Source organism: Psychrobacter sp. T6-5 (assembly GCF_052258485.2).
Taxonomy (GTDB): Bacteria; Pseudomonadota; Gammaproteobacteria; order Pseudomonadales; family Moraxellaceae; genus Psychrobacter.
Genome location: NZ_JBQQEY020000001.1, coordinates 115,344 through 346,029, shown reverse-complemented (window position 1 = coordinate 346,029; position 230,686 = coordinate 115,344). Strand labels below are relative to the sequence as shown.

184 protein-coding genes, 9 tRNA genes and 9 rRNA genes (2 of these 202 only partly in view) are annotated in these 230,686 nt (G+C 44.4%); 81 read left to right on the top strand and 121 right to left on the bottom strand.

The annotated features are described in order from the left end of the window. On the top strand, nucleotides 1–384 hold the 3' portion of the coding sequence (gene potE / locus ACTXGK_RS16100) for a putrescine-ornithine antiporter (RefSeq protein WP_443517370.1). The gene continues 990 nt to the left of window position 1, outside the view; only the last 384 of its 1,374 coding nucleotides appear in the window; its start codon lies beyond the left edge, outside the window; the stop codon is at nucleotides 382–384. A 21-nt stretch (nucleotides 385–405) separates the two neighbouring features. Beyond that, nucleotides 406–2,703, top strand: a complete 2,298-nt coding sequence (locus ACTXGK_RS16095; RefSeq protein WP_443517371.1) for an Orn/Lys/Arg family decarboxylase — start codon at nucleotides 406–408, stop codon at nucleotides 2,701–2,703. Between the two features lie 713 nt (nucleotides 2,704–3,416). Here ACTXGK_RS16095 and ACTXGK_RS16090 read toward each other — a convergent pair. Both ACTXGK_RS16090 and fmdA read right to left on the bottom strand, forming a co-directional pair. Then, nucleotides 3,417–3,767, bottom strand: coding sequence for an FmdB family zinc ribbon protein (locus ACTXGK_RS16090; RefSeq protein WP_443517372.1), 351 nt, complete (start codon nucleotides 3,765–3,767; stop codon nucleotides 3,417–3,419). A gap of 36 nt (nucleotides 3,768–3,803) precedes the next feature. After that, nucleotides 3,804–5,057 (bottom strand): formamidase, encoded by a 1,254-nt coding sequence (gene fmdA / locus ACTXGK_RS16085; protein ID WP_443517373.1) that lies wholly within the window; start codon nucleotides 5,055–5,057, stop codon nucleotides 3,804–3,806. 258 nt (nucleotides 5,058–5,315) lie between these two features. On the opposite strand from fmdA, the gene truC reads away from it, so the two are divergent. Both truC and ACTXGK_RS16075 read left to right on the top strand, forming a co-directional pair. Further along, nucleotides 5,316–6,074, top strand: a complete 759-nt coding sequence (gene truC, locus ACTXGK_RS16080) for a tRNA pseudouridine(65) synthase TruC (RefSeq protein ID WP_443517374.1) — start codon at nucleotides 5,316–5,318, stop codon at nucleotides 6,072–6,074. A gap of 591 nt (nucleotides 6,075–6,665) precedes the next feature. Then, the gene (locus tag ACTXGK_RS16075) at nucleotides 6,666–7,586 is read left to right on the top strand and encodes a tetratricopeptide repeat protein (protein WP_443517375.1); all 921 of its coding nucleotides are present in this window, start codon (nucleotides 6,666–6,668) and stop codon (nucleotides 7,584–7,586) included. A 43-nt stretch (nucleotides 7,587–7,629) separates the two neighbouring features. On the opposite strand, the gene ACTXGK_RS16070 is transcribed toward ACTXGK_RS16075, so the two are convergent. From ACTXGK_RS16070 to ACTXGK_RS16045, 6 genes are all read right to left on the bottom strand, one after another. Beyond that, nucleotides 7,630–8,445, bottom strand: coding sequence for a sulfite exporter TauE/SafE family protein (locus ACTXGK_RS16070; RefSeq protein WP_443517376.1), 816 nt, complete (start codon nucleotides 8,443–8,445; stop codon nucleotides 7,630–7,632). Between the two features lie 38 nt (nucleotides 8,446–8,483). After that, nucleotides 8,484–8,996 carry a flavin reductase gene (locus ACTXGK_RS16065; RefSeq protein WP_443517377.1) on the bottom strand — a complete coding sequence of 171 codons (513 nt, stop codon included), beginning with the start codon at nucleotides 8,994–8,996 and terminating at the stop codon, nucleotides 8,484–8,486. 39 nt (nucleotides 8,997–9,035) lie between these two features. Next, nucleotides 9,036–10,064 carry a methionine synthase gene (locus tag ACTXGK_RS16060; RefSeq protein ID WP_443517378.1) on the bottom strand — a complete coding sequence of 343 codons (1,029 nt, stop codon included), beginning with the start codon at nucleotides 10,062–10,064 and terminating at the stop codon, nucleotides 9,036–9,038. Between the two features lie 73 nt (nucleotides 10,065–10,137). After that, nucleotides 10,138–11,130 (bottom strand): DUF1852 domain-containing protein, encoded by a 993-nt coding sequence (locus tag ACTXGK_RS16055; RefSeq protein ID WP_443517379.1) that lies wholly within the window; start codon nucleotides 11,128–11,130, stop codon nucleotides 10,138–10,140. A 387-nt stretch (nucleotides 11,131–11,517) separates the two neighbouring features. Next, nucleotides 11,518–11,979 carry a DMT family transporter gene (locus ACTXGK_RS16050; protein ID WP_443517412.1) on the bottom strand — a complete coding sequence of 154 codons (462 nt, stop codon included), beginning with the start codon at nucleotides 11,977–11,979 and terminating at the stop codon, nucleotides 11,518–11,520. An 8-nt stretch (nucleotides 11,980–11,987) separates the two neighbouring features. Further along, nucleotides 11,988–12,422, bottom strand: a complete 435-nt coding sequence (locus tag ACTXGK_RS16045; protein WP_443517380.1) for a DMT family transporter — start codon at nucleotides 12,420–12,422, stop codon at nucleotides 11,988–11,990. 97 nt (nucleotides 12,423–12,519) lie between these two features. On the opposite strand from ACTXGK_RS16045, the gene ACTXGK_RS16040 reads away from it, so the two are divergent. Continuing rightward, nucleotides 12,520–13,455, top strand: coding sequence for a LysR family transcriptional regulator (locus ACTXGK_RS16040; RefSeq protein WP_443517381.1), 936 nt, complete (start codon nucleotides 12,520–12,522; stop codon nucleotides 13,453–13,455). Nucleotides 13,456–13,635: 180 nt separating this feature from the next. Here ACTXGK_RS16040 and ahr read toward each other — a convergent pair whose 3' ends face one another. The 7 genes from ahr to recG all read right to left on the bottom strand — a co-directional run bounded on the left by ahr (nucleotide 13,636) and on the right by recG (nucleotide 24,284). Then, nucleotides 13,636–14,637 (bottom strand): NADPH-dependent aldehyde reductase Ahr, encoded by a 1,002-nt coding sequence (gene ahr / locus ACTXGK_RS16035; RefSeq protein WP_443517382.1) that lies wholly within the window; start codon nucleotides 14,635–14,637, stop codon nucleotides 13,636–13,638. A gap of 215 nt (nucleotides 14,638–14,852) precedes the next feature. Next, nucleotides 14,853–15,791, bottom strand: coding sequence for a DMT family transporter (locus ACTXGK_RS16030; protein WP_443517383.1), 939 nt, complete (start codon nucleotides 15,789–15,791; stop codon nucleotides 14,853–14,855). 89 nt (nucleotides 15,792–15,880) lie between these two features. Next, nucleotides 15,881–16,591: a helix-turn-helix domain-containing protein gene (locus ACTXGK_RS16025; protein WP_443517384.1), complete on the bottom strand. Its 711-nt coding sequence runs from the start codon at nucleotides 16,589–16,591 to the stop codon at nucleotides 15,881–15,883. Nucleotides 16,592–16,643: 52 nt separating this feature from the next. Further along, nucleotides 16,644–19,736: an efflux RND transporter permease subunit gene (locus ACTXGK_RS16020; RefSeq protein WP_443517385.1), complete on the bottom strand. Its 3,093-nt coding sequence runs from the start codon at nucleotides 19,734–19,736 to the stop codon at nucleotides 16,644–16,646. Further along, entirely contained in the window at nucleotides 19,733–21,073 is a 1,341-nt protein-coding gene (locus ACTXGK_RS16015) for an efflux RND transporter periplasmic adaptor subunit (protein WP_443517386.1), read from the bottom strand. The genes ACTXGK_RS16020 and ACTXGK_RS16015 overlap by 4 nt, the downstream gene beginning before the upstream one ends. A gap of 102 nt (nucleotides 21,074–21,175) precedes the next feature. Then, a complete protein-coding gene (locus ACTXGK_RS16010; protein ID WP_443517387.1) occupies nucleotides 21,176–21,859 on the bottom strand; it encodes a TetR/AcrR family transcriptional regulator in 684 nt (227 codons plus the stop codon). A 73-nt stretch (nucleotides 21,860–21,932) separates the two neighbouring features. Beyond that, complete coding sequence (recG, locus tag ACTXGK_RS16005; protein ID WP_443517388.1) at nucleotides 21,933–24,284, bottom strand: ATP-dependent DNA helicase RecG; 2,352 nt, start codon at nucleotides 24,282–24,284, stop codon at nucleotides 21,933–21,935. A 301-nt stretch (nucleotides 24,285–24,585) separates the two neighbouring features. On the opposite strand from recG, the gene ACTXGK_RS16000 reads away from it, so the two are divergent. Next, nucleotides 24,586–25,572, top strand: coding sequence for a patatin-like phospholipase family protein (locus ACTXGK_RS16000; RefSeq protein WP_443517389.1), 987 nt, complete (start codon nucleotides 24,586–24,588; stop codon nucleotides 25,570–25,572). Between the two features lie 141 nt (nucleotides 25,573–25,713). Here ACTXGK_RS16000 and ACTXGK_RS15995 read toward each other — a convergent pair whose 3' ends face one another. Next, complete coding sequence (locus ACTXGK_RS15995) at nucleotides 25,714–26,301, bottom strand: hypothetical protein (protein ID WP_371532770.1); 588 nt, start codon at nucleotides 26,299–26,301, stop codon at nucleotides 25,714–25,716. 341 nt (nucleotides 26,302–26,642) lie between these two features. Here ACTXGK_RS15995 and argA point away from each other — a divergent pair, with 341 nt between their 5' ends. Then, nucleotides 26,643–27,965, top strand: a complete 1,323-nt coding sequence (argA, locus tag ACTXGK_RS15990; protein WP_443517390.1) for an amino-acid N-acetyltransferase — start codon at nucleotides 26,643–26,645, stop codon at nucleotides 27,963–27,965. Nucleotides 27,966–28,053: 88 nt separating this feature from the next. On the opposite strand, the gene ACTXGK_RS15985 is transcribed toward argA, so the two are convergent. Further along, nucleotides 28,054–28,785 (bottom strand): FKBP-type peptidyl-prolyl cis-trans isomerase, encoded by a 732-nt coding sequence (locus ACTXGK_RS15985; RefSeq protein ID WP_058025059.1) that lies wholly within the window; start codon nucleotides 28,783–28,785, stop codon nucleotides 28,054–28,056. A 462-nt stretch (nucleotides 28,786–29,247) separates the two neighbouring features. On the opposite strand from ACTXGK_RS15985, the gene ACTXGK_RS15980 reads away from it, so the two are divergent. Beyond that, entirely contained in the window at nucleotides 29,248–30,963 is a 1,716-nt protein-coding gene (locus ACTXGK_RS15980) for a mechanosensitive ion channel (protein WP_443517391.1), read from the top strand. A gap of 64 nt (nucleotides 30,964–31,027) precedes the next feature. Here the strand turns inward: ACTXGK_RS15980 and ACTXGK_RS15975 are convergent, their stop codons facing one another. Further along, complete coding sequence (locus ACTXGK_RS15975; protein WP_443517392.1) at nucleotides 31,028–32,476, bottom strand: hypothetical protein; 1,449 nt, start codon at nucleotides 32,474–32,476, stop codon at nucleotides 31,028–31,030. A 294-nt stretch (nucleotides 32,477–32,770) separates the two neighbouring features. Here ACTXGK_RS15975 and budC point away from each other — a divergent pair, with 294 nt between their 5' ends. Beyond that, nucleotides 32,771–33,553, top strand: a complete 783-nt coding sequence (gene budC, locus ACTXGK_RS15970; protein ID WP_443517393.1) for a meso-2,3-butanediol dehydrogenase — start codon at nucleotides 32,771–32,773, stop codon at nucleotides 33,551–33,553. A gap of 105 nt (nucleotides 33,554–33,658) precedes the next feature. Here the strand turns inward: budC and ACTXGK_RS15965 are convergent, their stop codons facing one another. The 3 genes from ACTXGK_RS15965 to ACTXGK_RS15955 all read right to left on the bottom strand — a co-directional run bounded on the left by ACTXGK_RS15965 (nucleotide 33,659) and on the right by ACTXGK_RS15955 (nucleotide 37,189). Further along, nucleotides 33,659–34,387, bottom strand: a complete 729-nt coding sequence (locus ACTXGK_RS15965; RefSeq protein ID WP_443517394.1) for a lysophospholipid acyltransferase family protein — start codon at nucleotides 34,385–34,387, stop codon at nucleotides 33,659–33,661. 151 nt (nucleotides 34,388–34,538) lie between these two features. Then, complete coding sequence (gene parE, locus ACTXGK_RS15960) at nucleotides 34,539–36,425, bottom strand: DNA topoisomerase IV subunit B (protein ID WP_443517395.1); 1,887 nt, start codon at nucleotides 36,423–36,425, stop codon at nucleotides 34,539–34,541. A gap of 110 nt (nucleotides 36,426–36,535) precedes the next feature. Beyond that, nucleotides 36,536–37,189 carry a YqiA/YcfP family alpha/beta fold hydrolase gene (locus ACTXGK_RS15955; RefSeq protein WP_443517396.1) on the bottom strand — a complete coding sequence of 218 codons (654 nt, stop codon included), beginning with the start codon at nucleotides 37,187–37,189 and terminating at the stop codon, nucleotides 36,536–36,538. Nucleotides 37,190–37,377: 188 nt separating this feature from the next. On the opposite strand from ACTXGK_RS15955, the gene ACTXGK_RS15950 reads away from it, so the two are divergent. Then, a complete protein-coding gene (locus tag ACTXGK_RS15950) occupies nucleotides 37,378–37,638 on the top strand; it encodes a DUF1289 domain-containing protein (protein WP_443517397.1) in 261 nt (86 codons plus the stop codon). Between the two features lie 54 nt (nucleotides 37,639–37,692). Here the strand turns inward: ACTXGK_RS15950 and ACTXGK_RS15945 are convergent, their stop codons facing one another. The 19 genes from ACTXGK_RS15945 to ACTXGK_RS15855 all read right to left on the bottom strand — a co-directional run bounded on the left by ACTXGK_RS15945 (nucleotide 37,693) and on the right by ACTXGK_RS15855 (nucleotide 57,349). Beyond that, a complete protein-coding gene (locus ACTXGK_RS15945; RefSeq protein ID WP_443517398.1) occupies nucleotides 37,693–38,037 on the bottom strand; it encodes a hypothetical protein in 345 nt (114 codons plus the stop codon). Continuing rightward, nucleotides 38,034–38,630 carry a hypothetical protein gene (locus ACTXGK_RS15940; protein ID WP_443517399.1) on the bottom strand — a complete coding sequence of 199 codons (597 nt, stop codon included), beginning with the start codon at nucleotides 38,628–38,630 and terminating at the stop codon, nucleotides 38,034–38,036. Before ACTXGK_RS15940 ends, ACTXGK_RS15945 begins: the two co-directional genes overlap by 4 nt. 111 nt (nucleotides 38,631–38,741) lie before the next feature. Next, complete coding sequence (locus ACTXGK_RS15935; protein WP_443517400.1) at nucleotides 38,742–39,557, bottom strand: hypothetical protein; 816 nt, start codon at nucleotides 39,555–39,557, stop codon at nucleotides 38,742–38,744. Between the two features lie 291 nt (nucleotides 39,558–39,848). Next, nucleotides 39,849–40,160 carry a hypothetical protein gene (locus ACTXGK_RS15930; RefSeq protein WP_443517401.1) on the bottom strand — a complete coding sequence of 104 codons (312 nt, stop codon included), beginning with the start codon at nucleotides 40,158–40,160 and terminating at the stop codon, nucleotides 39,849–39,851. 49 nt (nucleotides 40,161–40,209) lie between these two features. Further along, nucleotides 40,210–40,323, bottom strand: a 5S ribosomal RNA gene (rrf, locus tag ACTXGK_RS15925). Nucleotides 40,324–40,494: 171 nt separating this feature from the next. Further along, nucleotides 40,495–43,350, bottom strand: a 23S ribosomal RNA gene (locus ACTXGK_RS15920). A 336-nt stretch (nucleotides 43,351–43,686) separates the two neighbouring features. Continuing rightward, nucleotides 43,687–43,762 (bottom strand) — tRNA-Ala (locus tag ACTXGK_RS15915). Between the two features lie 9 nt (nucleotides 43,763–43,771). Beyond that, nucleotides 43,772–43,848 (bottom strand) — tRNA-Ile (locus ACTXGK_RS15910). Nucleotides 43,849–43,923: 75 nt separating this feature from the next. Continuing rightward, a 16S ribosomal RNA gene (locus tag ACTXGK_RS15905) occupies nucleotides 43,924–45,462 on the bottom strand. Between the two features lie 693 nt (nucleotides 45,463–46,155). Next, nucleotides 46,156–46,269, bottom strand: a 5S ribosomal RNA gene (rrf, locus tag ACTXGK_RS15900). Between the two features lie 168 nt (nucleotides 46,270–46,437). Beyond that, nucleotides 46,438–49,293 (bottom strand): 23S ribosomal RNA (locus tag ACTXGK_RS15895). Between the two features lie 336 nt (nucleotides 49,294–49,629). After that, nucleotides 49,630–49,705, bottom strand: a tRNA-Ala gene (locus ACTXGK_RS15890). Nucleotides 49,706–49,714: 9 nt separating this feature from the next. Then, a tRNA-Ile gene (locus ACTXGK_RS15885) sits at nucleotides 49,715–49,791 on the bottom strand. A 75-nt stretch (nucleotides 49,792–49,866) separates the two neighbouring features. After that, nucleotides 49,867–51,405, bottom strand: a 16S ribosomal RNA gene (locus tag ACTXGK_RS15880). 693 nt (nucleotides 51,406–52,098) lie between these two features. Then, nucleotides 52,099–52,212, bottom strand: a 5S ribosomal RNA gene (rrf, locus tag ACTXGK_RS15875). Nucleotides 52,213–52,381: 169 nt separating this feature from the next. Then, nucleotides 52,382–55,237: ribosomal RNA gene (locus tag ACTXGK_RS15870) — 23S ribosomal RNA — on the bottom strand. A gap of 336 nt (nucleotides 55,238–55,573) precedes the next feature. Beyond that, nucleotides 55,574–55,649: transfer RNA gene (locus ACTXGK_RS15865), tRNA-Ala, on the bottom strand. Between the two features lie 9 nt (nucleotides 55,650–55,658). Next, nucleotides 55,659–55,735, bottom strand: a tRNA-Ile gene (locus ACTXGK_RS15860). Between the two features lie 75 nt (nucleotides 55,736–55,810). Beyond that, nucleotides 55,811–57,349, bottom strand: a 16S ribosomal RNA gene (locus ACTXGK_RS15855). Together the 16S, 23S and 5S rRNA genes with 6 tRNA genes alongside form the textbook arrangement of a ribosomal RNA operon. A 1,098-nt stretch (nucleotides 57,350–58,447) precedes the next feature. Here ACTXGK_RS15855 and thrS point away from each other — a divergent pair. The 4 genes from thrS (at nucleotide 58,448) to rnr (ending at nucleotide 64,902) form a co-directional block, all read left to right on the top strand. Then, nucleotides 58,448–60,382, top strand: a complete 1,935-nt coding sequence (gene thrS, locus ACTXGK_RS15850) for a threonine--tRNA ligase (protein WP_443514858.1) — start codon at nucleotides 58,448–58,450, stop codon at nucleotides 60,380–60,382. A gap of 23 nt (nucleotides 60,383–60,405) precedes the next feature. Then, the gene (gene infC, locus ACTXGK_RS15845; protein ID WP_057762155.1) at nucleotides 60,406–60,909 is read left to right on the top strand and encodes a translation initiation factor IF-3; all 504 of its coding nucleotides are present in this window, start codon (nucleotides 60,406–60,408) and stop codon (nucleotides 60,907–60,909) included. A 334-nt stretch (nucleotides 60,910–61,243) separates the two neighbouring features. Then, nucleotides 61,244–62,488 (top strand): toxic anion resistance protein, encoded by a 1,245-nt coding sequence (locus tag ACTXGK_RS15840; RefSeq protein ID WP_443514857.1) that lies wholly within the window; start codon nucleotides 61,244–61,246, stop codon nucleotides 62,486–62,488. A 137-nt stretch (nucleotides 62,489–62,625) separates the two neighbouring features. After that, entirely contained in the window at nucleotides 62,626–64,902 is a 2,277-nt protein-coding gene (gene rnr, locus ACTXGK_RS15835; RefSeq protein WP_443514856.1) for a ribonuclease R, read from the top strand. 92 nt (nucleotides 64,903–64,994) lie between these two features. On the opposite strand, the gene ACTXGK_RS15830 is transcribed toward rnr, so the two are convergent. The 3 genes from ACTXGK_RS15830 to hisA form a co-directional block, all read right to left on the bottom strand. Beyond that, on the bottom strand, nucleotides 64,995–65,294 hold the full coding sequence (locus ACTXGK_RS15830; protein ID WP_443514855.1) for a hypothetical protein: 300 nt from the start codon (nucleotides 65,292–65,294) through the stop codon (nucleotides 64,995–64,997). Nucleotides 65,295–65,375: 81 nt separating this feature from the next. Then, nucleotides 65,376–67,004, bottom strand: coding sequence for a mechanosensitive ion channel domain-containing protein (locus ACTXGK_RS15825; protein WP_443514854.1), 1,629 nt, complete (start codon nucleotides 67,002–67,004; stop codon nucleotides 65,376–65,378). 75 nt (nucleotides 67,005–67,079) lie between these two features. After that, the gene (gene hisA / locus ACTXGK_RS15820) at nucleotides 67,080–67,817 is read right to left on the bottom strand and encodes a 1-(5-phosphoribosyl)-5-[(5-phosphoribosylamino)methylideneamino]imidazole-4-carboxamide isomerase (RefSeq protein ID WP_201547583.1); all 738 of its coding nucleotides are present in this window, start codon (nucleotides 67,815–67,817) and stop codon (nucleotides 67,080–67,082) included. Between the two features lie 1,085 nt (nucleotides 67,818–68,902). On the opposite strand from hisA, the gene ACTXGK_RS15815 reads away from it, so the two are divergent. The 13 genes from ACTXGK_RS15815 to ACTXGK_RS15755 all read left to right on the top strand — a co-directional run bounded on the left by ACTXGK_RS15815 (nucleotide 68,903) and on the right by ACTXGK_RS15755 (nucleotide 83,540). Further along, nucleotides 68,903–70,255, top strand: a complete 1,353-nt coding sequence (locus ACTXGK_RS15815) for a Na(+)-translocating NADH-quinone reductase subunit A (RefSeq protein ID WP_443514853.1) — start codon at nucleotides 68,903–68,905, stop codon at nucleotides 70,253–70,255. Between the two features lie 5 nt (nucleotides 70,256–70,260). Further along, entirely contained in the window at nucleotides 70,261–71,496 is a 1,236-nt protein-coding gene (locus tag ACTXGK_RS15810) for an NADH:ubiquinone reductase (Na(+)-transporting) subunit B (protein WP_201602227.1), read from the top strand. Next, nucleotides 71,477–72,379 (top strand): Na(+)-translocating NADH-quinone reductase subunit C, encoded by a 903-nt coding sequence (locus ACTXGK_RS15805; protein WP_443514852.1) that lies wholly within the window; start codon nucleotides 71,477–71,479, stop codon nucleotides 72,377–72,379. Before ACTXGK_RS15810 ends, ACTXGK_RS15805 begins: the two co-directional genes overlap by 20 nt. Nucleotide 72,380: 1 nt before the next feature. Further along, complete coding sequence (locus tag ACTXGK_RS15800; protein ID WP_201602231.1) at nucleotides 72,381–73,052, top strand: NADH:ubiquinone reductase (Na(+)-transporting) subunit D; 672 nt, start codon at nucleotides 72,381–72,383, stop codon at nucleotides 73,050–73,052. Further along, a complete protein-coding gene (gene nqrE, locus ACTXGK_RS15795; RefSeq protein ID WP_075107228.1) occupies nucleotides 73,052–73,660 on the top strand; it encodes an NADH:ubiquinone reductase (Na(+)-transporting) subunit E in 609 nt (202 codons plus the stop codon). The genes ACTXGK_RS15800 and nqrE overlap by 1 nt, the downstream gene beginning before the upstream one ends. Before the next feature lie 122 nt (nucleotides 73,661–73,782). After that, nucleotides 73,783–75,018, top strand: a complete 1,236-nt coding sequence (gene nqrF, locus ACTXGK_RS15790) for an NADH:ubiquinone reductase (Na(+)-transporting) subunit F (RefSeq protein WP_371533027.1) — start codon at nucleotides 73,783–73,785, stop codon at nucleotides 75,016–75,018. Between the two features lie 167 nt (nucleotides 75,019–75,185). Continuing rightward, nucleotides 75,186–75,986: an SDR family oxidoreductase gene (locus ACTXGK_RS15785; RefSeq protein WP_443514851.1), complete on the top strand. Its 801-nt coding sequence runs from the start codon at nucleotides 75,186–75,188 to the stop codon at nucleotides 75,984–75,986. A gap of 121 nt (nucleotides 75,987–76,107) precedes the next feature. Continuing rightward, nucleotides 76,108–77,265 (top strand): FAD:protein FMN transferase, encoded by a 1,158-nt coding sequence (locus ACTXGK_RS15780; RefSeq protein ID WP_443514850.1) that lies wholly within the window; start codon nucleotides 76,108–76,110, stop codon nucleotides 77,263–77,265. A gap of 144 nt (nucleotides 77,266–77,409) precedes the next feature. Then, nucleotides 77,410–77,655: a (Na+)-NQR maturation NqrM gene (nqrM, locus tag ACTXGK_RS15775; RefSeq protein WP_443514849.1), complete on the top strand. Its 246-nt coding sequence runs from the start codon at nucleotides 77,410–77,412 to the stop codon at nucleotides 77,653–77,655. 331 nt (nucleotides 77,656–77,986) lie between these two features. After that, nucleotides 77,987–79,201, top strand: coding sequence for an MFS transporter (locus ACTXGK_RS15770; protein ID WP_443514848.1), 1,215 nt, complete (start codon nucleotides 77,987–77,989; stop codon nucleotides 79,199–79,201). A gap of 134 nt (nucleotides 79,202–79,335) precedes the next feature. Beyond that, a complete protein-coding gene (locus ACTXGK_RS15765) occupies nucleotides 79,336–80,184 on the top strand; it encodes an arylesterase (protein WP_443514847.1) in 849 nt (282 codons plus the stop codon). Between the two features lie 12 nt (nucleotides 80,185–80,196). Further along, complete coding sequence (locus tag ACTXGK_RS15760; protein ID WP_443514846.1) at nucleotides 80,197–80,916, top strand: ABC transporter ATP-binding protein; 720 nt, start codon at nucleotides 80,197–80,199, stop codon at nucleotides 80,914–80,916. After that, nucleotides 80,913–83,540: an ABC transporter permease gene (locus tag ACTXGK_RS15755; RefSeq protein ID WP_443514845.1), complete on the top strand. Its 2,628-nt coding sequence runs from the start codon at nucleotides 80,913–80,915 to the stop codon at nucleotides 83,538–83,540. The genes ACTXGK_RS15760 and ACTXGK_RS15755 overlap by 4 nt, the downstream gene beginning before the upstream one ends. 118 nt (nucleotides 83,541–83,658) lie before the next feature. Here the strand turns inward: ACTXGK_RS15755 and ACTXGK_RS15750 are convergent, their stop codons facing one another. Continuing rightward, nucleotides 83,659–85,002 (bottom strand): PIN-like domain-containing protein, encoded by a 1,344-nt coding sequence (locus tag ACTXGK_RS15750; protein ID WP_443514844.1) that lies wholly within the window; start codon nucleotides 85,000–85,002, stop codon nucleotides 83,659–83,661. Nucleotides 85,003–85,345: 343 nt separating this feature from the next. On the opposite strand from ACTXGK_RS15750, the gene ACTXGK_RS15745 reads away from it, so the two are divergent. Next, entirely contained in the window at nucleotides 85,346–86,671 is a 1,326-nt protein-coding gene (locus ACTXGK_RS15745; RefSeq protein ID WP_443514843.1) for a valine--pyruvate transaminase, read from the top strand. Between the two features lie 102 nt (nucleotides 86,672–86,773). Here the strand turns inward: ACTXGK_RS15745 and hchA are convergent, their stop codons facing one another. From hchA to hisB, 4 genes are all read right to left on the bottom strand, one after another. Continuing rightward, entirely contained in the window at nucleotides 86,774–87,679 is a 906-nt protein-coding gene (hchA, locus tag ACTXGK_RS15740) for a glyoxalase III HchA (protein WP_443514842.1), read from the bottom strand. Nucleotides 87,680–88,072: 393 nt separating this feature from the next. Further along, nucleotides 88,073–88,462 carry a hypothetical protein gene (locus ACTXGK_RS15735; RefSeq protein ID WP_522909760.1) on the bottom strand — a complete coding sequence of 130 codons (390 nt, stop codon included), beginning with the start codon at nucleotides 88,460–88,462 and terminating at the stop codon, nucleotides 88,073–88,075. A 171-nt stretch (nucleotides 88,463–88,633) separates the two neighbouring features. Beyond that, nucleotides 88,634–89,278 carry an imidazole glycerol phosphate synthase subunit HisH gene (gene hisH, locus ACTXGK_RS15730; RefSeq protein ID WP_443514840.1) on the bottom strand — a complete coding sequence of 215 codons (645 nt, stop codon included), beginning with the start codon at nucleotides 89,276–89,278 and terminating at the stop codon, nucleotides 88,634–88,636. Next, the gene (gene hisB / locus ACTXGK_RS15725) at nucleotides 89,278–89,925 is read right to left on the bottom strand and encodes an imidazoleglycerol-phosphate dehydratase HisB (protein ID WP_443514839.1); all 648 of its coding nucleotides are present in this window, start codon (nucleotides 89,923–89,925) and stop codon (nucleotides 89,278–89,280) included. The genes hisH and hisB overlap by 1 nt, the downstream gene beginning before the upstream one ends. Nucleotides 89,926–90,314: 389 nt before the next feature. Between hisB and ACTXGK_RS15720 the strand changes: the two genes are divergently transcribed. Next, nucleotides 90,315–90,737 carry a hypothetical protein gene (locus ACTXGK_RS15720; RefSeq protein ID WP_443514838.1) on the top strand — a complete coding sequence of 141 codons (423 nt, stop codon included), beginning with the start codon at nucleotides 90,315–90,317 and terminating at the stop codon, nucleotides 90,735–90,737. Nucleotides 90,738–90,859: 122 nt separating this feature from the next. Then, nucleotides 90,860–90,935, top strand: a tRNA-Phe gene (locus ACTXGK_RS15715). A gap of 103 nt (nucleotides 90,936–91,038) precedes the next feature. On the opposite strand, the gene ACTXGK_RS15710 is transcribed toward ACTXGK_RS15715, so the two are convergent. Beyond that, on the bottom strand, nucleotides 91,039–91,395 hold the full coding sequence (locus ACTXGK_RS15710) for a hypothetical protein (protein WP_443514837.1): 357 nt from the start codon (nucleotides 91,393–91,395) through the stop codon (nucleotides 91,039–91,041). A gap of 133 nt (nucleotides 91,396–91,528) precedes the next feature. Here ACTXGK_RS15710 and ACTXGK_RS15705 point away from each other — a divergent pair, with 133 nt between their 5' ends. Together ACTXGK_RS15705 and ACTXGK_RS15700 are read left to right on the top strand one after the other, a co-directional pair. Next, nucleotides 91,529–92,029 carry a DUF4385 domain-containing protein gene (locus ACTXGK_RS15705; RefSeq protein ID WP_443514836.1) on the top strand — a complete coding sequence of 167 codons (501 nt, stop codon included), beginning with the start codon at nucleotides 91,529–91,531 and terminating at the stop codon, nucleotides 92,027–92,029. Nucleotides 92,030–92,156: 127 nt separating this feature from the next. Next, nucleotides 92,157–92,840, top strand: coding sequence for a phosphoglycolate phosphatase (locus tag ACTXGK_RS15700; RefSeq protein WP_443514835.1), 684 nt, complete (start codon nucleotides 92,157–92,159; stop codon nucleotides 92,838–92,840). A 48-nt stretch (nucleotides 92,841–92,888) separates the two neighbouring features. On the opposite strand, the gene ACTXGK_RS15695 is transcribed toward ACTXGK_RS15700, so the two are convergent. Then, complete coding sequence (locus ACTXGK_RS15695) at nucleotides 92,889–94,472, bottom strand: YifB family Mg chelatase-like AAA ATPase (RefSeq protein ID WP_443514834.1); 1,584 nt, start codon at nucleotides 94,470–94,472, stop codon at nucleotides 92,889–92,891. A gap of 336 nt (nucleotides 94,473–94,808) precedes the next feature. Here ACTXGK_RS15695 and ACTXGK_RS15690 point away from each other — a divergent pair, with 336 nt between their 5' ends. Both ACTXGK_RS15690 and hemN read left to right on the top strand, forming a co-directional pair. Then, nucleotides 94,809–97,259 (top strand): penicillin acylase family protein, encoded by a 2,451-nt coding sequence (locus ACTXGK_RS15690; RefSeq protein ID WP_443514833.1) that lies wholly within the window; start codon nucleotides 94,809–94,811, stop codon nucleotides 97,257–97,259. Between the two features lie 363 nt (nucleotides 97,260–97,622). Continuing rightward, entirely contained in the window at nucleotides 97,623–99,116 is a 1,494-nt protein-coding gene (hemN, locus tag ACTXGK_RS15685) for an oxygen-independent coproporphyrinogen III oxidase (protein ID WP_443514877.1), read from the top strand. Nucleotides 99,117–99,356: 240 nt separating this feature from the next. Here hemN and ACTXGK_RS15680 read toward each other — a convergent pair whose 3' ends face one another. The 4 genes from ACTXGK_RS15680 to ACTXGK_RS15665 all read right to left on the bottom strand — a co-directional run bounded on the left by ACTXGK_RS15680 (nucleotide 99,357) and on the right by ACTXGK_RS15665 (nucleotide 102,530). Beyond that, entirely contained in the window at nucleotides 99,357–100,238 is an 882-nt protein-coding gene (locus tag ACTXGK_RS15680) for an SPFH domain-containing protein (protein WP_201603343.1), read from the bottom strand. Nucleotides 100,239–100,328: 90 nt separating this feature from the next. Then, nucleotides 100,329–100,943, bottom strand: coding sequence for an NfeD family protein (locus ACTXGK_RS15675; protein ID WP_443514832.1), 615 nt, complete (start codon nucleotides 100,941–100,943; stop codon nucleotides 100,329–100,331). Nucleotides 100,944–101,141: 198 nt separating this feature from the next. Continuing rightward, nucleotides 101,142–101,786, bottom strand: coding sequence for a porin family protein (locus tag ACTXGK_RS15670; RefSeq protein WP_443514831.1), 645 nt, complete (start codon nucleotides 101,784–101,786; stop codon nucleotides 101,142–101,144). 207 nt (nucleotides 101,787–101,993) lie between these two features. After that, the gene (locus ACTXGK_RS15665; RefSeq protein WP_443514830.1) at nucleotides 101,994–102,530 is read right to left on the bottom strand and encodes a porin family protein; all 537 of its coding nucleotides are present in this window, start codon (nucleotides 102,528–102,530) and stop codon (nucleotides 101,994–101,996) included. Nucleotides 102,531–102,813: 283 nt separating this feature from the next. Here ACTXGK_RS15665 and ACTXGK_RS15660 point away from each other — a divergent pair, with 283 nt between their 5' ends. Both ACTXGK_RS15660 and ACTXGK_RS15655 read left to right on the top strand, forming a co-directional pair. Further along, nucleotides 102,814–104,046, top strand: a complete 1,233-nt coding sequence (locus ACTXGK_RS15660) for an 8-amino-7-oxononanoate synthase (protein WP_443514829.1) — start codon at nucleotides 102,814–102,816, stop codon at nucleotides 104,044–104,046. A gap of 50 nt (nucleotides 104,047–104,096) precedes the next feature. After that, nucleotides 104,097–104,924: a methyltransferase domain-containing protein gene (locus ACTXGK_RS15655; protein ID WP_443514828.1), complete on the top strand. Its 828-nt coding sequence runs from the start codon at nucleotides 104,097–104,099 to the stop codon at nucleotides 104,922–104,924. Nucleotides 104,925–105,051: 127 nt separating this feature from the next. On the opposite strand, the gene dnaK is transcribed toward ACTXGK_RS15655, so the two are convergent. After that, nucleotides 105,052–106,992: a molecular chaperone DnaK gene (gene dnaK / locus ACTXGK_RS15650; RefSeq protein ID WP_443514827.1), complete on the bottom strand. Its 1,941-nt coding sequence runs from the start codon at nucleotides 106,990–106,992 to the stop codon at nucleotides 105,052–105,054. A 184-nt stretch (nucleotides 106,993–107,176) separates the two neighbouring features. Then, nucleotides 107,177–107,776, bottom strand: coding sequence for a nucleotide exchange factor GrpE (gene grpE / locus ACTXGK_RS15645; RefSeq protein WP_371533055.1), 600 nt, complete (start codon nucleotides 107,774–107,776; stop codon nucleotides 107,177–107,179). 449 nt (nucleotides 107,777–108,225) lie between these two features. Here grpE and ACTXGK_RS15640 point away from each other — a divergent pair, with 449 nt between their 5' ends. Further along, nucleotides 108,226–109,620: an alpha/beta hydrolase gene (locus ACTXGK_RS15640; RefSeq protein WP_443514826.1), complete on the top strand. Its 1,395-nt coding sequence runs from the start codon at nucleotides 108,226–108,228 to the stop codon at nucleotides 109,618–109,620. A 17-nt stretch (nucleotides 109,621–109,637) separates the two neighbouring features. Here the strand turns inward: ACTXGK_RS15640 and ACTXGK_RS15635 are convergent, their stop codons facing one another. The 8 genes from ACTXGK_RS15635 to fmt all read right to left on the bottom strand — a co-directional run bounded on the left by ACTXGK_RS15635 (nucleotide 109,638) and on the right by fmt (nucleotide 119,920). Next, nucleotides 109,638–110,774, bottom strand: a complete 1,137-nt coding sequence (locus ACTXGK_RS15635; protein WP_443514825.1) for a metallophosphoesterase — start codon at nucleotides 110,772–110,774, stop codon at nucleotides 109,638–109,640. A gap of 87 nt (nucleotides 110,775–110,861) precedes the next feature. Beyond that, complete coding sequence (locus tag ACTXGK_RS15630) at nucleotides 110,862–111,833, bottom strand: epimerase (RefSeq protein ID WP_443514824.1); 972 nt, start codon at nucleotides 111,831–111,833, stop codon at nucleotides 110,862–110,864. Nucleotides 111,834–112,161: 328 nt separating this feature from the next. Beyond that, nucleotides 112,162–112,791 (bottom strand): L-threonylcarbamoyladenylate synthase, encoded by a 630-nt coding sequence (locus tag ACTXGK_RS15625; RefSeq protein ID WP_443514823.1) that lies wholly within the window; start codon nucleotides 112,789–112,791, stop codon nucleotides 112,162–112,164. A 123-nt stretch (nucleotides 112,792–112,914) separates the two neighbouring features. After that, a complete protein-coding gene (gene dprA / locus ACTXGK_RS15620) occupies nucleotides 112,915–114,168 on the bottom strand; it encodes a DNA-processing protein DprA (protein WP_443514876.1) in 1,254 nt (417 codons plus the stop codon). Between the two features lie 57 nt (nucleotides 114,169–114,225). Then, nucleotides 114,226–115,335, bottom strand: a complete 1,110-nt coding sequence (locus ACTXGK_RS15615; protein WP_443514822.1) for a LysM peptidoglycan-binding domain-containing protein — start codon at nucleotides 115,333–115,335, stop codon at nucleotides 114,226–114,228. Between the two features lie 336 nt (nucleotides 115,336–115,671). Beyond that, complete coding sequence (gene thrC / locus ACTXGK_RS15610) at nucleotides 115,672–117,093, bottom strand: threonine synthase (RefSeq protein ID WP_443514821.1); 1,422 nt, start codon at nucleotides 117,091–117,093, stop codon at nucleotides 115,672–115,674. 46 nt (nucleotides 117,094–117,139) lie between these two features. Then, on the bottom strand, nucleotides 117,140–118,723 hold the full coding sequence (locus tag ACTXGK_RS15605) for a transcription antitermination factor NusB (protein WP_443514820.1): 1,584 nt from the start codon (nucleotides 118,721–118,723) through the stop codon (nucleotides 117,140–117,142). A gap of 108 nt (nucleotides 118,724–118,831) precedes the next feature. Then, on the bottom strand, nucleotides 118,832–119,920 hold the full coding sequence (fmt, locus tag ACTXGK_RS15600; protein WP_443514819.1) for a methionyl-tRNA formyltransferase: 1,089 nt from the start codon (nucleotides 119,918–119,920) through the stop codon (nucleotides 118,832–118,834). 314 nt (nucleotides 119,921–120,234) lie between these two features. On the opposite strand from fmt, the gene ACTXGK_RS15595 reads away from it, so the two are divergent. Then, nucleotides 120,235–123,099, top strand: coding sequence for a response regulator (locus ACTXGK_RS15595; RefSeq protein ID WP_443514818.1), 2,865 nt, complete (start codon nucleotides 120,235–120,237; stop codon nucleotides 123,097–123,099). A 100-nt stretch (nucleotides 123,100–123,199) separates the two neighbouring features. On the opposite strand, the gene ACTXGK_RS15590 is transcribed toward ACTXGK_RS15595, so the two are convergent. The 8 genes from ACTXGK_RS15590 to rpmH all read right to left on the bottom strand — a co-directional run bounded on the left by ACTXGK_RS15590 (nucleotide 123,200) and on the right by rpmH (nucleotide 130,636). Then, nucleotides 123,200–123,874 carry a riboflavin synthase gene (locus tag ACTXGK_RS15590; protein WP_443514817.1) on the bottom strand — a complete coding sequence of 225 codons (675 nt, stop codon included), beginning with the start codon at nucleotides 123,872–123,874 and terminating at the stop codon, nucleotides 123,200–123,202. Nucleotides 123,875–124,309: 435 nt separating this feature from the next. Next, on the bottom strand, nucleotides 124,310–125,365 hold the full coding sequence (gene ribD, locus ACTXGK_RS15585; protein ID WP_443514816.1) for a bifunctional diaminohydroxyphosphoribosylaminopyrimidine deaminase/5-amino-6-(5-phosphoribosylamino)uracil reductase RibD: 1,056 nt from the start codon (nucleotides 125,363–125,365) through the stop codon (nucleotides 124,310–124,312). Nucleotides 125,366–125,479: 114 nt separating this feature from the next. Next, on the bottom strand, nucleotides 125,480–125,938 hold the full coding sequence (nrdR, locus tag ACTXGK_RS15580) for a transcriptional regulator NrdR (RefSeq protein ID WP_201599406.1): 459 nt from the start codon (nucleotides 125,936–125,938) through the stop codon (nucleotides 125,480–125,482). Between the two features lie 87 nt (nucleotides 125,939–126,025). Then, nucleotides 126,026–127,462, bottom strand: a complete 1,437-nt coding sequence (gene mnmE, locus ACTXGK_RS15575; protein ID WP_443514875.1) for a tRNA uridine-5-carboxymethylaminomethyl(34) synthesis GTPase MnmE — start codon at nucleotides 127,460–127,462, stop codon at nucleotides 126,026–126,028. Nucleotides 127,463–127,669: 207 nt separating this feature from the next. Next, nucleotides 127,670–129,352, bottom strand: a complete 1,683-nt coding sequence (gene yidC / locus ACTXGK_RS15570; protein ID WP_443514815.1) for a membrane protein insertase YidC — start codon at nucleotides 129,350–129,352, stop codon at nucleotides 127,670–127,672. A gap of 215 nt (nucleotides 129,353–129,567) precedes the next feature. Continuing rightward, nucleotides 129,568–129,942 carry a membrane protein insertion efficiency factor YidD gene (gene yidD, locus ACTXGK_RS15565; protein ID WP_443514814.1) on the bottom strand — a complete coding sequence of 125 codons (375 nt, stop codon included), beginning with the start codon at nucleotides 129,940–129,942 and terminating at the stop codon, nucleotides 129,568–129,570. Between the two features lies 1 nt (nucleotide 129,943). Then, nucleotides 129,944–130,315, bottom strand: coding sequence for a ribonuclease P protein component (gene rnpA, locus ACTXGK_RS15560; RefSeq protein WP_443514813.1), 372 nt, complete (start codon nucleotides 130,313–130,315; stop codon nucleotides 129,944–129,946). A 186-nt stretch (nucleotides 130,316–130,501) separates the two neighbouring features. After that, the gene (rpmH, locus tag ACTXGK_RS15555) at nucleotides 130,502–130,636 is read right to left on the bottom strand and encodes a 50S ribosomal protein L34 (protein ID WP_007394757.1); all 135 of its coding nucleotides are present in this window, start codon (nucleotides 130,634–130,636) and stop codon (nucleotides 130,502–130,504) included. A gap of 601 nt (nucleotides 130,637–131,237) precedes the next feature. Here rpmH and dnaA point away from each other — a divergent pair. From dnaA to ACTXGK_RS15530, 5 genes are all read left to right on the top strand, one after another. Next, a complete protein-coding gene (gene dnaA / locus ACTXGK_RS15550; protein WP_443514812.1) occupies nucleotides 131,238–132,683 on the top strand; it encodes a chromosomal replication initiator protein DnaA in 1,446 nt (481 codons plus the stop codon). Nucleotides 132,684–132,843: 160 nt separating this feature from the next. After that, nucleotides 132,844–134,019: a DNA polymerase III subunit beta gene (gene dnaN / locus ACTXGK_RS15545; protein WP_371533070.1), complete on the top strand. Its 1,176-nt coding sequence runs from the start codon at nucleotides 132,844–132,846 to the stop codon at nucleotides 134,017–134,019. A gap of 129 nt (nucleotides 134,020–134,148) precedes the next feature. Next, nucleotides 134,149–135,378, top strand: a complete 1,230-nt coding sequence (gene recF, locus ACTXGK_RS15540) for a DNA replication/repair protein RecF (protein WP_443514811.1) — start codon at nucleotides 134,149–134,151, stop codon at nucleotides 135,376–135,378. 561 nt (nucleotides 135,379–135,939) lie between these two features. After that, nucleotides 135,940–138,570: a DNA topoisomerase (ATP-hydrolyzing) subunit B gene (gene gyrB, locus ACTXGK_RS15535; RefSeq protein ID WP_443514810.1), complete on the top strand. Its 2,631-nt coding sequence runs from the start codon at nucleotides 135,940–135,942 to the stop codon at nucleotides 138,568–138,570. Between the two features lie 124 nt (nucleotides 138,571–138,694). Continuing rightward, nucleotides 138,695–139,354, top strand: a complete 660-nt coding sequence (locus tag ACTXGK_RS15530; protein WP_443514809.1) for a manganese efflux pump MntP — start codon at nucleotides 138,695–138,697, stop codon at nucleotides 139,352–139,354. Between the two features lie 107 nt (nucleotides 139,355–139,461). Here ACTXGK_RS15530 and rlmF read toward each other — a convergent pair whose 3' ends face one another. Continuing rightward, nucleotides 139,462–140,484 carry a 23S rRNA (adenine(1618)-N(6))-methyltransferase RlmF gene (gene rlmF / locus ACTXGK_RS15525; RefSeq protein WP_443514808.1) on the bottom strand — a complete coding sequence of 341 codons (1,023 nt, stop codon included), beginning with the start codon at nucleotides 140,482–140,484 and terminating at the stop codon, nucleotides 139,462–139,464. An 87-nt stretch (nucleotides 140,485–140,571) separates the two neighbouring features. Continuing rightward, nucleotides 140,572–141,264, bottom strand: coding sequence for a LysE family translocator (locus ACTXGK_RS15520; protein ID WP_443514807.1), 693 nt, complete (start codon nucleotides 141,262–141,264; stop codon nucleotides 140,572–140,574). 239 nt (nucleotides 141,265–141,503) lie between these two features. Here ACTXGK_RS15520 and ACTXGK_RS15515 point away from each other — a divergent pair, with 239 nt between their 5' ends. Beyond that, nucleotides 141,504–142,304, top strand: a complete 801-nt coding sequence (locus ACTXGK_RS15515) for a crotonase/enoyl-CoA hydratase family protein (RefSeq protein ID WP_443514806.1) — start codon at nucleotides 141,504–141,506, stop codon at nucleotides 142,302–142,304. 76 nt (nucleotides 142,305–142,380) lie between these two features. Beyond that, nucleotides 142,381–143,172: a hypothetical protein gene (locus ACTXGK_RS15510; RefSeq protein WP_443514805.1), complete on the top strand. Its 792-nt coding sequence runs from the start codon at nucleotides 142,381–142,383 to the stop codon at nucleotides 143,170–143,172. Between the two features lie 103 nt (nucleotides 143,173–143,275). Here the strand turns inward: ACTXGK_RS15510 and ACTXGK_RS15505 are convergent, their stop codons facing one another. Further along, a complete protein-coding gene (locus tag ACTXGK_RS15505) occupies nucleotides 143,276–143,773 on the bottom strand; it encodes a cupin domain-containing protein (RefSeq protein ID WP_443514804.1) in 498 nt (165 codons plus the stop codon). Between the two features lie 186 nt (nucleotides 143,774–143,959). Here ACTXGK_RS15505 and ACTXGK_RS15500 point away from each other — a divergent pair, with 186 nt between their 5' ends. After that, nucleotides 143,960–145,114 (top strand): MalY/PatB family protein, encoded by a 1,155-nt coding sequence (locus tag ACTXGK_RS15500; RefSeq protein WP_443514803.1) that lies wholly within the window; start codon nucleotides 143,960–143,962, stop codon nucleotides 145,112–145,114. 162 nt (nucleotides 145,115–145,276) lie between these two features. Here the strand turns inward: ACTXGK_RS15500 and ACTXGK_RS15495 are convergent, their stop codons facing one another. The 3 genes from ACTXGK_RS15495 to ACTXGK_RS15485 form a co-directional block, all read right to left on the bottom strand. Continuing rightward, nucleotides 145,277–146,290 carry a hypothetical protein gene (locus ACTXGK_RS15495; RefSeq protein ID WP_443514802.1) on the bottom strand — a complete coding sequence of 338 codons (1,014 nt, stop codon included), beginning with the start codon at nucleotides 146,288–146,290 and terminating at the stop codon, nucleotides 145,277–145,279. 191 nt (nucleotides 146,291–146,481) lie between these two features. Next, on the bottom strand, nucleotides 146,482–148,320 hold the full coding sequence (locus tag ACTXGK_RS15490) for a YadA-like family protein (protein WP_443514801.1): 1,839 nt from the start codon (nucleotides 148,318–148,320) through the stop codon (nucleotides 146,482–146,484). Between the two features lie 658 nt (nucleotides 148,321–148,978). Further along, nucleotides 148,979–149,425, bottom strand: a complete 447-nt coding sequence (locus ACTXGK_RS15485; protein ID WP_443514800.1) for an MgtC/SapB family protein — start codon at nucleotides 149,423–149,425, stop codon at nucleotides 148,979–148,981. Nucleotides 149,426–149,681: 256 nt separating this feature from the next. On the opposite strand from ACTXGK_RS15485, the gene guaA reads away from it, so the two are divergent. After that, entirely contained in the window at nucleotides 149,682–151,292 is a 1,611-nt protein-coding gene (guaA, locus tag ACTXGK_RS15480) for a glutamine-hydrolyzing GMP synthase (RefSeq protein ID WP_443514799.1), read from the top strand. A 125-nt stretch (nucleotides 151,293–151,417) separates the two neighbouring features. On the opposite strand, the gene ACTXGK_RS15475 is transcribed toward guaA, so the two are convergent. Both ACTXGK_RS15475 and soxR read right to left on the bottom strand, forming a co-directional pair. Then, entirely contained in the window at nucleotides 151,418–151,870 is a 453-nt protein-coding gene (locus ACTXGK_RS15475; RefSeq protein WP_443514798.1) for a GNAT family N-acetyltransferase, read from the bottom strand. Nucleotides 151,871–151,974: 104 nt separating this feature from the next. Continuing rightward, nucleotides 151,975–152,424: a redox-sensitive transcriptional activator SoxR gene (gene soxR / locus ACTXGK_RS15470; RefSeq protein WP_443514797.1), complete on the bottom strand. Its 450-nt coding sequence runs from the start codon at nucleotides 152,422–152,424 to the stop codon at nucleotides 151,975–151,977. A gap of 106 nt (nucleotides 152,425–152,530) precedes the next feature. On the opposite strand from soxR, the gene ACTXGK_RS15465 reads away from it, so the two are divergent. The 3 genes from ACTXGK_RS15465 (at nucleotide 152,531) to ACTXGK_RS15455 (ending at nucleotide 155,740) form a co-directional block, all read left to right on the top strand. Beyond that, on the top strand, nucleotides 152,531–153,724 hold the full coding sequence (locus ACTXGK_RS15465) for an MFS transporter (protein WP_443514796.1): 1,194 nt from the start codon (nucleotides 152,531–152,533) through the stop codon (nucleotides 153,722–153,724). Between the two features lie 40 nt (nucleotides 153,725–153,764). Further along, nucleotides 153,765–154,286 carry an NADPH-dependent FMN reductase gene (locus tag ACTXGK_RS15460; protein ID WP_443514795.1) on the top strand — a complete coding sequence of 174 codons (522 nt, stop codon included), beginning with the start codon at nucleotides 153,765–153,767 and terminating at the stop codon, nucleotides 154,284–154,286. Nucleotides 154,287–154,786: 500 nt separating this feature from the next. Continuing rightward, entirely contained in the window at nucleotides 154,787–155,740 is a 954-nt protein-coding gene (locus tag ACTXGK_RS15455; protein ID WP_443514794.1) for a hypothetical protein, read from the top strand. 87 nt (nucleotides 155,741–155,827) lie between these two features. Here the strand turns inward: ACTXGK_RS15455 and ACTXGK_RS15450 are convergent, their stop codons facing one another. The 5 genes from ACTXGK_RS15450 to ACTXGK_RS15430 all read right to left on the bottom strand — a co-directional run bounded on the left by ACTXGK_RS15450 (nucleotide 155,828) and on the right by ACTXGK_RS15430 (nucleotide 160,120). Further along, entirely contained in the window at nucleotides 155,828–156,022 is a 195-nt protein-coding gene (locus ACTXGK_RS15450) for a hypothetical protein (RefSeq protein ID WP_443514793.1), read from the bottom strand. 196 nt (nucleotides 156,023–156,218) lie between these two features. Beyond that, nucleotides 156,219–157,157: an NAD(P)-dependent oxidoreductase gene (locus ACTXGK_RS15445; RefSeq protein ID WP_443514874.1), complete on the bottom strand. Its 939-nt coding sequence runs from the start codon at nucleotides 157,155–157,157 to the stop codon at nucleotides 156,219–156,221. Nucleotides 157,158–157,182: 25 nt separating this feature from the next. Continuing rightward, a complete protein-coding gene (locus ACTXGK_RS15440) occupies nucleotides 157,183–157,734 on the bottom strand; it encodes a Crp/Fnr family transcriptional regulator (RefSeq protein ID WP_443514792.1) in 552 nt (183 codons plus the stop codon). 182 nt (nucleotides 157,735–157,916) lie between these two features. After that, entirely contained in the window at nucleotides 157,917–158,921 is a 1,005-nt protein-coding gene (locus ACTXGK_RS15435; RefSeq protein ID WP_443514791.1) for a YhdH/YhfP family quinone oxidoreductase, read from the bottom strand. Nucleotides 158,922–159,142: 221 nt separating this feature from the next. Continuing rightward, entirely contained in the window at nucleotides 159,143–160,120 is a 978-nt protein-coding gene (locus ACTXGK_RS15430) for a zinc-binding dehydrogenase (protein ID WP_443514790.1), read from the bottom strand. 1,047 nt (nucleotides 160,121–161,167) lie between these two features. Between ACTXGK_RS15430 and ACTXGK_RS15425 the strand changes: the two genes are divergently transcribed. The 5 genes from ACTXGK_RS15425 to oppF all read left to right on the top strand — a co-directional run bounded on the left by ACTXGK_RS15425 (nucleotide 161,168) and on the right by oppF (nucleotide 167,010). Beyond that, entirely contained in the window at nucleotides 161,168–162,841 is a 1,674-nt protein-coding gene (locus tag ACTXGK_RS15425; RefSeq protein WP_394209651.1) for an ABC transporter substrate-binding protein, read from the top strand. 157 nt (nucleotides 162,842–162,998) lie between these two features. After that, on the top strand, nucleotides 162,999–163,919 hold the full coding sequence (gene oppB, locus ACTXGK_RS15420; RefSeq protein WP_201508330.1) for an oligopeptide ABC transporter permease OppB: 921 nt from the start codon (nucleotides 162,999–163,001) through the stop codon (nucleotides 163,917–163,919). A 43-nt stretch (nucleotides 163,920–163,962) separates the two neighbouring features. Beyond that, nucleotides 163,963–164,868, top strand: a complete 906-nt coding sequence (oppC, locus tag ACTXGK_RS15415; protein WP_087041773.1) for an oligopeptide ABC transporter permease OppC — start codon at nucleotides 163,963–163,965, stop codon at nucleotides 164,866–164,868. A 12-nt stretch (nucleotides 164,869–164,880) separates the two neighbouring features. Further along, nucleotides 164,881–165,975, top strand: a complete 1,095-nt coding sequence (locus ACTXGK_RS15410) for an oligopeptide ABC transporter ATP-binding protein OppD (protein ID WP_443514789.1) — start codon at nucleotides 164,881–164,883, stop codon at nucleotides 165,973–165,975. A 3-nt stretch (nucleotides 165,976–165,978) separates the two neighbouring features. After that, the gene (gene oppF / locus ACTXGK_RS15405) at nucleotides 165,979–167,010 is read left to right on the top strand and encodes a murein tripeptide/oligopeptide ABC transporter ATP binding protein OppF (protein ID WP_443514788.1); all 1,032 of its coding nucleotides are present in this window, start codon (nucleotides 165,979–165,981) and stop codon (nucleotides 167,008–167,010) included. Between the two features lie 152 nt (nucleotides 167,011–167,162). On the opposite strand, the gene ACTXGK_RS15400 is transcribed toward oppF, so the two are convergent. Further along, nucleotides 167,163–167,417, bottom strand: a complete 255-nt coding sequence (locus ACTXGK_RS15400) for a DUF2798 domain-containing protein (RefSeq protein ID WP_443514873.1) — start codon at nucleotides 167,415–167,417, stop codon at nucleotides 167,163–167,165. 264 nt (nucleotides 167,418–167,681) lie between these two features. Between ACTXGK_RS15400 and ACTXGK_RS15395 the strand changes: the two genes are divergently transcribed. Beyond that, the gene (locus ACTXGK_RS15395) at nucleotides 167,682–168,398 is read left to right on the top strand and encodes an aspartate/glutamate racemase family protein (RefSeq protein WP_443514787.1); all 717 of its coding nucleotides are present in this window, start codon (nucleotides 167,682–167,684) and stop codon (nucleotides 168,396–168,398) included. A gap of 136 nt (nucleotides 168,399–168,534) precedes the next feature. Here the strand turns inward: ACTXGK_RS15395 and ACTXGK_RS15390 are convergent, their stop codons facing one another. Then, nucleotides 168,535–170,103 carry an MATE family efflux transporter gene (locus ACTXGK_RS15390; protein WP_443514786.1) on the bottom strand — a complete coding sequence of 523 codons (1,569 nt, stop codon included), beginning with the start codon at nucleotides 170,101–170,103 and terminating at the stop codon, nucleotides 168,535–168,537. 439 nt (nucleotides 170,104–170,542) lie between these two features. Here ACTXGK_RS15390 and ACTXGK_RS15385 point away from each other — a divergent pair, with 439 nt between their 5' ends. Beyond that, entirely contained in the window at nucleotides 170,543–171,496 is a 954-nt protein-coding gene (locus ACTXGK_RS15385; RefSeq protein ID WP_443514785.1) for an alpha/beta fold hydrolase, read from the top strand. A gap of 1 nt (nucleotide 171,497) precedes the next feature. Here ACTXGK_RS15385 and ACTXGK_RS15380 read toward each other — a convergent pair whose 3' ends face one another. Beyond that, nucleotides 171,498–172,544 (bottom strand): NAD(P)H-dependent flavin oxidoreductase, encoded by a 1,047-nt coding sequence (locus ACTXGK_RS15380; RefSeq protein ID WP_443514784.1) that lies wholly within the window; start codon nucleotides 172,542–172,544, stop codon nucleotides 171,498–171,500. Nucleotides 172,545–172,760: 216 nt separating this feature from the next. On the opposite strand from ACTXGK_RS15380, the gene ACTXGK_RS15375 reads away from it, so the two are divergent. Further along, complete coding sequence (locus ACTXGK_RS15375; protein ID WP_443514783.1) at nucleotides 172,761–173,669, top strand: abortive infection family protein; 909 nt, start codon at nucleotides 172,761–172,763, stop codon at nucleotides 173,667–173,669. Nucleotides 173,670–173,777: 108 nt separating this feature from the next. On the opposite strand, the gene ACTXGK_RS15370 is transcribed toward ACTXGK_RS15375, so the two are convergent. The 5 genes from ACTXGK_RS15370 to ACTXGK_RS15350 all read right to left on the bottom strand — a co-directional run bounded on the left by ACTXGK_RS15370 (nucleotide 173,778) and on the right by ACTXGK_RS15350 (nucleotide 177,546). Next, the gene (locus ACTXGK_RS15370; protein ID WP_443514782.1) at nucleotides 173,778–174,146 is read right to left on the bottom strand and encodes a VOC family protein; all 369 of its coding nucleotides are present in this window, start codon (nucleotides 174,144–174,146) and stop codon (nucleotides 173,778–173,780) included. Nucleotides 174,147–174,377: 231 nt separating this feature from the next. Next, entirely contained in the window at nucleotides 174,378–174,755 is a 378-nt protein-coding gene (locus tag ACTXGK_RS15365; RefSeq protein ID WP_443514781.1) for a DsrE family protein, read from the bottom strand. Between the two features lie 182 nt (nucleotides 174,756–174,937). Further along, nucleotides 174,938–175,480, bottom strand: a complete 543-nt coding sequence (locus ACTXGK_RS15360; RefSeq protein ID WP_443514780.1) for an acyl-CoA thioesterase — start codon at nucleotides 175,478–175,480, stop codon at nucleotides 174,938–174,940. 74 nt (nucleotides 175,481–175,554) lie between these two features. Further along, nucleotides 175,555–176,604 carry a YheT family hydrolase gene (locus ACTXGK_RS15355; protein WP_443514779.1) on the bottom strand — a complete coding sequence of 350 codons (1,050 nt, stop codon included), beginning with the start codon at nucleotides 176,602–176,604 and terminating at the stop codon, nucleotides 175,555–175,557. A gap of 339 nt (nucleotides 176,605–176,943) precedes the next feature. Continuing rightward, entirely contained in the window at nucleotides 176,944–177,546 is a 603-nt protein-coding gene (locus tag ACTXGK_RS15350; protein WP_443514778.1) for a YigZ family protein, read from the bottom strand. Nucleotides 177,547–177,743: 197 nt separating this feature from the next. Between ACTXGK_RS15350 and ACTXGK_RS15345 the strand changes: the two genes are divergently transcribed. Together ACTXGK_RS15345 and ACTXGK_RS15340 are read left to right on the top strand one after the other, a co-directional pair. Continuing rightward, entirely contained in the window at nucleotides 177,744–178,448 is a 705-nt protein-coding gene (locus ACTXGK_RS15345) for a pseudouridine synthase (RefSeq protein WP_371531763.1), read from the top strand. Between the two features lie 324 nt (nucleotides 178,449–178,772). Beyond that, nucleotides 178,773–179,837 (top strand): disulfide isomerase DsbC N-terminal domain-containing protein, encoded by a 1,065-nt coding sequence (locus tag ACTXGK_RS15340; RefSeq protein ID WP_443514777.1) that lies wholly within the window; start codon nucleotides 178,773–178,775, stop codon nucleotides 179,835–179,837. Nucleotides 179,838–179,978: 141 nt separating this feature from the next. Here ACTXGK_RS15340 and ACTXGK_RS15335 read toward each other — a convergent pair whose 3' ends face one another. Continuing rightward, entirely contained in the window at nucleotides 179,979–180,629 is a 651-nt protein-coding gene (locus ACTXGK_RS15335; RefSeq protein WP_443514776.1) for a DUF2939 domain-containing protein, read from the bottom strand. Between the two features lie 415 nt (nucleotides 180,630–181,044). Between ACTXGK_RS15335 and dnaJ the strand changes: the two genes are divergently transcribed. The 3 genes from dnaJ (at nucleotide 181,045) to ACTXGK_RS15320 (ending at nucleotide 184,143) form a co-directional block, all read left to right on the top strand. Then, a complete protein-coding gene (dnaJ, locus tag ACTXGK_RS15330; protein ID WP_201599441.1) occupies nucleotides 181,045–182,181 on the top strand; it encodes a molecular chaperone DnaJ in 1,137 nt (378 codons plus the stop codon). A 185-nt stretch (nucleotides 182,182–182,366) separates the two neighbouring features. Next, the gene (gene dapB, locus ACTXGK_RS15325) at nucleotides 182,367–183,197 is read left to right on the top strand and encodes a 4-hydroxy-tetrahydrodipicolinate reductase (protein WP_394209679.1); all 831 of its coding nucleotides are present in this window, start codon (nucleotides 182,367–182,369) and stop codon (nucleotides 183,195–183,197) included. A 40-nt stretch (nucleotides 183,198–183,237) separates the two neighbouring features. Beyond that, nucleotides 183,238–184,143 (top strand): secretin GspD/PilQ domain-containing protein, encoded by a 906-nt coding sequence (locus ACTXGK_RS15320; protein WP_443514775.1) that lies wholly within the window; start codon nucleotides 183,238–183,240, stop codon nucleotides 184,141–184,143. A gap of 85 nt (nucleotides 184,144–184,228) precedes the next feature. Here the strand turns inward: ACTXGK_RS15320 and ACTXGK_RS15315 are convergent, their stop codons facing one another. From ACTXGK_RS15315 to erpA, 8 genes are all read right to left on the bottom strand, one after another. After that, entirely contained in the window at nucleotides 184,229–185,404 is a 1,176-nt protein-coding gene (locus ACTXGK_RS15315; RefSeq protein ID WP_238036501.1) for a type III PLP-dependent enzyme, read from the bottom strand. Between the two features lie 114 nt (nucleotides 185,405–185,518). Further along, the gene (def, locus tag ACTXGK_RS15310) at nucleotides 185,519–186,073 is read right to left on the bottom strand and encodes a peptide deformylase (RefSeq protein ID WP_371531757.1); all 555 of its coding nucleotides are present in this window, start codon (nucleotides 186,071–186,073) and stop codon (nucleotides 185,519–185,521) included. Nucleotides 186,074–186,270: 197 nt separating this feature from the next. Beyond that, nucleotides 186,271–186,525 carry a GlsB/YeaQ/YmgE family stress response membrane protein gene (locus ACTXGK_RS15305; RefSeq protein WP_058024727.1) on the bottom strand — a complete coding sequence of 85 codons (255 nt, stop codon included), beginning with the start codon at nucleotides 186,523–186,525 and terminating at the stop codon, nucleotides 186,271–186,273. A gap of 361 nt (nucleotides 186,526–186,886) precedes the next feature. Continuing rightward, entirely contained in the window at nucleotides 186,887–188,389 is a 1,503-nt protein-coding gene (gene mpl, locus ACTXGK_RS15300) for a UDP-N-acetylmuramate:L-alanyl-gamma-D-glutamyl-meso-diaminopimelate ligase (RefSeq protein ID WP_443514774.1), read from the bottom strand. A 240-nt stretch (nucleotides 188,390–188,629) separates the two neighbouring features. Next, entirely contained in the window at nucleotides 188,630–189,274 is a 645-nt protein-coding gene (locus tag ACTXGK_RS15295; RefSeq protein WP_443514773.1) for a copper resistance protein NlpE N-terminal domain-containing protein, read from the bottom strand. A gap of 435 nt (nucleotides 189,275–189,709) precedes the next feature. Then, nucleotides 189,710–190,240 carry a disulfide bond formation protein B gene (locus ACTXGK_RS15290; RefSeq protein WP_443514772.1) on the bottom strand — a complete coding sequence of 177 codons (531 nt, stop codon included), beginning with the start codon at nucleotides 190,238–190,240 and terminating at the stop codon, nucleotides 189,710–189,712. A gap of 52 nt (nucleotides 190,241–190,292) precedes the next feature. Next, complete coding sequence (gshA, locus tag ACTXGK_RS15285) at nucleotides 190,293–191,867, bottom strand: glutamate--cysteine ligase (RefSeq protein ID WP_443514771.1); 1,575 nt, start codon at nucleotides 191,865–191,867, stop codon at nucleotides 190,293–190,295. Between the two features lie 314 nt (nucleotides 191,868–192,181). Continuing rightward, entirely contained in the window at nucleotides 192,182–192,562 is a 381-nt protein-coding gene (gene erpA / locus ACTXGK_RS15280; protein WP_058024722.1) for an iron-sulfur cluster insertion protein ErpA, read from the bottom strand. A gap of 564 nt (nucleotides 192,563–193,126) precedes the next feature. Between erpA and ACTXGK_RS15275 the strand changes: the two genes are divergently transcribed. After that, nucleotides 193,127–195,157, top strand: a complete 2,031-nt coding sequence (locus ACTXGK_RS15275; protein ID WP_443514770.1) for an ABC-F family ATP-binding cassette domain-containing protein — start codon at nucleotides 193,127–193,129, stop codon at nucleotides 195,155–195,157. Nucleotides 195,158–195,265: 108 nt separating this feature from the next. On the opposite strand, the gene ACTXGK_RS15270 is transcribed toward ACTXGK_RS15275, so the two are convergent. After that, the gene (locus ACTXGK_RS15270) at nucleotides 195,266–195,628 is read right to left on the bottom strand and encodes a septal ring lytic transglycosylase RlpA family protein (RefSeq protein WP_394209698.1); all 363 of its coding nucleotides are present in this window, start codon (nucleotides 195,626–195,628) and stop codon (nucleotides 195,266–195,268) included. A 679-nt stretch (nucleotides 195,629–196,307) separates the two neighbouring features. Between ACTXGK_RS15270 and ACTXGK_RS15265 the strand changes: the two genes are divergently transcribed. Together ACTXGK_RS15265 and ACTXGK_RS15260 are read left to right on the top strand one after the other, a co-directional pair. After that, nucleotides 196,308–197,327 (top strand): DnaJ C-terminal domain-containing protein, encoded by a 1,020-nt coding sequence (locus tag ACTXGK_RS15265; RefSeq protein ID WP_443514769.1) that lies wholly within the window; start codon nucleotides 196,308–196,310, stop codon nucleotides 197,325–197,327. Between the two features lie 93 nt (nucleotides 197,328–197,420). After that, nucleotides 197,421–197,744 (top strand): chaperone modulator CbpM, encoded by a 324-nt coding sequence (locus tag ACTXGK_RS15260; protein WP_443514768.1) that lies wholly within the window; start codon nucleotides 197,421–197,423, stop codon nucleotides 197,742–197,744. An 80-nt stretch (nucleotides 197,745–197,824) separates the two neighbouring features. Here the strand turns inward: ACTXGK_RS15260 and sstT are convergent, their stop codons facing one another. The 4 genes from sstT to ACTXGK_RS15240 all read right to left on the bottom strand — a co-directional run bounded on the left by sstT (nucleotide 197,825) and on the right by ACTXGK_RS15240 (nucleotide 202,402). Further along, on the bottom strand, nucleotides 197,825–199,027 hold the full coding sequence (sstT, locus tag ACTXGK_RS15255; RefSeq protein ID WP_201599453.1) for a serine/threonine transporter SstT: 1,203 nt from the start codon (nucleotides 199,025–199,027) through the stop codon (nucleotides 197,825–197,827). A 257-nt stretch (nucleotides 199,028–199,284) separates the two neighbouring features. Beyond that, complete coding sequence (locus ACTXGK_RS15250) at nucleotides 199,285–199,752, bottom strand: DNA polymerase III subunit chi (RefSeq protein ID WP_443514767.1); 468 nt, start codon at nucleotides 199,750–199,752, stop codon at nucleotides 199,285–199,287. Between the two features lie 75 nt (nucleotides 199,753–199,827). Further along, nucleotides 199,828–201,486 carry a leucyl aminopeptidase gene (locus tag ACTXGK_RS15245; RefSeq protein ID WP_443514766.1) on the bottom strand — a complete coding sequence of 553 codons (1,659 nt, stop codon included), beginning with the start codon at nucleotides 201,484–201,486 and terminating at the stop codon, nucleotides 199,828–199,830. A gap of 298 nt (nucleotides 201,487–201,784) precedes the next feature. Further along, nucleotides 201,785–202,402 (bottom strand): cysteine hydrolase family protein, encoded by a 618-nt coding sequence (locus tag ACTXGK_RS15240; RefSeq protein ID WP_443514765.1) that lies wholly within the window; start codon nucleotides 202,400–202,402, stop codon nucleotides 201,785–201,787. Nucleotides 202,403–202,901: 499 nt separating this feature from the next. Between ACTXGK_RS15240 and ACTXGK_RS15235 the strand changes: the two genes are divergently transcribed. Next, entirely contained in the window at nucleotides 202,902–204,191 is a 1,290-nt protein-coding gene (locus tag ACTXGK_RS15235; protein ID WP_443514764.1) for an LPS export ABC transporter permease LptF, read from the top strand. Then, on the top strand, nucleotides 204,191–205,399 hold the full coding sequence (gene lptG / locus ACTXGK_RS15230; RefSeq protein ID WP_443514763.1) for an LPS export ABC transporter permease LptG: 1,209 nt from the start codon (nucleotides 204,191–204,193) through the stop codon (nucleotides 205,397–205,399). The genes ACTXGK_RS15235 and lptG overlap by 1 nt, the downstream gene beginning before the upstream one ends. Nucleotides 205,400–205,507: 108 nt before the next feature. Here lptG and ACTXGK_RS15225 read toward each other — a convergent pair whose 3' ends face one another. Together ACTXGK_RS15225 and ACTXGK_RS15220 are read right to left on the bottom strand one after the other, a co-directional pair. Then, on the bottom strand, nucleotides 205,508–206,446 hold the full coding sequence (locus tag ACTXGK_RS15225; RefSeq protein ID WP_443514762.1) for an NmrA family NAD(P)-binding protein: 939 nt from the start codon (nucleotides 206,444–206,446) through the stop codon (nucleotides 205,508–205,510). Between the two features lie 50 nt (nucleotides 206,447–206,496). Next, nucleotides 206,497–207,138, bottom strand: a complete 642-nt coding sequence (locus tag ACTXGK_RS15220) for a TetR/AcrR family transcriptional regulator (RefSeq protein WP_443514761.1) — start codon at nucleotides 207,136–207,138, stop codon at nucleotides 206,497–206,499. Between the two features lie 250 nt (nucleotides 207,139–207,388). Between ACTXGK_RS15220 and ACTXGK_RS15215 the strand changes: the two genes are divergently transcribed. Continuing rightward, nucleotides 207,389–208,543, top strand: coding sequence for an epoxide hydrolase family protein (locus tag ACTXGK_RS15215; RefSeq protein WP_443514760.1), 1,155 nt, complete (start codon nucleotides 207,389–207,391; stop codon nucleotides 208,541–208,543). Nucleotides 208,544–208,709: 166 nt separating this feature from the next. Here the strand turns inward: ACTXGK_RS15215 and ACTXGK_RS15210 are convergent, their stop codons facing one another. Beyond that, the gene (locus ACTXGK_RS15210; RefSeq protein WP_443514759.1) at nucleotides 208,710–209,330 is read right to left on the bottom strand and encodes a class I SAM-dependent methyltransferase; all 621 of its coding nucleotides are present in this window, start codon (nucleotides 209,328–209,330) and stop codon (nucleotides 208,710–208,712) included. Between the two features lie 229 nt (nucleotides 209,331–209,559). Here ACTXGK_RS15210 and ACTXGK_RS15205 point away from each other — a divergent pair, with 229 nt between their 5' ends. Next, nucleotides 209,560–210,006 carry a PH domain-containing protein gene (locus tag ACTXGK_RS15205; RefSeq protein WP_443514758.1) on the top strand — a complete coding sequence of 149 codons (447 nt, stop codon included), beginning with the start codon at nucleotides 209,560–209,562 and terminating at the stop codon, nucleotides 210,004–210,006. Between the two features lies 1 nt (nucleotide 210,007). On the opposite strand, the gene ACTXGK_RS15200 is transcribed toward ACTXGK_RS15205, so the two are convergent. The 7 genes from ACTXGK_RS15200 to recN all read right to left on the bottom strand — a co-directional run bounded on the left by ACTXGK_RS15200 (nucleotide 210,008) and on the right by recN (nucleotide 215,393). Further along, nucleotides 210,008–210,346, bottom strand: coding sequence for a DUF3817 domain-containing protein (locus tag ACTXGK_RS15200; RefSeq protein ID WP_443514757.1), 339 nt, complete (start codon nucleotides 210,344–210,346; stop codon nucleotides 210,008–210,010). A gap of 68 nt (nucleotides 210,347–210,414) precedes the next feature. Beyond that, nucleotides 210,415–211,353 carry a site-specific tyrosine recombinase XerD gene (gene xerD, locus ACTXGK_RS15195; RefSeq protein ID WP_443514756.1) on the bottom strand — a complete coding sequence of 313 codons (939 nt, stop codon included), beginning with the start codon at nucleotides 211,351–211,353 and terminating at the stop codon, nucleotides 210,415–210,417. An 18-nt stretch (nucleotides 211,354–211,371) separates the two neighbouring features. After that, nucleotides 211,372–211,698 (bottom strand): sulfurtransferase TusA, encoded by a 327-nt coding sequence (gene tusA, locus ACTXGK_RS15190; protein ID WP_443514755.1) that lies wholly within the window; start codon nucleotides 211,696–211,698, stop codon nucleotides 211,372–211,374. A 57-nt stretch (nucleotides 211,699–211,755) separates the two neighbouring features. Then, nucleotides 211,756–212,259 carry a hypothetical protein gene (locus tag ACTXGK_RS15185; protein ID WP_443514754.1) on the bottom strand — a complete coding sequence of 168 codons (504 nt, stop codon included), beginning with the start codon at nucleotides 212,257–212,259 and terminating at the stop codon, nucleotides 211,756–211,758. Nucleotides 212,260–212,345: 86 nt separating this feature from the next. After that, nucleotides 212,346–212,927 carry a Holliday junction resolvase RuvX gene (ruvX, locus tag ACTXGK_RS15180; RefSeq protein WP_443514753.1) on the bottom strand — a complete coding sequence of 194 codons (582 nt, stop codon included), beginning with the start codon at nucleotides 212,925–212,927 and terminating at the stop codon, nucleotides 212,346–212,348. Nucleotides 212,928–212,991: 64 nt separating this feature from the next. Next, entirely contained in the window at nucleotides 212,992–213,555 is a 564-nt protein-coding gene (locus tag ACTXGK_RS15175) for a YqgE/AlgH family protein (protein WP_058023618.1), read from the bottom strand. 158 nt (nucleotides 213,556–213,713) lie between these two features. Beyond that, complete coding sequence (recN, locus tag ACTXGK_RS15170) at nucleotides 213,714–215,393, bottom strand: DNA repair protein RecN (protein WP_443514752.1); 1,680 nt, start codon at nucleotides 215,391–215,393, stop codon at nucleotides 213,714–213,716. A gap of 719 nt (nucleotides 215,394–216,112) precedes the next feature. Here recN and ppnP point away from each other — a divergent pair. Together ppnP and rlmB are read left to right on the top strand one after the other, a co-directional pair. Beyond that, nucleotides 216,113–216,448, top strand: a complete 336-nt coding sequence (gene ppnP, locus ACTXGK_RS15165) for a pyrimidine/purine nucleoside phosphorylase (RefSeq protein WP_058023616.1) — start codon at nucleotides 216,113–216,115, stop codon at nucleotides 216,446–216,448. Nucleotides 216,449–216,694: 246 nt separating this feature from the next. Further along, nucleotides 216,695–217,465, top strand: a complete 771-nt coding sequence (rlmB, locus tag ACTXGK_RS15160; RefSeq protein ID WP_443514751.1) for a 23S rRNA (guanosine(2251)-2'-O)-methyltransferase RlmB — start codon at nucleotides 216,695–216,697, stop codon at nucleotides 217,463–217,465. Here the strand turns inward: rlmB and coaE are convergent. The 4 genes from coaE to pilB all read right to left on the bottom strand — a co-directional run bounded on the left by coaE (nucleotide 217,428) and on the right by pilB (nucleotide 222,289). Next, on the bottom strand, nucleotides 217,428–218,114 hold the full coding sequence (coaE, locus tag ACTXGK_RS15155) for a dephospho-CoA kinase (protein ID WP_443514750.1): 687 nt from the start codon (nucleotides 218,112–218,114) through the stop codon (nucleotides 217,428–217,430). The genes rlmB and coaE overlap by 38 nt on opposite strands. Before the next feature lie 104 nt (nucleotides 218,115–218,218). Further along, the gene (locus ACTXGK_RS15150; protein WP_443514749.1) at nucleotides 218,219–219,121 is read right to left on the bottom strand and encodes a prepilin peptidase; all 903 of its coding nucleotides are present in this window, start codon (nucleotides 219,119–219,121) and stop codon (nucleotides 218,219–218,221) included. Nucleotides 219,122–219,128: 7 nt separating this feature from the next. Further along, nucleotides 219,129–220,352, bottom strand: coding sequence for a type II secretion system F family protein (locus tag ACTXGK_RS15145; protein ID WP_443514748.1), 1,224 nt, complete (start codon nucleotides 220,350–220,352; stop codon nucleotides 219,129–219,131). A gap of 221 nt (nucleotides 220,353–220,573) precedes the next feature. Beyond that, nucleotides 220,574–222,289 carry a type IV-A pilus assembly ATPase PilB gene (gene pilB, locus ACTXGK_RS15140; protein WP_443514747.1) on the bottom strand — a complete coding sequence of 572 codons (1,716 nt, stop codon included), beginning with the start codon at nucleotides 222,287–222,289 and terminating at the stop codon, nucleotides 220,574–220,576. A 388-nt stretch (nucleotides 222,290–222,677) separates the two neighbouring features. Between pilB and tpiA the strand changes: the two genes are divergently transcribed. The 9 genes from tpiA to truB form a co-directional block, all read left to right on the top strand. After that, nucleotides 222,678–223,490 carry a triose-phosphate isomerase gene (gene tpiA, locus ACTXGK_RS15135; RefSeq protein WP_443514746.1) on the top strand — a complete coding sequence of 271 codons (813 nt, stop codon included), beginning with the start codon at nucleotides 222,678–222,680 and terminating at the stop codon, nucleotides 223,488–223,490. A 215-nt stretch (nucleotides 223,491–223,705) separates the two neighbouring features. After that, the gene (gene secG, locus ACTXGK_RS15130; RefSeq protein WP_021814138.1) at nucleotides 223,706–224,014 is read left to right on the top strand and encodes a preprotein translocase subunit SecG; all 309 of its coding nucleotides are present in this window, start codon (nucleotides 223,706–223,708) and stop codon (nucleotides 224,012–224,014) included. A 142-nt stretch (nucleotides 224,015–224,156) separates the two neighbouring features. Beyond that, nucleotides 224,157–224,240, top strand: a tRNA-Leu gene (locus tag ACTXGK_RS15125). Nucleotides 224,241–224,362: 122 nt separating this feature from the next. After that, nucleotides 224,363–224,439 (top strand) — tRNA-Met (locus tag ACTXGK_RS15120). Between the two features lie 443 nt (nucleotides 224,440–224,882). Next, nucleotides 224,883–225,383 carry a ribosome maturation factor RimP gene (rimP, locus tag ACTXGK_RS15115; protein WP_201599475.1) on the top strand — a complete coding sequence of 167 codons (501 nt, stop codon included), beginning with the start codon at nucleotides 224,883–224,885 and terminating at the stop codon, nucleotides 225,381–225,383. Between the two features lie 137 nt (nucleotides 225,384–225,520). Continuing rightward, nucleotides 225,521–227,005: a transcription termination factor NusA gene (gene nusA / locus ACTXGK_RS15110; RefSeq protein WP_238035957.1), complete on the top strand. Its 1,485-nt coding sequence runs from the start codon at nucleotides 225,521–225,523 to the stop codon at nucleotides 227,003–227,005. Nucleotides 227,006–227,153: 148 nt separating this feature from the next. After that, nucleotides 227,154–229,889: a translation initiation factor IF-2 gene (infB, locus tag ACTXGK_RS15105; RefSeq protein WP_201599477.1), complete on the top strand. Its 2,736-nt coding sequence runs from the start codon at nucleotides 227,154–227,156 to the stop codon at nucleotides 229,887–229,889. 202 nt (nucleotides 229,890–230,091) lie between these two features. Then, nucleotides 230,092–230,481 (top strand): ribosome-binding factor A, encoded by a 390-nt coding sequence (locus ACTXGK_RS15100; protein ID WP_058023606.1) that lies wholly within the window; start codon nucleotides 230,092–230,094, stop codon nucleotides 230,479–230,481. 9 nt (nucleotides 230,482–230,490) lie between these two features. Next, nucleotides 230,491–230,686: the 5' portion of a tRNA pseudouridine(55) synthase TruB gene (truB, locus tag ACTXGK_RS15095; RefSeq protein ID WP_443514745.1), read on the top strand. The gene runs 893 nt beyond the window's last position; the window shows 196 of its 1,089 coding nt (coding positions 1–196); it begins with the start codon at nucleotides 230,491–230,493; its stop codon lies beyond the right edge, outside the window.

The window sequence follows — 230,686 nt, the reverse complement described above, 5'->3', positions numbered from 1 at the left end:
GCGGTGCAAACATTAATATCACTAATGACTATCAGTCCTGATTTAAGCAAACAGTTTGATACCTTGGTGAATCTAGCTGTTGTTACTAATTTAGTGCCTTATATTATGTCAATGTCCGCTATTTTAGTACTGTTAAAGTCTGCCAATGTGCCACACAAAAAGGTGATATTTACTGCAATCATTGCTTTCATTGGCACTATCTATAGCTTTTATGCGTTATACAGTGCAGGTCCAGATGCCATGTTATGGGGTGGTATCGCAACATTTGCAGGATGGGTGTTGTACGGCAAAGTGGTATCAACCAAATTTGACTTAAAATTGCCAGTTATCGATGACATGGATAACGACAATTCAGTCGCTACCAAGCCAACCACTACACGATAAATTCATAAAAGGAACGATACAATGAAACCATATGTGATTGAAAATATTATTAAGAAAGTGCTATTTATCCATGCACAATTTCAGGAAAGGAGCGTTGCAGGTCGTATGGCATATGCCTTAGTTGACGAACTACAGACACGTAATATCGAGGTCATGGTAGCAGATAACGCTGATGATGGTAAAAGCATTATGCTTGCTGATAGTGCTATTACACTTGTCCTGATAGATTGGGATTTACCGGGCAAAGATGATAAAGAAAACCCTGCAGCTGATTTGGTGACTTTGGTTCGCCATCATCGCAATGATCTACCAATTTTTCTTTGTTCCAATCGCAGTACTGCGGGAAATATTGACCCATATTTAATTTCTGAATTTGACGATTATATTTGGTTATTAGAAGATTCACCAGAATTTATTAGCGGACGTATCGAGGCGGCGATAAATCGTTATAGCGACAGGTTACTGCCACCCATGTTCAATGCTTTGGTAAAATTTGGGCAAAAACATGAATACTCTTGGCATACACCAGGGCATAATGGTGGAGTTGCCTTTATGAAGCATCCTGTTGGCAGATTTTTTAGCGATTATTTTGGCAAAAATATGCTACGGTCAGATTTGTCTATTTCTGTAGGAGAACTTGGTTCACTACTCGACCATAGCGGTCCGATTGGGAAGAGCGAAAAATACGCTGCACAGGTGTTTGGTTCTGATCGCACCTATCATGTGACCAACGGTTCTTCAATGTCCAATCGGGTTATTATGATGGCAAGTGTGACACGTGGCCAGATTGCATTAATTGATAGAAATTGCCATAAGTCAGCAGAACATGCGATTACCCTTAGCGGGGCTATTCCTAGCTATTTAGTACCGAGTCGCAATGGCTTAGGCATAATTGGACCTATTTTGCCAGAAAAATTGACGCCAGAAGCCGTTCGCCAAAGCATTCTAGATAACCCACTAGCACAAACAGTTGTGGATAAACAGCCGAAACACGTAATTATTACGAACTCTACTTACGATGGTATTTGTTATAACGTGAGCGAGCTAGAGAAACTACTCGGTAGTAGCTGTGACCATTTGCATTTTGATGAGGCTTGGTACGGATATGCTAAATTTCATCCTATGTACCGGGGTAGATTCGCCATGCACGATGAGCCACGTGATCAAAATGCCCCGACAGTATTTGCTACGCAATCGACACACAAGCTCCTCGCTGCTCTATCACAGGCCTCTTACATTCATGTACGTGATGGGCGTAAGCCAGTAAGTCATGCCAGATTTAATGAATCTTTTATGATGCATGCATCGACCAGTCCCAATTATGCAATTATCGCTTCTAATGATGTTGCAGCTGCTATGATGGATGGCAATAGCGGTAAAACACTTATGTCAGAAAGCATAGTTGAGGCAGTCGCATTTCGACAAATGCTTGCCGAATTTTATGCTGATGCGAAGCTAAAAAATGATTGGTTTTTTAATGGCTGGCAACCAGATAATCTGCACACCATCAATGCCAGTGAGTTGACCTTATCGAGTCGGCACTGGGTGCTACAAGCCAACGCAACTTGGCATGGGTTTGGTAATATTCCTGCCAATTGGGCGATGCTTGACCCTATTAAGGTCTCCGTGTTAATGCCAGGTATGTCTGCTGATGGCACTTATGTCGATGCCGATATGCCCGCCATTCCTGCAACCATTGTTACCCGCTATTTATCTCACAATGGTATTCAAGTGGAAAAAACCACCGATTTCACCATTTTATTTTTGTTTTCTCTGGGTATTACCAAAGGTAAATGGGGTACCTTGATAAGCGAATTGGGTAATTTTAAACGAGACTATGATAAAAATATACGGCTAGAACAAGTATTACCAGAATTGGTCGAAGCCTACCCTCAACGCTATCAAAATATGGGCCTAAAAGACTTATGTAACGATATGTTTACAACTATGCGTGACCTAAAAACTACTGCCAATATGGCGGCGGGCTTTTCCTTTTTACCTACACCCGACTTATCACCTACGGAAGCTTACGAAAACTTGGTGAATAATGAGATAGAGTCCTTAGCATTGGATAATATAGCAAATCGTACTGTGGCGACAGGTGTTGTACCTTATCCACCAGGCATTCCAATACTTATGCCAGGCGAGAATACGGGTGGTTCAGATGATCCTATCTTATCTTATTTAAAGGCGCTAGAAGCATTTGATAGTAAGTTCCCAAGCTTTGAACACGATATTCATGGCGTGGAAGTCGAGAATGGCAGGTATCACATTCTTTGTGTAAAACAAACTCCAGTGTTGATAACATCACCTAAGTAAAATACTAAACTAGGAAAAGCTTGCCAACGCTATGTATAGTATTGGCAAAATTTTTAATGTTTCCAATATTAAAAAATTAAGTGATTACATTCATTATGATAAGATTAATGACCTCTTGATCAAGGAGTCATTAACATCTAAAAAATTGTGATTTGGCTCGCAAAATGTTAACAAAATCATACTTAACATTGGTCTGTAAAAAGCTACAGGCATGCTTCTAAAATTTATCATAGTGAATTTGGTCATAGGCATACAATGATCCTGCTTTTTATAATCACTAGTATCCGTTTATTCAAACTGGTGATGTAGCTCGTGTGGGAAAGACTATAAATTCTTACCCACAGACTACTATTACTAACCGATAGCATTCAGTATTAAAAAATTTTATCAGTATGATACTTTATTACTTCTAGAGGAACAGATGTAATAAAGTTTTAGATTTGAGTATGATAGTTTATTTACTTTTGCAGAAAATGAGATTCAATAAAATCAATGTTTTACGACAATTCCAGTATGGTACTTTATTACTCGCTGACATGTGATGTGAGCGAGTAATAGCGAGTAATAAAACACAGTATTAAATCTGACCCCTGCTATTGTTACTATTAGCAGGGGTTTTTTATGGTCTTAGAAATAGGCAAAGCGGCTTGAGTAATGCCGAACAAAAATAGATTATTTATGATCAGCACGGCTCAAGAAACCCTAGTAAAATCCTAGTGACTGATCATCCATGGCCTTTGACCAATAAAAGTTTTTGTGCCGTCGTTATTGATTAAGGTTCGACTGCTTTTACTCATTGATGCATCAGGAAGGAGCAATTTATTGCTCCTTGATGGCGCATGTTCTATTTGACTGCTTTTTAGTGGTGCATGTTGCGCACGCTCGTTGCATGCACACGCCTGCCTTTTATGGCTATCCATATTTAAAAGGCTGGGTGCAACAACGATGACCTGCGGGCACGGTATCTGGCATTCAGGGCAAGGTCTGTTTTCTCCAGAGTCGCTCATCTCTACCAATTCATGAAATAAACCATGTTTTTGACATTTATAGTCGTATATGGGCATCACAAAATCTCCATATGTCGTATTATCGGGTGGACTCTATTTTTCAAAAGGTTTAAGTTGAGGCGGATTTTTGGCCAATGGTAAATCTGCTTCGTCTTTTGGCTGACGCTTGGGCATTTCTCCGCCTGGATTGATATCAAAATCAAATATCTCTGTCGGTAGCCATAATGTTGCACAAGCATTGGGCACATCTACCACACCACTAATATGTGCCTGTATAGGCGCGCAGCCTAACAGTGAATAAGCCTGTGCGCCGCTATAACCAAATTTTTTCATGTACTCAATTGCATTGAGAACGGCTTGCCGATAGGCGACATTAACGTCTAGATAATGCTGTTTGCCACTTTCATCGACCGAAATACCTTCAAAGATCAAATAGTCTTTATAATTTGGGGTCAACGGGCTGGGTTTAAAAATTGGGTTTTTGATTGCGTATTTTTCCATGCCATCTTTGATAAGCTTGACACGCAAATGAATCCAGCCCGCCATCTCAATCGCCCCGCAAAAGGTAATCTCACCATCGCCTTGACTAAAGTGCAAATCACCGACAGACAGTCCTGCTCCTTCCACATATACGGGGAAATACACCTTCGCGCCTTTCGTTAAATCTTTGATATCGCAATTGCCACCATGCTCACGCGGCGGTACGGTGCGCGCTCCTTCTGCCGCTGCTGTTTCTTTGTCATCACCCGTCATTCTGCCCATGTGCGCCGTTTTTGCAAATGGCAAATTACACAGTGCTGGGACGCGATCAGGTTCGGTATCGTACAACTCTTTTTCGCGTCTATTCCATTCATCCAGCATTTTTTTGGAAGGCAATGTGCCAATTAGCCCCGGATGAATGATGCCAGCAAACTCCACGCCAGGGATATGGCGCGACTTGGTATAAATACCATTAAAATCCCAAATAGATTTTTGTGCTTCAGGAAAATGCTCCGTCAAAAATCCGCCGCCATTTTGCTTAGAGAAAAACCCATTAAACCCCCACTGACTCCCTGCCAAAGTACCAATATCGAGGATATCAACTTCTAGTAAATCTCCTGGTGCAGCCCCTTCTACACCAATAGGTCCGGACAAAAAATGAACCTGTGTTAGGTCCACATCCCTCACATCCTCCGCGCTATCATTATTTAATATCTGTCCGCCAGTCCAATCAAAGCACTCCAAAATGAAATCTTCTCCTGGTTTGACGGTCGCTGCCATCGGTATATCAGGATGCCAGCGGTTATGTATGTTTTCATTATCATAAGGGGATTGGGTAAGATCAACTTCAATGAGAACTTTAGTCATAAGACACCTTTAGCAATTAATGAATTTTAGTTTGCAAGTTTATCGATGCAAACTTAGTGCCAACATTTGTCATGAACACTATCAATCATAATACCTAAGGCGCGAAATCTAAAGAGGTGTTTCTTGAAATGGCGTATTATTTTGAACGCAGCTATTCGATAATGAAAAAAGGGCGCTGCACTAGGTTTTTGCATAGTCAAACAGAAAAACATCAATAGCTGATATCATTACCATATCGTCAATATGAGTAATAAGAGTATGGAAATCCAAAGCAGTGTTGCAAACGACATAGACATCATCTATGAAGATGAACATCTGGTGGCGATTAATAAAGAAGCGGGGCTGTTGGTGCATCGTAGCTGGCTGGATAAAGGCGAGACACGCTTTGCCATGCAGCTCACTCGTGATGCGGTCGGTTGCCATGTGTTTCCTGTGCATCGGTTAGATAAGCCGACATCAGGCGTGTTGTTGTTCGCCAAAAGCTCAGGCGTGGCTCGCACCTTGACCGAGGCATTTACTGAACGCAGGGTTACCAAGCAGTATTTGGCCGTGGTACGCGGTTTTATGCCAGAACAAGGGACGGTTGATTATGCGCTTAGCTTTAAGCCCGACGCCATCGCCGATAAGTTTGCCAACTTAGACAAACCCGCTCAAGAGGCAGTAACTCACTGGCAAAGTTTGGCACAAATTGAGCTGCCATTTGCGGTTTCCAAAAAGCACGTCACCAGCCGCTATAGCCTTGTGCGCTTGATACCTGAGACGGGACGCAAGCATCAACTGCGGCGGCATATGAGACATGTATTCCATCATATCATCGGTGATACCAGCCACGGTGATATACGGCATACGCGATTTTTTCGCACTCATTATGACTGTACGCGCATGCTCTTACATGCTCAGACGTTGGCGATCAGCCACCCCGTCACTGGTGAGCCATTATTGCTAAAAGCAGGATTGGACGAGCAATGGATGCGCATCTTAGAGGAGTTTTCTTGGGTAGAGATTGCTAAAAATTAAGTAGCATAAATTTTACTTGGCGCTATCGTTTTAAAGAAATAAAAACATCGATAACATGTCTGAAAATCTAATACTCAGACAGGAATTTGTGAATTCTAGTATTTTGATTTGGTCAGATTAAATCATTTCTCAGAACTATTTACTTTTTGAAGGCCCTTATAGATGGCTAAAAAGGTTAAACAAAAGCTTGAAGTAGATAAATCAGTTCTTACAGTACGAATTTCTTATTCTAGTAATAAGTATTTGGCTAGCTAGAACTTGCGACTCCAACTTTGATCTACCGACATTAATAAGATGAGATATTGGCAAAGTTACCATACTTTTTAAAAGGTCATTCCGTTCTAAGCGTTGTGTAACTCTGATTTGCTCAATAATTTCAATGCTTCTGCTCTCTTAATTAACTATTCAATAGATATACTTTACGTTTGATACTTGTTAGTATATGTTGCTATTTTTGAGAAAGTAGCATCAAACCCTAAACTAAAATAGTCACTTGGTTTTGGCTAAATAACATATCAATCTACTAAAAGTGATTGCCTCGTTTAGTCTTTTTCTTTCTAATGTCAATAATATTTCTTTTAAGAATAAACAATGGTTTTTAAATACCTAAAGAAGCCCTTCTTTTACAATAGAAAAAAAAGGTCTTATCTTGGTGAAAGCTTAACTGTAGCTGCCAAAGCGCATCAAAAAGCAGCTGAGCAAGGCCATGTCACATCCCAGTATCAACTTGGTACATTTTATAGAGAGGGCAAAGGTGTTCGTCAGGATTTGGCGACGGCTATAAATTGGTATCAAAAGGCCGCTGAACAGGGTCATGCCATTTCACAGTATCATCTTGGTTCATTTTACCAAGAGGGCAAAGGGGTTCATCAAGATCTAGCGACGGCTATAAGTTGGTATCAAAGGGCCGCTGAACAGGGTCATGCCATTTCCCAGTATCACCTTGGTTTACTTTATCAAGAGGGCAAAGGCGTTCATCAAGATTTATCTGCATCTGTAAGTTGGTATCAAAAGGCCGCTGAGCAAGGTTATGTCACCGCCCAATATCATCTAGGTTTGCTTTACCAAGAAGGCAAAGGTGTTCGTCAAAATTTGACGACGGCTGTTAGTTGGTATCAAAAAGCCGCTGAGGAAAATTATGTCACTGCCCAATATCATCTTGGTTTACTTTACCAAGAAGGTCAACAGGTTCATCAAGATCTAGCGACGGCTATAAGTTGGTATCAAAGGGCCGCTGAACAGGGTCATGCCATTTCCCAGTATCGTCTTGGTTTACTTTACCAAGAGGGCAAACATGTTCGTCAAGATCTCCCTACAGCGGTAAGTTGGTATCAAAGGGCTGCTGAGCAAGGTTATGTCACTGCCCAATATCAACTTGGTTTGCTTTACCAAGAAGGTAAAGGCATTCGTCAGGATAAGTTTCAAGCAAAAGAGTGGTTTGGTAAAGCTTGTGATAATGGTGATCAAAATGGGTGCGATAGGTACCGAATACTAAATGAAGCAGGTTACTGATCTGCTATATGCGCGGTATCTTTTAATACACCAATCCAAGTCTTCAAAATAACCCTTTATACAAGAAAAAGCAGCTCACAATCATGAGTAGCACCGCAAAGCATTTTTTTAATAATGTTGGTGATAATTGGTGCGCGACCTTTGCGCCCACTTTTGCGGTAAAAAAGCTCATGATGCTAATACCCAAAAATGCATAAATATGCACAAAGCCAATCGCGTTGGGGATATTGACGTGTTCTTTCATCCCAAACACCATAAAGCCAAGCGCGCCAGCAATTGCAATCGGCAGACCACAAGCCGCGGACGTGCCCACTGCCTTTTGCATCACTACATTATAGCGGGTGAGATATGGCACCGTTAAACTGCCGCCGCCGATGCCAAAAATGGCAGAAGCCACGCCAATACTTGCCCCTGCTGCTAGCTGCTTAGATGTTGATGGTAATACAGTATCGCCAGTACTGACATCAGAACCTAGCGGCTTTTTGCCGCCAGTAAACATGTTAAAGGCGACCCATAGCAAAAAGGTACCCACGATTATTTGTAGATGATCGCCCGAGATCGCGCCTGCTATCCCCGCTCCAAAAAAGCAGCCAATCGCCATGCCCGGTGTGATATTTTTAAAAACAGGCCACATCACAGCGCCTTTTTTATTGTGCGCCATGAGCGAGCTGATAGAGGTGACGATGATGGTGGCAAGCGAGGTGCCGAGCGCCAAATGCATGACCGTATCAGGACTATAATCCATCTGGGTAAAGACAATGAATAATAGCGGTACGATGATGGTGCCACCGCCCACCCCAAATAGGCCCGCTGCAAACCCTGCTACCGCCCCAATGATTAAAAAAATGATAAGTTCCACAGAATCGTTACTTTTGGTCGGATGATGGAAGGATGAGGTTAAGCCATGTCAATTTGACACACTTGACCAACCGAATGATAGCGACGATTAAAATAGACCAAACTCTCATCTGGCTCGCCCGCTCGCTCAGAATGCTTGATAGCGACGACGCGGCACATAAATACACTATGCGTACCCACGGCTTGCACTTGTTCAATCTCACAATCGAAGCTGACGAGTGCATCGTCTAGCACAGGCGCGCCCGTTGCTAAGGTATGCCATGTGCCATGGGTAAAGCGCTCATCTGACTCAAGCTTTGAGGCAAAGACATTGGATAGTTGCTCATGCTGCGCGCCAAGCACATTGACGGTCAGGACTTTATTGTCCACAAAAGGGGTGTGCGAGCGCGAGGCTTGATTCATACAGACCAGCAAGGTCGGCGGATTGTCGCTGACACTGCACACCGCCGAAGCAGTGAACCCGTGTATGCCCGCATCGCCTGCGGTCGTGACCACGTTGACTGCCGTCGTCAGTAATGACATGGCGTCTCTAAAACTGCTTGCTTCACTCATCACTCACATCCCAAATTTGGATTATTACTGATCGTCCGCTTAACCTGCCAGCTCTTGACGAATGATGTCTGCGCCTGCGCTCAGCGCTTGCAACTTACCTTTTGCCACTTGGCGCGACAACGGTGCCATGCCACAGTTAGTCGATGGATAGAGCTTATCAGCATCGACAAACTGCAATGCTTTACGCAACGTATCAGCAACTGCTTCAGGCGTCTCGATATCATTGGTCGCCACATCAATCGCACCGACCATCACTTTTTTACCACGAATCAGTTCAATCAAATCCATCGGTACGCGCGAGTTTTGACATTCTAAAGAAACGATATCGATTTTTGACTGCTGCAGTTTAGGAAAGGCTTTTTCGTACTGACGCCATTCTGAACCCAGTGTTTTTTTCCAATCGTTGTTGGCTTTGATGCCGTAGCCATAGCAAATATGTACCGCCGTTTCGCATTTTAAGCCTTCGATAGCGCGCTCTAAGGTAGCGATACCCCAGTCGTTGACATCATCGAAGAATACATTGAATGCAGGTTCATCGAACTGAATGATATCCACGCCCGCCGCTTCTAATTCTTTGGCTTCCTGATTGAGGATAGTGGCAAATTCCCACGCCAGCTTTTCGCGGCTTTTGTAATGATCGTCATACAAAGTGTCAATCATGGTCATCGGCCCAGGCAGTGCCCACTTGATCGGCTTGTCAGTATGCTGACGTAAAAACTTGGCATCTTCGACGAACACAGGCTTTTGGCGGCTTACGGCACCCACAACTGTCGGTACGCTGGCATCATAGCGATTGCGGATACGCACGGTTTCGCGCTGCTCAAAATCCACGCCGTCTAAGTGCTCAATAAAGGTAGTGACAAAGTGCTGACGGGTTTGCTCGCCGTCACTGACGATATCGACGCCTGCTCGCACTTGCTCTTGCAATGACACCAGCAGCGCATCCTGTTTTGCCTGAAGCAATTCTTCACCGTCAAGTTGCCAAGGCGACCAAATTTTCTCAGGTTCTGCCAACCAAGAGGGTTTTGGTAAGCTGCCAGCGGTCGATGTTGGTAATAATAAAGTCATGTCGTATTGTCTTCTCTATTTCAGGTGTTCTCTATTTTAGGTGTTATAGCGTGCGCTTTTATATTTAGATTTTTTAAGCGACGTTCTTGTTTATAGCGTAATTGGCCGCCCATGTTTCAAGAATATCTTGGTAAGGCTTGATAAAATGCGTTTCGGTAAATTTACCTTGCTTGACCGCCATTTGGCTACGCTCGACGCGATCATAGACCACTTGCGTCAATGAATAGTCTTGGTAGTTCAGGCTGGGCTGATACACTTGACCCGCGCTTGAATTGGCGTTGTAAATCTCAGGGCGGTAGATCTTTTGAAAGGTCTCCATGGTGCTGATTGCACTGATGAGCTCAAGATCGGTATAGTCGCTGGTCAAATCACCCGCAAAATAAAACGCTAATGGCGCGGCGCTACCCTCAGGCTTAAAGTAGCGCACGGTTAAGCCCATTTTATGAAAATAGTCGTCGGTTAACGAGTACTCGTCTTGCTGATACTCAACGCCCAATACCGGATGCTGATTGGTAGTACGATAATAGGTCTTGCTGGTTGAGACGCTCAAGCAGATGACTGGTTTTTTATCAAAATTGGCTTTATAGGCTTCTGAATTCAGTAAGTATTGAAACAGTTTGCCATGTAGCTCGCCAAAATTCGCGGGCGTGAGCGAGTCTGACTGCTGGTCGCGGTGCTCAGGAAGTACAACACTAAAATCATAATCACGCACGTAAGATGAGAAGCTATTGCCAATCATGCCATCGATGCGCTTGTTTTCTTTGTGATCGATGATCGTTGTTTTTAGCGTTTCGATAACAGGGAAAGCATCGCCATTGCCCGCAATATCCATGTCTACAGAGATGATGTCGACTTCGACAGAATAACGGTCGGCATTCGGATTGTCCCAATGCGCCAGCGCGTTGAAGCGATTATTAATCATCGTCAATGTTTTGCGTAGATTATCCTCACGCTGCTCGCCGCGTGCCAGATTGGCAAAGTTCGTTGTCAGACGCGTGCTGTCAGCAGGCTGATAGTTTTCATCAAAACGAATGCTCTTAATGGAACAGCTAAATTCTTTAGTCATGGCGATTCACTACCTTAATATCAAATAGAACAAAATGTCGGTATGGGTGAATCATACCCAAATCCTCACATGAATAAAAACGATACTATTTTAATATAAGATGAATAAAGTTCATGATAGTGGCAGCTTAAAAGGCAATGTAGCTGAATAGTCGTAGTTCTGACTACTGAAATAAAGAGGATTTGAACACTTAAAAGAGTGAGAAATAAGTAGTGAGAAATGAAGATACTGGTCAGTGATTAAGACCAATAGGAATATACCGCTAAATTTTGTAGACGAGTGATAAAGTATTGTCCTAGTTATTAAAATACATAACCCCTACTACACTGAATTGAATAGCAGGGGTTTTGGGCTTTCAAATTTTTATACTTTCAAAGGAGAACAGACTTAACTGACCTCTTTGGGCTTAGGCTTATTACTCGAATAAATAAAGTACAGCGCGACCGCTAGACAAACCAACGCACTAATTCGACTGCCTGACAGGCTTATCGCTTCATTACCGAGCCAACCAAAGTTATCGATCAATACGCTCATGCTCAGCTGACCAAAAATCACCGCAACCGTAGCCACAGCCGTGCCAATACGCTGTACGGCAACCACCATAATGACGATATAAGGCACACCGCACAGTGCACCAAGCAGTTGCCATTTAGGGACATCCATCAACGTCACCGCGTGATTGGGCTCAAAGAAGAAAATAAGCAGCGCTGTCACCACAGCACCAACAGAGAACGTCAAAAAGGCACTTTTGAACACGCCAACATTACTACCTAGTCGACCATTCAATGCCGCTTGCACGCTCAAGGTCGCACCACCAATTATCGCCAATACAATCATCAAAATAAGCATCATGTGATCTACCCCTTTGCCATAAAAACAAGCGCTGCAATGATGAAACCCAACGCAATCACTCGTCTAATATCTATTTTGCGCTCCTCGGTTTCAAACAGCCCATAGTGGTCAATGATCAAGCTCTGAAAGACCTGACCTGCAAGTATGCCAATCATCGTCAGTGCAATCCCAATGACGGGTGTGACCACCGTTAACACCACCACATAAACAGGTCCTAAAATGCCACCAATCAGTAGCAACGGCGGCTGTGAGAAAAATGAGGGGCTCTCTCGCGGACTAAAAAACAGCATCAAAAAGAATGTCAAGGCGGCCCCAACACCAAAAATACTGAGCGTCGCCCAGAGCTCACCCACCTGACTGCCTAGGGGGCCAAGCAGTCCAGCCTCGACCGATAACCCCATACCGCCTAAAACCACCACCAGTATTAATAAAATCTGCATAAAACGATCCTCAATGAGCAATGCCGCGTAGTTTACCGCAGCCTATACCCACGAAAAACGCTATAATGTAGAAATGACTTTTGCATAAGTTGCACAGATGAATAACGTCGACAACATCAGCATAAAAACCTTACTGTTTTTTATTAGCGTTTTTAATGCCCAGAGCTTCTCTGTCGTGGCACGAAAAGAAGGGGTGTCTGCCTCAAAAGTATCTCGGATTATTAAGCAGCTAGAGGATTCGCTAGGGCAGCAGCTTTTTTATCGTAATACACGCGCTGTCATTCCTACTGAGGCGGGACGCGTGTTTATGAGCTACGCGCATGCGATGACTGAAAGCATAAATGCGGCGCAGAAGGAGTTGCAAGACAGGACTTTGGAGCCGGGTGGTTTATTAAGAATTAACGCCCCTGTGTTTTTTGGTCAACGGCACATCGCACCTTGGATACCAGCACTGAGTCATCGCTATCCCAAATTGCAGATAGACTTGACACTCACCGATGATTTTGTTGATCCTCATCATTATGCAACTGACGTTATTTTTCGCATTGGCACCTTAAATGATTCGACTTTTCATGCGCGTATTTTTGGTGAGCAAACCTATCACCTTGCGGCCGCTCCAGAATATATAAACAAGCACGATAAGCTACAAACGCCATCTGACCTGGCTCATCATAAATGCTTGGTTTATAAAGGCTCATCAGGGCCAAACCGCTGGTTTTTTAAGAAAAATGATGAAAATTGGACACCATTTGCTGCTCCTGCCTTGCTCATGTCGAACAATGCAGAGTCGTTACTGGTATCAGCGCTCAAAGGAATGGGAATTGTGCTGTTTCCTGATTGGTTAATTGGTGATCATCTTAAGAGCGGTAAATTGGTGAAGTTGCTGCCTAATTATGAAGCCGCCATCAAAACGACACCTCAACATGTCGCCGCTATCTATCCTAATACGCGTCACATATCGTTAAATGTCAGAACCTTGATTGATTATTTTGCTGAGGTTTACGGCGAACCGCTATATTGGCAGGTTAACTAAGAAGCCATGAATGAAGCGCCATAACCTGCCGCAAGCTTTATAGAAAAATTAAGATAGGACAAGAAAAATAGCCTCAAAAATTTATATCAGACAAAAAAATAGTAGCGATACGCCATCTATAAAATGACCTGTCGCTACTATGCTTAAAACGCTCTATCTTTAGATTAATAGCTTTAGACGCTACTCTCTTTCTAAGACCACTCTATAGCGAGCGTTACCGCTTTCCAAGCGCTCAAATGCTTCGTTAATCTCAGACATTTTATAGGTTTCAGTTACTGGCTGGATATTATGTCGAGCCGCAAAATCTAACATTTTCCGCAGCGTAGACGGTGAGCCAACGGGTGAGCCTGATAGGCTTTTTTGCGCCATAATCATGGGCGCGGCCGATATCTCTAGCGGTGCTTCTAATATACCAACAAAGTGTAGTTTGCCCTTTGGCTTCAAGGTCTTGACGACAAGATCCCAATTCATATCGACGTTCACGGTTGAGATGATTAAATCAAAAGAACCCGCTACTTTTTCGATTTCGCTATCATTTCGTGAGTTCAATGAGTGATGAGCGCCCATCTCTTTTGCTTCTTCCAATTTCGACTCGCTAGTAAATGCCGTTACTTCACAGCCCCATGCATTGGCAAACTGCAACGCAAGATGACCCAAGCCGCCGATACCGATCACAGCGACTCTAGAGGTTGGTGTGATATCGTATTGTATCAGTGGGTTAAACACCGTGACGCCGCCACACAGCAGTGGTCCTACCGCATTAAAATCTAAGCCTTCAGGGACTTTTATGACACTGGTATCTTTTGCACGTACTTTATCCGCAAAACCGCCATGGTTGCCGATGATAGTTCCTTCTTGCTCAGGACATAAATTGTGGTCGCCATCGATGCACAGATCACAAACATTACAATACCCTTTATGCCAGCCAAGTCCTACTTTATCGCCTAGCTCCAGATGTTTGACATGTTTACCCTTTGCTAGGACTTTACCGGCAACTTCATGACCACCCACAAACGGATACTCGGTCATACCCCATTCGTTTTGCCACATTGACAGATCACTATGGCAGATACCGCAGCTATGCACTTCGATTTCTACCTCGTGATCGCCTAGAGTGCCCGGATCGTACTCATAAGGTTCAAACTTGCCACCTTTCTCTTTTGCTGCATATGCATTAATCATAATTATTCCTTGTTTTTAGTATGGATGGAGGCTGGTTTATATCGATAACAAGATATAAAAAATTTCTTTGATAACATTAACCAAAACGACTATAGCAAAGAGCTGTTCGAGCACACCACCCTATTTAACAAATTAGGACTAGGCTAATACAAAGTGTCATATTTGATAGCGGTTGAGTCCTCACATTTAACCTTCATCCACCGCAACCTGCATTTTCAGCTGATAGGTAATCTGTGACTTTCGGGAGATACTTTTGGCTTTGGGATTTTGATGACTTGTAATAATAGACAGATCACCATCAGCCCCATTCCTAGCCAACCGATAGGAGAAAAAGCTTCTCCAATGATGATGATAGCCAGTATGGTCGCTACAATAGGTTCCAGTAACGTGATAAGTGTCGCTCGGCTCGCTTCAATCGCTTTTAACGCTTGACCAAAAAGTAGGTAACCCAAAAACATCGGAGCAATGGCCATATATAGCGCAACACTGATATGTTTAATGTCTAAAAATAAGTTGTCACCGGTAAATAGCAATGACGGCAGCAGTAAGATGGCTGACAGACCAAACATGCTTGCCATAGCTGATTTGGCATTGACCCCATTTTCTATCATTTGGCGCGCTGACCATGAATAGGTAGCGTAGGTCAAGCCAGCAATCAGTCCGAGCAACACACCCAATACCTGATTGCTCGACGCTACAGTTACGTCCAAATAGTGCATTTTTCCTAAGGTTAGCAAGATAACGCCAATTACTCCAAATGCAAAACTTATCTGCCAGCGCCTAGTAATATGTTTATTGCTGATCAGACGCTCCATCATGACCGTAAAAAACGGTGCGCTCGCAATGGAGATAACGGTACCGATAGCAACACCCGCGAGCCGCATGGAGGAATAAAAAACCAGAGGATAGATGGCAACACAGAGACTGCCGATGAGTAACACTTTCGGCTGAGACAGTAGTTTTACTTTATCGCTAACTAGGTGCTTTTTAGCATTTAATACCAATAAAATACCGCCTACTCCCATTGCGAACGCCCCGATACCTAACGGACTCACGTCAGGTATAAAAGCAGAAGCAGTTCCCGTCGTTCCCCAAAGGATACTGGCGACCACCACACATAATACTGCGCTCAAACCAGATTGAATCTGCAACATAACGGTCATCTCAAAAGTTATCGTGAATCATACTATTATAGAGTGCTGGGTATGACAGACTTTGCAGATAGGACGGTTTTGTTGGCAGGTTAGACGTGTTTTAGTGTGGAGGGTGCTACCCCGAAATACTGTGAGAATCGGCGGCTAAACGCACTGACATCGGTATAACCGACCAACTCAGCGACGATAGAGACGGGGGAATCTGTATGTAGTAATAACGCTTGCGCTTTTTGCATTCTGAGTTTTGTGATGTACTCGGTCAAGGTCTGCTCGGTTTGCACCTTGAAGTTTTTCTTGAGCTGCGTAGGACTTAAGCAAGCAATATTGGCTAACACGTCTATTGTGAGATTTTTTGAGAGGTTATGAGTGATATAAGACACGACCGCTCTGATTCTGTGGTCGTATTGAAAAAACAGCTTTTGTTCTGCTAAAAGTTTATAGAAGGTAGCAAACATCAAGGCTTCAATCTCAGGATTGATTTGATGCTTTAATTGGCTCTCCGAAAATGCCAAAAATGACAATAATGGCGCGCTGATTGAAAAAACAATGTGTTCTGAATGCAGAATATGCGATGGTAAATTTTCGGTGTCAGCCACGATAAACTTGGCATTCTCTTCGGCATTAAAGTAGTGCCTTTCGTTGGCTTTGACGATGACACATTCACTTGGCGTCACTTTACCGCGATAGCTTGCCACTTCAATATTTATCACGCCTCGCAGTGGCAAAACAATCTGATGAAAGTCATGAGAATGCCCGCGGGTTTGACGAGTATACGACCTAATAGAGAGTGTATTGATCATTTATCGTGTTCCGCCTGCATCGTTCTTCCTATTGATACTGTTATTCAGCTCACTACTTTATATCACGCTGTTTACCATGTGGCACTAGCCATTTGGCAAACCATCCTGACACATCGTCCATCAACGTATAGACAACTGGAATGACCACCAGACTGAGTAGCGTCGAGGTGACCAGACCACCCAATACGGCGGCCGCCATAGGACGCCTAAAGGTAGGATCTGCATCACCCCAGCCAAAGACCAGTGGCAACATGCCTGCCCCCATCGCAATGGTCGTCATGATGATAGGCCGCGCACGCTTACGACAGGCATCCATAATGGCCTCAAAACGCGCCAGCCCTCGGCGCTGAGCAATCAGCGCGTAATCAACGAGTAGGATTGAGTTTTTGGTTGCGATACCCATGAGCATAATAAAGCCAATCATAGACGGCATCGACAGACTGCTATTGGTAATCACCAAACCCACAAACGCGCCGCCTATCGATAACGGCAATGCCATCAAAATGGTAAATGGCTGTAATAAACGGCCAAACAGCAAGATTAGAACACCTAAGATACAGACCACACCCACCGACATCGCAATGATAAAACCACTAAACAGATCGGCCATATTTTCGGCTTGACCTTGATCAATGATGGTAATCGCAGGCGGTAATTGCTGCATCGTTGGCACGGATTTGACCGCTTGTACCAGATCACCTAGCTCACCATCCGCTGGTTGCACTGTGATGCTAATTGCACGCTCCCGATCTAGCCTACTGATCTGCGCAGGCCCTGTACCAAAGTCTAACGCTGCGACTTCGCCCACCCGCACCCCTTGCCCAGCAGGCATGGTACTCGGCACGTACAGTCCTTCTAACTGACTGACATTTTGCTTGGCAACATCGGGTAGACGCACCACGATAGGAATCTGACGGGTATCAAGATTGAGCTTAGACAAGCGCTGTTCATAGTCGCCAACAGTCGCCACACGTAACGTGGTCGCAATATCTTGCGTCGTCACCCCTTTGTCAGCCATTGCCAGTCTATCAGGTGTTACCGTCAGCTCTTGGCGTGGCAAACTGCGATCGCTGGTCACCGCGCCTGCACTTGGCAAACCTCGTATCTCAGTCATTATTTTTTGCGCAGTCTGTTCGAGTAATTGAGGATTGGTACTGGTCAATGAAAAGTTATAACCACTCTCCCCACCACTTGATAGCCCAACGGTAAAGCGAGCACCCGGTACCTCTGTCATGAGCTGGCTAATTTTACGTTCTATTTCTTGCTTGGTACCTCGTTCTGCACGTGGCGCTAGTACGATATCTAAGCCCGCAATATTTTCAGCTTTACCGCCACCACCATCTGACGCACCCATCGACGCCTGCGCCTCTCCCACCGAGGTAAAGATATTCGTCACCTCAGGCATGGCCAAAATACGCTCACTGGCAAGCGCTGCCACCCGCTCCGTATCTGCAAGCGACACATCGGGCGTCAGCTCAATTGCCACTCGAGTTTGATCGATATCGTTATCAGGGATAAAGGCAGTTGGCAGCAGCTTGACCAGCCCTAGCGAGGCCACAAACAGCACCAGCGTTGCTCCCATGGTGAGCCAGCGACGATGCAGTGTCCATGAGACAATTTTGAGATAGTACTCCATCATCAAGCTTTGCTTCTCGACGTGGTTTTTCTCAGGTCGAAGTATGTATGCCGCCATCATGGGCGTAATCAAACGCGCCACCATGAGCGAGGCAAAAATAGATAACGCCGCCGTCCAGCCAAACTGACGGAAAAACTGTCCAACGATACCGCCCATAAAGGCTGTTGGTAAAAATACCGCAATCAAAGTAAAGGTCGTAGCTACCACTGCCAGACCAATCTCATCAGCCGCTTCCATAGCGGCTTCATAAGGGGTCTTGCCCATACGTAAATGCCGTATGATGTTTTCGACCTCAACGATGGCATCATCGACCAGTACCCCAATAACTAGTGATAAGGCCAGTAGCGAGATAATATTGAGGCTAAAGCCAAAAAGATACATGCCTAAAAAGGTAGGAATCACGGATAAAGGCAAAGCGACGGCTGCAACAATCGTCGCTCGAATATTACGTAAGAACAGAAATACAACGACGACCGCTAAAATGCCACCTTCGATTAACATCCGTAGAGAAGCTTCATAATCCTCAGCAATGGGCGTCGCGCGATCGTAGACTTTTTCGATACTAATATTGCCAGTATCAGCAGTCAGCTTGGCAAGCTCATCATCGACAAGCGCCATGACATCGACCTCACTGGCACCGCGCGAGCGAGTGATGTTAAATGCCACTACTGTTTTACCATCGAGCTTGGCAATCGAGCTTGGGTCGGCTGCGCCATCAGTGATTTGTGCCATCCGCCCAAGGGCTTGTGTGCCACCAGTGGGAACTGCGACTTGTACATCGTTAAGTTCATTGGCGCGTTCAACGGCACCGAGTACACGGATAGTCTGCGTCGTGTTTCCGACTTCCGCTTCCCCGCCAGAGCTATCTTGCTGGATACCTGCGATCTGCTGCGATAGCTGAGAGATAGAGAGCTTAAGACCACTTAACGCAATCGGATCAGCGGCAACGGTAATCTCACGCTGCAGCCCGCCAACACGGCTGACGGTACTAACGCCGGGGATATCAGAGAGCCGCTTGGTGACCGTATCATCCACAAACCATGACAAATCCTCTACGCTCATATTGTCAGAGGCCACAGAGTACGTGACTACTGGGAACCCTGCCGTAGATACCTTGGTAATAATAGGGTCATTAGCAGCGGCTGGTAGATCGCCACGTACTTCACCAACCGCCGAGCGTACATCGTCGACGGCTTCTTGAATGTCTTTTTCTAACACAAACTCGGTCGCCATCGTCGCAGCACCAGTCTGTAACGTGGTGCGAATATGACTTACGCCTTCGATACTGGTCAGTTTGTTTTCAATTTTCTTGGCAATATCATTTTCAAGCTGCGAGGGCGCGGCACCAGGCAGCGTGACTGTCACTACCACAGCGGGCAAATCGATATCCGGAAACTGCTGCACCTTCATTTTCATAAAGCCATAGATGCCGCCCAATGTCAGGAGCACAAATAGCAAGATTGCGACGAGCGGGTTTTTGATCGAGTAAGCGGAGACGTTTAGACTCATGACTGTGCCTGCGCTGCTGTATTGACGGCGGTACTGGTTTGGCTCACACCATTAACGATACGCACCAAATCTCCATCATTTAAGAAACTACCGCCTTGCTTCACAATATGGCTGTCACTTGGCAATGGCTCTAGTACGGCGACGTTTTCACCAAATCGCTCGCCTAAGGTCACTCGTTGTTGTTTGATACGACCCATCGACTTATCCTCTGTCGTGGTCAGATCAGTCACTAGCATCACATAGTCATAGCCATCGTTACTGACGATAGCGCTATTCGGAATCGTTTGAGTGCTGGCGCTACCGAGCAGGAACTCACCAGTCTGATACATGCCAGCGCGGATTTTTGCATTAGCCGCGAGGCTCGCATAAATCGTGATTTGGCGATTATTATCTGCCGTCGGTGCAATACGGCTCACCTGTCCCATCACACTATCATCACCCGGTAGAGCGACTCGTACAGGTGTACCAATATTGATATCGCCAATCAGCTTCGGATCTAACTCTGCTCGCCACTCCAATATGCCGCCTTTGATAATCGTAAATAATGGATCACCACCTGCGACCTGCCCAACCTCGATCATTTTTTCACTGATAATACCGCTGACAGGGGCAACCACTGTGGCATTGTCAAGGGTCAAACGCTGATTGCTTAAACGGGCTTTGGACGCTTGCAACGCTGCGCGGGCACGCACTTCAGAGGTACGGTAGCGATCGGCTTCTTGTTTACTGATGGCATCGATATCGATGAGTGGCAATACGCGAGCCGCATCGGCGCTGGCGTTGGCAAGTGTGGCTTCTGCCTCTGCCACGTCTGCCTCAGCTTGCAGCACTTGCTGCTCCATCGCATCGGTATCAAACATGGCGAGCACTTGCCCCGCTCTCACGCGGTCGCCCTCTTCGACCAATACACGCTCGATGGCCACACCACTGACTTTTGCACTGACATTAGCGATATCTTTGGCGTTGATGGTGCCATCAGCGCTAAGCGTGCGACCGATATCATCTTGGCTTGGGCTAACGGTTTCTACTGACAAAACAGACTGCTCCGTACTCGCAGTGCTATCAGCTTCATTGCCACCTGCCACACCACTAGAGGCTACTGGCTCCTCTCGTAACTCGTCTGCACTACCGCCCCAATACTTACCCAGCACAACTCCAATCACAAGCACCGCAACCAATGCTGGCAACAACCATAATGGCATTTTTGCAGGAGAGTTTTTAGATGAGGCATCAGATTGACGATACGGTGGTAGCTCAGCGTGTTGAGGTGTCTCAATATTGGTTTGCTGTCCGCTAGTCGGTTCTTGCTTATTATCAGGGTCTTTAAAGTCACTCATAGTCGGTCTCTATAAATACGGATAATAATAAAAGCAGCGCTTAAACGTTCACTTAAACCATTACTCAAAAACAATCACTGGACAGCCACTAGTCAGAACAGCCTATGAATTAGTGGTTAGTGCGCTATCTTTTTGCAACAAGCTCATTGCGAGATTTTTTGCAAACGATTTAAGCTGTTGTTGTAACTCTGGTTGTTCATAAACTGACCCGCCAAGCGTGGCTTGTTGTAGTGACGAGTCAGTAAACATACCGATGGTAAAATAAAGCAAGGTGAACAGGCGCAATGGCTTAGTGTGATCGTCAGTGGGACCAAGAAATGTGGACAGATAGCCTTGAAACCGTGCCAATACTTGAATGTCATGTTCAAACAAAGTCACCATTTCTGGGTTATTCTGTACTGAGATATTCTGTGACGCTAGCTTAGCAATCGCTGGATTCTCAATCAGTAAATCCAAAGTTTTATCGACCCACTGCTCTAACGCTTGGGCGGGCGCAAGTGTGCTATCTGCAATCGCGGCTTCCGTTTGAGATACAAAAGCCAACAGCTGACGAGCATGCATTCTACATACCGCTTCATACAGCGACCGTTTGCTTTGCCAGTGAAAGTGAATAGTGGAGATATTCTTGCCAGATGCTTTTGCAATATCTCGAGTAGTAACCGCTTTAAAGCCTTTAGCCGAAAACAGCGCTTCGGCACATCGTAAAATGGAGGCGGCGCTACTATTAGGTTCAGATTCGACTCGATCAAGCGCGGTTTCAAAGTCAATTTCAGATAATTTTGTCATGGGTCATTATTAATCAATCAATTGATTGAGTCAAACATTTTAGATATCCAAACGGTATATAATAATAGCCCTTTTAAGCATTGGTATAACGACTCGCCTCAGGCATCCAGCGGTGAATCAGTTGGCTGACATCCGCTTTTCTCGCAGGATCTGCAATCAAGTGCTTGGCCAAACGCTGCGCAATGGCAAATAACTGCTCATCACGGATAAGATCGGCTAAATAGTAGCCAATATTACCTGTCTGACGTTTACCGAGCAGTTCACCCGGCCCACGCAGCTCTAAATCTTTTTGAGCGATGACAAAACCATCGTTGCTATCACGTAGCACGTTCAAACGCTCTGTGCCTGTTTCTGATAATGGTTTTTGGTATAACAACACACAAAAGCTCTTAGTTGAGCCGCGCCCAACGCGCCCGCGCAACTGATGCAATTGTGAAAGCCCTAGACGCTCCGCATTTTCAATCACCATGAGCGACGCATTGGGCACATCAACCCCCACTTCGATGACGGTTGTGGCAATCAATAAATCTAAGTCCCCTGCTTTAAACGCTTGCATAATGGCTTGTTTATCAGCGGATTTCATTTTGCCATGCACCAAACCAATGCGAATATCTAAGCGCTTATTCAAATCCTCATACGTGGCTTCAGCCGCTTGCGCATCCAGCACGCTCGACGCTTCTACCAATGAGCACACCCAGTAAGCTTGCCTGCCTGCTTCACAATTCACGGCAATGCGTTCGATTACCTCATCACGTCGATTACGATCGATGGTCACCGTCGTAATTGGGGTACGTCCCGGTGGCAACTCGTCAATGATGGAGGTATCCATATCACCATAGACACTCATGGCAAGTGTCCTTGGAATTGGGGTTGCTGTCATGATCAGCTGATGCGGTGTACTATTGGCCACGCCTTTATTGGTCAGTGCCATGCGCTGCTCAACACCAAAGCGATGCTGCTCATCAATGATCACCAAGCCTAATTTGGCAAACTGCACTTGCTCTTGAAACAACGCATGCGTCCCCACAACAACTTGTACGGTATTTTCCGCAACCGCCTCCAATGCCTCACGGCGCTGCTTGGCAGTTTGCTTACCAGCGAGCCAGCCAACACCAATACCGAGCGGCTCAAACCATTGTTTAAAATTTACAAGATGCTGCTCTGCCAAAATCTCAGTCGGCGCCATCACCGCCACTTGCCAGCCACTATCAAGCGCATAGCCTGCTGCCCCTGCGGCCACTAGCGTTTTGCCAGCGCCCACGTCACCCTGTACCAATCGCAGCATAGGAATAGAAGTTGCCATGTCAGCGGTGATGTCTTTCATCACTCGTTTTTGCGCGCCCGTTAGATCAAATGGCAATGCGCCAAATAGCTTATCAGTGAGCGGACTGTGGGTCGTACATTTGGGCGCTTTATGCTGATGCAGCTGTTGACGACGGTACAGCAAGCTAAGCTGGTGCGCAGTCAGTTCTTCAATGATTAAACGCTGACAGGCAGCATGCGTACGCGCAGTCAGTTGAGTCAACAGTTTATATTGTTGGCTTGCATTAGTATAAGTGGGCGGCGTGTGCAGCAGCACTAACGCTTCAAATATCGTTAAGTTGTAGACATTACTATGAGCGATGCGAGCAGCCGCGCTATGAACATCGTTATTGACGTTGTAAATGGACGCAGTGGGCTTATTCACATTATTGCCAATCACATGATCAGGCACACTATTCGCGAGCGTCGAAAAGATATCTTCTGGCAATGAGGCTTCTAACACGATTGGCTTAGCTGGCTCAAAAGGCACTAAGGGTAGATCCGCCACGACGGCAAAGTCTGCAGTCGTAAATAGCGTCATGGGTAGACCCTGACTACGAACCGTCTGCAATGCCAGTTTAATCAGGGTGCGTAGCTTGTTTTGATGCAAGCCTTTTACGCTCGGATAAATGGGCTGTAGACCGGTATCGGTCGTGACCGTTTCATCTGTAATAATTTGATATTCAGGATGGTGTATTTGTTTGCCGTAACGACTGACTTTGACTTCACCAAACAGCTGCAGCCGCGTTCCCACATTCATGGTCTGCGCAAGGCCACGATAAACCTTAAAAAACCGCAAAGATATCGTACCTGTATCATCGTCTATCACGACCGTCATACCGCTGCGCTTGGTGTCAACATGGACCACGCGACCGGTAATCATAGCCGACTGCCCATGCGCCACTTCTGCAATGGATACCAGTCGGCTACGATCTTCATAATCACGCGGCAAGTGCAGCAGTAGATCAAATATTCGTTTGATATCCAATTGTGCCAATTGCTCGGCTACCTTTGTCCCAACGCCTGCCAGCGCAGTCACTGGCATATCTAGCGCTGAGAGTGGCACATCAAGCCTTGATTGGCTCATTGGACTGGCTAAAGAAGTATTCACCGATACTGGCATCAAAGATCCTAACAAGGTTATTTATTATTTTTATCTATGTCATCGACTGTTTTAAATATAACTCACCTAAGGGAGATTGTCATAAAATTACCCGTAAAAACAGCAAAATATAAACATCGATTCATCTCATTATAGCTGAACAGTCAATGACTTATGCTAAGCTATTCCGTCATGACTGCCAAACCCTTTAAGACAACTTGTTTATATCTATCATACGAATAGTAGCTGTCTTATTTTCTACATTATGGTTTTTCTGCATTATGGTTTTTATAAATCACGGTCATTTTATAAGGTATTTTTTATGTTAGACTCTGCTCTGTATCGACCGTTTTATCAAGGTTTAAGTATATTACGTCTTAGTATGCTTGCCATAGTTGGGTTATGCGTCAGTGCTTGCAGCACCCTAACACCCACTGCTCAGATAACCCAAACGCCAGAGCCTATCGTGGAGTTACCTAGTGTCGCCTTGGTATTGGGTGGCGGCGGTGCCAAAGGGTTTGCTCACGTGGGTGTGATAAAGGCATTAGAAGAGAATGGCATCAAACCAACACTAATCGTCGGCACGAGTGTCGGCAGCTTAATCGGTAGCCTGTATGCCAGTGGTTACACGCCGACACAGCTTGAGCAATTGGCACTGACCACCGCCGATAGCCAGTTGACGGACTTCACACTGTCCAATCAAGGCTTTGTCGAAGGCATCAAACTCAAAAACTTTGTGAATGAAAAAGTTCGCGGACAAGTAATAGAAGACTTTCCAATTGCCTTTGCCGCTATTGCAGCAGAAAAAAACACCTTAAAAAAAGCTGTGCTGACCACTGGCAATGCAGGGCTTGCTGTCCAAGCATCCTGTAGCGTACCAAATATTTTTATCGCCCCGCGTATTCCAGAAAAAGTCGGCAAAAAATACGTCGACGGTGGCGTGGTCAGTCTCGTACCCGTTGACAGCGCACGCGACTTGGGCGCTGATATTGTTATTGCCGTTGATGTGACTGCCGCTCAAGTCAATAACGCCACTGATAATAGAGCACTAACCATCAGCTCATTAAGCGACTTTTGGGGATTTCTCGAAACCAATATCGTATCCCCTACCAATCGCTCCTCATCAATACGCCGCGAACGAGATCGTGCGGATATTGTCATTACGCCTAATGTCGGTCGTAACAACTCAATAGATACCAGACAGCGTCGTGCGCTCATAGAAGCAGGTGCACAAGCCACGACGCCACAAATCAACGCTATCAAACAGTTGATTCGAGAGAAATCTACTAGCAAATACGCAACGCTTTGATTAACTCTATTGCATACTCATCACAAGATTTAAGCGACGTTATATCCAGCGCATAAAAAAGCACCACCGTTGTAAACGATGGTGCTTTATCAATAATAAACATCAATATCTGGCGAACTTTTTACTATAAAAGCCTCAGCATTATTTAACGCGCGCGCGATATTTCACTGCAACGGTGTCATTCAAGCCGACACCTTCAAGATCCCAACGTACCGCCTTATAATACTTGAGTGCGACATCTTGTAGCTGGTTGTCTACTTTGGTACGTAGTGGCATACGGGCGAAGTTATTGCCATCGACGCTACCATATGGGAATTCAGGGGCGACTGTATTTAACAGCTCTACTTGATCTGGGATACTCATGGTGACCGTCATCTTACGGACGCGATCAGCATTGGTGTTAGTAAAGTATCCTTGATATTCCAATACGTTACCTGATTGCAGACGAGTATTTGTATCGACAGGGACGAGTACTTCTTGACCATTGGCATCAACACTGACCAACGATGCTGTGATTTTACTATTGACCGCTTGAGCACTTGAGTTGCTGCTCGCATTTGTATTGGCCTGAACTGCCATTGAGCTATCAACTGCTTGCTCTGGTGTCGGCAGCATGGCAGATGCCTGCGTGACTACCATCGCACCGATGAGCGTACCGGCAACAACGTGAAATAAGCGATGACCGCTCCAAGCACTAAATGGGCTAGCAAATTGGTTACTTTTTTTCATAATTCTCATTATCCCTGATTGATATATCGGTAAAGCACAGATGGCAAAAACTGAGTTGTCTTAACACATAGTCAATAATTAAAAGAATCAGATTCATTATTTTTATTGATTATCTTCGTTCATTGACAGTAAAGCAATAGCGCTTAGCATAGCAAAAAGCATTTGTGTGTACATTAACCCCGTGTTGAGGTTGTGTATATCACTGATGGGCAATAAAAAGACCTCAACACAGCTGAAATAAAAGATAGCTCATAACCGTGTTTTTTGCTATGGTAAATCTTTAGCGTTAGGCATTTTTTTGCTACGCCCTTTTTCTTATTCTAACGACTACTGCTCCCATTATGACTACTAGTTCCATGCCACAGATTAACCCTGAATACGTCCATTGGTTCCGTAACTCTGCCCCATACATTAATACGCATCGCGGTAAGACTTTCGTGATTATGTTTGGCGGCGAAGCGGTCAATCATCCTAACTTCAGCACGCTGATTCATGACTTTGCCTTGCTCCATAGCTTGGGTATCAAGCTGGTACTGGTACACGGGGCGCGACCGCAGATCGAAAAAAACCTAAAAGACGATGATATTGAATCTCCGCTGCATCAAGACATTCGTATCACGCCGCGTGCCGCAATGCCCGCTATCCTGCAAGCGGTTGGCGCGATTCGCTTACAGATCGAAGCACAGCTGTCGATGGGATTGGCTAATTCCCCAATGTACGGCTCACGTATTGACGCCATCTCAGGCAATTTTGTCACGGCGCGCCCTTATGGCATTCGTGAAGGCATTGATTATCAAATGACGGGCGAAGTGCGCTCTATTGACGTTGAGGCCATCAAAAACAATCTACTGCATGACCATATCGTGATTTTAGGCTCTATGGGCTATTCTGCGACGGGTGAAGTATTCAATTTGCTCGCTGAAGACGTTGCGCTTAGCGCTGCGGTTGAGCTGGGTGCTGATAAGCTGATATTCTTGGGCGAAGAAGCAGGTATCAATGATGGTGATCGTTTGCTACATGAGATGATTCCTAACGAAGTGGATCGCTTCTTACGTGACCGTGATTTGAACTGTGAAATCAATTATTTCTTGAACTGCGCAAGCTTGGCTTGCCGTCAAGGCGTCCATCGCACGCATATCATCTCTTATGCCAAAAACGGTGCACTATTAGAAGAATTATTCACTCGTGACGGTTCTGGTACGCTGATCAGCCATGATCCTTACGAAGAAATTCGCCGTGCCAATATCGATGACGTCGTTGGCCTTATCGAGCTGTTATCCCCTCTAGAAGAGCAAGGTATCTTAGTCAGCCGCTCACGTGAACGCTTAGAGCAAGAGATCGACAACTATAGCGTCATCGAACGTGATGGTATGATTTTGGGTTGTGCAGCGCTACATACGTTAGATGCAGAGTCCGCAGAAATCGCTTGCGTTGCCGTACGCCCTGAATATCGTAGTGGCAGCCGCGGTGCTGATTTGCTCGCGTTTTTAGAGCAGCAAGCGCGCAGCCATGGTTTATACAAGCTGTTTGTATTGACGACTCGTACCGCGCATTGGTTCGTGGAGCAAGGCTTTGCGGAAGTTGAGGCAAGTGCTTTACCAGCAGCACGTCTGGAGAAGTACCACAATGGTCGCAACTCTAAAGTTTTTCAGAAAAATTTATAATCTCAGACTGATATAAAACACTGACTCACAAAAAAGCCTTCATAATGTTTATGAAGGCTTTTTTATATACTAATGCTTCAACCGCGCATTACTTTACTTTTAATAGCTCAACCGTAAAGATAAGCGTACTGTTTGGCTCAATACCAGCGTTACCCGCTTCGCCATAGGCGATATCTGATGGGATATAGAACTCGTACTTGCCGCCCTCTTTCATCAACTGTAGACCTTCCGTCCAGCCAGCGATCACTTGGTTTAGTGGGAACTCAATTGGCTCACCACGCTCATAAGAGCTGTCAAATACGGTACCATCGATCAATTTACCTTCGTAGTTCACTTCCACTACGTCAGTTGCTTTTGGCGATTTACCTGTACCTTCTTTCAATACTTTATATTGTAGGCCAGAATCCGTTTGCTTCACACCTTCTTTCTTCGCATTTTCTGCTAAGAATGCTGTGCCAGCCGTTTTATTTTCTGTCGCTTTGGTTTGCATGTCTTTTGCGAACTGTTCTTCTTGCTCTTTTTGATACGTCATCAATACTTCTTGCATTTGCTCTTGGGTCAATGCTGAATCATTGCCTTCGTAACCATCACGGAAACCTTTTTCAAAAGTATCCAGGTTCAAATCTTTGACAGCTTCTTTATTGCCTTCTGCCATCATGAATCCTAAGCTATAGCCCACTTTTTCACTTGCTGAGCTCTGTTCAGTGATAGAAACGCTTTGAGCAGCTGTTTCTTGACTGCCGTTATTGGTGCTACAGCCTGTCATTAACAACATAGCACTAGCAAGGGCGCTAATGCTTAAAGTAGTGATTTTTTTCATATATTACTCTCTGATTGTAAGAATAGTGGCGAGATGTCACATTGTTCTATAATAACAAATCTTAGTTTTGGGAACCACGCTTTACATGAAATTATCGGGCGAATGTACAGTCTGTGTTAATATTTCCTATTATAATAACAAGTTATCACACAAATATAGTGGCAGGTAAAGCTTTCTATCTTTAAATCCATCAATACATAGGCTAAGCTAAATTGGTTAAGGAGATAAGTAATCGAATGTTGGTATTTATCGTTGATATATGAGTGTCAATAGCAAAGCGATAACTAAAAACCAGACTGATACTTTTGATAATCCTCTTTATTCGAAAATTATAATATCTTCGCCTAACTCAATTTAAAGACACTATTTATAATAAACCATCTATATATTTGTCTCGTTCAACAGTGGTTGTACTAACAATACTTTTGAGTGTTACCTATAGGATGATTCAAGGAGGATAAGATGAACCCAATGTACACATCTTTTAACGGTTATCTTGGTGGGCCTATCGGCTCTATCATTGGCGCTATTTTGATATTTATCATTGGTTGGCTGGTCGCACTCGGTATTGCAGCACTTGTTCGCGGTGTGCTCTCTAAAGTCAATCTTAATCAACGCATGAACTCTTCAACCGGTAAAACTTACGATCTTGAGGGAATTATCTCCAAGATTGTTTTTTGGTTTATCTTTATCATTGCTATTTCAGGGGCGCTGAGCCAACTAAACTTAAACTCAATTTCGGCACCATTTGCAAATATGGTTAATCAAGTATTGGCATTTATCCCTAACCTCATCGGTGCGATTGCACTTGGTGTGATTGGTTGGGTCATCGCCACGGTAGCACGCACTGCAATCAATGCGGCGCTTTCTAAAACGACAATGGACGAGCGTCTAAGCGCACAAGCCGGCGTAAAACCGATGAGCAGCACCATCGCTGATATGGTTTACTGGTTCATCTTATTGGTTGTTTTGACCATGGTACTCGGTCAGCTAGAGCTTGATGGTTTATTTGCACCATTGACAAATATGGTCGACAAAATCTTCAGCTTTATCCCTAACATCTTAATCGCTGGTGTGGTCTTTGTTGTTGGTTATATCATTGCCAAAGTCGTACGCGGCATTGTGACCAACCTTGTTTCTACTTTTAATGTTCAAGAGTTAGCGACGAAAGCTGGCTTAAGTGAACAAAACAGCCTACCTAATATTGCTGGTTCGCTAGCATTTTTAGTGGTTATTATCCCAACGATTATTGCTGCTTTGAATGCATTAAAAATCGACGTTATTGCTCGCCCTGCGACCAATATGCTAAACAAAATCATGGAAGCGTTGCCAAATATCTTCATGGCAGTGGCTATCTTGTTTGTGACTTTTTATGTTGTACGTATGGTTGCAAATATCGTCAAAGGATTGCTTGAAAACACTCAAATCAATCAAATGCCTGCCAAAGTTGGCTTGCAAGAGACTATGGGTGACAAGAGAATCTCTGACTTAGTCGCTTATGCGATTATCTTCTTTGCTATGCTATTTGCTGCTATTGCAGCTGCTGATTTACTAGGTTTCGAGCCTATCTCAGCTATTATTACGATGTTTATCGCATTTGGCGCTAACATCATCTTAGGTGCAATTATCCTGTTCATCGGATTCTGGCTTGCGAATATTATTGCGGGTGTTGTTGAGCGCTCTGAACAAGGTTCACAATTCTTAGCAAACATTGTCCGTGTATTAATTATGGGCCTTGTACTTGCTATGGGTCTAAAAGCAATGGGTATTGCAGATTCAATCGTGAATCTAGCATTTGGCCTAACGCTAGGTGCCGTCGCCGTCGCCTTTGCCCTATCATTTGGTCTTGGTGGTCAAGAAGCAGCCGCACGCTTCCTACGTAAAATGCAAGATAAAATGGATCGTGAGCGCGACGAAGCGAAAGCAAAATCTACGCTGCAGCCAAGCTCATCAACACAAGAAAAAGTTGCTGATTCAGTTCGTGACAACACGCCTTCAGCTGCTAGCACGTCAACGACTGACTTGCGTACAGATGTAGTCGATACGACTCGTGTTGATAATTCTCGCGTAGACACCAATGACATTTATAATAATGACGTTCGTAATAACAACATTATCAACAACGATCCATCGTTGCCTGGTAACGGTCTTGATGACGACTTCAACAATAAGTATTAATACATCGTTCTTCGTTTTTAAATAAAAAAAAGACAGCTTAGGCTGTCTTTTTTTATGCGCGTCATTATTTTTTTCGAGGCGGTATAGAAATATTGAGACGTACTTGAGGCAATTTATTAGATACGAGATTCTCAGGACTCGGCTCCATCTGTTTATCTGATTTGTGCTTATCTGGTTCTTGACGAGGTTTCTGTAAATTTTGTTTTTTTAGCTGCTGTATCTGCTTGGTTAATTGACGCTCTCTTTGAGTCATCGTATCTACGGGCTGAATCCAAACATCAATGTCGATAAATGTCTCATCACCATCAGGAATAAAATCGATACCGAGTACGACCACATGATGAAGATCGTTTGTCGGTAGACGGGTGGCCACATCCTGCGCAATTTTTGCTAAGTTTGGTTGAATAGCTACTTTGCTATTATGCGCTTGTGCATCCTGCCCATAGAATATCAGCACATAATGGCGACCCAGACTCTCATAAGAGTGCTGATGTACGACGTAACCATCCTGCCGTAGTGCTTCGCTTTGTTTAGGATGTCTGTATAGCGTACGGATCAGCTCATGACGCGAAAACAAAGATTCATCTAGTAGTTGCTGCTGCCAGTGAGACCGTGATCGTTCTGATGATTCCTGGCCTTCGCTAGGTGTTTGCTTTTCATTGTACGCCGCTATCATCTGTGTACTGAGCTGCGACCATAGGGTAGCGGCTTGCCTCATATGTTTCTGATACATCTGCGCAGTCGCGCTCTGATTCTTATAGGCGAGCGTCATGGCTACTAAGGCAGAATTGGGCTTGTCCTGAATACCATACTCGATAAGTGCATTATCTACTGCGATCGCAGGAGCGAATAAAGCAGCATTTTGCAAAAACTGCGCGACCAGCGCGTCTTCTGATTCAAAACTGGGTACGTGGCTAATAGCCGAATATTGCAGCTGCTCTAAGTGATAAAGTAGAAAACGCCATAACTCACAGGGTGTTTGTACCGCTACCAATATCGAGTGCCAGTCGTGCCAGCCAAACACTTGTAGTTGCTGACTGTCCTCACTCATATCTACGACCAAATCCTCCAAAAAATAACGAGCACCAAAAGCATGTTGCAAGTGATTTGATTGCTTGCTGTCCTGACTATCAGTATTTGTCTTATCATTTTTCACAGTGACATCAGTAAGCTGAATATCAAAAATCAAAACATCATGAGTCTCTGCAGCATGTTCATTTTGAGACAATGATGATTTATGCCATGCCAGCGCAGCTTTTACGGCAGTCGTACGTGCTGTCTCAATATCAGCTGAGCTGGTACTAATTGGTAAGTATAATGTCAGCGCCAGCCACTGCAACTTGCCCGCTGGGAGTTGATAACGATACTGACGAGCGCTATACCGAGCATCGTATTGTTGCTCGACTGTCCGCATACCAGACAGAGCAATGTCTATCGCTGCTTCCTGTAAGTAACAGGCCAGCTCGCGAGGAAGATAGCCCCCATCGGATATTGCGGTAGGTGAATGAGACACAGGTTTTGGCCTTTTATGATCATATGGTATGTAATGAATCGCGCTTTGACTTATCAAAATCACGTCGTTTCTGTGAATATAGTTATTGATATTTCAACGTTTTTACGACTGTAAAATTACGCTACATAAGCACTATCAGACACAGTCGCTTTCAACGCGATGACTTGTTATGATGATATCAAAGCAGCAATGCTTGCGCGCAGACTTTATGACTATCGGCTGCGCTTACGTACCTTTGTCAGGTACGTTTATCAAATTTTAGTAAGCACTATATAATAACAAGGATTGAGCATTATGAAGCGTTTTAAAGAAAAAACCGTCATCGTCACTGGTGCAGGCTCAGGTATTGGTCGTGCAACTGCCATTCGCTTCGCAGAGGAAGGCGCTAGAGTGGTATTGGTAGGACGTACAGCCGAAACATTGGAACAGACGGCAGCAGATTTTCCAGAAGATCATACGTGGATTCATACCGACAACTACCTCTGTGTCACTTGTGATATCACTGAACAAAGCCAAGTACAAGAGATGATCAAACGCGCTGTCGATAAGTTTGAAAAAATCGATGTTTTGGTTAATAATGCCGGAAAAGCGACTCAAGGCAAAATAACAGATTTATCCTCTGAAGACTGGCACTCAGCCATTAACGTCAATTTGAATGGCACGTTTTATGTCTGCCAAGCGGCTATGCCTCACCTTATAGCCACCAAAGGCAATATCGTCAATGTCTCATCCTTGTCAGGTATGGGTGGTGACTGGAATATGGCCGCCTACAATGCTGCCAAAGCGGGTGTTACCAACTTAACGCGTACGCTAGCGATGGATCACGGCCCTGATGGGGTGCGTGTCAACGCTGTTAACCCAAGCGTGACTAAAACCAATATGACCACGGCCATTCAAGATAACGATGAAAAAACAAATAAGTTTTTAGCCCGCTGTCCGCTTGGACGTTTGGCAGCGCCAGAGGATATTGCCGCTGCGATTACCTTCTTAGCAAGCCATGACGCCTCTATGATTACTGGCATCAACTTGCCGGTCGACGGCGGTGTGAGTGCTTCTAATGGACAGCCACAGTTCTAGTATTTTGGCTATTTAAATTAAAAGCCAAAGTAAAATCACTCAAAAAAAGCCCCTGATATTATCATATCAGGGGCTTTTTTATTTTTAACGTTACATGATAAAAGCTTATTTAGCGGCGTTATTGATATCCTGTAGCGGCTGCGACAAACGCTCAGGGTGGCGCGGCATCACACCTTGATATTGAGCATAAATCTTCGATAAATCCGCTTCGATATCTCCAGTTGGATGAATCAGCGATAAGAAACGCACTTCCTTGGTATTATAATCCAGTGCGACTGGCAAGATAGGAACGCCCGCACCAACGGCCAAATAGTAAAACCCCGTTTTCCAGCTTTCAGTATATTTCCGAGTCCCCTCTGGCGCTAACCCCAAAAATAGCGGCTCACCTGACTTAAATTTATCGATACTCGCTTGTAGTACTGAGCCTTTATCAGTGCGATTGATCGGAATAATGCCCATCCAATCCAATAATTGCGCAAATATAGGCACTTTAAATAGTGTGTGCTTACCCATGATACTGATTTTCAAATCCAGCGCAAATAAGCTGGGTATGGCATAAACTCCATCGACATTAGAAGTATGCGGTAGCGCCAATACCACGGCTTGAGAGATATTAGGAATCTCACCAACGGTCCGCCATCCTGCTGTCTTCATGAGCCATAAGCCGATGACAGGCGATATTTTATTGCCGCGCCTAGGAACCTTATCACCCACTTGTTTTCTACTGAGGCTCGGCAGTATTTTCGAGCGCGTAGATGGCGCAGCATCGGACTTAGAGCGTTTAAAAATCTTTGGCATCATGACAGCACAATATAATGAAGGTACTGACATCATACCATTAAGCCTATATAGCTAGGCTGAGTTTTGCGTGCTTTTATTATGCGATAAAGTGCTCAACGATAAATATAAGTAATGGCCTATGTGGGCATTTTGTACGGTACGCGGTTAAAGGCCACTACATACTTTCAAGACACATCCATCCTTTTTAAGAAATATCCGCCAAATCCCCTTTACTCTCAAGCCACGACTTGCGATCAGCGGCACGTTTTTTCGCCAGTAGCATATCCATGATGCCATTGGTCAGTACCATATCGTCCATATCAAGCTGCACCAAGCGGCGTGTATCACGGCTCATCGTCGTCTCGCGCAATTGCTCAGCACTCATCTCACCGAGACCCTTAAAACGGGTGATTTGCGCTTTTTTATTGCCCGGTACATTGGATAGAATATGCGCAAGCTCTGGCTCATCCAATGCATAGTGGACTTCTTTACCCACGTCCACGCGATACAATGGCGGCATGGCAACAAACAGGTGACCAGCATCCACCAACGCAGGGAAATGCTTCACAAACAACGCACAGATCAACGTCGCAATATGTAGCCCGTCAGAATCCGCATCTGCCAAGATGCATATCTTGTCATAGCGCAGCTCGGACAGATCATCAGAGGCGGGATCCACACCGATCGCAATAGCGATATCATGAATCTCTTGGCTTGATAGTACCGTGTCTGAAGACACTTCCCATGTATTTAGGATTTTACCACGCAATGGCAATATCGCTTGATAATGACGATCACGTGCTTGCTTGGCACTGCCGCCTGCAGAGTCACCCTCTACCAAAAATAGCTCAGCGCCATCACGAAGATCACCGCGACAATCTGCCAACTTACCCGGCAACGCTGGTCCCTGAGTGATTTTCTTACGGGCGACTTTTTTGGCTGATTTTAGGCGACGTCCAGCTTTATTAATCGCCAATTCCGCAATCTGCGTACCCATGTCAGCATGTTGGTTGAGCCATAAGCTAAACGCATCTTTTGCCAAGGTCTGTACGGCACCAGCAGCCTCGCGGCTAGATAGGCGTTCTTTGGTCTGACCAGAAAACTGCGGCTCAGAAAACTTGAGAGACAAGATATAGTTCACCCCATCCCAGACATCTTCTGCCGTTAGCTTCACACTGCGCGGTAGCAAGTTATGAATATCACAAAACTCACGTAATGCTTCTAAAATACCCGTACGCAGACCGTTGACGTGCGTACCGCCCTGCGCTGTCGGGATCAGGTTCACATAGCTTTCCTGAATAGGTGTGCCACCATCGGGCAACCAAGACAATGCAAAGGTAATAGCAGCACGTTCACCCGCTTTCGCATCGTAATTATAATAAAACGGTGCTTCTGGCAATGTTTCAAGGCCATCTAACTGCTCGCTTAGATACTCGACAACCCCATCAGTAAACTGCCAAACGACCTTTTCATCATTTATATCATCGGTAAATTCAATCGTCAGTCCCGCGGCCAAAACTGCTTTGGCTTTTAAATTGTGCTTGAGCTGTTTGACATTAAATTTGGGCGTATCAAAGAAACTGCCGTCGGCCCAAAAGTGCACTTTGGTACCACGTTTGCGTTTGTTGGAGCTGACCGCCTCGGTCAACGGCGTCACGGGTGCGCCATTCTCAAACGCCATATCAAACTGGGTGCTATCACGCCATACCGTCACTTCAACACGTGTGGATAACGCATTGACGACAGAGATACCCACACCATGCAGACCGCCTGATACTTCATAATTAGAAGTCGAAAACTTGCCACCCGCATGCAAACGGGTCAAAATTAGCTCAATACCGGATTGACCAAATTCAGGGTGAATATCAGTCGGCATACCGCGACCATCATCTTCGACAGACAGCGACCCATCACTGTGCAGCTGCACCTTGATGGTTTTGGCATAACCCGCCAACGCTTCATCCACCGAGTTATCAATGACCTCTTGCGCCAAATGGTTTGGACGCGTGGTATCGGTATACATACCTGGGCGACGACGTACGGGTTCAAGCCCTTCTAAAACTTCTAACGATTGCGCATTATATTGACTCACAAATGCATCCTTAACTATTCATATGCGTTTAATTCTATTTATTCATTATAACCAAAAACAGCGACGTTAAGGTCAATAGTCCATCGTTCACGTCATATAATGTCGTCTATCTAAGACTTTACTAAACCCTGTATCACTTCTATCACCATCGATAGCTGCTCCGCAAAATCACTAAAGCGATGATCGCCGCCTATCTGCATGGTTACCCTAGCGCCTTGCCCTTCATAAAAGGCCTGAGACAACTCAGAGTTTAATAGCTCATCACCTTGTTTGAGCAGCACAGCAACTTTACTAGGATAAGTGACTTGAGAGATTTGATGATCTGCAAACCACTGTAAATCTGACGGCGTAATACGCCAGCCGCCAGCCGTCGTATGCAGGACTTTATTATCCGATGACTCATCACTATTGTCTTGATTTGATACTGAGTTATCAGAAAAGCGCTGTAGGGTAATATGAGGCTGCGTGCTGGGGTTTAACAATAGTGCAGGGCAACCTATTTGATTGCTGATTAACGTAGAAAAATACCCACCCAATGAGCTACCGACCAATACCGTGTTGGACGATTCCGTCTGCTCATCTTTGCTATTATTTAACCCTTCTATCAATGACAACAGCTGCTCACGCACTTGCGCAGGCGATTTATTCAAATCAGGACGCAGTACCGTGATATCAGGATAATGATGCTGACAATATTTTTCTAACAGCATCCCTTTGGTCGAGTTGGCATCGCTGTCCAATCCATGGATATAAATCAGGTTCACGTATCATCTCACTTATTAATTTTGTTATGATTGTCTTATATAGGCCAGTGACGCTAAGCATAGCACCCGATGCGCAAAAATAATAACAATAAGACGGCACACTATTAGTCGGTATTTGCGACATAATAATATGGTCATAATCGTTTTGTGCCAGTCAAAGGAATGACGGTAATAGCAATGGAGTCGCCATGAATCAACAGTTTGAGCTGTTCGAGATTGACAACCCTTGTATCGGTGTCTGTCAAAGTAATAAAAAAGGCTATTGCTTTGGTTGCCTGCGCAGTCGAGCCGAGCGCCAACGATGGCATCATATGACGACAGAGCAGCAACGCGAAGTGCTAAGGCTTATCGCAGGACGTAAACTTCGTATCGAACTCATGCGGCTACGTAAAAACGAGCAGCTAGGATTTGATTTTGAAGAAGACGTTGAGATGGGTGAGTTGTTTTGAGAGATGAAAGTTATGACTACTACTTTAATCCTTATGTGACGACTGGAACTATTTTCAAGTTGCAGTATTAGGCAATAGTATTGGAACTTCAAATTGAATTCTGCTCACCGAACTATTTTGTGAACTAGTTGAATTTACTGAAGTTACAGAAATAGAACCTATAGACTCTCCATTATTTGCTGAACTTAGTTTCTCAGTCACTGTAACAGCAATGTCGAACCCAATTTTTTGTAATGGCATGCCAGTTTTTCGACAAACCATCTGGGCTTCAGTATTACTATTAAACCTTGCTGTAATAGGGTTTATATGAGCATTTTGAGTATTCCCATATTCCTGTGCCTCAACTACGCCTTTAATAATCTGCTTTAATGTTTCTGCAACGAAATCATCTAATTTCATAATTTATCCAACAAAGAAAGGAGGAAAGAACTAATTGTAGCAACACTGCCTGCATTAGGTAGTCCATTTAAAAGCGTTTGCACAACTGTTTTACTTGGCTTACCACCTTCAAACTGAGCTTCAACTACATCAATAACTTCATAGGATGCCTGTTGCTCTTCTTTAGAAAGACTTAACTTATCAATTTCATCGCGCAAAGCAGATATATACTCTTGAACCTCTAGATTTGAATTCACAACATTTACAGAGTTATCTATTGAGTTCTGGTTGAAACGATTGTTTACTCCAGAAACGTTATAAGTGATATGCTGAACAGCAGTTTTAGCTTCAGGAAGACCAAGTTTAATCACATCCATCTGGTAACCAGCAGGAATACTATGCAACTTCTCATGAAAGCCTGGATCAATAACCTTGTATGTTTCTTCTGCTCCATTACTCATTGAACGCTGAATTAAATCGCCTGTCTCTATAAGAATATCAGAGCGTTGAATAAAAATTTTATTCTTCTGCACACTCGAACTGATATTTGAAATTACTTCCCCATCTTTTTTTAACAAATTTACAGTGTCAGTCATTAGATCATTAAATGGCATCTTTATGAGTCCTTTCAAGTAAGAATATATACACTTTTTGAGAAAAATATATTTAATCTTCAATGCAATAACAAATAAATTTAAAGGTTATATCGGTTAAAGAGTATATACCTATGAATTATTCTTCTCTGATTTTTTATCTAATAGTTTTCTCATACTTGCAGTGAATGACTTTGCTGCTTGCTTACTAGCTGCAACTTGATTGACCAAGAAGACTAATATTTCCCTACAATTCTCTGCTAAATCTAAGCAATCTTCATCTGATTCTGCATGTAAACCTTGGCTTAAAGTTGAATGTAATGCAGCCAAAGGATTCATTCCATCAGGACGCAATATCGCTGGTAAAAGGTCTTTTACAATCTCTATTTTGTCAGCAGTCACAATTGTTGTTTTCGTTTTCTCAAGCGCAATCTGGTATACATCAAGTTCTTCGCCAGATAAAAGGTCAGCTATTTCTTCGAGCAACTCATCGATTACTTCTTCGACTATCCGTCGATAATAACCAAAGGCTCCAATGCCGTAGCCTTGAGACTCACAAATTAGCCCTTTCTTATAGTAACCAGCATGATTGCCAAGAAGACGTTCAATATTGATATCTCCAGACACTTCCCACGCAGGAAACTGTCCTATTTTCATGTACCATGAATTTTGTCTATTTCCGCCTGCCTTAACATAGAATAGACGTTCAAATTTTTGGCAATGAGTACAAAGATATACAAGCCTAACACTAACATTTTCAGAAGGATAATTCATGTATTGAAAATTCTCCCAATATTCATTGTTCATGACGAAAGTCTGGTTTGACTTACATTCTGGACAAGACATATTAATACTCACAATAGGCCATTTGTCTAAAGTATCCGGGAGTGTTTTTATTTGGAATTTTCGATAAAGCGAATAGTTTTCTAAGAAAATTTTATTAGGCATATTACCTCTCAATTCATCTATAGTGTTAATCCAAAATTAATCAAAACCTAATTTTATGATATTAGCACTAATAAAAAGTATAAGTTCACAAAATAAGCTAATAGAATAAAAAAACCTCGAACAGATGACTATCTAAGGAAGGTTAGAATAGATAAATAATGACAGTCTATTATCAGGAAGGTAAACCACACTACGTTGTTTCACTTCTGAGTTCGATAAAGGATCAACTACTTCCTATCGTAATGTTGTTATCAATCGAGCATGAACATTATTACCCTACTCAGTCTTTTTTTATAAAGGACTGTTCACTAAACTATAGAGAGTACGTGCGCCATTAATATAGTTGCCCATATGCATGTTCTCATTAACAGCATGATGATTATCGGCATTGACTAAAGGTACGATAACAAATAGCACTTGAAGAGCGTATACAATATCTGTCGTTGGTACAGTGCCAACTACCATACGAATACGGACTTGTGCAGGCGTTGCGCCAAAGTCTTCAGTCATCGACTTGTATACCCATTTGCCGACAGGTGCATCCATCGGTGTCGCCGTAGCGATACCGTACAGGTCATTTGAGTTTTGGGAAATAACACACAAAGAAAATCCCCCGGCTAGATAACTAGTCGGGGGATATTTCAGAATAGAGAGCTGACGATGACCTACTCTCACATGGGCGAACCACACTACCATTGGCGCAACGATGTTTCACTTCTGAGTTCGGGAAGGGATCAGGTGGGGCCATCGCGCTATTGTCGTCAGCAAAGGGGGTTAGATATGAGTCTGTTTATTGTTTTACTTATTTGACTAAGTATCACTTAACCTAACTGAATCAAGGTTAACGGTGATATCGAAATGTTCTTTCTTTATTCTATAAGCTTACGCTTATACAAGATAGATTAATTAGACTTGATACAAACCACTTGGGTGTTGTATGGTCAAGCCAAACGAGCAATTAGTACAGGTTAGCTACACACATCGCTGTGCTTCCACACCCTGCCTATCAACGTCCTAGTCTTGAACGGCTCTTTAGGGAAATCTAATCTTGAGGTGGGCTTCCCGCTTAGATGCTTTCAGCGGTTATCCCATCCGAACGTAGCTACCGGGCAATGCCACTGGCGTGACAACCCGAACACCAGAGGTTCGTCCACTCTGGTCCTCTCGTACTAGGAGCAGATCCTCTCAAATTTCCAACGCCCACGGTAGATAGGGACCGAACTGTCTCACGACGTTCTAAACCCAGCTCGCGTACCTCTTTAAATGGCGAACAGCCATACCCTTAGGACCTGCTTCAGCCCTAGGATGAGATGAGCCGACATCGAGGTGCCAAACACCGCCGTCGATATGAACTCTTGGGCGGTATCAGCCTGTTATCCCCAGAGTACCTTTTATCCGTTGAGCGATGGCCCTTCCATACAGAACCACCGGATCACTAAGACCTACTTTCGTACCTGCTCGACTTGTGGGTCTCGCAGTTAAGCGCGCTTTTGCCTTTATACTCTACGACCGATTTCCGACCGGTCTGAGCGCACCTTCGTACTCCTCCGTTACTCTTTAGGAGGAGACCGCCCCAGTCAAACTACCCACCATACATTGTCCTCGGTATTGTTATACCTGAGTTAGAACCCCAACATGACCAGGGTGGTATTTCAAGATTGGCTCCACCAAGACTAGCGTCTCGGCTTCAAAGCCTCCCACCTATCCTGCACAAGTCAGGTCAAAGTTCAATGTAAAGCTGTAGTAAAGGTTCACGGGGTCTTTCCGTCTAGCCGCGGGTACACAGCATCTTCACTGCGATTTCGATTTCACTGAGTCTCTGCTGGAGACAGCGCTGCCATCATTATGTCATTCGTGCAGGTCGGAACTTACCCGACAAGGAATTTCGCTACCTTAGGACCGTTATAGTTACGGCCGCCGTTTACTGGGGCTTCGATCAAGAGCTTCGCTTACGCTAACCCCATCAATTAACCTTCCAGCACCGGGCAGACATCACACCCTATACGTCCACTTTCGTGTTTGCAGAGTGCTGTGTTTTTAATAAACAGTTGCAGCAGCCTGGTATCTGCGACTGCCAACAGCTCAAGGAGCAAGTCCTATCACCATCAACAGCGTACCTTCTCCCGAAGTTACGGTACCATTTTGCCTAGTTCCTTCAGCAGAGTTCTCTCAAGCGCCTTGGTATTCTCTACCTGATCACCTGTGTCGGTTTAGGGTACGATTCGTTTATAACTATTGCTTAGAAGCTTTTCCTGGAAGCATGGTATTTGCCACTTCGCTGTACAAGTACAGCTTGCTATCAGATCTCGGTATAAAATAGCCCGGATTTACCTAAGCTATAAACCTACATCCTTTCACCTGGACAACCAACGCCAGGCTGACATAACCTTCTCCGTCCCTCCATCGCATTATAAACAAGTATCGGAATATTAACCGATTTCCCATCGACTACGCCTTTCGGCCTCGCCTTAGGGGTCGACTCACCCAGCCCCGATTAACGTTGGACTGGAACCCTTGATCTTCCGGCGTGCGAGCTTTTCACTCGCATTATCGTTACTCACGTCAGCATTCGCTCTTGTGATACCTCCAGCATGCTTTACAACACACCTTCACAGGCTTACACAACGCTCCCCTACCACTTGAAAACAAATTCAAATCCGCAGCTTCGGCTCCTAGTTTGAGCCCCGTTACATCTTCCGCGCGGGCCGACTCGACTAGTGAGCTATTACGCTTTCTTTAAAGGATGGCTGCTTCTAAGCCAACCTCCTAGCTGTCTATGCCTTCCCACCTCGTTTCCCACTTAACTAGGAATTTGGGGCCTTAGCTGGCGGTCTGGGTTGTTTCCCTCTCCACGATGGACGTTAGCACCCACCGTGTGTCTCCCGGATATCACTCATCGGTATTCGGAGTTTGCATCGGTTTGGTAAGTCGGTATGACCCCCTAGCCGAAACAGTGCTCTACCCCCAATGGTGTTCGTCCGAGGCGCTACCTAAATAGCTTTCGGGGAGAACCAGCTATCACCGAGTTTGATTAGCCTTTCACCCCTATCCACAAGTCATCCCCTGGCTTTTCAACGACAGTGGGTTCGGTCCTCCGGTGCCTGTTACGGCACTTTCAACCTGCTCATGGATAGATCACTCGGTTTCGGGTCTATACCCTGCAACTATTCGCCCTATTAAGACTCGGTTTCCCTACGGCTCCCCTAAACGGTTAACCTTGCTACAGAATATAAGTCGCTGACCCATTATACAAAAGGTACGCGGTCACCCAACAAGTGGGCTCCCACTGCTTGTACGCACACGGTTTCAGGTTCTATTTCACTCCCCTCACAGGGGTTCTTTTCGCCTTTCCCTCACGGTACTGGTTCACTATCGGTCAGTCAGGAGTATTTAGCCTTGGAGGATGGTCCCCCCATCTTCAAACAGGATTTCTCGTGCCCCGCTCTACTTAATATGTTAATGCTAATGTTTCGAATACAGGACTATCACCTACTACGGTCAGCTTTCCCACGCTGTTCTTCTACATTAGTACTAATCGGCTTCTCCCCGTTCGCTCGCCGCTACTAGGGGAATCTCAATTGATGTCTATTCCTAAGGGTACTGAGATGTTTCACTTCCCCTCGTTCGCTTCCTAATAAATTAGGATACCTACCTTATGGTAGGTGGGTTTCCCCATTCAGAAATCTCCGGATCACAGGATATTGCCGCCTCCCCGAAGCTTATCGCAGGCTGTCACGTCTTTCATCGCCTCTGACTGCCAAGGCATCCACCATGTGCGCTTCATTACTTGACCATACAACCCCAAGTAGTCTTTCGACTTCTAAGTGTCATACAATCTAATTATGATAACGATATCACCTATGTTTATACGCTTGATTCAGTTCTCTTTACTTTTTTTAATAACTCACCCCTGGGATAACAACTGATGTCGTTAAGAGGTGAGTTATTAAGGTTAGGAAGTGCGCGTGAACACGCGCTTCCTAACCCAGACTCATATCTATGTTTTTAAATAGTTCCTGTATCCTCGTCGAATAACAGGTTCTGTATAAAACAGAAAGAAGTAATCAATCACAATCACTTGTTTCTATTTATACTCTTAGCACTTAAAGCTTACTGACCGTCTTAGTAGTGGTGGAGCCAAACGGAGTCGAACCGTTGACCTCCTGCGTGCAAGGCAGGCGCTCTACCAACTGAGCTATGGCCCCATTATAAAATGGTGGGTCTAAGTGGACTCGAACCACTGACCCCCGCGTTATCAACACGGTGCTCTAACCAGCTGAGCTACAGACCCTAATACGTTTGTTAAAAACGTAAGCTTAAACTAAAGAACAACTTGTTGTGAATTCTTGCTGACCGAATGCGTCTATAAGGAGGTGATCCAGCCGCAGGTTCCCCTACGGCTACCTTGTTACGACTTCACCCCAGTCATCAACCACACCGTGGTGAACGCTCCCCCTAAGGTTAAGCTATCCACTTCTGGTGCAATCAACTCCCATGGTGTGACGGGCGGTGTGTACAAGGCCCGGGAACGTATTCACCGCGGCATTCTGATCCGCGATTACTAGCGATTCCTACTTCATGGAGTCGAGTTGCAGACTCCAATCTGGACTACGATAGGCTTTTTGAGATTCGCATCACATCGCTGTGTAGCTGCCCTCTGTACCTACCATTGTAGCACGTGTGTAGCCCTGGTCGTAAGGGCCATGATGACTTGACGTCGTCCCCGCCTTCCTCCAGTTTGTCACTGGCAGTATCCTTAGAGTTCCCGGCTTAACCCGCTGGTAACTAAGGACAAGGGTTGCGCTCGTTGCGGGACTTAACCCAACATCTCACGACACGAGCTGACGACAGCCATGCAGCACCTGTATTCTAATTCCCGAAGGCACTCCCGCATCTCTGCAGGATTCTAGATATGTCAAGACCAGGTAAGGTTCTTCGCGTTGCATCGAATTAAACCACATGCTCCACCGCTTGTGCGGGCCCCCGTCAATTCATTTGAGTTTTAACCTTGCGGCCGTACTCCCCAGGCGGTCTACTTATTGCGTTAGCTGCGTCACTAAGTCCTCAAGGGACCCAACGACTAGTAGACATCGTTTACGGCGTGGACTACCAGGGTATCTAATCCTGTTTGCTACCCACGCTTTCGAGCCTCAGTGTCAGTATGATGCCAGGAAGCTGCCTTCGCCATCGGTATTCCTTCAGATCTCTACGCATTTCACCGCTACACCTGAAATTCTACTTCCCTCTCACCTACTCTAGCCTAACAGTTTCAGATGCAGTTCCCAGGTTAAGCCCGGGGATTTCACATCTGACTTATCAAGCCACCTACGCTCGCTTTACGCCCAGTAATTCCGATTAACGCTTGCACCCTCTGTATTACCGCGGCTGCTGGCACAGAGTTAGCCGGTGCTTATTCTGCAGCTAATGTCATCGTCTCCGGGTATTAACCGAAGAGTCTTCTTCACTGCTTAAAGTGCTTTACAACCAAAAGGCCTTCTTCACACACGCGGCATGGCTGGATCAGGGTTTCCCCCATTGTCCAATATTCCCCACTGCTGCCTCCCGTAGGAGTCCGGGCCGTGTCTCAGTCCCGGTGTGGCTGATCATCCTCTCAGACCAGCTACAGATCGTCGCCATGGTAGGCCTTTACCCCACCATCTAGCTAATCCGACTTAGGCTCATCTAATAGCGAGAGCAACAAGTTGCCCCCTTTCTCCCGTAGGACGTATGCGGTATTAATACGAGTTTCCCCGTGCTATCCCCCACTACTAGGTAGATTCCTAAGTATTACTCACCCGTCCGCCGCTCGTCATCTTCTAGCAAGCTAGAAATGTTACCGCTCGACTTGCATGTGTTAAGCCTGCCGCCAGCGTTCAATCTGAGCCATGATCAAACTCTTCAGTTTAATCTTGCTATGAAGCTCTTTAAAGAAGCTTCTAAACTTGGCTCATCTAATCTGGCAAAATCGCTAAAAATTATGTTCGTAATGAATTAACTTTGAGTTTTTCTGCTGTCTTAAATGATAATTTTTATAGTTAGTGTTCTACCGAAAAGATAGTCGACCAACTTTATTTTTTAGCATTCTGAATCAGCAAAAATCCACACAAGTTGTTCTTTAGTTATGCTTTTAAATAGTCTCAATCACTGTCGTCCAGTCATCGATATATAGGGTAAATCTTTTGCTTTCCAGCTTTTCCGTCTCCGGTTAAGCTATCTAGCGAGCCGACTATCTTATCATATAGATTAGGTTTGTCAAGCTTTATTTTAATTTGTTTCAACAGGTTAACTGGGTTAGTAATATGTAATTCACATATCCGTTGCCGCTAGTCCGTCTGATGAGGGCGTATTATAGACTCTTTATTTATTTAGTCAAGAGGTATTTTCTATTTAGTTTGAAATAACTTAATTACTTAAGATTCCTTACCACTTCCCTTTTGACTGGGTGGCATTATACGCACATCTAATGAGAACGCAAGAAGTATTGTGACTATTTTACCAATAGATCTTTATATATAAAACTTGAGTCTAGCTTCTCTTAAATTTTAGACAAAGAAAAGCCCCTTGATACGTTAGTATCAAGGGGCTAGTCAGAATAGAGAGCTGACGATGACCTACTCTCACATGGGCGAACCACACTACCATTGGCGCAACGATGTTTCACTTCTGAGTTCGGGAAGGGATCAGGTGGGGCCATCGCGCTATTGTCGTCAGCAAAGGGGGTTAGATATGAGTCTGTTGTTGTTTTACTTATTGACTAAGTATCACTTAACCTAACTGAATCAAGGTCAAAGGTGATATCGAAATATTCTTTCTTTATTCTATAGCGTAAGCTATACAAGATAGATTAATTAGACTTGTATACAAACCACTTGGGTGTTGTATGGTCAAGCCAAACGAGCAATTAGTACAGGTTAGCTACACACATCGCTGTGCTTCCACACCCTGCCTATCAACGTCCTAGTCTTGAACGGCTCTTTAGGGAAATCTAATCTTGAGGTGGGCTTCCCGCTTAGATGCTTTCAGCGGTTATCCCATCCGAACGTAGCTACCGGGCAATGCCACTGGCGTGACAACCCGAACACCAGAGGTTCGTCCACTCTGGTCCTCTCGTACTAGGAGCAGATCCTCTCAAATTTCCAACGCCCACGGTAGATAGGGACCGAACTGTCTCACGACGTTCTAAACCCAGCTCGCGTACCTCTTTAAATGGCGAACAGCCATACCCTTAGGACCTGCTTCAGCCCTAGGATGAGATGAGCCGACATCGAGGTGCCAAACACCGCCGTCGATATGAACTCTTGGGCGGTATCAGCCTGTTATCCCCAGAGTACCTTTTATCCGTTGAGCGATGGCCCTTCCATACAGAACCACCGGATCACTAAGACCTACTTTCGTACCTGCTCGACTTGTGGGTCTCGCAGTTAAGCGCGCTTTTGCCTTTATACTCTACGACCGATTTCCGACCGGTCTGAGCGCACCTTCGTACTCCTCCGTTACTCTTTAGGAGGAGACCGCCCCAGTCAAACTACCCACCATACATTGTCCTCGGTATTGTTATACCTGAGTTAGAACCCCAACATGACCAGGGTGGTATTTCAAGATTGGCTCCACCAAGACTAGCGTCTCGGCTTCAAAGCCTCCCACCTATCCTGCACAAGTCAGGTCAAAGTTCAATGTAAAGCTGTAGTAAAGGTTCACGGGGTCTTTCCGTCTAGCCGCGGGTACACAGCATCTTCACTGCGATTTCGATTTCACTGAGTCTCTGCTGGAGACAGCGCTGCCATCATTATGTCATTCGTGCAGGTCGGAACTTACCCGACAAGGAATTTCGCTACCTTAGGACCGTTATAGTTACGGCCGCCGTTTACTGGGGCTTCGATCAAGAGCTTCGCTTACGCTAACCCCATCAATTAACCTTCCAGCACCGGGCAGACATCACACCCTATACGTCCACTTTCGTGTTTGCAGAGTGCTGTGTTTTTAATAAACAGTTGCAGCAGCCTGGTATCTGCGACTGCCAACAGCTCAAGGAGCAAGTCCTATCACCATCAACAGCGTACCTTCTCCCGAAGTTACGGTACCATTTTGCCTAGTTCCTTCAGCAGAGTTCTCTCAAGCGCCTTGGTATTCTCTACCTGATCACCTGTGTCGGTTTAGGGTACGATTCGTTTATAACTATTGCTTAGAAGCTTTTCCTGGAAGCATGGTATTTGCCACTTCGCTGTACAAGTACAGCTTGCTATCAGATCTCGGTATAAAATAGCCCGGATTTACCTAAGCTATAAACCTACATCCTTTCACCTGGACAACCAACGCCAGGCTGACATAACCTTCTCCGTCCCTCCATCGCATTATAAACAAGTATCGGAATATTAACCGATTTCCCATCGACTACGCCTTTCGGCCTCGCCTTAGGGGTCGACTCACCCAGCCCCGATTAACGTTGGACTGGAACCCTTGATCTTCCGGCGTGCGAGCTTTTCACTCGCATTATCGTTACTCACGTCAGCATTCGCTCTTGTGATACCTCCAGCATGCTTTACAACACACCTTCACAGGCTTACACAACGCTCCCCTACCACTTGAAAACAAATTCAAATCCGCAGCTTCGGCTCCTAGTTTGAGCCCCGTTACATCTTCCGCGCGGGCCGACTCGACTAGTGAGCTATTACGCTTTCTTTAAAGGATGGCTGCTTCTAAGCCAACCTCCTAGCTGTCTATGCCTTCCCACCTCGTTTCCCACTTAACTAGGAATTTGGGGCCTTAGCTGGCGGTCTGGGTTGTTTCCCTCTCCACGATGGACGTTAGCACCCACCGTGTGTCTCCCGGATATCACTCATCGGTATTCGGAGTTTGCATCGGTTTGGTAAGTCGGTATGACCCCCTAGCCGAAACAGTGCTCTACCCCCAATGGTGTTCGTCCGAGGCGCTACCTAAATAGCTTTCGGGGAGAACCAGCTATCACCGAGTTTGATTAGCCTTTCACCCCTATCCACAAGTCATCCCCTGGCTTTTCAACGACAGTGGGTTCGGTCCTCCGGTGCCTGTTACGGCACTTTCAACCTGCTCATGGATAGATCACTCGGTTTCGGGTCTATACCCTGCAACTATTCGCCCTATTAAGACTCGGTTTCCCTACGGCTCCCCTAAACGGTTAACCTTGCTACAGAATATAAGTCGCTGACCCATTATACAAAAGGTACGCGGTCACCCAACAAGTGGGCTCCCACTGCTTGTACGCACACGGTTTCAGGTTCTATTTCACTCCCCTCACAGGGGTTCTTTTCGCCTTTCCCTCACGGTACTGGTTCACTATCGGTCAGTCAGGAGTATTTAGCCTTGGAGGATGGTCCCCCCATCTTCAAACAGGATTTCTCGTGCCCCGCTCTACTTAATATGTTAATGCTAATGTTTCGAATACAGGACTATCACCTACTACGGTCAGCTTTCCCACGCTGTTCTTCTACATTAGTACTAATCGGCTTCTCCCCGTTCGCTCGCCGCTACTAGGGGAATCTCAATTGATGTCTATTCCTAAGGGTACTGAGATGTTTCACTTCCCCTCGTTCGCTTCCTAATAAATTAGGATACCTACCTTATGGTAGGTGGGTTTCCCCATTCAGAAATCTCCGGATCACAGGATATTGCCGCCTCCCCGAAGCTTATCGCAGGCTGTCACGTCTTTCATCGCCTCTGACTGCCAAGGCATCCACCATGTGCGCTTCATTACTTGACCATACAACCCCAAGTAGTCTTTCGACTTCTAAGTGTCATACAATCTAATTATGATAACGATATCACCTATGTTTATACGCTTGATTCAGTTCTCTTTACTTTTTTTAATAACTCACCCCTGGGATAACAACTGATGTCGTTAAGAGGTGAGTTATTAAGGTTAGGAAGTGCGCGTGAACACGCGCTTCCTAACCCAGACTCATATCTATGTTTTTAAATAGTTCCTGTATCCTCGTCGAATAACAGGTTCTGTATAAAACAGAAAGAAGTAATCAATCACAATCACTTGTTTCTATTTATACTCTTAGCACTTAAAGCTTACTGACCGTCTTAGTAGTGGTGGAGCCAAACGGAGTCGAACCGTTGACCTCCTGCGTGCAAGGCAGGCGCTCTACCAACTGAGCTATGGCCCCATTATAAAATGGTGGGTCTAAGTGGACTCGAACCACTGACCCCCGCGTTATCAACACGGTGCTCTAACCAGCTGAGCTACAGACCCTAATACGTTTGTTAAAAACGTAAGCTTAAACTAAAGAACAACTTGTTGTGAATTCTTGCTGACCGAATGCGTCTATAAGGAGGTGATCCAGCCGCAGGTTCCCCTACGGCTACCTTGTTACGACTTCACCCCAGTCATCAACCACACCGTGGTGAACGCTCCCCCTAAGGTTAAGCTATCCACTTCTGGTGCAATCAACTCCCATGGTGTGACGGGCGGTGTGTACAAGGCCCGGGAACGTATTCACCGCGGCATTCTGATCCGCGATTACTAGCGATTCCTACTTCATGGAGTCGAGTTGCAGACTCCAATCTGGACTACGATAGGCTTTTTGAGATTCGCATCACATCGCTGTGTAGCTGCCCTCTGTACCTACCATTGTAGCACGTGTGTAGCCCTGGTCGTAAGGGCCATGATGACTTGACGTCGTCCCCGCCTTCCTCCAGTTTGTCACTGGCAGTATCCTTAGAGTTCCCGGCTTAACCCGCTGGTAACTAAGGACAAGGGTTGCGCTCGTTGCGGGACTTAACCCAACATCTCACGACACGAGCTGACGACAGCCATGCAGCACCTGTATTCTAATTCCCGAAGGCACTCCCGCATCTCTGCAGGATTCTAGATATGTCAAGACCAGGTAAGGTTCTTCGCGTTGCATCGAATTAAACCACATGCTCCACCGCTTGTGCGGGCCCCCGTCAATTCATTTGAGTTTTAACCTTGCGGCCGTACTCCCCAGGCGGTCTACTTATTGCGTTAGCTGCGTCACTAAGTCCTCAAGGGACCCAACGACTAGTAGACATCGTTTACGGCGTGGACTACCAGGGTATCTAATCCTGTTTGCTACCCACGCTTTCGAGCCTCAGTGTCAGTATGATGCCAGGAAGCTGCCTTCGCCATCGGTATTCCTTCAGATCTCTACGCATTTCACCGCTACACCTGAAATTCTACTTCCCTCTCACCTACTCTAGCCTAACAGTTTCAGATGCAGTTCCCAGGTTAAGCCCGGGGATTTCACATCTGACTTATCAAGCCACCTACGCTCGCTTTACGCCCAGTAATTCCGATTAACGCTTGCACCCTCTGTATTACCGCGGCTGCTGGCACAGAGTTAGCCGGTGCTTATTCTGCAGCTAATGTCATCGTCTCCGGGTATTAACCGAAGAGTCTTCTTCACTGCTTAAAGTGCTTTACAACCAAAAGGCCTTCTTCACACACGCGGCATGGCTGGATCAGGGTTTCCCCCATTGTCCAATATTCCCCACTGCTGCCTCCCGTAGGAGTCCGGGCCGTGTCTCAGTCCCGGTGTGGCTGATCATCCTCTCAGACCAGCTACAGATCGTCGCCATGGTAGGCCTTTACCCCACCATCTAGCTAATCCGACTTAGGCTCATCTAATAGCGAGAGCAACAAGTTGCCCCCTTTCTCCCGTAGGACGTATGCGGTATTAATACGAGTTTCCCCGTGCTATCCCCCACTACTAGGTAGATTCCTAAGTATTACTCACCCGTCCGCCGCTCGTCATCTTCTAGCAAGCTAGAAATGTTACCGCTCGACTTGCATGTGTTAAGCCTGCCGCCAGCGTTCAATCTGAGCCATGATCAAACTCTTCAGTTTAATCTTGCTATGAAGCTCTTTAAAGAAGCTTCTAAACTTGGCTCATCTAATCTGGCAAAATCGCTAAAAATTATGTTCGTAATGAATTAACTTTGAGTTTTTCTGCTGTCTTAAATGATAATTTTTATAGTTAGTGTTCTACCGAAAAGATAGTCGACCAACTTTATTTTTTAGCATTCTGAATCAGCAAAAATCCACACAAGTTGTTCTTTAGTTATGCTTTTAAATAGTCTCAATCACTGTCGTCCAGTCATCGATATATAGGGTAAATCTTTTGCTTTCCAGCTTTTCCGTCTCCGGTTAAGCTATCTAGCGAGCCGACTATCTTATCATATAGATTAGGTTTGTCAAGCTTTATTTTAATTTGTTTCAACAGGTTAACTGGGTTAGTAATATGTAATTCACATATCCGTTGCCGCTAGTCCGTCTGATGAGGGCGTATTATAGACTCTTTATTTATTTAGTCAAGAGGTATTTTCTATTTAGTTTGAAATAACTTAATTACTTAAGATTCCTTACCACTTCCCTTTTGACTGGGTGGCATTATACGCACATCTAATGAGAACGCAAGAAGTATTGTGACTATTTTACCAATAGATCTTTATATATAAAACTTGAGTCTAGCTTCTCTTAAATTTTAGACAAAGAAAAGCCCCTTGATACGTTAGTATCAAGGGGCTAGTCAGAATAGAGAGCTGACGATGACCTACTCTCACATGGGCGAACCACACTACCATTGGCGCAACGATGTTTCACTTCTGAGTTCGGGAAGGGATCAGGTGGGGCCATCGCGCTATTGTCGTCAGCAAAGGGGGTTAGATATGAGTCTGTTTATTGTTTTACTTATTGACTAAGTATCACTTAACCTAACTGAATCAAGGTCAAAGGTGATATCGAAATATTCTTTCTTTATTCTATAGCGTAAGCTATACAAGATAGATTAATTAGACTTGTATACAAACCACTTGGGTGTTGTATGGTCAAGCCAAACGAGCAATTAGTACAGGTTAGCTACACACATCGCTGTGCTTCCACACCCTGCCTATCAACGTCCTAGTCTTGAACGGCTCTTTAGGGAAATCTAATCTTGAGGTGGGCTTCCCGCTTAGATGCTTTCAGCGGTTATCCCATCCGAACGTAGCTACCGGGCAATGCCACTGGCGTGACAACCCGAACACCAGAGGTTCGTCCACTCTGGTCCTCTCGTACTAGGAGCAGATCCTCTCAAATTTCCAACGCCCACGGTAGATAGGGACCGAACTGTCTCACGACGTTCTAAACCCAGCTCGCGTACCTCTTTAAATGGCGAACAGCCATACCCTTAGGACCTGCTTCAGCCCTAGGATGAGATGAGCCGACATCGAGGTGCCAAACACCGCCGTCGATATGAACTCTTGGGCGGTATCAGCCTGTTATCCCCAGAGTACCTTTTATCCGTTGAGCGATGGCCCTTCCATACAGAACCACCGGATCACTAAGACCTACTTTCGTACCTGCTCGACTTGTGGGTCTCGCAGTTAAGCGCGCTTTTGCCTTTATACTCTACGACCGATTTCCGACCGGTCTGAGCGCACCTTCGTACTCCTCCGTTACTCTTTAGGAGGAGACCGCCCCAGTCAAACTACCCACCATACATTGTCCTCGGTATTGTTATACCTGAGTTAGAACCCCAACATGACCAGGGTGGTATTTCAAGATTGGCTCCACCAAGACTAGCGTCTCGGCTTCAAAGCCTCCCACCTATCCTGCACAAGTCAGGTCAAAGTTCAATGTAAAGCTGTAGTAAAGGTTCACGGGGTCTTTCCGTCTAGCCGCGGGTACACAGCATCTTCACTGCGATTTCGATTTCACTGAGTCTCTGCTGGAGACAGCGCTGCCATCATTATGTCATTCGTGCAGGTCGGAACTTACCCGACAAGGAATTTCGCTACCTTAGGACCGTTATAGTTACGGCCGCCGTTTACTGGGGCTTCGATCAAGAGCTTCGCTTACGCTAACCCCATCAATTAACCTTCCAGCACCGGGCAGACATCACACCCTATACGTCCACTTTCGTGTTTGCAGAGTGCTGTGTTTTTAATAAACAGTTGCAGCAGCCTGGTATCTGCGACTGCCAACAGCTCAAGGAGCAAGTCCTATCACCATCAACAGCGTACCTTCTCCCGAAGTTACGGTACCATTTTGCCTAGTTCCTTCAGCAGAGTTCTCTCAAGCGCCTTGGTATTCTCTACCTGATCACCTGTGTCGGTTTAGGGTACGATTCGTTTATAACTATTGCTTAGAAGCTTTTCCTGGAAGCATGGTATTTGCCACTTCGCTGTACAAGTACAGCTTGCTATCAGATCTCGGTATAAAATAGCCCGGATTTACCTAAGCTATAAACCTACATCCTTTCACCTGGACAACCAACGCCAGGCTGACATAACCTTCTCCGTCCCTCCATCGCATTATAAACAAGTATCGGAATATTAACCGATTTCCCATCGACTACGCCTTTCGGCCTCGCCTTAGGGGTCGACTCACCCAGCCCCGATTAACGTTGGACTGGAACCCTTGATCTTCCGGCGTGCGAGCTTTTCACTCGCATTATCGTTACTCACGTCAGCATTCGCTCTTGTGATACCTCCAGCATGCTTTACAACACACCTTCACAGGCTTACACAACGCTCCCCTACCACTTGAAAACAAATTCAAATCCGCAGCTTCGGCTCCTAGTTTGAGCCCCGTTACATCTTCCGCGCGGGCCGACTCGACTAGTGAGCTATTACGCTTTCTTTAAAGGATGGCTGCTTCTAAGCCAACCTCCTAGCTGTCTATGCCTTCCCACCTCGTTTCCCACTTAACTAGGAATTTGGGGCCTTAGCTGGCGGTCTGGGTTGTTTCCCTCTCCACGATGGACGTTAGCACCCACCGTGTGTCTCCCGGATATCACTCATCGGTATTCGGAGTTTGCATCGGTTTGGTAAGTCGGTATGACCCCCTAGCCGAAACAGTGCTCTACCCCCAATGGTGTTCGTCCGAGGCGCTACCTAAATAGCTTTCGGGGAGAACCAGCTATCACCGAGTTTGATTAGCCTTTCACCCCTATCCACAAGTCATCCCCTGGCTTTTCAACGACAGTGGGTTCGGTCCTCCGGTGCCTGTTACGGCACTTTCAACCTGCTCATGGATAGATCACTCGGTTTCGGGTCTATACCCTGCAACTATTCGCCCTATTAAGACTCGGTTTCCCTACGGCTCCCCTAAACGGTTAACCTTGCTACAGAATATAAGTCGCTGACCCATTATACAAAAGGTACGCGGTCACCCAACAAGTGGGCTCCCACTGCTTGTACGCACACGGTTTCAGGTTCTATTTCACTCCCCTCACAGGGGTTCTTTTCGCCTTTCCCTCACGGTACTGGTTCACTATCGGTCAGTCAGGAGTATTTAGCCTTGGAGGATGGTCCCCCCATCTTCAAACAGGATTTCTCGTGCCCCGCTCTACTTAATATGTTAATGCTAATGTTTCGAATACAGGACTATCACCTACTACGGTCAGCTTTCCCACGCTGTTCTTCTACATTAGTACTAATCGGCTTCTCCCCGTTCGCTCGCCGCTACTAGGGGAATCTCAATTGATGTCTATTCCTAAGGGTACTGAGATGTTTCACTTCCCCTCGTTCGCTTCCTAATAAATTAGGATACCTACCTTATGGTAGGTGGGTTTCCCCATTCAGAAATCTCCGGATCACAGGATATTGCCGCCTCCCCGAAGCTTATCGCAGGCTGTCACGTCTTTCATCGCCTCTGACTGCCAAGGCATCCACCATGTGCGCTTCATTACTTGACCATACAACCCCAAGTAGTCTTTCGACTTCTAAGTGTCATACAATCTAATTATGATAACGATATCACCTATGTTTATACGCTTGATTCAGTTCTCTTTACTTTTTTTAATAACTCACCCCTGGGATAACAACTGATGTCGTTAAGAGGTGAGTTATTAAGGTTAGGAAGTGCGCGTGAACACGCGCTTCCTAACCCAGACTCATATCTATGTTTTTAAATAGTTCCTGTATCCTCGTCGAATAACAGGTTCTGTATAAAACAGAAAGAAGTAATCAATCACAATCACTTGTTTCTATTTATACTCTTAGCACTTAAAGCTTACTGACCGTCTTAGTAGTGGTGGAGCCAAACGGAGTCGAACCGTTGACCTCCTGCGTGCAAGGCAGGCGCTCTACCAACTGAGCTATGGCCCCATTATAAAATGGTGGGTCTAAGTGGACTCGAACCACTGACCCCCGCGTTATCAACACGGTGCTCTAACCAGCTGAGCTACAGACCCTAATACGTTTGTTAAAAACGTAAGCTTAAACTAAAGAACAACTTGTTGTGAATTCTTGCTGACCGAATGCGTCTATAAGGAGGTGATCCAGCCGCAGGTTCCCCTACGGCTACCTTGTTACGACTTCACCCCAGTCATCAACCACACCGTGGTGAACGCTCCCCCTAAGGTTAAGCTATCCACTTCTGGTGCAATCAACTCCCATGGTGTGACGGGCGGTGTGTACAAGGCCCGGGAACGTATTCACCGCGGCATTCTGATCCGCGATTACTAGCGATTCCTACTTCATGGAGTCGAGTTGCAGACTCCAATCTGGACTACGATAGGCTTTTTGAGATTCGCATCACATCGCTGTGTAGCTGCCCTCTGTACCTACCATTGTAGCACGTGTGTAGCCCTGGTCGTAAGGGCCATGATGACTTGACGTCGTCCCCGCCTTCCTCCAGTTTGTCACTGGCAGTATCCTTAGAGTTCCCGGCTTAACCCGCTGGTAACTAAGGACAAGGGTTGCGCTCGTTGCGGGACTTAACCCAACATCTCACGACACGAGCTGACGACAGCCATGCAGCACCTGTATTCTAATTCCCGAAGGCACTCCCGCATCTCTGCAGGATTCTAGATATGTCAAGACCAGGTAAGGTTCTTCGCGTTGCATCGAATTAAACCACATGCTCCACCGCTTGTGCGGGCCCCCGTCAATTCATTTGAGTTTTAACCTTGCGGCCGTACTCCCCAGGCGGTCTACTTATTGCGTTAGCTGCGTCACTAAGTCCTCAAGGGACCCAACGACTAGTAGACATCGTTTACGGCGTGGACTACCAGGGTATCTAATCCTGTTTGCTACCCACGCTTTCGAGCCTCAGTGTCAGTATGATGCCAGGAAGCTGCCTTCGCCATCGGTATTCCTTCAGATCTCTACGCATTTCACCGCTACACCTGAAATTCTACTTCCCTCTCACCTACTCTAGCCTAACAGTTTCAGATGCAGTTCCCAGGTTAAGCCCGGGGATTTCACATCTGACTTATCAAGCCACCTACGCTCGCTTTACGCCCAGTAATTCCGATTAACGCTTGCACCCTCTGTATTACCGCGGCTGCTGGCACAGAGTTAGCCGGTGCTTATTCTGCAGCTAATGTCATCGTCTCCGGGTATTAACCGAAGAGTCTTCTTCACTGCTTAAAGTGCTTTACAACCAAAAGGCCTTCTTCACACACGCGGCATGGCTGGATCAGGGTTTCCCCCATTGTCCAATATTCCCCACTGCTGCCTCCCGTAGGAGTCCGGGCCGTGTCTCAGTCCCGGTGTGGCTGATCATCCTCTCAGACCAGCTACAGATCGTCGCCATGGTAGGCCTTTACCCCACCATCTAGCTAATCCGACTTAGGCTCATCTAATAGCGAGAGCAACAAGTTGCCCCCTTTCTCCCGTAGGACGTATGCGGTATTAATACGAGTTTCCCCGTGCTATCCCCCACTACTAGGTAGATTCCTAAGTATTACTCACCCGTCCGCCGCTCGTCATCTTCTAGCAAGCTAGAAATGTTACCGCTCGACTTGCATGTGTTAAGCCTGCCGCCAGCGTTCAATCTGAGCCATGATCAAACTCTTCAGTTTAATCTTGCTATGAAGCTCTTTAAAGAAGCTTCTAAACTTGGCTCATCTAATCTGGCAAAATCGCTAAAAATTATGTTCGTAATGAATTAACTTTGAGTTTTTCTGCTGTCTTAAATGATAATTTTTATAGTTAGTGTTCTACCGAAAAGATAGTCGACCAACTTTATTTTTTAGCATTCTGAATCAGCAAAAATCCACACAAGTTGTTCTTTAGTTATGCTTTTAAATAGTCTCAATCACTGTCGTCCAGTCATCGATATATAGGGTAAATCTTTTGCTTTCCAGCTTTTCCGTCTCCGGTTAAGCTATCTAGCGAGCCGACTATCTTATCATATAGATTAGGTTTGTCAAGCTTTTTTATAATTTCGTTTCACCAAGTTAACTGCGTTAGTAATATGTAATTCACATATTCGTTGCCGCTAGTCCGTCTGATGAGGGCGTATTATAGAGGGTTTAATTTTTGTGTCAACCTGTTTTATTAATGTTTTTAATCTTATTTTAGAAAAATATGAAAATGGTAATTCTTTCAATGGGTTGGGATTGGCTCCTTTAAAAAGATAATAGAAGCGTGCTTTAATTGATAGTTTTATCAGATATGTATTGCCGTTTATTATCTTTGAATTATCTTCTACCTCTTTTAAGGCACTCCTACTCATACCTCCAATATTGAGATTACTACAAACATCACTACATATAAGGTCAATCGCCAAGTTTTATATAGTTTTGCCAACATTCTATTTTGAAATGTTCAAAAATAACTTTCGCAGGTTATTTCTTATTGAGATTAAGGCTCTATCCCATGATATCTAGTGTTGGTAGACGGTTTTTGCTATAATCACCCTTTTATTACATTACTTATTTTTGCTGATTATCTATATTAGATAGATGACAGGGTTCTGTCTATGATGTCGGTATTGGTTTGATACTCTTGAATAACCAATAAAACCCACAATATATAGCAGTACACAGTAGTAGCAAGTAATGTGTCACTCTCACTATATATCACAACGATTAGATATAATTGATGCGGTCTCACGGTTATATGATTGATTGTTGCAATCATCACTGCCAACGGACCCAATAACAGGCGAATAGATTATGGTAGCGATTACTTTACCCGATGGTAGCGTGAAAAACTTCGAAGGTCATACAACAGTCATGGAAGTGGCGCAAAGTATTGGGACAGGGCTCGCTAAAGCGACAGTTGCTGGACGTGTCAATGGTCATCTAGTAGATGCGCACGATCCTATCGTCGCTGATGCCAACGTTGAAATCGTAACGCCAAAAGATGACGATGGTGTTGATATCATTCGTCACTCATGCGCTCACTTATTAGGTCATGCGGTTAAACAGCTATATCCTGATGTGAAGATGGTCATCGGTCCTGTTATTGATGATGGTTTTTACTACGATATCTTTAGTGAAACGCCATTTACGCCTGAGCATATGGACGCGATTGAAAAACGTATGATGGAGCTTATCAAGCAAGATTATGACGTTATTAAAAAAATGACGCCACGTGCCGAAGCGATCGAGATCTTTGAATCACGTAATGAAGACTATAAGTTAAAACTAATTAATGATATGCCAGGTGAAGAAGCCTTTGGTCTGTATCATCATCAAGAATACGTTGACATGTGCCGTGGCCCGCACGTACCAAATACTCGCTTTTTGAAAGTATTTAAACTGACCAAAATGTCAGGTGCTTATTGGCGCGGCGATGCGAAAAACGAGCAATTACAGCGTATCTATGGTACTGCTTGGGCTGATAAAAAACAGTTAAAAGCCTATATCCAGCGTATTGAAGAAGCTGAAAAGCGTGACCATCGTAAAATTGGTAAAGCGTTAAACCTATTTCATATGCAAGAGCAAGCGCCAGGTATGGTGTTCTGGCATGCGAATGGTTGGACGATTTATCAAGTACTTGAGCAGTATATGCGCAAAGTACAATATGATAATGGCTACGAAGAGATTAAGACACCGCAAATCGTCGATCGCAGCTTGTGGGAGCGCTCAGGACATTGGGGCAATTATGCAACCAATATGTTCACGACCTCTAGTGAAAACCGTGATTATGCGGTAAAGCCGATGAACTGCCCTTGTCACGTGCAAGTGTTTAATCAAGGTCTAAAGTCTTACCGTGACTTGCCACTACGTATGGCTGAATTTGGTTCTTGTCATCGTAACGAGCCATCAGGTTCACTGCATGGTTTGATGCGTGTACGTGGTTTTACGCAAGATGATGCTCATATCTTCTGTACGCAGGCACAGATTCAACAAGAAGTTGCTGACTTTATTAAGCTAACGCTTGCTGTCTATGAAGATTTTGGCTTTGACAACATTATTATGAAGCTATCTACTCGTCCTGAAAAACGTGTTGGTAGTGACGAGTCTTGGGATTTTGCAGAAAAAGCGTTGGCAGATGCGCTTGATAGCTCAGGGCTAGACTGGGACTATCTGCCTGGCGAAGGCGCTTTCTACGGTCCAAAGATTGAGTTTAGTCTAAAGGATTCATTAGGACGCATTTGGCAGTGCGGTACCATTCAGGTTGATCCAAACATGCCTGAGCGCCTCGATGCAGAATTCGTCAATGAGCAGAACGATCGCGAAGTGCCTATTATGTTGCACCGTGCAATCTTAGGTTCATTTGAGCGCTTCATTGGTATTTTGATCGAAAACTATGCCGGTTGGATGCCAGTATGGCTAGCACCGCAGCAAGTTGTGGTCATGAATATCACTGATAAACAAGCGGATGCCTGCGAAAACGTGGTTAGCGAGCTCAAAAATGCAGGTTTACGCGCTATTAGCGACTTGCGTAACGAAAAGATTGGATTTAAGATACGAGAGAAAACATTAGAACGTATTCCCTATATGCTAGTATTAGGGGATAAAGAAGTCGAATCGGGCAGTGTCAACGTCCGAACTCGCGAAGGTGAGAACCTTGGCGTGATGAGTGTTTCTGAATTTATTACATTAGTACAGACCGCTGTCAGTAAAAAAGGCCGACAGACCCCAAAAACAGATGAGGAGTAATACCTATTAAACAGTCCAACCGTTTGAACATCAACGAAGATATCAACGTCAAAGAAGTCCGTCTCGTCAAAGAAGATGGCGAGCAAATGGGTGTGGTTGATATCGCAACCGCGATGAAAGCGGCACGTGATGAAAACCTAGATTTGGTTGAATTAGTTCCTGAAGCTAAGCCACCAGTATGTAAGATCATGGATTATAAACATTTCCTCTATGATCAAAAGCAAAAGGCTAAAGAAGCTAAGAAAAATCAAAAGCAGACTCAGCTCAAAGAGATGAAGCTACGTCCTAGTACCGAAGAAGCCGATTATCAGGTTAAACTGAGAAAAATCGTGAGCTTCTTGGAAGATCAAGACAAAGTTAAAATTAGCATCCGTTTCCGCGGACGTGAAATGGCGCACCAAGACATCGGTCGCAAACAACTTGATCGTATCATTGAAGATACTGCTGATATCTCAAACGTCGAACAATATCCTAAGATGGAAGGTCGTCAAATGGGTATGTTGCTCGGACCTACAAAGAAAAAGTAATCTGTTCATTGGGTTACTTTGAGTAGTGGCTGTTAGTCCATATAGCTATTTATAACTCTAACCATCAATATGCTACGGGATATTGATGGTTTTTTATTATTTGAACTGGCTACTGTCTCTTTTAAATGTATTTAGCCAGATATAATTGGCTGACGCTATTTTACAAAATCTACCTTCTCAACTATTTGATTACGCGGTAGTCTAAAGGTCTGTTTTATATTTGCTAATCAGCATTTATCAAAATTTTTAGTCAGTGTATAACAATAACGTATATCGCGACCGCTAGAGTCACGGATAAAACACACTACTTTTAGCCGACATCAAAGGAAATTTCATGCAAGAATTGACGCCACCAGAAAACGCCACAACTCCTAGTATCTCTCTCACAGCGCCTGAACCTGTCAAAGAAATACAAAAAAGTGAAGCCGATCAAATGGTCAAGTTGGATGAAAGCCAAATTCCAGAGCTCGATGCCAAAGTTGATGCGTTTGTCGATCACGTGATTACTAACTCGGTGCACAGCTCAGAGTTTCAGCAAAACGTTCAATCTATTCATAATTTAGGTACGAAAGAAATTCGTGAGTCAGCGCAAGTCTCTAATCGGATGCTGGAGCTACCGGCCAAAAGTCTCAATGACAGTTTGTTTGATAACTCCCCTATCGCCAAATCTTTAACTGAGTTACGCGGTATTGTCGAGGACTTAGATCCGAGCAAAAAAGAGCTGACCAACTCACGTAAGCTGTTCGGTCTGATTCCATTTGGTAATAAAGTACAAGATTATTTCCGTCAATACGAGTCAGCACAATCGCATATTAATGCGGTGGTTACCAGTCTGTATAATGGTAAAGATGAATTGCTCAAAGATAATGCAATGATTGAGCAAGAAAAGGTCAATATGTGGGAGTTGATGCAGTCCATTCGTCAATATGTCTATGTTGGCAAAAAAATTGATGAGCAACTAGAGCAAAAGGTCTACGCGATAGAGGCAACAGATCCTGAGAAAGCACGCATTATTAAAGAAGAAATGCTGTTTTACGTCCGTCAAAAAAATACCGACTTCTTGACCCAGTTAGCAGTGAATGTACAAGGTTATCTAGCGCTCGATACCATTCGCCGTAATAACTTAGAGCTGATTAAAGGGGTTGATCGTGCAACCACAACTACCGTGTCTGCATTACGCACGGCTGTGGTCGTTGCTCAAGCAATGACCAATCAAAAATTGGTATTAGATCAAATCACTGCCTTGAATAAAACGACCAGTAGTTTGATTGAATCAACTTCAGCGATGCTCAAACGTCAGTCAGGTGAGATTCATGAGCAAGCAACCAGTAGTAGCATTGAGCTTGATAAACTGCAAAATGCCTTCAATAATGTCTATGACACTATGGATATGATCAGTAATTATAAAATTGAAGCGCTAGAGAATATGAAGCAAACGGTCAATACCTTGACCAGTGAAGTAGATAAAGCACAAAAATACTTGGATAAATCAAATCAAACCACGGTGCTAGAAGTGTCGAAAGAGCTTGATAGCAAAAAGATCACCAATCAATCAAACGGTATTGATATCGACATTTGATTTATCCACATAGCAGTCATTAAAACTGACTGCTTCCTGCTACCGAGGACACATAAGACAATTGACGCAAGATATTGCGCCGTCGTTCGTGTTAAGATAGTCACTATTAATAATTTTAAAAATAGATACGGTAATTTATGAGTTGGAATGATCCAAACGCCTCAAGTGAGGCAAAAAAATATGACAACCCGATTCCTAGTCGTGAGCTGATACTCAGCACGATTAATGAGCATGGGGAAGTCACGCATCAACAATTGGCAAAAGTCTTTAATATTGATGATCCTGACCAATTTGACGCTTTGGGCAATCGCTTGAAGGCAATGGCACGTGATGGCCAAGTGAACCGCGATGGCCGTCCTTATCGCTATCGCACGGTCACTAAGCAAGATATCGTTACAGGGACGGTATCTGCACATCCAAAAGGTTTTGGTTTTGTGGTGCTAAGTGATATGCCAGATTTGTTTTTGCATGAAAAGCAAATGCGCTGGGTATTCAATGGCGATACGGTAGCAGCTGTCGGTACGTCAACAGACAATCGCGGTCGTACCGAAGGCCGTATTGTTGACGTAGTCGAGCGTCGCCAAAACAATTTCATCGGCACACTTGCGCATGATGAAGACGGCTATTGTGTTGAGCTTGGCAGTCCAAATAACCACCAGCCAATTACCGTCACTGATGACAACGTACAGGCATTGAATGCTAAACAAGGCGCGCCCGTTAAAGTAGACATCATTGATTGGCCAAACCAGCATGAATTTGGGACTGGTAAAATCACTGAAGTATTGTCTGATGATAACGACCGTGAATTGATTATTGAGACGACACTTCTCAACTATGATATTCCATCAGATTTCAGTGAAGCGGCGCTCAAGCAAGCTGCTGATTATCAAGAGCCGACTGACAATGACATAAAAGGTCGCACAGATTTGCGTCATCTGCCACTTGTCACTATCGATGGTGAAGATGCACGTGATTTTGATGATGCCGTATTTGCTGAGAAGCGCTCAGGTGGTAACTACCGTGTCGTGGTTGCCATTGCTGATGTCAGCTATTATGTCACGCCAAATTCACCACTGGACCAAGATGCTTATGAGCGCGGTACATCCGTGTACTTCCCGCATCGTGTGATTCCGATGTTGCCTGAAGTGCTCTCTAACGGTTTATGTTCATTGAACCCTGACCTTGATCGTTTATGCATGGTTGCTGATATCAAAATATCGCGTGCAGGCAAGGTCACAGGATATGAGTTTTACCCGTCAGTGATGCACTCGCAAGCACGCTTAACCTACAACCAAGTGAACGACTATCTTGCCAATCCAAATGATAAGAGACTTCCTAAGTCATTAACGGGTAATAAAGACGTCAAAAAATCCATCGATACGTTGTACCAGCTTTATGAGCTACTGCTTAAGAAGCGTGAAGAACGTCATGCGATGGAATTTGAAACGGTTGAAACGTACATCAAGTTCAACGAAAAAGGTGGCATTGACGCTATTTTACCGCGTACTCGTGGTGACTCTCAGAAGCTGATTGAAGAGTGTATGCTCCTTGCTAACACCTGCGCGGCAAACTTCGCGCTCAAGCACGAGCTACCAGTCTTATATCGTAACCATGATAAGCCTGATAATGAAAAATCAATGCGTATCCACGAATATGCAAAAAACTTCGGTTTACCTTTCCCAGAAGAGAATCCAACACAAGCAGATTATCAGCGCATTATCGAAGCGACCAAAGACCGACCAGATGCGATCAGCATCCATAGCATGTTGCTGCGTTCAATGATGCAAGCAAACTATGCGCCTGACAATATTGGTCACTTTGGCTTGGCTTATGATGAATACAGCCACTTTACCTCGCCGATTCGCCGTTACCCAGATTTGATGTTGCATCGCGGTATTAAAGCTCAGGTAACGAACAGCAAACAGCCTGTGATGGATTTCTCGCTTGATGGTGCTGGTACACAGACGTCAGATACAGAGCGCCGTGCAGAAAAAGCATCGCGCTATGTAGAATCTTGGCTCAAGTGCCACTATATGACCGATCATGTTGGCGAAGAGTTCGAAGGGGTTGTGACCTCAGTCACTAACTTTGGTCTATTTGTCACCTTGACTGACTTATACATTGATGGTCTAGTACATATCTCGAATGTTGGTGATGACTTCTTCGTTTACGATGAGCAGCAACAGCAGCTTATCGGTAAAGATAAAGGTACGCTCTTTGGACTTGGTGATTTGGTCAAGGTACAGGTTGCTGGCGTCAACATGGATCTATTGCAAATTGACTTTGATTTAAAAGAAAAACTGCAGTCTAGTGCTATGAATCAGACAAAAAAGCAGCCCGCAAAAAAAGATCAGACTAAAAAGAGCCCTGCGAAGAGAAGTAATAACCGTAGAGGATCTAGCAAAAAAAGCTAATCTATAACTGTAGTACCATAAATAAAAAGGGCTAACGATAACGTTAGCCCTTTTTTATACTTTGTCGCCTCTAATAAACGGCTGAATTTTTTTTACTGTGCATTACTCATCTGATCCAAACGATCTTGCTCAGATTGCTGTGCCTGGTCAATTTTATTGGTTGCATCATCTAAAATGGCTTTTGGCTGTTCGCCAAGTGGTTTGCTGGCAATATTTGCAGAGCTATTCTTAGAGCTACCTGCATCAGATACAGCTGCTGTAGGCTGTTCAGAAACAGTACTGCTAACGGCAACCTCTCTGTTTTTCTCATGACTATTGCCATTGATGATATTAAAACCAAGCAATGCCACGATGCCGATTACGGCGAATATGATTAGATGCTTCATTTCCATAAAAAATCTCGTCTTTGATTAATTACCAAATACGAGTTTCATTGCACTTTTTGTGCCTACTTTTCAACCTACTATCTCTTACTATTCTTGCGGACTATTATTATTGAGCAAATCTGTTTCATCCGAACTTTGAGCAATCTCTTGCTCGACCTTTTCCATCAGCTTGTCATCAGGACGGGCATCAAGGACCTCATCAGCATTACGGCCTTGCAAAATAACTTTGGCTCGCGCCTTCGCTTGCTTTTTATCTTTATCATCAACAGGTCTGTCATTATTCTGACGTTCAACCGTAGGCTCAGGCGTGGTTGAGGTAATCGTTATGTCAGATTTAGCGCTGCTCGTACTGTTCTGCATATGTTCAATGGCTTTCTCTAATTTGTCATTAAACCGCAAACGATAAATGGGTTCAGGCAAGCTAAAGCCTTCATTTTCTAATGCATGTTTGGTCTCGCGAATGGCAATACTACGCGCTTTGGCAAAATCTGTCTCTGATTGATCCACCCAAACCTGAAACTCTAAAACAATATTAGAGTCACCGACATTGATAATGACGGCAATCGCTTTAGGCTCATCCAATACAAATGCTAACGTACCTATTGCATCCAGTCCTACTTTGATGGCTGCCAATGGATCATCATTCGCATCAACGCCTAATTCAAAAGTAAAGCGGCGCTCGGGATTTTTGGTGTAGTTTAGAATAGTACCTTTAAAGACTTCAGCATTCGGAATACGCAACTGATTGCCATCTAACGTCATCAGTATCGTCGCACGTGAGGTCAGACGAACGACAATACCCTCTTGCCCATTGATGACCACCTGATCACGTGCACGAAATGGCTGACGAATACTCAGCATTAGGGAGGCGATATAGTTTTCGATAGTGTCTTTGACGGCAAAACCAACGGCAATACCGATGACACCAGCACCGCCAAGCAGAGTACCTAAAATTGTCTCTGCCCCGATGAGACTCAGCCCTAAGATAAGACCAAAAATAATAAAAATGACTTTGACGGTCTGCGACAACAACTCAGCGACAAAAGGATTGGGCGTTAGGCGCTGCCACATTCTTTTGCGATTAGACAACCAACTGCCAAACCATGTCACCAATGCAAAGATAACGATGCCGACTAGCAGTAAAGGCAAAGCCTTCACGAGGTTCTCTAATTGCGCTTTTAGACCTTGATAAACCGTCGAGACATTCTCTTGAACGTCCAACGTTCGATTGATATTGTCATCAACCGTGACAACATCTGTCAAACGGTTGGTCAGATTGATGGCTTGCTGCGCTTTTTTTTCGTTGGCGGTCTCCCCTGTTAGGGTGACAACACCTTGGCTAACACTGACATTGACGGCCTGTAACCCTTCAATTTCAGAAAAAATACCATTGATACGCTGACGGATTTCATTGTCTTTTTGCGGCGTGGGTGTGGTTTCAATTTGACCGTTATTAGTGCTCTCGCCACTGATTACTGGTGGCGGGGCGGGTGTCGGTAATGAGGTGGCAGGTTCTGATGCTTCGTCGTCTGGCGCAGGATCACTATCAGGTGTTGCCTCTTCTGTACTCTCCACGCCGAGCACGGTTGCAATGCCAGAGAGTTCTTCACCAGCAGCATAGGCGGGCCACGTACAAACGATGCTTAACAGCAACAGCATCTGACCCCACGCTGTTATGAAACGGCGTATCATTGGACGGTCAAAATAAGTGGCCATAAGCATCCTTTGCTTTTTTAAATATTTTATATCATTCAAATTTTCACTGGTGATTCGCTATCTGACTTTCTTTATTTAGCTATCTAAGTAACGTTGTGCTTCGCTCAGGTTTAATGTACCTTCATAAATAGCACGACCAGTGATGATACCTTCGATACAATCACCATAAGGCTTTAACAGCTCGATGTCTTTCATATCAGTAACACCGCCTGAAGCAATCACCGGTAGACCGCCTTCGCGAGCCAAATTGACTGTTTGTTCAACATTCACGCCTTGCATCATGCCATCACGGGCAATATCAGTATACACAATAGAAGAAACACCCACATCAGCGAAGCGCTTGGCAAGCTCGGTCGCCTTGGTATCGGTAACATTGGCCCAACCATGAGTGGCTACCATACCGTCTTTGGCGTCGATACCAACGATAATGTGTCCTGCAAATTCACGGCAAGCTTCTGCAACAAAATCCGGATCCTCAACAGCTTTTGTACCAATAATAATGTATGTCAGACCGGCAGTAATGTATTGCTCAATAGTATTCATATTACGCACGCCGCCACCTAATTGAATAGGCAGGTTCGGATATGCTTTGGTAATATCATTGACCACTTGTCTGTGTACCGGCACGCCATCAAAAGCACCATTCAAATCGACCAAATGTAGACGACGTGCGCCCTCATCTACCCAACGTGCAGCCATAGCGACTGGGTCATCAGAAAACACCGTATCATCTTCCATACGGCCTTGTTTTAAACGTACACATTTACCATCTTTTAAATCAATGGCCGGGATAATGACAGGCACAGCACACATATAGCATTCCTTATAAAGCACAATATTGGCAATAAATTTAGTAAATTACATTGTTGAGAATGAAACGATATTAGAGAATCAAACAACGATAGAAAACACCACTCAAACGCGGCATAAATTATAGACAGATTCAAAAAACCAAATAAAATAGGTCAGAAATCTGCTCAAATAGAGATAGGATACAATCGAAACCAAACAATCATAACCATAAGTTGTAGTACGTAGAATCACCACCAACATTCGTTAAATTCTATTACTGACTGGCAATTTTAGGTCAATTTAGCGTATAATCCTAGGTAAATTTTTATTTGTTTCTATGTGATAGTAACCAGGTGTTACGCTTTTTGTTGAGTCGTTATTGCTTAGTAGCATATCGAGGCGATTCAGATACAACGAGCAATGGCTAAATATATCTGTATGATATTGACTGATATTTTGCCAAAAAGGGTTATAATAGAAATCTAATCTGGTAGCTTGTATACCACCGATTCTACAGTCTTAAGCCCCATTGGTTGCCTTTTAAACCCCTATCACGAGCTAACAATATTAGAACAGTTATGACTAGAGTTATAGCAGCTCACAATAATGAATTGATGCTTGCTTATCTAGGTTGCCTTTTAGCCAGTTTATCATCTACTTCAATAGATCGTTATTTGGTCACACTTCTAAAAAATCGCGTATTTTTAAACGATACTGATTGGATAAAAGTGGCCCATCATACTGGTGTTACAAGTTTTTAATTTCAATGAAACGTGTGATAAGGCTGTTATTTTCAAAGTAATCTCTTTTGGCAGTGTGCTTTTGGTGATTGATTTTGATTCGATAGTTTTAGCATACACCTTGGTAGCCAGTCGCCACTTTGGTAATTCGAATAAGACATTAACGTGTTGTTAAGGAGTCTAAGGTCAGCGTTAATACTCTTAATAGTAGTTATGGTCATGTATTGTCCTCACAGAGCTTTCATCACTATTTCAATATAGAAGTAGATGATTGAAGGCTTTATTGAGTGATATAAATGTTCATGCTACCGATGTACCAAACAGGACGTCTGGTATCGTTTTAGACTATGGACTAAGTTTTCGCTTATGATTACCATCAAAAAAGGTTTGGATTTGCCCATCACCGGTGAACCCTCCCGCGAGATATCTGAGCACCAACCGACACATGTAGCACTTGTTGGCTATGACTACGTGGGCATGAAGCCTACGATGAATGTCAAAGAAGGTGACATCGTAGCAAAAGGTCAGCCCGTTTTTGAAGACAAAAAACGTGTTGGCGTCATCTACACTGCACCTGCTGCTGGTAAGGTCGTCGCGATTAAACGCGGTGAGCGCCGAGTGTTTGAAAGTCTTGTGATCGCGGTCGACCCAAAAGGTGAAGAAATAGACTTTGAGCGCTATGACTCACAGCAGATTGCTGACCTAGACTCTGAAGTCGTTGAAACCCAACTGATTGCTTCTGGCGAATGGACAGCGTTTCGTACGCGTCCCTACAGCCGTGCACCAGAAATTGGTGCTCGTCCACACGCTATCTTTGTCACAGCAATGGATACCAATCCATTAGCCCTTGACCCAATGCTGGTGATCAATGAGCAGCTACAAGCGTTCAATGATGGTCTTGCTGTACTTTCGACACTCACGCCAAAGACTTTTGTCTGCCATCATGGCGATGCCCAGCTGACGCCAGTTGCAAAAACTGCGGCTAATAATGTCACTGAGTATCACGCCTTTGCTGGTAAACATCCAGCAGGTCTTGCTGGTACGCACATTCACTTTTTGCATCCAATCATGCGCGGTGTGTCCGTATGGACGATTGGATATCAAGACGTGATTGCAATTGGTAAGTTGTTCACGACTGGACATCTATATACACGCCGTATGCTGAGCTTAGCTGGCCCTGCGGTTACCAAGCCACATTTGGTTGCGACCGAACGCGGTGCTGATATTACGGCATTGACTAAAGGTCAATTGGCGGCAGGCGAGAACCGTATTATCTCAGGTTCAGTCTTGTCTGGTCGTAAAGTGTTTGACAATATCGCCTATCTTGGTCGTTTTCATAATCAGATCAGTGTACTACCTGAAGGCCACGAGCGCCCAGCGTTCCACTTCTTTAGCCCAGGCAAAAACCGCTTCTCAAAACTGCCTATCTATATTTCGCAGTTCTTTGGTGGCAAAAAATACAATTTCACCACGACAAGTAACGGCTCACCTCGCGCCATGGTACCAATCGGTGTCTATGAAGAAGTCATGCCTCAAGATTATCTACCTACTCAATTGTTACGTGCTTTGATTGTCGAAGACATCTTAAGCGCCACTGATTTGGGTGCACTTGAGTTGGACGAAGAAGATTTGGCACTATGCACCTTTGTATCTCCTGGCAAATATGAGTTCGGTGATATTTTGCGTGATAACTTAACGCGCATTGAGCTGGAGGGCTAACCACGATGAAATTTTTACACAATATGTTCGATCGTATGGAGCCATCTTTCACTAAAGGCGGCAAACACGAAAAGTACTACGCTATTTTTGAGATGTTTGATACGTTTTTACGTCAACCAGACTCAACCACCTATGCATCATCGCATGTGCGTGATGGTATTGATCTAAAACGTATTATGATTACCGTATGGCTATGTACGTTCCCAGCAATGTTTTGGGGTATGTACAACATCGGTCATCAAGCACTAACTGCTATCGCACAGCTCGGCTTGCAGCCTGACGGCTGGCGTACGGTTATCACTAGCATGGCAGGCTACAATCCAGATAGTATCTGGGCCAGCTTTGTCTACGGAGCCATGCAGTTTTTGCCGATTTATATCGTGACGTTTGCAGTAGGTATTCTCTGTGAGATTATCTTTGCTGTCGTCCGCGGGCACGAAGTCAACGAAGGTTTCTTTGTGACCTCAGTTCTATTTGCATTATGTCTACCACCTGATATTCCATTATGGCAAGTTGCCCTAGGTATTATCTTTGGTGTGGTTGTCGCAAAAGAAGTGTTCGGTGGTACTGGTAAAAACTTCTTGAACCCTGCCCTATCGGGTCGTGCATTCCTATATTTTGCTTATCCAGCGTATATGTCTGGTGACTCAGTATGGACGGCAGTAGATGGATTCTCAGGCGCGACGCCGCTTGGCCTTGCAGCCCTTGGTGTGGTTCCTCAGGACTTCGTCGATGTCTATGGTAATGCGATCACGTGGAGTGATGCATTCTTAGGCAACATGCAAGGTAGTATCGGTGAAGTATCAACGCTAGCTATCCTAATGGGTGCTGCGGTGTTGCTTTGGACGCGTATTGCTTCTTGGCGCATCATGGCAGGTTGTGTGGTCGGTCTGATAGCGACGTCTCTTGTGTTCAATATGGTTGGCTCTGACGACAATATGATGATGAGCTTGCCGTTCTACTGGCACTTAGTGATCGGTGGCTTCGCTTTCGGTGCTGTATTTATGGCGACCGATCCAGTATCAGCTGCGCATACTAATAAAGGCCGCTGGGCTTATGGTATTTTGATCGGTTTTATGACCGTATTGATTCGTGTCATTAACCCTGCTTTCCCAGAAGGCATCATGCTGGCTATTTTGTTTGCCAACTTATTTGCTCCACTGTTTGATTATTTTGTGACCCAAGCAAACATCAAACGCCAAACCGCTCGGAGGGTTCGTTATGTCCAAGCCCAAAAGTAATAACGCAAAAACCATTAGTGTGGCTCTGATGCTATGCTTGGTGTGTTCAGTATTGGTCTCGGCAGCTGCTGTTGGTCTAAAGCCAGCACAAGTCGAAAATGCGCGCTTAGATCGTAACAAAAACATTTTGGTTGCGGCTGACATGTACGATGCTGAATCTGATACAGCAGATGATGTTGCCGAACGTTTCAAAGATTTTGATGTCAAAATCATTGATCTAAACAAGGGCAACTACCTTGATGACGATGAGTTAAAAACGGCTGGTATTCCTGATCGTAATGCTTATGACGCCAGTCAAGCGACAAAAAACCAAGCCTTAAGTGAAGACTTGGGTGACAATGATCCTGCTGGTATTGGCCGTAAGCCAAAATATGCTAAAGTCTATGTCAAAGAAGATGACGCGGGCAAGCCTGAGTTGATCGTCTTACCAATTCAAGGCTATGGACTTTGGGGTACGATCTATGGTTTCTTAACGCTTGAAAGCGACATGAATACTATTAAAGGTATCAGTTTTTATGAGCATAAAGAAACTCCAGGTCTGGGCGCTCGTATCGAAGAGCCAGAATGGCGCGCAAAGTGGAACGGCATCCACTCTTATGATGACAGTGGCGAAGTTGCCACGGGTGTAACCAAAGCCGGCAATTCAAAAGAAAACTGGGTTGATGGCATCAGTGGTGCAACTCTGACTAGCCGCGGCGTCAGTAATATGATTCAGTTTTGGTTAGGCGAGCAAGGCTATAAGCCTTATCTAGATATGCTACGTGAACAGAGCGGCCAGACACTTGATAATGCAGACACACAAGCAAGTCAATCAAAGCCTGCAGCTCAACCTAAAACCGAATTGGCAGCCACGCTACCAGTAGCAAACGGCAAGGAGGCATAACATGGCTGATACTAAAAGTATTTTAACCACGCCTATTTTTGACAATAATCCCATCGGCCTACAGATTCTCGGTATCTGTTCGGCGCTGGCGGTCACAACAAGTATGGCAAATGCCATGGTTATGTGTGTGGCATTGACATTGGTGACGGCGTTCTCAAGCTTCTTTATCTCTGTCATTCGTAAAAAGATTCCATCGAGTATTCGTATCATTGTACAGATGACGATTATTGCATCATTGGTTATCTTGGTAGATCAGGTACTAAAAGCGGTCGCTTATGATGTGAGTAAAGGTCTGTCGGTCTTTGTTGGTCTGATCATCACTAACTGTATCGTTATGGGCCGTGCTGAAGCATTTGCGATGAGCAACCCGCCAATTCCAAGCTTTTTAGATGGTATTGGTAACGGTCTTGGTTACTCAGCGGTCTTGCTATTCGTTGCCACCATTCGTGAGCTATTAGGCGCAGGTACTTGGTTTGGTATCACTATCCTACAGCCAGTTACTGATGGCGGTTGGTATATACCGAATGGCTTATTGCTGTTGCCACCATCAGCGTTCTTCATTATTGCTTTATTCATCGCTATTGTCCGTATCTGGAAACCAGAACAAGTGGAAGAAGCTGAGTTTGTAATGAAGCCGCAGTCTAAAGGCATGGCACATGGAGGCGGTCACTAATGGGACATTATATTAGTTTATTTATAACCTCAGTCTTTATTGAGAACATGGCACTTGCCTACTTCTTAGGCATGTGTACTTTTTTGGCCGTATCCAAAAAAGTCTCAACGGCTATTGGTCTAGGGGTTGCTGTGATTGTCGTGATGGCTATCACAGTTCCGCTAAACAACTTGCTATTCCAGTTCATCCTAAAAGATGGTGCGCTGGCATGGGCAGGCTTTCCTGATATTGACTTGAGCTTTTTAGGATTGCTCAGTTATATCGGTTTGATTGCTGCCACCGTACAGATTCTAGAGATGTTCTTAGACAAGTTTGTACCAAGTCTTTATAACGCGCTTGGGGTATTCTTACCACTGATCACTGTAAACTGTGCCATCTTAGGTGGTGTACTATTTATGGTAGAGCGTGACTATAACTTTGGTGAGTCTGTCGTCTATGGTGTGGGTGCAGGCTTCGGTTGGGCACTTGCTATTACTGCATTGGCAGGTATTCGTGAAAAGCTCAAATACTCAGACATTCCAGCGCCATTGCGCGGTCTTGGTATTACCTTTCTCACGGTTGGTCTTATGTCGCTCGGCTTTATGTCGTTCGGTGGTATGTCCATCTAAACTACTAAGCTCAAAGCTTCTATTAGCTATTTGATCTATTTAATTCATTTATTCGGTAAGGGTTCGGACACAGCTTAAAACATGTCTTCGCACCCCTACCCCATAGATTAAGGATACCTACCATGGATTACGCTACGGCGATTGGTGGCGTTGCTATGTTTACCTTGATCATCATGGGCCTTGTCGCTATTATTTTGGCGGCGCGCTCAAGACTGGTCAGTTCAGGCGATGTCACTATCCATATTAATGATAATCCCGATAATGACGTGGTGACACCAGCAGGCGGTAAACTACTGCAAACGCTAGCGGGCGAAGGCATCTTTTTGTCTTCAGCGTGTGGTGGCGGTGGTACTTGTGCGCAGTGTCGTTGCCGCGTTATTGAAGGTGGTGGTTCTATTTTGCCCACCGAAGAAGGCTACTTTACTCAAGGCGAGATCCGCAATCACATGCGCTTGGCTTGTCAGGTAGCTGTTAAGCAAGACATGAAAATTGAGATTGATCCTGAGTTCTTTGATGTACAGAAATGGGAATGTGAGGTTGTCTCTAATGACAACGTTGCGACTTTCATTAAAGAGCTGGTACTAAAAATTCCAGAAGGCGAAGAAGTAAACTTCCGCGCTGGTGGTTATGTACAGCTTGAAGCGCCGCCGCATGAAGTACATTATAAAGACTTTGTGATTGACGAAGAGTATAGAGAAGACTGGGAAAAATTCGGTATCTTCAACTATGTCTCGAAAGTTGATGAACCTGTTATCCGTGCTTACTCGATGGCTAACTACCCTGAAGAGAAAGGTCTGATCAAGTTCAACATTCGTATCGCAAGTCCTCCGCCACGTGGTGGTGACGGCATCCCGCCAGGCAAAATGTCTTCATGGGTATTTAGCTTGGTACCTGGCGACAAAGTGACGGTTTCGGGTCCTTACGGTGAGTTCTTTGCCAAGAAGACTGAAGCTGAAATGATCTTTGTCGGTGGTGGTGCTGGTATGGCTCCGATGCGCTCGCATATCTTTGATCAGCTCAAACGCTTGAACACTGATCGTAAGATTAGCTTCTGGTACGGTGCTCGCTCAATTCGTGAGATGTTCTACGTTGAAGACTATGACCAACTAGAAGAAGAGTTTGATAACTTTGAGTGGCATGTGGCATTGTCTGACCCATTACCAGAAGATAACTGGGAAGGTCCAACAGGATTTATCCATAATGTGTTGCTCGAGAACTATCTGAAAGACCATCCAAACCCAGAAGACTGTGAATACTACATGTGTGGGCCACCGATGATGAACGCTGCTGTCATCGACATGCTACACAGCATGGGCGTAGAAGATGAAAACATCATGCTTGATGACTTCGGTGGTTAAGTTAGCTAGATAAACTCAAAAGAATATAAAAAAGGAGTCTCAATTGAGGCTCTTTTTTTTGTGTGATTTTTAGCAATTATTATGGTTGTTGAGACTACAAATCTAACTAGTAGATTAACTTTGCTATCCTATATCATGAACGCTCTAAATATTAAGAAAGGACGCTTATGAAAACGAAATACAAAGATCTGACCATTTGGGTCACTGGTGCCTCTAGTGGCATTGGGCAAGCATTAGCGATTGCCTTTGCCAAGCGTGGTGCTAGAATTATTCTTAGTGGGCGTGATAACGAAAAACTAGAAGCCGTCAAAAAAAGCTGCAAGCGTGCTAACAGACATATTGTCATCCCTTTTGATGTTAGTGACGCTACTCAAGCAAAAGCAGCCTATGACAATGCCAAAGCTCAGGCAGGAACAATCGATTGTCTCATCAATAACGCTGGTATTAGTCAACGCTCACTCATCATGGAGACAGATGAAGACGTCGAACGCCAAATTATGGAGATAGACTACTTTGCCCAGACGCGTCTGACGAGACTGGTATTGCCAGACATGATTGCACAAGGCGGTGGCAAAATCGTCATGGTATCAAGTGTCGCAGGCTTATTAGGTACGCAATATCGCGGCGCTTACGGGGCAGCCAAAGCCGCACTGCATATGTGGGCGAACAGCTTACGTGCTGAACTGCATGACCAAGGCATAGAAGTGGCAACGATATTCCCAGGATTTATCCAAACCAATATCTCTATCAATGCATTAACAGGTGATGGCAGCGCCCAAGGAACGATGGATGAGGCAACCAATAAAGGTCTGACGGCAACTGAGTTTGCAAAGCAAGTGGTGAAGGCACTCACAAAAGGCGAAGAATATATCATTGTTGCTGGTCGCAAAGAAAAATTGGCTACTAGGGTCAATCGCATGTCACCACCGAAACTCTATAAGCTAATACGTGAATCACAAGTAAAATAGATTAGTATGCAGTAGATTGTCACTGAACATTGCCATCATTGGTATTTGTAGGGTCAAGGGGTGTAAAATAAGCGTGTCTTGTTTTACACCCTATTCATTTCTACGTCATACCGAAGATCTTATGAAAAATATCCTATACTGCTCAGCTCCCAAAATCACTCTAAATAACGCTCTACTTAGTGTCGTTGGTCTTGTCAGCGTCCTAAGCCTCAATGCTTGCCAACAAACACCAGATTATAACTATCTGACTGGTGAAACGATGGGGACAAGCTACCATATCAGCTATCAACTCCCTGACGATGCAGACGAAGCAGCCATACAAGCGTCAATCGATGAACGCTTGAAACAGATTAACGACAGCATGTCGACCTATCAGAGCGACTCGACCATTTCTAAATTTAATCGGTTGGATAAAAACACACCGATTACCATTGATGCTGATTTCAGTCGGGTGCTAGATGTGTCAAAGATTGTCTACGAGCAATCTGGTGGTGCGTTTGATCCGACCGTTATGCCTTTAGTAGAGACTTGGGGCTTTGGCAGCACCATGACTGTCGAGCGTCTACAGAGCCCGCCTACAGCGCTTGAGATTGCTCAAGCAAAAGCACTGGTAGACTTTGAGAGCATTATAAAAAAAGACCAAACGGTATCCAAAACCAAAGACGGCGTTGAGCTTGATTTTTCTGCCGTTGCCAAAGGGTATGGGGTTGATGTCATCGCTGACGTACTCAGAGAGGATTATCAGATTCGCAACTACATGGTTGAGATTGGCGGTGAAATTTCGACGTCTGGCGTTAACAACCAACAGCAGCCATGGCAAATTGCGATTGATGCCCCTATCGAAGGCAGCACTGTTAGCGAGCGCCAAACGATATCTGCCATCCGTCAACCGAAAAATACGGCTAGCCAAATGCATCTGGCAACCTCTGGAAACTATCGTAACTCCGTCATATTCGATGGCAAACGCTATAGCCATACCATCGACCCGACCACGGGCAAACCTATCGCGGGCGGTGCGCCCTCAGTCACGGTAGCAGCTGACTCAGTTGCATTAGCTGATGCATGGGCGACAGCGCTGACGGCGATGCCTTATCATAAAGCACTAGATGTCGCTAAGGCTCAAAATTTGGCTGCTATGTTTGTAGTATTGGCTGTCGATGTAAAAACAGACGGTTCTGACGGCAATGCTTCGGATGACGTGTCTGATGATGATATCGATGACTGGCAAGTCGTACAGACTCCTGCGATGCAAGCATTACGCGCTGACAAAAAGCCCTAGTAAGTTTCCGGCATTGAAACAAGAGAATACGATAACGCGCAACGAGCTTTGCCAAAATTTGCTATACTATTAGTTAGTTGCCATTAAAAGTACATCGTTATCACTAACAGCAACTGCCCCACTTTTGACAATGAGGTTTCCTCTATGCTTAGCCAATTGCTTCCCATGCTTGCCATTACCTTTACGGTGTTTATCCTATTTTTCATTTTTATGGGCATCGGTTATATGGTCAAAAAAAAGCCGCTCAAAGGCTCTTGTGGTGGTGTTGCCAAATTGATGGGTGATGAGCAGTGCTCATTTTGTGGCGATGATCCCAACAAGTGCGACTCATTGATGGCAGAACAACAAGAAAACGCGTTAAGAGCTGCACAACTCGGCAAACCTGTGTAAAAACTCATTAGTTACCATACGCAGGTAGTATTTACCTAACATCTGTTCGTATAATAGCGTCAAGTCACTCAAAAGTGACTTGGCGCTATTTTTATATCGCCATCTCTTATTATCCCTATTTAGACACTCTCTATTTAGATATTTTCTATTTAAAAAATTGGCCAGCAAATATATCTGTTTTGCCCTCTGCAAATTTTTAGTTCTGATTGACGTTATCGATTACCGTTTAGGTAGGTGTCTGAGTAAATGCTCTCTAGTGTTGTTTTACAAGCGACGATTTTTCGGCGCTGTTTTATAACGTGTCCTTTTTCCCTGTTATCGTTGTGCTGCTATGTCTACGTCATCCAATCTGCCTTCATCACGTTTCACCTTTTGGTTAGTGCTATGTGCCATGATTTTGCTAGCGACCAATATGCGTGCCCCTATCGTTGCGCTGGGCGCTATCGCGCCAGTGGTAAAAGAAGCACTCAATATCTCGGAGATACAGATTGGCTGGCTGGGCGCTGTTCCGATGCTGGGTTTTGCCCTTGGTGCACTGATCTCGCCAGCCATTGGCAAGCGCTTCGGGCTTGAGAATACGCTGATTGCTATGATCGCGCTATTAACTACTGGTATGATTTTGCGTACCGTTGTCCCAACGTGGACTGGGTTTTTAATCGGTACTTTATTGCTGACTCTAGCCATTGGCTTTGCTAATACACTAGCCGCGCCTGTCATTAAGCAACGTACTCCGCAACATATTCCGCTGATTACGGGTTTGTTTAGTTTAACCATGACAGTGACCGCAGGGATAGTCTCAGGCATCGTCCTCCCTTTGTCTGAGCAAGTAGGCTGGCAATGGGCGCTGGGTGGTTGGACGATTTTGGGTATTTTTGCGTTATTGATTTGGTTGTTTTTGCGTGTGCGTTTGGGCTCATCCAACCATCAACCCGTCACCTCTACAGATTCAGACGCCCCTAATATCTCTATGTGGCGAACGACGTTTGCTTGGCAAATTGCTGTCTTCATGGGGCTGCAATCATTACTGTTTTATACCGTTGCCAGTTTTTTGCCCTCTATTTTGATTAGTAAAGGGCTATCTGCCGTGAGCGCTGGACAAATGGGTTCTGTGTTTCAGTTTATGGCGCCTATCTCTATTTTGAGTCTGACGTGGCTAATCAATCGTGGTCGTCCTATTCAGGCACTTGCTGTGTTTGCCGCTGTGCTCAATGTCATTGGCGTGCTAGGTATCAGCTATCTATCTACTGATTTGGCGTGGCTATGGTCAGCCATGATGGGGATTGGTTGCTCAGCGATTTTTACCTTGAGTATGATGCTGTTTTCCCTGCGTACCTATACTACCAATCAATCAAGTGAGCTGTCTGGTATGGCACAAGCCGTCGGTTATTTGATTGCGTTTTTTGGGCCGCTTGGCACAGGCTGGCTCCATGAATCGACTGATAGCTGGAGTCTGCCGCTTTTTATTATGCTGATACTCATGATTGCAAACGTGGTAATTGCTTGGCTCGTCAGTCGTCCGGTAATGGTTGATGGTAAATACATTTGATTTCACACTTTTGACCTCTATAAGCTTTTGATTTCTAACGCGTAATAAAGCTGTCTTTAAATTAACCTTAGGGCAATATTGGTCGCTGTCTTATTTTGCTACACTGGTTTGATCGCCTATAGGACATAACCCCCATGATGAATTTACCCTTTCGTTTTACTCACCGCTTGCCTGCTATCGTCATACTCGCAGCCGTAATGGCGATCAGTGGCTGTCAAAAAGATGCCGAACCTACTGCGCCGACTGACACACAGAATACTGAAACAACTAACAATCAAGCTGATACTGTGTCCGTAACCACGGAGGCCGCAGCGCCCGCCGATCAACAAGTCAGTTCTTCACCAATCACTATTTTAGCGCTTGGCGACTCACTGACGGAAGGTCTTGGGGTTGATAAAAATGATAACTACCCTGCTCAGTTAGAAGATCGTCTGCAAGAGACGGGTTATGACAACGCTAAAGTTATCAACTCAGGATTGAGCGGTGAAACCAGCACGGGTCTGGTCAATCGCTTAGATTGGGTGCTACAAACCAAACCTGATGTGACGATTTTGACCATTGGTGCTAACGATGCCATACGTGGTATCGACGTGGCGACGATTGAAGCCAATATTCGTACGGCTGTTAAACGTTTGCAAGACAACGGCAGTGTCGTTATTTTGGGCGGCATGTCGATCTATGACAATCTAGGGAGTGACTACGTTGCAGCATTCTCAGACATTTATCCTCGCGTAGCAAAAGACATGAACGTAACGCTTATTCCGTTCTTCTTAGAGGGTGTGGGCGGTGATCGCGCGCTCAACCAAGCCGATGCGATTCATCCGACTAAGGAAGGCTACACGATCATCGTCAATGACAATATCTTGCCTATTCTAGAGCCTAAATTAAATGAGTTAAAAGAGCTAGAAACAGCTGATGCAGAGAATACGACTGAAACGGTTCAAGCCGAAACGACAAAAAATACGCTAAATGAGACCAATTAACGAGACATTGTAATGACATCATCACCTTCGGTTGCCACATCCACGCCACAAACAGACGCTAAGACACAAGCCCTACTGACCGCTTCGCAGTTAAATAAAACCGTGCAAGTCGGTGAGCAAAAATTATCTATCATCAAGGACGTAGATATTTATGTCAACGCGGGCGAGTTTGTGGTCATCATGGGCAAATCAGGCTCGGGTAAATCCACCTTACTAGGATTGCTCGCGGCATTAGATTATCCTGATAGCGGTACAGTGTCGCTGGCAGGTCAAACGCTTAGCAGTCTGGATGAAGATGCGTTGGCGGTCATTCGTCAACAGGACATGGGCTTTGTCTTTCAGTCATTTCACTTACTGCCAACACTGACCGTCGCCGAAAACATTGCCTTCCCGTTGGATATTGCACGGCGCTCAAACCCAACACGCGTAGACGAGCTGATTGACGCGGTCGATTTGGGTCATCGCCGTCATAGCTTACCCAATCAACTATCTGGTGGTGAGCAGCAGCGTACAGCGGTGGCACGAGCTTTGGTATCGCATCCAAAGATTGTCTTTGCTGATGAGCCAACAGGGAACTTAGATGAGCAAAATGCGGATCAAGTCATGCAATTGTTATTGGACTTACGCCAGCAGGTTGGCTCGGCACTGGTGGTGGTGACTCACGATCCTGCACTTGCCGAGATGGCAGATCGCGTTATTACGATGCATGACGGCCGGATTGTACCGACATGAATGAAAAGCTGACAGACAAAAAATCGAATGATATAAAAAAGACTGATACCAGTATGCGTCAAGAGTCCAGTTATTCTAGCAGTATCCTCAATCAACTTTTCACCAAAACACTAGGTTCTCAAGCACTCAGCCGTAGCTGGTGGCAGCGCTGGGTCTATCCTGTCTTGTTTCTACTCACATTGACCTTGTCACTTGCAACCTACTTGACGCTCGACTCGGTACAGCAGTCTGTCGATAGTTATATCAATGATAATCAGCGTGCACTCGTTGGTGGCGATTTGATTCTAAACAGTAAACAAGATTGGCCAAGCGAGGTACTGGCGCAAGTAGAAACTATCCCCGATACGCAGACGGTGTATGACTATCAGTTTAGCGCCATGCTCGTCACTGATGAGCAAACTTTGCTTGCCAGCGTCAAAGCCGTCTCACCGTCTTATCCCTTATACGGTACAGCTGAGCTTGCCTCAGGACAACCGCTGTGGGATCAGCTGACATCCGACAGTGTGATCGTCGCGCCAGAAGTCCTCAGCGGACTCAAAGCCAGTATCGGCGACCGTATCACCATTGGTGATGCGCAATTCACGATCAGTGATGTACTGACCAAAGAGCCTGATCGTCCGCTGACCACTTTTGGTTTTGGCGGGCGCGTGTTAATGAAACAAGATGCGTTAGAGGCGACCAATCTATTGGGTCAGCGCAGCCGCATAAACTATCGTATTGAGATGGCAGGTGATCCTGAGCTGATAAGCACGCAGCGTAAAAAGCTCACAGGCATACTGACCAGTTATCCCGATATTGAGCTCTCTGATGCCGAGTCAGCAGATACTTCGGTTTCGCGTATCTCTGACAATGTGCTGATGTTTTTAAAGCTACTGGTCATCGCGGTGTTGCTACTATCTGCGGTCGCCATGTACGGTGTCATTAGTGCGTTTGTCAGCAAGCAGCAGTCTAATAATGCCATTCGTTTGGCGTTAGGCGAACCACTTGGCTCACTCAAACGTAGCTATTATCAATTGCTTATCATCACGACCGTCATTGCTTGTATCGCAGCGGTTGCCCTTAGTCTGGGTTTGCTTAAAATCGGTCAGCCGTATCTGGTAGCTATCTTGCCTGCCGACGTTGGTCTAGCCATCAATCCAATCAGTGCGATCAAGACCATTGTGATTGCCTTAGCCCTGACGCTACTGATTGCGCAGCGTGGTTTGAGCGCGCTTAACACGACCAAACCCGCTACCCTACTTAATCAAGGGGCAAGTACGCAGGTGCAAAACCTGCCGTGGTATCGACGCACGCCATTACTTTGGTATGGGTTAGTGCTGGTAGGGCTGTATGCTTTCTTTGCTTATGAAGTCGGCTCACTGTCATTAGGCGCGCAGTTATTGGGCGGCTTGATCGGCTTTGTGGCGATATTTTGGCTATTGGCGCGTGGGTGGCTGTGGCTGCTTAATAAGTTGGCGAGCAACACCAAGGTCAGTTGGATGCAGCGTATCGCCATTCATAATCTGGCGCGTAAGGGCAATCAATCCGCATTGTTCTTTGTCACCTTATCGCTATCGGTCGCAGTGCTGACGCTCATCACGACACTCAATCACAGTATCAATGCGCAGTTTATTAATGCCTATCCTGAAGACGCGCCCAATCTATTTTTGCTCGATGTTCAGAGCGATCAACATGACGATATTGATGCGATCATTGATGCGCCCGTTATTTATTATCCCGTCATTCGCGCCCGTGTGGAGACGGCCAATGACGTACCGGCAAAAGATATCGAACCTGAGGATGGATTTGATGACCCTACGCGAGTGTTTAACTTAAGCTACGCAGATACGGTCATGGATACTGAGTACATCATTGACTCACTCACAGACGACGCGCTATACACCCCTATCGATGCGACAGATGAGCAAATCAAACCCTTGTCTATCTTGGATACTGCTGCCAGTATGCTCAATGTCGGTATGGGCGATCAGGTACGCTTTAACATTCAAGGGATTGAGATCATCGGGCAAATCACCAGTATTCGCACACGCTATGAGCGTGGCCCAAGTCCGTATTTTTACTTCTTGTTTGAGCCGTCTGTGCTGTCTGCTGCCCCGCAGATTCAGTTTGCCACTACGCATGTATCAGAAGATGCCATTCCAGAGCTACAAGGCAAACTGGTACGCGAGTTCCCTGCGGTCACCACAATCGATGGCACTGCTATCGCGAAGCAAATCCAAGAGTTGGTAGTACAAATGAGCCGCTTGGTCTATGTGTTCACCTTGCTTGCCCTACTCACTGGGGTCATGGTACTGATCAGCTCGCTACTGTCTACCTCACAAGATCGTATGAAAGACAGCGCGTCATTTAGACTGCTCGGTATGCAAAAGCGTGATCTGTATATGCTCAATATACTAGAGCTGGGCGTGCTTGGTATTAGCGCGGCAACCTTTGCGGTCGTCATCGCCAGCGTTGGTGCATGGGCGGCTATCACGCAGTGGTTTAATCTACAATTTAGTGTGCCGTGGATGAGTTTGGCCATTGGCGGTGCAGCGTTAATCGTATTGCTGTTTGCTATTGCCATTATTTATGTGAGACTGGTGATTGGACGCGGGATTATGGCACGGGTGAGGGCTATGATTTAAGCGTATTCAATTTTAGCTTTGCAAAGAAAAACCCCTTTATAGGGGTTTTTTATTCGATATTATTTGTAAGCCAATGATTAGCTTTAGAACAAACCATCTTTAGCTTCGATCTTTCTACTCATTTATAATTACTCAAGATGTGAAGAAACCTACTATTATCTCTATTATACTCAATCGATCCTGCTAATACTTTTATATTATGGTATCTCATAGAGGTATGTCTAAATAGCCAGAATAGCTCTTCAGTGTATTGACTCTTTTCTAGAATACATATTACGTACACCATCTCCAGATTTGCATTGTAAATACTATTTTTTATTCTTTCTATATTACCTATAATATTATTTTTAATATTTTCAGTTAATCTTAAATCCTTTACAACAATTCCATTTCTAAGATCTCCATTACTCACTATGTAATCGAAAACGTAATCTCCATTTTCTGCTACTACAGTTTCAAACCTTTGTAACAAGTAATTTTGAATTATATCTTCTACAGAAACATTATTAGAATGATTTTCTAGGTTATTGTTTGAAGATATATTTCTTACTTCTTGTATTACCTCATCTTCTACTTTCGCACCCATTTTTTCATTTGCATAACTTAGGAAGTTTTCCATAGTGTACATATGAAATCGCTCAACATTTGCTTCTTCTTTAATCTCATTTATTAACTCTGGTCTAGCACCTATAGTTTTACCAGATTTTTTTAACCACCAATCAGATTTATTATCGTCTGTTATAAATATAATATCTGTCAATTCACTATCTTTAGCATGCTCAATTATCTGTTTCCAAATAATTAAATCTCCGTATTTGCGTTCATAGTAAATATTTGCATGTTTATTATGACTTGATTCATCTTCATTCAAATCTTTTTTGTTATCTTTGAATCCAGGCGGTATCCTATATTTGTAACGAATGGCACCATCCTTAGTAATTTTATCTATTTCCTCCTGGTTTTTTGGAGCTTTACCAACTTTCCCATGAAATAGTTCATCTATTTTTTCCCGTATAGTATCTGGAGAGTTAATATCCATACTCATTTCTTTGAAACCATCTATTTCTGTAGACATATTGCTTTTGAAAGATTCAATGATCTCCATTAACTTATCAGGATCGATATTGCTGTGTCTTTTCTTTAACTGTAGGTTATTAACCTTAGTTTGCATGTCAGTTACAGATTTAGAAACTATATCTTCTAGTTCTGAATAACGATTATATTGTTTCGATATGACATTCACTCTGTTATTTTGGAACTCTAGCCCTACGTAATAAGGGATCCAAACTCTTTCGGAAAACCCTTCAATTACTTTTATTAGTGAATCTCTTGTTGAGGACTGATAACGATATAGGTTCAACAGAACATTAGTATCAAATACAAACACAGCATTCTTCCATAGTTCATTAAGGTCTTCCTCAGTTAAGCTGTAGTAACCTTTGAACAGTTCTTGCATTTGCATAATCTTTTCCTTTATATTCTTACAGTAAAAATAGTAGCCGCAGTGAGGTAAGCTATAGCTTGTAGGGCTAAATTATTGCTTTAGTATCGAAACAATCCTATATTGAGATGATATATATCACAGCCTATCAACTACAAGCAAAATAATATTTCTTACTGAACCCCAGATTTTAAACGCCTTCTATTCATTTAGAGGGCGTTTTTTACTTCATAAGCTGTATATACATATAAGTTAATAACAGCCGCGCACTTTGCTTATTTTATAGCCCTCATTTGCTATACTAGCCCAACTTTATCGGTTAAATACCCACTTATAACACCCTCCCAAACAGCATGGTAGCCTTATGAAATTCTCAAAGTTCGGTCAAAAATTTACCCAGCCCACTGGCATCTCACAATTGATGGATGATCTGGGCGACGCGCTAAAAAGCGATCAGCCAGTCAATATGCTAGGCGGTGGTAACCCTGCCAAAATTGATGCCGTCAATGAGCTGTTTTTGGAGACATATAAGGCGCTTGGCGTTGATAACGACGCAGGCGTGCCCAATAGTAGCGCGATTATTAGCATGGCGAATTACTCCAACCCGCAAGGGGATGCAGGCTTTATCGATGCGTTGGTTGGCTTCTTTAACCGGCATTATGATTGGAATCTAACGGCAGACAACATCGCTCTGACCAATGGCTCACAAAATGCATTTTTCTATTTGTTTAATCTGTTTGGCGGTGCGTTCACAGATGAGCAGAACGAATCTGTCGACAAATCCATTCTACTGCCATTGACCCCTGAGTATATCGGCTATAGCGATGTGCATGTGGAAGGTCAGCATTTCACCGCCGTATTGCCGCACATCGATGAAGTGACGCATGATGGCGAAGAAGGCTTCTTTAAATATCGTGTCGATTTTGAGGCTTTAGAGAACTTGCCAGCACTCAAGGAAGGTCGTATCGGGGCGATTTGTTGCTCACGCCCGACCAACCCGACTGGCAACGTGCTGACCGATGACGAAATGGCGCATTTATCCGAGATTGCGGGGCGCTATGACATACCGCTGATTATCGATAACGCCTACGGTATGCCCTTCCCGAATATCATCTACTCTGATGTCAATTTGAATTGGGATAACAATACGATTCTGTGCTTTAGCCTGTCCAAAATTGGTTTGCCCGGTATGCGTACGGGTATTATCGTCGCCGATGCCAAAGTGATCGAAGCGGTCAGCGCGATGAATGCCGTGGTCAATCTAGCACCGACCCGCTTTGGTGCAGCGATTGCCACGCCACTGGTCGAAAATGACCGTATCAAGCAGTTATCTGATAATGAGATTAAGCCGTTTTATCAAAAGCAGGCGAAACTCGCGGTGACGCTATTAAAAGAGGCATTGGGCGATTATCCGCTCATGATTCACAAGCCTGAGGGTGCGATATTCTTTTGGTTATGGTTTAAAGACTTGCCGATTAGCACGCTAGATCTATACGAGCGTCTCAAAGAAAAAGGCACCTTGATTGTGCCAAGCGAATACTTCTTCCCCGGTGTCGATGTTAGCGATTATCAGCACGCACACGAGTGTATTCGCATGAGTATCGCCGCCGATGAGCAGACACTGACTGATGGTATTAGAGTGATTGGTGAAGTAGTGCGCGCATTATATGATGAGGCAAAGAACAAATAGCCCTAGCTGCAACTCGCAAAATAAAAACGGACTAATTAATAGTCCGTTTTTTTATGCTATGAAATGATCTACTTTATTTTAAGTGAACGATTTGCCAACCTTTTAGCTAAGCGCTTTTAGTAATTCAGTAGCGCTTAATTTACCAAACTCATTGGCAGCTAATGGTCCATCCCCTGAGATCAGTTTTCTGTCTTGATGAGTGCTACCGGTGGCCAGTTTATTGCTAATAGTGACGCCTAGGTCTTCAAGCTTTTCACCAAAGTACCATGGCATCGTACCAGGCAGATAGCCAATTTTTGGCATTTGCTTATCCATAGCAGTGGGAAACGCTACCATCTCATAACCTTTAAAGATAAAGTCGCGCTCGGACTTATCATCCGCCTTATCAGAAGCGTTTAGATTAGCGGATAATAAAGCGGCAGGTCCATGGCAAATCGCTAAGGTAAACAAGTCATTTTTATGGCCCCAGCGTAGCAATTCGCCAAGGTTCTTGTCCTCAGGCAAGCCTAGCATCGCGCCATGACCACCTGGAATAAAAATCGCTGCATAGTCGTCGCTATTGGCCATGTCATTTTTGACAAAGTCAGCGATACTTTTCGGACTCTCAAGCTTTGACTGATACTCAGCGTATATTTGTTTAACATCGTCATCATCTTCTGGCATCGCCCATTGCTCAACTTTGACAGACGCTCCTGTTGGCGTAAAGATGTCCGTGTCAAAACCCGCTTTTTTAAAATGCAATAAGGGCACCATCATCTCAACAGGGTGATTGCCGGTATCAAACTTTTTACCATTTTCCATAGTCATGTATTGCTGCTCGCTACAGACCATGAGGATTTTTTTATTGCCCGTATACGGCGTGTCATACTCTGTGTTGTCATAGTTGGTTTTACTTGGGGCCGCCAATTTCAAAGATGATTTGGAAGGAATATATACTCCCGCTTCGGTTTCTTGTGCTTGCAACCCTAACGTTTCTTTTGCGTTGTCTAGTATTTCTTGGATATTCATAGTGCTTCCTAGTTATTATTAATTATGGAGGATGGATAGCTAGTCAGGCGGCATTTAAAGACGATATGCTTAGGATATACACCGATACCGCTGCTCTTTGATCTTAAGATAACAAACTGAGAAAGGGTTAAATAGACAAGACTTTTTATATTTCGTAAGCTTTGTAAAGAGAGCGTGTTTGATCTGTCAAATTACAACCGCTGCAACAGCTACCTAGTTAGGCAGAAGCTATTTTAGAAGTCATTTGTGTAGATGTTTTTATAGGAGCACTGCTCTTGACGAACCAATGCAAAAGCATGGTATAAAAGCGATTGGCGGAAGTCTTTTGTGAGCTTTATGATTAAGCATAAAGCAAATAATTATAAATAAAGCGAACAAATAAAAACGGACTCATTAATAGTCCGTTTTTTTATGGCGCTTGGTCAGTGAGGTAGATTTATTGGTTGGTCGAAAGATAGTCGTCCACTTATTGAGCGCAAAGAGTAGATAAGGCAATAGGCACGTATTCATCAGATCATGCAGACTGGCCTTTATATCCACCATTTCTAATGCCAAGAGGCCTTTTGGTATGATGATATGGCGATTGTCCAGATACTCACCTGATAACGCCACGCCAGTGACCACGATCAACGCGATGAACGCTCTGATATTGTGGCTTTTGATGATAGGACGCAGCACAAACAGACAAAGCAGGTAGACACCAACGCCAACGTAGATATGTAAGGCATCTTTGGCAAGGCCAGTTGTTTCAACAACATTCATTTTAAAGGCAGTAAAGTCCACTAGAGTATTCCAAATATAAGCAAGCAGAAAATGATTGAGCGTATCACTAAACAATAATAACTAAAAATTGATAGTTAAGAATGACAATAGTGGAGAATAAAAAAGGTAGATTATACAAGCGATAATCTACCCTATTCTGAAGCGAGTGTGCAATTTACGTTTACTGCCTATCTACACATCCCACTCGACAAAATTCTTTAGCAGTTGCAAGCCAGCGGTATGGCTCTTTTCTGGGTGGAACTGGGTGGCAAATAGATTGTCTTGGATGACACTGGCACAGAACGGCTGTCCATAATCACATACCGCCGCCACTTGCGCGCTATCAGCAGGCTCACAGTAATAACTGTGTACAAAGTAAAAATGCGCGTTGTCCTCGATACCGTGCCAAAGCGGATGGTCAAAAGCCATACCACTGATCGTATTCCAACCCATATGTGGTACTTTTATCGTTGCGCCTTGTTTGTCTTTCCACGTAGGGTCAAATGCTTCTACCGTGCCGTTCAAGATACCAAGGCAGTCTGTACCTCCATTTTCAGCCGATTGCTCAAACAACGCTTGCATCCCCACACAGATGGCCATAACGGGTTTGTTAAACACTGCATGGCGTATCACCTCATCGATGCCTGCCTCATGCATACCAGCGATACAGTCACGCATGGCACCGACACCAGGGAAGACAATTTTATCTGCTGCCGCGACAACTTTTGGATCATTGGTGATAGAGACGTCTGCCCCGACGACTGATAGTGCTTTGCCAGCTGAATGCAAATTGCCCATACCATAATCTAATAATGCTACTTTGGTCACTTTAGCCATTAAAACGCCTCTTTGGTCGATGGCAAGGTATTCAGCGCACGCTCATCATATTCGCAGGCCATACGCAGCGCACGAGCAAATGCTTTGAAGGTTGATTCGATTTGGTGATGGCTGTTTTTACCTTTGAGATTGTCCAAATGCACCGTCATCCATGAGTGATTGACGAAGCCATAAAAGAACTCACTGAATAGATCAACATCGAAGCGGCCAACGTGCGAGCGCGTAAATGGGATGTCCATGTGCAGCCCTGGACGCCCTGACAGATCAACCACAGCGCGGGTCAGTGCTTCGTCTAACGGTGCATAAAAATGTCCATAACGACGGATGCCTTTTTTGTCGCCCAACGCTTTGTTAAATGCTTGGCCAAGGGTAATACCCGTGTCTTCGACGCTATGATGGTCATCGATAAAGGTATCACCAACACATTTGATATCCAAGTCAAACAAACCATGACGCTTGATTTGATCAATCATATGATCCAAAAACGGTACGCCCGTGTCTACCACGCCTTTACCTGTACCATCGAGGTTGACGGTACACGTAATCTGCGTTTCGGCAGTGATGCGCTCAACGGTCGCGATACGCTCAGGGCGACCATATAAATTTAGGTTTGTTGCTTGATTTTGCTCAGTTGCATTGGCTGTCATGGCTATTCTCTATCGGTTTTTTATCAGTGAAAAGCGGTCAATTATAAATAGGGTAAAACATCGCCCATTGCTGTCCGTTACATCGCCGCAATCAACGTCAGCAAAAAATGTATGAAAAAGTGATATATACAAAAGATATCAATATATTAGGGTTGATGTGTATCACATATGATTTAGCCTCATCATAGCAAACCCTAACATTTACTGCCACGACCAAGCGCTAAACCACGCACAAATTTACGTCATTCTGCTAAAATAGTGTGTTCAGTATTATCAATCATGACTCGCTCGAACATTGACAATGTCTACCTTGTGGCACTACTCTCTATGACATTGTGCTGTGTATACCGACTTTATACTATAAAAACCCTCTGTTTATAGGAACTGCTATGCCGTTAGAAGCGATCGCCATTAATAGCTTGGACGCACCACTCATCAAAAAACCTGCTCGCGACAATGAGCTAGCAGAGCGCTTGCAGGCATTATACGATAGCGATGATGCGCAGCCTGATGGTGCCGAGGTGTTAAATATCGTTGCGCAAGGGTTTAAACGTGGACAGTATCTCTATGTGGGTATGTTCAATGATAAGCCTATCGCTGCGGTTGCTTGCTTTGATGATGGGCAGACCGATGCCAAGCGTTTGCAATATCTGACGGTACATCCAGAGAATCGTAAACGTGCCATCGATGCCAAATTTATTAAACTGGTCTATGACTGCGAGGTCAAAAAAGGCGTGCGTGAATTCGTCCCTGCGGATGCGGATATTCACCGTATTATGAGCGAGTATGAACTACTGCGCGTGAAAGACTGAATGTATAGAAAAAATGGTTAATTTTACCCATATTTGATTATTTATCGTCTTTTATTCGATATAACGCAAAAATCACTTGACAGTCGTGCTCATATTTAGTTTAATAGCGCCTCAACGAAGACGGCTCGATAGCTCAGTAGGTAGAGCAACGGATTGAAAATCCGTGTGTCGGCAGTTCGATCCTGCCTCGAGCCACCATTCGTTAATAGATTCTAAAAAGCCCCGAACAGCGATGTTTGGGGCTTTTTTATGTTTAAATTTTACCGTATTCTTTAGCGTTCATTTTATTCATGCGTCGCTCTTATTCGTACAGCCGACCACGTAATAATACATTGCAGCGTTCACGCGAGTCTAAGTCATAGATCGTTGCGCGGTAATCAATTCCGTGACGTCCTTCAAAGAATATCACGCGATCACCCACGGCTAAGAAACAAGACGTGCGCGCATCATAGATAAAGCCATCTATTACGAACGCCAAATCGCGATCTATCTCGCGTACGGTATACGTTTCACTTTGCGGAATCAACTTTTCAAACCAAGCGCTATGGGCAGCCATACTCGTAAAAATACTTGTCGTTAGCAGTAGTAGCGCAATCCGTATGTTTTTGGATACTAGCGAACGGATTTGCTTAGTGACACTTATTTTGTTCTTTAACATGATATTTCTCATCGCTCACTTTACTCACGGTTGCATAACATTTTTGTGCTTTTTTCTACACCGTTTGGCTCAGTATACTCAATAACTATGAATGAGCAGATACCCATTATAGTACAGAGCCTAGGTGGCAGATATGAGAGAATTCGATTACGACTTGGATTATAAAAATCTTGATCTACGTGAGCATCCTGAGCTATATCGCGTCGGGCGCGGTGAGCAAGGCGTATTACTGGTAGAGCCTTACAAGTCTGAAATCCTCCCGCATTGGCGTTTTGCGACTCCTGACATTGCCCACGAGAGCAGTGAGGCGATTTACCAGATGTTTTTAGATTACTTGGCTGACGATGACTTCGTCGGTGCAGATATGGCGCGTAAGTTTATCCAAATGGGCTATACCCGTGCACGTCGCTATGCCAATCATAAAGGCGGCAAAAAGTATAAAGGGCCAGTACCTGATGACAAAAAAGGCCAAAGCGGCGCCCATGGCCGCGAAGAGTTACCACGACAAACCGAAGATCCCATCAAAGCAGAATCGGCGCGTATTTTTAAGCAAAAATGGGACGAGTGTCGTGAGAACGAAGATTATCTAAGAATGAAGAAAGAACACCGCGCGCGTTATAAAGATGTCGAGTAATTGCTAATGCTCATCACCTTGAGAATATAAGAACATTAAATTGACCAGTCTTAAAATACTACTGTGCTAAGGTATAACACGGAATATCGAACATAATAAATATAATTACTTTTAATAGTGAGGAACGATGAATAAGCAACTTTTAATTTTTGACTTTGATGGGACCCTCATTGATAGCGTGCCCGATTTGGCCGATGCGACCAATGCAATGCTGACCACGCTTGGTAAAGACACCTATCTAATTGAGACGATACGCAACTGGATAGGAAATGGTTCGCGATTGCTCGTGGAGCGTGCTTTGGTCGGTGATGTCACTGTCCCAGAGGGCGCATTGACCCAAGCCGAAGCCGATCACGCAGAGCAAATATTTTTTGAAGCTTATAAGAACCTCAGTGGTAGTAAAACCGTTGCCTATCCAGATGTCGATAGCGGACTGAAACAACTTCACGCGGCTGGCTACACACTCGCTCTAGTCACCAACAAACCCATTCGTTTTGTGCCAAAAATACTAGAATCATTTGGCTGGCAGGATTTGTTTAGTGAAGTGATGGGCGGTGACAGTTTACCCGTCAAAAAACCAGACCCAGCGCCTCTACTGCACGTTTGCGACGCTCTCAATGTTGGTGTCGCGCAGTCAGTGATGATTGGGGATTCTAGAAACGATATGTTAGCGGGGCAAAACGCCAATATGGACACGCTTGGTCTGTCTTATGGCTATAACTATGGACAAGATATTCGCGAACTAAATCCGACCGAGGCGTTTGATAATTTTGCTGACTTGGTTGCTTGGATTATGAAAGATAACGCCTAACCTATAAAGCATCTATCAAACGGATGTGATAGCTGGCTCAAACGAAGACTACTCCTTACTACGATAGCTGAGCGCCTCTGACACATGGGCGCTGTTAATATCTGTACTGTTGGCCAAATCAGCGATGGTACGCGCGACTCGTAACACTCGATGGTAGCCGCGTGCGGATAAATTTAAGCGCTGCTGAGCAAGTTGCAATAGTTGCTTTTCGCTATCGCCAAGTTTGATGTATTCATCAATTTCGCTCGGGCTTAGCTCATTATTAACTTTTCGTTGCCGTTTTAGCTGATGCTGATGCGCAGCTGCTACTCGCTCGCGTACTTGTTTGGAAGTTTCACCTGCCTGCGCGCTTTGCAAGTCAGCAATCGGCAATGCTGGTACGGTAATATGCAAATCAATACGATCTAATAGTGGCCCTGAGAGTTTGTCTTGATAGCGTTTGATCTGCTCTGGACGGCAACGACAGCGCCCTGAGGTATCGCCATCATAGCCACACGGGCATGGGTTCATTGCCGCGACCAGTTGAAAATTTGCTGGAAAGGTCATTTGCGAGTTAGCACGGCTAATAGTGATTTGTTTGGCTTCTAATGGCTGGCGCAATACCTCAAGCACACTCCGATCAAACTCTGGTAACTCATCAAGGAACAATACCCCTTTATTAGCAAGCGTAATCTCGCCCGGTTTGGGCCGTGAGCCACCACCGACCAACGCCACAGCAGATATCGTATGATGCACTTGTCTGAACGGCCGCGTCCCATAATCGTAGTCGCTGTCTGCCACCGAGTAGGTACTGGCAACCTCTAGCGCATCTTCATCACTGAGATCAGGTAATATCGTCGGCAAACGTGAGGCCATGAGCGTTTTGCCAGAACCCGGTGGCCCTGTAAACAATAAAGAATGACCACCAGCTGCTGCTATCTCTAGCGCACGCCGAGCATGGTGCTGTCCTTTGACATCAGCTAAGTCCACTTGATAACCGACATGCTGTGGTGCGGGACTGGGCTGCACCACTTTCAAACATTCATAGGTTGAGCCCACGTCAGTCAGCGACTGCAAGTGATTACATACTGCTTTTAGACTCTGCGCTGCTAGTATCGTCACACCATCAACGCGGCTAGCCTCACGACCATTATCAACTGGTACGATTAATTGTGGCATTGCCTGCGATGAGTGGCTCTGCTCACTTTGTGTTTGTTCATTTGTGTCTATCGCCTGTGATAACTTTAACGCAAGTCCTTCCGCTTTAATCGCGCGTGCCACTGCCAAACTGCCGGTTACCTGCCGAAGCTCACCGTTAAGTGCCAATTCTCCAATAAATTCAAACCCTGATAGCGCTTCTGGCTCAAGTTGTCCACTTGCCGCCAAGATGCCGATGGCAATCGGTAAATCTAGACGCGCGCCATCTTTGGGTAAATCAGCGGGTGCTAAATTAATCGTTAGACGCCGATTGGGAAACTGAAAGCCTGAGTTTAAGATTGCAGAGCGTACCCTATCTTTACTCTCGCGCACGGCCGCTTCAGGCAGACCAACAATGGTCAATGCAGGTAATCCTTGCGATAGATGTACCTCAATGATGACCTTGGGGGCGTGCAGGCCGACGACTGAGCGGGTATAGACTTGGGCAAACGACATCAGCGTTTCCTAATATTAGAGATTAATCGATGATAAAGTATTATTTATCAGCGCGCAAATGTCGTGTTTTATAGTCTATTTTATTTACTAGCATAGTTATCAAAAATTATTATATGATAAGTAGGTGCTCTTATGCCTCGCCTTATCTGACTTAATTTTTTGATTTACTCAATGCCTATTAGATAGGCTAGATATAGTAAAAAATTTTCTCAGTATGGCACGTCCAGAGTTAGAAAGAGCATTGGCAATAAAAGGATTTTATTGATCATATAAAGCTCGGTGATTGCTGTTTTCTACGGCTTTATACACACCAACTAACCATGGATGGATAAGCTTATGAGCATCGATATGCTTAATCGGCGTGTGCCTAGGCTCGCGCTACTCACAGTGGCAGTTTCTATAGGGTTATCTGGTTGTTTCGGCGACGACGATAACGATTCATTTACCTCTCAATCAACTTATTCAGCAAACATTCAACGTACCGAGTTCGGTATACCTCATATCACTGCCAAAGACTATAAAGGACTTGGCTACGGCGTGGGTTATGCCTTTGCCGAGGATAATATCTGCTCGCTGGCACGTGAAGTCGTTGTGGCTAGCGGCCAAAGTATGCGGTATCTGGGCGACGAAGGTGACGTGGACAGCGACGTTTTTTATACGTGGTACAACTCTCCGGAGAGACGCGCTAAATTTTTGGCTGCTCAGGATCCAGAGGTCGTTGATGCGGTCACTGGTTATGCGGCTGGCTATAGCCGATACCTACGGGATAAAGGGGTTGATAACATCAATCCTGATTGTGCAGGTGCAGAATGGGTACGTGAAATCACGATTGATGATTTGCTGACCGTATATGGCAAAGCGAACTTGCGCGGTGGCCTGTCTAACTTTGTCCAACCCATCGTAGCGGCAGCACCGCCTGATTCAAATACAACGATGAACAGCAGTAGAATGCGTACTGTGAGTCCAGAGCCAGTAGCCGAGTTTGATAACTCCACGATCAATGCGATGAAAGGTGGCAGCAATGCTTATGCTTTTGGCAGCGAGGTAACTGGTACAGATAGTGGCATCTTATATGGCAATCCGCATGAGCCATGGGAAGGCGTGCAGCGCTTTTACGAGTTTCATTTGACCTTACCAGGCGAGCTTGATGTGATGGGCGCCGCTCAACAAGGTCAACCCTTTATTAATATTGGTTTTAACAAAGATGTGGCTTGGAGCCATACTGTTTCGACCGCCAAACGCTTCACCCTTTACCAGCTCAGTTTGGTAAATGGCAATCCTATGAAATACAACTATCAAAACAGTGCAGGTGTGCTTGAGCAACGTGATATCGAAAAAGTCGATGTGACCATTCAACTGCCGAACAATCAGACATTGGTTCGCCCTATTTATTTGTCACAGTATGGACCTATGCTGAACGTAAGTAAGCTGAATGGTCAATTACCTAACTGGGGCGATAACAATCTCGCTTATACGATCCGTGATGCAGCTTCTGAAAACCCGCGTGCCCTGAATCAATGGCGCAGTATGAACAAAGCACGCAGTGTGGAAGACTTGGTTGATAGAATGCAAGATACCCTTGGTCTTGGTTTCGTCAACACCATTGCCACTGATCGCTATGGTAAAGCACTATATGCCGATATCTCAACCGTACCGCATGTCACCAAACAACAGCTAGAATCTTGTAGTGCCAATGCTGGTCCATTCCTTGGCGCATTGATTGCATCAGACTTGCCAGCACTAAACGGAGCCACAGCTGCCTGTGAATGGGGCAATGATGCTGACTCGCCGCAAGCAGGTATTTTCGGACGCTCAAATCTGCCTTTCTTAATTCGTGATGATTACGTCGCCAACTCGAATGACAGCTACTGGTTGAGCAACCCCAAGCAACCTTTAACTGGGTTTTCACCTCTCCTACGTCGTCGTCTATCACCATTCTTAGGGCCTAATGCCGTAGACGGTGTGCCGTTACTCATGCGTTCGCGCATGGGACTGACACAGATATCAGACCGACTCAGCAATAAAGACCAACTTGGTGGCAACACTTTTAATTTAAATAATATGCAAGACGTTATCTATGGCAACCGCAGCTACGTCGCCGAGCTCGTACTCGATGATGTGTTGGCAGACTGTACAGCCAATCCTGTGATGCCACTGACTAGTGGTGGTACGATCGATGCCACTCAGGCTTGTACAGTTTTGAGCAATTGGGATCGCCGTGATAATTTAGATAGTAAAGGCGCTCATGTATTTAGAGAGTTCTGGCGCAAAGTCAATTTTACGGAAACCACGGACGATGCATTCAGTGTGAAATTTGATATTAACGACCCTGTCAACACGCCTCGTGACCTCATTATTAATGACAATACCCGCAGCGCATTGGGAGATGCGATTGCCTTCTTTAATAGCAAAAATATAGCGCTTGATGCGACTTTGGCAGATCTACAATATGTCATCGATGCAGGCAATAATAATGAAAAAATCCCTATGCATGGTGGACTCGGACGTGAAGGGATATTTAACGTTGCTCAAGGTCCAGGATTAAACGAAGATGGTACTTATAAGCCAATTACCAATGGTCCTACTTATATGCAGACCGTCACCTTTGATAGTGAAGGACCCGTCGTAGAGGCGCTATTGGCTTATTCACAGGCTTCAGACAGTACACGCCCTTACCATCGTAATCAGACACGTCGTTACTCAGCTAAAGACTGGATACGCTTACCGTTTAGTCAAGCTGAAGTGAACGATCAGGCCGTTGGTAATACCCTTCAGCTAAGAGAATAGTTTTCATAGAAAAAAGCATAAATATAAAAGACCTCAGCTCAGTGCTGGGGTTTTTTATATTTGCATAACAATCCTTTTTAAGCATTTAAGTACACGCACCGACCTCCCCACTGCTAATAAGGATTTGCTATACTAGCTGATATATATTTAGCGGCACCTATTGCTACTAATAGACGATTCAAACAGTTCTATTAACCACTTATGAAAACACAAAATCGACTCCAAATATGAGTCATTGACAGCACAAAATCCAGCAGTATCGAGAGTCAAAACGAGGAATACCGCATGACAGACTATTCAGAGCCGAACACTCAGCAGCCCTACAACCGTGCGGACGAGCCCCCAACCACTGTGCGCCCTGTTATGCAACCAGATAACCCTTATGCCAGCACGCGCGGTAGTATCACCAGTAAACAGCTACCAGCATTCGATGAGGCGATCATCAATAAGTACAATCGCTCGGGACCACGTTATACTTCTTATCCAACTGCTCTAGAGTTCACGCCAATACCAGATAGCTTTGAGACAAATAGTTTTGAGGCAGTTAGTCTTGAAACAAAAATCCTGCAGAATCGTGAGTCACGCGCGCCTTTATCTTTATATTTTCATATTCCCTTTTGCCGTCACCTTTGCTATTACTGCGCTTGCAATAAAATCATTACCAAAAAAAATAGCGACTCTGGTGATTATCTCCAGTACTTAATGGCTGAGACTGCCATTAAACGCCGCTTATTATCTGTGTCAGAATGTAGCGACAAGCCCTTGGTCAAGCAGCTACATTTAGGCGGTGGTACGCCAACGTTTTTACGTGATGAAGAGATGGTTAAGCTGTGGGAGTTTTTGCAGACACAGTTTGAGTTTTTACCAGACGATGAAGGCGACTACTCTATAGAAATCGACCCGCGTGAGCTGAGCGATAATACGCTCAAGATATTACGCAACCTTGGTTTCAATCGTATCAGTTTAGGTGTGCAGGACTTAGATGAAACGGTACAAATTGCCGTCAATCGTGTGCACTCAGCAGAGCTTATTGAGAGTGTTTTGACAGAGGCGCGCGCGCTTGGTTTTCGTTCTATCAATATCGATCTGATTTATGGTTTACCGCATCAAATGCCTGCTACGTTAGACAAAACCGTACAACGTATCATTGAAATGTCACCAGATCGCCTGTCTGTTTTTAACTACGCGCATCTACCTGAGCGTTTCAAAGCCCAGCGTCAGATCAAAGACGAAGATCTGCCCAGCCCAACGGCTAAATTGACCATGCTCGGCAACACCGTCAATACATTGAGCGAAGCGGGTTATCAATATATCGGTATCGATCACTTTGCCAAGCCCGATGATGAGTTGGCGATCGCCCAACGTGAAGGCAAATTACATCGTAACTTTCAAGGCTATACCATCATGGGCGATTGTGATTTATTAGGCTTTGGTGTCTCATCCATCAGTCAAATTGCCAACAGCAATACGCGCTATATCCTGCAAAATGATACCGATCTACAGAACTACCAAGCTAAGATTGATATGGCTAAAATCAATCCTATGGTCATGCCTGCCGTGAAATATATTAAGACGTCCATCAAAGATCGCTTACGTGAATATGTCATCATGAACCTGCTCTGCCACGATTATCTTGATTTTAAAGATGTGAATCAAAAATTCGGTATCGATGCGATTACCTATTTTATTGATGAGATTCAACAGCTGGGCGAGATGCAAGCAGATAGACTGATTGATATGGATGCAGCAGGCATTCGTGTCTTACCTAGGGGCCGCTTGCTTGGTCGCAATGTCGCCATGGTATTTGATGAATATTTAGAAAAAAGACATAAAAACCGTTTCTCAAAAGTGATTTAAATTAATTAGGGCGTGTCATCATTTAGATAGCCAGGCTTAAATTGCAGTCAAACAAGGAAAAAATTGCAGAGAATATAGGTATATTCACAAAGTTTTTGACGATGTTTTGCAAAATTTAGTCATTTTAAGACCGTTAAATGATTTAACGGGCTAATTGATGGCACGCCCTAGCATTCAAACCAATTATCAAACGTAAAAAAGACCTCGCTTGAGGTCTTTTTTCGATATTTTTTGAAATGCTTACAGTTTTAATTTATCACCAACCATGCCTTTAACGGTGCTCAAAATATCGGCTGGCAACACCACCATTTTTGAGTTGTCAGACTCTGCCAGTTGGCGAATGGACTTGATGTACTGCTCGCCAAGTAAATAGACAATCGGCATCTCTTCGTCACCCATCGCCGCTGTGATAAGACGAATCGACTCCTCTGAGCCTTTAGCCAGTACCACTTGCGCTTCGGCATCGCGGCGTGAGGCTTCCAGACGACCATCTGCTTCCAAAATAGCAGCTTGTTTTTGACCATCGGCACGAGTAACGGTCGCACGGCGTAGGCGCTCTGCGGCTGCTTGCTCTTCCATAGAGGCTTGCATGGTTTGCGAGGGATTAATGTCTTGAATTTCTACGGTTTTAAGCGTAATACCCCAATCTGCGATGTCTTCTGAGATCGCATGTTTGAGCAATGCTTTGATCTCATCACGACTTGATAAGGCATTATCCAAATCCATTTCACCAATAATCGAGCGCAAGGAGGTTTGCACCAAATTGCGGATACCATGCTCATAATCTTCAATACCGTAGACCGCTTTATCTGGACGCAAGATGTTGATATAAGCCACGGCATTAGCGATGATAACGACGTTATCACGGGTGATGACTTCTTGTGATGGAATGTCTAATACAATGTCCTTTGTAGTGACTTTATAAGCGACTCTATCCACAAAAGGAATGATAATGCTAAAGCCAGGCTCTAATGTTTGCTGATATTTACCCAGCCGCTGCACGACCCACTTGTACCCTTGTGGGACGATACAAACACTCTTAAAGACGGTAAAGACCACCAATGCTGCCAATACCAGCATCACGATACCGACGCCATTTAAACTACTCAAGATACTACCCATGTGATTCTCCTTAACCTTCGCTTTATTTGCCAGCGACGTGATTTATGTCCTTTTTTTCTTGATTTAAAAATCTTTGGTACCTGATAACGTTTATTTGCTAGTACCTGTCTCTTTGAGATCGGGTTTGTGCAAGCTCAGTCTACTCGCTTTAGATTTTTTGGCAGGCATTTGGCTACTTGCAGGCAATTGACTGTTGATCGTCGGGGTAATGTTTGGATATATGGTTTTGGGTGCTTGAAGGCGCTGCGTGGGTGCAACCACCATCTCATCGCCGACCATCTTTACGACTACCACTCGATCACCTGTCTCGACATTCACGCCTGCTGTGCGGCATGGCCACTCATCTGCACCCCAAATAGGCACGTTAAAGCGCACCATACCTGAAATGCCTTTTTGCGGTTTGACCACGATCATGCCCGTCTCACCAATAATCAGATCGCTACTCTGCCCCACCTTTTTGCGGTTCATTGACAGCGGCTTGATATATTTGACCCAAGCAAACATAAACAAAACCGATAGCGAAAGCCAAATCAACACCTGAAATAATAACGGAATGGGGAGCAACCACGCTAAAGCGGCAACGATCACAGCAGCCGCACCAAACCAAAGGCTGGCAAAGGTCGGAATAAATATCTCAGCAATCATCAAGGAGAAGCCCAACACCAACCAATGCCAAGGTTCAATCATCCAGATAGTCTCAATCATCGCTGCCTACTCCTGTATCTGCCTACCTTCCAATGTAGCACAGTTTTGCAGATAATATTATCTTAAAAATCAATTACCTATTATTATTTATGGTGTGGTATTTTGATAAAACAAGTACAATGAATGCTAAAATTGGCACGAAAAAAACGACCACTTAAAGTGATCGTTTTTTAGCTAACTATTTTGACTCTGAGTTGATTAGAACTTAAAGTGAGCCCCTAGAGTTATCCCATTGACATTAACATCGTCAACTTCAGGATAGAAGTTATACATCGCTTCTACTGAAGCCATAGGACCAAAGTTATAACCTAATCCTAAGCCACCAGCTACTCCCGTATCAGATATAGATTCAGAAACACTATTTTTCTGCGTAGTAATACCATCAGAAACTATAATATTAGTATCAATATCGATCTTGTTTTTCGCAACGCCTAGACGACCTTTAGCGTATAAAGCAGTGTTGGGGAATGCATAATCATAAGTACCATACAAACCTAAAACACTAGCAGAATATTCTCTATTTGCATCTAGCGTAACACCTTGTGGAAGACCAAAACCATTAGTTATTTCGTCAATAAAATCATCAACTTCAGCATCATTAACATCTATGTCACCATCATTTGTCGCTAAATATTCAGCTTCAATACCGAACTGATTAGTGAATTTATAGCCACCGTAAACGCCATAAGAAAAAGCATCGTCAATATCGCTTACATCGATGCTATACTGACCAACTTTCGCACCAACATACGGCTGACCCGCATAGTTCATTGCTGCCTGTGCGCTCATTGTCATTACTGAACCTGCGATTACTGCAAGTAATGCTTTTTGTAGATTTTTCATAAATTATTCTCAACCTTGGATTTAGTAAACAAATAATTTGTTTACTATCAAACACTACTCAACTATTTTCTACTCGTAATCAGTAGTGGCAGTATCATACCAAATTATTTATCAAAGTAAACATATGTTGTAAAAATATTTTATAGGCATAAAAAAACGACCACTTAGAGTGGTCGTTTCTTGTTTGGTATACTTTTCAACTAAGATTTAGAATTTTAGTTGTGCACCAACAGTCATAAGATCTGCATCGCTACCTAGCATGTCGTATTCAGCTTCTACACTAAAGTCAGAGTTTACTACGTAACCAAGACCTACACCACCAGCAAGGTTGGTATCGTCATCTGAACCATTATATAAACCTGCAACGGTATTAGATGCTTCCACTTCAGTTTTTGCTACACCTAGTTTACCTTTTGCGTATAAACCAGTGTTTGGGAATGCGTAACGGTATGTACCATAAGCGCCGTATGTTTTGGCGTCAATATCACCGCCTCTGTAGTCAGCATCATCTGAACCAACATACTCAACTTCCATACCAAAGTTAGGATCGAAGTTATAACCCGCATAAACACCGTATGCAGTTGGATCATCAGCATTGTCGATATCTAGATCAAATTGACCGACTTTAGCACCAACATACGGTTGACCTGTATAGCCGTTACCATAGTTAACAGCAGCGTTTGCACCTACAGTAAGTAAAGAACCAGTTGCTAGTGCAAGTATAGTTTTTTGTAGAGTTTTCATTATTAGCTCCTTCAAGTAAATTTGGACAAACAAGTTATTTAGTTGTATTGACCATTTGGCCCTATCGCCTTGTTTGCTAACGATGGGTACATAGTAACAAACTATTTCAGACACTCTGTCAGTGTTTAATGGTATGAGAGTTAAGATTTGAAAGCATTTGTCAGTGCTCGGGTTACAAAGGCTGATATATGAAACTTTTTGTTACACGTCACGTTTTTGTGCAATAATCCCTACTCATTGTGTTCCGCGTATACTGACGAATAAAGAAAAAGGACGGCTCTGTATGTCAGCTTCTATCAACGCACAGCTACAAACTGCGCTCTTACAACTCAAAGACAAACAGCAGTATCGCAAATTACCAGATATCGAACACCAAGGACGGTATGTAATCGTTAATGACAATACCCTATTAAATATTGCTAGCAACGATTATCTAGGTTTGGGAAGTGATGCTGAGTTGCAGCGTGAGTTTTTCAAGTTTATTCAGCAATCAATGGACTGTTTGCCCAAAATGAGCGCAACGTCATCGCGTCTGTTAACTGGTAACGATGCACAGCTACAGGCGTTAGAGTATGAGCTACAAGCGTGGTATGAAACCGCAGCTGGAATAAATCAAACCGCGACGAAATCTGCGTTAGTATTAAATAGTGGCTACCACGCCAATATCGGGATTTTACCTGCGTTGACTGCGCTACCGGTGAAGACGGTTATTTTGGCAGACAAGTTGGTACACGCCAGTATGATTGATGGTATCAGGCTAAGCGAAAGTAAACGCTGTCTGTATCGCCGCTATCGGCACAATGATTATGCGCATTTGGCTGCTATGCTCGCGCAGGTTGAGGAGGACGTGGAGCGTATCATCATCGTCACCGAAAGTATTTTTAGCATGGACGGGGATCGTGCTGATCTACCTACTTTAGTTAAGCTAAAAGCCGCTGACAGTCGTATCGAGCTATATATCGATGAAGCCCATGCCGTCGGTGTCCTGGGAACGCAAGGATTAGGGTTAGCCGAAGAAACAAATACGCTCACTGAGATTGACTACCTAGTGGGTACGTTTGGTAAAGCGTTTGCTTCCGTTGGCGCTTATATTCTATGTGATGAGGTGGTTAGATCTTGGCTGATTAATCAGATGCGTCCGCTGATTTTTAGTACCGCACTGCCACCGATCAATCATGCATGGACACGGTTTATTTTGGAAAAAATGCCACAGCTACAGACGCGGCGACAGCATTTGGCGCAGATTTCATTAAAACTGAGCCAAGCCATTAGCCCTGAATATCGCGTGGCATCGGCAACAAAAGATCCTATTTACGAGTCACCCATTGTGCCTTATATTTTAGGTGATAATGCTCGTACAATGACAAAAGCAAAACAACTCCAAGACGCTGGATTTTATGCCCTGCCTATCAGGCCACCGACCGTTCCTACTAATACGTCACGTATTCGCTTGGTACTCAACGCAGCCATTACCCATGCTGAGTGCGAGCGCCTAATCATGCAATTATCCATATGACGACAGCAGTTTTTGATGCTCATTATAAACTTTTATGTGAAAGAACGATTATGGAACATCCTCTCACTACTTCCGAGCTAAGTGCCCGCAAGCAGACTATTGCGCGGCATTTTTCTCAAGCCAGTCAGTACAATAAACATGCTCACATTCAGCAGCAGGTTTGTCAGCACTTATTAATGGCTATCGATAATACCAATCAAGACAGTGTGCTTGAGGTTGGTGCAGGCACGGGACAACTAACGCAGCTACTGGCAACATATGTACAAAGTGAGCGCTGGTCTATCAACGAGTTATGTGAGCAGCAAGCCACTCATTTACAGAAAATATTGCCGCAAGCGAAGATATTAATTGGCGATGCGGAAACGATGGATTTAGGCGATGAACATAGCTTAGTCATCAGTGCCAATGCGATTCAGTGGTTTGATAATCCACTCAGCTTTATTGCACAGTCAGCCTCACGGCTAAAACCTAATGGACAATTATTACTAAGCACCTTTACCCCAGATAATTTTTTGCAAATAAAAACCCTAACAGGACAAGGACTGCATTATCCAGATATTAGTGAATGGCAATTAGCACTGAATCAAGCGGGATTTAGACACATAAAGCTATCAGTGCAGCGTTTTGACGTACCATTTGCCCGGCCTTATGACGTGCTTAAACATATGAAGATGACGGGTGTGTCTACCAATCAAACACATAGCAATCAAACGATTGGTGAGCAAACATCCAACACACAGCCTTTTTTCTGGACCAAAACCCGCTTGCAAGCATTCGAGCGCGATTATTGGCAGCAGTTTTCGGGCATAGATGAGGACGATCAGCCTTGCGTATATCTGACTTACGACGTACTAATGATTGATGCGCGTTTGCCATAACGGCACGCTTGAAAATATATACTTGAATATCAGGCATAAAAAAACGCATCTCGAAAGATGCGTTTTTTTGATCTAGCTAATTTAATCTAACTAGCGATTAAGTCAGCCTTGAACATTAAGTAATTGCTTACTTTTTGTCTTCATCTACTTCAGTGAACTCAGCATCAACAACGTCATCATCCGCTTGGTTGCTACCATTAGCGTCAGCACCTTGTTGGAACTGGCTTGGATCCATACCTTCTGCGCCAGCACCGCTATCAGCGTAGATTTTTTGGCTGATTGGCAAGAAGGCATTGTCTAATGCTTCAAGCTTGGCTTTGATTTCGTCATGATCGTCTTCTTTCGCCGCCGCTTCAAGCTCAGTGATCGCAGTTTCTACTGTTGATTTTTCTTCATCAGTGACTTTATCTTCTGCTTCTTTCAGCGCTTTTTGTACCGCATGGATACGACCATCTGCTTCGTTACGAACTTGCGCTAGATTAGCGAATTTCTCATCTTCAGCGGCATTAGCCTCTGCATCACGAACCATTTGTTCGACTTCTTCGTCCGACAAGCCAGAATCCGCTTTGATTTGGATGCTTTGTGCTTTACCAGTACCTTTATCGGTTGCTGAGATGTTCATGATACCATCAGCATTGATGTCAAAAGACACTTCGATTTGTGGTAAGCCACGTGGTGCTGGTGGGATATCCGTCAAGTCAAAACGACCGAGCAGTTTGTTTTGGTTAGCGATTTTACGCTCACCTTGATATACCTGAATCGTTACTGCTGGCTGATTGTCTTCAGCTGTTGAGAATACCTGTGATTTCTTGGTAGGAATCATGGTGTTTTTCTCGATAACTGGCGTCATAACACCGCCCATGGTTTCGATACCTAGCGTCAATGGCGTTACATCAAGTAGCAATACGTCAGTTTTGTCACCAGACAATACCGCGCCTTGGATTGCCGCACCAGCTGCAACTGCTTCGTCAGGGTTTACGTCTTTACGTGGCTCTTGACCGAAGAATTCTTGTACTTTTTGTTGTACTAGTGGCATACGAGTCTGACCACCAACGAGGATAACGTCATCGATATCGCCGATTTTTAGGCCAGCATCTTCAAGGGCAATTTTACAAGGGCCCATGGTGCGCTGTACTAACTCTTCCGTTAGGCTCTCTAGTTTTGAGCGACTGATAGTGACAACCAAATGCTTAGGACCACTGCTATCAGCAGTAATATAAGGCAAGTTCACTTCAGTGCTTTGTGCACTTGATAGTTCGATCTTCGCTTTTTCAGCGGCTTCTTTTAGACGCTGCATCGCAAGAGAGTCACCTTTTAGGTTAACGTCTTGCTCTTTTTTGAATTCAGCCACTAAGAAATCGATCAATGCTGAGTCAAAGTCTTCACCACCAAGGAACGTATCACCGTTGGTCGCTAGTACTTCAAACTGTTGCTCACCGTCAACGTCTGCAATTTCGATGATTGAGATATCGAAAGTACCACCGCCCAAGTCATATACAGCAACAGTGCTATCGCCTTGTTTCTTGTCCATACCATAAGCAAGTGCCGCAGCAGTTGGCTCATTGATGATACGTTTTACATCAAGACCTGCAATTTTACCTGCATCTTTGGTTGCTTGACGCTGTGAGTCATTGAAGTAAGCAGGTACGGTTACGACTGCTTCAGTCACGCTCTCACCAAGATAATCTTCTGCTGTTTTTTTCATTTTTTTCAAGATTTCAGCAGAAACCTGTGGTGGCGCAAGCTTTTTACCGTTGATTTCTACCCACGCATCGCCGTTGTCTGCTTTAGCGATTTTGTAAGGAACCATGCCGATGTCTTTTTGCACGACTTTGTCATCAAAACGACGACCGATCAAACGCTTAATCGCAAACAATGTGTTGCTTGGATTGGTGACTGCTTGACGCTTCGCTGACTGACCAACCAATGTTTCGTCATCTTTATAAGCGACGATTGATGGTGTGGTACGCGTACCTTCAGCATTTTCGATGACTTTAACTTTGTCACCTTCCATTACTGCTACACACGAGTTAGTCGTACCTAAATCAATACCAATTACTTTACCCATAATCAATTGCTCCTAATTTGTTTTTAACTATAAATACTTATTTATCCAGACCGTAGTCGGTCACTTGTTGCTATATATCGGTTTGCTTGTTGTATTTTTCAAGGCGGTAATCAAGCAAAAACAGTCTTTCCTGTGATTTTTTGTGAAAAACCTTCATATTAGTAGGGTTTAGCCCCAAAAAATATTATTGACCAACACGTACCATGGCTGGACGTAGCAGACGACCGTTTAAGCTATAGCCTTTTTGTAGAACTGTACCGACGGTATCAGCTTCTGCTTCTGGATCGATACCCACTGCTTCATGGAAGTCCGCGTTGAATTTCTCACCTTCTGGATCGACTACTTCTACGCCATGACGTGTGAGTACAGAGACCAATGCTTTGTGAGTTAGTTGTACCCCTTCAGCGACTGGGTCATTCGCGTCTGCGTTTTCGATAGCACGCTCTAAGTTATCAACGATATCGAGTAACTCTTTTGCAAATTTTTGAAGAGCGAATTTTTTGCTCTTATCTGCTTCTTGCTCGGCGCGCTTTTGTGCATTGTACGCTTCAGCGTTGGCGCGAGCAGTGCTTTCTTTGGCTTGCTTCACTTCACCTTCTAATTCAGCGATGCGCGCTTTGAATGTGTCAAGGTTGATTTCGTTTTCAATCGTGGCTTCTTCGCCTGAGTTGTTCTTTGGATCAAACTCATCCAAGGTTTCTTCTAAGATACTTTCTTTATGCTCAACATTGTCATGTACGACCGTTTGGTCAAAGTTTTCTTGGTTGGTATTTTGCTCGCTCATGATAGCTCCTTGGAATGTCAATAATAATTGAGATAAGACACAATAAATCAGCCAATCGCTGGCTGTATCATGCCTTTATCAGATACTTAACGGTTATCACTCATTTTTTTTATTAATACGCTCTAATAGCTGCTTGATAAAGGTAGTAAGTATAAATTTCAAGCCTAAAGCAAAGGAATTTTTCGCATTTACGACAAATATGGTTAGATCTGTCTTTAAAACAAGTACTCAGCATTTCTCCGCTGTGTCAACTGGTCTCAATATACGTTAACAAAACGTACAAAAAACCGTCAATTACTCTAAATAGGTTACCGTTGCTACCCACGCTATTACTAAATAACACCCTGTTTTACGCACTACTGCCTTATTATTGCTACAAATATTATTCCTTACTCTAAAGTGTACGCTGATGTAACAGTAAACACTCAAAAACAGTTATGAGAGATGTTATGTCTAATTCAACAGTATCATCAATCAATACCTTACTGAACAAAACATTGATGGCGCTGCATTTGGCGTCAAACGATGAGATGATTAGTGAAGCGAAAGACAACGGTGTGCAAAAAAAGCGTTTGAGCGTGAAAGAAAAAATGCTCAGTTATAACCCAATGATGCATTGCCAGCCACACACTTTGCACTATGCGATGAAAGGTCTTGGCTATCTACCAACGCCAGTATTAGAAGGTTTGATTGGTTATTTAAAAGGGCCTCACTCAAAGCAATATCTGCACGCCAATGCTCATTTGCGCATGATCCTCGCGGTGAATAGTCATCTCAAGACGCCATTAGAGCTGACGCCCATGCATGAGCTCCGTGAAAGGTTTGCTGCGGATGCAGTGGCAATGCAAGCACCGAGCGTATGGCACCAAGCGGGTGGCAGTATGCTAAGTAACATCAAACCTTTTATCAAAAAAGGTGAAGCACCTGTCAATTGGGAAGATAAAACCATAGCCAACGCGGATGATGGCGATATGACCATTCGCTGCTATCAGGCAGGTACCAAGAGCATTGGCTCTAAGAAAAGACGTAATCATAATCCTGACCAAACTGCCATGTTGTTTTTTCATGGTGGTGGGTTTTGTATTGGTGGTGTCGATACACATCACGAGTTCTGTCACGCGGTCTGTGAGCAGACTGGTTGGCCCGTGGTCAGTGTGGATTATCGCTTGGCTCCTGAGTGTCCTGCACCCGCAGCGTTGAAAGACTGTATTACCGCTTATGCTTGGTTGGCTGAGCACTGCTATACCTTCGGTGCCTTGCCTTCACGTATCGTTCTTGCAGGCGATAGCGCAGGTGGTGGCCTTTCTACCTTGATTGCACAGCAACTCACCGCACCAAACGAAAACGCTTGGCTAGATTTGGGTGCAGATGGTCAGAAAATGTTTGATCTATTAAAGAAGCTACCTGCGCCGCTAGCACAGATGCCACTGTATCCTGTGACTGATATTGAGACAGATTATCCGAGTTGGGAGCTGTATGGTGAAGGCCTGCTATTGGATCACGCTGATGTGGCAGTATTTGACGCTGCTTGTCTTGAGAATAGTCCGTTGCCACGCATACATATACTAAATTCGCCAATGCTTGGTGATAATAGCAAAGTATGTCCCACCTATATCGTCGCCGCTGAACTCGATGTATTGCGTGACGAGGCATTTGCTTATGCCAAGCAGTTAGAGAGTTATAAGGTGCCTGTTGAGACCCATACTGTGTTGGGCGCACCGCATGGCTTTATTCATTTTATGAGCGTGCATCAAGGACTTGGGCAGGAAACAAAAAATATTATTCATGGTTTTGGCGGCTTCGTCCGTGAGGTTATTAGTACAAAATCGCAGCTCGTGGCGTAGCGGCTAGTTAATACTACTCATTTATTAGTATGACCAGAAACGGTAATTAGCCAAATCTCTGAGCGTGAGCCCAATCGAAACGGAATACCCCAAAAGCCATAACCCGAGGACACCACAAAGTGTCCTTTACCAATGGCCTCATACCCATAGCCTAATCGGTTTATGGCGCTCACGATGAAGTTGGCGGGGAATACTTGTCCATTGTGAGTGTGTCCCGATACCTGTAGATCGATTGGTAACTGACTGTGCTCATTAATATCGCTTGGTCTATGATCCAGCAGTATCACTGGCTGTGAAGTATCAACTTTCGCGAGCAGGTCAGTTGTCGCGACACGCTGGCGTTTATGATTATCAAAACGTCCAACCAGCCATATAGGCTGACCCTCGTGTTCGATACCAAGCACGTCATCATTTAATAAATGTACGCCTGCATCGACTAACGCTTGGCTGATTGGCTGTTCGTGGCCATACAGATCATGATTGCCCAACGTTGCATAGACGCCGTATGGCAGGCTGCTGCATAGCTCAGCTAAGTTTTTTGCCATATTATAGTTATTAAACGCGTCTGTATTGTCATCTATGATATCGCCTGGCATAAGCAGCATATCAGATTGCGAATCAATCATTAGACGGTTCAACCTATCTATCGCTGCTACGCCAAATAGTCGTCCTAAATGCAGGTCACTCGCGACCGCAATGCGCAATGGTTTAGCAAGCGGTTTGTTGATACTAATAGACAGCTTACGTACGACTGGCACATAAGCACTATGCAGCGCATAAGAGAATAGTCCTATAAATATAATCAAGGCTAGGGCGCGTAATCCAATAGCGATACTGCTCAGGTCATTGGTCGCATTACCTGACAGCAGGACTATTAGCCAATATCCACCATAGAGTAGGCCTATCAGCAATGCCGTGAGCAGCATAAAATGCATAACCAACATCCAACCGCTAACCCAGCGGTAGCTATTGGCAAACGCTCTTTTGACACTTGATATCAACAATCCGTTAGTGATGATAAATATAGCAGACCATATAGCGATCCGGAGCGCTGGCGTGATCCAAGGCTGTAACCACCACTGTAAGCTTAGAGCAGCACCCGCACTAAACAGCTGTAAGAGCAAAAAAATGGTGATGAAAAATGCGTAACGCATGGGTCGTCCTTAGACAGAAATATAATCTAGTGAATATTTAATATAAGCCGACCTTTTTATGTTTCACATGAAACAGTCACGACGTAACTATCTCTGATCCTCTAATGCTTGTTTGAGTGTCACGTGCTTGAATGTGTAACCTGCATCAAGAAGCGCCTGTGGCAGCACCTTTTGTCCATCAATCAGTAACGTCGACATCTCACCAAACATCAGCTTGAGTAAAAACTCTGGCAAGGTAAAAAGTGTCGGCCGATGTAACCATGAGCCAAGCGTTTTAGTAAAAGTATGGTTACTCACGGGATTGGGCGCAGTGAGATTATAGACAAAGGCTGGCGTATCACTTCTTGTCTCTATGACATTATTACTATGTGAAACTCTCTGTTTATGGCCAAATTGACTAGCAAGATGCTGCTCAATAATAAAAATCGCCGCCCCCACCCAATCGTCACGGCTAATCCAGCTCATGATTTGTTGACCATCACCCAACTGCCCGCCAACGCCAAACTTAAATGGCAGTAGTAATTTGGCCACCATACCACCTTCAGGATGTATCACAACGCCTGTTCGTACAATAGCGACAGGAACATCGTAATCAGTCGCTTTGAGCGCCAAGCTCTCCCACTCCTCACATAAGCGATGGGCAAAGTCTGTCTCAAAACTGCTGTGTTCAGTTAATGGCTTATCACCTTGCGTGCCGTACCAACCGACTGCTGAGCCGCTTACTAGTAGTTTTGGCTTTGTTGCAGTACGTTCGATGAAGCTTAATATCGATTGAGTAGGCTTAATACGACTGGCTATTAATTGCTCTTTGCGCTCATCGCTCCAACGCGCGTCAGCAATACCTGCGCCAGCTAAGTTCATTATGACATCAAAGCTCATATCAGAGGTTGCAAGCTCATCGTAAGTCATCATCTTGATGTCATCAGGATGAGCTTGACTGCTATCTCTGGTCAGCCAAGTAATCATCACCTCTTTACCTTGCGTGCGATACCGTTCGATTAACTCTCGGCTAAACGCACTACCCAAAAACCCTGAGCCACCACTAATTAAAACTTTCATACCCTACTCCCTATATGTATCAAATATCGCAACGATGACCTATCGTTGAAAGATTCATCGTTCAATAAAAATCAGCCCCTTTTAACTATCGTCTACTTTTTTGTCGTTTTTATCAAAATAACTTTTACATACTTTTAGTAAAGCAACGGGAACTAAGGAAGCGGGTTTAGCGATAGCTAACGCTGAGAAGGTATATTTTTGCTATGGCTACAGAACGATCACCATAGCAATATTCAGCTAGCGAAATACAGTTTATTGATGGCGAAAGCACAAAGAAGACAGTACAAAAGACTAGGCCATAATGGTATGAAAGGTCGTTTATTGCCTACTAACGAATGACGGAGCCTGTCGTTGCATCACGGATTTGGCTGGGTAAGATATAACCCAGAGTATCTGCCTGAAAATAGCTAATCTGCTCACCAAAGTAACCATAGGCGGTATCAAAGGTGCTGGCAGGCGATTGACCTGACGGGTTGCAGCTAGTCGAAACAATGAAGCCAAATGGGTTATTTTCGCTGACCATCTGTTGGCACAGTTCTCGTATGATAGGATGGGCGATGACCCTGACTGCAATGGTCTGATGCTCACCCATTATCCATGAGGGCATCATGGTCGAAAGTGTCTGAGGAATGGGTAATAACCAAGTATGCGCTTGGCGATTGTGTAGCTCGCCGTCATTAACATCTGGCTGCCAGCTATCGATAATTTGCTGGCGCTGGGCATTATTTAAAGAGGCTAGTAGAGGTGACAAACGCTCTAAGCTATCGGTAATGACGATCATGCCTTTGGCTTGCGGACGTTGTTTAATATCCAAGATACGCTGCACAGCGGCTTGATTATAAGGGTCGCAACCGATACCCCAAACGCTTTCTGTTGGGTATGCAAGTAGCTTTCCTTCTTTAAGCCAGTTTGCAGCTTGTGTGGCAGAGTCAGTGACAAAAGGTATAGATTGGCTCATAGCTTACATGTTTTATGCTGGAATAGAGACACTAATAATAGCACAAGAGACAGGCTGACTAAGGTAGCGATATTTAGGATCTATCCTACTTATTTTTATGTGGTAGTTAGGAGTGACGATTCGCTATACACGTAAATAGCGTCCGCCTTGCACACTGATGACGCCCATTAGCTCAAGTTCCATCAGCTGTCCAATCAACTGTGGCGGCGCAAGCTGAGTGGCAATAATAAGCGCATCTAAATCCTGTCCATGCCAATCGAGCTGCTCATAGATCTGTATTAAATGCTCAGGGACAACGATCGCGCTACGAGGGGATTTGATATGAGAAGGTTCTGGCTGACTGACCGTTGTGACATAGCCCGTCTCTACATTTAACGCGTCAGAGGATTGAGTGACCTCCAATTGGTGTCTATTAGCGCTTGTAGTAGTATCTGTTGGTCTATACGAGCGCTTGCCATAATCAAGCTGACCATTGACGTCTTCTAACACCTGCTGAGGATGGTAAATCAACGTCGCCCCTTCACGTATTAAGTGATGGCAACCTTCGGCATTACTATTGTCAATATGACTTGGAATGGCAAATACTTGTTTGCCTTGCTCAGAAGTTAGACGGGCGGTAATGAGCGAGCCACTTTTGATCGTCGCTTCGGTCACAATAGTGGCTAGACTCAGCCCAGCTACCAGACGGTTACGGCGCGGGAAGGTATGTTTGTGCGGCTGGGTATGCGGCAGTAGCTCACTAATAATGCAGCCACCTTGCTCAATGATTTGAGCAAATAACTGGTCACGATGATTGGGATAATTCACATCAATCCCTGTACCCATCACCCCGATAGTACGGCCTTGATAGTCAAGATCAGTCTGCGCCAAAGCGCCTAAATGAGCCCGTTTATCAACGCCTATTGCCAGACCACTGGTGATGATATACCCTGCCTGTGCCAGATATTGCGCCATATCAAACGTGATTTTTTGAGCATGGGCTGTCGGTTTTCGACTGCCCACGATAGCAATTTGAGCCTGATGCAGGCGCGCGCTATTACCTCGAAAAAACAGTAATGGCGGCGGATCATAAATATGAAGAAGCTGAGCAGGATAGTCAGGCTGACCGGCAAACAATAAACCATAGCGCCCATCCAGAAGCGCTTGCTGTATCTTATCAATAGCAGCATGTGTTTGCTCTGGCTGTTCATGGCGTTTGAGATGCGTGTGATGAATGCCTAACTGCTTCCATGCTGCCACCTTGGCTTGCCACGCGAGCTGCGCGTCACCATAAGTGGTAACAAGCTTGTGATAAGCAGATAATGATGCATTCACCTCATACCACAGCGCCAATATGGCACGCTGCTCGTCGGATAAAGAAGAGGTGACTGCGGTCATTGTCATCTGTCTCGTTTAGGCAAACTTAGTAAAATCGCTTCACAAAGCCTTATGTGCTTATAGATAAGGGGGTGGCAATAGTTGGTCGCCAACATTGAGTGGTAGCTCAGAGTCGAGTACGTAAGCATAGCTAATATTATCAAAGGTATTAAACACCATCACCATACCGCTTGGCTCATTTGGCAAGCGTACCGGCATGTCATTATCCTTAACATCTCGCACCAACGGACCTTTTTGATACACGGTCAGTACATCACCTGGTTTGGCACCATGCAAGCTGCCTAAATTGATCGCTACCACGCTGCCTTTAGCGGCAGAGCTGATTGAATCCATTACCCGCACAATCATACCGCCACGACTGACGCTAGCAGGCGTTGGATAAAAAACAGGCGGAATAGCGTTGTCCAACTCTACAAACACACGATCACCTTCACGCACTTCTTTGTCGTAACTGTCAGTAAGCTGCAAGCTGGTGACGCCATTGCTTTCTGTCGAAGTAACAAGGCCAGTCGCTACTTGCGTGACTTCTAGACCGATAATTTCTTGAGTTTTAGGATCAACGTACAGGTCACCCTCGCGGTATACGCCATAGCGCTGACCAACAATTAGTGGCACGCCTTTGGCATAGACTTTATCACCGCTTGCCGTGATTAAGTTACGGTTTTTGGAAGCCAAGATATACGGTGTAGTATTAAAATCTTCTGGATTCACAATGAGCGTTTTATCAAGCCAATGCTGAATAGCAGACCATGGAATAGGCGGAATACTATTGGCCGTTGAGGTCACGGCGATAGTACTGGCAACCACGTTACCCGTCAGTTGCTTTTCGATACCAGCACAGCCCTCTCCTGTATCGACTCCTATTAGCGTCTTACCTTGAATCACACAGAGGATAAGAATGTCATCTGGATAAATAAGGTTTGGATTTTTGATTTGCTTGTTGGTTGCCCAAATCTCTTTCCAGCGCCATGGACTGTCGAGGTAGCGGCCTGAGATGTCCCATAAGGTATCGCCTTTTTTGACGATATAGCGATTGGGGGCATCTGCTTTTATGGTAGGTGGTGGATTATTGGCGTGGGCTGTGGTCATCAACATGGCACTGCTAAATGTCGTAACTAATAATCCTTTTACCAGTGCTTTTGCTGTCTTTTTTAAGCTCATCTTCATGGTTATATCCACAATATGTACCACTGTTTGGGTCACAATAAATCACACTTAATTCATCACTCTAAAGACATTTGACTTTATTAAAAAAAATAGTAAAAAATCAATATTATCAGCGATTTATAAGTATCATTCTTGTGGCAACTATAGGGCAGCTGTTCAGTATAATTGGCTAGATTCATTCCTAAAAAAGCGTCTAGCAAAATAATGACTCGCTGACGCTGTTTCTAATACTACAATTATATCTACCATAACACAATCATAAACACTTTATTACAATGGTGTAACTTTTATACAAACGCCTCTATCTATTGAAGATGAACTTAAAACGTTTATCGCTTATGCTGGACTTGGTGCAACATGCTGACGAATTTGCTCAGCAACCAATGCCGCGTCATTGTCTAAGACTATGACATGTTGTGGCAGGCCTTCTAAGCCTTCTGTATGAGCAGGACGCTCGATGTCGATTTGACCCACCGCTTCAACAATAGTGTCAGCAAACTTAACAGGCAATGCGGTCTCTGCACAGATAATGACTTCGCCTTCACGCTGTAACTCTTTGGCAACCTTGATACCGTCAGCTGTATGCGGATCAACCAGCTCACCATGCTGTTCATACAACACTTTGATCGTGTTTAAGCGATCGCTATGGGTTGATTTGCCGGCAGCAAAGCCATAACGCGTATTGACCGCTTCCATCAAATCAGACAAGTCAAACCCTTGACCTGATTTTACGCCGTTAAATAACTCATGAACGCGCGCGCTGTCTTTATCTAGCAATAGATAAACAAAGCGTTCAAAATTCGAAGCTTTTGAGATATCCATCGATGGACTTGATGTGACGTAGGTTTTTTCAGTGGGGCGCGGCTGATACGCACCTTGGTTAAAAAAGTCATTGAGCACGTCGTTTTCATTGGTGGCGACAATCAAACGCTCAACGGGCAGACCCATTTCACGAGCGATATGACCGGCGCAAATATTACCAAAGTTACCTGAAGGCACGCTAAAGCTCACTTTCTCATCGTTGCTTGCCGTCACCGCAAAATAGGCTTTAAAGTAATAAACAATCTGCGCGAGGATGCGTCCCCAGTTGATAGAGTTAACCGTACCCAAGTCATACTGCGCTTTGAAATCAGCATCTTGTTGCAGCGCTTTGACAATATCCTGACAGTCATCAAACATACCATCGATCGCGATATTATGAATATTATCATCGGTCAAGCTGTACATTTGCGCGCGCTGAAACTCACTCATTTTGCCATGCGGTGACAACATAAAGACTTCGACGTTTTCTTTGCCGCGCAACGCGTATTCCGCCGCACTACCCGTATCGCCGCTAGTTGCGCCAATAATGGTAATACGTGCCTCTTTTCTCTTCAGTACGTATTCAAAGGCATTGCCCAAAAACTGCATAGCAACGTCTTTAAATGCCAATGTGGGGCCGTTTGATAATCCTAAAATGTATAAGTTGTCTTCAAGCTTGCGGACAGGCACGATATCGTCACTACCAAAAACGGCAGCGGTATAGGTGCGATCAATAATGTCTTTTAGATCCGCATAAGGAATATCTGTAGCAAAACGCTGCATAATCGCGAGTGCCAGCTCTGGATAGCTCAGTGTACGCCACTCATCAAGCACAGCGCCGTCAACGGTTGGATAATGCTCAGGCAGCATCAAACCACCGTCTGGCGCAAGTCCCATCAACAATACATCACTAAAGTCCATTGGTGCTGTCTGACCACGGGTACTGATATATTTCATTAGATTGTCCTGTCTACAATAATGTTATTCGATAGTTAAAAATGGTTTATTCAGCAGTCTTCTGCAACAGCGCATAATAAAAACCATCACCGCTCTCGCTATCAATCGGTAAGCACTGACGACCGATCGCTTGTTCGATGCCCCAATTGCAATCCTCGGTAAACTCAATCGCTACCGCATCATTATGATGAGTGATAAAATCCTGCATTTGCTCGACGTTTTCTTGCTTTAAGATAGAGCACGTGACATACAACAGATAACCGCCCGCTTTAAGCTGTGGCCATAAGTTATGCAAAATATCGGCTTGCAGCAGTGCCGTTTGCTCGATGTCTTCTTCGGTACGCAAGATACTGATATCAGGATGACGACGAATCACGCCCGTCGCGGTACAAGGAGAATCCAATAATATTGCATCGAATACTGGCTCATTGGTCGCAGCTTTTTTATTTTTTCCATGTTGCCATCTGGTGGCATCAGCGCAGATAACGTTAAGAGCGATATTTTTCTCAGCTTGCTCTAAATCTTGCTGTTTGAGATTAAGACGCTGTAGATTGTCATAGATGCGTTCGATGCGCGGTTCTTCATTATCGATAGCGGTTAGCTTGAGTTTAGAAGCTAGAGGTTTCGCTTCTGCATCATCTTGTTTCACGTGAAACAGAGATGACTGATTATCTGAGCTGAGCAACTCCAACCAGTGAGCCAGCTTGCCACCAGGCGCAGCACAAGCATCTAGAATATGTATCTCGTTATTGGTATTCTCCGTATCAGATTTTTCAGCGCTGAGCTTCGCCATTAACGCTTTATTGATAATGGGTGCCGCAAGCTGAGCATGCATATCTTGCACGCTGGCGATGCCTTCAGCAAAATGAGGCAAAGCATTGACAGCGGTAGTCTGATGCAGTCTTAAGCCTTTGGTCGATAGTGTTGTAGTAGTCTCTGACGAGTTCGCTACACTAAAACCAGTCGTTAGCTCAACGATATCTGCATCAATTTCTGCGCCGTACAGTGACTGTTGATAATCCTCTACTGGAGTAACTGCCGAGTTAACTCGTAAAAACATCGGTGCCGCTTGGCGTAAGCCTTGGGTCAGCGCATCGTACTGCTCACTCCAGTCTTGCTTAAGCTGATAGGCAAGCCAATTAGGCAAGCTGTGTTTTTTATCGCACTTCTTACGGAATTTACTCGGGTTTTTAGCAACTTTGCGCAAAATAGCATTGATTAAACCTGTCGCATGGGCAAATTCAATCTCTTTTGCCGCTTCAACCGTTTCATGGATCGCGGCATGATCTGCCACTTCCAAATACAGCAATTGCACCAAACCAACTTGGATCGTGGTACGAACTTCAACCTCATCAATAGGATTGTCTGCTAGCGTGTCGAGCAAGCGCGCAAGAGCATGCCATTGGCGTAATGTTGTGAGCAATAACGCATGGGCAAAACCTTTATCACCGTCATGCAAGCTGTTTAATAATGGGTCAAGCACGCTTGAGAGCGATTGACCATTTTGAATCGCAAGCAAGGTGCGAATGACGCGAACGCGAACGCTGCCATTCATAATCAGGTTGCTTGATGGCTTGAGCTTATTGTTTCTAGGTGCATTGTTTTTAGACGCGCTGTTGGTTTGTCTCATGAAGTTGTATTTCCTTGACGTATGATTGATCGCGTCTTGTGCTAGTAAGGTTAAATGTCTTTAAAGCTATTCAGATAAAGCTATTCAGATAAAGCTATTTAGATAAAATTATTTTGATTCTGCTGTGAATCGATCACCGTCGTTTAGCTGATTACCATGACAAAGCTGTTCCGCGGTCATCGGCTTACCACCAGCAAACTGTAATTTAGTTACCGCCAATATGTTGCTGAATTGTACGTCATGAGCGGCATTATCATTTGGTTGTTCAGCCTCTTGACCACAAGCCACCAAAATTGCCTTGCGCCCGACACTCACGACCGTGCCAGCGGACTTATCTGTTTTTTGCGTGGTATTGATGGGTAGTGCCGCGAGTATTTTGACGCGTTGCCCTTCTAGAAAAGTATAAGCGCCAGGCCATGGTGTCAATCCACGAATTTGACGCTCAATGATAGCAGCAGGTTGTGTCCAGTCAATCTCACCTTCAGTTTTTACGAGCTTTTCGGCATAATTTGCCTGACTGTCATCTTGGGTGATTGCCTGTGCTTGGTAATGTGACAAATCTTTTAATACTGTGGCGATAGCCGTCGCACCAAGCGTTGCCATCTTATCATGTAGGCTCGCTGCCGTCTCATCAGGCTCTATACTAGCGCTCACCTTATAGAGCATATCACCAGTATCAAGCCCTTTATCCATCTGCATGATGGTGATACCTGTCTCATCATCACCAGCCAATAGTGCACGATGAATAGGCGCCGCACCGCGCCATCGTGGTAATAATGAGGCATGAATATTTAGACAACCATGCGTGGGTGTGGTCAATACACCGATAGGCAAAATCAGACCGTAAGCGGCGACAATCATGAGATCTGGCTGATACGTACGCAACGTCTGTCGTGCTGCCATACCCTCTGTGCTGGATTTTTTAAAGGTAATTGGCTGCTCAACAGCGATATCGTTCGCTAATGCCACTTCTTTGACAGCAGAGGCTGATAGTTTTTGGCCGCGTCCTGCTTTGCGATCCGGCTGGGTATATACCGCGACAATATCGATATTAAGTGCGTCTTGCTGGCGAATGAGCGCTTCTAGACTAATGGCAGCAAACTCAGGCGTGCCTGCAAATACGACTCTTAGTCGCTCATTAGATAGTTTATTATTGTTTATAGATGTATTAGACAGATCAAAATTGGCAGTAGTCATAGTCTTGCAGTATATAAGGTTAATTTGTCCATTATAGGTGAGTTTACGACGTTGTGCCATAAGTGTGGTAGTCTCAATCCAGTATGACTAATGACGCTTTTTGCCTTTATAATATAAAAAGTGTCATTGCTCTAGTTATCGACCTTCTTATAGAATAAAAATACTTCGTCAGCAATACTCTATAAATGACACACTATTATTCTGCTATAGATAATAAGAAGGTATCAGTACCAAGGTTTTGAATAAATCAATTACTATAAGAAACGATGATGATTTCACTATATGTTCTTGTGTCGATATAGGGCCATGCTCTCATGCAACAGTTTCAGTCCTTACAGCGATTATTGATCTTCTATGCATCGACCTTACTGGTCATGCTACTGCTGTACTATGTCACGTTGTTTGATGGGTTGAGACATCATAGCGAACAACACAGTATAGATACTTTTCATGCATTACAGCACAGTATTACTGAGCATGCCGCGCCTATCGATGTAGAAATAGAAAAAATCCTAAAACAGCCTACTTTTGATCATATCAGTTATCAGCTTATTTTGATGATGCCATCTGGGCAAACTTATATCCATCGCAAGACTCAACCTAACGAATCAGCTTTTACGATAGTAACGTTTCCCACAGTCAATGCAGCCACTTTTTCTAAGGATAACCAAAGTGCGTATACGGTCAGTAGTAGTGCTTTAACAGGAACGATAAAGCTCGAAAGTGGTCATCAGGTTTATGTTGTGTTGCGCTATGAGCCTTTGACTATCGACTGGACCTCGTACCGTTATTGGCTACCATTAATGGTGGCTCTGATACTGTTTTTTATCGCTTTGTTTTATATGCTCCACCGTCGAACCAACTGGGAGCAGCTAATAGCTTACACTGATAAATTGAGTGTTCAGGCGAAAGAATCTTATACGCCGCCACCCTTTTTACAAGAAAAATCCACCACTGAGTTTTTGCTGCTAGGTCATGCACTGAGCCGTGTCAGTTATCAGCTACACAACGACTATCGACGTATCAAAACATTAAATCATCGTTTGGAGCGCTTGGTTGATCAGGCACCGCTACCAATGCTGATGAGCTTACGTCACGGTCAGATTAGCTTCTATAATCAACGCTTTGAAAAAACATTTACACCCTCTGCCAAAAACGGACACAGTTATACACTCACTGACTTTGTCATGGGCAAAGATGAGGCGACTCAGCAAATACTTCAAACGCTAGCTGGTTTACAAGTCTCGCGTACATTGACCGTCTATGGAATAGACAACAAACAAGCCTACCAGTTGCATGCCACTCCATGGTTTGGTGAGCATGGACAAGTTCATGGTTTTACGGTACTGCTTAATGATGTCAGTGAGCTGGTTAATCAGAACGAGCAGTTGCAACAGCAAAATAAACAGCTACAGCGAAAGGTTGATGAGTTCAATAAACTTAGGTTTGTCATCGGTCATAAGTTGCGCATACCGCTAGAAGCTATGATCGATATCCTTGAGCCAATTGATCCGAACACATTAAATGCAAGACAAAACAAAACACTAGATAATTTGATTACCACCAGTCAGAACATGCTGACCGCCCTCAATGAGACGCTACATATAGGAAATATCGAGGTTAGAAAAACCCGCCTTAATATTGAGCCCGTCGATATTTATAAGCTTGGTCAGGAAGTTAATGAGCTAATCATAAACGATACGAGGCAAAGAGGGCTTGAGCTGATTTACTTTTTTGCCCCAGACTGTCCACGCTGTATTGATACTGATGACGTGCGTCTCCGGCAGATTTTACTGAATCTACTGCATAATGCGGTAAAATTCACCCCCTCTGGGCATGTCACACTGATGATAGAACAAACCGACCACGAGCAAATGTCAGAGGCTAGCAAAGAGACCTTACAGTCTATCAATAAAAACCTTACCGCAGATGCAGTGAGCTGCTGGGTGCGCTTTAGCGTGCAGGACACTGGTATCGGTATCACATCTGCCAAACAGCATCAGCTCTTGTCGTACTTAAATAAACCCCATAGCTCAGATATCAATCCAGTAGCACAAAATGCTATCGATGCAGGGTTGGGACTAAAAAACGTCAATAGCTTTGCGCGATTACTAGGCGGATTTATAGAACTAACCAGCACCGTTAATGAAGGTAGTGTGTTCAACCTGTATTTGCCTTGCCGACGCCCAAACTATCAGCCGGTATATCATCCTAGTCAGCACCTAAGTCATATTTGCCTAATCGCGGTCGTCCACCAGCCGCTTGTCGCGCAACATTTACAGCGGCTTTGTGAGCACTTAGCGATATCTAGCACTATTTATACTTCTGTAGACCTAGCGACTATAGAGCAATTAACAGAACGCCTAAGTCGAGATCAGCAAAGCTCAGCACCCATACTCCTACTAGATTATGAGTACTATGATACCAGCGCGATCTTAGTTGGTAATAAGCCCGATACTGACAACTCAGCGAAATATCAAAACTCATTATCACAAGAGCAGGCTGACCTCACAAAACCTCATTTAACGCACAGCAAGCACATAGTCACGAGCATCGATAGACGGCAAGCATTAAATAGCCTACTCGCTAATACATCTTTACCTAAAATACTGTTTAGTATGAAATCTGAGCGCCGTATACCCTCTATGTTACTCGATCAGTGTGATGGCTTTTTGGCAAAGCCTTTAGATAGTGCGCTATTACTGTCTGAAATCCTGCGCTTGACAATGCCAGCTAGAAAAAAGCTAACACAAACACAAGATATTAAAGAGAACATTAGCGAGACAACTGTTCAAGAAGAAAGTTCACAGCCATTATCACCCCTTATCTTAGTGGTGGAAGATAGCCCAACCAATCAAAAAATAGCCTGCAAAATGTTGAGCAAACTTGGCTATCGCAGTATCGTTGCAGAAGATGGTCAGCAAGCGCTAGATATATTAGCCAGCAAGCGTGAGGAGATTTCCCTGATTTTGATGGATTGCCGGATGCCAGTCATGGACGGTCTACAAGCTACTCAGGCAATCCGCGCACAAGGCGACGACATACCTATTGTCGCGCTAACGGCGAATAATACAGAAGAGGATCGCAAGGCATGCATGCAAGTAGGTATGAACGAGTTTTTATCCAAACCTATCAGTAAAAAGGATCTAGAAACCGTTTTACAAAGCTTTATACCCTAAACATCAATAAAAGAATAAAAAAATCACCCTGTCGATATTATTTTGATTTCGTAATACTGACAGGGTGAAAGGTCTAGACAGGTAAGTAAAACCTCAAACGTTATTTCATAAAGCCATTATCTGCTAAAAAAGTTTCTGTAATTTGGCTTTGAGGATTTGCGGCATTCATACCACCAGATTGTGATTTATTTAACAAACGCTCCAAGTAGCGTGCAACAATATCCACTTCGATATTGACTTTGTTACCCACCAACCAATGCTTAGCGATGTTGGTCACTTGAGCGGTATGCGGGATAATATTTAAAGAAACGATATTGTCACGTACCAGATTGGTAGTCAGACTAATCCCGTCTACCGTGATAGAGCCTTTGGTCGCGGTATAGTGCGCCAACTCTTGTGGTATCTCAATCTCAATATATATAGAACGTGCGTCTTGCTGCAGCTTACTGACGACGCCTACCCCATCCACATGACCGGCAACAATATGGCCACCAAAACGCGTCGTCGGTAGCATCGCTTTCTCTAGATTGACCGTATGACCTGCTTTTAATGCTTCTAGCGCTGTTCGAGCAATCGTTTCACGTGAAACATCAACAGAGTAATGGTTATTACCGAGCTCTACAACAGTCAAACAGATACCGTTCGATGCAATAGAGTCACCTAACTTTACATCGCTAAAATCTAGGTCGTTAGACTCTATTGTTAAGCGTATATCACCGCCCGTTGGTTGCATAGATTTAACTTTTCCAACGCTTTCTATAATTCCAGTAAACATATCATCCTCATCTCATTATTATAATGCTGCTATAAACACATCGCTTTATTTATCAAACGCTTAACCAAATTTCTTAGTGCTGCCTTTCTGAGCACACTTCGCAGTGAAACACGCGGTAAATGCAGGCTGTCATTGGATAGATTGTGGATAAGTAAGCGTAAGTCAATAGGACACTCTTAAAGTCTTTATTAATTATAGAGTTATCCACAATGATGCTAAATTTAGTTTAGCGCTTACAACGCAAGAGTTAAAACCATAAGTTATTGATTAATATATAATTTATTACAAAACCCCAAAAGAAATCAGCTTTTCATGTTTCATGTGAAACAAAGTTATACACAGTTTCATGTGGAACATTTAAAATGGTAATGTACTTATCCACATATAGTTCACATTATAAGCATTTTGTGGATAACAAAATCACAAATAAGAAACCTACAAAGGCAATAGCGTTAATTTAAGGTCAGAACCAAGTTGCTCATAATTATAAATATCGAAGCGCAACTGTTGAGCTAGTGAGATAGGATTGAAATTAACCATTGGTCGCGCTTGATCACCAAGTAGACAAGGCGCCTGATAAACAATCAACTCATCAACCAGCTGTTGACTCAAAAAGCTTCCTGCAACGCTAGCACCTGCCTCTACCAAGACATCATAACACTGATGGTCTCTCACTAATGTTGCTAGTAAAGCGGTGAGATCATCTGTGCGCCAATAAATCGTATCTGTACGGCGGCACAATTGATAATCAGACTGAGCACTGTGCTCTAGACGCTGACGTCTATCGAGCACTACAATCCGAGGTGCTGGTATTTTCTCGGGTAATACGCCTAGTTGATTTGAACGCACGTTAAGTTGCGGATCATCAGCTATCACTGTCTCACTACCAGTTATAATTGCTCCACTTCGCGCTCGTATCTTTTGCACATCTTCGCGAGCCGCATTTGATGTAATCCATTTTGACTCACCAGATGCCATCGCGGTGCGACCATCTAGACTAGTCGCTATTTTTAATCTGACATAGGGCATCTGAGTCCGCATGGCTTTTAAAAATCCGCGATTTAATGCCTCTGCCTGCTCTGTTAATATACCAACCGTAACCTCGATACCAGCCTGCTCTAATAACGCCACACCGCGACCTGCCACCTGTGGATTAGGGTCTAGACCGGCAATCACAACACGCTTTACATTAGCTTTAACGAGTGCCAATGCACACGGCGGTGTACGCCCTGTATGGCTGCATGGCTCTAGAGTCACATAAGCCGTTGCGCCCACTGCTCGATCGCCTGCTTCTTTTAGTGCAAATACCTCTGCATGTGGCTCACCAGCTTTCGGATGAAACCCTTGACCGACCACTTTTTCAGCTTGGACGATGACACAACCTACTGCTGGATTTGGCCTAGTGGTATACAAACCAAATTTAGCTTGTTCGATAGCAAGCATCATAAAGTAGCGGTCTTGCGCATCTTGAGAGTGATTTATAGTTGGCATAACAGTAGGCTTAATAAATGATTGGTAATAATTACGGAGAATTTTATTTAATAATCTAAGCGCTTTGAACTCAAAATCAGTTCAATAGTTAGACATATTTATTGATGTATCAGCTTATTTGTCATTTGGACGAATATTAGCAATCTCTTGATGAAAGGCATCGATGTCTTGAAAATCACGATAGACACTAGCAAAACGCACATAAGCGACATCATCTAAGGCTTTTAGTTCACTCATGATGATTTCACCCAAGACTTTGCTACTGATTTCACGCTCACCCATTTGTCTGACACGTTTTTCAACTCGACTAATCATTGCCTCTTGCTCATCGATAGTGATGGGGCGCTTTTGCAGAGGCAATAAGATAGACCGACGCAGTTTTTCATTGTCGTAAGGTTCAATCTTGTTACTGGATTTGATGATCCTTGGCATCACCACTTCTACCATCTCAAACGTTGTAAAACGCTCTTGGCAACTATTGCATGAACGGCGGCGACGCACTTGCGCACCTTCTGCAGCAAGACGTGAGTCGATCACTTTTGTCTCTGATGCATTACAATACGGGCAGTGCATAGCAATTCCTTATTTTACAACGAAAAATAAAAGCAAAACTTATAAGATAGACAAATTTATTGAGTAATAGATAGAATTATTCAACCGTTATTTACCAATACAAAAACTACCAAATATCTTGCCAAGCAAATCATCAGCACTAAACTCGCCTGTAATCTCACCCAAGCTCTGCTGCGCCTGACGCAAGCTTTCGGCGACTAATTCACCTGCTTGGAATACTGTTAACTGCTCATGCGCCTCTGCGAGATAGTTAGCAGTCCGTCTGAGGGCATCTATATGACGTGTACGAGCAATTAGGCTATTTTCTGGTGGATGAAAACCTACCTTGGCACATAACGCTTCGACTAAATTGTCAATACCAGCGCCTGTTTCACATGAAACATTAACTTGTTCGTAGCCTCTATCTTTGATTTCAGCTTGTGTCATAGAAGCCGATTTTTCACTACTATCATCGCTTAATAGATCACTTTTATTGGCAATGATTAGTAATCGTTTGGCATCTGGCAGCTCGCCAAATAACTGCTCAGCCAATTGCAACGGTGTGCTTTCTTCTTCAACATCGCGAGTCACATCGTAAACCATCAGCAACATATCAGCTTGTGTGATCGCGGTACGGGCACGTTCGATGCCGATACGCTCTACGGTATCCTCTGTATCACGCAGGCCTGCCGTATCGGTAAGATGTAGCGTCAAACCATTGAGCACAACCGTCTCTTGCAGCGTATCACGCGTGGTGCCTGCTACATCGGTCACGATAGCACGTTCTTGCCCCGCTAGACGATTTAGCAGGCTTGATTTGCCGGCATTTGGCCTACCTGCTAGCACAACATGGATACCATCTCGTAAGAGCTGACCTTGTTTTGCAGTGGCTAATACTTGCTGTATTTTATCTTGCGTTTGCTCAAGTTTGCTCTGTATCACGCCGTCAGATAAAAAATCGACATCTTCTTCATCAGGGAAATCAATCGCCGCTTCAACATGCAAGCGCAAATGAATCAACTGTTCTAACAGCTGGTTTATTTTTTGGGAAAACTCACCGCTTAGAGAGCGGATGGCACTACTCGCTGCCGCCGCACTGGTCGCATCAATTGCATCGGCAATCGCTTCTGCCTGCACCAAATCTAATTTATCATTATCAAAAGCACGATAAGAAAACTCCCCGGCACTCGCTTGCTTGGCACCCAATTCAAATACACGTGCAAGCAACTGGTTTTGTAGAATGACGCCGCCGTGCCCTTGCAGCTCAATCACATCTTCACCCGTGAATGAATGCGGGCCTTTAAAGAATAATACTAGCCCTTCATCAATAACAGTGCCATCCGCCTGATAAAAACGACAAAAACTGGCCATACGCGGCGTAAAAGCAGATTTACTCGTCAGCGCACAGGCCATTGCATAAGCACGGCTACCTGATAGGCGTATGACCCCCACGCCCCCTCGCCCAAGTGGCGTTGCAATCGCAGCAATCGTGGCGAGTCCCGATGTATTAGATTTTTCAGAATGATTCGGTGTGGCTAATGCCATCTCTAAGGAATCCACAATGACTCTCAATAGCTAAAAATCCCATTATAGACGTCTGTGCTCATAGTGACAAAGCAAACTTTGAAACGCGGACTAATCATTGATAGTTTTTCTTTAATGTTGATAAGCTGTGGATAACATTTTAGCACTTATAAAAAAACCACCGCTTGCGCGATGGTTTTTGTTGTTACTTTTCTGATAGAGCGTCAGTTAGTCAACTATTTTTACCGTGCGACGTTTCTGCTCTTCTTCGACTTTTTTATTTACAATATATTGCTGAGTCATACTGAACAAGTTGTTCACTGTCCAATACAATACCAAACCTGCTGGGAAGAATAGCATGAATGCGGTAAAGATAATTGGCAAGAACTTCATCACTTTCGCTTGCATTGGATCTGCTGGCTGCGGATTCAACTGCTGCTGTATGAACATTGATGCGCCCATGAGCAACGGCAAGATAAACCACGGGTCCATTGCTGAAAGATCGCGAATCCACAAAATCCATGGCGCATGACGTAGCTCGACGCTCTCTACGAGCACCCAATATAAGGCTAAGAAAATTGGCATCTGCATCAAGATTGGCAAACAGCCCGCCATCGGATTGACTTTTTCTTCTTTGTAGATAGCCATCATTTCTTGCGACATTTTCATGCGGTCGTCGCCATGCTCTTCTTTTAGCGTTTTTAGTCTCGGTGCAATAGCGCGCATTTTTGCCATTGAATAGTAACTCTTATTAGAGAACCACATCAAAGCAATTTTGACCAAAATCGTTAGTAGGATGATTGACCAACCCCAGTTACCCACAACTTTATGCACACCTTCCAAGATAGCAAATAAGACCTTCGATATTGGCCACAGTAAACCATAATCAACCGTCTTATTCAGACCAACTGCCACATCTTTTAGCTCAGACTGTACCTTTGGACCTGCATACAGTGTGGCATCCAATGTCACTTGCTTGTTCGGTGCGACATTGACTGGCTGACTGTTAAAGCCAATAAAGTAGTCGTTGCCAGTCTCGCGGGTAAAGAACTTACCAGTGAAGTTTTCAGGCGTCCATGCAGAGACAAAATAATGCTGCACAATGCCAACCCAGCCTTTATCACTGGTCGTCGTCAGCTCGCCATCGCTGAAGTCTTTAAATTTTAGTTTATTGTAAGGATCATCTGGCGTACCCCAGGCACCACCAAGATAAGTCGCCATGCTCAGCGCGCCTTTATCAGACATACCAGGATCTTTACTATCGTCACGTTTTAGCTGCGCAAACATCTGGCCTTGCCACGCGTTAGTAGAAGCGTTTTGAATTTTGTAACTAATATCGATAGGATATTTGTTTTCAGTAAAGGTAAATGTCTTGGTGATTGTCACGCCATCTTTTTTGTAAGTAAGCGGTACTGACAATGTTTGTTGCCCTGCTTCCATTACATAATTATTAGCGGTGTGGCTGTAAGTCGCTCTACCTTCTGCCGTATCAATACCATTTTGGCCGATAAGTCCAGACTGAGCCACGTATACACGATTGCTATTATTTTCTAGCAATACGAAAGGCTTATCGCTATCGAGCGTCGCGTCATACTGCTTGAGCGCAGCATAGACAATATCACCGCCTTCTGGATTGATTTTGATGTCATAGCGATCGGTCGTTACCGTGATTAGACCTGCGTCTTTCGCAGGCGTAGCTGTCACAGCTGTATTATCCACAGGTAGGGTCTGGACCGGAATATCACCTGCTGCACCTGTGGTAGAAGGGATGTCAGCACCTACTGAACTTGTAGTTTCTGGCACCGCTTCTACGGCTGGTGCATCGGCATAATCATCTCGCCATGCCAAAATCAGCAGATAAGCGGTAATTAGCATCGCAATGATGATCATCACCCGAAATATCTTTTGCATAAACCTTTCCTAGATTAAAAATTAGGGAATGAAAAATTAGGGCATGTGTCATGACTGTACTGCATAGTTATCATCATGATCGATAACCGCGTTGAGAGTCATTTACATAAAATGTGCATCATTTTACTAAAAATCTGCTTCAAATGATACCAAGAGTGTGGATAACTTGTGGGTAAGTCATTGAAGATGATGTCTAAAGCCCGAAGTTGTGATTTTCATGTTGTCTTCATTAAGTAGTTAAGACGTGGCACATACCCCTGACGATCTCGGTAAACGCCCAGTCCTTGAGCGGTGCTATTGGATATATCAGTAAAGGACAAGTACTTATAGCGATAAGAAGATAAAGGGAGCGGGACAAAGTCAGTGCCGTGTCCACCAAGCGGATGACATCTACTAAGACGCTTTAATAGCAACCAACTACCTGCACGAGTACCATGCCACGCCAAAGCTTGTTTACCATAGTTTGAACAGGTGGGATAGTAACGGCAGCGAGCAGGTATTATAGGGCTAATTATTTTTTGATAAAACTTTATTATATTTAATAAAAACTCATAAATTATTTTATTTATTAAAATTAATAATTTTTTCATTTTATTTTTTTTCTATTTTTTTAAATATATTATTTATTTGATTTTTTAATTCTTTACCATCTAAAACTTTTATTGATTTTTTTACTATAAAAATAATATCTTTATTTTCTAATTTAAAAGCTTTTGTACGGAACTGCTCACGGATATGTCGTTTAATCAAATTTCGAGCGACAGCAGTAGGTACTTTACGCTTAGTAATCGCCATACCGATACGCGGCTTGTCACAGGCATTGGGTCTCACAAACGCCATCAAGTGACTCTGATGTATTTTACGCTCAGGTGCGTCAAACACTTCACGAAAAGCTGCTGGTGTCAGTAGGCGCTGCTCTTTAGTAAAATTGGCTGTAGGTGTAGCTGAAAGAGATTTGGGCATGGTATGACCTAATATGATAGGGAATGGCGATATTAGAGATAATAGCAAAATATAGAAACAAAAAAAGCGCCGATGCGGGCGCTTTTAATATATGGCTAAGTGTCAGTTGTGATGATTGACTATTGCAATCTACAAACAATAGGAGCACAACAAGCACTATTAGCCATGCTTATCGCTATCTACTGATTATACAGTTAGACGATGACGTCCTTTAGCACGGCGACGAGCTAAGACCTGACGGCCTTTTTTAGTTGCCATACGAGCACGGAAACCGTGAGTACGTTTACGCTTGATCACGCTTGGTTGGAATGTACGTTTCATAACTCACCTATCAAAATAATGGACTAAATTCGTAATAACGGAGGATTATACCATCCAGTATAGTTTTGGTCAATAAACTAATTTAGCCTGTCTTTGGAGATTTAGTTTCTACTATTATCAGATTACTAGATATTATTTGTTCAAGTGTTCAAGACTCCAGTTTTGTTTAACCAGTTCTTTTAGTTGGTAGCGAATAATTTTTGAAGTTATCCACAGTTTTATGTGACGTCTATAATAATAATTAATTAATATATATAAGTATTGTTATTATTGGGACCTCGTTTATCTGTGGCTAACTCCACTTTATTCTTATTTATCAAAATACTAGACTATGGGTAAGGTTGTGGATAACCTGTGGGTTAAATATGGATAACTTGTGTTGTTGAGTTATCCACAAAACTGTCCACAGTCTTATCCCCAAAAAACAAGGTTTTATCCACAGGGTATCTATGTTAGATTAGCCCCTACTTCGTGTGTGGCTTCTCATAGCTTTTCAGTGTGACTTTTAAGACAGTTAATTGCAGTTGATACCAAGTATTTCTGTATAAGGTCAGGCTATTAAAATTAACTATTATTTCAAATTATAGGGTTAGTATTTTTCATGATAGACACAGCAAATATTTGGGATAAATGTCTGAACGATTTGCGCTATAACGTTAAAGACAACGTTTTCACCATGTGGCTGCGACCTTTGTCAGCTCACCAAGAAGCACAAACTCTAATCATTCTTGCGCCTAATGATTATTTTGTCACGTATATCAAAAAGAACCATCTTCAAGATATTCAGCAATTGGTTGCCAAGCACAGTCAAGGTAGTATTGAAGAGGTTGTGGTCCGTGTTGATAATGCGGGACGTGAGGTAGACGATAGTCAGCAGTTACAATCAGGCTCGTTATTTTTGGAGGATAAGCCCTCCCCTACCCCATCTGAGCATAAATTTGAATCTATCCATCATAATAATTCGAAAGCAGATATCGACGCTAATATGCGTCAGGGAGAACTAAACGATTCAGCTGATGCTAAATCACTAAGCTATCTCAATCCTGACTTTACTTTTGAGACATTTGTCACCGGTAAGTCGAACAATCTGGCCTACAAAGCTTGTTACGAACTTGGTAAAAAACAATCAAAAAATCGACACAATCCTTTATTTATATATGGACCTTCTGGATTGGGAAAAACGCATTTAATGCATTCTGTAGCACATCGCTATTTAAAAAATAATCAAAGTTTTTATTATTTCACTTCTGAAAAATTTATAAATCAATTAGTATATTCATTAAGAAATAATAAAATAGAAGATTTTAAAAAGAAAATAAAAAAAGTAGATTTGTTAATTGTAGATGATATTCATGTGTTAGCAGGAAAGACCAAAAGTAGTAATGAGTTTTTAACATTGTTTGCAGATTTTACCAGTGGTGACAAACAGCTGATTTTGGCTTCTGATCGTCATCCATCGCAAATGACAGAATTTGATGAGCGCTTTAGGTCGCGATTTTCTTGGGGATTGACAGTCGCGGTTGACCCTCCTGAGATTGATACTCGCGTGCAAATTTTGCAGAAAAAAGCCGCTTCTTATGGCATGGTGCTGCCTAAAGAGTGTGCATTGTTTATCGCTCAAAACGTGGTATCCAATGTCAGACGTCTGGAAGGTGCTCTCAATCAAGTTTTTGCCAATGCTAATTTGACAGGTGCACAGATTACTCTTGAGATGGTGCAATACGCGCTCAAAGACATAGTCGCCATGCGTGTACAAGCTGTAAATATGGATAATATCCGAAAAATAGTCGCTGAATACTATGATGTAACGGTCAAGGATATTATGGGGCGTAAACGTACGCGTAGCATCGCCAGACCTCGCCAAATAGCGATGGCCCTATCGCGTGAGTTGACAGGTGACAGTTTTCCTGAGATTGGTCAATCATTCGGCGGACGGGACCACACTACAGTGATGCACGCTTGCGATAAAGTAAATGAATTACGAGCAGCAGATCCAGCGTTTGACAAGGATTATAAGACGCTGGCGTTGATGTTACAGGCAGGTTAGTAGAGTAAGTCTTCACTGTATTTTAGCGAGAAAATATCGTTTATAATATTGAAAATATAAGCAGATAGATGCTCTGTAGATTATAGTCAGTAGACAGGGTATTATTAGACGATTACGTCAAGTTTTTATAAAAAAATCATTCAAATAAGAGTAACTAAGCATGCAATTATCGATCAATCGAGAATCGTTACTAAAAGCTATCAACTTGATCGCCAAAGCCGCTGATAAACGCCATAATATGGTGATATTGGGCAATATTAAGCTGCAGTTATCAGAGTCCGAGCTTATCTTGACAGCCTCAGATTTAGAAGTGGAGCTGACATCGACCTTGAAATTGCCTGCTGGTGCTTGTGTTGAAGCAGGAACAACGACGCTACCTGCAACAAAACTAAAAGATATTTGTAAGTCTTTACCTGCACAAGCTCAAGTCAATCTGGCGACTCAAGCGAATGAGCGTTGTCTGCTTACCAGTGGCAAGAGCCGTTTCACGCTAGGTACCTTACCAAGTGAAGATTATCCAAGCCTAGGCAATCCTGAAAATATTACGCCGTTGAACATCAGCCGTAGTCGCTTGACAGATTTGATTCACAAGACTCAGTTTGCGATGGCAATTCAAGATGTACGTTATTATTTAACGGGTATGCTGTTTGATGTTTCACAGCAGCAGCTGACGACCGTTGCGACTGATGGACATAGACTGGCCTTGGCACGTAGCGTTATAGATGTGAGTGCTGATCTGAGCATGCAGGCTATCTTGCCACGTAAGGCAGTAATTGAGCTTGAACGTTTGGCGACTGAGCTTGGCAAGATGCTAGGCGATCAAGACAATGCAGTTACTCTGAGTTTTGGGCGTGAGTTTTTGCAAGTGAGCTTACCATTTGGCGATGTCGATAGTGCAGGACAAGTCAGCCAAAATCTAATGGTGACGTTTACCGCCCGTTTGATTGATGGCAAATTCCCTGATTATCGCCGCGTCATGCCAAGCAATACAGATAAACTTGCGTTATTTAGTCAAGAAAAAATGACTGACGTATTACGCCGGGTAGCGATTTTGAGTAATGAGAAGTCTCGCGGTGTGGTCTTTAATTTTGCCAGTGATGGTATGGTAGAGGTGCGTGCCAACAATGCTGAGCAAGATGAAGCTGTTGAGATGATACAAGCCAAATATCAGGGCGAGCCAATGGAGTTATCGTTCAATGCTGCGTATCTACAAGACGTGCTAGGTGTTATTCAAGGTGATTTGCAGATGCATATGAGCCAATCGAATGCCTCTGTACTTGTCAATCAACTCAATGATGAGTTCCATCAGTACGTCATCATGCCAATGCGTATATAGTCTGATTTTTTGCACATCATACAGCATTGAACCGCGCTAGCATCTTTTAAGTATTTACGCGGATAGCTTAAATTTAAATAAACTTTTGCTTGCTTAATAAGCTGAAATTAATGGGCGGCTATCGATATCATGATTGAACGTCTACAAATATCAAATCTGCGCAACCTCACACAAGTTAATCTGCAGTCTACCGTTTGCAACGTTATCATCGGTGCAAATGGTAGCGGCAAAACCTCTTTACTTGAAGCGATATTCTTATTATCCAGAGGCAAGAGCTTTCGCCATCACCAGCCAAAACGTTATATTCAACATCATCAAAACAACACTACCGTATATGCTAGACTCAACGACAGTCGTACGCTAGCCATTCAAAAACAAGCAGATGCGACAACCATTCTGCGTCTTAATCAAGCTACTGTCTACAACCAAAGTATATTGACCGAGCAGCTACCCACGCTACTGATAGATCCCTCAACGATGGATATGTTAGAGCAGGGTAGTGCCAGTCGCCGCCAGCTGTTGGATTGGTTAGTGTTTCACATGAAACAAGGTTTTCACCCGCAATGGGTCGCCTATCAACGCCTTTTAAAACAGCGCAATAGTTTACTAAAAAAGACTCGTCAATTGACTCAAGTCCAGCTGGCTGAGCTAAAGTCTTGGGATAAAGGACTAAGTAATCATGCGGCATTGATACATCATTATCGTGAGCAAGTATTTACTGAGTGGCAGCCTTATTTTGCCAAAAGTGTTTTGCAGTTGTTGCCATCTTATGCTGAGCAATTGAGCCTAAGTTATAGCGCTGGCTATGACACTAATGTCGCGCTTGATGTACAGCTTAATGAGCGATTAGAGCAGGATTTACAGTTAGGATATACCCGTATAGGCAATCATCGGGCTGATATCCATGTACATTGGCGCTCTGATAATGCTGTACGGTCTGGTGATGTTGTAGATAGTCAGGCGACAAATACAAATACAGCGTCCTCAGACCATGAGGTAAATACTAAATTACCAACTCTAAAAGAGCAGGCCGCCAATGTATTGTCTCGCGGTGAAAAAAAGCTGCTCATAACTGCGCTACGCTTATCGCAGTTGCCGTTATTGCTCAATGATAATAAAGATAGTGGTTCGTTCGATAATAGCTCAACATCGAGAGCGACTCCTGTCGTGCTACTAGATGACATCACCGCAGAGTTAGATGGTAGAGCGATAGAGATTCTTTTATCGACCTTAGCGCAGCTACCTTGTCAGGTGTTCATGACCAGTTTGACGGATGATATCGTACCTCTGGTTAATGAGCTGTGGTCAAAACCTAAGTTGTTTCACGTGAAACAAGGCCAGATATTGTCTGTTGATTAATTCCTGTTGATTAATTCCTGTTGATTAATTCCTGTTGATTAATTCTTAGTCGCTTATCATCGCTTTAAGCATTTTCCTGCCTACTTGTAACTCCTTTTATACGTCCTTTATTGAGCATCACAGTCGCGACTATCACTCATACTAGCTATTAGGCTAAGACACTGACTCATAAGTCGTAAAACTCCCAGTAAACAGTGACTTACAGACAAAAAAATGCTAAAATAACCCTTTATTTTTGTCCTGTTCTCAGCAATTTATCTGATAGCATCATATAAAAGATTTTTATTTTTCGTTTCTTCATAAGTAGTTGATAATTAAATATTTTATTTATTTCAGTAGTTTTAACAATGGCTAGAAAAACAAAGACTATTACTAATAAGTAATTTGCCAATTTTATCTCTGTGCGGCCTTTTTTGAGGCTAACGGTGGTTAGTGGTTTAGCTGCTCACATGCACTCTAGATTATGAATAATAGACGTTAATTTTAAGATGCCATCATGAGGTGCATTTTTATAAGTGCGCTGACAAAAACGGCTGATTATGGCTAGATTAAGGAATGTACATGAGTGATTCATTACCTATTGACCACGAGCAATTGATAGACGACAGTGCTACTGAAGCCGCTGTGCCTACTGTAGTTTCAGAAGTATTACCTTCTGATTATAGTTCTAAGGATATCCGTGTACTACGTGGGTTAGAGGCTGTACGCGTGCGCCCTGGTATGTATATCGGTGACACTGACGATGGCACAGGCTTGCATCACATGGTCTTTGAGGTCGTGGATAACTCTATCGATGAGGCGCTGGCCGGTCACTGTGATCAGATCGATATCATCATTCACGAAGATGAGTCTGTCAGTGTAATGGATAATGGCCGCGGTGTACCAGTCGATATTCATCCAGAAGAGGGTGTATCAGCAGCTCAGGTTATTATGACTGTCTTGCATGCAGGCGGTAAGTTCGATGATAATAGCTATAAAGTATCGGGCGGCCTGCATGGTGTTGGGGTATCGGTCGTCAACGCGTTGTCTAAAAAGCTTGAGATGAATATCTGGCGTGAAGGCTATCATTATCACCAGACTTACACTGATGGTGTACCTGACGCCGATATTCAGCAGATGGAAGCGACCGATCAAACCGGTACGCAAATCCGCTTTTATCCAAGTAGCGACGTATTCACCGGTACAGTCTTTGAATATGATATTTTGGCAAAACGCCTACGCGAGCTGTCATTTTTGAACTCTGGTGTGCGTATCGTTTTGACCGATGAGCGTATTGATAAGCGTCATGAGTTTGAGCACAAAGGTGGCCTGTTAGAGTTTGTCAGCTATATCAATGCAGGCAAAGACGGTATCAATGAAGTATTCCATTTTACCAGTCAACAAGACGACGGTATCAGTGTCGAGGTTGCGCTACAGTGGACCGATACGTATAACGAAAAAGTATTGTGCTTTACTAATAATATTCCGCAAAAAGATGGCGGTACGCATCTATCAGGTTTCCGCTCAGCACTTACACGCGGCCTAAATAGCTATATGGATCGCGAGAATTTATTCAAAAAAGAAAAGGTCGCTGCGACTGGTGATGATGCTCGTGAAGGCCTAACGGCTATTGTCTCGGTGAAAGTGCCGGATCCAAAATTCTCAAGCCAGACCAAAGACAAGCTAGTCTCAAGTGAAGTGAAATCTGCTGTCGAATCAGCGATGCATGATAAGTTCAATGACTATCTGCTAGAGAATCCAACTGCTGGTAAAGCCATTGCTAATAAAATTATGGAAGCAGCAAGGGCGCGTGACGCCGCTCGTAAAGCACGTGAAATGACTCGTCGCAAGACGACTCTGGATATTGCAGGTCTGCCTGGTAAACTTGCTGACTGCCAAGAAAAAGATCCAGTACTATCTGAGCTATACATTGTGGAGGGTGACTCTGCAGGTGGCTCAGCTAAGCAAGGTCGTAGCCGTAAAACCCAAGCTATTTTGCCACTGAAAGGTAAAATTCTAAACGTTGAGCGTGCACGCTTTGACAAGATGCTATCCTCTGCTGAAGTGGGTAACCTGATTACCGCACTCGGCTGTGGTATTGGCCCTGACGAATATAATCCAGATAAAGTACGCTATCACAAAATCATCATCATGACCGATGCCGATGTGGATGGGTCACATATTCGTACCTTGCTGCTGACTTTCTTCTTCCGCCAAACGCCTGAGTTGATTGAGCGTGGTTATATTTATATCGCTCAGCCACCGCTATACAAAGTGAAAAAAGGTCGTCAAGAGTTATACCTAAAGGATGACGAAGCGCTTAAAGCGTATCTATTGTCATCAACGATTGATAATACGAAGCTACACATTAGTGCTGATGCGCCCGCTATTACTGGGCAAGCGCTTGAGACGTTGCTGAATGATTATAACCAAACGCAATTGATCAAAGCTCGTTTGCAGATCCGCTTCCCAGCGGTCATCTTAGATGCGTTGACGCATACGCCGAAACTTAGCACTGATATGACTTATGATGAGTCTGCGATGCAGGATTGGAAAGCCGCGATGCAGACTAAGCTAGATCATTTCGGTAGTGATCTAAGTCCTGAGATTGAATTGGTCAATATTCATGCGCCGCAGCCAAAAAATATGGATGCAGCGGCTGCTGATCTATTGGGTATGACGCCTGTCATCGGTACTGAAGCCGCAAGCACTGAAGAAGGCGAAGCGTCAGACAATGATGCTCTATCTACTAAGGCGCAATGGCTACCACGCGTCACGGTATATGTGCATCAACTGGCGCACCATTATCTGCTAGATGCTAGCTTCATCAATTCAGGTGAATATGGCAAGCTATTACGTTTATCAAGCGAGTGGAACACCCTACTTGAGAGTGATGCCTTTATCCGCCGTGAAGCAAGCGCGGGCACGACTAAAGATATCCCAGTACGTGACTTCGATTATCTCTGGCAGCAAATGATGCTCGATGCACGTCGTGGTCTGGCTATCCAGCGCTACAAAGGTCTGGGTGAGATGAACGCCGACCAGCTATGGGATACGACGATGGATCCAGAAAACCGCCGTATGCTACGTGTCACTATCGAAGATGCGATTGCCGCTGATCATATGTTTACCTGCTTGATGGGTGATCACGTCGAACCACGCCGTATCTTCATCGAAGAAAATGCCCTAACGGTGTCAAATCTAGACATCTAAATTTGAGTGTTCTATTCATAATATATGAAATACCGTTTCGATCATCGAAGCGGTATTTTTGTTTCACGTGAAACTTACGTAGATAAACTGCTATTGATTAGCAATCATAATTTGTGGAAATAAAATGATCGAAGTGATATTACTCGCTATCGCCCTAGCGATGGATGCGTTTGCAGTATCGATAGGACTGGGTGCTAAGGCTCAAAAATACAGCCATCAGTATGTAAGGCGCTTGGCTATCTATGCTGCGCTTTACTTTGGTATTGCGCAGGGCGTGATGCCACTCATTGGTTATTTATTGGGTGCAGCGCTGCTGGGTTGGTTGGCGGCGGCCGCGCCTTGGATTGGCGGGATCATATTAATTGTTCTAGGTGGAAAAATGCTTTACGAAGTGTTTACCGCTGACGAATCAGATGCGGATAGTGATGAGTTAGATGTCAACGATGATGCGATTAGCACTGATGGCAAAACAGGAGTAGTCTCTAGTAACTATCGTGCACACACCAATCACAGACATACTAATCATGGGCATATCAATCATCGCACCATGTTTACGCTAGCGATTGCCACCAGTATCGATGCGATGGCAGCCGGATTTACGCTAAATTTGTTGGCCTTGAACGCATGGCTAGCATGCTTGATTATCGCGGTAGTAACGGCTGTGTTTGGCGGGATTGGGGTCTATTTGGGACGTCGCTCAGGCACATGGCTAGAAGAAAAAGCAGAAGTATTGGGTGGTATGGTACTGATTGCGATTGGCATAAAAGTCATGTTTTTTGGCTAATTTATTTAGAGTTTCACCTAGTCTTTATGCAAAAAGCACCGCCTTGAATATCAAAGCGGTGCTTTTTTGTTTCACGTGAAACTTAAATTGACCAATATATCTATCTATTACTCTTCGTCAGTATTAAAGCGCCACGCCAGTACACGAGTGCTCTTTTGACCTTGGCTCATCTCGATAATGCGCATTTGCGCAACATTTAGCTGCTTTAGTAGTAGCTGTAAAGGTTTCACGTTTTCAGATTTTGACACCAACGTCGTAAACCAACCAACATGCTCGGCAAAGCTTTGGCTTTCTTTTGCCATCTTGGTTAAGAACGCAATCTCGCCACCTTCACTCCACAATTCTTTATGCTGACCACCAAAATTTAGGTTTTGTGCGGCGTTACCTGATTTGGTTGAATGACGGCTGATTTGCTCGCTCTCATTTTTACCACGATGTCGTTGCAGGTTATGCTGCTTGCGGCTGTTGGCTTCCATTGCTTCTTCTAATGACGCATGAAACGGCGGGTTACACACCACCACATCGAAATAATCTTGACGACCAATGATGTTTTTAAAGATAAACTTAGGTTCAGGTTGCAGCTTTACTTTGACCGCGCTTTTTAGCTTTGGATTAGCATCACAAATCAGTGCAGCAGTATTGACCGAAATCGGATCAATGTCGCTAGCGGTAAAGCGCCAGCCGTAGCTTTGGCTACCGACGATCGGATAGATCGCACTGGCACCCGTACCGATATCTAGCGCGTGAATCTCTTTGCCCGTCGGCGGTGTGTTGTCGGCATTCACATGCGTGGTTTGCGCGAGTAAGTCTGCAATATAGTGAATATAATCGGCACGTCCAGGAATAGGCGGACACAGATAGCCTTCAGGAATATCCCAAAATTTAACCCCGTAATAGTGCGCCAACAGTGCTTTATTCAGCACACGAACTGCCTGATGATCAGAGAAGTTGATCGTGGGCTCGCCTTTGGGATTGGTGATGGTGTGCTCAGCAAGCTCAGGCAAGGCGCGAGTCAATACTGCAAAGTCGTAACGACCTTGATGCGGATTGCGTGGATGCAGCTGACCGAGTTTCTTGGCGGTCGCGGGCGATCGGTTTCTGTGTTTACTGTTTGCAGGGATACGGGTCATAGGGTAGGGCTACGATAGGTGAATATAAGCAAACAGTGTAGCAGATTTCGCAGGTTTCTAATGGTTTATCCGTGCTTTATCGGTCGCTTATCGGTGACGAAAGATCAGGTTGAGTCCCAATACGATCATCGCCGACCCCAATACACGGTCGATCCAATGCTCAAAACGCTGAAATCGGCGATGAATAGTAGGGATAGAGAGTAGCATCACTACGGTGCTAAACCATGCCATCTGTAGCACCATCATCCAGACACCGTATATCGCTAATTGCCAAAGCGGTATGTCGGGTGACAGCACAAGGGTAAAAATCGCGACAAAATAGACAGGCGCTTTTGGGTTAAAGACATTGCAGAAAAACCCACGGCGCAATGTGACAACGGTAGATTCGGTATTCATAGATTTAGTATGAGTAGAGGCGTCTTGCTTTGCTTGTAAATGATCAGTAGAAGTGTTCTCTTGCGTTACGGATGCTGCTATTTCTACTGGCTTTTTTGGTTTTGCCTGAATGCCCTGCCACCCTAGATAAATCAAATAGCCACCACCTAGCCATTTAATCGCGGTCAATAGCGGCTGTGAGTGGGCAATGACCGTCGCTAGTCCCAGTACCGAATAGATAATATGCACTGACAGTCCTAAAGTAATCCCCAAACTACAAATCAAACCAGTACGTCGACCCTTAGCTAACGTCTGCTGTGAAACCAAGACAAAATCAGGGCCTGGTGAGGCGGCGGCCAGCAAGTGAACGCTCGTGATCAGCAAAAATCCGTGCCAAAACTCCATAAAACCCTCTATACCCTATCCAGTCTGAATCATAGTTGCACTTATCGTAAATGAGGTCAACTTTTATCTATTATCGCGCCATTCGAGTCATTGCTATCGCTTGTGTTATCGCTATATGGTGTCTATATTAAAAGATGGATGAAAAACAGGTTTATCGACAAACCTTTATAAATAAGCGATCAAGATTCGACGATATAATCATTCACTACATAAAAAATGACTTCGACAAGGACAGCACCATGACGACGGACAGTAATACGCAAGACAATCGCATCACTTATGACACAGACGGCACTATCTGCCTGATTGGGCTAAACCGTACCAATAAACGCAATGCCTTTGACAGCCATATGATTACGCAGTTATCTGACGCACTGACCCAATATGAAGACGATGAGCATTTACGCTGCGCGCTCATCTTTGCGCATGGTGATCACTTCACCGCTGGGCTTGATCTGGTTGAGCTGCAAGACAAGCTAAACGATGGTGTGTTTGAGTTTGATGACAATCAAATTGATCCGTGGGGCATTAGCGGACGCTTACGTACCAAACCTGTGGTCGTGGCGGTAAAAGGCACTTGCTTTACCGTGGCTATCGAGCTGATGCTCAATTGTGATGTGGTCATCGCCAGCGACAACTGTAACTTTGCCCAAATGGAAGTCCAGCGCGGCATCATGCCATTTGGCGGGGCGACGGTACGGTTTGTCGCGGCGGCAGGCTGGCAAAAAGCCATGCCGTATCTGCTCACGGGTAAAGCATTCAGTGCGCAAACGGCTGATCGGCTGAATTTGGTCAGTGAAGTGGTGGCAAATGGGTCTGAATACGAGCGCGCATTGACGCTGGCACAAGAGATCTGTAAAGCTGCGCCGCTGGGCGTCAGAGGCGCGTTATCATCCGCGCAAGATGCGAGCCGCAATGGGGCAGCAACGGCACTGGCCAATATCCATAGCTATCTACCGCCGCTCTTTCATTCAGAAGATGCCAAAGAGGGCGTAATGGCGATGGTTGAGAGAAGGGAAGCTAAGTTTAAGGGTAGGTAGGAATAATTTCTCAGCAGCTCTTTTTACTGTTGTTACATGATCTGTAAAACATATTTAATATCATAGGGAAATGGTAATGAACATAATTTCTAGACTGACTACTAAGGTAGGTGCAGTTAAGCAGGATTTATCTAATAAAAAGGATTTCAAGCAAAGGCTAATAGAAGTATGTTCAGATGGAAAAATTACTGAGTCAGAGTTAGCGCTAATCAACAGTCTTGCCGAAGAATATAATATTGAAGAAGAGGATTTTAAGAAAGTAAATTCTGCGGCATATGAGGCTGCCTTTAAAGCAATCATTAGTGATGGTGTCATCACAGATCAAGAAGAAATAGATATTATCGAAACACAACAAATTTTGATGGTGACTGACCAACAAATACCTAAACAGCTTGCTGTTTTACGTCAGCATCGAGAATTAAGAAATATTCAAAAAGGAATTCTTCCATCGGTAAATAGTTTTGGATTGATTCTACAAGGTGATGAGCAAGTACATTTTAGAGCGCGCGCAGATTTACTTGAAGAAAGAGTTGTAAGTAGAAAATATCAAGGTGGGTCGTCAGGCGTTAATATTAGAGTAGCAAAAGGTGTAAGCTTTAAAGTAGGGCAACATAAAGGCCGCTCAATAAGCGAAAAGGGAATCGTTATTGTGGACGAGGGTGACTTCTACGTAACGAGCAAAAGGCTAGTCTATAAAGGCGGAAAGAAAAATTTCACGCTGAATTTTTTACAACTTGTAGGGTATGAAGTTTTTACAGGTGGTATTGATATAAGTGCCAACAAAGGCAATACCAAGATGCTCAAATTTAAAGAAACATTTGATGCGGATATGCTAGAGCTATTGATTAACGTAGCTATAACTCGTTAATTGGTATAAAAAGTACATCACCTAGTAATATGGTATCCAAACCTGCCGTAACAGTATTGTTCCTAGCAACTACTGATATTGCAGGTTTTTTATGAGGTGCGAACTATACTTCACCCAAATCTTCCAAATCCACATACTCTTTTTTGCCATGGATCTTATACATCTTGCGATTGATCTCTGGATACAGGGTAATGTCAATCGGTGGTCGGCTGCCACCCATCAGATAAGTAGCATCGGCATCGCTCTCATTGCGCATTGAGTGCGCCGCGCCATGTGCAGGGAAGCCTACAAAATCGCCAGCGCTCAATTGATATTGCTCATCACCGTAGCGAAGCGACAGCTCGCCTGACAGCACATAAATGAACTCATCCGACTCCTCATGATAGTGATGGGTCGTCGTCTCATCTCCCGCTTCCACCCGTACGAGATGCAGGCCAAATTTAGTCAGACCAACGATATCACTGAGCGACACTGTATGGCGAATGGCTTGTTCATTGAACTGGTGAATATGCTCGGTCTCAGGCGTGTTATCGATATCGGATTTGGTCAAGACGTATGCTTGCGTGTCCTTACGCGGCTGTTGGTCTGGTGTCGTCATCATCTGTCTCCTTGATTGATGCTTTGAGTGTATACCACTATTAGCCAATAGTATCAGGTTTTAAAAGGGACGAAATAGGCGTGATTTTGATAATCATATAGCGACTTTATATATCCTGCATAAAGCGATTGTTGATGACGCTATTCATGTTGTACCCTGAACCATTATTTTAAATAAAGGAGAGTGCGGGTGTTGTATAACTTTGATGAGGTCATCGACAGACGGGATACAGGGTCGCTCAAATGGCACTATAGCGATGACACGATTCCGCTGTGGGTGGCTGATATGGATTTTAAGGCCGCGCCGCCTATCTTAAACGCGATTGAGCAAGCCGTGCAGCATGGCATATTGGGCTATACCAAACCCACCGAGGTACTGTATGACGCGATTATTGATTGGCATGGCAGTCGCTATGATTTGGCGCTTGCTAAAAAAAATATTTTGTTCTCCCCGGGTGTCGTCCCAAGCTTAGCGCTGATGATGAACGTCTTTACCGAGGTAGGGGATGCGGTACTGGTCAATGATCCTATCTATGCGCCATTTATGAGTAAAGTTGAGCAAAATGGTCGTACGCTCATCACCTCATCGTTACAAGAGAGCGAGGGCAAATATCATCTTAATTTAGCTGATATCGAAGGTAAGATTATCGAGCATGATATTAAGCTATATTTACTCTGCAATCCGCACAATCCGGGCGGGCGCGTGTGGACAGCGGATGAGTTGAAAGCTGTACTTTCGATTTGTAAAAAGTACAATGTGGCGATTGTCAGCGACGAGATTCATCAAGATTTAACCTTGAGCGGGCACACATTCACGCCGTTTTTAACGCTAGCGACAGGGTATGAGCACAAGGTGGTGAGCCTGACCTCGATGACCAAAACCTTTAATATCGCTGGTATCAAAGGCTCGATGATCTTTGCCAAAGATGAAGGTTTACTCCAAAAAATCAGTCAGCAGCAGCAGTTAAATGACGAGTACGAGCTGAATTTATTTGCGTATACAGCGATGCGTCATGCGTATGAGCAAGGCGATGAATGGTTGGTACAGGCGCTGACCTATATTGAGGCTAATATTAATTTAACCGTACAGTTTTTCGCTGAGCATCTACCCAATATCAAGGTCATGCGTCCAGAAGCGTCCTATCTGATTTGGCTGGATTGTTCAGCTTACAGTCAGGACGACGAGCAGCTTTATAATGAATTAAGAGCGGCAAAAGTAGAGCTAAATGCTGGGATCAAATACGGTAAGGAAGGGCATCTTAAAATGCGTTTGAATGTGGCCTGTCCTAGATCAGTGTTGACTGAAGGGTTACATCGTATTCAAAACGCCTTTGATAAGATATAAAAACGGCTATAAAGCGGTTATGAAGTTTTGGTTAATGGCTTACGTGCGCGTTTAGAGATTTACTCAATGCTTCACTTATAGGTTATAACATAGTTAGATAGCAAAAACCCCGCGATGGCGGGGTTTTTGCTGTTTATCGAATGAGCGGTAGTTTTTCTCGTATTATTGAGCAGATTTATAATAGTCAACGAGCATAGTGCCTAACGTACCGTTTTCATCAATCGTTACGATGCTGACTTGACCTGTCTGTGAGGCGGTACTGGATTTCACTTGGCCTGCGTTACCTAAGACGACCTGATGCTTATTAGTGGCTTTTACGCCATTACCAATAGCGATACTGTTCAAACCGCTCGCAACTGAAATATTACCAATCGCAATGGAAGCTTCGCCCTGTGCGGCGGCGGCTTCACCGACAGCCGTTGCACGCATACCGCTGGCATCAGCGAGATGACCGAACGCTTGGGCGCGTTCACCCGTGGCTTTTGACTGCCAACCGATAGAAGTAGAACCCAGACCTGCTGAATTGGCTTGACCACCGACCGCAGTCGCAGAGTTCATACCTGCATTTGCTTGGTTGCCGACGGCAACGGTATCGTTCGTTCCGCCTGCCATTGCCGCTTCACCCACTGCCGTTGCACGTACGCCACTGGCATTGGCTAGGTGACCAAAGGCTTGAGCACGTTCAGCGGTGGCTTTTGATTGCCAACCAATCGAGGTTGAGCCCAGACCTGCTGCATTGGCTTGACCGCCGACAGCAGTCGCAGAGTTCATACCTGCATTTGCTTGGTTACCGACAGCGACTGTATCGTTCGTTCCGCCTGCCATTGCAGCTTCACCGACAGCCGTTGCACGCATACCGCTGGCATCAGCGAGATGACCGAACGCTTGGGCGCGTTCACCCGTGGCTTTTGACTGCCAACCGATAGAAGTAGAACCCAGACCTGCTGCATTGGCTTGACCACCGACAGCGGTCGCTGAGTTCATACCCGCGTTTGCTTGACTACCGAGTGCAACCGTATCATTGGTGCCGCCTGCCATGGCTTGATTGCCATAGGCCAGAGCCATTGTGCCGCCATCAGCTGCCATCACGGCGGTAGTGCTAAAAGACGCTGCGGCGACTGCTAGAGCGAGTGTACTGATTTTTAGCGCTGAACGTGATGAGAATTCCATTTTCATAATTTTTTATCCTGTTTTTTTGAATATTAAAGTCTCGTTAAGTGATCCAGTTGGATATTTATTAAGACTTGTTTAGGCGAGTTTATATACAATTTAATTGGTTGAAGAGAGTTCAGTGACATCTACTGCGCTCTGCTTATATAAGCTCAAGGCGGCAGTAGATATTTATGAGCAGTTACTACGTAAATAAATTACCAAGCAAACGTGACACCGCCGCGAGCCCCTACTTTTCCAGTATCAAGCCCGACACCTGCACCGGCCGAAATGGTCATGCTATCGCTCATTCTGCCAGCAAACGAGGTACTCAATGCTGAGCTGCTATTGTAATAGCCTGTACCAAATGACATCGCATAGCGCTTACCAGCAGGAATTACTGGCGTCTCTAAAGACAGTGCCATCGCGATACCGTCTTCGGCTTCATCCAAGCGATCTTCTTGACGATCATATCGACTACGTAAGTCGTTAAATTGTCTAGAGGTTGCTAGTGAGTCTACGCTGACACTGGTACCTAATGTACCGTTGGCATCGGTTGTGACAAGATTGGTCGTGCCTGTCTGTGCTGCGGTACTAGCTTGCAGTTGACCTGCATTACCCAAGACGATCTGATTGTCAGCTGCTGCCGTTGCGCCGTTACCGATAGCGATACTGTTTAAACCGCCTGCCACCGATTCATTACCTAGCGCGACAGAGCGCTCGCCTTGTGCTTGCGCAGCTTCACCCACAGCGGTTGAGCGTTCGCCAGTTGCCGAAGCTAGATGACCAAAGGCCTGAGCACGGACACCGCTTGCGGTTGATTGCCAGCCCATCGCAGTTGCACCCGCTTGAGTGGCTTGAGCTTGAGCACCGATAGCGGTGGAAGATGTACCAGAGGCAGTCGTTTGACGTACGCCACTTCTATCGCCACCGATCGCTACACCGTCAAGACCTGAGGCGACTGAGTTATTACCGATAGCAATTGCATTATCTGACTCAGCACTGGCAGCTTCACCAACTGCCGTTGAACGTACGCCGCTGGCATTGGCTAGGTGACCAAAGGCTTGCGCGCGTTCAGCAGTTGCTTTTGATTGCCAACCGACTGAGGTAGAACCAAGACCTGCGGCGTTTGCTTGACCACCGACCGCGGTGGCTGAGTTATTACCTGCATTGGCTAGATTACCAATAGCGACAGTGTCATTACTGCCACCAGCGACCGATTCGTTACCTAGCGCCACAGAGCGTTCGCCTTGTGCTTGTGCAGCTTCACCCACGGCGGTTGAGCGTACCCCATTTGCTTGAGCTAGATGACCAAACGCTTGAGCGCGCTCGGCGTTTGCTCCTGACTGCCAACCAATAGCAGTCGCGCCTGGGCCAGTCGCTACTGATTCACCGCCGATAGCAGTGGTTGAATTACCTGCTGCATTGGATTGATCACCAATTGCTAGTGCATCGACGCCTGTGGCAGTAGATAGATTACCAATGGCTGTTGAGTTAGCGCTTAGCGCTTGAGAGTCTTCACCAATCGCTAAAGACAATGCACCATTTGCGGTAGCTTGGTGTCCAAAAGCTTGTGCTTGTGCACCAGTAGCGCTTGACTGCCAACCAATCGCGGTTGCGCCTGCGCCATCGGCAATTGACTCGCCGCCGATCGCCGTGGTTGAGTTGCCCAAAGCTTGAGCGCCAGCACGCGAACCATTTTCAGATACACCGCCGCCAACTGCTACTGCGTCGATACCATCAGCTTGTGAGTTAGACCCAATCGAGACAGTATTTTCATCAGAGGCAAAGGCGGTGTTGCCTACCGCCACAGCATTAGCCGCTGATGCAAAAGCGTTCTGACCTATTGCGGTGGCATTATCAGCAAAGGCGCTAGTATTTGGGCCACAGGCCAAAGCGTCTGTTCCAAGACCAGAGGCATTACCAGTATTGCCACTGCTTAACTGACATTCAGCTGCCATGGTGCTGGTAGTGGCAAAAGATGCAGCGGCGGCAATGGCTAAGGTGAGAGTACTAAGCTTTAGAGCAGAGCGCGGTAAGAAGTCCATTTTTTTCATTTCTTCATCCTTTTTTTAGAAACGTTAGGGCTTGATGGTGTCGATAAAAAATACGGCAGCAACATTTATTATTAAATGGGTTATTCATTTGTTTTTTTGCAAATAACCCGACAATTGACTGCCTGTACTGCTATTGATGAGGCAAGCAAGTCTCAACTGTGTTACCGAGTCTCAATGTAGCAATATCACAATTAGTCTACTCGCTACCCTGCTGCGATAGTACCAGTTGGGTGGATAAACCAACGGTATAAGCTGCTAAAATCGTTTGTTTTTTTCACAAGGCAATACACCGCTTGTCCATGTACTTTACTAGTGTTTTTGGCGTCCACATTTATAATCTACATGATTACGTAACAAAGTTCGACTGATAATTAACGTCTGCTTTCAAAAAGTTACAGTCTAATTATTCAACAAAAAACACGTAGTTTTCGTAAGGGATTTCAGACCTTATGGATACTGAGCTGTGTAAAAATACTTAATAGTAAGGGGTGTAAAATAAATGATATTTAATAGCAATAAAATGCGCGCAGGAAAGCAATCAAAAGAGAGCAGCGTGGTAAATTGAAGTTGAGATCACTGAAAAAAGGGTAGGTAGCAGATGATATTCTGTCTGAAGCTAAAGTAGATGGATGGTTGGCAAATCCAAGAATAGAAAGAATCAAGATTTGTCTTTATGCTTGGCTTTGGTTTTAAATGGTGTAGAAAATTGCAATATTAAAAATCCCACTACAGATAAGATAATGGCGATTTCGTAGCGAGCGTAAGCCACTGAAATACCGATCGCGCCAGTGTCCCAAAGTCCTGCGGCCGTCGCGGTGCCTTCTGCACCATCTTTGTTTTTGACAATCGCGCCGCCGCCAATAAAGCCCATGCCAGTGATGATGCCATACATAATGCGCGCTTGGGCGTCGGGGCTGTCATAGATATCCATCCCTACCAGCATAAAGGCGCATGAGGCAATGGTAACCAAAGGAAAAGTACGCAGGCCTGCGCCATTGTCTTGAAACTCACGATTGAGCGCAATGGGCAGCGACAGTATAAAGGCGATACTCAGCTGCATGGCGTGATAGGCCAGCAGTTTGAGGTTTAAATCGAACGCGAACATAATGTAAAGTCCCTCCCATATCGCACACTTGTACGATAACAGCGTCCACGATAACAATGTCCATGTCACCGTACTGTATTTTTTATACCATATAACAATAATGAGATGCCATATTTGGTATGCAGCGGTAGGATTACTCATTCTAAATGTAAGTCACCAACAAAATAGTTGCGAATAAACCGCACGTCAATCGCCATCATTGCCCCGAAACTTGTTAAAATAGGGCACCAATTTTTTATTGATGGATACTCACCTTATGACGACCGCATCATCGACGCCAACTATCAAGCAAGACCGCATTTTAATCCTCGATTTTGGCTCGCAATACAGTCAGTTAATCGCCCGCCGTGTGCGCGATTCTGGGGTGTTTTGTGAGATGTTCCCTTATGATATCGACACTCAGCGCATCATCGATTTTGGCGCAAAAGGCGTCATCTTATCGGGTGGCCCTGAGAGCGTCCATGCAGACAACAGCCCGCGTATCAATGACGCAGTGTTTGACCTAGGCGTGCCTGTATTGGGTATTTGCTACGGTATGCAAGCGATGGCAGATCGTTTTGGCGGGCAGGTTCATGCCAGTGATATTCATGAGTTTGGTGCAGCGACCATCGAAGTAAATGGTCACTCGCAGCTGACTGACGGTATCGAAGACAGCAAGACTGACGGCGCGGCTGCCAAGCTAAACGTTTGGATGAGTCATGGTGACAAAGTCATCGAAGCACCTGAAGGCTTTGACATCGTCGCTAGTACGCCAAGCTGCCCGATTGCGATTATGGCCAATGATGATAAGCAATACTACGGTCTACAGTTCCACCCAGAAGTGACGCACACCCTACAAGGTCAAGCGCTGCTAGGTCGTTTCGTTCATCAAATCTGTGAGTGTGCTGGTGAGTGGACGCCAGACAATATCGCTGATATGCGTATCGCGCAGCTCAAAGAGCAAATTGGTGACAAGCAAGTATTGCTTGGTCTATCGGGCGGCGTGGACAGCTCAGTCGTTGCAGCGTTATTGCACAAAGCCATTGGCGATCAGCTGACCTGTGTATTTGTAGATAACGGTCTCTTGCGTCTGCATGAAGGCGATCAGGTCATGCAAGTTTTTGCAGAAAATATGGGCGTCAAAGTCATCCGTGTTGATGCTGAAGATTTATTCTTAGATGCGCTAGCAGGCGAGTCGGATCCAGAGAAGAAACGTAAAATCATCGGTAAGACGTTCATTGACGTATTCGCTGATAGCGCGCGTCAAGTGAGCGAGCAGAGCGATGGTAAAGTCGTTGAGTTCTTAGCACAGGGTACGATTTACCCAGACGTGATCGAATCTGCTAAATCCCATCAAGGCAAAGCACACGTCATTAAGAGCCATCATAACGTCGGCGGCTTGCCAGATGATTTGGCATTTAAACTGATTGAGCCGTTACGTGATTTGTTTAAAGATGAAGTACGCAAGCTTGGTATTACTTTAGGCTTACCAGCAAAAATGATCTATCGTCATCCGTTCCCAGGTCCGGGTTTGGGTGTGCGTATCCTTGGTGAGGTGAAAAAAGAATATGCGGATGTCTTGCGTTTGGCAGATGCGATCTTTATGCAAGAGCTTGAGCGTTCAGGCTGGTATGACAAGACTGCACAAGCATTTGCCGTATTCCAACCAATCAAATCTGTCGGCGTGGTCGGTGATGGTCGCCGCTATGCATGGGTAATCGCGCTACGTGCGGTTGAGACTGTGGACTTTATGACCGCGCGCTTTGCGCATCTACCGTATGATTTGATCGAGACGGTATCGAACCGCATCATGAATGAAATCGCTGATGTGTCACGTGTGACCTATGACGTGTCGAGCAAGCCACCTGCGACGATTGAGTGGGAATAATCCTTCCTTAGATAGCGCAGTTAGTTATAAAAAAAGCCCACGATAGCGTGGGCTTTTTTGTGTTTATGTCTGGGAATATAACTAACTGATAGAAAGAGGTATGGCAAAAATAAATCTAAGAACGATTATTTTGCGAGTTTCATATCAATATGTGGAATATCGTCTTCTAAATAGGTTTCTGACGTTTTGACAAAGCCATGTTGTGTATAAAACGATGTCAGATACTCTTGCGCACCAATCTCAATAGATTCGTTAGGCCACAAAGATTGGCAGTTTCTCAATGCTTCTGCTAACAGTTGATGCCCAATACCGCCACCTCGATGATCTGCCGAGATGGCCACGCGGCCCATACTGACTGATGGATAGCTCACGCCTTTTGGCAATAAACGGGTACAGGCGACAAGCTGGTCACCGTCATAACCGAGTAAATGATAAACGCCCTTCTTATGATCTTTGTCATCCAATTCAGGATAGGGGCACTGTTGTTCAACCACAAACACATCCACCCTCAGTTTGAGGAGTTGATACAACTGGATCGTCGTTAATTCAATGAAAGGCTTGAGCTGCCAAGTTATCATATTGTTTTTTCCTAATCATGAATAATATTGCCACTGTAGACAAGTTGGCTAATTGCTTTAATTATTGAGTCTATGGCTGAGTATAACCGTTTCCTAGTCAGATTTTATTCCGTCATCAAACGCGGGCCTGTGCCTGTCTCGCCTAGCTCATCATAAGGGTTTAAGAGCTTACAGCGCTCAAGCGATAGGCAACCACAGCCGATACAGTCCGTCATCATGCTTTTCAATTCGGTCAATTGCGCAATCTTGCGATCCAGTTCAGCTTGCCATCTGATGCCGAGCGCCTCCCAATCTTCGATCGTAATGCGGGTGCGATTGGGCAGCTCATCCAGCTCCAGCAAGACTTCCTCTAATGAAAACCCTGTACGCTGCGCCACCTGAATTAGGGAGACAATACGAATGACGTGCTTTGGGTATTGTCTGTGATTGGCATTGTTTCTTTGACTTTTTATCAGACCTTTGCGCTCATAAAAATGTAGCGCAGACACTGCCACGCCTGTCCTCTCACTGAGCATACCAACTGATATCCATTCAGGGATAAGTTTTTTTTGCATTTTTTACTTGACCTCAACTTAGGTTTAGGTAGCAGAATAGCGCTTATTCAATATTCATTCAAGCCACCGCTTGCGCAAAACAAGCAACTAACGATGAGAGTAAGGCATGAAAACTAATTTATTGGTACCAAGTGCGCTGTGCTTGCTGCTGCTATCTACCTTGACGGTGATGTCTAACGCCACCATTGCGCCTGCCTTACCCGGTCTAGCGCGCGAGTTTGCAGGGACGGCGTCCGCTGATCTTTTGGTTAAAATGCTACTACCGATACCGGCGCTATTTGTGGTGATTTTCGCACCCATACTCGGTTGGACTGCTGATAAATTCGGTCGGCGCAAGCAGCTGCTGATCTCGACCACGGTATTTGCGCTATCGGGTGCAGCAGGCGCAAAGCTGGCAGGACTTGAGGCTATCCTCATCAGTCGTGCAATTTTAGGCATTTGCGTTGCTGGACTGATGACCGCGATCACCGCGCTGATTACCGATTATTTTGCGGGTCAGCAGCGCAGCCAGTTTATGGGTTTGCAGCAGTCTTTCTCGAATATCGGCGGCATCGTATTTATCGTCACTGCTGGCTATTTGGCCAATACCAGTGCGCGTCTGCCGTTTTATATCTATGCGGCGGCGCTGTTGTTAGTACCTTTGGTATTCTTTGCCATCAAAGATGTGTCGCGTACCAATGATGGGTCTGTGATACAGACAGCAGAGAACACTCAAACCAAAGACACGATTAAAAATAACGCACGCTGGAAATGGGCGCTGGCAGGCTGTGCGTTGGTGCTGTTTTGTCATTTAATCGTGTTTTATATCTTGCCGACGCAGATACCCTTTTTTATGGTCGATATCGGTATCACTGATGCTAGCAAGTCCGGCTTAGCCATGGGTGCTGGCACACTGGCGGCAGCGATTATCGGTATTAGCTTTGGCAAACTGGTGGACAAAATCCAGAACTATGGTGTGGCATTGGTAGGCTTTATGACTATGGCGATAGGGATGGTAGTACTGTCACAGGCATCGTCGTTTGGCTTGGTCGTCGTCGGTTGCGCGCTCATGGGGGTTTGCATGGGTCTTGTGATGCCCAACTTTATGGTGACAGGGCTGGCACTGGTGCCGAGTGATAAGCGCGGACTGGCATCAGGCGTATTGACGAGCAGCATTTTTATCGGTCAATTTGTCTCACCATTGATATCATCCGCCCTCATCGCAATATTGGCTTATAGCCATTTTTATTTACTCATGGCAGGCTTTACGGCGCTGTTAGCAGTCGCAAGCGCTGCCATGCTCAAAGCACAAGCGGCGTGATATCGCCGCTATATAACTCACAACTTATAAGGATTTTATAATGAAAGTACTTGCCTTTGGTACCAGCAACAGCAGAAAATCCATCAATCAAAAGCTGGCACGCTATGCCGCCACGCAGATTGATGAGGCAGATATTACCTTACTCGATATTCATGACCTTGAGATGCCGATATACAGCGAAGAGCGCGAAAAGGAAAGAGGCATTCCTGCCTTTGCGCATGACTTTTATCAAGCGATTGGCGAAGCGGACGCGGTGGTCATCTCGTTTGCCGAATACAATGGCTCGTACACCGCCGCGTACAAAAACCTGTTCGATTGGGCATCGCGTATCGATATGAAAGTCTATCAAGATAAGCCGATGATTATGCTCGCGACCTCACCAGGGGCGGGCGGCGCACAAAGTGTGCTTGCTACGGCTGAAGCGTCCGCGCCGTTTTTCGCCGCCGATGTTAAAGGCGCACTGTCATTGCCTAATTTCTTTGATAACTATGATGTCGAAAAAGGGGAAGTGACGGATGAGGCGTTTAATGAGCAGCTAAATGAGATTATTAGTAAGCTATAAGCCTTAAACATTCGTGATAGATAATAAAAAAACACTCAACTTGGTTGGGTGTTTTTTGTTATTCTAATAACTTTTATAGTGTTATATCTCTATAATTTTAAGTGTATAATTTAAATATATTTCTAGATATGAAGAATTGTGTCAAACAGTATTGATCAATGACTTGAAGAGCGGTATCTTGTCTCTAAGTGTGTACGCAGGCGCTATTTTAGGTTTGATTTGTACAATGATGGGAGTGCCAGTGATGGACTTGAATACAATGATTGAATGGTTCGGAGGGATAATGCGGGTACCAAAAGATTCAGTTATTGCTCGGATATGATGGGTCGATATTACCAATATTCCCTGAAGGTTCAAACCCTTCTCCCGCACCATATACAATATTAGCCAGTAGATAATAATATCTACTGGCTTTTTCTATTTTGCAAATGCAGCAGTATCATAAATAGACTATTATTTAATCATATATGAGTTTCCTTCGAGTATTTAAGGTGATAAGAATGCCGACAACTGCCAGTATTAACCTCCCTACACCTAAAAGTTGGGACGAGTTTGAAGATATATGTCTATCAGCAATAAAAATTAAATGTGATAGTGTAAATTTTAATAGATATGGAAGGTCTGGACAAAAACAGGATGGTGTGGACATTGTCGGAACAGACAGTTTTGGACGTTTGATAGGAGTACAGTGTAAAAATACTTTAAATTCGTTAACAGAAAAACTAATAGTAAAGGAAATTTCTAAGGCTGAATCTTTCACTCCTCCCTTATCAGTCTTGTATATTGCTACAAGTAGACCACCTGATACTCATGTCCAAGGATTCATACAAGAAATCTCAAGAGAAAGAGTAGCAAGAGGAAATTTTGCAGTAGGCATTTTATTTTGGACAGATATTGAGCAAGAGTTGTCTAAGAGAACTGATGAGCTAAAAAGATTTTATCCGCAGTTCTCTTTTGATACAGGCACATCAATACCTAGTTATAAAAGTGAAAGAGATAAGGATATATCGGTTCTAAGCGACTTATTTAATTGTATAGATATGGATGCTATACCTCATTATTTAGACGACGCACCAAAAAGAGTTCATGTAAGTTTCTTAGGCCACGTTTCAAATATTAACATGGCAATAAATAGTCCTCTTTTTCAGTTATATGATAAAAATATTGAGGGAAAGATAGGTATCTGGATTCAGAAGTGGTTTGATATTTATAGCTTGATTTCTAAAGATTATTATAGTTTCTACGTAAGCATCCCTGACGCTAGTGAAATTTTATTTAAATGGTCGGAAGATTCTTGTAGAAAACTTGAAGAGAGACAATTATTTGAAAATATAAGTAGATATAAGAATGATTTTTTAGAATTACACTACGAGCTATGCGAATTTATCCATAATAACTACCCTGAAATTGATTTAAATAGTACATCTTCATTTGCTCGTCAGTTCTATATTTAAAGCATTCAGTAGCTATAAAACTCTATTAAAGAGGTAAAAAAGCAGCCTCCCAAACGAGCGCTGCTTTTTTTATATCAAACCTAAAACCTATCCCTTCACATTCACCACATAACGCCCAACCACTTTGCTCGACATAAAACGATCTAAGTATTCTGGCGTTTGTTCAAGTGTAATCTCTTCACCATAACTCTCTAGATTAGGCAGTTTCATATCGGTGGCGACGCGCTGCCAAATGACTTCTTCGTCTGCCAGTGGAATATAGACCGAGTCGATACCCAGCATACGATAAAGATAAAGTTATCATAAGAGTTTTATAAGGGAAGTATTTGCCGAGACAGGCAAAGTGATGATAGATAACTTTAATGCGCAGCTAAATGAGATTGTCTGTAAGCTGTAAGCTGTAAGCTGTAAGCTATCGCGATAGACAATAAAAAACACCCAACGAGATTGAGTGTTTTTTTGGTTTTATTGCGTTTCTTTACGCTTTTAATCCGGCGAGCATTCTCGATACTTCAGTTAAAGCACTCCAGTCTTTGTCTCCCAAACCATTTTGATTTGCCGCAATCAAATTATCCTTTGCGCCCAATATAGTGGAAGGTTTTACCCCAGAAGCGGTAAAAGCGGTTTCAAAAATTAAGGCATCTTTCAAGCCTGCACTCAGATCAAACCCTACTGTATCGAAATCTCGATTGGCTATTTTCTCTGCATAATCGCGCATTGCTTGATTGTCAGAAAAAAACATCTTCGTAATGGTCAATACTTTAGCTTTATCTAGCTCACTTTTTTCTGCATACGTAAAAATCTCGCCCAACATCACCAGTTGTGTCATTGCCATATAGTTGACACATATTTTCATAGCATTTGCTGAACGCGCCGTTTCTCCAACCGAGACCTGCTTAACAGTATATGAATTGATGATCGGTTGAATACGTTCGATCGCCTCAAGGTCGCCAGCAAGAAAAGTGATTAACTGCCCAGCTGCGGCTGCATCGGGACGCCCCACCACTGGTGCAGCAATATAATGACAGCCTTGCTGTTGGTGAGCTGATTTTAGAGCATCTGCTGTTGCTGGCTGTATGGTTGTCAAACCAACGTGTATTTTATTTTCTGTTAATGACGCTAGTATGCCTTCTTCACCATGACACAAGTCAAGCACTGACTTATCATCTAATAAACTCGAAAAAATAACATCTGTCTGTGCCACTAGTTCTTTAATAGAGGAGGCAACCTTCGCGCCTTTTTCTGCAAAAGGTTGTGTTTTTGCTAGCGTGCGGTTATAAACGGTCAAATCATACCCAGCTCGCTGAATATTGGCACATATTCCTGAGCCCATTTTGCCAAGTCCAATAAACCCGACTCTGATTGTTTTCTTATGCATATTGTCCACCTTTGATTGAATGTTTTCAGTATGGACAATTTTACAGTCTGCTCGATTTGCCGCCTTAACAATTGTTAATAGGAAGGCTAGTTTTTGATCTAATACGGCTTAAAGAAACAGGAGTGATGCCTAAATATGCAGCGATGTAGTGATGGGGTACTTTTTCAAATATCTCGGGTTGTGTTGAGACCAGCTCTTCATAGCGCTGCTGTGGCTTGTTTTTTATGCGCGAAATAAAAAGTTTTTGATAATGATACATACGCTCAGCGATATAGTTGTCTATGGCCTGTTTTATGTTTGTGTCCTCAGCAAGCAGTTGTAACAGCTCATGTCGCGTGATGACTCTCAACCGCACAGCTGTAATTGATTCAATATTGTACAAAGCAGGATAGCCATTTTTTAAGCTTTCAAAAGAAGTCACAATATCGTCAGGGAAAAAAAACTGAAAAGTGACATCGTCACCATCATTGTTGAACCATGATCTGATGCAGCCTGTTTCGACAATAAAAACATTGCGACAAATATCACCTTCATTGAGCAGCGTTTCTCTTTTATCAAAATATGCCACACGCCCAACATTTAATAGCTGCGGGAACTTCGAAATAAGTGTATTCATCATCTTCCACATGATTGGATATTGAAATACTGTGATTATGCAATGACAGCATAACTCACTTCACTTAGCATAAACAATGTGAGTGCTATCGTGTGACCAGTAGTTTTTTCCAAAAAATAACGGCAGCACCCCAAAAAGCGTACTGCCGTTATTTAACAATATTAATGGTTTTAAAGTAAAAATTAACCCTTCACATTCACCACATAACGCCCAACCACTTTGCTCGACATAAAGCGATCTAAGTATTCAGGCGTTTGCTCAAGGGTGATTTCTTCACCATAGCTCTCAAGATTAGGCAGTTTCATATCGGTGGCGACACGCTGCCAAATGGCTTCTTTATCAGCTAGTGGAATATAAACCGAGTCGATACCCAGTAGTGACACCGCTCTAGTAATAAACGGCATGACCGTCATTGAAAACTCAGCACCGCCCGCTAGGCCACAACTGGTCACCGCGCCGCCCGCTTTGGTTTGCTTGAGCAAGTTAGATAGATACTCGCCGCCGATGGTATCAATGGCATTGGCCCATAGCTCACGGCCGATAGGTTTATTACCGATTTCATTGATCGTATCGCGATGACGCACTTCGCTCGCGCCCAGCTCTTTTAGATGCTCACTCTGTTCTGGCTTACCTGAAAAGGCAATCACTTCGTAGCCGAGCTGCGCGAGGATAGCGATACTGATACTACCCACGCCGCCCGTTGCACCAGTCACAGCGACTGGGCCATCACTGGGTTTTGCGCCCATTTTCTCTAGCTTTTGCACACTGAGCGCTGCGGTCAAGCCGCCAGTACCATAGGTCATCGCTTCTTTTAGTGTCAGCGTTTTTGGACAGGCTAGTGCCCAATCTGCTGGTATAGAGATCATTTGACCCAGACCGCCATCTGTATTCATACCGAGGTCATAGCCGAATACCAACACTTCTTGCCCTGCACTAAATGTGCCTGATTTGTCACTGACCACGACGCCTGCTGCATCGATACCGGGAGTGTGTGGGTATTGTTTGGTGATTCTTTTATTACCCGTGGCGGACATGGCATCTTTGAAGTTCAATGATGAATAATGCACTTCGATGAGCAAGTCGTTCTCTGGTAAGTCGCTAACTTTGCGCTCTTGGATGCTTTTTTTGAATTCGCCATCGCTAGTTTCTTCAACGACTAAGGCTTTAAACGTTTTCTCGTTTGACATGGTGATATCCCTATTACGTTTTATTGTTGATGTTCATGAGTCATGGCTTAACTATCGCATGCTTAATTATCTCATGACTGCAAAGCCACTGAAGCAAAAAAAGCCCACTGTACTTTAGGATAAATACAAATGGGCTTCTTCTTATTTTATGCTACCTCTAATGACAATAGTCATTGAAAGGTCAGTGTGTGAATTATAGTTTTGACGGTACTTTAAAGGTACTAAGGTTTTAATAGTACCTTACCTTTTTTGCCAGATTGCACATCACCTGAGACGGCTTTAGTAATCTCATCAAGCCCATAAACCGCTTCAATTGGTAATTTTAGATTGCCGTTAGTCGCGCGCTCTAGTAACTCATCAATCAGACGCTGTTTATTGTCTAGATCCATTTCTTGGCTGGTTTTGCTGCCCCAGAATCCTTTAACAATCGCTTGCTTAAAGATCAGGCTGCCAGCGTCTAGCTGCATTGGTTTACCTGACATGATACCAAACGAGACCAGCGTGCCATTACTACCCAGTAACGATAGCAGCTCATTGCTTGATTCACCACCGACCGAGTCAACGGCAGCAGTGATTTTGTCCTCACCGATGATAGCGCGGACTTGGTCTTGCCAGTCATCATCAGCAGTGACGACATTGTTTTTGATATCCAGTGCGGTCAGCTCTTCTAACGAGTCTTTGCTACGCACGAGATTAATGGTGTTCACACCGCGTGCCGCTGCCAGCATGGCTAGCGTTTTACCAACAGCGCCATTAGCCGCGTTATGGATGATCCATTGCCCACTATCTACTTCTAAAAACTCTAGTAGCATTAACGCAGATAAGGGCATAGCAATCAGCTGCGCGGCCAGTTCGTCTTCGATGCTGTCAGGGATGACAAATACCATGTTGGCAGGGGCGACAAAATACTCTGCCCACGTTTCGTGCACACTGGCACAGGCCACGCGTTGACCGACGCTTAAGTCTGTGACGTCATCGCCGACCGCATCAATAATCCCCAACGCTTCGCTACCGCCAACCGCTGGCATTTCTGGCTTGTAGCCGTATTGCCCGCTGACCGTTAGCATGTCGTGGTTATGAATGGGGGAGAGAATGGTTTTAATACGTACTTCGTTGGCAGCAGGCTGCGGCATAGGACGCTCGCCCACGCTCAGTACGTCGGAAGGTTTGCCAAAGTGGTCATAAGTAGCAACGCGCATAAATTATCCTTAATCAATTATTTGTTGTTATGTGTATGGGACCCAGACCACCACATTATGGTGTCGCTGTCGTATTGCGTGATCTGGTTTAAATATAATCAGTATGGGTCATACTATAGATAACAATAGACTGGTCGTCTAGTAAATAGATGATGACGTTATGTATGGTTTTGTTTCAGGTAAATTGAATGCTCAGTCATTACCTTGACAGATATTGGCATATACATATTCTGCCATTTAGCATTTCCAGCATGATTTTGTCTCAGTCTTACAAAAATAAATAGAGAGAAAATAAAATAATTAGAAGACCGCAATATAGAAAATAAGTTCGGATATCCAGACTGTCTTAGCATTGCCGCTATACCGTTATTCTTACATCAATTTTATATACAGTGATTAGTTATTAAAAACAATCTTATAAGTAAAATTTACAACATTTTTCTAGAAGTTTTATCTAGTAGCCTTTGAACATCAGTACTAACAATAATAAATACTGAGCAAAAATATCAAATAAATTGTCTGAGTGAGAAATTTATGAGCGGTATTATATTGCTGATGAACGGTAAAATTATAACCAAAAAATGCATAATACAATCGATATTCTATTTGATTTTTGTCTAGAAAAAATGATTTTTTCATGCTCCTGTCACGTCAATATGCCACTAGAGCGCACCAAAAATTGTTGACATTTATATTGTTTTTCATTACTAATGGTTATCCAATATATTACCGAATATTATCCATATTTATGCATATTAGCAGTATTAAGTGTCAATTTTGATTCAATGGTTATATCTCAGTGGTTGAATCAAGCGATGAGCGGTATAAAAGTAGACTGTGAAAACAGAACCAAAGGTATAACTTTTAAACCTATGAAAAACAATGGTTTCAGGAGAGATAAGGTAGTTCTTACCTTTGATAATCATTGACTACCGTGACTATTGTGATAGCGATTGATGAAGTGGATAGTATCAGTATACGGATAAATTAAATGGACTTACTAAAACTGAGTAAATCTGCCCAGCCACCTATTCGCTAGGATGTTATATGATACCTGCCTCTAACCACCTTTTTAAATATGCACTTTTGCCTACTTGTATAGCACTGACTATGTTTGTGACTGGCTGTAGTGATAAGTCTGCAAACGATGGCACAACCACTCAATCTTCAAATATTGACCCGAACGTATTGGCTGATAAGCAAGAGTTGGTTGTCAATAATGCCGCCGAGCCAGAGTCGCTGGATCCACACAAAGTATCAGGGGTTCCTGAAGCTGGTATTGACCGACAGATGTTTGAAGGTCTAACCAATACCGATGCAGATGGTAAGACCATTCCGGGTATGGCGACCAGTTGGGAGAGTCCTGATAATAAAGTATGGACGTTTAAACTGCGTGATGCCAAGTGGTCAAATGGTGATCCTGTGACGGCAGAAGATTTTGTCTATAGTCTGCGTCGTCTAGTCGATCCAAATACTGCTTCGCCTTATTCGAGCTATTTAGTCGATGCCAAAATCGTGGGCGCTGAGCAAATCGTTGAGGGTAAGGCAGGCATAGACACGCTTGGCGTCAAAGCCATCGATGACAAAACCTTGCAGGTGACATTATCAGAGCCTGTGCCTTATTTTCCAGACATGATGATCCATAACTCAGTCAAGCCTGTCAACCAAAAGAATGTCGAAGCGTTTGGGGATAAATGGACTGACCCTGCCAACATCGTGGTCAACGGCCCATACAAAGTCAGTAAATGGCAAGTCAATGATCAAATCGTCCTAACGCGTAACCCTGCTTATTACGATGACGCCAATACCAAAATTGATACTGTCACGATGCTCGCGATTCCTTCTAGTACCACTGATGTGGCGCGCTATCAGGCAGGTGAGATTGACATGACCTACAATGAAGTTCCGACTGAGCAGTTTGCGTCTCTCAAAGAACAGCTCGGTGATGAGCTCACCGTCTCTCCTTATCTATGTACCTACTATTACGAGTTTAATAACGTCAAACCACCATTTGATGATGTCAAAGTACGCCGTGCGCTCGCCTTGGCATTAGATCGTGACACGGTGGTAGATAAAGTCATCGGTCAAGGACAGACAGCAGCCTATCAGCTGACACCAACTGCAACCAATGGTGATGTAAAAAACACGCCAGAGTGGTCAACGTGGGATAAAGAGAAGCGTCTTGCAGAAGCCAAGAAGCTGCTGAATGAAGCAGGCTATAGCGAGAGCAATCCACTAAAATTCGAGCTGCTATACAACACCAATGACCTTCATAAGAAAACGGCACTTGCGGTCGCCTCGCTATGGAAACAATCGCTTGGCTTTGTCGATGTTAGTTTGATCAATAAAGAATGGAAAACCTACCTCGATACTCGCCGTAATGGTAACTACCAAATAGCGCGTGCGGGCTGGTGTGGTGATTACAACGAAGCCTCAACCTTCTTGAACATCGTAAAAACAGGTAACAGTAATAACCACGGCAAATACTCCAATGCCAACTTTGACAGTCTCATGGCACAAACACTAAAACCAGGTGTAACGCCCGAGCAGCGTGTTGATTTATACAACAAAGCTGAGGCTGAGCTAGACAAAGACATGCCTTTATTAAATGTCTATCACTATGTCAGCCCTCGTCTCATTAAGCCTTATGTCATTGGCTTTTCTACAAAAGATGCCTTGGACAACTGGCAGGCAAAAGATCTGTCCATCGCCAAACACTGATAAATCAGGATTTTAATAGGTGAGTGCGATGTAGACCGCTTCGGCGGGCTTATCGCACGCGCTGCTATTGTTAGTAAGCAATTACTGCATGTTATATCTGTTGTATCCTTCCGGCTTTAATTGGGCTTGGGAAGGGGCACTTCCATAAAGAGGTCTTATGTTAAAACTGATTTTTCGGCGTATTTTAGAGGCCATTCCGACCTTATTTGTTTTGATCACTGTCTCCTTTTTTATGATGCGCTTAGCGCCAGGCAATCCTTTCTCAGGCGAGCGTACCTTATCACCAGCCGTACTGGCCAATATCGAAGCCAAATACAATCTCAATGATCCCTTATGGTTGCAGTATGTCCATTATTTGGGGCAGCTTGCTGTCGGCGACTTCGGTCCTTCTTTTAAATATAAAGACTACACGGTCAACGAGCTATTGTCCCAGTCGTTTCCAGTATCTATGGAGCTTGGGATTTATGCGTTTATTCTCGCATTGGTCTTGGGACTGATTTTTGGGGTATTGGCAGCGCTGAAGCAAAACTCATGGTTGGATTATGTGCTGATGGCGTTTGCGATGACAGGGGTTGTGATTCCAAGCTTTGTCAAAGCGCCATTACTGGTACTCATCTTTGCGATTATTTTGCACTGGCTACCAGCGGGTGGTTGGAATGATGGCGCACTGCAAAACCTTATCTTACCCGTCACTGCTTTAGCGCTAGCCTATACGGCGAGTATCGCGCGGATCATGCGTGGTTCGATGATTGAGGTGATGAATAGTCAATATATTCGCACGGCTAGAGCCAAAGGCTTACCGATGCGCCAGATTGTCATGAAGCACGCGCTTAGACCAGCGATGTTGCCTGTGATCTCGTATTTAGGCCCTGCCTTTGTCGGTATTATTACTGGCTCTATCGTGATTGAGACCATTTTTGGTTTGCCGGGTATCGGGCAGTTATTCGTCAATGGCGCCCTCAACCGCGATTATGGCGTGGTGCTCAGTTTGACGATTTTGGTGGGTGTGCTGACCATTACGTTCAATGCCATTGTTGATATTTTATACGCCATGATTGACCCAAAGATTCAGTATTAAATATGGCGAATTATTATTTAAGTAGATTATTACAAGGACAACTATGAGCCTTATTGTAGACCAGCCCACCGACATCATCCTGTCGCCAGCGAAAGAGATTAAAGGTCGCAGTCTTTGGCAAGATGCGTGGCGACGTTTTTATCAAAACAAGGCAGCCGTTGCCAGCTTTTTTATCCTATTACTGATTGGCGCTTTTGTCCTATTTGTCCCTCTGTTTGCCCCTTTTGGTTACGCGGAGACCGACTGGAACTTTATGCAAGCCGCGCCTTCTATCGAAAACAAGCATTACTTTGGTACGGACTCTCTCGGACGCGACTTATTGGTGCGTACTGCCGTTGGTGGTCGTATCTCCTTGATGGTTGGCATTGCTGGCGCGACGGTTGCCGTGCTTTTTGGTACTGTTTACGGAGCGACGTCAGGCTATCTTGGCGGTAAAGTCGACATGATTATGATGCGGTTCTTAGAGATTCTAAGCGCCTTTCCGTTTATGTTTTTCGTGATTTTATTGGTCACGATATTTGGGCGTAACCTAATCTTAATCTTTGTCGCTATTGGACTGGTGTCTTGGTTGGATGTGGCTCGGATTGTTCGTGGTCAGACGCTCAGCCTCAAGAGTAAAGAGTTCATTGAAGCGGCGCACGTTGGCGGTGTCTCAGGCTTTAATATTATCCTGCGTCATATCGTGCCCAATGTGCTTGGCGTGGTCGTTATCTATGCCTCACTACTGGTACCGACGATGATTTTGTTTGAATCATTTTTGAGCTTTTTGGGACTGGGTGTGCAAGAACCGATGACCAGCTGGGGCGCACTACTGCAAGAAGGCTCTCGTACCATGCAAGTAGCACCTTGGCAGATTTTGATTCCGTCGGCTTTTTTGGTCATTACGCTATTTTGCTTTAACTTTATTGGCGATGGTCTACGCGATGCGTTTGACCCTAAAGACCGCTAGGAGAGTGACATCGTGGTAACTAAAGATTTCAGTAACACCATTAATAACAATCTTAATGATGGTTCTAATAACAGTCTCATTACACCTCCCAATACCTTGCTAGCAGTAAAAGATTTGTCCGTGCAGTTTAAGACTGAGGATGGTTTGGTGACAGCGGTGAATGGGTTGAATTTTGATCTGCATGAGGGTGAAACCTTAGGCATCGTTGGTGAATCAGGCTCCGGCAAGTCGCAGACTGCTTTTGCCATTATGGGACTGCTAGCAAAAAATGGTCATGCCAAAGGCTCGGTGCGCTTTCAAGGTAATGAGCTATTAAGCTTATCCCAAAGAGCACTAAATAAAATCCGCGCCGAACAGGTAGCGATGATTTTTCAAGATCCTATGACGTCACTCAATCCTTATATGAGGATCGGCGATCAGCTCGCCGAAGTATTGATCTTGCATAAAGGGATGAATAAAAAGGACGCTTGGGCAGAGTCGATACGCATGTTAGATGCGGTCAAAATCCCTGAGGCCAAAAAACGCATTGGCATGTATCCGCATGAGTTTTCAGGCGGTATGCGTCAGCGAGTCATGATTGCGATGGCATTACTCTGTCGCCCTAAATTGTTGATTGCTGATGAACCGACCACTGCGCTTGATGTCACGGTGCAAGCACAAATCATGGTGCTATTGAACGAGCTAAAACGCGACTTCGGTACGACAATCATCATGATTACCCATGATTTGGGCGTCGTGGCGGGTATTTGTGATCGCGTCCTTGTGATGTACGCTGGTCGCACGATGGCCTATGGCGAGACGGAGGAGATTTTTTATACCCCAACCCATCCGTATACCATCGGATTACTAAAAGCCATTCCGCGTTTGGATAATGAAATCGGCAAGCTTGAGACGATTCCCGGTAGTCCGCCAAACCTATTGGACTTGCCTGCAGGCTGTCCTTTTTATGAGCGCTGCCCTCATGCGATGGATATCTGCCGTGATACACCGCCGCCGCTTGAGTTTTTGCCGCACGATCGTCAGCGCGCTTGTCATTGGCATCCTGAAACAGAAACGGATACCTCGGCAGATATTAATGCCAATCATCAATTAGAGATAGAGGGGTAGACGATGATAACACAGACTTCTAATAGCAGCGCGACCCAGCCTAAAACACCGTTACTCAAAGTGCGTGATGTTCATACTACGTTTAATATCAAACAAAAAGGCACTTACTTTTGGCAAAAGCCTGCGACATTAAAAGCCGTTAATGGCGTCTCATTTGAGATATTTGCTGGCGAGACCTTGGGCGTAGTGGGTGAGTCGGGCTGCGGCAAATCGACCCTTGCTCGTACTATCGTGGGCTTAATCGAAGCCAACTCTGGTAGCATTCTGTTTAATGAGGAAGAGCTCGTAGGCGCGTCCAAAAAAACCATGAGAATGAAGCGTAAAGACATTCAAATGATTTTTCAAGATCCGCTTGCCTCCCTAAATCCGCGCATGACCGTGGGCGATATCATTGCCGAACCGCTACGTACATATTATCCAAAAATGAAAAAGAGCGACGTACAAAGCGAAGTACGCGAGATTATGAAAAAGGTTGGACTACTGCCCAATCAGATCAACCGATATCCACATGAGTTCTCAGGTGGACAGTGTCAGCGCATCGGCATTGCCCGCGCTTTAATCTTAAAGCCAAAAATTATCATCTGTGATGAGCCCGTCTCGGCTCTCGATGTCTCTATTCAAGCGCAGGTCATCAATTTGTTGCAAGACATCCAAGAAGAGATGGGACTCGCGCTTATTTTTATTGCCCATGATTTATCGGTGATCAAGCATATTGCAGATCGGGTGCTGGTCATGTACTTGGGCAACGCCGTCGAACTTGGGGTGAATAAAGCCGTGTACGGCAATCCGACCCATCCTTATACTCAAGCATTGATGTCGGCTGTACCGTTACCCGATCCCATTGCTGAGCGCAATAAAACCATTCAGCTATTAGAAGGCGATTTGCCAAGTCCCATTAATCCGCCCTCAGGCTGCGCGTTTCGGACGCGCTGTCCACTAGCGGATGATGAGTGTGCCCAGATCAAGCCTGTGCTAGAAGGGAATATCAATCACCGAGTGGCTTGCCTAAAAAACAAAGTCGACGTGGTATCGTAAGTTAGCAGTCCTTTAATAATAGATAACTGTGTTAAGTTACTTTATAAAAAAATACCAAATGTGAATAACATCATCTTTGGTATTTTTTTTGGTAGGAAAGCTTTATAACACGCTGTTTTAAAGTCAGTAAAGCCAGTATTTTTGGCTCTTTTTCAATAAAACTCAATGCGGCTAAGGATGTGCTCTTGCACCATGTAGGCACACACATAAGCGCTCGGCCACGCAAAAATAAATGCCAGTCCCCACGAATGCATCAGCTCCGTAAAGAAGCCGTCGACATAACCCACTTTGACGAGTAGCAACGCCGATGAGATAATCAGCGACATCATCAATGCCATAAGACCCGTGAAGATAAGGCGGTAATATTTGCGGCGAGTGCGGATTCTGATGGTGGGAAAATTGGCCATATGTTTGGTTGTCCTACAAGTGATAGCAGTGATCATGATACTCCGTGATGACGGACGGGTAAAATCGTTATTATCAATGGCTAGGTTTGTTATATCTTGATAGCTGCCTGATCATAACGATTATGTCTCGCATTTTCCGTTTGAAAGCGTTCGTTTCGCAGGTGGTATCTTAAAAATAATAATGAAAAATAGTTCATTTTTTATAGTCTATTTTGCGACGATAATCTATGATAACCAAGACTAAACGATAAATAGGACAATAAAATGGCAGACCAAGCACAGCGAACACTCGGCATCATAGGTGGTATGAGTTGGGAAAGTACCGAAAGTTACTATCGCATCATTAACGAAAGCATCAAAGCTAAATTGGGTGGATTACATTCAGCAGATTTGCTCATACATAGTGTCGATTTTGGCCCTATCAATACGCTACAAGAAACGGGTGAATGGGATGAGCTGGGCGCGATGATGGCGAGTAGTGGCACGCGCTTGCAAGCTGCCGGCGCACAAGGACTCATGATTGCTTCTAATACCATGCACAAATTATTCGACGATGTACAATCAGCCACAGACCTGCCGTTGATTCATATTGCAGACGCCACTATCGATGCTATCAAAGCACAAAATCTCAGCAAAATAGCGTTATTAGGCACGCAGTTTACGATGACTCAGGAGTTTTATAAGCAGCGCCTGATTGATGCAGGGCTAGAAGTATTGATACCTGCCGAGGGCGAGCGTGCTGAAGTACACCGTATTATCAAAAAAGAGCTATGCGTCGGTGAGTTCAAAGACAGCTCACGCCAATATTATATCGATGTCATAAGCAAGCTTGCTGAGCAAGGGGCACAGGGGGTGATATTAGGCTGTACTGAGATTGGCCTGTTGATCACTCAAGCGGACAGCCCAATACCTGTATTTGATACCACAGCGATTCATGCCGCCGCCGCGGTAGATTTTTTATTGGCTGATGTAGCGTTGTAATGTGTTAATAATCAACGCTTAGCCCAGCAAAGATTTTTACATACGGTGCTTTTTATTAGGTCAACGTTATGCCAAATACCAATGAACAAAAGCCGTAATAATTAAAAGCCGTCAAGCTAAGCGTATATAAACCACGCTATGATCCTTTACTGTTCTTAATCATACGGTGCCTATAGAGTCTTCTACGAAGTCGTCGATGTAGCCTTGTGATACGGCGTAAAGGGAGCAGTTTCCATACAGTCGTCGGGGTAATATCACGACATGACGCAGAGGTGCCACCATGCACACGATATCCTTCACTCCCTTGTGCAGCCTCTTCGGCAACCAGTTTTTTACCCTTGCGCCATCCGCCATACAGATATAGTCCGGCTCCCATCAGAGCCGTGGCTACCATGCCTGCTGGAAATGACAGCCAAAGCGCGTCCTCACCGAGCAGGGGGTAAAGCCCAAACGCAAATCCAAGGCGCACGGGATACATTGAAATCGCCATAACGACCAATGGCCAAATCACATAACCGTTCGCCCGCATGGTGCCGAAGAGCACTTGCGCTATCCCAAAAAAGATAAAACCCCATGTCGCCATGAGCTGAATGTGTTCCCCGATTGGCAACGCTTCGCTATCACTACCAAGGAAAAAGCCCAAAATGGTACCATCAAAAATGGTCAGCACCGCGATAATTGCGCCTGTCAATATCACGTTAAAGATGAGTCCCCATCGGGTGATATCTGAGACTCTACCCCATTGATTGGCCCCGATATTCTGTGCGACCATCGCACTGGCTGCGGCACTTAGCGCCATTGCAGGCATCTGCACGTATGTCCAAAGCTGTTGGGTGGCACTATAGGCGGCTGTGGTCTGTACCCCTTCACGGTTGATCAATGACAGCATCGTCAATGCCGCCGAAGAGATGACAATCATCTGCAGGCCCATCGGCAAGCCTTTTGAGAACATCGATTTTAAAATGGCTCGGTCTGCGCGCAAAAAGCGTAACTCTGGCATGCTGAGTGTCAGCACAGAGCCGCGCATATACATCGTGATAACCATACCAATAAGCGCTAGCGTGTTTGCGGCAGCGGTGGCGAAGGCTGAGCCAAATATACCCCATTCGGGAAAAGGCCCTAGACCTAAAATCAGTGTCGGCGTCAAAATCAAATCGATAATCACCGATATAATGATAAACCAAAGCGGCGTCGTAGAATCACCTGTTCCGCGCAGTGCCATCATGATCAGCGTAAACGTGAGCGTGACGGGCATCGCAACGAAAATCATCCGTAGATAGGTCAGAGCCAGATCTACCGCACTGGCTGGCGTGCCAAGAAAATCCAGTAGCATTGGCGCAAATATCCATCCTCCTGCCGACACCACTATACTGATCGGAATAATACTGCCGAGCGCCGTGCCCATGGTTCTTTTGACCATCGCCTCATCACGGCGGCCCATGGCCTGACCAATCAAAATAGTGGACGCCATACCAAAACCAAAGACGAAGGAGATGAGTATAAACATCAAAATGTTGCCGTTCGCTGTCGCGGCGAGCGCTTCTTCCCCTAAAAATCGCCCCACCCAGACGGCGTTGATGGAGCCATTCAACGACTGTAGAGCTGATGATCCAAGGGTTGGCAAGGCAAATAGGAGCATCGTTTTGGCAATCGACCCTTCAGTGAGGTCACGCCGTTTGTCAGTGGCAATACTGGTGTCGCTCAATGTCTTTCCTTTTGCGCCATTCAAGTGGGCTTTGATTTATGATAAAAATGCGTCTTAGGACAGAGGGTAGGTAACGAACTTGAAACTGATCGCATAAAAACGCTTATTATAAATGACAATGCCCGTGCCATTTTTATTAGAACGGTAAGTAAACCACGTGCTGACATAAGCCCTAGTACGAAATGTGTTACTAACGTTGTTACTGTCCTTTTGATGTCGTGTCTTATATACAGTTAGGAGGCCAGCTCAGTTTCTACTGATTATAAAATCCTGATTATTATAAAAATCCTCAAAAGGATGACGCTGATTTGACTACGAAGTAAGAGATTTATAAATATAAAGCCGCATTTATCGTTAGAATCATAGCGTAGATACTTTTTATACTATAGTTGATCCGAGTTAAGAGTGGGTTGACTATATTTCTAACAAGGATGTTTCGATGACACTAAAACGTTTAAGCCTTGTCGCCCTATTTAGTCTTTCCGTCATAGCCTGCACCACCGCGCCCAATACGCTTGCGGTGAATGCCACCCAAAAGCTGATACAGTTCGAGCGCAATAAAGCCAAGCTTGAAAAAAAGGTATTGACGCTGGCCTCTGGCGACACCATGACCTATCTAGAAGGCGGTAATATCAACGGCGAGCCGTTATTACTCATCCATGGATTTGGAGCAAACAAAGACAACTTTACCCGTATCGCTAGAGAGCTGAGTAATTATCATCTGATCATTCCAGACTTACTGGGTTTTGGTGAATCCAGTAAACCGATGCAAGTTGACTACCGTGCCGATGCTCAGGCGCAGCGTTTACATGAGCTGCTACAAGCAAAAGGGGTCGCGTCTCATATTCATGTCGGCGGTAACTCAATGGGCGGTGCCATTAGTGTTGCTTATGCCGCCATGTATCCTGATAGCGTGGGCAGCTTGTGGCTACTCGACAGTGGCGGTTTTTGGTCAGCAGGGTTTCCAAAAGATAGGTTTGATGATGATAGTTTTGACAACAGCCCGCTATTGGTCAAAAATACAGAGGATTATTTTGCTTTGTATAATCTCGTGATGTACAAGCCGCCTTATATTCCCAAAACCGTGCAAGCGGTCTTTGCTCAGACCAATATCGCCAACCGAGAGTTGCACGCCAATATCCTCAAGCAGATTACCGCAGACAATGTGGAAGCACGTGCCAAAATCATCGCGCAGCGCGATATACCCACGCTCGTCGTCTGGGGCAATGAGGATAAAATCATCAAGCCTGAGACCGCCGCCATCATGACCGAGCTGATGCCGCAGGCGCAGCTGATTATGATGTCTGAGGTCGGTCATGTGCCGATGATTGAGGCAGTAAAAGCGACGGCCAGTGATTATAAAGAATTTCGTGCAACGCTTAAGGGTCAGTAATTCACAAGTCTTTTATTAATCGCGTCAGTAAGGTATCTGTACTTTCGTCTCTGACCAGCGTGACGCCTTGTCCTGCCCATAACGACAGATGCTCGGCGTCCAAATGCTTGGTCGCATCCGCTCTCATAAACTTGGTCATGGCATTGAGTTGTGGGTAGGGCGGTAGCGCATCTGCGCTCTCAAATTGAGCAAAATCACGCAAATAATCGTTTAATAAACCACGCGCAAGCTTACCTGAGAATAATCTGGTTAAGCGTGTCTCGCTACTGCGCGCTCCTTGACTGGCCTCAATGAGCGCTTGTTTATACGTATTATTAATACCGCATTGATCTGTGGTCAAAAACGCCGTCCCCATTTGCGCAAGCTCAGCACCTGCCGCTTGTACTGCCTTGATATCCTGTGCCGTCATAATGCCACCTGCGGCAATCAAAGGAATATCTGTGCAAGCGCGCGTTTGACTAATCAGAGTCAATAATCCCAATGGATCAGTTTCGCTTTGCGGCAACCAACCACCGCGATGACCGCCCGCTTCCGCCCCTTGTACACACACCGCATCTGCCCCAATCTCGCTCCATACTTTGGCTTCCAATGGATGGTTTGCCGTACCGATGACACGCGTGCCGACACGTTGCAAACGCTGGACTTGCTCAGCGCTGATAATACCAAAAGTAAAACTGGCAACAGGTACAGGATTGTCATAGAGCACTTGCAACTGCTCAGCAAAGCTCTGTGCTGGACGCGTGGGTAGTGTAAATTCTATATTCTGCTCTTGGTAATACTCACTTAGCCAAGCAGGCAGGGCGGTATCAAAGGTGCTCGACTCGTGCTCAGATAACACCATCAGATTGACCATAAAAGAACGGTCGGTCAGGGTCTTAATCGTATTGATTTGGCTATTCAAAACGTCTGGCGCGGTCATGCCAGCGCCCAATGAACCAAGTCCACCAAAGTTACTAACACTCGCAATCAGTTCAGGGGTGGTAGCTCCGCCTGCCATTGGCGCTTGGATAATCGGGTAGGTGAGGTTAAGCGTATTGAGTAAGCTCATGATTGACTCCTTTTTATTAGGATATTTGTATGACTCACTGTAGCAGAGGTAGGCGGTGCGCGTGTTGGATAGTGTTTATTTAGTTACTGAATAAGGGGTGGGTTTTGGCTACGGAATTGTAGTTAAAATATTTGACTATAAAACTGTAGTTAAAGCTTATTAATGCATATACTTGAGATGACTAAACATCTAGCCAAAGAAAGTTGGAAATAACTAATGAATAAAATATCTTCAATTACTAGACGCGATATATTTGACTCTATTCAGATAGGAAATATCGATTGGGCTGGAAGGTTAGATGAAACTACATTTTTATCCCGACTTTATGATTTAGAAAGCCTTTCTTCAACTGACAGCAGATATCTAAATGCTAAAGGTGATATTTGGCAGCATAGATTTAATAACCACGATTGGGATGACGACTGGATTTTTTATGATAGTAGGTTCAATCTGTTAGATTGCCACGATAATATTTTCCTAGATTTTTTGTGTCATATGATACATCCAGTAGTAAGAACAGATAGAGAAGAAGTAAAAACGATTCTTGATATCTTCAATAAAATTCTAAGTTATGACGATTTTGAAATTGTCGAAGCAGTTCATATTTCTAATAGACCAACTTTTAGTGGAAGGAAAAAATTTACTGGTAAAGCCTCTATAGAAAAAAAAGGTAATGAGATTAAGATTATTTTTAATGCTGATTACGTTTCTCAGCAGATTAACTTAATGGAATCATCAATTGAGACTTCACCTTATCAAGCGATAGGAGTAGCGAAAGAATTGATTGAAACTGCTTGCAAATCAATCTTTAAAAGTAGACAAGAAGAATATAATAAAAACTGGGACTTATCTAAGTTGATGAGAGAAACTACTAAGTTACTTAAAATTACACCTGATGATATATCTAACGAGGCGAAAGCAGCGAGGTCAATAAGACAAATATTAGGTAGCTTATCTGCTGTTGTCCAAGGAATTGCAGAGGTTAGAAATGAATATGGCAGTGGTCATGGCAAAGATAGTGAATTCAAAGGGTTACAACCTAGGCACGCTAAGTTAGCAGTTGGAGCATCATCTACCTTAGCTATATATCTACTAGAAACGCATGAAATGAGAAAAGATAGCTAAGAAAACTGACTCATTTTTATAACTCAGCAGCTCAACCACATCATCACCGCTAGTCGGCAAACTCCAATGACATGCCCTAAACAGACTGACTCTAGTTCTCTACTTCAACTAATTTACCGTTAGTATGACGCCGAATCCGTCTGGATCAGTTAACTCGATGCCGTTTTCATTCCAATAAGGATTTTGTGAGGTGATCGGTAGTATATCTGCTTGTTGCGCTCTATCTATAATGGTTTGGATTTCCTCTTCGCTATCTAAGTAAAATACGATCAAATCGTCCCTGTCAGGATGATGGTCAGCTTTATCATTGGAATAGGTAAACTCCATATGCCAATCCTGATCGGGAAATCCTAAAAAAACACCGTCGTAACCATTATGGTCTTTGAAGCCGCCCAGCTTTTCTAGTCCAATAATGTTTTGATAAAAATCAATAATGGTATCCAAATTATTGGTGTGTCGCGCATATCGAAATTTCATAAGTATCCTTACTCATTTAGGAGGAGCGGTATAGAGTTCAAATCAGTGACAACCAAATAAAGACAAAATGAGGATGACAGTGGTCGCATAACTGTCTTCGAACTGACCATGGTATAAATAATTCAAGCACTGATTTATTGTACACAAAAAAAGAGCCAATCATCCAAGCCACCAAAAAGATGACTGAGAAAATTGACCCATTCCTATAACTTTGCTTTTTAACTTTTATGATTAATTCAACTGCAACGACCCCTGCGCATTCATGAGCAGCTCAACCACATCATCACCGCTAATCACCTCAAAGCGTTTGTCGATGTCTGCTTCTTCCAAACCATTGTGCTTCATGCAAGCACCGCAGACCAATACTTGTCCGCCTTTCTCGATAAAGGCTTCTAGCAATTCACCAGCAGGCTCAAATGGCGCGCCAATATTGACATCGTCTAGCGCATTTGGTTTTGCCAAATGTACCGCATCCACCATTAATATCACCGTGGCAGAGTGGCCTTTTTTGAGTGCCACGCCAGCCATGGTAAAGGCTAGGGTGATTTTGCTTGGATTTGATTCACTATTATCAAATAACGTACCGACAAAATCCGTCGTGTTAGCCATATTATTCTCCTTATCAGACTATATTTAGTTGAGTTGAATGTCATACTCACTACTATCCTAACATTTATTATATTTATTTATATAATGAGTTGTTATGAAATAGTAGCTATAAGGTTACGTGGCTGTGATTTGTTTTAAACGCACGCTTAGCAAAATATATTTTAAGCTAAGCTCTCTTGCTATCACTCCGTTGGTGGCCACGGACGATCACGATCGCTCTCTATCCATTCGGCGACATAGCCAGTCGGCGGTAGATCCCAATCAGACTGTCCCAATGCGGCCAGTACTTGGGCGGTGTCGATCACCCGACCGCCTTTGGTCACGCCTGTACGCAGTAGCGCAGAGGAGCAAGGTTTGCCTTTGACCCACATGGATTGCTCGATATAGAGCCAGCGCGCATCGATACCGACCATTTTGGTCTTTAGTGTGACCTTTTCAAAGGCACGAATACGCTTGCGATATTGGATAGTACTGCCAGCGATGACCAGACCCCAACGCTGTTTTAGCAGCTGCGTGCCAAGTCCGCTACGCACTGCAAAGTCCATACGCCCCAAATCATACAGCGTGAATACGCGACCGTTATTCATCTCCAAGAAGTTATCGATATCCGTCAGGCGACAGCGAAACTGAACCTCGCTGGTTTCTTTTAGGGTTAAGGTATCGCCCTTTTTTGCTTTTAAGGCGGCGTGAGCGATGGTACTGGCATAACGGATAAATGGGTACATAAAATCGTCTCGAAGGTTTAAAGGACAGCATTAAAAGTCGTTAAAGTAGGATGTATTGTCAGGGCTACTTAGGCCTATTTTTTACGTGACTCGACCCCAATCCAATTGAAGTAGGCACTCACCGTTTCGGGTATCCAGTTGATATCAAATTTTGAAGAATTGCCATTAGTATTATTTTTTGCTTGACCCTTATCTGAGCGATAACGCAAATAGCCGATATGTCCACCGTGCTCAGTATCTAAGATAGTGACGCTATCAGAGACATCGTTGGGTGTCGCGGTAAAGCCAATAAACGGATCGTCTTTTGCACTGATGAGTAATAAGGGCTTGGTCACGTTTATCAAATAGGGAAGGGCTGATGAGGCTTGATAGTAGTGATTGTTAGAGCGGTAGCCATGACGCGGCGCGGTAAAAATATCATCAAAGTCACTGATGCGATTGACGGCTTTGATCGAGTCAATCTCCTCTTGAGTAATGTCGTTGGCTAAGGCTTTTTTGATAATTGGGTTGAGCAAATAAGGCGTATAAATTCGATGGCTTAAAAAGCTATGCATACTAAGCGCCGCTGAGGACATATCGACGGGAGCGGAGATAACGGTAGCGCCTTGGCAGAGTGCTTCGTCACCATATTCGCCCATATATTTTGCTAGGGCATTGCCACCCAAAGAGACACCGACTGCATAGATATTGGCGTATTGTTGCTTTAGATTTTGTAGCGCGTGATGCACTTCATCGGTATCGCCCGCATTATAAAAAACTCTGCCATTAGCAGGAATACCGCCGCAACTGCGGAAATGTGCCACCACGAAGTGCCAACCTTGCGCGTGCATCTGGTAAGCCAATGCGCGCGCATAATGACTGTCGCTGCTGCCTTCCATACCATGGAATAAGACAATCAATGGCGTTTGCTCAAGCGCGCCGTTTTTTGATGTGTCTACAGGGTGCGCATCATAAAAATCGTAGGCAATATCGCTTTCATCTAAAGAGTCTTTTTCGACTTCGCGGCGATAGGTTGGTGCTTTTGGCGCAAAAAACTTGGGTAAGATGCTTTGCAAGTGTGGATTGGTTAGCCAAAAGGGCGGTTTAAAAGGCGCTGGAGCAAAAGGTTTGGTTGAGGTTGACATATTTTGGTCTTATTTAATAATCGTGGAAAAACAAAAAAGTAGCGTGGTAAGGGTTTTTTATCATAACGTCAGTAACCATGAAAACCAATAATTTTTAGTGAGAGCATGACTACCGATAAATGGCTCACAAGCTGATAAATAGCGACTGAATACAACTATAGTGAAACCATTATAAAAATGGTATAGCAAGATTAAACGCTATTTTTCGCAGCCTCTGGAGACGCAGTCACAGCAAGCAAGAAAAGTAGCGTTTAATCGAGCGCATTTCCTATGCTGTATCAATTTTATTGAGGTTCTACTATATCTAAACGGCTAATGAGAAAGGTTAATCAGTTTCTTCTAGACTTCTGGCTGATTCAATACGCGTCCATCCATCGCAAGTCGCTCTTTTAGACTCTCGATATCTGCCTGTGCCAATGTCGCAGTCAAGGTGACTTGTTTGCTATAGGCGACATCATCGATGTGACCGCCAAGACTTTCTATCATATAGCGGCACTGTGCTTCGGTCGCAAACTCTGCCAGTATCTGAATCTGTGCCATGTGTACATAGGGATTTAATGTCATCTCATCGACCGCTGCTTGGGCAGAGCCTGCATAAGCGCGGGTGAGACCGCCAGCCCCTAGCTTGATACCGCCGAAGTAACGCACCACAATAATGATGACATTGCCGATGGACTTGTGTTGCAAGACATTTAATATCGGCCTGCCTGCGGTACCGCTTGGCTCACCATCGTCGTCAAAACCTGCACTGGTAGTATTGTCAGGGTCACCAATGATGTAGCCCCAGCAAAAGTGCCGCGCATCAGGATATTGCTCACGTAGTTGTTCCACGTGAAACATGGCTTGCTCACGCGAGCTCACCGGATACGCGTAAGCAATAAACTCAGATTTCTTAATTTCTAGGCGCGCGGTGACGGCACGTTTTAGCGTTTGATAGCTCATATTTCATCAGGCTTAGGTTGGATATGGTAAACTTAGCTAACTTTCACTGTCGTCCGTATTGGGTACAGTGTTCATTTCATTTTTCATTATAGTACCATTTCTAACCATCGAAGATAACGAGCTGCTCACGGCTGAGTGCTGGCGTCGTTAGTTTCTGATTTAGGGCTGGTATCATAAAACCGATGGTAGTAAATAGTATGCGTTTAGATAAATTCATTAGTAAAGCCACTGAGCTGTCACGTAAAGAGTCCAAAAAGATCATGCACGCGGGCGAAATCACTGTAAACGATCAAGTGGTCAAAGACCCTGGCCTACATGTCGATGTCGTCAACGATGATGTGATGTGGGCAGGCGAGCCACTGTCAGTCGCTGCGGGCAATCGTTATATCTTACTGTACAAGCCTGAAGGCTTTGAATGTACATTAAAGGTCAAAGAATACCCAATCGTCACCGAGCTGATCGCCGTACCAGAATTGGGTAGTTTGCGTATCGCTGGACGTCTCGATGTCGATACCACTGGCGCCTTGCTCATGAGTGATGATGGCGGCTGGCTACACCGTGTCACCAGTCCTAAGCATGAGCACGCCAAGGTTTATGAGCTGACCTTAGCATCGCCGATGGATAGCGATGCCCAAGAAAAAGCCGTGAAAAAAGTCGCTGAAGGGATTTTATTAGAAGGCGATTATGAGCCAACCAAGCCTGCTATTCTTGAGTTCATTGATGAAACCCATGCCCGCCTGACGCTAGAGCAGGGTAAATACCATCAAGTCAAACGCATGATGGGTTATTTTGGTAATCGAGTCACGGAGCTGCACCGCGCCAGTATCGGTCATATCAATTTAGACGGCCTAGAAAAAGGCGACAGTCGCTTCTTAACACCAGAAGAAGTCGCTAAATTTTAATTTCTAGTATTTGCATAAATACTATTTTTAAATTGCTCTCTTCTAAAAAACATTAGCAGCCACTACCCAGTGTGCTGCTTTTTGCTGTCAGCTATTTATATTTGTGATTCTCCTGCAATATTTTTGCGGTCTGCTTGTGTTGCCTATCTCTTAAAGCTCAGTAGCAATTTTGCAAAACTGCGCTTTTATAACTTTGCAAAAAATTCCTTTGTGCTAAAGTCTGTCTAATATTTTAATATATTCTTTTACATAATATAATTGTGATTAATAAGAGCTGGCTTCGTGAAGCATTGCATTTATTAAAAACCAACTGGGACTGTTTCTGTGACATTATCTGTATTTAAATTTGCGAGCTTAAGCAGCGTCATCTTATTAGCCACTACTGCTTGTGCGCAGCCAAGCTCAGCGGATACGACGAGCACCCAATTGAACCAAAACAATCAAAGCGCGCAGATGAGCAAAGCGGTAAGTGCAACGGTCGATAAGCGGTTGCGCCAAGTGCTGACCCAAGCAGGTATCAAAACGCAGATTACCTCCATTGCGCCGTCCAAATTACCCAATATGTATCAAGTGAATTTGGCTGGGCAGCCGCCACTACACATCACTGAAGATGGTCGCTATGTTATCCAAGGTGAGTTACAAAAGAACCCAAGCAAGCGGGTAGTGACCAAAACACCAGTACGCAGCACGAGTGCGCAGGTAGGCAAGCCTGTCAGTGCAGCAGTCAAATCGGCGATGCTTGCCAATATGCGTGCGCTCAAAAACATGAATGCAAAAACGCCGTTCTTTTATACGGCCGTACCCGGCATGATTTGGGGCGCAACGCTCGAAGGAGTGCCTTTTTTGCTATCAGACGATGCGCAGTACATCACCGATGGTGAGATATCAGTGATCGAAAATGGTCAGTTTATCGGACTCGATGAGAATTTTGAAAAACGTAAAAACCAATCGGTGTTTGCGACATTGGATGAAAGCCAATTGATTACTTATCCAGCGACTAGTCCTGAGAGGGCGGTGATCTATGTGGCTGATGACGTCAACTGCCCGTATTGCCGTCGATTTCATCAGCAAATACCCGTGCTCAATGCAAAAGGCGTGACGGTCAACGTCATCGGCTATCCGATATACGAGCAGTCACCTGAGCAAATGCGTGGTATTTGGTGCCAAGGTAGCGAAAGCAGTCGTCGTCAGGCATTCGATAAGGCGATGCTACAAGGTGAGATGACACCTGCACCAGCAAGTTGCAACGTCGATCACGTGACGCCCAATCGCGAAAAAGCTGCTGGACTGGCAGTGATAGCGACGCCTGCCATTTACCGTGAGGACGGTGTGCTATATCAAGCAAGTTTTGAAAGTCCTGAGTTTTTAGAATTTTTAGGTATCGAATAATTATATTAGTATCGCTCAAGATCTTTATTTATCATTATCTTGAATAGAGTAATAAAAAACCGCTTTATGAGCTGATTCATAAAGCGGTTTTTATCGTTTAACTTATCAATATTTCAAATATCAAAAGCGGTCTCAACTTGTTTATGGCAAGACAATATCGACGATCTTCCATTGAATAAGTCCTTGGCGCTGCATCTCGATAGTGAGTGGATAGCCTTTGACTTGACCACTGATATTGAAACAATTGATACCGCAGTAGCTCAATGTTGGCTTGTCGCTATCGTTGCCTTGTGCCGCCTGCTGTTCAAGTTCTGCCGCTTGTTTTTTCATGACTTGCTGGATTTGACTCTTGACCACAGCATCGACGTCGCCACGTTGAATGATTAAGCTTTGAATCAGGTTTCTCAAGTCAACTTGATCGCTAGCGATTGCCCATGCGGCCGCAAGCTCTTTGGTTGCTGTATTCGCTTGACCCTGAGTGTTAATGACTTTTTCGATATTTTGCGGGGTGATAGCACCATCAACCGCTTGCGTGATAAAGCCATTGGCAGCCTCAGTCAATGGCTCACCACCGAGCTCAGCGATTAATGGATACTTAGTCATGGTCGTGGTAAATTGATCAGTTAGCTGAGTTTGGATGCTTGGACGCACTTGCTCGTAATCAATGGTCGCTGCGATAGCGGCACCGTCTTTGGCATCATAAGCATTTTTGAGCTGATAAGCACTGTAGTAAGGGGAGCCTGCATAGATTGCTACGGCAATCACGATTAATAAAACAATCAGCTTTTTCATAAGACTTGGTACCTTGTCGCAAACGTCATGGGTATAAATGACCGTAGATATGGCGATAAATACTAGCACGACTCGTCATTATTCAGGTATGAAAAGCTTTGTAGTAATCTTAATAAATCGTGTATATCGCAACCTAACTGCCTTAACTACGAATTTCATGACTTAAGCGCTTGATAAATCAGCAGACCATCTCCATAAATAGCGCAAACTTTTTATAATTGATTTGGCTAAGTAGCCCCCACCGTATTTGTCCGTTACATGCACATATTATCATCCTGTGACATTGTGGTTTGCCATGTTTCACATGAAACGTTGCTGTGTGATTGTGTATGAGATGAAGACCGTTAATGGTCAAAGCTGACCAAAGCTAATGAACTGACGAGCTGGTGGTGCTGCGAAGACGATAGGAGAAACCATGAGTAAACGCGATTTTTATGAAGTATTAGGTGTCAGTAAGACCGCTGACAGCAAGGAGATTAAGCGAGCCTACCGCAAGCTTGCCATGAAATATCATCCAGATCGCAACTCTGATGACCCTGATTCTGAAGACAAATTCAAAGAAGCCTCAATGGCTTACGAAGTACTGAGCGATGAAGAAAAGCGTTCAGCGTATGACCGCATGGGTCATGCAGCCTTTGAAAATGGCATGGGTGGCGGCGGCTTTGGCGGTGCAGGCGGCGGCAACTTCCAAGACATTTTTGGCGATATTTTCGGTAACTTTGGTGACATCTTTGGTCAATCACGTGGCGGCGGTGGTGGACGCTCGCGTCGTGGCTCTGACCTGCGTTATGTGATTGAGCTGACATTAGAAGAAGCAGTACGTGGCTGCAAAAAAGAAATCAGCTTTACCGCGCCAGCCCCATGCGACACTTGTGATGGTAAAGGTGCCAAAGATGCCTCTGATGTCGTGACCTGTCAGATGTGTCATGGTCAAGGCCAAGTGCGTATGCAGCAAGGTTTCTTTGCCGTGCAGCAAGCTTGCCCGCAGTGTGGCGGCTCTGGTAAACAAATCAAAAACCCTTGCCCTGACTGTCATGGTAATGGCGTCAAAGACAAATCACGTACGCTAGAAGTATCTATCCCAGCGGGCGTTGATGATGGTGATCGTGTCCGTCTGGCAGGCGAAGGCGAGGCTGGCGGCGCAGGCGTACAGAATGGCGACTTGTATGTCGAAGTACGCGTCAAACCGCACAACGTCTTTACTCGTCAAGGCGCCGATCTATATATGGATGTACCAGTCAGCATCACTGATGCAGCACTCGGTAAAGAAGTTGAGATCCCAACCTTAGATGGCAAAGTAAAAATCAAAGTGGCAGAAGGTACGCAAAGTGGTAAATTGCTACGTGTACGCGGTAAGGGCGTGACGCCAGTACGCACCACGATGAAAGGCGATTTGATCTGCCGCGTCGTTATCGAAACCCCTGTCAACCTAACTCGTGAGCAAAAAGATCTATTACGTCAATTCCAAGATACGTTGGATGATGACAGTAAGCATCAGCAGTCGCCACATAAAAAATCATTCTTTAAAAAGATTGGCGATTTGTTTGACTGATTATTTGACTAAGACAGACTGTTGTTAGATAGCTATATTGAAAGTAAGCCCAAAGGTTTCATGTGAAACCTTTGGGCTTTTTCTTGTGCTGATAAAAAACCACTCAGTTAACGATATTTGTTAAACTGACGATAAATGATATCCAAAAATAACCCCACCAAATGTAAAGTATGTAAGGTAGAGATATGAGTCAACAAACAACAGAACAAACCATCAAAGTTGGTGTGATCGGTGCAGGTGGTCGTATGGGTCGTATGCTTATCGAAGCCGTACAAAACAATGCGAAGACCACACTTAATGCAGCGATTGAGCGTCAAGGATCTAGTCTCGTCGGCGCGGATGCAGGCGAGGTGGCAGCTATCGGACGTTTAGAGGTACAAATCGTTGACGAGCTAGAGGCTGTGATCAATGACATCGATGTGCTGATTGATTTTAGTTTGCCTGATGCGACTGAAAAAAACATGCAAGTTTGTGCCGAGCATAATGTTGCGATGGTCATTGGCACGACAGGATTTAATGAGGCGCAAGAGCAGGTATTGGCAAAAGCCAGTGAAAAAATCGCTATCGTCTATGCAGGTAACTATTCAACAGGCGTTAACCTGTCATTGAAACTACTTGGCATGGCCGCCAAAGCATTTGGCAATGATGCTGACGTGGAGATCATCGAAGCGCATCACAAACACAAAATCGATGCACCGTCTGGTACCGCATATATGATGGCAGAAGCCGTCGCAGAGGCACGCGGACAGAACCTAAAAGACGTCGCTATCTACGGACGCGAAGGACAAACGGGCGAACGCGAATCAGGTACGATTGGCATTCATGCCGTACGCGGTGGAGAGATCGTAGGCGATCATACTGTGATGTTTATCGCTGATGGTGAGGTGGTCGAGATTACTCACCGCGCACGAGAGCGCATGACCTTTGCCGCAGGTGCTGTACGTGCCGCGACTTGGGTGACCGAGCAAGCCGTTGGGCAATATAATATGCAAGATGTGCTGGGTCTGAATGATTAGGTAGCATTGAAAAAGGCTCAAGAAAAATGAGGGAGTGCATGTGAATAATGTGAAGCGTCATATAAAGCATCAGTTAACGAGCACTGTATTTGCGGTCAGTGCTGCTAAAAATATATGCCTGCCAGCGTTTGCCCTGAGCCTGACAATTTTGCCGATAGCAGTACAAGCCAGTAGTGACCAAACCTATGTGATTGACACTTATGGCGGTGTCGCGCTCCTGCCAACAGTACGGCAACAACTCGAGAATAGCGCTGATGGCGGCACCGTCAGCGTATACCAAGATAAATTGGTACTAATAACAACACCTCGCAATTATCAAATGATACAGCAGTTACTCACGCAGATTGACCGTCAGCCACAAGCGATCACGGTCGCTGTGCGTGTTGGCAATAGCAGTAGTATTCAGGATAATATTCGGCAGGGTCAAGTCATCATTACCAATTGCGGTATCCAAGGTGCAGGCGTAATCAATCAATATAACCGCCAGCAACAAGGTAGTAGCTTGTATCAAGTACAAACGCTGTCTGGTAGTGCCGCTAGTATCAGTACCGGCACGCTCTATTCATTGACGCAAAACTATCGTGCCACTATTCAACCAAATTATCATTATCCCATTGACAGTCAGCCAAGTGCGCAGATTATCATTCAGCAGCAAGTACTACTGCCAACGACGCAAGGAATTGCTGTCACACCCAGACTGCTGCCTGATGGACAGGTCGAAGTGAGGTTGTCACAAGTTGAAGAGCGACTGGCGCGATCCAACTCATCCTACAATAGGTACGGTACGAGCAGTAATAGCATCCAAGGCCAGAGCTTGAACAGTACAATCATTGTGCCACGTGGACAGTGGGTAACGATTGGTGAGATTTCACAACGCTCAACCAGTAGCGGCAGTCGAATAACCAATAGCATTAATAGTGTACCGATTGCTTTGTTGGTTCAATAGCGAATACGCAAAATAGCCAAACACAAAAAAGCGCGGTGCTGTTATTAATAGCACCGCGCTTTTCTATAAATAATAGGTTTAAAGACTAGTCAATATAAACCACTTCAAGCGGCGGAAAACCATTGAACTCTACCGATGAATACGAGTTAGTATAAGCGCCCGTAGTGAGCCAATAGATTTTGTCACCAATCTCAAGCTCCTCTGGCAACTGATAACCTGCTTCTTCATACATGATATCGGTTGAGTCACAGGTTGGACCTGCCAGTACGACTGTCCCTTCACTAGTAGAAGTTTCCATCTTCGGGGTGTAGACAGGATACTTGATTGCTTCGCCTAGCGTCTCGATTAAGCCTTGGAATAAACCGACATCTGTATAGACCCAGCGCGCCAAATCTGTGTCTGATTTACGAGAGATCAGTACCACATCACTCACCAAGACACCTGAACCACCGACCAGTGAACGACCTGGCTCTAGAATAATCTCAGGCATCTCGTCATCATTATAATCATCAGTCAAATAGCTGGTAATTTCTTCTGCATAGACCTTAATAGGATTGACTTCGCTGATGTAGTTGGTTGGGAAGCCGCCACCTAGATTGATCATTTGTAGCTTGATGCCTTCTTCGTTCTTCATCCAGTCAAACATATACTTAACTTTGGCTAACGCATCATCCCATGCCGCAACGTCTTTTTGCTGACTGCCAACGTGGAACGAAATACCATAAGGTACCAAGCCAAGCTCACGCGCCTGAATGAGAAGGTCGATAGCCATATTAGGGTGACAGCCAAACTTACGTGACAATGGCCATTCTGCTGTCTCTGACCCTTGTACCAATATGCGTACAAATACTTTAGAGCCAGGTGCATGTTTGGCAATGTTTTTTAGGTCTGCTTCTGAGTCGGTCGCATACAGATCGATACCTTTTTCGAAGGCATACTTAACATGGTCGGCTTTTTTGATGGTGTTACCATAAGAAATGCGCGATGGCTCAACGCCGCAATCAAGCACACGATCCAGCTCATAGATAGAGGCACAGTCAAAATTAGAGCCAAGTTTTGCCAGCAGATTGATGACCTCAACCGCAGGACTTGCCTTCATCGCATAATGCAGTTTGGCATTCGGAAACAGGCTGACCATCTCATGATACTTGGTCTCGATACGACTTAGGTCCACCACTAAAAACGGGGTCTCGCGACCTTCAGCAGCCTTGGTAAATTTCTGCCAGCTGGCAGGTTCAAAATATTGGTCAATTTTGATCATTGTCATAGTAGTAAACCTTTGGTGAGAACAGTATCTGCTAAAAAATTGGCACCATATAGTGGATATCAGAGAGTAACATCCACTATAGGCATCATTATGTAAAGGAGAAAGAGATTAAGAATTGATCGGTTGTGGCTGCTGTTCAGCCGATGATGCGCCTTGTTTTTCGCGTATCTTGAGGACTTTGCGAACTTTATCACGGGCACGTGTTTGTTTCAAACGAGACAGGTAGTCGACGAATATCACACCATTGAGATGATCCATTTCATGTTGGATACAGACGGCAAGCAAGCCTTCTACCACTTCGTCAATGACGTCGCCGTTCTCGTCTAGTGCTTCGATACGTACTTTATTAGGGCGCTCGACTTTGTCGTAGACATCTGGGACCGAAAGACAGCCTTCTTCGTACGGTTGTTTTTCTTCTACCAATGGCGTGACTTTTGGGTTAATAAACACTCTTGGCGCGTTTTTGTCTTCGGACAAGTCCATCACGATTAACTGAATGTGACGATCGACTTGGCTTGCGGCAAGGCCAATACCTTGAGCATCATACATTGTCTCAATCATGTCTGAGATTAAGGTTTTGATTTCAGCAGTCACTTCCTTGACTGGCTTGGCAATCGTGCGCAAGCGGGGATCTGGGTAACTTAAGATAGGGAGTAGTGCCATAACGCTCACCTCAATGATAGGGACAAAATAGGGTTGATATTATAAGATAAATGGGGACAAAAGTAATGCTTATCAATACTTTCCCGTCTACATCACGTCTCATGCATTCACAAATTAAATATTTTGATAGATATCTGGACAAAAAAAAGCCTCACTTAACGCAAGGCTTTTTTGTAGATACTCTATCTGATTAGCCATTATGCACGGCGTTTGTTTACAATCATTTCATACAAGAACAGCAAAATGATCGCGCCGATAACTGAGAAGATAAGACCAGTGAAACCGCCATCTGCGTTGATACCAATTAAGCTCGCTAGGAAGCCACCTAACATGGCACCGACGATACCCAATACGATCGTCATGATCCAGCCCATAGGGTCGCTACCTGGCTTGATAGCACGTGCCAATAAACCTGCAACCAAACCTACGATAATCATCCAAATAAAGCTCATGTTATTCTCCTAAATTATTAATATTTATAATATGTTGCTAATTTAATAACTCCATTGTAAAGATTCCCCAAACGCAAGAGTAAGCAAAAAATGTTACCTGTGTAGGGCCTATGTGAGGAAAAAGTCAGATTTGCTATTACGTAGGTGCAATAGGTAAACGGAAGGTTACAAAGGTAGCCGTGGTGCTAACGAGTTGTGTATTAGCAGGCAAGCCGTGATAAGAGAATTGGTTGAAGAGTAAAGAAAAGCGCATAAAAAAGCGTAGCCCGTCTATGAGACAGCCACGCTTTTATTTGATACTGATTTATTGGATATTAATTTTTTAGATACTAAGTATAGAGTTTAGGGTTCAATCAATCGTTTATTTATCATGCAATGCCGTTAATAGGCGCTGATGAATCCCCTCAAAACCACCGTTGGACATCACGACTATCGCATCACCTGCTTGAGCATGACTACCGATATGCTCGATAATAGTATCGACGCTAGACATTACTTGCTGGTTACCGATGGAGTTATTTGCAGCCGTGGCTTGTTCGATGACTTCTCTCAAGCCCCATTCTAGTCCCGCCGGCTCATACCACAATGTATGGTCAGCGAGGGCAGCTGACTCAGCCAAGCTGTCTTGGTGAATGCCCATTTTCATCGTATTACTGCGCGGCTCAATAATCGCCCAAATACGTCTGCCAGCCAGTTTCTTTTTGGCACCGTCTAATGTTGTGGTAATCGCAGTGGGGTGATGGGCAAAGTCATCAAAGACTAAGACATCGTTTACATCACCGATCAACTCCATCCGGCGTTTGATACCAGCAAAAGCCGATAATGCTGCGCAAGCGGTAGAGATGCTGACACCGACATCATAAGCGGCCGCGACGGCAACCAAAGCATTGTTGACGTTATGAATACCACTCATGCCCCAATCGATGACGGCTGCTTCTTGGTCAGCAGCAAAACTGACTTTAAACTGACTGCCATCTTCGCGAATGAGTTCCGCTTGCCAGTCGCTATTGTCTTTAAGCGTACTGTCTTTAAGCGTACTGTCGTTTTTACTGGTATTAGATGCGGTAGTATCAATGATAGCAGTACGCCAGATAGGGGTCCAAACGCCTTTTGCTAACGTATCTTCTAAGCTGATAGTTGCTGCAGGCATGATGATTTTGCCCGTGCTTGGAATCATGCGTACCATGTGATGAAACTGCGTTTGGATGGCATTCAAGTCAGCAAAAATATCGGCGTGATCAAATTCTAGATTGTTCAAGATAGCAGTACGCGGACGATAATGAACGAATTTTGAGCGTTTATCAAAAAATGCAGAATCGTACTCATCAGCTTCAATGACAAAATAACCAGAAGGCGCTGTCGGATCATCGTCAGTTTTTTCTGCCCCTAGATAGCTGCTGTGTGCAAATACTTGCTGTAAGTGCTCATCAGTGGTATTAACTAGTGGTACACCGCCAATTAGAAACCCTGTATCGATACCAGCGTAATGCAGTATCCAAGCAAGCATGGTTGTCGTTGTTGTCTTACCATGAGTACCCGCAACCGCTATCACGTGGCGCGATTGCAATACTTGCTCTGACAAAAACTGCGGACCTGACGTGTAGAGCAGACCTGTATCTAGCATATACTCAATCACATCCATGCCGCGCTTCATCGCATTGCCAACGACGACCAAGTCTGGCGCTGGTTGCAAATGCTTTACGAGATAGCCTTCTTCGATAGTGACGCCCGCATTTTCAAGTTGGGTAGACATAGGAGGATATACGTTGGTATCTGAGCCAGTAACGGTATGCCCAAGTTCGCGCGCCAATAATGCCAGCGAGCCCATAAAAGTACCACAAATACCAAGAATATGAATATGCATAGACGTTCCGTACGAGCTTGAATAAGTGAAATAGAGAGAGTAAAAATAAAGTTTTGGGTGCTGAGCTGTTATCAATCGTGACTAACGTTTTAATCAGGCGTTGCCATGGCAGTAGTCTGGCAGACAAGCGATCATTGTAAAGTAAACGCTGTTCGATGACCAACAAAAAACGCCTAACAAGTAGGCGTTATCTAGCTGATAAATACTGTCTTATTTGGCAGCATACCAAGTACTTGCTGTCTATTTACGTGACAACGTATAGTCATTATTTAGGTTTTTTTGCTCATCTATCAAGATCAGATGATTGTCTTGAATATAATAAGACTCAATATGTTTGTCTTCATATACAATGGTGATTTTGTCTTTGTCTTGACGATAGACGCCAGACTCAAGTAACGGTGCGCGCTGCTGTTCAGCATCGTGATAGGTGCTAGATTTTAATACAGAACCATCAGAAAATAGGTTCAAAGTGACATCGATACTATCGCAGTCGTCACAAGGCACCATACCACCATAATCACCCATTAGCGTGGCTTGCAGCGCACTACTGTTCGATTCCGAGTGTATAGTAGAAGGGTGCATATGCCCCTCATTACTAGATTGAGCAGCAGCAATAAGTGATTGCCCTTCTGTAGATTCATTCAAACTGTCATCAGGATTTGATTCAGACATACTGTTGCTTTCTATCTCTTCTGATGTGCTCTGCGGATCAGACTCTGCTGACGCATCGACAAATGAAGCTTTAGTCCTCATGTCTTGATCAGAATTAGAGGAGGCACTATCACAGCCTATCAATAGCACACAGAGTGGTACCGCTAATAAGGACGGTCCCCAGCGTCTAATGACAGTAGATGTGGTAGAGCAAATAGGTGCAAGATATATCATGGTCATACCAAAACAGTTTTTTAAATAGTGTGTCTAAAAATCACCCATGCTATCGGTAACATTAAGCAAATATCGTTACCAAAAACGCGAGACAATGGGTCGTATAAAATTTGCGATAATATAAATATTGGAATTTGAGAGCGTATCTGATCTTTGAAATATAGACAATTTATCGCTCAAAAGCGACGGAGCTCTCATAACTACCCACTAAAAAATAGGCTGTCTAAAGGTATCAAAGGGTTACAGATATATCTGTGGACTTTTTGTTGTGTTCAATATGCTCGGTATAGCAAAGTAGGCTCTATCGGTTTGTCTAACATAGGTAATAAGAGAGGTTTAACAGTCGCAGATAATAAAATAGACATTGCATAGCAGAGTATGAATGTCTATTTAGAAAGAAGTGATAACGGTAAAATATAAAGTGATTTTAATGAACTATCGAGCGATAGACTGATTGGTAATAGGTCGCACGATACGCAACAATATCACCCCGTGCGCCACAAGAAGTACGCTGAATAGGATCAACGACAGCTCAGGGATACTAAGCCCAATAAACGTCCAATCGATAGAAGCACACTCACCAGAACCTGCAAATACCTCTTTGAACACTTGCAACATAGGCAAGGTATCGAGCCAATAATCCAAACCTGGGCCACATGATGGTACTTGATCAGCAGGTAGGTGTTGTAGCCAAACATGGCGTATAGCCACAGCGGTAGACCAGCCAATACCTGCCAGACTACCAAGCCATAATAGCAACTTCACCACTTTGGATTTTGGATTAAATAATGCTGATATCAGCGCAAAACCCCCCATAACTATTAGACCAATACGCTGAAAAATACAGAGCGGGCAAGGCGAAAGCCCTAGATGACGCTGTAAATAAAACAGCGCAAAACTCATGCCTACTACGGCCATCAATACTAAAAATATTTGCAAGTTACGGTAAGTGGTCAGCTGTCGCATGGTGCGTTACTCTTATGGTTTCATCTATACAGAGGTTAGGAGGCAATCGGGTCTAGCGATACTGCTGTAAAAAGTCCATAAAGTCTTCTGTCTCAGACTTCTCAATCTCAGCCTGCTGCAGGATAGATTTTTCTGCCAATACTTCGTATTTCGCTTGGGTGTTTGGACTGAGGGTCTGCTGCAATAATGACTCGCGATGCTGCTGCGCCAATGTAAAGCCAAGCTGCCATAGACTACCTAAGCGTTTGCTATCAGAGTTTACTTGGGCGGAGATCGTCGACTCAGAGTGCCCTGCTTTGCCTTGCATTAGCGCGACTGCTGCACGGTAGTCGTTACCACCGTAGTGAGCGTCTAGCAATGCGGCAAGTGGCTGCATACGCTCCAAATGCATCAGCATCCAGTCTTCAAGCGATTGCTCTTGACCGTTATTGATGATGTGTAAACCTTCACGGCGGCCTTCGTTGACCACACGCTCTAGGTTAATAGCGAGTGCCTCTTCTTCTTCAGGCAGCAAATCAGGTGAATCGCTGAATAGACAGTAGAGCGCCATCACTTCTAAGAAGCAAGCACTAGAGAGACGAATACCAACATCGCTATAAGGATCGAGATCAATAGCACGAAACTCAACATAAGCAATACCGCGACGCTCAAGCGCTTCGGTCGGTGTCTCACCACTCATCGCGATTTGTTTAGGACGGATAGGGCTATAGTATTCATTTTCTATCTGAAGGATATGATTATTAATCTGAATCGGGTTGCCATCTTCATCTTCCAGACCAAGCTTGGCAAAGCTCTCATGCGGTGTTTGGATCGCGCGGCGTAGTCCAGCGACATACTCTGGCAAATAGTTATAACGAATATCCAGCTGCTCTTGCACGCTATTGGTATAGCCAAGCTTGCCCATACGCAGACTGGTGGCAGTCGGTTTATAGTAGGTTGAGTCGTTCAATAGCTCTAAGTCATGCTCACGCCCAGCAACAAAACAAGGACACACGCTTGGACTTGCACCCAATAAATACAACACAAGGCTGGTCAGTCGCTTAAAGTTGCGAATAAGCCCTAGGTATTTCTCATTTTTGAACTCTGTTAATGTCTGCTCTTGTGCCGTTGAGGTTTGCGCTTGCCACGTTTCAAAGAGCGTGTCACCAAAAGATAGATTGTAATGTAACCCTGCGATGGTCTGCATGCGGCGACCATAGCGGATACCCAGACCACTGCGATACAGGGTTTTTAGCTTGCCTGTGTTCGAGCTACCATAATCAGCCAGTGGAATGTCTTCATCTTTAGAAGACAGCATACAGGGCATGGATAATGGCCACATCAGCTCGCCTTCCGGCATACCTTGATACACCAATACATGCAATTGACGCAGCATATTAAGTGTCTCTTTTGGCGAAGCTTTTGGTTCGGTGATAAGTTCAAGTAGGCTTTCTGAATAATCGGTAGTGATGAAAGGATGGGTCAATTTTGATCCAAGTTTGGCTGGATGCGGCGTCTGTGCCAAAAAACCATCAGGCCTCACGCGCAGGCCTTCTTTTTCGATACCGCGGAGCATACCCGTTAAATGCTGGCTATCAAACCAATTGGGAATGTCAAAATTAACAAAGCTACTCGCAAAATTACTCATAATAGTCATCTATTGTTATTCATTATGGCGGATCAAAACACGATGGGCGTTTGTCCATAAAAGAGGTAAATGTTCGGTCAATAATCCCGTCAGTTTAGCTCAAAGCCGTGGTTAAAACCACGAACAATTACAAATACGATAAGCTTTAGGCGAGCCGAATAGTCTAGATTTGGCTTAATATTTTGAGTCAAATTCGTTAGCCAAAAAAAGCATCTACCCAAGAGATAGATGCTTTGACGGTCATGCTCCAAGCCATCAAACACAGTGCCAACGCACCATGGCATCATCCATACAGTCATGGCGTTGTCGTCAGTTTAAATAGAAAACGACGAGCCACAGCCGCAAGTGGTGGTGGCATTCGGGTTGGTCACGACAAAACGTGCGCCTTCTAACCCTTCAGTGTAGTCAACGGTCGACCCTTGCAAATATTGATAGCTTAGTGAGTCAACAACCAAAGTCACATCACCATTATCAAAATTGGCATCGTCTTCATTTAAATCGTTGGCAAAATTAAATCCGTAAGAGAAACCTGAACAGCCGCCGCCCGTCACATAGACGCGTAGCATAAGCTCGCTATCACCTTCTTCTTCGCGCAGGCGGCGTACTTTTTGTGCCGCACTGTCGGTTAGGCTTAATACCGTAGGATCTACTGGCTGATTTGAGCTTGGATTAAATTGGTTGGCTGATTCGTTCATATCTACCTCAGTTGCTAGGATCAAATGCGGTCGTCGTCCTGTTTGGGTTTGCAATAAAATGATTACAAATAAAGATACGCACGGCGTTTGATTTAATTGGGTGCTGTCGTTATGGCAAAGCTATTAAAGCTATTGGTGCATTATAAGCTGTTTGTGCAATATCAATACGGTGTTTGTGCTATCACAACACTTTATTGATGGTGAGCACTTATCTTTAGCAGTATATCATAATGGGGGTATTCATTCGCTTGTCAAGAGTCATCGTCCTTACCAGAACTAATGAATCAAAAATTTTATAGCTATCGAGGCTGTACTCGTTATTTGTGCGAGAGTATATGGCTGCCAAAAGTCTTATGATAGTCGTTCGTATCGATAGGCTGACAAGGATTATATAATCTAGGGTCATTGGCATAAATACTTAATTTTAAAACACTTCGTTTTGAAATAGTTATTTAATTGTTTGCCTATGTGGCAAGCGTTTGAAATAATAGCCGCCAGTTGGCATACCCTATGTGTGTTTCTTATTGCCCTATATTTATATTATTGCTGAGATGAAGAAATTATATGATCGAATTTAAAGACGTTGGTGTTCGCCGTGATGGTCGGGAATTGTTTGCAGGTGCAAGCTTTCAGCTACATCCGGGTCACAAAGTTGGCTTAACAGGCAACAACGGCACCGGCAAATCGACTTTGTTTGCCTTATTGTTGACGCAAATGGGCAAGGGCGATACCGAAGTCACGCTCGATAGAGGTGAGGTCAGTATCCCAGATAGCTGGCATGTCGCACATATGGCGCAGGAAGTGGGTGCGACGACGCAGTCTGCGGTCGACTATGTGTTGAGCGGTGATGAGCAATGGTATGAGATCAATGCGGCGCTCAATGACTTAAGTAGCGTCAGTGATGAGCAAATTGGCGTCTTGCATCAGCAGTTCGATGAGATTGATGGCTATCGCACACCGACCAAAGCGGCGCAAATCATGGCAGGTCTTGGCTTTAATACTAGCCAGCATGAGCTGCCTGTAGAAGGGTTCTCTGGTGGTTGGCGCATGCGTTTGAATCTTGCCAAAACCTTGATGAGCCGTGCTGATCTGATGCTACTCGATGAGCCGACCAACCATTTGGACTTGGATGCTATTTTGTGGCTGGAGACTTGGATCAATGCCTATATGGGTCTGGTCATCGTAATCTCACATGACCAAGCATTTTTGGATGCCACGGTCGGTCATATCTTGCATGTCGAGCAGCAAAAAATCACCCTTTATACGGGTAACTATCAGCAGTTTATTCGCACGCGTCACGAGCGTATGGCGCAGCAGCAGCAAGCCTTTGAGAAGCAAGAAGCGACCAAGGCGCATTTGGATGATTTCATTCGTCGTTTCCGCGCCAAAGCCAGTAAAGCCAAGCAAGCACAGAGCCGTATCAAACAGCTAGAGCGTATGGCAGAGCTATCACCGATGATGGCGGACAATCCGTTCTCGTTTCAGTTTTATGAGCCAGCAAACATGAGCTCACCATTGATTGAGCTGACTCATGCAGATATTGGCTATAGCGAGACGCCACTGCTACGCAATGCCAACGTGCAAGTGACGCCGGATACGCGTATCGGTCTGCTTGGTATGAATGGTGCAGGTAAATCAACACTCATCAAAGCGTTGGTCGGTGAGCTCGGTGTGTTGACAGGGACGTACCGTGTCTCTGATACCTTAAAACTGGGCTATTTTAATCAGCATCAAATGGATATTTTGGATGCCAAAGCCACGCCGATAGAGATGCTGCGCCGTCTGGCAGGTAAAACATCTGATGCACTGTTACGTTCATTTTTGGGCAGCTTTGACTTCCGCGGTGATCGTATCGATACGCCAAGTGAGCTATTCTCTGGTGGCGAGCGTGCGCGTCTGACGCTAGCATTGATCGTTTGGCAGCGTCCAAATGTCCTTGTACTCGATGAGCCAACCAACCATTTAGACTTACAAATGCGCCAAGCATTGACCATTGCTTTGCAAGGTTTTAAAGGTGCCGTGGTACTGGTCTCGCATGATCGCGAGTTGATTGCTAACGTCTGTGATGAGCTGTATCTGGTACATGATGGCAGAATTGACGAGTTCGACGGTGATATCAGCGACTACGGCAAATGGTTGGCAGAAAAGCGTAAGCAAGAGAACTCATCAGACAAAAGTACGAGTAAGAAGAAAAGTAAAAAAGAGAGTAAAAAATTCGTTTCACGTGAAACAGATAACGGTCAGGTAAGTAATCAGGTAAGCAATAAAGCGCCTGATAATTCATCAAAGAGTAACGCTACGACGCCTGCGCTTAGTAAAGAAGAACAACGTAAACTGGCAGCAGAACAACGTAAACGCACCGCACCCATCCGCCGTGAGATTGAAGAGACTGAAAAAGCATTGGCCAAGATTGATGAACAGCTTGCAACGCTAGAAGAAAAGCTGGCAGATACGGGTTTGTATGAAGAAAGTCGTAAGTCTGATTTGCTTGTCTTGCTCAATGAGCAAACCGCGCTACAGCAGGAGCATAGCGATAAGGAAGAAAAGTTATTGCTATCGATGACGACGTTAGAAGAAATGGAAGCTGAATTTTAGTAGCAAGTCATATGAGATTTGGCTGTTAAGCGATTTTTCTCGTAAGTAATCAAACATAAAAAAGGGAGGGCATCAGCCCTCCCTTTTTTTACATCGTTTTTTGCAACATTATTCTTTACGATACTTACCATCACCATAAGACAGTACTTTCATCGTAGTTGTACAAAGCTGGCAATCTATTTGACTAGCAGCAGCTTTTGATAAATCAAGAATACGGCCTCTAATATAGGGGCCTCGGTCTGTGATTTTGACCACGACACTTTCTTTCGTCTTTTGGTTGGTCACCTGTACTTTTGTACCAAACGGCAGGGTTTTGTGTGCCGCGGTGAGAGAGTTCATATTGAATATGCTACCACTTGCAGTGCGTTTGCCATGAAACTTACTACCATAATAACTGGTGTTAGCAGCAAAAAGAGTTGTGCTCAGTAACAGTGATAGTGTGACAACCAAAGACTTGATTAAATAAGACATTCATTACCTTTAAGCAGTTTATGAGATAGACAGCTACTCTTGCCTATGTTGTCATACCCCCTACGAGTATGAATAATGAGGGGATTTTACAAGAATGAGATTGTCATATTATTACAGCTGTGTAAAAAACTCATCAGGTCAAATACTTGTTTTTTAAGAAGAAAAAGACAGTTTTGGTAAAAAAAGTAATGTCATAATTGATACAAATGCGCTTATAGAGAGTGATTCTTATAAAGAGGTCAACAAAATACTAGAAAGCGAATAATATAATGTAAATAGGTAATATATAAATACAAAGACTATCGATATAGCATCATTAAGTCGGTTTATACCTATCAAGACACTGACAATTAAATGTAAGTAAACCTTTCTAAATTGTTTCTAAAATACCAATATAAAGAATTAAATACTATTTTGAGCGCTTTATAAAAAACATTTATAAATTAAAAAATATCCCTCTCAAAGTAGAAATACTTATTTATCTGTATTTTAAATTCTTAGCACAACTTCACGTCATGACTGGTAATATTTATATAACGGTATTTATTTTTATTATTGCTATCATGAAGTGTGGACTATAAAAAATGGTCATATCGAGAGCCAGTAGTTGTCTATACTGTATCGTCCGAAACTGGCGGATCGATATCGCTAATGCGTTTTTATTTTGAGGAAAAATAACATGGCAGAGAAAAACTACTATGAAATTTTAGGGGTCGAAAAAGATGCCTCAGCCGCTGATATCAAAAAAAAATACCGTAAGCTGGTACGTCAGTTTCACCCTGATGTCAGCGATGATCCAGATGCTGATAACAAGATTGCGGAGATTAATAACGCTTACGAAACGATTAGAGATGAAGAAAAGCGCGCTGAATACGATGCGATGTTGAACAACCCATTTGCAGGGCAAAGCGGTGCGGGTGGTTTTGGTGGACAGGCTGGTGCAGGCCAAGGCGGCTTTCGTTGGGAAGACATCAAAGGTCAGTTCGGCGATGGTGAAGCGTTTGGCGATGGTGGTTTTCGCTTCGATGATATCTTTTCAGCGTTTGGTCGCGGTGCCCGTGGGTCGGCTGGTGGACAGGCAGGTGGTCGCTCTCAAAGTAGTGGCTTTGATCAGTTCGGTGGTGGGTTTGGTGCACAAGATAGCAAAGGTCAGGACCAGCATGCCGAGATTACGGTCGATCTCTCTTCAGTCTATCAAGGTGACGACTATAGCATCAAGCTAAACGTCCCTGTGCGTCAGCCTAATGGTGAGGTGAGCTACGACAACAAGACGCTCAAAATCAAAATTCCAAAAGGCATCACCGATGGTAAGCAAATTCGTTTGAGCGGACAAGGTGCTGCTGGCAGTAGCAACGGCAAAAATGGTGACTTGTTCTTAAAAGTTAAAATTCGCCATGATGCCAATATTCGTATAGAAGGTGCAGACGTTTACCAGACTGTCAATATCGCACCATGGGAAGCCGCACTGGGTGAAAAAATCAATGTCAGCACGCCAGCTGGCACGCTTGGTGTGAATATTCCCAAAAACAGTAAGTCGGGTAGCAATCTACGTCTAAAGGGCAAAGGTATCCCTGCCAAACAAGCGGGCGACTTATACTTAACCTTAAATATCATCAACCCTGATGTCAGTAGCGATGCGGCAAGACAGGCTTATGAGCAGCTCAAGCAAGCCTTTGCCGACACCACTATCAACCGTTAATCCATGCGCTTGATGGTCGACATTCATCATTATAGTTAGTCATAAAGATGAATGCACCAAGGATGAAATAAAGAGAAAACGAGGATAATAGCTATGAACCACTCGACTGAATTTACCGATATCATTATGAGCTTAGATGAGCTTGTCTCTGCTTGTGGCCAAGAGCGTCAATGGGTCATCGAATTGATTGAAGAAAGTATTATTGAATACGATGTGCCAGAACGTGAGCAATTCACTGGCTATCAGCTGACAACCGTGCGCCGTGCCTCACGACTCAGCCGTGATTTTGATGCCAGCGTACCTGCCATTGGATTGATACTTGAGCTGTTAGATGAGGTTGAGCAGCTACGTCAACTCAAGCGTCAAATAGAGATACAAACACCAGTCATAGAAATTGATGTAGACAATTTAAAGTAGTTAAAACCTAAAAATACCGCATAAAAAAAGGGCCTACTAAGGGCCCTTTTTTATATTTACAGAAACTGCTTTGCTAAAAATTAACGTGAATAAGTAGGATCAGCTGCTGCGGTAAATAATACATCAGTTGACGAGTTCAAAGCCGTCTCTGCTGAGTCCTGAATCACACCGATGATAAAACCAATCGCAACCACTTGCATGGCGATGTCGTTCGGTATGCTAAACAAGCTCGCTGCCAGTGGAATAAGTAGCAACGAACCACCAGCAACACCAGAAGCACCGCAAGCACTAATCGTAGCGACTAAACTGAGTAGCAGCGCTGAAGCAAATGTCACCTCGATACCCAACGTGTGAGCGGCGGCAAGCGTCAACACGTTAATAGTAATCGCAGCACCTGCCATGTTGATGGTCGCACCCAATGGAATAGTCACTGAATAAGTATCTTCATGTAGACCCAGTTTGCGTGCAAGGTTCATATTCACAGGAATGTTGGCAGCTGAACTGCGTGTAAAGAATGCCGTAATTCCTGATTCGCGTAGACATTTAAATACCAATGGATATGGGTTTTTACCCGTCTTAACAAGAACGATAAGCGGGTTTGCGACCAGAGCGATAAATAGCATACAGCTGATGAGCACCATCAAAATTCGAGCATAACCTGCTAAAGAAGCAAAACCTGTCTCAGCGACCGTACTAGCAACCAAGCCCAAAATACCAAACGGCGCTAGGGCAATAATCCACTTAACCACTTGTGAGATGGCATCAGCAAAGTCACCAACGACAGTGCGCGCTGTGTCACTGGCTTGACGTAAGGCAAAACCAATAATGATTGCCCATGCCAAGATACCGATATAATTGGCTTCTGCGATGGCATTGACCGGATTGGCGACCAAATTCATCAACAAATTAGTCAACACTTCTTTTAAGTCGGCAGGTGGTACTTGTGCGATATCAGCGTTGATCAATACTAAGTCAGTCGGGAATAAAAAGCTGGCACCGACTGCTGTTAGCGCTGCCAAAAAAGTGCCGAACATGTACATGATAAGCACAGGCTTTACGTAGACTTCATTGCCACTGCGATGCTGGCTAATCGCTGCCATGACCAGAATGAACACCAGTACAGGAGCTACTGCTTTTAGCGCGCCGACAAACAGCGTACCAAGAAGGCCTATGGCCGTACCGATACTTGGTGCGAGCCAACCGATCAGCACCCCTAACACCAAACCAATAATAATGAGCGGCACCAGCCCGATACGCTGATACATCGCAATCAATGAACGCATTTGTACATCCTCGACGTTTGTCAAAAGTAAATGAATTGTTTGAGCGAAAAATTTATCGAGGGATGGTAGCATTTTTTGACATATTCGCATACCACTCATAGCAGTGGAGGCGATGTATAAAGCGAAGGGTAACAGGCAAAATATAGCGAGTGTGCTCAAATGTGGAGCAAGTATAGACGAAGGCTAATTAGTGCAAATGGCTAGTTAACGAGGTATTAAAAGTAGTGATGAAGCGCAGAGAGAAGTGAACGGCAGCGCTATACCTTAAAGTGGGTCAACTCATAGCCTAATTGCTGATAGGCTTTATATTTATGGCGACCTTCTTGGGTACTGGTGGCATCAGGTCTGATGAGCTCAAGGACTCGAGATGGCTTGGCATTATTGGTCGCAGCCATAAAGTCAGTCACCGGACGCGTCGTCGTATTGAGCACGATACCACTAAAGTCTGCTGGCATATAACTGCCGAGCAATACGGGCGCTAGCGACTTGTTGGCATCATAGTCAGTAGCTTCAGGATGAATATCTGAGAAGCATTGATGCGGGATAAAGCTCGTGGCATCTTGTGCCCAAAGCGCCTCATCTAACGTTGACAGTAATGTCTCATCGTCGACAAGAATCAGCAAAGACTGCGTGCTTTTGTTCAGTGCTGTCTGAGTCAACTGACAAATAAAGCCCAAGAAATCTTGGGCTTTATTCTCACTTAATACATAAAAACTGATCTTCATAGAATGGTTTTCATAAAGTGTTTTATAAAATAGCATTTATCAATAGACGGTCGTTAATGCACTGCCATTGATCGATTAAGCCATATCCGCGCTGTTTTTCAGGTATTGCATAAATAGCGGTACTGGACGACCAGTCGCGGCTTTATCTTTACCTGAGTTCCATGCGGTACCAGCGATGTCTAAATGCGCCCATGCCTGACCTTCTTCGATAAAGCGAGACAAGAAGCAAGCGGCAGTCACTGCGCCCGCACCTTTACCACCGATGTTTTGGATATCAGCAATAGGTGAGTCAATCAGTGCTTGATACTCGTCGTCTAGTGGCATGTGCCAGATAAGATCACCTGATAAATTGCTCGCATTCTCTAGATCAAACAATACATCTTCATCGTTACTAAAGACTGCTGAACGCACATGGCCTAGTGCAACCACACAAGCACCCGTCAACGTTGCAACATCGATGATGGCTTTTGGATTATAGCGTTGTACATAGCATAAGGTATCAGCCAATACCAAGCGACCTTCGGCATCGGTGTTCAGGATTTCAACAGATTTACCATTCATTGCTTTGACAATATCGCCTGGACGGGTGGCATCACCTGATGGCATGTTCTCAGCACAGGCGAGCGCACCGACAACGTTGATTGGTAGACGAGCTTCACATAAGGCTTTAATAGTACCAAGTACTGAAGCTGAGCCACCCATGTCAAACTTCATTTCATCCATTGCCGCACCTGGCTTGATTGAGATACCACCTGAATCGAAGGTGATGCCTTTACCGACCAAGACGATAGGCGCATCATCATTGCTAGCTTGTGCATTATCGTCGCTAGCTTTGTCGGCTTTCTTAGCAGATTTCTTGGTTGGTAGTTTATCAGTGAGCGCTTTTTTTAGACCAGTCACTTTAGCATTGCTAATCGTCTGCTCAGTGGTGCCAGCGTTTGCACTAAATGAGGATTTACCGCGGTACTCCATGATGACAAGCTGACCTTCTTTGGTAGAGCCTTGGGCCACTGATAAAAAGCAGTTCATCCCTAACGCTGACATCTCTTCTTCACCCAATACCTTGACGGTCAATAGATCAGGATAGGTTTTTGCAAGTTCTTGTGCTTGTTCTGCCATATACGCAGGGAAGCAAATATTACCTGGCTCATTAGCGACGTCACGAGTGAGGCTTTGACCGGCGAATACTGCCTCAGCAAATGCGAGTGCAGGCTGTAGTGAGTCATCTGCCAATAGATAAACATCAGTCAATACAGGCGTCGCTTGCTCAGATTTATATTTGTCAAAGCGGTAGCTGGCTGCCAATAGGTTTAGGGCAAATTGACCAAAATGGCTTTCTTCTAGCGCATCACCTAGCGCAACGGTAATAGACGATACACGCTTTTGCGTGCTGCTATAGATGGTTTTGGCAATTTTTTGCAGTACGGTATTGTTGAATTTGTCCGTGTTACCGACACCAACCAATAACAGCTGTACAGGGTTTTGTTTGGTGGTTTTTTTATCCCCTGCCAATGCATAATCAGCAACGGTCTCACAGGCTGTTCCCTTAAAATGAGAGACTTCAATCAATTGCTCAATACGAGCGGTATAGTCAGTCAACACAGAGTCGGCTAGGATGTTTTTCTTGTCATCAACCAAGACAACCAGACAAGCGTCGTCTTTACTTTTGGCTTCTTTTTTGAGAATTTTTTGCGTATGCGTCTTTGGCAGATGCTGAGATAATTTGATATTCATATAGTTATCCTTATTAGAGTTATGAGAATGATAGAGCTAGTGCAATTGCTTATGCCTGTTAGATTATTAGATTATTTGGCCTATAGAGCAATCACGATAGTGTAGCATATTGCGATGATGGTGCGCAGTTTGCAAGGGTTAGGTAATAAGTCCGAACAATATTGCTGTGTCAATTAACACTACAATACGACGATATATGTGCCGATTCCTAGTTCATAATAAGTCTTAGCTCATGACGCGCATTGAATGATGAGATACGGCACTTATTACAGTTGCTATTAGTGTGTCGAATTAATTATTAATCATTAATTAATTCAGCAGTCATCACTAACGCACTAAATCTGTCCTGTAGCGCTGCCATCGCGGTGTCATGCATGACATCAGCACTGATGGCTTCTTTTGATGCACTTGGGAGATCGCGAGTGGCACAGGCGTCGTGACAGACAAAACTGTCAAAGCCCAAATCGAATGCGGCGCGGGCGGTTGAACTGACACACATGTGACTCATGAAACCTGCAAAAATAATTTGTTGTTTGTTTGCAGAGGAGAGTAGTGATTGTAGCTGCGTATCATAAAACGCATTGGGATGGTTTTTGACAATCACGGTTTCGCCATCATGCGGCTTTAACTGATCAACAATCTCAACGTTAGATGATAAGGGATCAAAGACATTACCATTTTCTGCACCATGATGGGTGATGTGAAAGATAGGGACATCTTGCTTGCGGGCTTTATCAAGCAATTGACGCGCATTATCAATCGCTTTGGCACCCGCTTGCCCCAGTGGCATCGCGCCATCAATATATTCGTTTTGATAGTCGATAAGTACGATAGCGCAATTTGACCAATTAAGCGTATCGAACTGACCACCAGCAAGTTCAAGTAGGGTTGCGGGCGTAGATGTGGTATTAGTCATTGGTATTCTCCATTACATTAGATGACATAAAATTATTTTTATCCGTCAGTCAGTCTAGCAATTAATAACAGAGATAGAGGTTCGATGATACGAATGACAAACAAACCTTTCCAAACTAAATAAATAAAAAACGTATTGGAGAAAACACTGTTAAACCAATTCCATATAAGATTTCACTAACGATTTATCCAATATTTGATATATTTATCGTCTGCTAATAGTAATGCGCTATCAGTAAGGTGTACGTAATGTTTGCAAACACATTTCACAGCCATTTTTAGGCAAAACATGCTAGGATTAGCGGTTATATTTGTCGCTTGTATTTGTTGAGTAGGACTAATCAGTCACTCAGTAATTGTCAGTATTATTTGACTGTTTGTTTGACCGTATATGATGCCTATGATGCATTGTTATTGTGCTCAAATATGACGATAAATCCCCAATCAATCATGCGCATACCAACTGTTTAAGAGTACCCATTGTGATATTACGCCGCTATATGACTCGACAAGTTGCCTCGACCACTGCATTGGTGCTGGGGTTTTTGGTAGTAATGATGCTTGGCGGTCGTTTGATACGTTATTTTGGCATTGCTGCTGAAGGACGTTTGGATATCAGCCTACTATTCACGATTATTGGGTACAACCTGCCGTACTTTTTGGAATTGATATTACCGCTAGCCTTTTTTATCGCGTTGATGCTGGTGTTTGGTCGTTTATATGTCGATCAAGAAATGGCTGTCATCAATGCCAGCGGCGTGTCTCGCGGTAGGCTGGCTCGCCTGATGACACCATTGATATTAGCGTTGTTCGTTGGTGAGGCGGCGCTATCTATCGTAGGAAAACCATGGGGCGTGCGCTCATCCGAGGCGGTGTGGCAGCAGCAAGCATTGACCAGTGCGTTTGATTTGATTCGCCCAAATGAGTTTATCAGCAGCGGTAACTACCATCTATACGTGGGTAGTCTCAGCGATGATAAGAAAAAACTGCAAGATGTGATACTGATCCAATCTGAGCCGATGCCAAAGGGCAATGCTGGCAAAAGTGCTGATATGAATAATACCATTGATCAAGAAACCGCTGATCAAATGGGCATCTCTGATATGCCAAAAGATATTATAAATAGAGATACAAAAGACATCAGTAAAGATACCATTACGCTCGCCAAGCGTGCTGAGCAGGTCAATACTGGCAATAGTGGCGTGACCCAGTTGGACTTATTCCAAGGTCGTCGTTACGAAGTGGGCGCCGGCAGCTTAAAGTACAATCAAGTCGCCTTTGATCGTTATCGCATCACGCTCACCGAATCCTCGCAAGACGTCATCACTGAAGACAATATTGAAACCCAGCCGATTGGACCTCTATGGCAGGCGGCAACAGGTGACGCGCAAGCTAGCACCAATAATGCGCTACGCGCTGCCCAAGGTGAGCTTGGCTACCGTCTGGCATTGCCGTGGCTGATGATTATTGCACCGATGCTGGCCGTACCGCTTGCGCAAGTGCGTCCACGTCAAGGGCGTTGGCTGCGTCTATTTCCCTCTATTTTATTGTTTGTCAGTTGTGCGCTAGGCATCATCTCGCTTAAAAACGCCGTGAGCAAAGGCAGCATCAGTGTATGGGCATATGCATGGCTGGTCTTAGGCTTTATGGCACTAGCGCTTTATTTGAATTGGGGCAGCCGTGTGCAACATCGATTGCGCTTTCGCAAACAAGAAAATAGACTCGCCGCTGCCGCGCCTATCAGCAGTCTGGACAATCAACACAATAGCTCACAAGGAGGGCAGTCTTAATGCGCTCCTTATTTGCTAAGTCTGCAGGGGCTGGTCAGTTGGCTAAAAAACCTGCCAATTTAAAAGTCCTTAGCCGTTATGTCAAACTCAACGCCTTGCTTGCTATTATCGCGGCCGTCGTTGGTTTATGGGCATTGCAGTTGGTATTCTCTTATTTATCAGAGCTCGATTCGTTAGATGACAGTTATACGATGGGTCAGGCACTTAAATATATCTTTTATCGATCACCCTACTTCTTAGAGCAGTTTATTCCAACGGGTGCGCTACTCGGTGCCGTCATAGGATTGGGCTTACTTGCTAATAAAAGCGAGCTGGTCGTCATGCGTGCGGCTGGTGTCAGTATTTATCGAATCGTCGGCTGGGTGTTACAACCTGCTTTGATTTTTGTGCTACTGGCATTGGCTATCAATCAGTTCGTCCTACCGTCTTCTAACCAATTGGCAAAGCAAATCAATGATGAGGACAACACCTCGCTAGTCACTTCGGTGCGCGGCTATTGGACGATACAGCCACGATTTGATAGTGCAGCGGATGGCAGCGCGACACCTGATGGCAGCGATATTTTGTATATCGATTATGCTGATGTTGCGGGTAATATCGGTGAGGTAAAACGTTGGCATTTAGATAACAACGGCAATCTACAAACGGCCGTTCATGCTAATGGTGGAAAGTATACGGGGCGTGAGCCTATCGATGTGACCAGTGACAAGCCAAGCGAGCAGTATCGCTACGAATGGCAGCTAAATGATATGGTCAAGCTTAGCATTAATCAGGGCTTTGAGAGTAGCCAAGCCATTTCACCATCAGATACCCTCAGCTTACCATTCGCCCCAGAGTCTGTTTACTTGCTAACGCGCAAGGCAGAGGACTTGTCATTGACGCAGCTGTACGAGCATCGCACCTTTATGCGCCAACAGGGTAATCGCTCCTTGGACCATGAAGTGGCGTTTTGGCAAAAGCTATTATCACCTTTATCGATATTGTCGCTGGTCATCGTTGCTTGCTCATTCGTCTTTGGCTCGCTACGGACGCATAGCTTAGGCTTACGTATTGTGGTGGCTTTGCTGTTCGGTTTGCTCTTTAGCTACATTCAGGACTTGGTTGGATTTATATCGCTTGCTACAGGATTCTCGCCCATGCTTATGGTGTTATTGCCGATTATCGGCAGTGCAGCGCTTGGTGGCTACTTAATTAAGCGCCAGATGTAAAACAGGGCAGTCCACCATAAAGCAGCCCGTCAAGACAGTATAGTTTTGACGGGCTTTGTTGTTTTTTAGCTATATGTCATAGTGATATCTAAATCTAGCGACTTACCATCAATGCTCGTCATCTTGATCGGAAGCAAGCACCGTTTGCACCCTTGTCCAAGCGTATTTGCCATAGCGTTCGTTATCAAGCGGCTCCAGTTGACCGCGTCCACTGAACATATCTCGAATATATTGCATACCTTGCCAAACGGGAAACACGTCTGTTTTTTGCGTATCTAGTTTACGTGCCAAGGTAATGAGTAGGCCCAGCCGCTTCATCCCACCTGCGCGTAGTGTCTTATAATGAGAGCCTGTCAAAGCTGACATGATGTTGGCGAGAGCGTTTGCGCTCACGGTATCCCCTGAAATCCTAAGAATCCGTGGAGCATCGTCATCCATAGCAGCCAGTGCGGTAAAATGAGCAGCATCATCTCTGGTGGTAAAGTTCAGCGCTTGGTCAGGATTACCCCAATACAAGATCCGATTGAGTTTTTTGATGACGATAGGTGCTTGTCCTGTCAGCAGATCTGTAAATGCGCCACACAATATCGAGGTTGCTTGAATAGGTGTGGCATCTAAGCGTTTTTTGAAGTCGCGCCTGATATCCATATTCCTATTTTGTCCTGCTGTCGTTTTGGTAAAGTCTAGCGAAAAATCAGAAGGAATAAAGCGCGGCACACCTGCCTGAACAGCGGCATTTAACAACTTTCCTTGAGTATCAATTAGGACAGGTTCCAAACCATTAAGGGTCGATATCACACAGTATACCCCTTCCAACGCGGTAGTCAGCGCCAGCACATCATCAAAGTCAACGAGATAAACGTCGGCCCCTTTTTGTTTGATGAGATGGCAAATATCAGAGGACGTTTCCTTACGAACAAGGGCGCGCACGCTTACCTCGCGTTGACATAAGGCTTCGATAACTCGTAGACCGAGATCACCACTACCGCCAGCAATCGCAAAAATCCGACGGTCGGTGTTCGTTGATGATGCAGTTCGTTTTTTCATAATAGAAACATCCAATAGCAGTTGCATGAAAAAGGGCGAAAACACAGACTTTAATTAAGTAAACCTAAGGCTTTTAAACATAATATTGCCTCGTCAATCCTCAGATTGAGCGAGCTTTCGGTATCACCAAGCAACCTCCTCATCAAATAAGGGATAAAAGCTATATCGATAAATTTTTCGGCAATGAGCCGAGCATGATGATCGGCTTCATAATTTAGCGTTGGTTCAAGCGCTTTTGAGATCATGGCGACTGCCGCTTCACGACCAATATAATCCACCTCACGAATCAAAGTACCATGGCGAGATGACTCAGTAATATATAGACGCATCAATCCTAACGGTATTGGCTTAGTCGCTTCTTCAATCATTTTTTGGCCCACAAGGCGTAAAGTCTCTTCAGTAGACAGACCATTGGGCAAATCTGTGACTGATGGCATAGCAGAGGCGACATTCGATCGAATCATCGCCTCAAAAAGCTCAGACTTGCTGCTGTAGCGAGCGTACAAGGTGGGTTTGCTCACCTTTGCTTTACTTGCTATGGCTTCAAACGTTGTCCCATCTACGCCATTTTCAAGAAACAAAGCCGTTGCCGCTACCAAAATACGGGCGTCTATTTTGATCACTTCTGAAAGTAAAGGTCGCCCACCTTTACGTTTCGGTGGTTTCTTTGCGCTTGTTATTCCACTACTCATCTTTTGTGTTCCACTAGAAATACAGTTATTTAACTAAACGATTATGTTTAGATTAATTATAGCCAATTTTTATCCAGTGATGATATTTTTTTAAAATAAACTGCTTCTACAGACTAATAATGAGAATTTGCTACTGTTAATAAAAAAATATTCTCTTTACGTTGTATATTAACTACACTTGAGCGTATAGTTAATTCTATACAGATCTGATGGTTTCTATTATAGTTTGATATTTCATTAAGGAAAGACCATGCCAAATACTATCCAGCCTTTCGTTTTAGATATCCCTCAAGCTGACCTTGATGATTTAAAAGCGCGCTTGTCTCGCACGCGTTGGCCAACCAAAAGCTCTGTCGAGGACGGTAGACAAGGACCGCCATTACTTAAAATACAGGCGCTGGTAGCGTATTGGGCTGAACAATATGATTGGCGATGTTGTGAGCGATTACTGAATGGCTGGGGGCAATATGTCACCGAGATAGATGGCATATCGATTCATTTTCTGCATATTCGTTCGCCACATAAAGAGGCGATGCCGCTACTGATGACGCATGGTTGGCCGGGTTCGGTGTTAGAGTTTCGCCATGTGATTGATCGCCTAGTCAATCCTACTGAACATGGTGGCACTGCGGAAGACGCCTTTCATTTAGTGATTCCTTCGCTACCAGGTTTCGGCTTTTCGGGCAAACCTGAAGAGTCTGGCTGGAATCCAATGCGAGTGGCAATGGCGTGGAAAGTTTTAATGCAGCGCTTGGGTTATGAGCGATGGTCGGCACAAGGTGGTGACTGGGGTGCGATGGTGACAATGATATTGGGTCAGATGGCACCCAACGAGCTTGCGGGTATTCATCTTAATTTTGTACCATTTCAGCCAACGGATGCAGAAGTGGCAAATGCTGATGCCAGTGAAAAATCTATGTTGGCAGACGCTAAGCGTTACGATCAAGAGTTTTCAGGCTATATGAAGCTACAATGTTCCAGACCGCAATCGATTGCCTTCTCGCTTGCTGATTCTCCTGTGGGACTTGCTGCATGGATTTATGCGCTTTTTCAAGATGTGTCAGATAGTGATGGCAATCCAGAATGGGTATTTTCTTTCGATGAGATGATAGATGACATCATGCTGTACTGGTTGCCCAATACAGGACCGAGCTCTGTACGTTTTTATTGGGAGGCGGCGCAGGCGATGACTGACAATGATAGGGAACAGCAGAAGATGCGAACGCCAATAGGCATTTCTATGTTTAGCGGGGAGCAAGTGCGACTGTCACGGCGCTGGGCTGATGCCCGATTTGACAACATTGTACATTTTGCTGAGCACGAAAAAGGCGGGCACTTTGCCGCAATGGAGGCACCTGAAGCGTTCGTTGATGACTTACGCGAGACGTTTCGATCGCTACGCTAGTTTAAAAGCGTTCACTGAATTGAGTTTGAAGTAGCAATACTGGTGGTTTGTGAAAGTAACGCCATATCTTTTATAGCAGGCGCTACTTTCACAAATACAGTATGTTTTAAAACTTTGCTTATGGTATCTGTCATTACTTGCAGCAATGTATCACCAAAGACATCTATTATTCTTTGGTCGCCATGGTAATCGTATAGGTTTTGCCTTGTTTGATCTTTTCGCTATTGCCAAACACTTCGGTAAACGAGCGTTTCATAAACTGGCGCAAGCCATTGATGGTCACCACATAAAAACGCCCACCTTTACGCATGCGGGCATAAGCATCGAGGAAATACAGATAATGCTGCTCTTTGCCGACTTTGGCAGGCAAGTTCGACATCACAAGGCTAAAGTCTTTGTCCGCTGCCACATGATTAAAGCCATTCGATAAATGCACATCGACATTTTTTAGACCATTTTTTTCGCAGTTCAGACGCGCATATTCTACTGCCATAAAGTCTTTATCAATCAAAGTATGCTGACCATTCGGACATTCACGTGCTGCCGTCATACCAAGCACGCCATAGCCGCAGCCCAAGTCGATTGAATCATCATTGTCTTGGAAGTCTACATAATCAAGCAGCATCAAACTGCCATCATCGAGCTTTTGCGGTGAAAAAATACCCCATGTCGTCGCAAAATCAAACGGCTTACCCAGCACGTCTTGACTAAAGTTAATGTCTTCGCGCCAGTGTTGGGCATTTTTTAATAGGTCAGCAGGTGGCTTATGATTTAGTGGGTGGCTCATGGGAGTCTCAAATAATAGATAGGTAAAAGGGGGTGCGTTGTCCAATTAGACAGTGCGCATCGTATGACGAGTATTGTAGCGAGAAAAGGGCGGGTTTGCAGCATCGTATTACGGGAATCATTATGGTTGCCAAATTTAGCGTGTAGAAAATACATAGAAAAAAGATATTGGCAAGATTAGGTGAGAGGCTTACACTCAACTTTAATCTGATAGTTCTGAAGTAGTATGTATGGCAGACATTATATTTGTATCTAAAGTCGACTTCTGGATCGCGTTGATTTTATGGGTCGGTAGTTTATCACTTATCCTCATTCCATTATGGGAATGGCGCTGGGGCAAAAGCGATTCACGTATGCGAAACATACTCCTAATGGTTATTCTACTGCCTTTTGCAGCACTGATGCTTATGCCTTTTTTTGGTACTAAATACACCTTAACCGATAGCCAATTGTACGTAGATAGTGGTTTGTCCACTCAAACCATTGAGCTGGCAGATATCAATCATATTACACCAACTCGAAGCATGACATCTGCGCCAGCGCTATCATTGGATAGACTCAAAATAGAATATCGGAACAAAGAAGTATTGATATCGCCAAAAGACAAGCTGCGCTTTTATCAAGAGATACAGGCACGTAATCCTAAAATAGTGATAGAGAAAAAATATAATTTCTAAACTACTTACTCAACCGTTTCTTTAACACATAATCAAACACAAACGGCCCAAAGGGCAAAAATGAACCAAGCACGCCAGCAGGCAACGCCCACAGCGGCATTTTAATTTTATGCGCCGTGATAAAGAGCACCACAATATAGGCGATGAACAACACCCCATGCACAGGGCCGACATAGCTCACCATTTCAGGCATATCCATCATATATTTGAGTGGCATCGCGATACCCAGTAGCAGCAAAAAAGACGTGCCTTCCAAATAACCCATAATGGTCAGTTTTTTTAGCGCAAATTCTTGCGCTTTGGTGAGAGTAGGCTTGGAAGATGGCTGAGCTTGCGACACGGTGTATTCCTCTGACGATCATGAATCAATATTTAATGACAATTTTACTCACCAAGCTACCCAAAAGGCTATCCACGTGGATGATGCGCTGCATGTAACTGCTGCAATCTTGCCGTTGCTACATGGGTATAAATCTGTGTGGTAGACAAATCACTGTGCCCAAGCAATAATTGCACACTTCGCAAATCTGCACCATGATTAAGCAAATGAGTGGCAAAGGCGTGACGTAAGGTATGCGGTGATAGTTCCTTATCGATACTAGCCACTTTGGCGTATTTTTTGAGCAAATACCAAAAGTTTTGCCGCGTCATATAACCACCTTGCGCGGTCAAAAACACTGCTTGGCAATTGCCAGATTTTAGATGAGCAATCAAATCGCCACGCCCATGCGACAAATAATCTTCTAGCGCATCGCTGGCGTATTCACCGAGTGGCACCAGTCGGGTTTTATTGCCTTTACCTGTGATTTGTAGCCAGCCAGAGTTTAGATTGACTTGCTCAAGTGACAGATTAATCAGCTCACTGACGCGCAAACCGCAGGCATAGAGCACTTCTAGCATGGCTTTATCACGCAGTCCAAGTGCGGTGCTGGTATCAGGTGCGGCAAGGAGATTATCGACATCAGCCTCGGCCAAATCTTTTGGTAAAGGGCGTCCGAGCTTTGGGCTTTTGATACGCTCGCAGGGATTATCCTCGCGTAGGTTACTCGCTATCATCCACAAGTAGAACTGACGCAGGCTTGAGAGCATACGCGCTTGCGTGCGCGGTGTTTTGTTATCTTGAGCGAGTATTGAGAGACAATGCAGCACATCATCAGGCTGCCAGCGGGTCAGGGCGATTGGGTTGGTCAACTCGCAAGAACGCAAGTCGCGGACATATGCATTACGCGTACGCGTTGCTAGACCACGCGCCAGCATCGCTTGACGAAACTCCGTCATATAAGACGGCTCATCATCGACTGCCAGCGCTTTGGGTTGCCTTTGCTGTACGGCGCGGTCACGGCTCATAGGACGCTCAGATATAGGTTAAGCACTTTTTTTCTTCACCACATAACGATACAGCGTCACGTTCGTAGGTGCGGTGTCATCGCCATCAACAGTGATTTCATCGGGGTCAGCATCTAGGTTGATATTTTCAGCCAGTGTCTCTTGACCGATTAGCTCATGACCCAGATGACGACAAAAATTTGGAATGTCGCGCGTGGTAGCAGGATCAGTGGCCAGTATCTCAATCACCTCACCGCTATCTGCTTTGCGGATGACTCGGTGCAGCATCATGACAGGTTCAGGGCAGATCAGGCCTTGCGTATCTAAGTGATGGTCGATAGTCGTATCTGGTATAGAAGTAGTCATAGTTGTTATCGTAAAGCTAAATAAATGGGTGTAAGAATGGATCGTTTGTTTAATCGCTTACTGGGGTGTACTGTCTAGATTGTCTATGGCTGCTGTCTCTTCGTCAGTATTTGCCACGTCTAAGAAGTTGAAAAAGCGCTTGAAACTGACCTTGAATAAAAATGCCACACCAAGCCAACAGGACAGCCCTAACCATGCCGTATCAGCAAATAATAAGCCACCGATCAATATGATAGTCGATACGCCAATACTCATGGCAATCATCGAGGGTTGGTTTAAGCGATAACGATAAACCACAAACGCATCATAAAGCGTAATGGGAATGGTCAACGCAACCAAGGCGTAGGGCAGGTTGTAAAACAGTTGATACAGCAGTTGATTGTCATGGAACATCTTGATACTGGCAATGGTGCCAAAGACTATAAAGGCCAAAATGGCCGCATAAATGAGATAGATCGCTATCTGATTTGCACGCTGCGCGCCTCTAATACGAGCAATAGCAAGCGGAGCAAAACCATGTTGCGACTTAGTGTGCAAGTCTTGGTCTAGGGCAGTGGTCATAGTAATCAGTCATTTATCTGTGAATAGGTACGATGTAGCAAAATGGTGCGACAGAAACAAAAGTGTCTTTTATCTATTTTGCCTAATTAGTCTGCTTTGACCGCATCAATAGCGATACTACTATTTGGATCCGCAAAGTAGGTCGACATCAGGATACAAGCAGAGATATCATCAATCGGATCACGTGCATGCTTAATCCAGCCGTTATTCCATGCGATTTCTCTTGCTTCGATAGAGGTTAAACGCTCATCACATAATGATACGGTCACTGGCAAGTGCTGCTCCATAACTCTATGAGCCAGACGCCGCGCGAATTTATGTGCGCGTTTTGAGAGCATGGAGCTGCTACCATCCATATTAAGTGGCAGGCCGACCACGACTTGTGCCACGCCCCAGACTTTTATAATACCGATGAGGTTGTCCCAGTCGGGCTGACCATTATTCATCGCCAAGATATCAAAAGCGCGTGCAGTTTGAGTAAGACTATTACCGAGCGCCATGCCCATTTTTTTGACGCCATAATCTAGCGCCAAAATAAGATGCGGCTTTATTTCTGGCTCAGAGTCGCTAAGACCATTGATGTTAGACTCATTACTGTCAATGTCATTTATATCAAGATCATGATCTGTAGCTTCTGTGCTATCCACCATAAAAGTACTATCCACCATAGTGACGGCTATCCTTTATTTTTTTATCTGTATTCATAGAGCGCAATTCATAGAACATGTGCTATTAAGCATGACCGATGTCACTGCTAAGATAGTCAAAATTGACGCCGATTTTGTCAGCGGCGATTTGCCAGCGCTCTTCGAACGGCGTATCAAACAATAAAGTCAGATCGGCAGGGCAAACGAGCCAATCACCATTACCCAGTTCTTGGTCTAACTGTTTTTTGCCCCAGCTGGCATGACCCAAGCACAGTTGATAGTGACCGACGCCTTGACCTGCCGCGATACGCTTTAGAATATCTTGGCTGGTGGTGATACAGACATTCTCTGAAATCGCAAAAGAAGACGCCCATTCAGGCTGACCTGTATGCAGCACAAAGCCTACCTCAGGATACATAGGGCCACCTTCTAAAGCCACATCTTCCATCACTTGCGGATCGGTCACCTCAATATCCAAATCTTCTAGCAGTTTACCCACTCGCGCCTGTTCTAACGGACGATTGACCATTAGACCTAGTGCACCGTGATTATCATGGCGACAAATATAAATGAGTGCCTGTTCAAACCTTGGGTCTGACAGCTCTGGTGCCGCAATTAAGAAATGATGGGTCAAATTGGTTTTAGACATAGAAACAAACGCAACCGAATAATAAGGGTGAGAGACCACTATATGGTGATAACCAATAGAAAAGCAAGATTCACGCCAACTGCTATTGATAGTCACAAAGATTTAGCAAGTACTTTTTTTGATGAATAGTGCTGGATGATTTAACGACAGTTAATGTGTTATTTGACATCAGACAGCAAGCTACGAGCATGATCGCGAGTCACGTCAGTGATCGTAACGCCACCAGACATACGCGCCAGCTCATCTACCTGCGCGCTGTCGGTCAGGATGATCAGCTCACTTTCAGTCTGTTCTTGATGGTGCTTTTGTACCAAGATGTGCTGGTGCGCTTGCGCCGCGACTTGTGCTTGGTGAGTAATGGCGAGCAGTTGCTGCGTTTGCCCAAGCGCGCGTAGTAGCTCGCCGACCACCTGCGCCGTACCGCCACTGATACCGACATCGACTTCATCGAATACCAGCATAGGTTTGGCGGCATTGTTATCAGCGTTAGTTGCCTGCAAGACTTGCATGACCAGCGCCATTCGCGACAGCTCACCACCTGAGGCGATTTTATGCAGTGGCTGCATGGGCATACCGACATTGGCACTGAACAATAAATCAATATCGTAGCAACCGTGTGCATTGTACTGGCTAGGTTCTGTCTTTTTGGTAAAAACAAACTCGCAGCGCGCATTAGGTAAGGCAAGCGGTTGTAGTTGCTCAATAAGCTGTTTGCTAATGGTTGGTGCCGCCTTTGTACGCTCTTTATTTAGCTGTGTGGCCAGTGCTAGATAATCCTGCCAAGCTTGCTCAATTTGCGCGGCCATCGCATCACTGCTCGGCTCGTTTTCTAACTGCTCTAATTGCTCCTGCCAAGCTTTTGCTTCATCAATCAAATCGCTCGCTGGCAAGTTGTGCTTACGTGATAAGCGATGACCCAAACTGATGAGATTGTCTAGTGCTTGTAAGCGCTCAGGGTCAGGTAACTGCTGCTCGGCATAATCTGATAGTAGCGCCGTTACTTCGGTGATTTGTTGCTGCGCCAAATGCAGCTGCTCAGAGGCTTGCTCAAAGGTTTGGCTGACACCAACTTGATGATCGCAAAGCTTGATTGCTTGCCCGAGCAAGGTCATCACATCTGGCTCATCGGTATCATTGTCGAGCAGATGCAAGCCATGGCTGGCCTCTTGCATTAAGGCTTCAATATTAGAGAGCTCCTCGTGCTCAGATTCAACTTCTGCATAGTCCACAGCCAATAGAGGGGTGATGTCTGCCAGTTGGCTTTGTAAAAGTTGAATACGGTCTTGACGCTGAGCCTCGCGGCTAGCAATATCATCAGCGCGACGCTTTAGCTGCTGATACTGCTGATAGCTACTGGCTGTCTGACGCGCGAGTGGCGTTATTTGTGCCATCTCATCGAGCCAATTCACCACAAACTGCGGCTTAAGTAAGGCTTGCTGAGCATGTTGGCTATGAATATTGACCAGTAATGCGCCCAAGCTTTTTAGCTCAGCCAAACTGGCGGGCGAACCATTCAACCATGCTTTTGAGCGACCAGTGTTGCTCAGTTGCCGCCGAATAAGTACTTCAGGCTCGTCTAGCGCCCGATCATTTTTGGCAAACCATTCGGCAATGACGCTGTTGTTGTCTACATCAAACTGAGCATAAATGTCTGCATTGTCTGCGCCATGTCTGACCATCGCGCTGTCTGCGCGTGCACCGACACACAAGGATAGTGCATCCAGCAATAACGACTTGCCAGCCCCTGTTTCACCAGTGATGACATTGAAGCCTTCAGCGACACTCAGCTCATGCTGAGCGATCAACGCAAACTGATGTAAAGTTAATGATACTAGCATCAACGCCTCTCATGACAGACAATGAACTTCGTATAAATCTCAAGAAGCCATCTATAAAATAAGGTAAATAAAGAAATGAATTTATCCATTTAACGACACTAAATAGATAAATATTGTAGTCAAACAGTATGGTGCTAAATGTGCTTAAATACAAACGTTAAGGGAGTGTATAATCGAATTTGTGGTTGGAAGATTACCCCAAAATTATCAAAAACTGGCAATAAGTAATCGCTGTAATATCAATCATTAAGAGGACCGATTATAGCAAAATCATGTCTATATACTAAGCGCGATTTTGGACAAAATTCATAAAAATAGACCCAGTATAATGATGCGTTAATGGCACAAAAGCAGATAAATAAGTCAATTTGAACTCAGCATTAAACAGTATTTTCCTAGTCGCTTTAACAAACTTCATAGAGATAATGTGGTAGCATAATCTCACATAGTGATAAACTCTTCTTGTTATATTGATGAAATACGGTGCATGACAACGAGTCATGATTTTGTAAAATTACAGGCGTATAGTGAGAAGAGTATGCCAATCAATCATTATTCCAAAGCGTTTTCATAGAACCTGTGGCTACTCTTAGCACGCAGATATCTAGTAGAGAAGGATACCGTACTTAGTGCAGAGAGGTGTGTCGATGATGCAGCTCTAGCGGTAACCAGTTACTTATTTTTTAGTTTTACCATAATTATTTGATAAGGAAGCCACTATGACAGCGGCGCAATTTACTAACGTAACAGTTAATGCCCAAGCGACAGTATCTTATGATGGTCGCTGTTCCAGCCATACCATTATGTTTGAAGACGGTCGTCACAAAACCTTGGGCGTGATCTTACCTTGTGATAACTTGGTTGAGCATTATCACTTTAGCACCAATACATCCGAGCGTATTGAAATCACCGGCGGCGAGTGTGAAGTGAAAATTAATGGTGATGACGAGTTCAGCTACTACCGTGCTGGTCAATCGTTTGTCGTCGAGGGCAATAGCGGTTTCAATCTACGTACCGAAGAAATCGTCCAGTATGTCTGCCATTTAGAAGGTTGATATTATCAACAATGCGATTAAGTTAACATTGGGTGCGGTTAAGCTAGTATCATCAGTGAACAGCTAACGCCATCAAATATTAATGACCAAACAATAAACAATATCAGACTGGTATTGTTTATTTCCGTTTTTAGTGCTGACTCAGTCGCTCCTTCATTGCCAACGAGTTGCAGTACTCAATGCCAATGACATTCTTCTTATTCCATCGCTTAGCGCGATATCCACCTGATATTTAATAGGCCTGTTATGGCAAAACCCATTTATTTTTACGGCATTCATGCCATTGATGCGTTACTTAAACATCGTCCTTTGGATGGTCTTAGCTTGTTTGTGCAACAGGGACGCGAGAGTGACAGCCATGTACAAGCCATTATGGCTGAGGCGGAAGCTAATGGTATCAGTATCCAGCCGACCCAAAAAGATAAGCTGACACAGCTATGTGGTAGCCCGCAGCATCAAGGCGTGGTACTCAATGCGCGTCCGCTAGGTTTTGCTGATGAAGCTCTGCTTGATACCATTATTGGTCGCGAACAGTGCTTATTGTTAGTGCTAGATCAAATCACAGATGCACATAACTTTGGCGCTTGCCTACGTACCGCAGTGGCTATGGGTGTGGATGCTGTGGTTTGTCCAAAGCACCATGCAGCAAGCCTGACGCCCACAGTTGCTAAAGTATCGGTTGGTGCCGCAGAAATGATGCCAATTATTAGTGTCACCAATTTGGCACGTACACTTTCGCAAATCAAAAACGCAGGAGTATTTGTGTTTGGTACGGCGCTCAATGCCGATGCGAAGCCTATACACGCCGCTGATCTGACTGGTAAAACTGCCATCATCATGGGGTCAGAAGGAGAGGGGATGCGCCGCCTGACAATGGAGAGCTGCGATGAACTGGTCTATATTCCCATGTCAGGAAACGAGCATGGTAATCTACAAAGCTTAAACGTAAGCGTCGCTACTGGTATGGCTCTATATGAGGTTAATCGCCAGCGAACTTTAGCTGCTGGGCAAGCGTAAGGTACTCTTGGTGTAAGGGTTCTAGCTGTAAGTATAGAGAGGCAAGGTCGCTCTCGTTGAGTATGACATCGTCTGCGTAACGATTGCGCTCTTCACGACTGAGCTGGTTGGTCATAATGGCTTTGATTTTCTGTATGCTTTGATCATCACGCTGACTGGCACGCGCAAGTTGCGTGTCTTCGGTGGCATCCATCACAAGGATACGTTGACACAAATTGGCAAGGCCCGCTTCAGCCCCCTCGATGAGTAGAGGTGCGGACAATACCACATAAGATGAGGTACTAGACTCTAACTGTGCTTTGGCTGTCTCACGTATCGCTGGATGCGTGATCGCCTCAAGCTCAATAAGCGCTTCAGGGTTTGCAAATACATGCGAGCGTACAGCGGCTCTATCCATTGACCCATCACCATTCAATACCCAATCACCGAATCTTTTTTGGATTTTGCGTAGAGTGTCGCTGCCTTTAGTAACGATCTCATGAGCGATCACATCGGCATCGATAATATCGATTCCTTGCTCAGCAAACCAAGCACTAGCAGCGGATTTGCCACTACCGATCCCGCCTGTTAAACCAACGACGAGCGTCTTGTTTTTTGTCTGTAGACTTTGTGGTTGACGCGAATAAGATTGTGCGACTTTATTTGACATAATGATGGCTTATTTGACAGAGGTAGTAAAAGCAGTGACTAGTAAAGAAATTGCTTATCAATAATTGTGCTTATAGATTAGGGTAGAAAACTTACTATCAAGACTTAGTAAGTATACATACCAAGATACCAGCTGACGATATCTGAGCCGTATAACAAAGCAACAATGCCCGCGATAGCAATGTAAGGGCCAAAGGCAAAAGGCCTACTCTCACCTTGTTTTTTCATCAAGATTATCCCGACTATCGACCCAAGCAAGGATGATAATAAAATAATTAATGGCAACATCATGGGGCCGAGCCAAGCACCTAATACTGCTAGTAATTTAAAATCACCTTGTCCCATCCCATGTTTCTTAGTGATTAAGTAGAATACTTTGACGACGATCCATAGTGATAAAAATCCAAAGAGCAATCCCCATATCGACTGCGTTGGCGAGACAAACCAGCTTTGTGAGTTGACCGCCAATCCTAGACCTGCTAATGGAAAGGTCAGGCGATCGGGTAGTAGCTGCGTATCAAAATCAATGCCTGTTAGAGCCACTAGTGTCCACACTAAAACGAGCGCTGACAATCCAGTTGCATTGACGCCGAACTTGTAGATCACGAGCACCGATAGTAAGGCGGTTACTAACTCAACTACAGGATAACGCAGACCAATCGCAGCTTTGCAGTTTGAGCAGCGCCCTCTTAATACCAGCCAGCTGATTAAGGGTATGTTTTCATACCATGTAATCTTATGAGCGCAATGGGGGCAGCGTGAGGCAGGTCGACTCAAAGTAATGGGTTGGTCAGCAGCTACGATATTCGCTATGGGTAGCGTATGCTCGCGTGGCATATCTGCCTGTTCAATCATAAATTGGCTACATTCTTGTCGCCAACCAGAAATCATCATAAGCGGGATACGATGAATCACGACATTTAAAAAACTACCAATACAAAGACCTAATAAACCAAATACGACCAAGGCTAAAGTTATATTTTCTTGTAGTAACGTTATAAATTGCATTAAATCATTATCCTACGACTGAGCCCATTTGGAAGATTGGTAAGTACATCGCAATGACCAAACCACCGACCAATACGCCCAGTACAGCCATAATGAGTGGTTCCATCAAGCTGGTTAAACCATCGACGGCGTTGTCGACCTCGTTTTCGTAGTAGACAGCGACTTTATCTAACATTTCTTCCAAGCTACCAGATTCTTCACCGATACCCACCATTTGAATAGCCAGACTTGGGAATAAGTTGGTTGAGCGTATTGAAAATTGTAATTGCTGACCAGTAGAGACGTCGTTTTTAATTTGCTGAGTGGCGTTATAAAACACGACATTGTTGGTCGCACCAGCAGTAGAGTCTAGTGCTTCAATGAGAGGCACACCAGCGGCAAATGTTGTAGATAAAGTACGAGCGAAACGAGCAATAACAGCCTGGTAAGCGATATTGCCAAATATCGGTGCTTTTAGTACAGCACGGTCTAAAAAATCACGGAATTTTTTGGAGCGTTTTTTGGCTTCTGAAAATCCGATAATAGAGCCACCAATAATGATAACTAAAATAAACCACCATGACTGCATCCATTCAGACATACCAACCACCATCTGGGTAAATGCGGGCAGCTCTGCGCCAAAGGATTCAAATAGACCTGAGAAGACAGGTACTACTTTTATTAATAGAATCATAGTAACGATAATAGCCACCACAATAACAGCAATGGGATATTTCATTGCTTTTTTAATCTTTGCTTTTAATAGCTCGCTTTTTTCTTTATAAGTCGCTACGCGCTCAAGCATGGTCTCTAGCGCACCTGATTGTTCGCCAGATTCGACAAGTGAGCAGAATAGATCATCAAAGTAACGAGGGTGTTTACGTAGGGCGGAAGCAAAGGTACCACCTGCTTCGATATCAGCTTTAATTTGTAGCACTAAGTCTTTCATACTCGGATTATCAAGGGAATCAGCCACAATTTCAAAGGACTGAGTCAGCGGCACACCTGCTTTCATCATTGTTGCCAACTGCCGAGAAAAAATCGCAATATCAATGGCTTTAATTGATTTTTTGAAGGTATAGAGCGGTTTTGGTTTCTTTTTAATACCTTTAACCGTGATCCCTTGCTTGCGCAAAGTTGCTTTGGCTAACTCTAAGCTACGACTAGTGGTTTCACCTTTAACCTTTTGCCCGCGTCGGTTCACGCCATCATAGACAAAGTCCAACAGCATGTCAGTCTTAGCTTTTGCCATATTACTACCCTCGAAATTGTCTAATATAGATATTGCAAACATAAATCAGGATACCAGACAAAATCATTGGCTGGTATACTTTATTTTAGCGCAAAAAACCAGTGCCTATCTGTTTTATTTTTTAGATATATCTATTAGATAATATTTCTAATTTTGAAGTCTTCAGAAAGCAAAATACTAGAAGATAAATAGTTTCATATACGGCTTAATATTTATGCGGTTTATTCAGAAGTAACACGCATCATTTCTTGAATACTGGTGACACCTTGTAGAACTTTTAAAACCCCAGAACGGCGCAGATCTCGAAAACCGTTTTTGAGCGCTGCATCTTTAATATCTATGGCATTGCCATCTTCCATAATGATACGTGAGATGTCGGGGCTGACCTTCATCACCTCATAGATACCCACACGACCTTTGTAACCTTCACGGCACTCATTGCATCCTACTGGCTCATAAATCACATTGTCTGAATTGTCCAAGTCTGTATCAGTAAAGCCGATCTCTAGTAGGCTCTGCCGTGGAATATTGATCGGTTTCTTACAGTTTTTGCATAGTCGTCTTGCCAAACGTTGCGCAATGACTAAGTTGACTGACGTTGCAATGTTAAAAGAAGCCACACCCATATTACGCAAACGCGTCAACGTCTCGGGTGCTGAGTTGGTATGTAGGGTCGAGAGTACCATGTGTCCTGTTTGTGCCGCTTTAATAGCGATCTCGGCAGTCTCCAAGTCACGAATCTCACCAACCATGACAATGTCAGGATCTTGACGCAAAAAAGACTTGAGCGCATTAGCAAAGGTTAGGCCGACCTTAGCGTTGACATTGACCTGATTAATACCCTCAAGGTTAATCTCCACAGGGTCTTCGGCGGTTGAGATGTTGGTGGCACCAGTGTTTAAAATATTGATACCCGTATAAAGAGAGACTGTCTTACCAGAACCAGTGGGACCAGTAATCAGCAGCATACCTTGCGGTTTATGCAGCGCTTCTAAAAACATCTCCTGCTGATCAGGTTCATACCCTAACGCATCAATACCAAGCATGGCTGATGAAGGATCTAGAATACGCAAAACAATTTTTTCACCGAACAAAGTTGGTAACGAGTTCACACGGAAGTCAATGGCTTTAGTTTTAGAGATTTTGAGCTTGATACGTCCATCTTGCGGTACTCGGCGCTCTGAGATGTCCATCTGTGACATAACTTTTAAGCGAGCTGCGATTTTGTTGGCCAGTTGGACTGGCGGATTGGCTATCTTTTCCATCACGCCATCAACACGAAAACGTACTCGGAAAGATTTTTCGTAAGGTTCAAAATGTAAATCAGAAGCACCCATGCGAATGGCATCGACCAGCATTTTATTGACGAATTTTACAACAGGTGCCTCATCGACCCCATCGCTAAGCTTCGTTTCACCGTCATCGTTACCTTCATCACCATCTTCAAAACCAACATTTAAGTCACTGTCGGAGAAGCTATCAAAGCTCTGCATCGTTTCAGCATAAACACTTTCGATACGCTTTTTTAGCTTGTTTTCTTCAACAACAATCGTTTCAATAGACAAGCGAGAATTAAAGGCAATGGCATCAATAGCATCAACACGAGTTGGATCACTTAGCGCTACAAATAAGCGTTGACCGCGCTTAAATAGTGGCAATGCATTAAACTTACGGACGATTTTTTCATCGACTAAGTCCTTTGGAATGACATCAGTGCTGAGTGCATCGAGATCGAATAAGGGATCGCCAAAGGCTTGTGATAACATTTGGGCAAGGTGATAAGAATCAGCCAGTTTATTGTCTACAAGGTACGGCACCAATCCTATTTGCTGCTGCTGCGACTCAATCTGTGCCGTTTTCATATTTGCTTCGCTAACGACACCATCACTGATGAGCTGCTGCGCCAGACCACCATATTTACTGGTTGTAATAGACATTATGACCTCTCTTTGATAAAGGATTTGTACACCGCTTTAGAATACAGACTACTATATATGTTTTAATATATTTGCGGTAATCGATACGTACTTTGATTCAGCAAGTTATTTTTACTTCTTTCGTAATAACTTAGAAAGCGTTTAATAATTTTTAATTTCTGTTAAATACAATATACGACTTTGCTTGATTTTAGTTTAAAGGCTTTCTACAAATGATTAAACAATCAATACATCAAAATCTCTGCTTTTAGCTGTCATTTTTGAACATAGGTATTGAAAAGCGCTGCTGCTTCTGGCGGCACACTACTATAGCACTTACGAATTATTTGTTATACTGGCGCGCATATGAGCCGAATTGGCGTGAATACATGAGACAAGGTAAATAAGTATGCAAGCTTGGGTGATCGGTAATTGGAAACAGAATCCAGCAACTAGCCATGATGTTGATGCGCTGTTAGATGACCTGCTGACTAAGGTTGATGCTAAAAATCAAGCTAAAACGCCAACCTCTAGTAGTCAATGCAAATTGATGGTAGCACCAAGCTATATTCATTTGGCTGCAGTCAGTGCACGCTTAGCAAATAGTTCAATAGTCAGCGCTGCTCAAGACGTGAGCGCTCATAGTGCAAGCACAGGCGCTTATACGGGAGACTGCTCAGCGCAGCAAGTCGCAGATACAGGAACCACTTGGACGATACTTGGTCACTCTGAGCGTCGTCAGTATCATAAAGAATCTCATGACTGTCTAATAAATAAACTGTCTCATGCGTTTTCTCAGAATCTTGGTGTGGTGTTCTGTATCGGCGAAACGCAAGAACAGTATGATAATGATCAAACACTTGATGTTATCAATGAACAACTCTCAGTGATTAAAGATATGCTTGTTCAGCAGCCAGATTTAGCAGCATCGTTATCTGAAAAGCTACTCGTCGCTTACGAACCTGTCTGGGCAATTGGTACTGGTAAAGTGCCGACTGTGGCAGAAGTGAGTAAGACTCATCAGCATATCAAGCAAACCGTTGCGGGATTTGCTGACATAGCAGGTGCTATTACCGTACTGTATGGCGGTAGCGTTAATGCTGGTAATGCCGATAGCTTTGCTGCTGACGCTATGATTGATGGTGCTTTGGTTGGCGGCGCCTCATTGAAAGCAGATAGCTTCTTAGCGATCGCTGATGCTTTTAGTCAAGCGAATGCTTAATCGAATAAATAATGCTCAGATATCAGTATCATAGCTGATAGACAGTATGGTTTTATCAGTTAGTAAAAGTAGGTTTAACAGTGCCCTTGCAATCGTGTACAATGCGCCTTATTTATATAATCGATTTGGCATCATGAGATGCTAGTCATTATTTTTATTAACTTTACGTTTTATTTTCCGTTATCAGTCGTCATTACGCGGCAAAAGAGGCCACCATGTTTACGTTTATATTAGCCCTGCATATTATCGTGGCCATTGCCATGATCGGCTTGATTTTGATACAGCATGGTAAAGGGGCAGATGCTGGGGCTTCTTTTGGTGCCGGCTCATCAGGTACGGTATTTGGTGCAGCGGGAACCGCCAACTTTTTGACGCGTGCGACTGCAGTATTGACGGTCATATTTTTTATTACCAGTATGACGTTGGCGGTGCATGCGCGTAAGCAAGCAGAAGATCAGTTTCGTTTAGATGCGCCAGTATCAGCACCGCAAACGCCGCGTCCATTGACACAAAATCCTGAATAAGTGGCTTTTGAGTAGTCAGCGCTTGCTATTTTGGTAGGTTACATTTACAATACTTTTCTGTTTTCGCAAGTCCTTATCTATTAATGCCTACCTTACGCATTATATATAGTAGATAGGAAGTTAGAGAGCAGGGTAGTAAAATGCGATTGTGGTGGAATGGTAGACACGCCATCTTGAGGGGGTGGTGGCGAAAGCTGTGGGGGTTCAAGTCCCCCCAATCGCACCAAGTTTCACAGACGCAGCATAGCGTCAGGTTGGATTTTTAGTAGTAACCACTTAATTTATTATTTTTTAAATAAAGTGTTGACACTTCTATATTATCTCCCTATAATATGCGTTCTAGATTGATGCGGGGTGGAGCAGTCTGGTAGCTCGTCGGGCTCATAACCCGAAGGTCGTTGGTTCAAATCCAGCCCCCGCTACCACTTTTTATACTGATGTTTTGTACACTAAATTTGTCAGTACCGATTAACCCACCATAATGTTTGTGGGTTTTTTTGTATCTGAAGGTCAGTGTTATCGCGGTATCTATCCTACTTATGCTAAGCTCTAGGTCTATAGAGTACGATATTACTCGTCACTGGTCATCATCGGCCGCCACTGGCACGATGCTCCTTAAGCAACACTATCTTTTATTCCTCACGCTTTTATCGATAGTAGTGCTTTATAACTAATAAAAGCATTGTTTGGCTGAGCTTGATGTTTTTTAGGCTCGTCCCTATATAAACGCACAACACCTGTTATATGTTTGTGGTTTACCATTATATAATGACCGTAATTCTTACTATATATAAGTACGAAAAGAGCAAAGCTTTGATACGGTTTACTAAGTACGATAGATAAGCGAATAGGAAAATACAAAGAGATTATGAAGCTTTCGACTAAAGTTGCAGAACTGACTAATATTATTGCCCCTGCTGTGGCCGCTTGCGATGTGTCGCTATGGGGTATAGAATTTGCGCCACAAGGCCGTCGCTCTTTATTGCGTATTTATATTGAGGCATTGCCAGAAGAGCAAGCCCAAGATAAGCACGTTACTATCGAAGACTGTGCCGCAGTGAATCATCAAGTAAGCGGTATCTTAGAAGTTCATGATCCTATCGCTGGTGAATATATCTTAGAAGTGTCTTCACCTGGTTTTGATCGTGCATTTTTCTCAGATGAGCAGATGCACGCCTATGTTGGCCAAACAGTAAGCTTACGTTTGATTCAAGCTATCGGCACAGGCGATCAAAAACGTCGCAAAGCAACAGGTACATTAGATAGTATTGATGATAAAGCTTTGAAACTGACGTCAAGCGATGGTGAGCAGTTTGAGATTGCATTAAGTAATATTGATAAAGCCAACTTAGTTTACGAAGATGCCTAAATACTTATTATTAGGTAGCTGCTCATAGATTAGCAGTGTTATCTTCAAGTAGCTTATGTGGCTTATAGTAACTATATAATAGCGACACCCAAATTATAAAATTTAAGTCAATTAAAAAATGATAGGACAGGTATAGCATGAGTCGTGAAATCTTAACGGTAGTAGAAACTGTCAGTAATGAAAAGGGCTTAAATCCTGAAGATATCTTTGAAGCCATAGAAGACGCTTTGGTGGTATCTACCAAGAAAAAAGTATATACCGAGCAGCCAGAAGTGGCTGTGCGAGTAGCCATTGACCGCGCAACTGGCGATTATGATACTTATCGTTACTGGACCGTAGTTGCAGACGAAGATCATGAAATGCCTGCTTGTCAGCTTGCTATCACAGATCTTGATCAAGAAGAATGGTCAATTGGTGATATCAAAGAAGAGCAAATCGAATCGATTGAATTTGGTCGTATTGCGGCTACTCAAGCAAAACAGGTCATCATCCAAAAAATCCGTGAAGCTGAACGTGCACTTGTTGCAGACGCTTTCGAGCCACGTGTTGGTGAAATGATGTATGGCGAAGTCAAGAAACAGACACGTGATGGCTATATTATTGACTTGGGCGACAATGCTGAAGGTTACTTGTCACGCGATCAGATGTTGCCACGTGAACAGCTACGTGCAAAATCGCGTATCAACGCTATCTTATATCATGTAAACCGTGAAAACCGCGGTGCACAGTTATTGTTATCTCGCACGCATCCTGAAATGCTATCAGCATTGATGCAAAAAGAAGTACCAGAGATCGCAGAGCAAATTATTGAAATTCGTAACGTCGCTCGCTTGCCTGGCACCCGTGCTAAAATAGCCGTGAAGACCAACGATCATCGTATTGATCCAGTTGGTGCTTGTATTGGTATGCGTGGTACACGTATCCAAGCAGTACAGCAAGAGCTAGACGGTGAGCGTATCGATGTCGTGGTATGGTCAGATGATCCTGCTCAGTTCATCATCAGCTCTTTAGAGCCAGCTGATGTCAGCAGCATCATCTTAGATGAAGACACTCAAACAGCAGATATTATCTTTAGCACCAATGATCAGTTGGCGCGTGCTATTGGCTCTCAAGGTCAAAACGTACGTTTAGCTTCTGAGTTGACTGGTTATAAGCTAAATATGATGCTTGAAGAAGAGTACAAACAGCGTCAAGAAAACGAATCAAAGGCATTTATCGAATTATTTTATGAGCGCTTAGAAGTTGATCAAGACTTAGCACAGGCATTGGTTGATATTGGTTTTACTAGTATCGAAGAAGTTGCCTACGTACCCGTTGAGACCTTCTATGACATCGAAGGCTTAGATGATGAAGCAATCGATATGATTCAAGAACGTGCTAAAGACGTCGTCATCGCTGACGAGCTGGTCAAACAACAGAACATGAAAGAGCCAAGTCAAGAGCTCCAAGAGCTTGAAGGTATGACAGTCAGCTGGGCCTACAAAATGGCACAAAAAGACATTATTACCGTTGATGATTTGGCAGAACAAGCCGTCTTCGATCTAGAAGATATCGAAGGATTAGACTCTGAAACTGCAGGAAAACTCATCATGAAAGCTCGGGAATCTTGGTTCGATGAATAAGCGGTAACTGCATATCGCTGTCTTTTGGTGATATGCTATTGAGAATAAAGTGCTGATATCTATTTATAAGTATCAGCCTTAACCCAATCATTTGTAGCCAACAACTGAATTGAACATATAGCAAATAATAGACAGTAGGTGATAATAAATGGCAGATAAGACCGTCAAAGAACTGGCAGAAATGGTAGGCAAAACTACAAGTGCTGTAAAGCAGCAATTAGTAGATGCTGGCCTGCCTGCTCGCGCAGAGGATGACTTAGTCACCGAGCTTGAGCAAGAAAAGCTGGTGACGTATTTAAAACAAAGTCATGGTCAACAAGAAAAGCGTCGTATTAGTCTGAAGTCTAAGACCACTAGTACCGCGCGTGTGACTGGCTCTTCAGGCAAATCTAAGAGCGTCAATGTTGAAGTGCGTAAAAAGAAAGTATTCGAAAAGCCTGATCCAGAAAAAATGGCTGAAGAACTAGCAGCGCGCGAGCAGGCTCTCATTGAGTCTCAAGAACGTGCCGCCAAAGAAGCCGAAGAACGTGCCGCTACTAAGAAAAAAGCGGAAGAGCGTCAAGCAGCAACTTTAGCAGCGATGCGTGCAAGTCTAGGCTCTAGCAAAAAATCAGACGACAAAAACGATGATATCTCTACCTCAGTTGTCGTTAAAAAAGGCGGTAAAGCGAGCAAAGCCACTGTTGAAGTTAAGCCTAAAGAGCAGCCAAAGAAAAAAGTTGCTGCTACGAAGCCTAAAGTGGAAACCGCTGCTGAGCGTAAAGCTCGCGAAACGCGTGAGAAAGAAGAAGCGCGTCTGCGTGAAATCGAATTAGAGACTCGCCGTACTCAGGCTGAAGAAGCGCAAAAGCGTACACTTGAGCAAATGCGTAAAATGGCTGGTAAATATACTGACCGTGAGCCTGTTACTGAAGTACGTAAAGATGAACCATTGGCTGAAGGTCTGGTCGGTGATGCGTTAGAAGAATCATTTGAAAAAGAGCGTCGCGAAATCAAACGTGGTGCAAATAGCACTGGTACTCGCGGTCGTCGTCGTAAGAATCAAGATGAGCGTGAGATCAAAAACCGTAAAAATGGTTTGCGTTCAACACAAGCATCACAGCATAAGTTTGAAAAACCTGTCGAAAAAATCGTCTATGATGTTGAGATTAGTGAGCAAATTTCAGTTGCTGATCTTGCTCAGCGTATGGCGGTTAAAGCTCGCGAAGTAACCAAATTGCTCATGAAAATGGGCGAAATGGCTCGTGAATCAGACACGATTGATCAAGCAACTGCTAGTTTACTGGTTGAAGAGATGGGTCATAACCCAGTACCAGTCAGTGACACTAAAGTGGAAGACGATCTACAAGACGCCGTTGACGAGCGTAGCAGTAACGTTCAAACACGCCCACCAGTAGTGACGATCATGGGTCACGTCGATCATGGTAAGACATCACTGCTTGATAAAATTCGTGAAACGAAAGTTGCGAATGGTGAAGCGGGCGGTATTACTCAGCATATCGGTGCTTACCACGTAAAAACCGAGCGCGGTGTTATTACTTTCCTTGACACCCCGGGTCACGCGGCCTTTAGTGCGATGCGTTCACGCGGTGCTCAGGCGACTGATATTGTTGTACTTGTCGTCGCAGCTGATGATGGCATGATGCCACAAACGGCAGAAGCGATTGATCATGCACGTGCTGCTGGTACGCCGATTATTGTCGCTATTAATAAAATGGATAAGCCAGGCGCTGATCCTGACCGTGTTCTGAATGAATTGACAACAAAAGAAGTCATCTCAGAAGAGTGGGGCGGTGACACACCGATGGCACGTATCTCTGCCAAAACTGGTGAAGGTATTGACGATTTACTAGAATTTATTAGCTTACAAGCTGAGCTAATGGAGCTAGAAGCGCCACTAGACGGTGCTGCACAAGGCGTGGTCATTGAATCAAGACTTGAAAAGGGTCGTGGTCCTGTTGTTAGTGTCCTAGTTAAGAAAGGCACATTGAAGCAAGGCGACTTGGTTCTAGCTGGTGAGCATTATGGTAAAGTTCGTGCACTAACTGACGAGCATGGTCAACGTATCAAGTCGGCTGGTCCGTCTATCCCTGTAGAGATTTTGGGCTTGCCTGAAACACCTGCTGCTGGTAGTGAGTTCCTAGTTGTAACGGATGAGAAAAAAGCCCGCGAAGTTGCGGACTTTAGAACCAACCGTGAGCGTGAGCGTCAACTGGAACGTCAGAACGCCATGCGTCTAGAGAGCATGTTCGATCAGATGGGTCAAGGCGATGTGTCATTCTTGAACATTGTATTGAAAACAGACGTACGTGGTTCACTTGAAGCACTACTAGCTGCCCTAAACGAGTTGTCTACTGATGAAGTAAAAGTCAGAGTCATCAGTTCAGGCGTTGGTCCTATTTCTGAGTCTGACGTAACACTTGCAGAATCTAGCGAAGCGGTATTGTTAGGCTTTAACGTCCGTGCAGATGCCACCGCACGCCGTAAAGCAGATACAGCTAACATGGATATTCGCTACTATAGTGTCATCTATGGTTTGATCGATGATGTGAAATCTGCAATGAGTGGCATGCTTGCTCCTGAACATCGTGAGAAAATCCTTGGTGTTGCAGACGTTCGTGAAGTATTCCGCTCTAGTAAGTTTGGTGCGGCTGCTGGTTGTATGGTGGTTGAAGGTACAATCTATCGCAACAAACCTATCCGCGTATTGCGTGACGACCAAGTTATCTTTACTGGTCAATTGCAATCATTGCGTCGCTATAAAGAAGACGTCAATGAAGTACGTACTGGTATGGAATGTGGTCTGGCCGTTCGTGGCTATGATGTTGAAGCTGGCGATAAGATCGAAGTCTTTGAAATTCAAGAGTTCGCCCGTACTATCTAAAGCCGCTGTTCGATAGCAGAGTATGTAGCAATGCAATATGCCGAATGTGCTGAGCATGTTAAATACTCTGTCGATATTCAGCTGTACTTAGGCCTATCAGGTACACCCTGCTAGGCCTTTTTTAGCAAATATCATTACTACATTTTTTAGCAAACCGTTCTATATATTAATAACAATAAGCCCATTAAAGTAAGGTAACAACATGAACCAACGTTTACAACGCTTATCCGATCAGATCCAGCGTGAGCTTGCTGTTCTTATTCGTGATGAAGTCAATGATCCTCGTCTGACAGGTTTCGTCACAATCTCCAGTGTCAAAGTTAGCCCAGATTTAGGCTATGCAGATATCTATGTCACTATCATGGAGCCTGAGCTCAATGATGCCATGACTAAGACCAATCACGAAGAAAGCGTCAAAGTACTGAATAAAGCAGCAGGGTTTTTGCGTACGGAGCTGAGCCATAGCCTAAAAACACGTACTACGCCGCGTCTACGCTTTCACTATGATGAAGTGACTGCTCGCGGTAACTACATGATGGACTTGATCAGCAAAGCCGTCACTAAAACTGAGCAAAACGAGAATGACGAGTAAGTTATTATTATGTCTATAGCGTCTAAGCAACCTGATAAAAAAGCCAGCAAAGCACCTGAAAAAATAAAAGTTTCAGGGGTTATCTTGGTAGACAAACCCAAAGGTATGACTTCACAGCAAGTTGTGTCAAAAGTGAAGTATTTGTTTAAGTCACCGATACACGATAGCAAAAAGGCTGGTCATACTGGTACGCTTGATCCGATGG

What these genes read in the sequence shown, in the direction of transcription:
- ACTXGK_RS16095 (WP_443517371.1), top strand. Translation starts at nt 406, where the DNA reads ATGAAACCATATGTGATTGAAAATATTATTAAGAAAGTGCTATTTATC.
- ACTXGK_RS16090 (WP_443517372.1), bottom strand. Translation starts at nt 3,767, where the DNA reads ATGCCCATATACGACTATAAATGTCAAAAACATGGTTTATTTCATGAA.
- fmdA (WP_443517373.1), bottom strand. Translation starts at nt 5,057, where the DNA reads ATGACTAAAGTTCTCATTGAAGTTGATCTTACCCAATCCCCTTATGAT.
- truC (WP_443517374.1), top strand. Translation starts at nt 5,316, where the DNA reads ATGGAAATCCAAAGCAGTGTTGCAAACGACATAGACATCATCTATGAA.
- ACTXGK_RS16075 (WP_443517375.1), top strand. Translation starts at nt 6,666, where the DNA reads ATGGTTTTTAAATACCTAAAGAAGCCCTTCTTTTACAATAGAAAAAAA.
- ACTXGK_RS16065 (WP_443517377.1), bottom strand. Translation starts at nt 8,996, where the DNA reads ATGAGTGAAGCAAGCAGTTTTAGAGACGCCATGTCATTACTGACGACG.
- ACTXGK_RS16060 (WP_443517378.1), bottom strand. Translation starts at nt 10,064, where the DNA reads ATGACTTTATTATTACCAACATCGACCGCTGGCAGCTTACCAAAACCC.
- ACTXGK_RS16055 (WP_443517379.1), bottom strand. Translation starts at nt 11,130, where the DNA reads ATGACTAAAGAATTTAGCTGTTCCATTAAGAGCATTCGTTTTGATGAA.
- ACTXGK_RS16050 (WP_443517412.1), bottom strand. Translation starts at nt 11,979, where the DNA reads ATGCTTATTTTGATGATTGTATTGGCGATAATTGGTGGTGCGACCTTG.
- ACTXGK_RS16045 (WP_443517380.1), bottom strand. Translation starts at nt 12,422, where the DNA reads ATGCAGATTTTATTAATACTGGTGGTGGTTTTAGGCGGTATGGGGTTA.
- ACTXGK_RS16040 (WP_443517381.1), top strand. Translation starts at nt 12,520, where the DNA reads ATGAATAACGTCGACAACATCAGCATAAAAACCTTACTGTTTTTTATT.
- ahr (WP_443517382.1), bottom strand. Translation starts at nt 14,637, where the DNA reads ATGATTAATGCATATGCAGCAAAAGAGAAAGGTGGCAAGTTTGAACCT.
- ACTXGK_RS16030 (WP_443517383.1), bottom strand. Translation starts at nt 15,791, where the DNA reads ATGTTGCAGATTCAATCTGGTTTGAGCGCAGTATTATGTGTGGTGGTC.
- ACTXGK_RS16025 (WP_443517384.1), bottom strand. Translation starts at nt 16,591, where the DNA reads ATGATCAATACACTCTCTATTAGGTCGTATACTCGTCAAACCCGCGGG.
- ACTXGK_RS16020 (WP_443517385.1), bottom strand. Translation starts at nt 19,736, where the DNA reads ATGAGTCTAAACGTCTCCGCTTACTCGATCAAAAACCCGCTCGTCGCA.
- ACTXGK_RS16015 (WP_443517386.1), bottom strand. Translation starts at nt 21,073, where the DNA reads ATGAGTGACTTTAAAGACCCTGATAATAAGCAAGAACCGACTAGCGGA.
- ACTXGK_RS16010 (WP_443517387.1), bottom strand. Translation starts at nt 21,859, where the DNA reads ATGACAAAATTATCTGAAATTGACTTTGAAACCGCGCTTGATCGAGTC.
- recG (WP_443517388.1), bottom strand. Translation starts at nt 24,284, where the DNA reads ATGCCAGTATCGGTGAATACTTCTTTAGCCAGTCCAATGAGCCAATCA.
- ACTXGK_RS16000 (WP_443517389.1), top strand. Translation starts at nt 24,586, where the DNA reads ATGTTAGACTCTGCTCTGTATCGACCGTTTTATCAAGGTTTAAGTATA.
- ACTXGK_RS15995 (WP_371532770.1), bottom strand. Translation starts at nt 26,301, where the DNA reads ATGAAAAAAAGTAACCAATTTGCTAGCCCATTTAGTGCTTGGAGCGGT.
- argA (WP_443517390.1), top strand. Translation starts at nt 26,643, where the DNA reads ATGACTACTAGTTCCATGCCACAGATTAACCCTGAATACGTCCATTGG.
- ACTXGK_RS15985 (WP_058025059.1), bottom strand. Translation starts at nt 28,785, where the DNA reads ATGAAAAAAATCACTACTTTAAGCATTAGCGCCCTTGCTAGTGCTATG.
- ACTXGK_RS15980 (WP_443517391.1), top strand. Translation starts at nt 29,248, where the DNA reads ATGAACCCAATGTACACATCTTTTAACGGTTATCTTGGTGGGCCTATC.
- budC (WP_443517393.1), top strand. Translation starts at nt 32,771, where the DNA reads ATGAAGCGTTTTAAAGAAAAAACCGTCATCGTCACTGGTGCAGGCTCA.
- ACTXGK_RS15965 (WP_443517394.1), bottom strand. Translation starts at nt 34,387, where the DNA reads ATGATGTCAGTACCTTCATTATATTGTGCTGTCATGATGCCAAAGATT.
- ACTXGK_RS15950 (WP_443517397.1), top strand. Translation starts at nt 37,378, where the DNA reads ATGAATCAACAGTTTGAGCTGTTCGAGATTGACAACCCTTGTATCGGT.
- ACTXGK_RS15945 (WP_443517398.1), bottom strand. Translation starts at nt 38,037, where the DNA reads ATGAAATTAGATGATTTCGTTGCAGAAACATTAAAGCAGATTATTAAA.
- ACTXGK_RS15940 (WP_443517399.1), bottom strand. Translation starts at nt 38,630, where the DNA reads ATGCCATTTAATGATCTAATGACTGACACTGTAAATTTGTTAAAAAAA.
- ACTXGK_RS15935 (WP_443517400.1), bottom strand. Translation starts at nt 39,557, where the DNA reads ATGCCTAATAAAATTTTCTTAGAAAACTATTCGCTTTATCGAAAATTC.
- thrS (WP_443514858.1), top strand. Translation starts at nt 58,448, where the DNA reads ATGGTAGCGATTACTTTACCCGATGGTAGCGTGAAAAACTTCGAAGGT.
- ACTXGK_RS15840 (WP_443514857.1), top strand. Translation starts at nt 61,244, where the DNA reads ATGCAAGAATTGACGCCACCAGAAAACGCCACAACTCCTAGTATCTCT.
- rnr (WP_443514856.1), top strand. Translation starts at nt 62,626, where the DNA reads ATGAGTTGGAATGATCCAAACGCCTCAAGTGAGGCAAAAAAATATGAC.
- ACTXGK_RS15830 (WP_443514855.1), bottom strand. Translation starts at nt 65,294, where the DNA reads ATGGAAATGAAGCATCTAATCATATTCGCCGTAATCGGCATCGTGGCA.
- ACTXGK_RS15825 (WP_443514854.1), bottom strand. Translation starts at nt 67,004, where the DNA reads ATGGCCACTTATTTTGACCGTCCAATGATACGCCGTTTCATAACAGCG.
- hisA (WP_201547583.1), bottom strand. Translation starts at nt 67,817, where the DNA reads ATGTGTGCTGTGCCTGTCATTATCCCGGCCATTGATTTAAAAGATGGT.
- ACTXGK_RS15815 (WP_443514853.1), top strand. Translation starts at nt 68,903, where the DNA reads ATGATTACCATCAAAAAAGGTTTGGATTTGCCCATCACCGGTGAACCC.
- ACTXGK_RS15810 (WP_201602227.1), top strand. Translation starts at nt 70,261, where the DNA reads ATGAAATTTTTACACAATATGTTCGATCGTATGGAGCCATCTTTCACT.
- ACTXGK_RS15805 (WP_443514852.1), top strand. Translation starts at nt 71,477, where the DNA reads ATGTCCAAGCCCAAAAGTAATAACGCAAAAACCATTAGTGTGGCTCTG.
- ACTXGK_RS15800 (WP_201602231.1), top strand. Translation starts at nt 72,381, where the DNA reads ATGGCTGATACTAAAAGTATTTTAACCACGCCTATTTTTGACAATAAT.
- nqrE (WP_075107228.1), top strand. Translation starts at nt 73,052, where the DNA reads ATGGGACATTATATTAGTTTATTTATAACCTCAGTCTTTATTGAGAAC.
- nqrF (WP_371533027.1), top strand. Translation starts at nt 73,783, where the DNA reads ATGGATTACGCTACGGCGATTGGTGGCGTTGCTATGTTTACCTTGATC.
- ACTXGK_RS15785 (WP_443514851.1), top strand. Translation starts at nt 75,186, where the DNA reads ATGAAAACGAAATACAAAGATCTGACCATTTGGGTCACTGGTGCCTCT.
- ACTXGK_RS15780 (WP_443514850.1), top strand. Translation starts at nt 76,108, where the DNA reads ATGAAAAATATCCTATACTGCTCAGCTCCCAAAATCACTCTAAATAAC.
- nqrM (WP_443514849.1), top strand. Translation starts at nt 77,410, where the DNA reads ATGCTTAGCCAATTGCTTCCCATGCTTGCCATTACCTTTACGGTGTTT.
- ACTXGK_RS15770 (WP_443514848.1), top strand. Translation starts at nt 77,987, where the DNA reads ATGTCTACGTCATCCAATCTGCCTTCATCACGTTTCACCTTTTGGTTA.
- ACTXGK_RS15765 (WP_443514847.1), top strand. Translation starts at nt 79,336, where the DNA reads ATGATGAATTTACCCTTTCGTTTTACTCACCGCTTGCCTGCTATCGTC.
- ACTXGK_RS15760 (WP_443514846.1), top strand. Translation starts at nt 80,197, where the DNA reads ATGACATCATCACCTTCGGTTGCCACATCCACGCCACAAACAGACGCT.
- ACTXGK_RS15755 (WP_443514845.1), top strand. Translation starts at nt 80,913, where the DNA reads ATGAATGAAAAGCTGACAGACAAAAAATCGAATGATATAAAAAAGACT.
- ACTXGK_RS15750 (WP_443514844.1), bottom strand. Translation starts at nt 85,002, where the DNA reads ATGCAAATGCAAGAACTGTTCAAAGGTTACTACAGCTTAACTGAGGAA.
- ACTXGK_RS15745 (WP_443514843.1), top strand. Translation starts at nt 85,346, where the DNA reads ATGAAATTCTCAAAGTTCGGTCAAAAATTTACCCAGCCCACTGGCATC.
- hchA (WP_443514842.1), bottom strand. Translation starts at nt 87,679, where the DNA reads ATGAATATCCAAGAAATACTAGACAACGCAAAAGAAACGTTAGGGTTG.
- hisH (WP_443514840.1), bottom strand. Translation starts at nt 89,278, where the DNA reads ATGGCTAAAGTGACCAAAGTAGCATTATTAGATTATGGTATGGGCAAT.
- hisB (WP_443514839.1), bottom strand. Translation starts at nt 89,925, where the DNA reads ATGACAGCCAATGCAACTGAGCAAAATCAAGCAACAAACCTAAATTTA.
- ACTXGK_RS15720 (WP_443514838.1), top strand. Translation starts at nt 90,315, where the DNA reads ATGCCGTTAGAAGCGATCGCCATTAATAGCTTGGACGCACCACTCATC.
- ACTXGK_RS15710 (WP_443514837.1), bottom strand. Translation starts at nt 91,395, where the DNA reads ATGTTAAAGAACAAAATAAGTGTCACTAAGCAAATCCGTTCGCTAGTA.
- ACTXGK_RS15705 (WP_443514836.1), top strand. Translation starts at nt 91,529, where the DNA reads ATGAGAGAATTCGATTACGACTTGGATTATAAAAATCTTGATCTACGT.
- ACTXGK_RS15700 (WP_443514835.1), top strand. Translation starts at nt 92,157, where the DNA reads ATGAATAAGCAACTTTTAATTTTTGACTTTGATGGGACCCTCATTGAT.
- ACTXGK_RS15695 (WP_443514834.1), bottom strand. Translation starts at nt 94,472, where the DNA reads ATGTCGTTTGCCCAAGTCTATACCCGCTCAGTCGTCGGCCTGCACGCC.
- ACTXGK_RS15690 (WP_443514833.1), top strand. Translation starts at nt 94,809, where the DNA reads ATGAGCATCGATATGCTTAATCGGCGTGTGCCTAGGCTCGCGCTACTC.
- hemN (WP_443514877.1), top strand. Translation starts at nt 97,623, where the DNA reads ATGCAACCAGATAACCCTTATGCCAGCACGCGCGGTAGTATCACCAGT.
- ACTXGK_RS15680 (WP_201603343.1), bottom strand. Translation starts at nt 100,238, where the DNA reads ATGGGTAGTATCTTGAGTAGTTTAAATGGCGTCGGTATCGTGATGCTG.
- ACTXGK_RS15675 (WP_443514832.1), bottom strand. Translation starts at nt 100,943, where the DNA reads ATGATTGAGACTATCTGGATGATTGAACCTTGGCATTGGTTGGTGTTG.
- ACTXGK_RS15670 (WP_443514831.1), bottom strand. Translation starts at nt 101,786, where the DNA reads ATGAAAAATCTACAAAAAGCATTACTTGCAGTAATCGCAGGTTCAGTA.
- ACTXGK_RS15665 (WP_443514830.1), bottom strand. Translation starts at nt 102,530, where the DNA reads ATGAAAACTCTACAAAAAACTATACTTGCACTAGCAACTGGTTCTTTA.
- ACTXGK_RS15660 (WP_443514829.1), top strand. Translation starts at nt 102,814, where the DNA reads ATGTCAGCTTCTATCAACGCACAGCTACAAACTGCGCTCTTACAACTC.
- ACTXGK_RS15655 (WP_443514828.1), top strand. Translation starts at nt 104,097, where the DNA reads ATGGAACATCCTCTCACTACTTCCGAGCTAAGTGCCCGCAAGCAGACT.
- dnaK (WP_443514827.1), bottom strand. Translation starts at nt 106,992, where the DNA reads ATGGGTAAAGTAATTGGTATTGATTTAGGTACGACTAACTCGTGTGTA.
- grpE (WP_371533055.1), bottom strand. Translation starts at nt 107,776, where the DNA reads ATGAGCGAGCAAAATACCAACCAAGAAAACTTTGACCAAACGGTCGTA.
- ACTXGK_RS15640 (WP_443514826.1), top strand. Translation starts at nt 108,226, where the DNA reads ATGTCTAATTCAACAGTATCATCAATCAATACCTTACTGAACAAAACA.
- ACTXGK_RS15635 (WP_443514825.1), bottom strand. Translation starts at nt 110,774, where the DNA reads ATGCGTTACGCATTTTTCATCACCATTTTTTTGCTCTTACAGCTGTTT.
- ACTXGK_RS15630 (WP_443514824.1), bottom strand. Translation starts at nt 111,833, where the DNA reads ATGAAAGTTTTAATTAGTGGTGGCTCAGGGTTTTTGGGTAGTGCGTTT.
- ACTXGK_RS15625 (WP_443514823.1), bottom strand. Translation starts at nt 112,791, where the DNA reads ATGAGCCAATCTATACCTTTTGTCACTGACTCTGCCACACAAGCTGCA.
- dprA (WP_443514876.1), bottom strand. Translation starts at nt 114,168, where the DNA reads ATGACCGCAGTCACCTCTTCTTTATCCGACGAGCAGCGTGCCATATTG.
- ACTXGK_RS15615 (WP_443514822.1), bottom strand. Translation starts at nt 115,335, where the DNA reads ATGAAGATGAGCTTAAAAAAGACAGCAAAAGCACTGGTAAAAGGATTA.
- thrC (WP_443514821.1), bottom strand. Translation starts at nt 117,093, where the DNA reads ATGAAATATATCAGTACCCGTGGTCAGACAGCACCAATGGACTTTAGT.
- ACTXGK_RS15605 (WP_443514820.1), bottom strand. Translation starts at nt 118,723, where the DNA reads ATGAGACAAACCAACAGCGCGTCTAAAAACAATGCACCTAGAAACAAT.
- fmt (WP_443514819.1), bottom strand. Translation starts at nt 119,920, where the DNA reads ATGACTACTGCCAATTTTGATCTGTCTAATACATCTATAAACAATAAT.
- ACTXGK_RS15595 (WP_443514818.1), top strand. Translation starts at nt 120,235, where the DNA reads ATGCAACAGTTTCAGTCCTTACAGCGATTATTGATCTTCTATGCATCG.
- ACTXGK_RS15590 (WP_443514817.1), bottom strand. Translation starts at nt 123,874, where the DNA reads ATGTTTACTGGAATTATAGAAAGCGTTGGAAAAGTTAAATCTATGCAA.
- ribD (WP_443514816.1), bottom strand. Translation starts at nt 125,365, where the DNA reads ATGCCAACTATAAATCACTCTCAAGATGCGCAAGACCGCTACTTTATG.
- nrdR (WP_201599406.1), bottom strand. Translation starts at nt 125,938, where the DNA reads ATGCACTGCCCGTATTGTAATGCATCAGAGACAAAAGTGATCGACTCA.
- mnmE (WP_443514875.1), bottom strand. Translation starts at nt 127,462, where the DNA reads ATGGCATTAGCCACACCGAATCATTCTGAAAAATCTAATACATCGGGA.
- yidC (WP_443514815.1), bottom strand. Translation starts at nt 129,352, where the DNA reads ATGCAAAAGATATTTCGGGTGATGATCATCATTGCGATGCTAATTACC.
- yidD (WP_443514814.1), bottom strand. Translation starts at nt 129,942, where the DNA reads ATGAAAAAATTATTAATTTTAATAAATAAAATAATTTATGAGTTTTTA.
- rnpA (WP_443514813.1), bottom strand. Translation starts at nt 130,315, where the DNA reads ATGCCCAAATCTCTTTCAGCTACACCTACAGCCAATTTTACTAAAGAG.
- rpmH (WP_007394757.1), bottom strand. Translation starts at nt 130,636, where the DNA reads ATGAAACGTACATTCCAACCAAGCGTGATCAAGCGTAAACGTACTCAC.
- dnaA (WP_443514812.1), top strand. Translation starts at nt 131,238, where the DNA reads ATGATAGACACAGCAAATATTTGGGATAAATGTCTGAACGATTTGCGC.
- dnaN (WP_371533070.1), top strand. Translation starts at nt 132,844, where the DNA reads ATGCAATTATCGATCAATCGAGAATCGTTACTAAAAGCTATCAACTTG.
- recF (WP_443514811.1), top strand. Translation starts at nt 134,149, where the DNA reads ATGATTGAACGTCTACAAATATCAAATCTGCGCAACCTCACACAAGTT.
- gyrB (WP_443514810.1), top strand. Translation starts at nt 135,940, where the DNA reads ATGAGTGATTCATTACCTATTGACCACGAGCAATTGATAGACGACAGT.
- ACTXGK_RS15530 (WP_443514809.1), top strand. Translation starts at nt 138,695, where the DNA reads ATGATCGAAGTGATATTACTCGCTATCGCCCTAGCGATGGATGCGTTT.
- rlmF (WP_443514808.1), bottom strand. Translation starts at nt 140,484, where the DNA reads ATGACCCGTATCCCTGCAAACAGTAAACACAGAAACCGATCGCCCGCG.
- ACTXGK_RS15520 (WP_443514807.1), bottom strand. Translation starts at nt 141,264, where the DNA reads ATGGAGTTTTGGCACGGATTTTTGCTGATCACGAGCGTTCACTTGCTG.
- ACTXGK_RS15515 (WP_443514806.1), top strand. Translation starts at nt 141,504, where the DNA reads ATGACGACGGACAGTAATACGCAAGACAATCGCATCACTTATGACACA.
- ACTXGK_RS15510 (WP_443514805.1), top strand. Translation starts at nt 142,381, where the DNA reads ATGAACATAATTTCTAGACTGACTACTAAGGTAGGTGCAGTTAAGCAG.
- ACTXGK_RS15505 (WP_443514804.1), bottom strand. Translation starts at nt 143,773, where the DNA reads ATGATGACGACACCAGACCAACAGCCGCGTAAGGACACGCAAGCATAC.
- ACTXGK_RS15495 (WP_443514802.1), bottom strand. Translation starts at nt 146,290, where the DNA reads ATGAAAATGGAATTCTCATCACGTTCAGCGCTAAAAATCAGTACACTC.
- ACTXGK_RS15490 (WP_443514801.1), bottom strand. Translation starts at nt 148,320, where the DNA reads ATGAAAAAAATGGACTTCTTACCGCGCTCTGCTCTAAAGCTTAGTACT.
- ACTXGK_RS15485 (WP_443514800.1), bottom strand. Translation starts at nt 149,425, where the DNA reads ATGTTCGCGTTCGATTTAAACCTCAAACTGCTGGCCTATCACGCCATG.
- guaA (WP_443514799.1), top strand. Translation starts at nt 149,682, where the DNA reads ATGACGACCGCATCATCGACGCCAACTATCAAGCAAGACCGCATTTTA.
- ACTXGK_RS15475 (WP_443514798.1), bottom strand. Translation starts at nt 151,870, where the DNA reads ATGATAACTTGGCAGCTCAAGCCTTTCATTGAATTAACGACGATCCAG.
- soxR (WP_443514797.1), bottom strand. Translation starts at nt 152,424, where the DNA reads ATGCAAAAAAAACTTATCCCTGAATGGATATCAGTTGGTATGCTCAGT.
- ACTXGK_RS15465 (WP_443514796.1), top strand. Translation starts at nt 152,531, where the DNA reads ATGAAAACTAATTTATTGGTACCAAGTGCGCTGTGCTTGCTGCTGCTA.
- ACTXGK_RS15460 (WP_443514795.1), top strand. Translation starts at nt 153,765, where the DNA reads ATGAAAGTACTTGCCTTTGGTACCAGCAACAGCAGAAAATCCATCAAT.
- ACTXGK_RS15455 (WP_443514794.1), top strand. Translation starts at nt 154,787, where the DNA reads ATGCCGACAACTGCCAGTATTAACCTCCCTACACCTAAAAGTTGGGAC.
- ACTXGK_RS15450 (WP_443514793.1), bottom strand. Translation starts at nt 156,022, where the DNA reads ATGCTGGGTATCGACTCGGTCTATATTCCACTGGCAGACGAAGAAGTC.
- ACTXGK_RS15440 (WP_443514792.1), bottom strand. Translation starts at nt 157,734, where the DNA reads ATGAATACACTTATTTCGAAGTTCCCGCAGCTATTAAATGTTGGGCGT.
- ACTXGK_RS15435 (WP_443514791.1), bottom strand. Translation starts at nt 158,921, where the DNA reads ATGTCAAACGAGAAAACGTTTAAAGCCTTAGTCGTTGAAGAAACTAGC.
- ACTXGK_RS15430 (WP_443514790.1), bottom strand. Translation starts at nt 160,120, where the DNA reads ATGCGCGTTGCTACTTATGACCACTTTGGCAAACCTTCCGACGTACTG.
- ACTXGK_RS15425 (WP_394209651.1), top strand. Translation starts at nt 161,168, where the DNA reads ATGATACCTGCCTCTAACCACCTTTTTAAATATGCACTTTTGCCTACT.
- oppB (WP_201508330.1), top strand. Translation starts at nt 162,999, where the DNA reads ATGTTAAAACTGATTTTTCGGCGTATTTTAGAGGCCATTCCGACCTTA.
- oppC (WP_087041773.1), top strand. Translation starts at nt 163,963, where the DNA reads ATGAGCCTTATTGTAGACCAGCCCACCGACATCATCCTGTCGCCAGCG.
- oppF (WP_443514788.1), top strand. Translation starts at nt 165,979, where the DNA reads ATGATAACACAGACTTCTAATAGCAGCGCGACCCAGCCTAAAACACCG.
- ACTXGK_RS15400 (WP_443514873.1), bottom strand. Translation starts at nt 167,417, where the DNA reads ATGGCCAATTTTCCCACCATCAGAATCCGCACTCGCCGCAAATATTAC.
- ACTXGK_RS15395 (WP_443514787.1), top strand. Translation starts at nt 167,682, where the DNA reads ATGGCAGACCAAGCACAGCGAACACTCGGCATCATAGGTGGTATGAGT.
- ACTXGK_RS15385 (WP_443514785.1), top strand. Translation starts at nt 170,543, where the DNA reads ATGACACTAAAACGTTTAAGCCTTGTCGCCCTATTTAGTCTTTCCGTC.
- ACTXGK_RS15380 (WP_443514784.1), bottom strand. Translation starts at nt 172,544, where the DNA reads ATGAGCTTACTCAATACGCTTAACCTCACCTACCCGATTATCCAAGCG.
- ACTXGK_RS15375 (WP_443514783.1), top strand. Translation starts at nt 172,761, where the DNA reads ATGAATAAAATATCTTCAATTACTAGACGCGATATATTTGACTCTATT.
- ACTXGK_RS15370 (WP_443514782.1), bottom strand. Translation starts at nt 174,146, where the DNA reads ATGAAATTTCGATATGCGCGACACACCAATAATTTGGATACCATTATT.
- ACTXGK_RS15365 (WP_443514781.1), bottom strand. Translation starts at nt 174,755, where the DNA reads ATGGCTAACACGACGGATTTTGTCGGTACGTTATTTGATAATAGTGAA.
- ACTXGK_RS15360 (WP_443514780.1), bottom strand. Translation starts at nt 175,480, where the DNA reads ATGTACCCATTTATCCGTTATGCCAGTACCATCGCTCACGCCGCCTTA.
- ACTXGK_RS15355 (WP_443514779.1), bottom strand. Translation starts at nt 176,604, where the DNA reads ATGTCAACCTCAACCAAACCTTTTGCTCCAGCGCCTTTTAAACCGCCC.
- ACTXGK_RS15350 (WP_443514778.1), bottom strand. Translation starts at nt 177,546, where the DNA reads ATGAGCTATCAAACGCTAAAACGTGCCGTCACCGCGCGCCTAGAAATT.
- ACTXGK_RS15345 (WP_371531763.1), top strand. Translation starts at nt 177,744, where the DNA reads ATGCGTTTAGATAAATTCATTAGTAAAGCCACTGAGCTGTCACGTAAA.
- ACTXGK_RS15335 (WP_443514776.1), bottom strand. Translation starts at nt 180,629, where the DNA reads ATGAAAAAGCTGATTGTTTTATTAATCGTGATTGCCGTAGCAATCTAT.
- dnaJ (WP_201599441.1), top strand. Translation starts at nt 181,045, where the DNA reads ATGAGTAAACGCGATTTTTATGAAGTATTAGGTGTCAGTAAGACCGCT.
- dapB (WP_394209679.1), top strand. Translation starts at nt 182,367, where the DNA reads ATGAGTCAACAAACAACAGAACAAACCATCAAAGTTGGTGTGATCGGT.
- ACTXGK_RS15315 (WP_238036501.1), bottom strand. Translation starts at nt 185,404, where the DNA reads ATGATCAAAATTGACCAATATTTTGAACCTGCCAGCTGGCAGAAATTT.
- def (WP_371531757.1), bottom strand. Translation starts at nt 186,073, where the DNA reads ATGGCACTACTCCCTATCTTAAGTTACCCAGATCCCCGCTTGCGCACG.
- ACTXGK_RS15305 (WP_058024727.1), bottom strand. Translation starts at nt 186,525, where the DNA reads ATGAGCTTTATTTGGATGATTATCGTAGGTTTGGTTGCAGGTTTATTG.
- mpl (WP_443514774.1), bottom strand. Translation starts at nt 188,389, where the DNA reads ATGCATATTCATATTCTTGGTATTTGTGGTACTTTTATGGGCTCGCTG.
- ACTXGK_RS15295 (WP_443514773.1), bottom strand. Translation starts at nt 189,274, where the DNA reads ATGATATATCTTGCACCTATTTGCTCTACCACATCTACTGTCATTAGA.
- ACTXGK_RS15290 (WP_443514772.1), bottom strand. Translation starts at nt 190,240, where the DNA reads ATGCGACAGCTGACCACTTACCGTAACTTGCAAATATTTTTAGTATTG.
- gshA (WP_443514771.1), bottom strand. Translation starts at nt 191,867, where the DNA reads ATGAGTAATTTTGCGAGTAGCTTTGTTAATTTTGACATTCCCAATTGG.
- erpA (WP_058024722.1), bottom strand. Translation starts at nt 192,562, where the DNA reads ATGAACGAATCAGCCAACCAATTTAATCCAAGCTCAAATCAGCCAGTA.
- ACTXGK_RS15275 (WP_443514770.1), top strand. Translation starts at nt 193,127, where the DNA reads ATGATCGAATTTAAAGACGTTGGTGTTCGCCGTGATGGTCGGGAATTG.
- ACTXGK_RS15270 (WP_394209698.1), bottom strand. Translation starts at nt 195,628, where the DNA reads ATGTCTTATTTAATCAAGTCTTTGGTTGTCACACTATCACTGTTACTG.
- ACTXGK_RS15265 (WP_443514769.1), top strand. Translation starts at nt 196,308, where the DNA reads ATGGCAGAGAAAAACTACTATGAAATTTTAGGGGTCGAAAAAGATGCC.
- ACTXGK_RS15260 (WP_443514768.1), top strand. Translation starts at nt 197,421, where the DNA reads ATGAACCACTCGACTGAATTTACCGATATCATTATGAGCTTAGATGAG.
- sstT (WP_201599453.1), bottom strand. Translation starts at nt 199,027, where the DNA reads ATGCGTTCATTGATTGCGATGTATCAGCGTATCGGGCTGGTGCCGCTC.
- ACTXGK_RS15250 (WP_443514767.1), bottom strand. Translation starts at nt 199,752, where the DNA reads ATGAAGATCAGTTTTTATGTATTAAGTGAGAATAAAGCCCAAGATTTC.
- ACTXGK_RS15245 (WP_443514766.1), bottom strand. Translation starts at nt 201,486, where the DNA reads ATGAATATCAAATTATCTCAGCATCTGCCAAAGACGCATACGCAAAAA.
- ACTXGK_RS15240 (WP_443514765.1), bottom strand. Translation starts at nt 202,402, where the DNA reads ATGACTAATACCACATCTACGCCCGCAACCCTACTTGAACTTGCTGGT.
- ACTXGK_RS15235 (WP_443514764.1), top strand. Translation starts at nt 202,902, where the DNA reads ATGACTCGACAAGTTGCCTCGACCACTGCATTGGTGCTGGGGTTTTTG.
- lptG (WP_443514763.1), top strand. Translation starts at nt 204,191, where the DNA reads ATGCGCTCCTTATTTGCTAAGTCTGCAGGGGCTGGTCAGTTGGCTAAA.
- ACTXGK_RS15225 (WP_443514762.1), bottom strand. Translation starts at nt 206,446, where the DNA reads ATGAAAAAACGAACTGCATCATCAACGAACACCGACCGTCGGATTTTT.
- ACTXGK_RS15220 (WP_443514761.1), bottom strand. Translation starts at nt 207,138, where the DNA reads ATGAGTAGTGGAATAACAAGCGCAAAGAAACCACCGAAACGTAAAGGT.
- ACTXGK_RS15215 (WP_443514760.1), top strand. Translation starts at nt 207,389, where the DNA reads ATGCCAAATACTATCCAGCCTTTCGTTTTAGATATCCCTCAAGCTGAC.
- ACTXGK_RS15210 (WP_443514759.1), bottom strand. Translation starts at nt 209,330, where the DNA reads ATGAGCCACCCACTAAATCATAAGCCACCTGCTGACCTATTAAAAAAT.
- ACTXGK_RS15205 (WP_443514758.1), top strand. Translation starts at nt 209,560, where the DNA reads ATGGCAGACATTATATTTGTATCTAAAGTCGACTTCTGGATCGCGTTG.
- xerD (WP_443514756.1), bottom strand. Translation starts at nt 211,353, where the DNA reads ATGAGCCGTGACCGCGCCGTACAGCAAAGGCAACCCAAAGCGCTGGCA.
- tusA (WP_443514755.1), bottom strand. Translation starts at nt 211,698, where the DNA reads ATGACTACTTCTATACCAGATACGACTATCGACCATCACTTAGATACG.
- ACTXGK_RS15185 (WP_443514754.1), bottom strand. Translation starts at nt 212,259, where the DNA reads ATGACCACTGCCCTAGACCAAGACTTGCACACTAAGTCGCAACATGGT.
- ruvX (WP_443514753.1), bottom strand. Translation starts at nt 212,927, where the DNA reads ATGGTGGATAGTACTTTTATGGTGGATAGCACAGAAGCTACAGATCAT.
- ACTXGK_RS15175 (WP_058023618.1), bottom strand. Translation starts at nt 213,555, where the DNA reads ATGTCTAAAACCAATTTGACCCATCATTTCTTAATTGCGGCACCAGAG.
- recN (WP_443514752.1), bottom strand. Translation starts at nt 215,393, where the DNA reads ATGCTAGTATCATTAACTTTACATCAGTTTGCGTTGATCGCTCAGCAT.
- ppnP (WP_058023616.1), top strand. Translation starts at nt 216,113, where the DNA reads ATGACAGCGGCGCAATTTACTAACGTAACAGTTAATGCCCAAGCGACA.
- rlmB (WP_443514751.1), top strand. Translation starts at nt 216,695, where the DNA reads ATGGCAAAACCCATTTATTTTTACGGCATTCATGCCATTGATGCGTTA.
- coaE (WP_443514750.1), bottom strand. Translation starts at nt 218,114, where the DNA reads ATGTCAAATAAAGTCGCACAATCTTATTCGCGTCAACCACAAAGTCTA.
- ACTXGK_RS15150 (WP_443514749.1), bottom strand. Translation starts at nt 219,121, where the DNA reads ATGCAATTTATAACGTTACTACAAGAAAATATAACTTTAGCCTTGGTC.
- ACTXGK_RS15145 (WP_443514748.1), bottom strand. Translation starts at nt 220,352, where the DNA reads ATGGCAAAAGCTAAGACTGACATGCTGTTGGACTTTGTCTATGATGGC.
- pilB (WP_443514747.1), bottom strand. Translation starts at nt 222,289, where the DNA reads ATGTCTATTACAACCAGTAAATATGGTGGTCTGGCGCAGCAGCTCATC.
- tpiA (WP_443514746.1), top strand. Translation starts at nt 222,678, where the DNA reads ATGCAAGCTTGGGTGATCGGTAATTGGAAACAGAATCCAGCAACTAGC.
- secG (WP_021814138.1), top strand. Translation starts at nt 223,706, where the DNA reads ATGTTTACGTTTATATTAGCCCTGCATATTATCGTGGCCATTGCCATG.
- rimP (WP_201599475.1), top strand. Translation starts at nt 224,883, where the DNA reads ATGAAGCTTTCGACTAAAGTTGCAGAACTGACTAATATTATTGCCCCT.
- nusA (WP_238035957.1), top strand. Translation starts at nt 225,521, where the DNA reads ATGAGTCGTGAAATCTTAACGGTAGTAGAAACTGTCAGTAATGAAAAG.
- infB (WP_201599477.1), top strand. Translation starts at nt 227,154, where the DNA reads ATGGCAGATAAGACCGTCAAAGAACTGGCAGAAATGGTAGGCAAAACT.
- ACTXGK_RS15100 (WP_058023606.1), top strand. Translation starts at nt 230,092, where the DNA reads ATGAACCAACGTTTACAACGCTTATCCGATCAGATCCAGCGTGAGCTT.